Source organism: Streptomyces sp. ISL-43 (assembly GCF_018614195.1).
Classification (GTDB): Bacteria; Actinomycetota; Actinomycetes; order Streptomycetales; family Streptomycetaceae; genus Streptomyces.
In genome coordinates this window covers 1-165,085 of record NZ_JAGGOT010000059.1, presented here as the reverse complement: position 1 = coordinate 165,085, position 165,085 = coordinate 1, and the positions used below count along the sequence as shown (strand labels likewise).

At 70.1% G+C, this 165,085-nt stretch carries 133 protein-coding genes, 13 pseudogenes and 1 riboswitch; of the genes and pseudogenes, 66 read left to right on the top strand and 80 right to left on the bottom strand.

The window, feature by feature from the left end:
• The first annotated feature begins 116 nt into the window (after window positions 1-116).
• Window positions 117-626, top strand: coding sequence for a GNAT family N-acetyltransferase (locus J7F03_RS31345; protein ID WP_214955453.1), 510 nt, complete (start codon window positions 117-119; stop codon window positions 624-626).
• A 185-nt stretch (window positions 627-811) separates the two neighbouring features.
• Here J7F03_RS31345 and J7F03_RS42120 read toward each other — a convergent pair.
• Both J7F03_RS42120 and J7F03_RS31335 read right to left on the bottom strand, forming a co-directional pair.
• A pseudogene (locus J7F03_RS42120) lies at window positions 812-1,198 on the bottom strand (transposase); the annotation flags it as partial.
• A gap of 44 nt (window positions 1,199-1,242) precedes the next feature.
• Window positions 1,243-1,989 (bottom strand): DUF4386 domain-containing protein, encoded by a 747-nt coding sequence (locus J7F03_RS31335; protein WP_214955451.1) that lies wholly within the window; start codon window positions 1,987-1,989, stop codon window positions 1,243-1,245.
• Window positions 1,990-2,107: 118 nt separating this feature from the next.
• Between J7F03_RS31335 and J7F03_RS31330 the strand changes: the two genes are divergently transcribed.
• From J7F03_RS31330 to J7F03_RS31320, 3 genes and pseudogenes are all read left to right on the top strand, one after another.
• Complete coding sequence (locus tag J7F03_RS31330) at window positions 2,108-2,812, top strand: TetR/AcrR family transcriptional regulator C-terminal domain-containing protein (protein WP_214955449.1); 705 nt, start codon at window positions 2,108-2,110, stop codon at window positions 2,810-2,812.
• A gap of 353 nt (window positions 2,813-3,165) precedes the next feature.
• Window positions 3,166-3,554 (top strand): annotated as a pseudogene (locus tag J7F03_RS31325) (transposase); the annotation flags it as partial.
• A gap of 450 nt (window positions 3,555-4,004) precedes the next feature.
• The gene (locus J7F03_RS31320; protein WP_251072740.1) at window positions 4,005-5,123 is read left to right on the top strand and encodes an NYN domain-containing protein; all 1,119 of its coding nucleotides are present in this window, start codon (window positions 4,005-4,007) and stop codon (window positions 5,121-5,123) included.
• A 1,847-nt stretch (window positions 5,124-6,970) separates the two neighbouring features.
• Here J7F03_RS31320 and J7F03_RS31315 read toward each other — a convergent pair.
• Window positions 6,971-7,681, bottom strand: coding sequence for a hypothetical protein (locus tag J7F03_RS31315; RefSeq protein ID WP_214955447.1), 711 nt, complete (start codon window positions 7,679-7,681; stop codon window positions 6,971-6,973).
• Between the two features lie 203 nt (window positions 7,682-7,884).
• Entirely contained in the window at window positions 7,885-8,526 is a 642-nt protein-coding gene (locus J7F03_RS31310) for a L,D-transpeptidase (protein WP_214955445.1), read from the bottom strand.
• 236 nt (window positions 8,527-8,762) lie between these two features.
• On the opposite strand from J7F03_RS31310, the pseudogene J7F03_RS42795 reads away from it, so the two are divergent.
• From J7F03_RS42795 to J7F03_RS31295, 3 genes and pseudogenes are all read left to right on the top strand, one after another.
• Window positions 8,763-8,972, top strand: a pseudogene (locus tag J7F03_RS42795) (helix-turn-helix domain-containing protein); the annotation flags it as partial.
• Window positions 8,973-9,243: 271 nt separating this feature from the next.
• The gene (locus J7F03_RS31300) at window positions 9,244-9,630 is read left to right on the top strand and encodes a DUF2690 domain-containing protein (RefSeq protein ID WP_214955443.1); all 387 of its coding nucleotides are present in this window, start codon (window positions 9,244-9,246) and stop codon (window positions 9,628-9,630) included.
• A 222-nt stretch (window positions 9,631-9,852) separates the two neighbouring features.
• Entirely contained in the window at window positions 9,853-10,125 is a 273-nt protein-coding gene (locus J7F03_RS31295; RefSeq protein ID WP_214955441.1) for a hypothetical protein, read from the top strand.
• 338 nt (window positions 10,126-10,463) lie between these two features.
• On the opposite strand, the gene J7F03_RS31290 is transcribed toward J7F03_RS31295, so the two are convergent.
• Window positions 10,464-11,003, bottom strand: coding sequence for a hypothetical protein (locus J7F03_RS31290; RefSeq protein WP_214955439.1), 540 nt, complete (start codon window positions 11,001-11,003; stop codon window positions 10,464-10,466).
• A 755-nt stretch (window positions 11,004-11,758) separates the two neighbouring features.
• Here J7F03_RS31290 and J7F03_RS31285 point away from each other — a divergent pair.
• Entirely contained in the window at window positions 11,759-12,235 is a 477-nt protein-coding gene (locus J7F03_RS31285) for a DUF5958 family protein (RefSeq protein ID WP_308380034.1), read from the top strand.
• A gap of 51 nt (window positions 12,236-12,286) precedes the next feature.
• Here the strand turns inward: J7F03_RS31285 and J7F03_RS41485 are convergent.
• Window positions 12,287-12,711: pseudogene (locus tag J7F03_RS41485) on the bottom strand (hypothetical protein); the annotation flags it as partial.
• A 338-nt stretch (window positions 12,712-13,049) separates the two neighbouring features.
• On the opposite strand from J7F03_RS41485, the gene J7F03_RS31280 reads away from it, so the two are divergent.
• Window positions 13,050-13,658, top strand: a complete 609-nt coding sequence (locus J7F03_RS31280; protein WP_214955435.1) for a hypothetical protein — start codon at window positions 13,050-13,052, stop codon at window positions 13,656-13,658.
• Window positions 13,655-13,942 (top strand): excalibur calcium-binding domain-containing protein, encoded by a 288-nt coding sequence (locus J7F03_RS42790; RefSeq protein WP_214955481.1) that lies wholly within the window; start codon window positions 13,655-13,657, stop codon window positions 13,940-13,942. Before J7F03_RS31280 ends, J7F03_RS42790 begins: the two co-directional genes overlap by 4 nt.
• A gap of 965 nt (window positions 13,943-14,907) precedes the next feature.
• Here the strand turns inward: J7F03_RS42790 and J7F03_RS31270 are convergent.
• The 4 genes from J7F03_RS31270 to J7F03_RS31255 form a co-directional block, all read right to left on the bottom strand.
• Entirely contained in the window at window positions 14,908-15,261 is a 354-nt protein-coding gene (locus tag J7F03_RS31270) for a hypothetical protein (RefSeq protein ID WP_214955433.1), read from the bottom strand.
• Complete coding sequence (locus J7F03_RS31265) at window positions 15,258-15,488, bottom strand: hypothetical protein (RefSeq protein ID WP_214955431.1); 231 nt, start codon at window positions 15,486-15,488, stop codon at window positions 15,258-15,260. The genes J7F03_RS31270 and J7F03_RS31265 overlap by 4 nt, the downstream gene beginning before the upstream one ends.
• Window positions 15,476-15,640 carry a hypothetical protein gene (locus tag J7F03_RS31260; protein ID WP_214955428.1) on the bottom strand — a complete coding sequence of 55 codons (165 nt, stop codon included), beginning with the start codon at window positions 15,638-15,640 and terminating at the stop codon, window positions 15,476-15,478. Before J7F03_RS31260 ends, J7F03_RS31265 begins: the two co-directional genes overlap by 13 nt.
• A gap of 311 nt (window positions 15,641-15,951) precedes the next feature.
• Window positions 15,952-16,353: a hypothetical protein gene (locus tag J7F03_RS31255; RefSeq protein WP_214955426.1), complete on the bottom strand. Its 402-nt coding sequence runs from the start codon at window positions 16,351-16,353 to the stop codon at window positions 15,952-15,954.
• 911 nt (window positions 16,354-17,264) lie between these two features.
• Between J7F03_RS31255 and chvE the strand changes: the two genes are divergently transcribed.
• The 3 genes from chvE (at window position 17,265) to mmsB (ending at window position 21,275) form a co-directional block, all read left to right on the top strand.
• Complete coding sequence (chvE, locus tag J7F03_RS31250; protein ID WP_308380032.1) at window positions 17,265-18,362, top strand: multiple monosaccharide ABC transporter substrate-binding protein; 1,098 nt, start codon at window positions 17,265-17,267, stop codon at window positions 18,360-18,362.
• 108 nt (window positions 18,363-18,470) lie between these two features.
• A complete protein-coding gene (gene mmsA, locus J7F03_RS31245; RefSeq protein WP_214955424.1) occupies window positions 18,471-20,018 on the top strand; it encodes a multiple monosaccharide ABC transporter ATP-binding protein in 1,548 nt (515 codons plus the stop codon).
• 3 nt (window positions 20,019-20,021) lie between these two features.
• The gene (gene mmsB / locus J7F03_RS31240; RefSeq protein WP_214955421.1) at window positions 20,022-21,275 is read left to right on the top strand and encodes a multiple monosaccharide ABC transporter permease; all 1,254 of its coding nucleotides are present in this window, start codon (window positions 20,022-20,024) and stop codon (window positions 21,273-21,275) included.
• A 53-nt stretch (window positions 21,276-21,328) separates the two neighbouring features.
• Here the strand turns inward: mmsB and J7F03_RS31235 are convergent.
• From J7F03_RS31235 to J7F03_RS31165, 15 genes and pseudogenes are all read right to left on the bottom strand, one after another.
• Window positions 21,329-22,764: pseudogene (locus tag J7F03_RS31235) on the bottom strand (family 43 glycosylhydrolase).
• A gap of 40 nt (window positions 22,765-22,804) precedes the next feature.
• Window positions 22,805-24,298, bottom strand: a complete 1,494-nt coding sequence (locus J7F03_RS31230; protein WP_214955419.1) for a family 43 glycosylhydrolase — start codon at window positions 24,296-24,298, stop codon at window positions 22,805-22,807.
• A gap of 60 nt (window positions 24,299-24,358) precedes the next feature.
• A complete protein-coding gene (locus J7F03_RS31225) occupies window positions 24,359-25,465 on the bottom strand; it encodes an aldose epimerase family protein (protein WP_214955417.1) in 1,107 nt (368 codons plus the stop codon).
• Between the two features lie 113 nt (window positions 25,466-25,578).
• The gene (gene araA, locus J7F03_RS31220) at window positions 25,579-27,090 is read right to left on the bottom strand and encodes an L-arabinose isomerase (protein ID WP_214955415.1); all 1,512 of its coding nucleotides are present in this window, start codon (window positions 27,088-27,090) and stop codon (window positions 25,579-25,581) included.
• 15 nt (window positions 27,091-27,105) lie between these two features.
• Window positions 27,106-27,777, bottom strand: coding sequence for an L-ribulose-5-phosphate 4-epimerase (locus J7F03_RS31215; protein WP_214955397.1), 672 nt, complete (start codon window positions 27,775-27,777; stop codon window positions 27,106-27,108).
• Window positions 27,778-27,779: 2 nt separating this feature from the next.
• Window positions 27,780-29,510 (bottom strand): ribulokinase, encoded by a 1,731-nt coding sequence (locus J7F03_RS31210; protein WP_214955395.1) that lies wholly within the window; start codon window positions 29,508-29,510, stop codon window positions 27,780-27,782.
• A 115-nt stretch (window positions 29,511-29,625) separates the two neighbouring features.
• Window positions 29,626-30,600, bottom strand: coding sequence for a galactofuranose ABC transporter, permease protein YjfF (gene yjfF / locus J7F03_RS31205; RefSeq protein ID WP_214955393.1), 975 nt, complete (start codon window positions 30,598-30,600; stop codon window positions 29,626-29,628).
• Window positions 30,597-31,643 (bottom strand): ABC transporter permease, encoded by a 1,047-nt coding sequence (locus tag J7F03_RS31200; RefSeq protein ID WP_214955391.1) that lies wholly within the window; start codon window positions 31,641-31,643, stop codon window positions 30,597-30,599. The genes yjfF and J7F03_RS31200 overlap by 4 nt, the downstream gene beginning before the upstream one ends.
• Window positions 31,640-33,175: a sugar ABC transporter ATP-binding protein gene (locus J7F03_RS31195; RefSeq protein WP_214955389.1), complete on the bottom strand. Its 1,536-nt coding sequence runs from the start codon at window positions 33,173-33,175 to the stop codon at window positions 31,640-31,642. The genes J7F03_RS31200 and J7F03_RS31195 overlap by 4 nt, the downstream gene beginning before the upstream one ends.
• Window positions 33,176-33,276: 101 nt before the next feature.
• Window positions 33,277-34,260, bottom strand: a complete 984-nt coding sequence (locus J7F03_RS31190; RefSeq protein WP_214955387.1) for an ABC transporter substrate-binding protein — start codon at window positions 34,258-34,260, stop codon at window positions 33,277-33,279.
• A gap of 311 nt (window positions 34,261-34,571) precedes the next feature.
• Window positions 34,572-35,561: a LacI family DNA-binding transcriptional regulator gene (locus J7F03_RS31185; protein WP_214955477.1), complete on the bottom strand. Its 990-nt coding sequence runs from the start codon at window positions 35,559-35,561 to the stop codon at window positions 34,572-34,574.
• A gap of 509 nt (window positions 35,562-36,070) precedes the next feature.
• Window positions 36,071-36,607 (bottom strand): hypothetical protein, encoded by a 537-nt coding sequence (locus J7F03_RS31180; RefSeq protein WP_214955385.1) that lies wholly within the window; start codon window positions 36,605-36,607, stop codon window positions 36,071-36,073.
• A 222-nt stretch (window positions 36,608-36,829) separates the two neighbouring features.
• Entirely contained in the window at window positions 36,830-37,051 is a 222-nt protein-coding gene (locus tag J7F03_RS31175) for a helix-turn-helix transcriptional regulator (RefSeq protein ID WP_214955383.1), read from the bottom strand.
• On the bottom strand, window positions 37,051-37,536 hold the full coding sequence (locus tag J7F03_RS31170) for a DUF2975 domain-containing protein (RefSeq protein WP_214955381.1): 486 nt from the start codon (window positions 37,534-37,536) through the stop codon (window positions 37,051-37,053). The genes J7F03_RS31175 and J7F03_RS31170 overlap by 1 nt, the downstream gene beginning before the upstream one ends.
• Before the next feature lie 285 nt (window positions 37,537-37,821).
• Window positions 37,822-38,607, bottom strand: coding sequence for a hypothetical protein (locus J7F03_RS31165; protein WP_374104414.1), 786 nt, complete (start codon window positions 38,605-38,607; stop codon window positions 37,822-37,824).
• Window positions 38,608-38,674: 67 nt separating this feature from the next.
• Here J7F03_RS31165 and J7F03_RS31160 point away from each other — a divergent pair, with 67 nt between their 5' ends.
• The 5 genes from J7F03_RS31160 to dacB all read left to right on the top strand — a co-directional run bounded on the left by J7F03_RS31160 (window position 38,675) and on the right by dacB (window position 45,993).
• Window positions 38,675-39,592, top strand: a complete 918-nt coding sequence (locus tag J7F03_RS31160; protein WP_214955377.1) for a LysR family transcriptional regulator — start codon at window positions 38,675-38,677, stop codon at window positions 39,590-39,592.
• A 128-nt stretch (window positions 39,593-39,720) separates the two neighbouring features.
• Entirely contained in the window at window positions 39,721-39,924 is a 204-nt protein-coding gene (locus J7F03_RS31155) for a DUF4259 domain-containing protein (RefSeq protein ID WP_214955375.1), read from the top strand.
• A gap of 380 nt (window positions 39,925-40,304) precedes the next feature.
• Window positions 40,305-42,893 carry a SpoIIE family protein phosphatase gene (locus J7F03_RS31150; protein WP_374104413.1) on the top strand — a complete coding sequence of 863 codons (2,589 nt, stop codon included), beginning with the start codon at window positions 40,305-40,307 and terminating at the stop codon, window positions 42,891-42,893.
• Window positions 42,894-43,059: 166 nt separating this feature from the next.
• Window positions 43,060-44,100, top strand: a complete 1,041-nt coding sequence (locus J7F03_RS31145) for a vWA domain-containing protein (RefSeq protein WP_214955371.1) — start codon at window positions 43,060-43,062, stop codon at window positions 44,098-44,100.
• Between the two features lie 261 nt (window positions 44,101-44,361).
• Window positions 44,362-45,993 carry a D-alanyl-D-alanine carboxypeptidase/D-alanyl-D-alanine-endopeptidase gene (gene dacB, locus J7F03_RS31140; RefSeq protein ID WP_308380030.1) on the top strand — a complete coding sequence of 544 codons (1,632 nt, stop codon included), beginning with the start codon at window positions 44,362-44,364 and terminating at the stop codon, window positions 45,991-45,993.
• Window positions 45,994-46,329: 336 nt separating this feature from the next.
• Here dacB and J7F03_RS31135 read toward each other — a convergent pair whose 3' ends face one another.
• A complete protein-coding gene (locus J7F03_RS31135; protein WP_214955369.1) occupies window positions 46,330-46,791 on the bottom strand; it encodes a nuclear transport factor 2 family protein in 462 nt (153 codons plus the stop codon).
• A gap of 666 nt (window positions 46,792-47,457) precedes the next feature.
• Between J7F03_RS31135 and J7F03_RS31130 the strand changes: the two genes are divergently transcribed.
• Entirely contained in the window at window positions 47,458-48,465 is a 1,008-nt protein-coding gene (locus J7F03_RS31130) for a calcium-binding protein (protein ID WP_308380029.1), read from the top strand.
• A gap of 195 nt (window positions 48,466-48,660) precedes the next feature.
• On the opposite strand, the pseudogene J7F03_RS42785 reads toward J7F03_RS31130, so the two are convergent.
• A pseudogene (locus tag J7F03_RS42785) lies at window positions 48,661-48,810 on the bottom strand (transposase); the annotation flags it as partial.
• Between the two features lie 392 nt (window positions 48,811-49,202).
• Between J7F03_RS42785 and J7F03_RS31120 the strand changes: the two are divergent.
• On the top strand, window positions 49,203-50,753 hold the full coding sequence (locus J7F03_RS31120) for an FG-GAP-like repeat-containing protein (RefSeq protein ID WP_214955364.1): 1,551 nt from the start codon (window positions 49,203-49,205) through the stop codon (window positions 50,751-50,753).
• Between the two features lie 483 nt (window positions 50,754-51,236).
• Here the strand turns inward: J7F03_RS31120 and J7F03_RS31115 are convergent, their stop codons facing one another.
• Window positions 51,237-52,391 (bottom strand): ALF repeat-containing protein, encoded by a 1,155-nt coding sequence (locus tag J7F03_RS31115; protein ID WP_214955362.1) that lies wholly within the window; start codon window positions 52,389-52,391, stop codon window positions 51,237-51,239.
• A 383-nt stretch (window positions 52,392-52,774) separates the two neighbouring features.
• On the bottom strand, window positions 52,775-52,903 hold the full coding sequence (locus J7F03_RS42115; RefSeq protein ID WP_285440513.1) for a hypothetical protein: 129 nt from the start codon (window positions 52,901-52,903) through the stop codon (window positions 52,775-52,777).
• Between the two features lie 922 nt (window positions 52,904-53,825).
• Between J7F03_RS42115 and J7F03_RS31110 the strand changes: the two genes are divergently transcribed.
• On the top strand, window positions 53,826-55,886 hold the full coding sequence (locus J7F03_RS31110) for a calcium-binding protein (protein WP_308380028.1): 2,061 nt from the start codon (window positions 53,826-53,828) through the stop codon (window positions 55,884-55,886).
• Between the two features lie 209 nt (window positions 55,887-56,095).
• On the opposite strand, the gene J7F03_RS31105 is transcribed toward J7F03_RS31110, so the two are convergent.
• On the bottom strand, window positions 56,096-56,269 hold the full coding sequence (locus tag J7F03_RS31105; protein WP_214955357.1) for a hypothetical protein: 174 nt from the start codon (window positions 56,267-56,269) through the stop codon (window positions 56,096-56,098).
• 515 nt (window positions 56,270-56,784) lie between these two features.
• Here J7F03_RS31105 and J7F03_RS31100 point away from each other — a divergent pair.
• Complete coding sequence (locus J7F03_RS31100) at window positions 56,785-57,177, top strand: hypothetical protein (RefSeq protein WP_214955355.1); 393 nt, start codon at window positions 56,785-56,787, stop codon at window positions 57,175-57,177.
• Window positions 57,178-57,341: 164 nt separating this feature from the next.
• Here J7F03_RS31100 and J7F03_RS31095 read toward each other — a convergent pair whose 3' ends face one another.
• A complete protein-coding gene (locus tag J7F03_RS31095) occupies window positions 57,342-58,073 on the bottom strand; it encodes a hypothetical protein (RefSeq protein WP_214955353.1) in 732 nt (243 codons plus the stop codon).
• A gap of 636 nt (window positions 58,074-58,709) precedes the next feature.
• Entirely contained in the window at window positions 58,710-59,117 is a 408-nt protein-coding gene (locus J7F03_RS31090; protein WP_214955351.1) for a RidA family protein, read from the bottom strand.
• A gap of 80 nt (window positions 59,118-59,197) precedes the next feature.
• Here J7F03_RS31090 and J7F03_RS31085 point away from each other — a divergent pair, with 80 nt between their 5' ends.
• Window positions 59,198-59,842, top strand: coding sequence for a TetR/AcrR family transcriptional regulator (locus J7F03_RS31085; RefSeq protein ID WP_214955348.1), 645 nt, complete (start codon window positions 59,198-59,200; stop codon window positions 59,840-59,842).
• Between the two features lie 781 nt (window positions 59,843-60,623).
• On the opposite strand, the gene J7F03_RS31080 is transcribed toward J7F03_RS31085, so the two are convergent.
• On the bottom strand, window positions 60,624-60,872 hold the full coding sequence (locus J7F03_RS31080; protein WP_214955346.1) for a hypothetical protein: 249 nt from the start codon (window positions 60,870-60,872) through the stop codon (window positions 60,624-60,626).
• A gap of 370 nt (window positions 60,873-61,242) precedes the next feature.
• On the opposite strand from J7F03_RS31080, the gene J7F03_RS31075 reads away from it, so the two are divergent.
• The gene (locus tag J7F03_RS31075) at window positions 61,243-61,800 is read left to right on the top strand and encodes a DUF1062 domain-containing protein (protein ID WP_214955344.1); all 558 of its coding nucleotides are present in this window, start codon (window positions 61,243-61,245) and stop codon (window positions 61,798-61,800) included.
• A gap of 295 nt (window positions 61,801-62,095) precedes the next feature.
• Here J7F03_RS31075 and J7F03_RS31070 read toward each other — a convergent pair whose 3' ends face one another.
• Window positions 62,096-62,371, bottom strand: a complete 276-nt coding sequence (locus J7F03_RS31070) for an isoamylase early set domain-containing protein (RefSeq protein ID WP_214955342.1) — start codon at window positions 62,369-62,371, stop codon at window positions 62,096-62,098.
• A 329-nt stretch (window positions 62,372-62,700) separates the two neighbouring features.
• Here J7F03_RS31070 and J7F03_RS31065 point away from each other — a divergent pair, with 329 nt between their 5' ends.
• Window positions 62,701-66,231: an NB-ARC domain-containing protein gene (locus J7F03_RS31065; protein ID WP_214955340.1), complete on the top strand. Its 3,531-nt coding sequence runs from the start codon at window positions 62,701-62,703 to the stop codon at window positions 66,229-66,231.
• Between the two features lie 46 nt (window positions 66,232-66,277).
• Here J7F03_RS31065 and J7F03_RS31060 read toward each other — a convergent pair whose 3' ends face one another.
• The 5 genes from J7F03_RS31060 to J7F03_RS31040 form a co-directional block, all read right to left on the bottom strand.
• Window positions 66,278-67,015: a neutral zinc metallopeptidase gene (locus tag J7F03_RS31060; protein WP_214955338.1), complete on the bottom strand. Its 738-nt coding sequence runs from the start codon at window positions 67,013-67,015 to the stop codon at window positions 66,278-66,280.
• A gap of 296 nt (window positions 67,016-67,311) precedes the next feature.
• The gene (locus J7F03_RS31055; protein ID WP_251072738.1) at window positions 67,312-68,691 is read right to left on the bottom strand and encodes a (2,3-dihydroxybenzoyl)adenylate synthase; all 1,380 of its coding nucleotides are present in this window, start codon (window positions 68,689-68,691) and stop codon (window positions 67,312-67,314) included.
• A 173-nt stretch (window positions 68,692-68,864) separates the two neighbouring features.
• A complete protein-coding gene (locus J7F03_RS41460) occupies window positions 68,865-69,506 on the bottom strand; it encodes a hypothetical protein (RefSeq protein WP_251072737.1) in 642 nt (213 codons plus the stop codon).
• Between the two features lie 310 nt (window positions 69,507-69,816).
• Complete coding sequence (locus tag J7F03_RS31045) at window positions 69,817-70,101, bottom strand: hypothetical protein (RefSeq protein WP_214955336.1); 285 nt, start codon at window positions 70,099-70,101, stop codon at window positions 69,817-69,819.
• Window positions 70,102-70,405: 304 nt separating this feature from the next.
• On the bottom strand, window positions 70,406-71,047 hold the full coding sequence (locus J7F03_RS31040; protein ID WP_214955334.1) for a DUF4232 domain-containing protein: 642 nt from the start codon (window positions 71,045-71,047) through the stop codon (window positions 70,406-70,408).
• A gap of 227 nt (window positions 71,048-71,274) precedes the next feature.
• On the opposite strand from J7F03_RS31040, the gene J7F03_RS31035 reads away from it, so the two are divergent.
• From J7F03_RS31035 to J7F03_RS31025, 3 genes are all read left to right on the top strand, one after another.
• Entirely contained in the window at window positions 71,275-71,511 is a 237-nt protein-coding gene (locus tag J7F03_RS31035) for a hypothetical protein (protein WP_214955332.1), read from the top strand.
• Between the two features lie 383 nt (window positions 71,512-71,894).
• Window positions 71,895-72,488: a hypothetical protein gene (locus tag J7F03_RS31030; protein ID WP_214955330.1), complete on the top strand. Its 594-nt coding sequence runs from the start codon at window positions 71,895-71,897 to the stop codon at window positions 72,486-72,488.
• A 186-nt stretch (window positions 72,489-72,674) separates the two neighbouring features.
• Window positions 72,675-73,466, top strand: a complete 792-nt coding sequence (locus J7F03_RS31025) for a DUF2785 domain-containing protein (protein ID WP_214955328.1) — start codon at window positions 72,675-72,677, stop codon at window positions 73,464-73,466.
• Window positions 73,467-73,685: 219 nt separating this feature from the next.
• Here the strand turns inward: J7F03_RS31025 and J7F03_RS31020 are convergent, their stop codons facing one another.
• The 3 genes from J7F03_RS31020 to J7F03_RS31010 form a co-directional block, all read right to left on the bottom strand.
• Complete coding sequence (locus tag J7F03_RS31020) at window positions 73,686-74,360, bottom strand: alpha/beta fold hydrolase (RefSeq protein WP_308380027.1); 675 nt, start codon at window positions 74,358-74,360, stop codon at window positions 73,686-73,688.
• Window positions 74,361-74,571: 211 nt separating this feature from the next.
• Window positions 74,572-75,621 carry a hypothetical protein gene (locus tag J7F03_RS31015; RefSeq protein ID WP_214955326.1) on the bottom strand — a complete coding sequence of 350 codons (1,050 nt, stop codon included), beginning with the start codon at window positions 75,619-75,621 and terminating at the stop codon, window positions 74,572-74,574.
• Between the two features lie 673 nt (window positions 75,622-76,294).
• The gene (locus tag J7F03_RS31010) at window positions 76,295-77,695 is read right to left on the bottom strand and encodes a glycoside hydrolase family 55 protein (RefSeq protein WP_214955324.1); all 1,401 of its coding nucleotides are present in this window, start codon (window positions 77,693-77,695) and stop codon (window positions 76,295-76,297) included.
• Window positions 77,696-78,130: 435 nt separating this feature from the next.
• On the opposite strand from J7F03_RS31010, the gene J7F03_RS31005 reads away from it, so the two are divergent.
• Together J7F03_RS31005 and J7F03_RS31000 are read left to right on the top strand one after the other, a co-directional pair.
• Window positions 78,131-80,125, top strand: a complete 1,995-nt coding sequence (locus J7F03_RS31005; protein WP_214955322.1) for a hypothetical protein — start codon at window positions 78,131-78,133, stop codon at window positions 80,123-80,125.
• A gap of 291 nt (window positions 80,126-80,416) precedes the next feature.
• The gene (locus tag J7F03_RS31000) at window positions 80,417-81,613 is read left to right on the top strand and encodes a serine hydrolase (protein WP_214955320.1); all 1,197 of its coding nucleotides are present in this window, start codon (window positions 80,417-80,419) and stop codon (window positions 81,611-81,613) included.
• A gap of 300 nt (window positions 81,614-81,913) precedes the next feature.
• Here the strand turns inward: J7F03_RS31000 and J7F03_RS30995 are convergent.
• Window positions 81,914-83,106 (bottom strand): annotated as a pseudogene (locus J7F03_RS30995) (alpha/beta hydrolase).
• A gap of 153 nt (window positions 83,107-83,259) precedes the next feature.
• On the bottom strand, window positions 83,260-83,589 hold the full coding sequence (locus tag J7F03_RS30990; RefSeq protein WP_251072736.1) for a DUF4190 domain-containing protein: 330 nt from the start codon (window positions 83,587-83,589) through the stop codon (window positions 83,260-83,262).
• Window positions 83,590-83,900: 311 nt separating this feature from the next.
• Here J7F03_RS30990 and J7F03_RS30985 point away from each other — a divergent pair, with 311 nt between their 5' ends.
• Both J7F03_RS30985 and J7F03_RS30980 read left to right on the top strand, forming a co-directional pair.
• A complete protein-coding gene (locus J7F03_RS30985; protein WP_214955319.1) occupies window positions 83,901-85,202 on the top strand; it encodes a sensor histidine kinase in 1,302 nt (433 codons plus the stop codon).
• Window positions 85,199-85,918: a response regulator gene (locus J7F03_RS30980; protein WP_374104412.1), complete on the top strand. Its 720-nt coding sequence runs from the start codon at window positions 85,199-85,201 to the stop codon at window positions 85,916-85,918. The genes J7F03_RS30985 and J7F03_RS30980 overlap by 4 nt, the downstream gene beginning before the upstream one ends.
• A 229-nt stretch (window positions 85,919-86,147) precedes the next feature.
• Here J7F03_RS30980 and J7F03_RS30975 read toward each other — a convergent pair whose 3' ends face one another.
• The 4 genes from J7F03_RS30975 to J7F03_RS30960 form a co-directional block, all read right to left on the bottom strand.
• The gene (locus J7F03_RS30975) at window positions 86,148-86,549 is read right to left on the bottom strand and encodes a cofilin family protein (protein ID WP_214955317.1); all 402 of its coding nucleotides are present in this window, start codon (window positions 86,547-86,549) and stop codon (window positions 86,148-86,150) included.
• Between the two features lie 50 nt (window positions 86,550-86,599).
• Window positions 86,600-87,298 carry a DUF6766 family protein gene (locus J7F03_RS30970; protein WP_214955315.1) on the bottom strand — a complete coding sequence of 233 codons (699 nt, stop codon included), beginning with the start codon at window positions 87,296-87,298 and terminating at the stop codon, window positions 86,600-86,602.
• An 81-nt stretch (window positions 87,299-87,379) separates the two neighbouring features.
• The gene (locus tag J7F03_RS30965; protein WP_308380026.1) at window positions 87,380-87,775 is read right to left on the bottom strand and encodes a hypothetical protein; all 396 of its coding nucleotides are present in this window, start codon (window positions 87,773-87,775) and stop codon (window positions 87,380-87,382) included.
• Between the two features lie 50 nt (window positions 87,776-87,825).
• On the bottom strand, window positions 87,826-88,023 hold the full coding sequence (locus J7F03_RS30960; protein WP_214955313.1) for a hypothetical protein: 198 nt from the start codon (window positions 88,021-88,023) through the stop codon (window positions 87,826-87,828).
• 393 nt (window positions 88,024-88,416) lie between these two features.
• Here J7F03_RS30960 and J7F03_RS30955 point away from each other — a divergent pair, with 393 nt between their 5' ends.
• Together J7F03_RS30955 and J7F03_RS30950 are read left to right on the top strand one after the other, a co-directional pair.
• Entirely contained in the window at window positions 88,417-89,160 is a 744-nt protein-coding gene (locus J7F03_RS30955; protein WP_214955311.1) for a class I SAM-dependent methyltransferase, read from the top strand.
• A 580-nt stretch (window positions 89,161-89,740) separates the two neighbouring features.
• Window positions 89,741-90,253, top strand: a complete 513-nt coding sequence (locus tag J7F03_RS30950) for a C40 family peptidase (protein WP_214955309.1) — start codon at window positions 89,741-89,743, stop codon at window positions 90,251-90,253.
• A 78-nt stretch (window positions 90,254-90,331) separates the two neighbouring features.
• Here J7F03_RS30950 and J7F03_RS30945 read toward each other — a convergent pair whose 3' ends face one another.
• The 8 genes from J7F03_RS30945 to J7F03_RS30910 form a co-directional block, all read right to left on the bottom strand.
• On the bottom strand, window positions 90,332-91,546 hold the full coding sequence (locus J7F03_RS30945; protein ID WP_214955306.1) for a S8 family peptidase: 1,215 nt from the start codon (window positions 91,544-91,546) through the stop codon (window positions 90,332-90,334).
• Between the two features lie 457 nt (window positions 91,547-92,003).
• Window positions 92,004-93,467, bottom strand: a complete 1,464-nt coding sequence (locus J7F03_RS30940) for an MFS transporter (RefSeq protein WP_308380025.1) — start codon at window positions 93,465-93,467, stop codon at window positions 92,004-92,006.
• Between the two features lie 250 nt (window positions 93,468-93,717).
• The gene (locus tag J7F03_RS30935; protein WP_214955304.1) at window positions 93,718-94,281 is read right to left on the bottom strand and encodes a hypothetical protein; all 564 of its coding nucleotides are present in this window, start codon (window positions 94,279-94,281) and stop codon (window positions 93,718-93,720) included.
• Window positions 94,278-94,985 carry a (2Fe-2S)-binding protein gene (locus J7F03_RS30930; RefSeq protein WP_214955302.1) on the bottom strand — a complete coding sequence of 236 codons (708 nt, stop codon included), beginning with the start codon at window positions 94,983-94,985 and terminating at the stop codon, window positions 94,278-94,280. Before J7F03_RS30930 ends, J7F03_RS30935 begins: the two co-directional genes overlap by 4 nt.
• A complete protein-coding gene (locus J7F03_RS30925) occupies window positions 94,979-96,043 on the bottom strand; it encodes an ABC transporter ATP-binding protein (RefSeq protein WP_214955300.1) in 1,065 nt (354 codons plus the stop codon). Before J7F03_RS30925 ends, J7F03_RS30930 begins: the two co-directional genes overlap by 7 nt.
• Entirely contained in the window at window positions 96,040-97,149 is a 1,110-nt protein-coding gene (locus tag J7F03_RS30920) for an iron ABC transporter permease (RefSeq protein WP_214955298.1), read from the bottom strand. Before J7F03_RS30920 ends, J7F03_RS30925 begins: the two co-directional genes overlap by 4 nt.
• Window positions 97,146-98,378, bottom strand: coding sequence for an ABC transporter substrate-binding protein (locus J7F03_RS30915; RefSeq protein ID WP_308380024.1), 1,233 nt, complete (start codon window positions 98,376-98,378; stop codon window positions 97,146-97,148). The genes J7F03_RS30920 and J7F03_RS30915 overlap by 4 nt, the downstream gene beginning before the upstream one ends.
• Before the next feature lie 251 nt (window positions 98,379-98,629).
• Window positions 98,630-98,814, bottom strand: a riboswitch (cobalamin riboswitch).
• 322 nt (window positions 98,815-99,136) lie between these two features.
• The gene (locus J7F03_RS30910) at window positions 99,137-100,210 is read right to left on the bottom strand and encodes a hypothetical protein (RefSeq protein ID WP_214955296.1); all 1,074 of its coding nucleotides are present in this window, start codon (window positions 100,208-100,210) and stop codon (window positions 99,137-99,139) included.
• Between the two features lie 664 nt (window positions 100,211-100,874).
• On the opposite strand from J7F03_RS30910, the gene J7F03_RS30905 reads away from it, so the two are divergent.
• Entirely contained in the window at window positions 100,875-102,146 is a 1,272-nt protein-coding gene (locus tag J7F03_RS30905; protein ID WP_308380023.1) for an amidohydrolase family protein, read from the top strand.
• 47 nt (window positions 102,147-102,193) lie between these two features.
• On the opposite strand, the gene J7F03_RS30900 is transcribed toward J7F03_RS30905, so the two are convergent.
• The 9 genes and pseudogenes from J7F03_RS30900 to aceA all read right to left on the bottom strand — a co-directional run.
• Window positions 102,194-102,643, bottom strand: coding sequence for an NADAR family protein (locus J7F03_RS30900; RefSeq protein WP_214955292.1), 450 nt, complete (start codon window positions 102,641-102,643; stop codon window positions 102,194-102,196).
• 280 nt (window positions 102,644-102,923) lie between these two features.
• Window positions 102,924-105,800 carry an NHLP bacteriocin export ABC transporter permease/ATPase subunit gene (locus J7F03_RS30895; RefSeq protein WP_214955290.1) on the bottom strand — a complete coding sequence of 959 codons (2,877 nt, stop codon included), beginning with the start codon at window positions 105,798-105,800 and terminating at the stop codon, window positions 102,924-102,926.
• A gap of 1 nt (window position 105,801) precedes the next feature.
• Window positions 105,802-108,081: an NHLP family bacteriocin export ABC transporter peptidase/permease/ATPase subunit gene (locus J7F03_RS30890; protein ID WP_214955288.1), complete on the bottom strand. Its 2,280-nt coding sequence runs from the start codon at window positions 108,079-108,081 to the stop codon at window positions 105,802-105,804.
• On the bottom strand, window positions 108,078-108,884 hold the full coding sequence (locus J7F03_RS30885; protein WP_214955286.1) for an HlyD family efflux transporter periplasmic adaptor subunit: 807 nt from the start codon (window positions 108,882-108,884) through the stop codon (window positions 108,078-108,080). Before J7F03_RS30885 ends, J7F03_RS30890 begins: the two co-directional genes overlap by 4 nt.
• Before the next feature lie 99 nt (window positions 108,885-108,983).
• Window positions 108,984-109,223, bottom strand: a complete 240-nt coding sequence (locus J7F03_RS30880; RefSeq protein WP_214955284.1) for a hypothetical protein — start codon at window positions 109,221-109,223, stop codon at window positions 108,984-108,986.
• Between the two features lie 594 nt (window positions 109,224-109,817).
• On the bottom strand, window positions 109,818-111,044 hold the full coding sequence (locus J7F03_RS30875; RefSeq protein WP_308380022.1) for a cytochrome P450: 1,227 nt from the start codon (window positions 111,042-111,044) through the stop codon (window positions 109,818-109,820).
• A 405-nt stretch (window positions 111,045-111,449) separates the two neighbouring features.
• Complete coding sequence (locus J7F03_RS30870) at window positions 111,450-112,217, bottom strand: maleylpyruvate isomerase family mycothiol-dependent enzyme (protein WP_214955282.1); 768 nt, start codon at window positions 112,215-112,217, stop codon at window positions 111,450-111,452.
• Between the two features lie 274 nt (window positions 112,218-112,491).
• A pseudogene (locus J7F03_RS30865) lies at window positions 112,492-112,683 on the bottom strand (3-hydroxyacyl-CoA dehydrogenase family protein); the annotation flags it as partial.
• Window positions 112,684-113,071: 388 nt separating this feature from the next.
• A pseudogene (gene aceA, locus J7F03_RS30855) lies at window positions 113,072-114,193 on the bottom strand (isocitrate lyase); the annotation flags it as partial.
• Between aceA and J7F03_RS30850 the strand changes: the two are divergent.
• Both J7F03_RS30850 and J7F03_RS30845 read left to right on the top strand, forming a co-directional pair.
• Window positions 114,185-114,627 (top strand): annotated as a pseudogene (locus tag J7F03_RS30850) (IS5/IS1182 family transposase); the annotation flags it as partial. The pseudogenes aceA and J7F03_RS30850 sit on opposite strands and share 9 nt — an antisense overlap.
• 60 nt (window positions 114,628-114,687) lie before the next feature.
• The gene (locus J7F03_RS30845) at window positions 114,688-115,080 is read left to right on the top strand and encodes a nuclear transport factor 2 family protein (protein WP_214955280.1); all 393 of its coding nucleotides are present in this window, start codon (window positions 114,688-114,690) and stop codon (window positions 115,078-115,080) included.
• A 135-nt stretch (window positions 115,081-115,215) separates the two neighbouring features.
• On the opposite strand, the gene J7F03_RS30840 is transcribed toward J7F03_RS30845, so the two are convergent.
• Window positions 115,216-116,385, bottom strand: a complete 1,170-nt coding sequence (locus J7F03_RS30840; protein WP_214955278.1) for a PP2C family protein-serine/threonine phosphatase — start codon at window positions 116,383-116,385, stop codon at window positions 115,216-115,218.
• A 144-nt stretch (window positions 116,386-116,529) separates the two neighbouring features.
• Here J7F03_RS30840 and J7F03_RS30835 point away from each other — a divergent pair.
• From J7F03_RS30835 to J7F03_RS30810, 6 genes and pseudogenes are all read left to right on the top strand, one after another.
• Window positions 116,530-117,464, top strand: a pseudogene (locus J7F03_RS30835) (cyclase family protein).
• 124 nt (window positions 117,465-117,588) lie between these two features.
• Window positions 117,589-120,360 carry a SpoIIE family protein phosphatase gene (locus tag J7F03_RS30830; protein ID WP_214955277.1) on the top strand — a complete coding sequence of 924 codons (2,772 nt, stop codon included), beginning with the start codon at window positions 117,589-117,591 and terminating at the stop codon, window positions 120,358-120,360.
• 95 nt (window positions 120,361-120,455) lie between these two features.
• Window positions 120,456-122,021 (top strand): sugar ABC transporter ATP-binding protein, encoded by a 1,566-nt coding sequence (locus J7F03_RS30825; protein ID WP_214955276.1) that lies wholly within the window; start codon window positions 120,456-120,458, stop codon window positions 122,019-122,021.
• Complete coding sequence (locus J7F03_RS30820; protein ID WP_214955275.1) at window positions 122,018-123,076, top strand: ABC transporter permease; 1,059 nt, start codon at window positions 122,018-122,020, stop codon at window positions 123,074-123,076. Before J7F03_RS30825 ends, J7F03_RS30820 begins: the two co-directional genes overlap by 4 nt.
• Before the next feature lie 31 nt (window positions 123,077-123,107).
• Window positions 123,108-124,256, top strand: a complete 1,149-nt coding sequence (locus tag J7F03_RS30815) for a substrate-binding domain-containing protein (protein ID WP_214955274.1) — start codon at window positions 123,108-123,110, stop codon at window positions 124,254-124,256.
• Window positions 124,257-124,334: 78 nt separating this feature from the next.
• On the top strand, window positions 124,335-124,979 hold the full coding sequence (locus tag J7F03_RS30810) for a dihydrofolate reductase family protein (protein WP_214955273.1): 645 nt from the start codon (window positions 124,335-124,337) through the stop codon (window positions 124,977-124,979).
• Window positions 124,980-125,064: 85 nt separating this feature from the next.
• On the opposite strand, the gene J7F03_RS30805 is transcribed toward J7F03_RS30810, so the two are convergent.
• The 4 genes from J7F03_RS30805 to J7F03_RS30790 all read right to left on the bottom strand — a co-directional run bounded on the left by J7F03_RS30805 (window position 125,065) and on the right by J7F03_RS30790 (window position 130,348).
• Window positions 125,065-127,137: a SpoIIE family protein phosphatase gene (locus tag J7F03_RS30805; RefSeq protein ID WP_214955272.1), complete on the bottom strand. Its 2,073-nt coding sequence runs from the start codon at window positions 127,135-127,137 to the stop codon at window positions 125,065-125,067.
• 226 nt (window positions 127,138-127,363) lie between these two features.
• Entirely contained in the window at window positions 127,364-128,203 is an 840-nt protein-coding gene (locus tag J7F03_RS30800) for an ABC transporter ATP-binding protein (RefSeq protein ID WP_214955270.1), read from the bottom strand.
• A gap of 1 nt (window position 128,204) precedes the next feature.
• Window positions 128,205-129,287, bottom strand: a complete 1,083-nt coding sequence (locus tag J7F03_RS30795) for an iron chelate uptake ABC transporter family permease subunit (protein ID WP_214955268.1) — start codon at window positions 129,285-129,287, stop codon at window positions 128,205-128,207.
• A complete protein-coding gene (locus J7F03_RS30790; RefSeq protein WP_308380021.1) occupies window positions 129,284-130,348 on the bottom strand; it encodes an iron ABC transporter permease in 1,065 nt (354 codons plus the stop codon). Before J7F03_RS30790 ends, J7F03_RS30795 begins: the two co-directional genes overlap by 4 nt.
• A gap of 144 nt (window positions 130,349-130,492) precedes the next feature.
• On the opposite strand from J7F03_RS30790, the gene J7F03_RS30785 reads away from it, so the two are divergent.
• Entirely contained in the window at window positions 130,493-131,509 is a 1,017-nt protein-coding gene (locus tag J7F03_RS30785) for an ABC transporter substrate-binding protein (protein WP_214955265.1), read from the top strand.
• Window positions 131,510-131,613: 104 nt separating this feature from the next.
• On the opposite strand, the gene J7F03_RS30780 is transcribed toward J7F03_RS30785, so the two are convergent.
• Window positions 131,614-132,483 carry a (2Fe-2S)-binding protein gene (locus J7F03_RS30780; protein WP_214955263.1) on the bottom strand — a complete coding sequence of 290 codons (870 nt, stop codon included), beginning with the start codon at window positions 132,481-132,483 and terminating at the stop codon, window positions 131,614-131,616.
• Between the two features lie 246 nt (window positions 132,484-132,729).
• Here J7F03_RS30780 and J7F03_RS30775 point away from each other — a divergent pair, with 246 nt between their 5' ends.
• The 7 genes from J7F03_RS30775 (at window position 132,730) to J7F03_RS30745 (ending at window position 141,156) form a co-directional block, all read left to right on the top strand.
• A complete protein-coding gene (locus J7F03_RS30775; RefSeq protein ID WP_214955261.1) occupies window positions 132,730-133,926 on the top strand; it encodes an acetyl-CoA carboxylase biotin carboxylase subunit family protein in 1,197 nt (398 codons plus the stop codon).
• A complete protein-coding gene (locus tag J7F03_RS30770) occupies window positions 133,923-135,716 on the top strand; it encodes an IucA/IucC family protein (RefSeq protein ID WP_214955259.1) in 1,794 nt (597 codons plus the stop codon). Before J7F03_RS30775 ends, J7F03_RS30770 begins: the two co-directional genes overlap by 4 nt.
• On the top strand, window positions 135,713-136,996 hold the full coding sequence (locus J7F03_RS30765; RefSeq protein WP_214955257.1) for an MFS transporter: 1,284 nt from the start codon (window positions 135,713-135,715) through the stop codon (window positions 136,994-136,996). The genes J7F03_RS30770 and J7F03_RS30765 overlap by 4 nt, the downstream gene beginning before the upstream one ends.
• Complete coding sequence (locus J7F03_RS30760) at window positions 136,996-138,831, top strand: IucA/IucC family siderophore biosynthesis protein (RefSeq protein WP_214955255.1); 1,836 nt, start codon at window positions 136,996-136,998, stop codon at window positions 138,829-138,831. Before J7F03_RS30765 ends, J7F03_RS30760 begins: the two co-directional genes overlap by 1 nt.
• The gene (locus J7F03_RS30755) at window positions 138,828-140,045 is read left to right on the top strand and encodes a type III PLP-dependent enzyme (protein WP_214955253.1); all 1,218 of its coding nucleotides are present in this window, start codon (window positions 138,828-138,830) and stop codon (window positions 140,043-140,045) included. The genes J7F03_RS30760 and J7F03_RS30755 overlap by 4 nt, the downstream gene beginning before the upstream one ends.
• Window positions 140,046-140,219: 174 nt before the next feature.
• On the top strand, window positions 140,220-140,375 hold the full coding sequence (locus J7F03_RS30750) for a hypothetical protein (protein WP_214955251.1): 156 nt from the start codon (window positions 140,220-140,222) through the stop codon (window positions 140,373-140,375).
• Between the two features lie 133 nt (window positions 140,376-140,508).
• The gene (locus tag J7F03_RS30745; RefSeq protein WP_214955457.1) at window positions 140,509-141,156 is read left to right on the top strand and encodes a DUF305 domain-containing protein; all 648 of its coding nucleotides are present in this window, start codon (window positions 140,509-140,511) and stop codon (window positions 141,154-141,156) included.
• A gap of 52 nt (window positions 141,157-141,208) precedes the next feature.
• Here the strand turns inward: J7F03_RS30745 and J7F03_RS30740 are convergent, their stop codons facing one another.
• Entirely contained in the window at window positions 141,209-142,000 is a 792-nt protein-coding gene (locus J7F03_RS30740; RefSeq protein WP_214955249.1) for a hypothetical protein, read from the bottom strand.
• 353 nt (window positions 142,001-142,353) lie between these two features.
• On the opposite strand from J7F03_RS30740, the gene J7F03_RS30735 reads away from it, so the two are divergent.
• The gene (locus tag J7F03_RS30735; protein WP_214955247.1) at window positions 142,354-143,163 is read left to right on the top strand and encodes an MBL fold metallo-hydrolase; all 810 of its coding nucleotides are present in this window, start codon (window positions 142,354-142,356) and stop codon (window positions 143,161-143,163) included.
• Window positions 143,164-143,274: 111 nt separating this feature from the next.
• Here the strand turns inward: J7F03_RS30735 and J7F03_RS30730 are convergent, their stop codons facing one another.
• On the bottom strand, window positions 143,275-144,024 hold the full coding sequence (locus J7F03_RS30730; protein ID WP_214955245.1) for a dienelactone hydrolase family protein: 750 nt from the start codon (window positions 144,022-144,024) through the stop codon (window positions 143,275-143,277).
• A 119-nt stretch (window positions 144,025-144,143) separates the two neighbouring features.
• Between J7F03_RS30730 and J7F03_RS30725 the strand changes: the two genes are divergently transcribed.
• Complete coding sequence (locus J7F03_RS30725; RefSeq protein ID WP_214955243.1) at window positions 144,144-144,626, top strand: MarR family winged helix-turn-helix transcriptional regulator; 483 nt, start codon at window positions 144,144-144,146, stop codon at window positions 144,624-144,626.
• 151 nt (window positions 144,627-144,777) lie between these two features.
• Here J7F03_RS30725 and J7F03_RS30720 read toward each other — a convergent pair whose 3' ends face one another.
• On the bottom strand, window positions 144,778-145,710 hold the full coding sequence (locus tag J7F03_RS30720) for a LysR family transcriptional regulator (protein ID WP_214955241.1): 933 nt from the start codon (window positions 145,708-145,710) through the stop codon (window positions 144,778-144,780).
• A 71-nt stretch (window positions 145,711-145,781) separates the two neighbouring features.
• Here J7F03_RS30720 and J7F03_RS30715 point away from each other — a divergent pair, with 71 nt between their 5' ends.
• The 4 genes from J7F03_RS30715 (at window position 145,782) to J7F03_RS30700 (ending at window position 150,332) form a co-directional block, all read left to right on the top strand.
• Complete coding sequence (locus J7F03_RS30715) at window positions 145,782-146,435, top strand: maleylpyruvate isomerase family mycothiol-dependent enzyme (protein WP_214955239.1); 654 nt, start codon at window positions 145,782-145,784, stop codon at window positions 146,433-146,435.
• Between the two features lie 91 nt (window positions 146,436-146,526).
• Window positions 146,527-147,087: a DinB family protein gene (locus tag J7F03_RS30710; RefSeq protein WP_214955237.1), complete on the top strand. Its 561-nt coding sequence runs from the start codon at window positions 146,527-146,529 to the stop codon at window positions 147,085-147,087.
• A 39-nt stretch (window positions 147,088-147,126) separates the two neighbouring features.
• Window positions 147,127-147,684 (top strand): hypothetical protein, encoded by a 558-nt coding sequence (locus J7F03_RS30705; RefSeq protein WP_214955235.1) that lies wholly within the window; start codon window positions 147,127-147,129, stop codon window positions 147,682-147,684.
• 512 nt (window positions 147,685-148,196) lie between these two features.
• Entirely contained in the window at window positions 148,197-150,332 is a 2,136-nt protein-coding gene (locus J7F03_RS30700; protein ID WP_214955233.1) for a SpoIIE family protein phosphatase, read from the top strand.
• Between the two features lie 125 nt (window positions 150,333-150,457).
• Here the strand turns inward: J7F03_RS30700 and J7F03_RS30695 are convergent, their stop codons facing one another.
• Window positions 150,458-151,042, bottom strand: a complete 585-nt coding sequence (locus J7F03_RS30695) for a TetR/AcrR family transcriptional regulator (protein WP_214955231.1) — start codon at window positions 151,040-151,042, stop codon at window positions 150,458-150,460.
• Window positions 151,043-151,162: 120 nt separating this feature from the next.
• On the opposite strand from J7F03_RS30695, the gene J7F03_RS30690 reads away from it, so the two are divergent.
• Window positions 151,163-152,332, top strand: a complete 1,170-nt coding sequence (locus J7F03_RS30690; protein WP_308380020.1) for an FAD-dependent monooxygenase — start codon at window positions 151,163-151,165, stop codon at window positions 152,330-152,332.
• A 2-nt stretch (window positions 152,333-152,334) separates the two neighbouring features.
• Window positions 152,335-152,808, top strand: coding sequence for a hypothetical protein (locus J7F03_RS30685; protein WP_214955227.1), 474 nt, complete (start codon window positions 152,335-152,337; stop codon window positions 152,806-152,808).
• Between the two features lie 337 nt (window positions 152,809-153,145).
• Here the strand turns inward: J7F03_RS30685 and J7F03_RS30680 are convergent, their stop codons facing one another.
• Window positions 153,146-153,535: a VOC family protein gene (locus J7F03_RS30680; protein ID WP_214955225.1), complete on the bottom strand. Its 390-nt coding sequence runs from the start codon at window positions 153,533-153,535 to the stop codon at window positions 153,146-153,148.
• A gap of 68 nt (window positions 153,536-153,603) precedes the next feature.
• On the opposite strand from J7F03_RS30680, the gene J7F03_RS42780 reads away from it, so the two are divergent.
• The gene (locus J7F03_RS42780; RefSeq protein ID WP_374104411.1) at window positions 153,604-153,933 is read left to right on the top strand and encodes a zinc-binding dehydrogenase; all 330 of its coding nucleotides are present in this window, start codon (window positions 153,604-153,606) and stop codon (window positions 153,931-153,933) included.
• Here the strand turns inward: J7F03_RS42780 and J7F03_RS41450 are convergent.
• Both J7F03_RS41450 and J7F03_RS30665 read right to left on the bottom strand, forming a co-directional pair.
• The gene (locus J7F03_RS41450) at window positions 153,866-154,375 is read right to left on the bottom strand and encodes an HAD family phosphatase (protein WP_214955223.1); all 510 of its coding nucleotides are present in this window, start codon (window positions 154,373-154,375) and stop codon (window positions 153,866-153,868) included. The genes J7F03_RS42780 and J7F03_RS41450 overlap by 68 nt on opposite strands.
• A gap of 159 nt (window positions 154,376-154,534) precedes the next feature.
• Window positions 154,535-155,113 carry a TetR/AcrR family transcriptional regulator gene (locus J7F03_RS30665; RefSeq protein WP_214955221.1) on the bottom strand — a complete coding sequence of 193 codons (579 nt, stop codon included), beginning with the start codon at window positions 155,111-155,113 and terminating at the stop codon, window positions 154,535-154,537.
• 91 nt (window positions 155,114-155,204) lie between these two features.
• Between J7F03_RS30665 and J7F03_RS30660 the strand changes: the two genes are divergently transcribed.
• Complete coding sequence (locus J7F03_RS30660; RefSeq protein ID WP_214955218.1) at window positions 155,205-155,651, top strand: DUF1772 domain-containing protein; 447 nt, start codon at window positions 155,205-155,207, stop codon at window positions 155,649-155,651.
• A 125-nt stretch (window positions 155,652-155,776) separates the two neighbouring features.
• Here J7F03_RS30660 and J7F03_RS30655 read toward each other — a convergent pair.
• Window positions 155,777-156,104: pseudogene (locus J7F03_RS30655) on the bottom strand (transposase); the annotation flags it as partial.
• 408 nt (window positions 156,105-156,512) lie between these two features.
• Between J7F03_RS30655 and J7F03_RS30650 the strand changes: the two are divergent.
• The 5 genes and pseudogenes from J7F03_RS30650 to J7F03_RS30630 form a co-directional block, all read left to right on the top strand.
• Window positions 156,513-157,769, top strand: a pseudogene (locus tag J7F03_RS30650) (IS110 family transposase); the annotation flags it as partial.
• Between the two features lie 202 nt (window positions 157,770-157,971).
• Entirely contained in the window at window positions 157,972-159,276 is a 1,305-nt protein-coding gene (locus tag J7F03_RS30645) for a hypothetical protein (protein WP_251072733.1), read from the top strand.
• Window positions 159,276-161,219 carry a hypothetical protein gene (locus J7F03_RS30640; protein WP_214955214.1) on the top strand — a complete coding sequence of 648 codons (1,944 nt, stop codon included), beginning with the start codon at window positions 159,276-159,278 and terminating at the stop codon, window positions 161,217-161,219. The genes J7F03_RS30645 and J7F03_RS30640 overlap by 1 nt, the downstream gene beginning before the upstream one ends.
• On the top strand, window positions 161,216-163,297 hold the full coding sequence (locus J7F03_RS30635; RefSeq protein WP_214955212.1) for an integrase: 2,082 nt from the start codon (window positions 161,216-161,218) through the stop codon (window positions 163,295-163,297). The genes J7F03_RS30640 and J7F03_RS30635 overlap by 4 nt, the downstream gene beginning before the upstream one ends.
• Window positions 163,294-163,734: a hypothetical protein gene (locus J7F03_RS30630; protein WP_214955210.1), complete on the top strand. Its 441-nt coding sequence runs from the start codon at window positions 163,294-163,296 to the stop codon at window positions 163,732-163,734. The genes J7F03_RS30635 and J7F03_RS30630 overlap by 4 nt, the downstream gene beginning before the upstream one ends.
• 394 nt (window positions 163,735-164,128) lie before the next feature.
• Here the strand turns inward: J7F03_RS30630 and J7F03_RS41445 are convergent, their stop codons facing one another.
• Window positions 164,129-164,647: a hypothetical protein gene (locus J7F03_RS41445; protein ID WP_251072732.1), complete on the bottom strand. Its 519-nt coding sequence runs from the start codon at window positions 164,645-164,647 to the stop codon at window positions 164,129-164,131.
• Window positions 164,648-165,085 lie beyond the last annotated feature (438 nt).

Below are 165,085 nucleotides of genomic sequence, written 5' to 3'. Positions count from 1 at the left end.
CTCCGGGCCTACTCAGCGAGGACGATCAACGGGACTGCCCTCGGTGACGTAGCGTCATTGGGGACCGCCGTGTGATCGTGGGGACGATGCCAGGCAAGTCGGAGGAGGGTAAGTAAGTGCGTTTGCGTGATGTTGGGTTTGGCGATGTCGAAGCCTACGTTCGGATGCGATGCGACCCGGCCATGATGGTTGACCTCGGTGGCCCGCTTCCTCCTGAGGGGATGACGGCGAAGGTCGAGCGCGATGTCCGAAGTGCGGCAGAGGGCACTCAGTGGATCAAAATGATCATTCCCGACGAGATGGAACCGGCAGTGGTGGCGGGAAGCGTGACCCTCTGGACCCACGACGCTGACGGGCAGCGGCTTACCGAGATCGGCTGGATGGTGCTGCCAGAGTTTCAGGGACACGGTCTCGGCAAGCTGGCCGTCCGCACGTTGCTTGAACTGGCCCGCGAAGAAGATCGGTGGGGAGTCGTGCATGCGTTTCCAGCGATAGCAAATGCTCCGTCAAATGGCATATGCCAGTCCCTCGGCTTCAGGTCCCTAGGTGAGGAAGACGTGACTTTCGCCGGCCGAGTCTTGCGAACCAACCACTGGGCCATCGATCCTCGCACCGATCTGAAGTGAGACTGCGACAGTCATGACAGCTCGGCTTTAAGGCATTCGGAGACCGGTCAGACGCTGTTCCATGAGGGTGAACAAACGGTGCTGTCGCTGCCTCCTGACCACCACTGGTCACTGGCGGGCGGCGGTGAGAAGTACCCGTTTGCGGAGGAGCGAGAGTTTGGCGCGGCCGAACATCTAGCGTTTGATCATTTGATGTGGTTGACACGGCCTTCCACGGGGCCGGAGTTCCAGCGAGTGGTCAGACCCTGGACGACGGCGTCCCAGTCCTTCTCCAGACCAGTGGCGGACGCGTGCAGCCGGGGAAGGTCCTCGGAGCGGGTGGCGGTGATCCAGTCTTTGAGGTGATGGCCGGAGCGGGTCTGAAAGATCCCGGCGAAGCCGCGGACGTGCGCGTGGAGGGCCTGGACGGTGTTACCGCCCATGTGCAGTTCCCTGGCGATCTCCCGGATGCCGTGTCTCTGGGCTTCGACCGCGGTGCCGAGGTTCTGCCAGAGGTGGAACCGGTCGGCCACTTGGACCACGTTCGGGGCTCCGGTCCGGACGCCGTCAGCGTAGGATCCGGCCCGGTCACGCCACCGGTGCCCGTCTCGCATGCCGAGCCGCGCGCTTGCGGAGATCAGGCTCGAAGGGCTCCCGTGTTCTCCTCAGCGGGGACGGGAGTTGCCTGCGGGGCGCCAGTCGTGCCGGCCCGGGCCGGTTCGAACCCCTTGGCGATGAGCCGGACGGCCAGCGCCACCTCCCAGGCGAAGACCGGGACGGCCAAGGCTGAGCCCGGGACCGAGATCTGCTCGTAGACCCCGAACATCACGGCCACCGCGGAGGCGCATATCAGTGGGCCCCCGATCAGCCCCAGCACGGCGATGAACCGCGGCACGAGCCGGGAGCGGTACATCACGTACGCCAGCAGCACCGTGTTCAGGCCCAAGGCTACGTTCGGCCCGAGCAGGAACGTCCAGTCGTGCAGGGCCACGAGGGCCCGGTCGGCGCCTGCGGTACCGGTGGCGTGCGTAGTGGCCGAGGCCCCGGTCGCTTCCTGCCGCAGCGTCACGAGCGTCAGGACGCTGAGGACGCCGACGGTGATGACGGCGGCTTCCAGCAGGCGGAAGCAGGCGTACCCGAGCGCCATCCCCTCGTGCTGCCTCCTGAGGACGGGGAACAGCACGATTCCGGTGCCGATGACGGCGGCCACGAGGGTCAGTTCGCACAGTGCCCCGAGGAACGCCGAGGTGGCGTCGCCGGGGCCGAGGGTTCCCGCTGCCCCGTCCAGGACGGGTCGGTAGAGGGCCAGCCCCGCGATCGCGGCGATCTCGGTCACCAGGAACAGCACGCCCGCGGCCACCGCGGTCTTTCTGTCTGAACTCATCTTCGGTCCTTTCGACCAGGAAGGTGTACGCCGTACACCTTGCTCGCGGTCACAGTAGGTGTACCGCGTACACTCGTCAAGGGGTACCGACCGATGCCCGATCGTGAGGAGAGACGAGATGGCACAGCAGCCGGAGGCCGGGCGCCGGGCGCCGCTCAACAAGGAGCGCGTACTGCGGGCGGGCGTCGCCCTCGCGGACGACAGCGGCATCGAGTCGCTCAGCATGCGCAGACTCGCCCAGGAACTGGGCGTCGTGCCGATGGCCCTCTACAAGCACGTGCCCAACAAGGAACAGCTCCTGGACGGCATGGCCGATACGGTCGTCGCCCAGATCGACCTCTCGGCGAGCGGTTCCGACTGGAAGGACGTGGTCCGTCGGCGTGTCCTCTCGGCCCGCCGGGTGCTCCTGCGCCACCGCTGGGCCTCGCAGGTGATCGAGTCACGGACCGGGCCGACCCCGGCTGTGCTGGAGTACCTGGATTCGATGATCGGGACGTTCCGGGACGGCGGCTTCTCCGTCGACCTCACCCATCACGCGATGCACGCCATGGGCAGCCGGCTCCTGGGCTTCAGCCAGGAGCTGTTCGACGACTCGGGGAGCGCCGGCCCGAACGGCGGGGCCGAGGCGCTCGCGGCCATGGCGGCCAAGTACCCGCGGATCGCCGAGCTGGCCGCGGGGGCCGCTCATGACACGGCGTCGGCCGTCGGCCGGAGCTGCGACGACCAGTTCGAATTCGAGTTCGCGCTGGACCTCCTCCTGGACGGCCTGGAGAAGCTCCACCAGCGGGGATGGACGTCCACCGGGTCCGGGTCCGGGGCATGATGACGGAGGAACCCGGCACAGCTGCCTATCCGCGCGACCTCTAAGTCACCGAACTTCCGTGGATTGCGCACGCTGGGTGACGAGTCGCGGAGCCTGCCTGTGGGTGCCTGATGCCTGTGCTGCCGACTCAGTGCCACGCACCGGCCAGGACCACGGCCCCGCCGAACAGGCTCAAGGCCAGGCCCACGGCCTCATACCCGGCGACCAGTCGGCCCGCCAGCCGCACGCGGCCAGTACCGTCCCCGCCAGCACGCTTCGGCGGCCGAGAAGGCTGGGGAGAATGCCGCGGGCGCAAGCCAGGCCAAGGACTTCAGACGTCGTTCCTTATGGCCTGATCGTTCGCTGAACGGTGCATGACGGATCTGATTGAGCGGTTGGTGCCGGATGAGTTGTGGGTGTTGTTCCGGCGGGTGGTGCCGCCGACGGAGGTGAAGCGTCCGCAGGGTGGGGGTCGGAGGCGGGTGGGTGACCGTGAGGTCCTGGCCGCGATCGCGTTCGTGGCCACCTCGGGCTCTACGAGGCGGCAGCTCCCGCCAGTGTTCGGGCCGTGCTGGCAGACGGCCTATCGGAGGTTCGCCCAGTGTGGCCGGGATCGGGTCCGGGCCCGACTCCACCGAGTCGTCCTGGATGAACTCGGTGCCCGGGGCGAGCTGGACTGGTCACGGTGCGCGATCGGCTCCGTCAGTGTCAGGGCGACAGAAGGGGGTCACTGACGGGACCGAATCCGACCGATCGCGGCAAGTTGAGAGATGCCCACGAGCGCGAAGCACGCGGCGAGCCGGCTCCTGCTCGATCGCCCCGTGCTCGTCGAGCACCCACCGCACGGTGAGCGCCATCGCGGTGTCGTCGGTCCAGTGCCACTCGGACTCCTCGGGGGCGCGGCGGGCCCGTATCTCGTTCCGGGCTGCTGGGGGTCGCGGAAGAGCGGGAACCAGCGCTCACCGAACGCGTCGCCGATGGCGAGCCCTTCGAGGCTGCGGCGGGCAGCGGCACGGTCGGCGGCGGGATCTGTGGTGGCCATGAGTTCATCGTGCGGGACGGGAGCGCCCGCGCGACAGCGGAATCTCGCGGCTCCGTATGTCCATTCGATCTCTGCCGATCGGCAGATACCGCGCCCCGACCAGGGCTGGAAGCCTTGAGGCATCACCAGGACAGCGGTTCTGGGGCAGCGGTTCTGAGGAGGCGGACGGTCATGGCCGATACGACGGCAGTGCGGAAACGGGCGGAGCGGGACGTCGCCCCCGGCGGCAGCACGGCCCCGCGCCGCGTGCGCTGGTGGGCGCGGTGGCCGGAGTGGTCGGCGTACGCGGCGATCACCTGGTCGGTCGTCTACGGGGCGGCGCAGCTCTACTGGGCGCTGGGTGGAGCGGGTTACCCCTTCGCCAAGGTGCGGGACGAGCGGTCCACGGGGTCGATCCTGGAGCCCAGCAGGGCGGAGGTCGTCGCGCCGGTGTTCGCTCTTTTCTGTGCCGCCGCCGTTGTCGCGGGGGTGCTGATGCTGCGGAACCGGGGGTCGGGGCGGCAGCGAAAGGCGCTGCTCGCCTTCGGGTGGGTGACGGCGGGCGTGCTGATGTTCGTGATCCCGGACTACTTCATGATCGGCCTGGTCGCGTTCTCACCGCTCATCGTGGTGTTCTCGTTCACCGGGATCCCGGGGCCGCAGGGCGGCATCGAGGACATCCTGTTCTGGCACAGGGACAACCTCGTCCTCGTCTTCATCGGCGGGCTGATGTGGGCCCTGATGACCCTCGCCTACCAGCGGCGCACCGCGGACCAGTGCCTGAACTGCGGTCGCGGCGAGGGGGCCGCCGCCTCGTGGACCTCGCCCGACCGAGCCCGGCGGTGGGGGCGTTGGGCAGTTTACGCGGCGGTGATCTCGACCCTCCCGTACGACATCACCCGCATCGCCTGGTACTTCGGCTATCCGCTCGGGATCACGGACGCCTTCCTCAAGGACATGCAGGACACGGAGGGGATGCTGGAGATCGGGCTCGCGCTCGGCATCCTGTCGACGCTGGGCAGCCTGCTGACCCACGGTCTTGTCAGCAAGTGGGGCGAGGTGTGGCCGCGTTGGGTGTGGTTCAAGGCGGGCAGGCCGGTCAACCCGAAGACCGCGATCATCCCGGCGACCGTCGTCGCGCTGGCCCTCATCCCGGGCGGAGTGATGAGCATCGCCCGCCTCGAAGCGGAGATGTGGGGAGCGAACGGCCCGATGATCTTCTGGCTCAGCTGGGGTGTGGCGCTCGGCGCCGCGACGTACGCCTACTACCTGCGGCGGCGCGGCGAGTGCGGTGACTGCGGGAGGGGCTGACGCAACTGCGCGAGGGGGCCGACCGGTTGTCGGCCCCCTTAGACCGTGCCCTACATGGTCTTAGGCGACGGCCGCCGCGTCGAAGGAGGCGGATCAGGCCGAGCAGCCGCGACCGAGCAGAACCTCGAGGCCCACGCGGCCGCGCAGGAGTGGCCACAACAAGAACCAGGGCTAGTCAGCTCAGGTGCGCAAGCAGCCGCGATCCCGGATGCCGGGTCGCGGCCTCTTAACATGCCCCCACGCAGTCCACCGAGTGAGCCGGACTCGTGCCGTGAGGCCTCGAAGCCCGCAGCGCTGCCCGACCCGTCGTGGTATTGCTGCCCCCAGAGCGCTCTGGGCACCGGGCCTCACCCGCGCACGCCACCGACCGTTCAGGTCCCTGCTGCGCCCCGGCCGTGCTCCTCGCGGTACAGGACGACGAGATGCGGCCCTCCCCCGCAGCCCTCGTGCCGGTAGGGGCGGTCATGCGTCTTGCAGAAGGACCCGAACTTCCGGCAATCATCCTATTCAGTCGGCTCGTAGAAGCTGGGATCGCGAACGATCGTGGTCACCGGCTGGTGCCGGTTGAACCGGAGGATGACCTGGCTCGAAGGCGCCGTTTCGACCATTCGGTGAGCTCCCTGCCCGTCCGACGCCTTAAAGACCTCGCCTCGGGTCCGAACGCCAAAAGGAGCTGAGGCGCCGCCTGCGGGATGTTGAGGTGGTAATGGCGCCCCGGATTGGGTTCACCGCACAGGAGACTCTGCCGAGAGCCCGGTGCTCATAGGACTCGTCTTGGTCCTGAAGCCACCAGCTGCCGGTACAGCGTGCCTGGCCGGGCGCCCGCCAAGCGAGACCGTCGTAGCGTCATCCCGATGGCGGCGATCACTATGACGAAAGAGGGACATATCGGGGTGAACTGTTGCGACTGTGAATGTGATCGTTGATCTTTAGGAGGTCCGCCGCGGGTACTCCCACCTGCGACCCGCTCACTCTTGGGTGAGCGCGAACCTCCGAGGAGATCACCGTCATGTCTGTCAGTCGACGCGTCGCCCTCTCAGGGCGCGCCCAGGTGGGCGCAATCGCCGCTGCATTGGGCCTTACGTCCAGTCTTTTCGGTGGTGTGGCGCACGCCGACATTCCGGGTCCTGGCGGGGTCTTCACCGGCTGCTATTCGCGGTTCGGTGGCGCGCTGCGCCTCATTGATTTTGCGGCCGGCCAGCGGTGCCGATTCGGTGAGCAGATGGTGACCTGGAATCAGGCCGGTCCTGCCGGTGCCACGGGTACTACAGGTCCTGCAGGACCTGCTGGTCCTGCAGGACCCAGCGGCCCTGCAGGTGCCTCGGGCCTGCCGGGCTACGAGCAAGTGGTGACCACTCTTGAAGTTCTGCCCCAGACGTCTTTCGCTGCGGCTGCCTTCTGCCCGCAAGGAAAGAAGGTCGCGAGTGGGGGGGGTTCGAGTCGACTACGATCAGTGCGACAGGCGGTCCTCTTTGGATTCAGGAGTCTGCTCCCTTGTCGAACAATGGCGGGTGGGAAGTTCGTGCGGCCAACAGCGACCCGAACAGAAGTCACTCCATCAGGATCTTTGCGATCTGCTACGACAGCGCCGTCTGACTGATGCGAGGCCTCGGGCCGTTGCGCTCCCGGCCCGGCTGCAGCTTCCGCCCTGCCGGTCAGGCCCCGGGCCCGGCGCCCGCCTCGCGGGCGGTATGACGCTGTACTTCCTCCGAGGGCCGCACCGGCGGCCCGCCCGGACCCACTCCGACACCCGGCCGGTACGCGGCAGCCCGGTAGAAGCCGGCCAGACCGCCCAGGGACATCGGGACGGAATCCGCCTGCGAGCACCTTCCTCAAGTCCGTGTCGGTCAGCGGGTCGTCCAGTTCCGACACGGCGGTGTCCAGTGTTCGCGCGTGCTCGCCGAGACCAGCAGGACGTCCAGGCTCGGGCAGGAGCCGGCGGCGAGCAGGCAGGCCTTGGCGGGGTGCGCGCCGGGCCGGATCAACTCAACCCGTTCGGGCGTCACCAGGTCCCTCAGTTCCCCGCCGTGCAGGGGCGCGGAACCGAAGGCGAGGAAGCCGGCGGAGCGGGCCTGGACCAGAGGGCCGCGTCCATCCAGGGCGCGGGTGATCGGGTGGGCCATGACCAGGCTGTCGGGCTGCTGGACCGCGGCCAGGTGGTGACCGGGGCCTCCAGTCTGGCGCGCCAAGGCCGGCAGTTCCGGGATGGTGAAGGCGTCCTCGGTGAAGCCAGAGCAGGTGGCGACCCCGTACCCGCCGATCAAGCCGGAGCCGACCAGCCCTTCGAAAACCTCGAACGTGGCCCGGAGTTCGACGCGTAGGAGGTCGCGGTCCCCGCTCCCGACGGTCTCCGGGTTGTGGACGAACACGATGTCGGCGCGGCCCAGGTCGGCGACGGATCGGCGGGTCTGCCAGTCGATGAAGTCCGGAGCGAGACTGTGTCGGTGGCCGGCCTGGCCGTCGTGGAGCACACCGGCCTCCACCGCCGCCTGCCCCCGCGCGTGGATGTAGAAGCCGGTCTTCGTGCCGATCCGCACGGCGCGGAAGGCGTCGAGCACCGGCGGAGCTTCGCTGTGGATGGTGCTGTACCCCCGGTCGGTGCTCGCCCGCTTTCAGCCCGCCCAGTGGGCGAGGCACAGCAACGTGGACGGTAGCCCACACGCGGTGCCGATCGAGATGAGGGACCACGCGGACAGCCAGGCGTGGCCCCCGGCGGTGCCGGGGGCCACGTGATGGCGGCCGAGGTGCTCGACTGTGTGTGTCAGTTGACCCGCAGGGTCAGGTTCTTCGGCCAGTGGGCCTGGTTCAGGCGGGAGAACAGGTCCTTGATGTCGGCGGGCCTCAGCTTGATGCAGCCCAAGGACTTGTAGTCCCTGTCGCCGTCCCATCGAGTGGGCTCGGTGGAGCCTTGGCCGCCGTTCTTGGTCATCTCGCTGTGGATGAACAGATCACCGCGGTTGACGGCCTTCTTCTTGGACTTGGGGTGGCATGCCTTGTCGGAGAGCTGAATCGCGTAGCCCTTGATCGCGCTGTTGCGGTGGGTCTGGTGCCCCTTCACCTGGTAGGTGCCGCTGGGAAGCCATCCCTTGTTGCTGCGGCACTCATCAGTGACTCCTACGCCGGACCCGGCGCGGTAGCTCTTGACCGGGATGCCGTCGTGGACGAGGGAGAGGGTCGAGCGGTCCGGGTGATCCCAGTTCTTGGTGAACTTCAGGTAATACCCGCGAGGGCCGTGCTTGGTGCTGGTGGAGGGGTGCGAGCCGGGGCGGGCCGAGGTCCCCGTATCGGCGCCATGAGCGGCAGCCGTGCCGGGAGTCGACGCCAGGCCGACCATCGCAAGAGTTGCGATGGAGACCGCTGCGGTGGCAACGCCGCGCAAACGAAAGTGAATTGAGGTGATCATAGACTTTTTCCTTTTCGTGTAGTGCCTCCGCGATCCCCCGGACCGCGCCAGGGCATGGCACGGCCACGGACTTCAGAGGCGGGATTGGCCGGGACCTTCGCACCGGCTGTCAGCAACTTTGCCCCGCATTCCTCGTTGGCTCTACGCTGCCCGGGTCACCGGCCATACGTGCATATACACGGCACCTCGTATGGGGTTTGACCTGGTGGTTTGGGACGTGGAAGAAGGAGTGCGTCGTGGACGCTCAGCAGAATGCCGATGCTCTGGGCCATCAGCAGCCCGCCGGTCCGGCGCGCGTCCAGCTGGCCCAGCGCCTGAGACGCTGGCGCGAGACGAACAACCGGAGCCAGTCCTGGGTTGCCAAGCAGCTGCATACCAACCAGCCGACAGTCTCGCGATGGGAGTCGGGGAGCACTCTGCCCGCCCCTGAGACGATTCGTGCGTTCTGGCAGATCTGCACAAAGCCCGCGCAGTCCAAGCTGAGCGATCCGGAACTCGACCAGGCTCTTTCCCTCCACCAATGCGCGATGGAGGAGAGAGCGCACGTTCCGAAGCAGACGTCGCCTTCGACGGGCGGGGCGCCGCAACCGGACCGGCCGTCACCGCAGCCACGAGTCAAAAAGGGATGGCTGGTAGCCCTCGGGGCAGGGGGAGCCGTCGCGCTCCTGGCGGCCGCGGCCTGGGCTGGTGTCCAGTACAGCGACTCGACACCGGGGGATGCGTTATCCCCCGCCCTCTCTGACCGCGGTCCGGCCGGCGCCCACCACAACCTGCGACGGCGCCTCGTGCGCGTCGCTGGAGCCGGCCACCACGACGTGCTCGAAGGACGCCACCACAGCCCACACCGGCTACAACTACGGAGTCCGTGTGGAACTGCGTTACAGCGCCCTGTGTCACGCGGCCTGGGCCAAGATGAGCGGCACGGCGGCAGGAGACCGGGTCATGGTCACCCCGAAACAGGGAAACTCCGAGGAGTACCGCCAGCAGTACGGACACGACGCCCACACCCGGATGGTCCCAGCGCTCACCCCCGGCGACGCCCGGGCCTGCGCGATCGTAGACGGCCGCGGCACCTTGTGCGCCACCAGTCCCGCTCAACGGTGATGCGCTGAGGAGCCGGCTCCGGCTCAGTGCCTCGGCCGCGATCCGCGTACGAGCGAATCCGGCGGAACAGATCGACGTACGGGTTGTCGTCGAGGTCGGCCGGCACCCACAGGAGTAGTTGGTCATGCCATCGCCGGCTGGAGGCCGTCTTCCCCCATCTCGTTCGTGCTGGCTACTTTGTGACCCGTCCATACGCACGAGCGTCCGGGAGAGGGCTGGGCAATGCCGAAGTGGCTGATCGTCGCTGAGGAGATGGTTCAAGCGGAGGGGAATCCCCCACAGCGTCAGGTCAAGGCATTCCCGCTGCCAGGCAACCTGGATCGGGAGAAGGCGCTGGTGAAGCTGCGAGAGAAGGCGAGCCAGTACAAGCCCGACTCTTTCAACGGTGCGCCGCGAGCGGCCTGCCGGAACGGCGACGACTCATTCCTCATCGTGTCGACGAACGACAAGTGGCACGCGCCCTGCGTCCTCCGCCTCCACGAACAGGTGGCGTAGCTCGGCCCGCTCCTCGCACACCAGGCAGGCCGAGGCGTGCCGCGGACCGCGCTCCGGGCACCAGCCCCGCAGCGCGCCGCCAGGACACACAACGGCGCGGGCCGCCACCACTGGGTGGCGGCCCGCGCCAAGTCCGTCCAGGAACAGTGCCCCTGCCCCTGTTGTGCCCTGCCTACAGGGCGGGCGTGAACACCGCCTCGGTCCCGCCGCACCGGCCGCGATATCCAGCAGCCGCTCCCCCTCCAGCTCATCCACCGCCAGACCCCAGCGCAGCTTCGTCGCCGTCCACACCGCGCCGTACCGCTGTCCCAGGCCTCCGCAGTCCGGCTGGCGCGGCGTCAGACGGTCGGGGATCCCGCGTAGTCGTGGCCCCGGTAGCCGTGCCCGTCCTCGCGCCAGTCCAGGTAAAGGACCGCGTCGCCCAGGGCGCCGGGGCCGGCGCGGTGGCTGACGGTCGGGGTGCGGTAGCTTCCGTTGCGGTCCCCGCTGGAGGTGGCCTTCTCCATCCGCGACTTGAGCGCCGGGAAGTCCCTCTCCGTCACCACCGGGTCGGTGCCCTCGCGGGACTGCTTGATCTGCACCCGGACCTTGGCCCCGTCGAAGATCACCGCGTCGGTGGTGGAGTAGAAGGCGGGACCGTCCCACCTGACGTCGGCGTACGCGTAGACAGTGGCCCCGGAGCGAGCCGCGCACACCGACACCGTCACCTCCCAGTTGTCCGGCCACGGGCCGGAATAGGCGGCATCGTCGATCGACTTGGTACTGCCGGCGCACTTGTAAGGCAGTGCGGCGGCCGGGGACGCGGTGGCGGGGGCTGTCCCCGCGACCACGGCCAGCATCGCCACCGCTGCCATCACCGGGCGTGTGAAGAAGTTCATGTCCGCTCAAGGACCGCCGAGCACGAGGCGACACGGCCCGGCCCTAAAGGCGCCCCCAAGGAAGGACACCCCCGACGCATGTCCGGTCGTCCAGGACACCCTTGCCGAGCCGGAGCTGGTCAAAGCCGGCCCCGAAGTCATCGCCGCCGCCCGCACCACCCTCCCCGCACTGCGATCCGCACCGCCGGCCGCGAAGCCAGGATCCCCAGAAGAGCCTAGACGCCTACGAACAGCTGCTCCGCGACGGGCAGACCTTCAACCTGGGCCTCCTCCACCAGACCGTCACCTCGGCCGTGCCAGATCGTGGACGCCAAGACGCGGGCATCCGTGGCTCCGCGGTCAGGAACTTCGGTCCACGGGCTGGAGCCAGGCCGCAATCGACGCCCTCATACCCGAGCCGATAGCAGGACCGGTCTGGTACGACCGAGGGCAGATCCTCGCCGTCCTTGCGGACCCCGAGCTCGCCCAGCGCGTCGGCGTCGACGTCGGCAAGTCCGCGAGCTACTTCGAAAGCCGTACCACCCGCGACCGCATCCGCATACTCCACGAACGCTCGCTCGCTCGCTCGCCAAGGGGCGGAACGCCGCGAGAGCCGCCACGAGCGCCCAAGCCGAACACCGGAAGGCGCCCGCTCCCAGCCGCGACCGTGCCACGCTTCGCCAACGAGCCCGGCACGCATTGGATCACGGCCCACATGCTGCGCGGAATGAACTGGTCGCAGGCCGCGATCGACGCGCTCATACCCGAGAACCTGTATTTCCCCGAGGGCACTGCCGGCGGCGGCTGGGAGATCCTCTACCACCGGGCGCAGATCGACGCCGTCCACACCGCTCTACGGGCGCGCAACCGAGCAGATCGTCAACGAGATCGCCCAGGAGCTCCGCACCCTGGACGACGAGACAACCTGGCTCTCCACCCTCTCCCTGACACGCCGACAAGAGGTGCTTCAAGAGGTCACCGGCTACGCGATGCAAGCACACATCACGGCCGCGGACGGGCGCGCGGGCGTGGCGCGGTCCGGGGTGAAGCCCACGGCCAACCCCTCAGTGATGATCTGCATGGACCCGCCCCGCTACGGGTTCGCCAACCTGCCGGTCGACGAGCACGTGAAGGCGTTCCGTGTCCTCGTCTCCGTGTTCGCCGTCGCCGACACCCGACGCAGGAAGACGTACTGCAAGGGCACCTGCGGACACGCATGGCACCACCTACCCCCGGCAACCGAGGAGCCGTAACAGCGGCTCCTCCCGACTCCGGCCGGTGGGAGGTGGTCAGGAACCATCGTCCGCGGCAGCCCAGCCCATGAGCGGTCGGAAGACCAGCCGGTCGGCGAGGGCCCCGAAGCGGCCCCCGCGCGGGCGGTCGTCGTAGCCGGTTCAGGAAGCGGATCCCTGGGGCTGGGGACGTAGCGCCAGTAGTCCCTGCCCTCGGCCAGCAGCGAGAGCGGGTGACCCGAGGCGAAGCGCAGCGCCGAAACGCGCGTGCCGTCGGACCTCTGCCGCTCGCCCGCGCTGACTCCGGTGCCGGCGATCCACAGGAGGGACAGCATGCGGGTCGCGTAGCGGAAGCGCTGCGGCTCCCCCTCGGCGCGGGGCAGGTAGGAGATCGAGGTGAACCTCAGGTCCCAGGACTGGTGCCGGGCCGGGTCCTGGGTCCGCTCCCAGAGGACGTCCATGTCGGCGTCGATCACGGTCTCCACGTACAACGCCATGGCCGCGACCTCGCCCTTCTCGCAGTTTGAGCGTTCGCCCTGGACGCCCCTCCACCGCCTCCCTGCGGCCCCGGGGGTTGGGATGACGGAGGAACCGATCCACATCCGGTAGCGCCGCCCGGTCGTGGGTGGCACCCAGGACGGCCAGGACGTAGTCCAGGAGCACGGGTTCGAATCCGTCCGCCGGGCAGGCCATACCGGACAGATTCAAGGGGAGTCCGCGCCATTCCGTCTTTTCCGGCACCTTGGATGAGCGGGTCGGGCGGCACGCTGGACCCACGGCCTGGGGTGACCTGAGCGTGGGACATGGCCCATCAAACATCTACCGGGGGGATCTCATGACGGTACGGAAGCGACTGCGCGGCGCGGTCACGGCGGCAGTGGCCACCGCGCTGATGGTGGTGGCGTCAGGGGCTGAGGCAGTCGCCGCTGAATGGCGGCCCCGGCCGGGCATGGTCTATCTCTCAGACATGCCGAAGGACGGAACGACCTGGTACGGCAACCCGGCCGAGCGAGGTTGGCGCTACCCCACATGCGGCCGCTCGTGGAGCGTGCCCGAGGTCAACGTCTGGAGCCGTGGCGTCTCCACGTCCGAAACGGCCAGCGGTCTCCAGAACACCCTCGTCTTCGAGACGGACGCGGAGGCGATCGCGTTCGCGGCGCAGGCGCGGCAGGCCTACGCGGAATGCCCCGCCACTTTCGACGAGAGTCCCGACACCATCGAGACCGGGTACGACTACGGGACTGTGGACGTGGAAGAAGGAGCCACCGTCCAGGGCCTGCGTGTCACGTATACCTTCAGCAACAGCTACCACAACCACCTGTTCGGCGTGGGTCGGGACGGCGACACTGTCACCCTCATCGAGTGGGAGAGCAACTGGAGTGACCCTCCGGTCGACTACTTCAAGAACACCACGGTCAGGAACGTCGTAAACCGCCTTCACTGAACTCTCATCCCGCCCCTGGGGGCGGTGAATGTGCTGGTCAGGCGGGCCACCCGCCGACCCCGGAACCCGAGCCGACGCCTCCGCCGGCCCCCGCCCCGAAGCCCAAGCCCAAGCCCACCAAGGACGATTCCGGCAGCTCCTCGACCAGCATCGGCGGGGGTGGCAGCGTCTACTACAAGAACTGCACCGCAGCGCGCGCTGCCGGAGCCGCACCCGTCCACAGGGGTGACCCCGGCTACGGCCGTCACCTCGACCGTGACGGTGACGGCGTCGGCTGCGCGTAGCAGCCGGCCCAATATCGAGCCCCCCGCCCCCGGTAAATCCCGGACCGGCGGGGGCTGTTTCACGTTTCGGACCTGTCGGGATTGATCGGCGTTCAAGGTCTACTCTTCGCGGGCCCCGACGAACGATCACTCCCCCGAAGCGCCCCGGCATCATCGACAAGGAAGAGGCCGCCCCCGTTGATCTCTGCCATCCGCACCGCCACCACCATGACGGCCCTGCTCGTCCTGGCCCTGACTGCCTACAAGGGCGAGGTCCGCTGATCGACGAACAGTTCGGCGCCTGCGACGACGGCTATGAATACCAGACCGACCAGCTCCCCTCGGGAACATCGGCGGAAGACGCGTTGCACGGATACCGGGAGGGCTGCGATGACGGCATTACCGGACTGCCCGAGGTGTCTGCCCTGTGGAGTTCGGTCACCGCAGGCGAGTACGAGCAGGGCAAGGCGCTCGGCACCTACGTCAGGGGAGAGGCGATCGTCCCCGGGCTTTTCGCCGGAACGGGGGGCGTCAACACTCTGACGGGGGATGCGCGCAGCACCCGCGGTGCACACCTGCGCCACACGGCACGAACCACGGTTCACTCTCGCAGCACACACAGTGCGGCTCGCTTCCCAGAAGATCCCACAGGTCCGACCACACATGACTGATGTCCGTGCCCTGCGGAGCACCGAGAGCTTCCGCCTGGTTGCACGGTTCACACAACGCGCGGATCTCCGCGAACCTCTTGCGGAACTCCTTCCAGGCCCCCAGATCCACGTCAAGACCGCCGCCGTGTCTCAGCAGGTATGGATTCCGCAGCTCACGGAACGAAACCGTCCGGTGGTCGACCTGCAAGTTCTTCGCGGGGAGGCCGGTCCCGCACAGTTCACACCAGGCCCTGGTCCCGATGTGCGCGTGTCGCCAGTCCCTCGTCTGGCCGTCGACCATCTCCCGCATCCGGTCGGACAGCTTGGTCAGCGTTGTCAGAGTTCGGGCGCGTACACGGTGGGGAGCGGCTCGGGGCCGACGTACTGCCGGCAGTCGCACGCGACGAGCTCGTTCCCGGTGATCCCGCCGAAGAGGTAGCTGGTCTCCAGCTTGTTTTGGTGGTGGCAGCTGCGGGCTTCGGGGTCGTGGAAAGAGAAGTGGTGACCACAGCCGCACACGGGCTGTGGGGGGTCCAACTGCCGGGCCTTCGCGCGGGCTTCGAGCCTGCGTACTTCGGCCTGCGCGAGGAGGTAGCTGCTCGCGGCGCCGGATATCCGGACCATGCCGTACAGCAGCGCGCAGGCGGCGACCAGGGCGGCGATGGCGTAGGGGGTGAGCATGTCGGTCATCTGTCCTTCTTGGCCAGGCGTTGGGCTGCCTTGGCGCGCATCGAGTCGAGTTGGCGGGGGCGGTAGCCGGTGCCGTCGGTCAGCTGCTTGTAAATGGTCGCTATGTCGGGTGTCCGGGATCCGGTGCGTACGGGATCCGGTGCGTACGGGGCGACCTTGCCGATCTCGTCGGCCAGGCGCTCACGCGCCTCTTCCTCCGCCTTCTCCGCGCGTTTCAGGTGGGCCACGCCGCCCAGCTCCTCCGGGGCGCCTGCCAGCGCGTCGCGGGCTTCTCGGGCGTCTTCTCCGTGGGCGGTTTCCCTGCCTCGGCGCGCGCGCCGCGCACGGCCGGCTGGATCTTGCGCAGGTACCAGCGGGACCAGTCCGTCAGCTCGACCAAGGCCAACTGCCTGTTCCGATCTGCCAGGTTGAGCCGCCCTCCCCGGCGAAGGCGGGTCCGGCAGGGCATCGGCAGCGTTCTTCCGTACCTGCTCAACGCGCCTCATTCTGCGCCCTGCGCGCGGGTGAGGTCCTCCCGTGCTGCTTTCACGGGGCCGAAGTTGAGGTCGATGCGCTCCATGCGGCCAGCATGCGAACCGCGGCCTTCTTTCGCAACTGCGCTGCGGAGTGAGTTGTCGGAACCTACTACCCCGGGTGCCGGCATCCCGCCCTGCAGGATCCGAAGCCGCTGTCGATGTGAGGTCAGTCAGGCTATTGGTTCCACCGTAGACGGGGTACGGGCCGCGGCCGTCTTGGTTTCCCTGCCACCATGGCCAGCCTCTTGAGGTATTGACGGCTGTCTTCGTTCAGGTGGTCGGGGTGGCTCGTGATCCAGCGGGCCACGATGCGGGGCGAAGGCGTCCGCGCTGCTGGTTCCCTCCGGCCCTCGCGGAGCGGGCGGATGTAGTCGCGGAGGGTGCTGTAGCCGCCTCGGAATCCGAGGTCCGTGATCTCTCGGTAGAGACGGGACGCCTTGGTGCAGCCCTCGTTCCACCGCTGATGGATGTAGGGCTTGAAGGGATCGAGCTTGCCGGCGCGGTGCTGCCACTGGACGTGGAACATCGCTTCGGGCGCCGACGCCTTCGCGCACTTGCGGACCGTGTTGCGACCCATCCGGAGCCTGCGGGCGATCTCGCGCAGGCTGTGTCCCCGCGCGAGCTCGGCGCGGACAGCGGCGTGCAGGTCGCGGGTGCGGTCCGCGAACCGGCCCTCCGGACAAGCCTCCGGCGCCTTCGGCTCGCCCGGACCGCAGTTCGTCGTGGGATCGGGCGCGGGTCCGTCGCCCAGCTCCCGCAGAAGGGTGCGTTGCTGGGAGACCGGGCGCTCGCGTCGGCCGTTCCATGGGCGGAGCGGCCGCCGCCGAGCTCCTGCGGGTGGACGACCGCTTCGCCGTCGGCGTCGGTCTCGAAGGAGCCTTTTTCGGCTGCTCAGTTTCCAACCCCGGGCTCGACCGCCCCTACCTGCTGCTCACCGCGCTGGAGGACCACGACACCTGCCGGCGCCGGCGCGAGCACCAGCGCGGCTGGGCCCGCCAACTGCGGATGCGCGACACCGGGCACCGCGGTCAAGATCAGCTTCGGGCGGAGGGCGCACACGAGCGGCTCCCCGGCGTGCCCCACGGCCCATGCGCGGCGGCCTGCCGGGCTTCCGCCCGCGCAGCTCAGCAGATTGACACGCGTCGCCGCGGACCCTGGCAGCGAGCCATGCGAGAGATTGTTAGCGCTAACAATCCAGCCGTCAAGTCCTCCTCCGAGCGCGCCCGCGCTATACCCAACGGTGATCTCAGGGCCCTTGACGCAGTTTCTGTGAGCGTTAACACTCATGTAACGCCAGCCCAGAGCGGCACCCACCCGGGCCTCCAGCGGGGTTCACTCGCCCCGCCGCCCGGTCGGCCGTGCCGCCCCCGAGCGAACCCGGCCCCCTCCCGCTCCGGGCCGGCGCTCGACCCCCGCTCGACCCCCGCTCGACTCGATCCGAGGCTCCTGCCGAGGTCGCGCCGATCGCGGCATACCCCTGGAGGAATAGTGCGGAAGGTATTGACGGGCCTCGCTGCCGCGGGCCTCACGTTGGTCCTGACGGCCTGCGGCCAGAGCGCCAACGGTGCGGGCGACGGCGCGAACGGCGGTGACGCGAAAGGCGGTCTCGTCGGTATCGCGATGCCCACCAAGTCGTCGGAGCGCTGGATCAACGACGGCGACAACATGGTCGAGCAGTTCCAGGCCAAGGGCTACAAGACCGACCTGCAGTACGGCGACAACGTCGTCGAGAACCAGGTCTCACAGATCGAGAACATGATCACGAAGGGCGCCAAGCTGCTGGTGGTGGCCGCCATCGACGGCTCCTCGCTCACGAACGTCCTCCACAAGGCCGCCGAGGCGAAGATCCCCGTGATCTCGTACGACCGCTTGATCCGCGGCACCGGAGACGTCGACTACTACGCGACCTTCGACAACTTCAAGGTCGGTGTCCTGCAGGGTACTTACATCATCGACAAACTGGGCCTCGCGAGCGGCAAGGGCCCGTTCAACGTCGAGCTCTTCGCCGGCTCGCCGGACGACAACAACGCCACCTTCTTCTTCCAGGGCGCCATGAGCGTGCTCCAGCCGTACGTCGACCAGAAGAAGCTGGTCGTCCAGAGCGGTCAGACCGGCTTCAACCAGGTCGCCACGCTGCGCTGGGACGGCGGCGTCGCCCAGTCCCGGATGGACAACCTGCTGAGCAAGTCGTACACCTCGGCCCGGGTCGACGCGGTGCTCTCCCCGTACGACGGCATCTCCATCGGCATCCTGTCCTCCCTCAAGGGCGTCGGCTACGGCAGCTCGGGCAAGGCGCTGCCGATCGTCACCGGCCAGGACGCCGAGCTGGCCTCCGTGAAGTCCATCATCGCGGGCGAGCAGACCCAGACCGTCTACAAGGACACCCGCGAGCTGGCCAAGGTCGCGGTGCAGATGGGCGACGCCCTGCTCACCGGCGGCAAGCCCGAGGTCAACGACACCAAGCAGTACGAGAACGGGGCCAAGGTCGTTCCGGCCTACCTGCTGCAGCCGGTCAGCGTCGACAAGGGGAACTACCAGAAGGTGCTGGTCGACGGCGGGCAGTACACCGCCGACCAGCTCAAGTAGCCACCGGGCCTGAAAGCAGGGCCGCACCAGAGCCGGGCGTGTACGGGCGGGGCAGTCGACCTGACGGGCCCCCGCCCGTACCGCCCCCTGTCGAACGGATGCACCACCATGGCCGGACCCGTCCTCGAGATGCGTTCGATCAGCAAGTCCTTCCCCGGTGTCAAAGCGCTCTCCCACGTCAACCTGAGCGTCGCCCCCGGCGAGATCCACGCCGTCTGCGGTGAGAACGGCGCCGGGAAGTCCACCCTGATGAAGGTGCTCAGCGGAGTCCACCCGCACGGCTCCTACGAGGGCGAGATCCTCTTCCAGGGCGAGCCCTGCGCCTTCAAGGACATCCGGGCCAGCGAACAGCGCGGCATCGTGATCATCCACCAGGAGCTCGCCCTGGTGCCGTACCTCTCCATCGCGGAGAACATCTTCCTCGGCAACGAGCACGCCAACCGGGGCATCATCAGCTGGAACAAGACGCTCACGCACGCCAAGTCGCTGCTGCGGCGGGTCGGCCTGGACGAGAGCCCGCACACGCGGGTCGCCGACATCGGCGTGGGCAAGCAGCAGCTGATCGAGATCGCCAAGGCGCTCGCCAAGGAGGTCAAACTGCTCATCCTGGACGAGCCCACGGCCGCCCTGAACGGCGAGGACAGCCGCAAGCTGCTCGACCTCATCCTGGAGCTCAAGGCCCAGGGGATCTCCTGCATCCTCATCTCGCACAAGCTGGGCGAGATCGCCCAGGTCGCCGACTCCGTCACGATCCTGCGCGACGGCCGGACCATCGAGACCATCGCGGTCGACGCCCAGGGCATCTCCGAGGACCGGATCATCCGGGGCATGGTCGGCCGCGATCTGGAGCACCGCTACCCCGAGCGCACCCCCGAGGTGGGCGAGGTCGCCTTCGCCGTCGAGAAGTGGACCGTCCACCACCCGATCGACCATCAGCGCAAGGTCGTCGACGGAGTGTCGGTCGAGGTCCGGCGCGGCGAGATCGTCGGTATCGCCGGCCTGATGGGCGCGGGCCGCACCGAGCTCGCGATGAGCGTCTTCGGCCGCTCGTACGGGCGCTACGCGGGGGGCCGGGTACTGCTGGACGGCAAGGAGATCCGCACCCGCACCGTCCCCGAGGCGATCGGCCACGGCATCGCGTACGTCACCGAGGACCGCAAGCACCTCGGGCTGAACCTGATGGACGACATCAGCCGCAACATCTCGCTGAGCGCGCTCGGCAAGGTCGCTCGGCGCGGCTGGGTCAACGAGCACGAGGAGACCCGGGTCGCCGAGACCTTCCGCAAGACCATGAACATCAAGGCGCCCTCGGTGTTCGCCGAGACCGGGAAGCTCAGCGGCGGCAACCAGCAGAAGGTCGTCCTCAGCAAGTGGATCTTCTCCGAGCCGGACGTGCTGATCCTCGACGAACCCACCCGGGGCATCGACATCGGAGCCAAGGCCGAGATCTACACGGTGATCGCCGAACTCGCGGCCCAGGGCAAGGCGGTGCTGATCATTTCCTCCGAGCTCCCCGAGCTGCTCGGCATGTGCGACCGCATCTACACGATGGCCGAGGGCCGGCTCACCGGTGAGGTGGACCGAACGGACGCGACCCAGGAATCACTCATGCGCCTCATGACCGTGAGCGCTGCGACCGAGAACGAGCAGGTGTAAGGCATGGCCCAGACAGAGACCACGGACACCCCGGGCACCCCAGACCTCAAGACGGCCTTGCCTGCCAAGCCCGGAGGCGGTGGCGGCGTCGGCCCCCTGCTGGCGCGAGCGCTGCGCGGCAACATACGCCAGTACGGCATGCTCCTCGCGCTGGCCCTGATCGTCGCCGTGTTCCAGATATGGACCGACGGCATCCTGCTCCAGCCGCTCAACGTCACCAACCTGATCCAGCAGAACAGCTACATCCTGATCCTGGCCATCGGCATGATGATCGTGATCATCGCCGGGCACATCGACCTCTCGGTCGGCTCGCTGGCCGCCTTCGTCGGCGCCGCCGCGGCCGTGATGATGGTCAAGCACGACGTTCCGTGGCCACTCGCCCTGGCCGCCGCCCTGCTGATCGGCGCGGCCGCCGGTGCCTGGCAGGGGTTCTGGATCGCGTACGTCGGCATCCCGTCCTTCATCGTCACGCTGGCCGGCATGCTGCTGTTCCGCGGGGGGACGCAGATCGTGCTGCAGGGCCAGTCGGTGGCACCCTTCCCCAAGGGCTTCCAGCAGATCAGCAGCGGCTTCCTGCCGGAGGTCGGCCCGCAGACGAACTACCACAACCTCACCCTCCTGCTCGGGCTCGGCGTACTCGCGCTGGCAGTCCTCCAGGAGATCCGGGGCCGCAGGCAGGCCGCCCGTTACGGCCTCGAGCTGCTCCCCCTCGGCTTCTTCCTGGCCAAGCTGGGTGCCATCGCCGCCGCGGTACTGGTGTTCACCCTGCTGCTGGCGAGCTACCACGGCTTCCCGATCGTGCTGCTGATCCTCGGCGTGCTGCTGGTCGCCTTCGGCTACCTGATGCGCAACTCCATCCTGGGCCGCCACACCTACGCGATCGGCGGCAACGAGGCCGCGGCGAAGCTGTCGGGCGTCAAGAGCAAGCGAGTCGTCTTCCTTGCCTTCGTCAACATGGGTGTGCTGGCCGCGCTGGCCGGCATGGTCTTCGCGGCGCGCCTCAACGCGGGCACGCCGCAGGCGGGCATCAACTTCGAACTGGAGGCGATCGCCGCAGCGTTCATCGGCGGCGCCTCGGCATCCGGCGGCGTCGGCACCGTGCTCGGCGCGATCATCGGCGGCCTGGTGCTCGGGGTGCTCAACAACGGCATGTCCCTCGTCGGTATCGGCACCGACTACCAGCAGGTCATCAAGGGTCTGGTGCTGCTGGCCGCGGTCGGTTTCGACGTCTACAACAAGCGCAAGGCCGGCTCCTGAACCTGTTCCGCCCGGTCCGGCCGCACCCCGTGGGGGGCGGCCGGATCTGGTTGTCACTGCTGGTAGAAGGTGGCGTCGCCCCTGGCCAGGGTGGTGCCGACGGGCTGGACGTAGAGCTGGAAGTCGTAGTGCCGCAGGTACTGGCCCGCCGTGCTGTACGACTCGTAGGAGACCCCCGCCGGGTCCGCGAGACCGGCGCGCTGGTAGAAGGTAGCGCTGTCCTTGAAGGCGGTCGTGCCGTCGTTCTTCTCGACCCAGACCTCGCCGTTGCCCCTGCTGTGCAGGTAGTAGCCGGGGAAGTTGGCGGACTCCAGCGAGACGGTGCCGCTGCCCGATAGCCGGTCACCGTGCGGAACTGCGAGTCCGCAAGGTTGGTGACGTCCGCCTCCAGCTTCGCCCGGTATTCCCAGTGGCGGATGTAGCGGTCGGGGTAGTTGTACGAGGAGAGGCGGAACGGCATGGCGCCGTCCGCGACCGGGATGCCGAAGTTGGGCGTGCCGTCGGCGTTCCAGTACAGCTTCTGGACGCGGGTGCGGCGGTTGGGGTCGTCGAGCGGGTCGCCGGTGATGTCCTTGTAGTTGCGGTCGTGGTAGACGAGGACATCGCTCTTGCCGTCCTCGGACGTGGTGAACTGGTTGTGGCCCGGACCGTACTGGCCGGTCGCCGTGTTGCTGGTGAAGACCGGCGTCGGGCTCTTCGTCCAGGAGGCCGGGTTGAGCAGGTCGCCGGTCGCGGAGGCGGAGAGCAGGCCGAGGCAGTAGTTGCTGTCGGTCGCGGAGGCGGAGTAGCTCAGGAAGACCTTGCCGCCGTGCTGGATGAGCGCCGGACCCTCGTTGACCTTGTAGCCGGCCGTCTCCCAGCCGTACGTGGGCACCGTGAGCCTGGTCGGCGTTCCGGAGATGGTCCACGGGTTCGCCATCTTCGCGAGGTAGACGTTGGAGTTGGTCGCGATGGCCGGGTCTTTCTGGGCCCAGCTGAGGTAGCGGGTGCCGCCCACGACGAAGGTGGTGGCGTCCAGCGTGAAGCTGTCCATCGGGGTCGCGATCCGGCCCTTCTCGGTCCAGCCGCCGGTGAGCGGGTTGGCGGCAGAGCTCTCCAGGACGTACATGCGGATCTTCCACACGTCGGTCGTGGAGCCGGCGGCGAAGTACACGTACCACTTGCCGTCGATGTAGTGGATCTCCGGGGCCCAGATGTGCGCTCCCATGTCGCCGGTGGCGTGCTTGGTCCAGATCACCGTCTCGGGGGCGGTGGACAGGCCGCGGATGGTCGTCGCCCTGCGCAGGATGATCCGGTCGTACTCGGGGGCGGTCGCGGTGAAGTAGTAGTAGCCGTCAGTGTGCTTGTAGATCTGGGCATCGGCGCGCTGGTTCACCAGCGGATTGGTGTACGAGACGGCGGGCGAGGCGGGGATCGCGGCCCGAGCGGGGGCCGCCGGCAGCTGGGTGGCGGCCAGGGCGGCCACGGCCGTGAGGACTCCGGGGAGCATGCGCGTTCTGGTCACGTCTTCTCCTGTGGTGGGTGGGGATTCAGTTCGCCTTGAGCTGCCACTGCTGGCAGGCGTTGTTCAGCCAGGTCCACTGGCGCACGTCGGCTCCGTCGGCGGCGGCGCAGTCGGCCACGTCGGCGACCTTGCCGCTGCCGGCGTTCACCAGCCGGACCCAGCCCGCGTCGGTGACCACCATCCGGAACCTCTGGCAGGCGTTGTTCAGCCAGGACCACTGCCGGATGTCCGCGCCGTCGGCGGCCGAGCAGTCCGCGACGTCCAGGGCCTTGCCGCTCGCCATGTTCACCAGGCGGCTGGTGTCATCGCCCTGGTCCTCGATCCGCCACTTCTGCGCGGCCGCGCCGTTGCACGTCCACTGGCGGACGTTCGCCCCGTCAGCCGGTGAACCCTTCTCCAGATCTAGGCACTTGCCGCTGTTGCGGTTCACCAGCGTGTACGACGTGGGGGTCGTGGCCGTCTCACCCGACGGCCCGGCGAGGGACGTACCGAGGCCGACCGGGGTGCCGAAGTTCGGGGTGCCGTCGGAGTTCCAGGTGAACTTCTGTGCGCGAGTGGTCCTGGCATTGCTACAGCCCTCCGCGGGCGAGCTGTTGGCGTGGTAGACGATCCAGCTCTCGGTACCGTCCGGTGAGGTGAAGAAGCCGTTGTGGCCCGGCCCGTACACACCCGCCGCGTCGTTGCGCTGGAAGACGGGCGTCGGCTTCTTCGTCCAGGAAGCCGCCGACAGCGGGTCACTGCCCGTCAGTTCGAGCCGGCCGAGCTTGTAGTCGGCGGTGGCGCAGAAGCTCGCCGAGTAGACGATGAAGGTCTTGCCGTCGTGGTACAGCGGCTCGGGGCCCTCGTTGACGGCGGCGCCCTGGCGTTCCCAGGAGTACGTCGGCGTCGAGATGACCGAGAGTGCGCCACTGACGGTGTACGGGTTGCTCATCGGCGCGATGACGAGGTTCTGGGTGCCGTTGCTCACGGCGCTGCCGAGCAGGTAGAGGGCGCCGTTGGCCTTGAGCACGCTGGCGTCGATCAGCCAGGTGTCGTTGCCCGGAGCGGCGAGGTCGCTCTTGAAGTGGTAGGGCCCCATCGGGTCGGCGCCGGCGCTCTCCAGTACGTGCAGGCGCTGGGTCTTGTTGTAGTCCGCGATCCCCTGTCCGGCGACGTAGTAGAGGTACCAGCGGCCGTTGAAGAGGTGGATCTCGGGCGCCCAGATGTTGCAGCAGCGAGATGCGGTGGTGTCGGCCCACACCTGGATGCTCGGCGCGGTCGAAAGCCCGGCCAGCGTGGGCGACTTGCGCATGGTGATCTCGGAGGACCACGAGGTGGTGACGAGGTAGTAGTTCCCGTTGTAGTACTCCAGCCAGGGATCGGCACCCTTCTGCGACTTCACCGGATTGGTGTACGTCCGGCCTGCGGCGGCGGCCGTGGCCGCCCGGGTTTCGACCAGGGTGGCGCACAGGAGCACGAGGAGCGCGATCGCGAGTCCGGTCCAGATGCGGAGGCGGGCGCGGGGGCGGGTTCGGGTCATGTCGGTCCCTCCTGGGCGGAGCAGCCGCGCACGCTCCGGGCGCGGCCGTGCGCCGCCCGGTCAGCGGCGGTCCACCGAGAACCGGTAGACCGTGGTCGAGCGGTACTCCTCCCCCGGGCGTAGGACGGTGGAGGGGTAGCGGGGGCGGTGCGGGGAGTCGGGGAAGTGCTGGGTTTCCACCGCGATGCCGGCGAAAGCTCCGTAGACGCCCCCGCCGGGGCCTGTCAGCGAGCCGTCGAAGAGCTGCCCGGTGTAGATCTGCAGACCGGGCTCGGTGGTCAGGCACTCCAGCCGCCGCCCGCTCGCCGGGTGCCGCAGCACCGCCGCCGGCCGCGGACCGTTCCCCTCGTACGGGGAGAGCACCCAGTTGTGGTCGAAGCCCCCGCCGGCCAGTGTCAGCTGCGGGTGATCGGCCGTGATCCGCTCGCCGACCGGGCGCGGCTCGACGAGGTCGAACGGGGTGCCCTCGACCGGGAAGTGCGGGCCGTACGGGATCAGCTGCCCGTCCACGGGGGTGTACTGGTCCGCCCGGATCTGGAGTACGTGGTCGAGGATCGTCCCGTTGCCCTCGCCGGCCAGGTTGAAGTAGGCGTGGTTGGTCAGGTTGACCACCGTGGGCGCGTCGGTGACGGCCGCGTACGCGATGGTGAGCGACCCCGCACGGTCCAGCAGGTAGGTCACTTGGACGGTGAGCGCGCCGGGGAATCCCTGGTCACCGTCCGGGCTGCGCAGCGTGAGGCGAACGCCGACGCGGCCCGGCTCGCGCACCTCTGCGGCGTCCCAGACGCGTGCGTCGAAGCCCTCGGGGCCGCCGTGCAGGGTGTGGCCGCCTCCCTGGGTCGCGAGCCGGTGAACGGCGCCGTCGAGGGGCAGTTCACCGGCTGCGATCCGGTTCGCGTAGCGGCCGATCGTGGCCCCGAAGTACTTCGCCTCGCCGAGCATGTCCGCCACGCTCGCGCCGCCCAGCACGATGTTGGCGCGCCGCCCGTCCCGGTCGGGTGCGTACAGCGCCTGCAGCCGGGCGCCGAGGTTGAGCACCTCCGCCATGACGGCGCCCTCGGAGCCGAAGGCCCAGCGGTCGACGACCCTCCCGTCCGGGAGGGTCGCGTACGGCTCGCGGCGGATCGACAGGGAACCGCCGTCGAGGCGGGTGGGCGCGTCGGGCATGGCTGTTCGTCACTCCGGTTCGGGGGACGGGTTCGGGAGGACGGGATGGGCGGCGCCGGAGGGGCGGCGCCCCGGGCGGGCAGCGGCCCGGACTCGCTCGGATCCGCTTGGCGTCAGAAGCCCTGGGCCAGGCGGTGGTACGCCTGGTTCCAGCGGATCTCCTTGGTGAACTGGCGGATCGTGGTGTCCGCGTCGATGACCAGCAGCTCGGTGGCGAGGATGTCGGCGAGGTCGCCCAGCTCCTCGGTCCCGATCGCGCTGGACAGCACGGTGTGGTGGGGCGCGCCGGCCGTCAGCCACGCCTCGGTCGAGGTGCGCAGGTTGGGGCGCGGCTGCCAGACCGCGCGCGCGACGGGGAGGTTCGGCAGCGGTTCGAGGGGCTCGACCACGTCGATCTCGTTGGCGACGAGGCGGAACCGGTCTCCCATGTCTGCCAGCCCGACCACGACTGCGGGACCGGTCCGGGCGTCGAAGACGAGGCGGACCGGGTCCTCGCGACCGCCGATGCCCAACGGGTGGACCTCGCAGGACGGCACGTCCGATGCGATGGTCGGGCAGACCTCCAGCATGTGCGCGCCGAGGATCAACTCCCGCCCAGGCTCCAGGTGGTAGGTGTAGTCCTCCATGAAGGACGTGCCTCCCGGCAGCCCGGTGGACATCACCTTGAGCGTGCGCAGCAGGACGGAGGTCTTCCAGTCGCCCTCGCCGCCGAATCCGTAGCCGTCGGCCATCAGCCGCTGCACCGCCAGGCCGGGCAGCTGGCGAAGGCCGCCGAGGTCTTCGAAGTTGGTGGTGAAGGCGTGGAAGCCGCCGTCCGCCAAGAAGCCGCGCAGGCCGAGTTCGATCCGCGCGGCGTAGCGCAGTGAGTCGTGCCGGTCCCCGTCCGCGCGGAGCTCGGGCGCGAGGCGGTAGGTGTCCTCGTACTCCTTGACCAGTGCGGTCACGTCGGCGTCTGCGGCCGCATCGACGGTTTCGACCAGGTCGTTGACGCCGTAGGTGTTGACCGAGACACCGAAGCGGAGCTGGGCCTCGACCTTGTCGCCCTCGGTCACGGCGACGTCGCGCATGTTGTCGCCGAATCGCGCCAGCTTGAGGCTCTGCAGCTCGGAGCGTCCGGCCGCGGCCCGGGCCCAGGAGGCGATCCGGGCGGCGACGGAGGGGTCGCTGACGTGTCCGGCGACGGTCTTGCGGGCGACGCCGAGCCGGGACTGGATGTAGCCGAACTCGCGGTCCCCGTGGGCCGCTTGGTTCAGGTTCATGAAGTCCATGTCGATCGACGCCCACGGCAGTGCGACATCGGCCTGGGTGTGCAGGTGGAGCAACGGCTTGCGCAGGGCGTCCAGGCCCGCGATCCACATCTTCGCCGGGGAGAACGTGTGCATCCATGCGATCAGGCCGATGCAGGTGTCGTCTGCGTTGGCGTCCAGGCAGACCCGCCGGATCGCGCCGGCGTCGGTGAGTACGGGCTTCCAGACGATGTTCACCGGGATGCCGGAGTCGCCCAGTGCGTCGACTATCCGGCGGGACTGCTCCGCGACCTGACGCAAGGTGTCGTCGCCGTACAGCCCTTGGCTGCCGGTCAGGAACCAGACCTCGCGGCCCTCGATTGCCTTCTGTGCCTTCATGGGGCGTGAGTCTCCTTAGCGGGCAGCGGGCTGCTGGCCGTACACGTTCTGGTAGCGGTAGTTGAGGTGGTCGATGTCGGCCTGCGCTATCGGCAGGGGTTCGCCGAGCTGGCGGGAGATGTGGACGGTGCGGGCGACGTCCTCGCACATCACGGCGGCCTTGACTGCGGCCTTGGCGTCCTTGCCGATGGTGAACACGCCGTGGCTCTTCATCAGGACGGCCGGTGAGCGGTGGCCCCGGAGGGTCTCGACGATGCCCCGGCCGATGGAGTCGTCGCCGATCAGCGCGAAGGGGCCGACGGGGATCTCGGCCCCGAACTCGTCGGCCATGGCGGTCAGTACGCAGGGCACCGCCTCACCGCGCGCGGCCCAGGCGCTCGCGTACGTCGAGTGGGTGTGGACCACTCCCCCGACCTCGGGCATGTGGCGGTAGACGTAGGCGTGCGCGGCGGTGTCCGAGGACGGGGACTGGTCGCCCTCGACGACCTTGCCGTCCAGGTCGCAGAGGATCATGTTCCCGGACGTCAGCTCGTCGTACGAGACTCCGCTCGGCTTGATCACCATCAGGTCCTCGCCGGGGACGCGGGCGGAGACGTTGCCGGCCGTCCAGACGACGAGGTCGTAGCGGACCAGCTCCTGGTGGAGGTCGCTGACCTGGAGGCGCAGCAGATCGATCGGTGAACTCATGGTCAGACCTCGCTCTTCTGGGCGGTGGCCGGGGCGGCCTTCGGGTCGGTTTGCCGGGCGGTGAGCGCCGAGTTGCGGATGGCACGGAGGCGGTGGAGGAGCTTGTCGGGCCCGGTGCCGAAGTGGTCGTGCAGGGCGCGGTACTCGGCGTAGAGGGAGTCGTACGCGTCGGCGCGCGCGGTGTCCGGCTGGTGGACGCCGCGCCGCACCCGGCCCATGGCCGCGGCCGCGGTGCGTACGTCCGGGTGGGCTCCGGCGGCGACGGCGGCGTGGATGGCGGAGCCGAGGGCCGGGCCCTGGGCGGACTCTGCGAGGGAGACGGGGCGGCGCAGCACGTCGGCGTAGATCTGCATGAGCAGGGGGTTCTGCTTCAGCCCGCCGGTCACGATGAACTCGGTGACGGGGACGCCGCCCTGCTCCAGGGCGTCGACGATGGTGCGGGTGCCGAAGGCGGTGGCCTCCAGCAGGGCTCGGTAGATCTCCTCGGGGCGGGTGGCGAGGGTGAGGCCGACGATGACGCCGGAGAGGTGGTGGTCGACCAGGGTGGAGCGGTTGCCGTTCATCCAGTCGAGGGCGACCAGGCCGTGGCCGCCGACGGGCTGGTCGGCGATCTTGCGGGAGAGCAGCTGGTGCAGGTCCTCGCCGGCGGCGTCGGCCTCGGCCCGGTAGTCGGCCGGCACGCCTTGGCGCAGCCACCAGGCGAAGATGTCACCGACCGCGCTCTGCCCGGCCTCGTAACCGTAGGCACCCTCGACGATGCCGCCGTCGACGACTCCGCAGATGCCGGGGACGTCGGCGAGGGCGGGGCCGCTCACGACGTGGCAGGTGGAAGTGCCCATGATGGCGAGGAGCTGCCCGTTCTCGACGGCCTGGGCGGCGGGTGCGGCGACGTGGGCGTCTACGTTGCCGGTGGCGACTGCGATGCCCTCGGGCAGCCCGGTCCAGGCGGCCGCCTCGGCGGTGAGGGAGCCGGCCCGGGAGCCCAGCGGCGACAGCGGATGCTCCAGCCGGGTACGCGCGAAGTCGGCGAAATCGGGGTGCAGGGCGGCGAGGTAGTCCTCGGAGGGGTACTGGCCGTCCTGGTGGATGCCCTTGTATCCCGCCGTGCAGGTGTTGCGGGTCTCGACGCCTGCGAGCTGCCAGACGATCCAGTCCGCGGCCTCGATCCAGCGCTCGGTGGCGGCGTAGGTCTCCGGGTCCTCCTCCAGCAGCTGGAGTGCCTTGGCGTACTGCCACTCGGCGGAGATCTTGCCGCCGTATCGGGAGATCCACTTCTCGGCGCGCAGGTGGGCGAGGTGGTTGATGCGGTCTGCCTGGCTCTGGGCGGCGTGGTGCTTCCAGAGCTTGGGCCAAGCGTGCGGGCGCACGCCCAGCGCGGTCTCGGCGAGCGGGGTGCCGTCGGCCCGCACGGGGAGGACGGTGCAGGCGGTGAAGTCCGTGGCGATGCCGATGACGGCGGCCGGGTCTATGCCGCTCGCGGCCAATGCGGCGGGGACGGCGGTGCGCAGTACCTCGCGCCAGTCCTCGGGGTGCTGAAGGGCCCAGTCGGGCGGCAGGAGCCGGCCGGTGGTGGGGAGTGCGTGCTCGATGACACCGTGCGGGTACACGTGGACGGCGGAACCGACCTCCTCTCCGTCGCGTACGCGGACCACCACGGCCCGCCCGGAGAGGGTGCCGAAGTCGACACCCACGACATGGCTCTCCGTGGTCTGGGTGGGAGGGGTCACGGTCACTTCACATCCTTCGTACGGAGCCCCGAGAGGGCGAAAGGGGGTGCCGCCGAGGCACCGCTCCGCGATTGTTAGCGTTAACAATTGGCCTGTCAAGGGCGAGCTGCCCGTCAGGCGATCAGACCTTGCGGCGGCCGACGATCATGCGTTGCAGCAGGATGAAGACGAACAGCAGGCCGCCGACCACGATCCTGGTCCACCACGAGCTGAGCGTGCCCTGGAAGCTGATGACCGTCTGGATCAGGCCCAGCACGAGCACCCCCAGCGCGGTGCCCAGCAGGTACCCCGAGCCTCCGGTCAGGAGCGTCCCGCCGATCACCACGGCGGCGATCGCGTCCAGTTCCAGGCCCACCGCGTGGAGCCCGTAGCCGGAGAGCATGTAGAAGGTCAGCAGTACTCCCCCGAGCGCCGAGCAGAAACCGCTGACGGCGTACACGGCGATCTTCGTACGCCCGACCGGGATCCCCATCAGCCGGGCCGACTGCTCGCTGCCGCCCAGCGCGTACACGTTCCGGCCCAGCCGTGTGTAGTGCAGGACCACGAAGGCGACCATCAGCACACCTACGGCGATCAGCACGCTCGGCGAGACGAACAGGTCGCCGGGCAGGGCGATCCGGGTCTGGGCGAAGGCCGTGTAGGTCGGGTCGGTGAGGGAGATCGAGTCGAGGCTGATCGTGTAGCAGAGGCCCCTGGCCAGGAACATTCCGGCGAGCGTCACGATGAAGGGTTGGATCTCGAAGGAGTGGATCACCCATCCCATCGCCAGTCCGGCGCCCGTCCCCACCACCAGGACCAGCGGGATCACCAGCAGCGGCGGCCAGCCTTGCTGCTCCACCAGCCAGGCGGAGATCATCGTCGACAGCGCGACCATCGCGCCGACCGACAGATCGATCCCTCCGGTCAGCACCACGAAGGTCATCCCGATGGCGACCACCAGCAGGAAGGCGTTGTCGATGAGCAGGTTGAGCAGCACCTGCCCGGAGAAGAAGCCGTCGTACTGGACGGATCCGGCGCCGAACATCGATACCAGCAGGGCCGATGTGACCAGCAGCGGGATGTACGCGCGGCCACGGGCCGCCGCGATCGCGCTCATGCCCCCACCTCCGTGTTCTCTGGCATCACCGGACGCGGCCTCGTGCCGCGGCCGGTCCGGGCCCGCCGGCGCGCGGCCTTGGCCCGGAAGGCGGGTGACTGGATCAGGCAGACCGCGATCACCACGAAGGCTTTGAAGACCAGGGTGGTCTCCGGCGGGATGCCGATGGTGTACACGGTGGTGGACAGGGTCTGGATGATCAGCGCACCGATCACCGTGCCGCGGAGCGAGAACCGCCCGCCGGTCAGCGCGGTGCCGCCGACCACCACAGCGAGGATGGCGTCCAGCTCGATCCAGAGCCCGGCGTTGTTGCCGTCCGCACTGGAGACGTTCGAGCTGATCATGAGCCCGGCGACCGCGGCGCACAGCGCGCTGAAAACGTAAACCAAGGCGATCAGGCCCATCGCCCGGATGCCGACCAGGCGGCTGGCGACCGGGTTGCCGCCGACCGACTCCAGCAGCAGCCCGAGCGCCGTACGCCGGGTCAGCAGCGACGTCAGCAGCACGACCGCACCCGCGAGCAGGATCGCGAACGGCATGGTGAGCCAGTAGCCGCCGCCGATCAGCTTGTAGGGCTCGCTGGTGACGGTGACGATCTGGCCATCCGTCACCAGCTGGGCGACGCCGCGTCCGGCCACCATCAGGATGAGCGTGGCGATGATCGGCTGGACGCCGACCCCGGCCACCAGTACGCCGTTGACCACGCCCAGGACGAGGGCCACCGCCAGGGCGATGGCGACGGCTCCGAACACCGTCCCCGGGCTTGCGGGGTCGGCCGCCCCGCTGATGTGCAGACAGGCCAGCGCGCCCGCGATGGCGACGGTGGAGCCGACCGAGAGGTCGATACCGCTGGTCGCGATGACCAGCGTCATGCCCAGCGCCACCAGGATCAGCGGGGCGCCGAAGTGGAGGATGTCGATCAGGCTCCCGTACAGGTGCCCGTCCTTGATCCGGATCGCGAAGAAGTCCGGAGTGAACACCACGTTGGCCAGCAGCAGGGCCGCGAGCACGGCGGCGGGCCAGAAGAGGCGGTGCTTGGTCATGACCGGGCTCCGCTCGCGATCGTCGCCATGATGTGCTCGGGGGTGAGCGAGCCGTCGTTCGGCAGCTCGGCGACCAGCCGGCGGTCCCGCAGCACACCCACGCGGTGGCTGAGGCGCAGCACTTCTTCCAGCTCGGCCGAGATGAACAGCACCGACATGCCGTCCCGGGCCAACGCGGCCACCAGCTTCTGGATTTCGGCCTTGGCGCCTATGTCGATGCCCCGGGTCGGCTCGTCGAGGATCAAGAGCCTGGGGTCGGTGATCAGCCAGCGTGCCAGCAGCACCTTCTGCTGATTGCCTCCGCTGAGATGGCGTACCAGCGCCTCGGGGTTGTCCGGGCGGATGTCCAGTGACCGGATCCAGCGCCGCGCGATCTCGTCCTGCTTGGCGCGGGAGAGCGGACGCGTCCAGCCGCGGGCCGCTTGCAAGGCGAGGATGATGTTTTCGCGTACCGTCAACTCCGCGACCAGTCCCTCGTTCTTGCGGTCCTCCGAGCAGAAGGCGATCCCGTACGAGATCGCGGTGCGCGGCGTGCGCAGCGCGACGGTGGCGTCCTCGATCCGCACCGAACCCTGGGTACTGCGGTCGGCACCGAACAGCAGGCGGGCCGCCTCCGTACGCCCGGATCCCAACAGGCCGGCCAGGCCGACGACTTCACCGGGTTGGATGCCGAGGTCGTACGGCTCGATCGCGCCGGTACGACCCAGGCCGTCGGCGCGCAGGAACGGCACGGCCGTGGCCGGTGCGGCGGGCTCACGGCGGGCACTGCCCGACAGCTCCTCCAGGCTCCCCAGTTCACCGCCGATCATGCGGGCGACCAGTTCGACCTGGCTCAACTCGCTGATCGGGTACTCGCCCTCCAGCTTGCCGTTGCGCAGGATGGTCATCCGATCGCAGATCTCGTAGATCTGGTCCAGGAAGTGCGAGACGAACAGGATCGCCACACCCTGGTCGCGCAACCGGCGTATCACCGCGAACAGTTGCCGCACCTCGTCGCGGTCCAGGCTGGAGGTCGGCTCGTCCAGGATCAGCACCTTCGCCGAGACGTCCACCGCGCGGACGATCGCGACCAGCTGTTGGACCGCGATCGAGTAACTGCCCAGCGGGGCGGTGACGTCGATGTCCAGGTCGAGGTCGGCGACCAGTTCCGCGGCGCGGCGACGGAGGGCCGACCAGTGGATGAGTCCGAGGCGGCGCGGTTCCCGGCCGATGAAGATGTTCTCCGCGACCGACAGGTTCAGGCAGAGGTTGACCTCCTGGTACACCGTGCTGATCCCGGCCTGCTGCGCCTGCAGCGGGCCGGCGATGTGCAGGGGCCGGCCGCTCAGCACGACCTCGCCGCCGCCCGACTCGTAGACACCGGTGAGAACCTTGATCAGGGTGGACTTGCCGGCGCCGTTCTCACCCATCAACGCGTGCACCTCGCCGGGGAAGAGCCGGAAGTCGACCCCGTCCAGTGCCACCACGCCGGGGAACTCCTTGCGGATCCCGTGTACTTCCAGGACCGGTTGCTGTGCAGGGTGCGCAGGCATCCGCCCCCTCCTCTCATGGTCGGGACCGGGGCCGGCCGGTTCGGGCCGCCCGTTTCGGGGCGGCCCACTCCAGACCGGGCAGCCCCTGGTCACCGGGCCGGTCAGTACTGGCGGGTCGGCAGGGCGGCCGCGGCCTGGTCCTGGGTGAAGACGCCCTCTTCGGTCTTGATCCGGCGCGGCACCTCCTCGCCGGCCTTGACCTTCTTGATCAGGTCCATCAGCTGGTCGCCCAGGAGGGGGTTGCACTCGACGAGGACGTTGATCTTGCCCTGACTCATCGCGGTGAAGGCGTCCTTGACACCGTCGACCGAGATGATCTTGATGTCGGTGCCGGGCTTCTTGCCGGCCTCCTCGATGGCCTGGATGGCACCGAGGGCCATGTCGTCGTTGTGCGCGTAGAGCACGTCGATCTCCGGCTGGGACTTCAGGAAGGCCTGCATGACCTCCTTGCCCTTGGCGCGCGTGAAGTCACCGGTCTGGGAGGCCGTGATCTTGAACTTGGCGTCCGTCTTGATGACGTCGGCGAAGCCCGATTTACGGTCGTTGGCCGGGGCGGAGCCGGTGGTGCCCTGCAACTCCACGATGTTCACCGCGTCGCTCTTGCCCTGATACTCCTTCACCAGCCAGTCGCCGGCCTTCTTGCCCTCCTCGACGAAATCCGAACCGAGGAAGGTGGCATAGAGCGACTCGTCCTTGGAGTCCACGGCGCGGTCCGTCAGAACGACCGGGATGTGGGCGGCCTTGGCTTCCTTGAGCACGGTGTCCCAGCCCGACTCGACCACCGGGGAGAAGGCGATGACGTCCACCTTCTGCTGGATGAACGAGCGGATGGCCTTGATCTGGTTCTCCTGCTTCTGCTGGGCGTCGGAGAACTTCAGCGTGATCCCGGCCTTCTTGGCCGCATCCTGGACGGACTTGGTGTTGGCCGTGCGCCACCCGCTCTCCGCGCCGACCTGGGAGAAGCCCACGGTGAGCCGGCCACCGGAACCCTTGGCGTCGGCCGAGCCGCCACCCCCGGAACCGCAAGCGGACAGAACGGCGACCATCGTGCCGGCGACCAGGGCCGCCGCAGCTCTCTTGGACATCTTGGGGTTCCTCTCAAGTGGGGAGGCCGCTCCCGGCGCGGACAGATCGACCGCGGGCAGATCGACAGGGCAGGCCGACCGGCGCGGGAGGCGGTGGGAACACCGTCGGGGGCGGTGGGCGCCCGGTGCGGCGTTGGTGCAGGCGGCGGTACGGCCCGCGCCGTCCGTGTGAACGGGATGTAGCGGTGCCGTTTCGCTTGAGTCAGATTGTTAACGCTCACAATTCTGCGGACAAGGGGGCCGCCATGCCGTTACCCAATCTTGACCACGCCCCCGCGCCGTCCGAGCCCGGACCGCCCGCGGACCGTCGACTACCGACGCGCCACCGGGCCGGCACTGCGGCGCAGCACCATCTCGGGCGAGATCAGCACATGGCTGCGGGCATGGCCGACGCCGGTCAGCTCCTCCACCAGCAGCTCGAGCGCGCGGCGTCCCAGCTCGCCGAAGTCCTGACGCACGGTGGTCAGCGGCGGGGCGAAGTACGCGGCCTCGGGAATGTCGTCGAACCCGACCACGCTGATGTCGCCCGGAATCGCCCGGCCCGCCTCATGGAACGCGCGGAGCAGGCCGAGGGCCATGTGGTCATTGGCGCAGAAGACCGCCGTGACCAGAGGATCTTCGGCGATCCGCAGTCCGGCCTCGTACCCGGACCTCGCGCTCCAGTCGCCGCTCTGTACCGGCGGCACCTCGGCGCCGCAGGCCTCAAGGGCCTTGCGCCAGCCGTCCTGCCGGGTCTTGGTCTCCAGCCAGCCGGGCGGGCCGGCGACGTGGTGGACCGTGGCGTGCCCGAGGTCGAGCAGGTGCCGGGTCGCTGCCAGCGCGCCCGACTCGTTGTCGACGGCGACCATCGGCACTCGGGACTGGCTGCCCGACCCGACCGCGACCACCGGCACCGCGCTGGACAGCTTCGCCACCGCGCTCACCGCCGAGATCTGCGGCGCGATGACGACGATGCCCTCCACACCCTGGTCGCGGAGCCGGTCCACCGCCTCCTGTACGGAGCGGCTGTCCAGCGAGCGCAGGCTCGCGACGCTGACGAAGTACCCCGCACTGCGCGCGGCCTGCTCGATCCCGTCCAGCATCGAGGCGGGCCCGTAGAGTGCGCTGCCGAAACTGACCACCCCGAGGGTCTGGGAGCGGCGGGTGACCAGCGCGCGGGCTGCCGAGTTGGGGCGGTAGTCCAGCTCCCTGATAGCGGCGAGCACCCGGTCCCGGGTGTCGGGCCGGACGTGCGGTGCACCGTTCAGCACCCGGGACACGGTCTGGTGGGACACGCCGGCGACCCGCGCCACATCCGCCATCACAGGCTGGCGGGACTCCGGCTCGGTGCTTGCAGTTCCCACTCAAGGCCCCCTCATCGGTCATATCGGTGCGGATCGCAGCCGGTCAGTGTCTACGAGTGGCGACGCTCGACGGTTGGACCGTGTCGGGATCCGGCCCGTGACGCAGGGCTTCGCAGGCACTACGACTGTCTCACGAGTGCTCACGAGAGTGTATTTGTTCGCGATCACATACTGGCTACCGGCGCCCACTCTGCGATGAAGCCGCTCCCCGGGGCGACGGTCTCGGCAGCCCCGGCCAACGGCGGAACGACGCCCGACCAGCTCACGCACGAGGGGGAGGAGGATCACGGGCGCCGGCGGCGGCCCCGTTCTGGGGCAGGCGAGATGAGCTTCCACAAGGAGCCCGGGCACTGGGTGGTCGGTGAGGTGGGTAACCAGTCGACCGGATACCGCCGGCCTTCCAGAGTCGGCGGCCGATCCGGACCTTCATGGATTCGCCGTCCGCGAGGCGGATGACGAAGGCGTCATCAGCGGCCTTGCGTCCGGCGGCTCTTGGAACGGCGGACCCTGGTCTCCAGCAAAACGCCCATCAGCTCGGTCTCGCCGGGCCCGGTGAGCAGCCGCTTGGGCACGATCAGCATGCCGGCCTTCCAGCCGAGGCGGCCGGTCACGACGTAGACCCGCTCCGTCTCGTAGGAACGGGAAACGGTGCGCCACGGCACCCGCATGAGTTCCTCATGGCCGCGGGAGACGACGTAGCCGGCATCGTCGACGACGGCCTGCTTCTCTCCCGTGGCCTGGTCGGCGCGGAACATGCGGCTGGTGAGCACCGGGGGCAGGAACAGGCCGAGCACACCGTAGACCAGAGCGAGTGCCAGCAGGCCGGCGTTGACCGACCCGCCTTGAGCGGAGAACCTCAGGCTCAGCGCCGCCATCAAGACTGCGGCCACCACGATGAGCCAGCGCAGACGCCGGAACCACCCGGTGGCCGCAACTGCCTCGTCGAATTCCTCCCGCGTCAGGGTTCCGCTGAAGGCGATGGCTGCCTGCCGTATGTCGTCCACGAGCGCGGAGCCTACAGGTCCGCCCGCGACCTGCTCCCCCACCTTCGCAGATCGCGATCGTCGGCCGGGACGGTGCGGTGCGGTGCGGTGCGGTGCGGTGCGGGTCAACCGGAATCCACCCAACGGGGTCGGCACGGGTGATCGGCGATCCACGTCCATACGGTCCACGCGCCGTGTCACGGGCCGGAGGTGCCAGGCGACGTCACGCCCGCCCTCGGCACGTCATCCGCCCGCGGCATCCTCGGCCTCCCAGCGCAGCAGGTCGCCCGGCTGACACTCGAGCACCTCGCAGAGCGCGGCGAGCGTCGCGAAACGCACCGCCTTGGCGCGGCCGTTCTTGAGTACCGCCAGGTTGGCGGGCGTGATCCCCACGCGATCCGCGAGCTCGCCCACGGACATCTTCCGCCTGGCCAGCATCACGTCGATATCGACGGTGATCGCCATCAGATCACCTCGTTCAACTCGGCCTGCATGTGCGCCGCTTCGACGTCACGCGCGACGGCCTGGGCGAGCAGCATCCGCAGCACGAGCACGATGAGCGCGACCCCCAGGATGGCCACGCCAACCCCGCCCATGATGACGGTGACGCCCGGGTCGGCCCGCTGGCCCGGCGCATTGAGGGCCGTGACCGCGAACCACAGGAGGGATGCCGCCACGATCGCGCCGATCACGGCGTCCACGTACCGGAAGGCGGCGTGGGAGAACACGGTTCCGCGTCGCACCATCGCCACCAGCCGCCCTACGCAGACCAGGGCGACCTGGGCCGACAGCATGCCCAGGATCGTGATCACGCGCAGCGGGGTCAGCGGGAGCGAACCGTCCTCCGGGTCGGTGGCCAACGCCCACACCATCAATACCTGTACGAACACGGTGCCGGCGAGCACCACCACGAGCACGGCACGCAGCGCACCCACTGCCAGCTTTCCCATGACCCATCCTTCCATCGAGTTACGATTAAAAACTATCGAATATCGATAGATGAAGCAAGGGCTGGGGCGCCGGCCGGCTGACGGGCGTGAAGAAGCGATCACCTCCCACAACCACAGCTTCAGCTCTGCTGGGCTTGCTCAGCCGGACAGGACCGGGCAACCCGACGTCGGTGGCGACCCGGGGCCAGGATCGTGTCGTAGACCTCGCTGCCCCCAGGGGAGCCCTGGTGAACAGTTCGGTGGCGTCGCCCGGACAGAAGCGCAGGAGGCCACTCGGGTCGACGGCTAGCGGCGGGTGCGGGCGTGCTCCACGGCGGCCGCGGCGAGTCCGGCGATCAGCGGGTGGGCGCGGGTGCCGTCGCCGTCGAGTTCAGGCTGGAAGAGGGTGGCCAGGAAGAAGGGGTGGGCGGCCAGTTCGGCGATGCGGATGTCGCCGGACTCGTCGGCGCCGGTGAAGGTCAGGCCGTGGGCTCGCAGGAGGTCCAAGTGGTGCGGGTTGGGGCCGTAGTTGCAGTGGTAGCGCGCCTTGGTGCGGTCGGCGCCGAGCAGGCGGGCGGCGCGGGATCCGGGGGTGACCCGGACGGTGCCCTCGTGGCCGACCAGCGAGCAGGCCAGCGGGACGACCACGGCGTCCGCCTCGGCGGTGGCCGGGGCGTTCTCGGCGTGTGCGGCACGGTCCAGGCCGCAGACGTTGCGGGCGAACTCCAGCAGGGCGTGCTGGAAGCCGCCGCAGGTGCCCAGGAAGGGGATGCCGCCCTCGCGCGCGGCCCGGATCGCCGTCAGGACTCCGGCCTCACTGCGGTAGGGGCTGCCGGGCAGCACCCAGACGGCGTCGAAGCCGTCCATGCCCTGACCGGCATCCTCGGTGGGAATCCAGTAAGCGTCCAGGTCCAGCCCCTCGTGCAGGCGCAGCGCCTCCAGTAGGCCGGGGATCCGGGCGTGGGAGCGGACGGCCTCGGAGCGGTCGCCGACGAGGGCGATGCGGGCTGTGGTGTGCGAGGGGTGGTGCGAGGGCTCGTTCGAAGTCTGGTGCGTCGGGGTGTTGGGCGTGGCGCTGTTCATAGGAACCATCCTGCGGACCACCGGGCATCAGGTCCAACGAGGATTCACCGTCCGCGCATTAGCGATACTGATGCACATGGATCCGCATCTCCTCCGCACGTTCGTCGCGGTCCTCGACCACCGCTCGTTCTCCACAGCCGCCGCAGCCCTCGGCTACACCCAGTCCGCCGTCTCCCAGCACATCGCCGCGCTCGAAGCGGATCTGGGCACCCGGCTGGTCGAGCGCCGTCCCGTGGCCGCCACCCCGGCCGGCGCCCGGCTGATGGAACACGCCCCCGCGCTGCTGCTCCGCCTGGACGCCGCCCGCGCCGACATCGCCCGACTGCACCGCGCCCCCGCCGACCGGCTGACCCTCGCCTGCTCCCCCGCCGCGCTCGGCGCGTCCGCGGCCCGGGCCCTCGCCCGGCTGCGGGCCGCCGCCCACGTGGACGTCGAAGTACGGGTAGTGGGCCGGGAAGCGGTGATCGAGGAGGTGCTCACGGCCCGCGCCGACCTCGGCCTCATCGACGGCGTGGCCGCACCCAGCGACCCGCTGCCGTTGCCCGACCTCGGCCCGACCGTCACCCTCGCCGCCTCCGAGGAGCCCCTGGCGGTGCTCTTCCCGTGCGGCCACCCCCTGGCGCGGCGGGACGCGGTGCGGCTGACCGACCTGGCGCAGGCCCAGTGGATCGACTCCCCGGACACAGCCGTCCCCCTCGACCGGCTGCGCGCCGTCTGCGGCGCCGACGGATTCCGCCCCCGGATCCGCCACCTCGGCACCGACGTCCACGGCCTGGCCGCACTCGCTGCGGCCGGTCACGGCCTCGCCGTGCTCCCCCTGCCGCTGGCCGCCGCCCTCCCCGGCGTGACGCCGGTCCCGGTCCGGGCCCCCCGCCTGGTCCACCGCACCGAACTGCTCCACCCGGCCGACCCCTCCGCCCCGGCCCGCCGCCTGGCAGACCTCGTGACGGACCGCGGCCCGAGCCGGAGCCGGAGCCACGAGGACTCGCGCTGAGCCGGCCCCACCCACCCTTCCCCCGACCCGGCGCCCACGCGAAGACTCCCGATCGTGTACGACGCCTGAGCCTGCTGTTGTCGGTGCCGCCTGGCACTATCCCGGAGGACCCCGCCGCAAGGAGATTCGTGGGCACCTGGGACGTCGGCCCCTTCGACAACGACACCGCCGCGGATTCTTGTGCTTCCCTCGAGGAGGCCGCCGAGGCCGACCGGCGCGGCCTCATACGGGACACCCCAGAACGGCAGCACACAGCACGCCACCCCCTCCCACCCGTAACGCTCCGCGTTCCGTTCACGAAGTCGCTCACGACGACGGCCGCCGCGTCGTAGTTCCTCACGCCCAGGCTTTCCATGATCGCCACGCGCGAAAGTAGACGAACGCTGACGCTCTGGCCCGAGTCGGCCAGCCGGATCAGCTCCATCTCGTCGGGCTCTGTGTCTTGCTGTCCATGGCCGGGAACTGCGGCAAACGCTCGGACCACCGCCGGCGAGACGCTCACCGTCGCCGGCTTCGGCCGCACTCGCACCGCCATGGCGGTGGTAGCGCGCCACTTCGACGGCGTGGGATGTCCGACGGGCGTACCGCGGGCGGCCGACAGTGCTACAACTGGTTTCGTGGCCCATCCTTGCAACCCGTACCGGGGGCGGCGGTGCGGTCACTGAACGGAAATCGCCCGCACAGCGTCGCCAGGCAGGTATTCATCCTCCAGGTGGCGGTCGTGGTGCTGCTCACCGCCGGTGCGGTGCTGGCGCTGGTGCTCCAGTCGCGCCACGACGTGGACCGCGAGGCCCGCACGCGGTCCGTGGCGGTCGCGCAGACCTTCGCGCGCTCCCTCGGGCTGCAGGAGGCCCTCCGCTCCCCCGATCCCTCCGCGGTCCTCCAGCCACTCGCCGAGGCGACGCGCAAGGCCGCCTCGGTGGACTTCATCGTGGTGATGGACACCCACGGGATCCGCTACACCCACCCCCTCCCCGACCGCATCGGCAAGCGGTTCGTCGGCACGATCGCGCCCTCGCTCGCCGGCCACGTGTACACGGAGAGCGTGGACGGTCCGCTGGGCAAAGAGATCCAGGCCGTGGTGCCGGTCTTCTCCGACGACGGCCGGGTCGTGGCACTGGTGTCCGCCGGCCTCACCGTGAAGAACGTCGCCGGCGTGGTCGACCGGCAGCTCCCCGTGATCCTCGGCGTCAGCGCGGGCGGCCTCGCACTGGCCACCGCGGGCGCGGCACTGATCAGCAGACGCCTCCGACGGCAGACCCACGGGCTCGGCCCGCTGGAGATGACACGGATGTACGAACACCACGACGCGGTGCTGCACGCCGTCCGCGAGGGGGTGCTGATCACCGACGGTGCGGGCCGGCTACTGCTCGCGAACGACGAGGCGAAGCGGCTGCTCCGGCTTCCCCCCGATGCCGAGGGGGCACTCATCGGGGAGCTGCCCGGCCTCGACCGGCACGTGACCGACCTCCTGCTGTCCGGCCGGGAGGCCACCGACGAGGTGCACGAGGCCGGGGACCGGCTGCTCGTGATCAACCAGCGGCCGACGCGGGCCGGCGGCGGGCCCGAGGGGGCTGCCGTCACCATCCGCGACTCCACCGACATGCGTGTCCTGAGCACTCGGGCCGACGCGGCCCGCAGGCGACTGAGGCTGCTGTACGACGCCGGCGTCGGCATCGGCACCACCCTCGACGTAAAGCAGACGGCCCAGGAGCTCGCCGACGTCGCCGTACCGCGCTTCGCGGATTTCGTGACCGTGGACCTGGCGGAGCCCGTGCTCCACGGGGACGAGCCCACCCCGGACGCGGAGCTGCGCCGTACCGGGGTCAGCGGCATCAGCGACGGCGCGCCGCTCTATCCGCGCGGCCGGCTGATCGACTTCCTGCCCTCCACCCCGCAGGCGCGCGGTCTCAGCAGCGGCCGGGCCGAGGTGGTCTCCGCCCTCGCCGACGCACCCGGCTGGTACGCCCAGGACCCGCAGCGGGCTCAGGAGATCATCGACTTCGGGATCCACTCCCTGATCACCGCTCCCCTCACGGCCCGCGGCGTCGTACTCGGCGTGGCCAACTTCTGGCGCTCCCGGAAGCCGGAACCCTTCAACGAGGAGGATCTCTCGCTCGCCGAGGAGCTGGTGGCCCGGGCGGGCATCAGCATCGACAACGCCCGCCGCTACACCCGCGAGCACACCCTGGCCGTGGCGCTCCAGCACAGCCTGCTACCGCGCGACCTGCCCGAGCAGAGCGCCGTCGAGGTGGCGCACTACTACCTGCCCGCCCATTCCGGGGTCGGCGGCGACTGGTTCGACGTGATCCCGCTTCCCGGCAGCCGGGTCGCGCTGGTCGTGGGCGACGTGGTCGGCCACGGACTGCACGCCGCGGCCACCATGGGGCAGCTGCGCACGGCCGTGCTCAACTTCTCCTCCCTGGACCTGCCTCCCGACGAACTCCTGGCCCGTCTCGACGACCTCGTCCAGTACATCGACCAGAGCAGGGAGGGCGGCGCCGACGGCGATGGACTGCTCGGAGCGACCTGCCTGTACGCCGTGTACGACGCGGTGACCCAGCGGTGCACGGTGGCCCGCGCGGGGCACGTGCCACCGTTCGTGGTACGCCCGGACGGCTCGACGGAGATTCCCAACCTGCCCCCGGGCGCGCCACTGGGGCTGGGCGGCTTCCCCTTCGAGTCGGCGGAGCTGGACCTGAGCGAGGGTTCACAACTGGTGCTGTACACCGACGGCCTGATCGAGGACCCGGGTCGGGACATCGACGAGGGGCTCGAGCTGCTCCGTTCGGCACTCGCCCACGCCGACCGGGGGCCGCACGAGACGTGCCGGGCGATCCTGCAGGAGCTGCTGCCGGTGCGCCCCCGGGACGACGTGGCCATCCTGGTCGCGCGGACGCGGGCGCTGGGCGCGGACCGCATCGCCGACTGGGAGGTGCCGTTCGAGCCGAGCGCCGTCGGGGCCGTGCGGACCCGCGCCGTGGAGAAACTGGAGGAATGGGGCTTGTCCGAGCTCGCCTTCGGTACGGAGCTCGTACTCAGCGAACTCGTCACGAACGCCATCCGGCACGGCAGCGCACCGGTCCGCGTTCGGCTGCTGAACGACGACAGGCTGCTGACCTGCGAGGTATCCGACGGCAGCAGCACCTCACCACATCTGCGGTATGCCGCGACCACGGACGAGGGTGGCCGCGGGCTCTTCCTGGTGGCTCAGATCAGCCGCAGGTGGGGCACCCGCTACACGTCCGACGGGAAGATCATCTGGTCCGAGCAGCCGCTGCCGGACTCCGCGGAACACTGAACGGGCCTGCTCACGCCGGAGCCGGGCAGATCCTGGGCTGCTTCACGCTGCCGTACGCGAAACTCGACTCGATCGCGGCGATGGTGCTGGAGTGCCGGGAGCATGATCGATTGTCAGTGGTGGCTGAGAGGATAGGAGCATCAAGTCGGAGGAACGGGGAGTGCTCATGTCCGGAAGCCAGAACTACATCAATCACGTTGCCCTCGTATTGGATGCCAGTTCGTCCATGTCGCACCTGAGCCAGAAAGTCGTCGAAGTCGCCGACCAGCAGATTTCGTATCTGGCGCGCCGATCGCAGGAACTGGACCAGGAAACCCGCGTCACGGTGTACGTCTTCGCCAATAAGGTGGAGTGCGTCATCTACGACAAGGACGTGCTGCGGATGCCGTCCCTGAAGCAGCTGTACCGGGTCGGTGGAATGACGGCTCTGCTGGCGGCCACACTCAAGTCGCAGCGGGAGCTGGCGCAGACCGCTCAACTTTACGGCGACCACAGCTTCCTGACGTTCGTACTGACCGACGGACAGGAGAACGCGAGCCACCGCAACCTGGATGCCCCTTCCAAGGATCCGCGGGAGCTGGTGCGGGCCGTGGCCAAGTTGGTCGAGACGCAGGAGGACAACTGGACCCTGGCCGTCCTGGTTCCGGACCAGATGGGCAAGCGCGAGGCCATGCAGTGCGGTTTCCCGAAGGACAACATCGCCATCTGGGACGCCACGAGCACACAGGGGCTGGAGGAGGCCGGGCAGGTCATCCAGCAGGCGACCGAGAAGTTCATGGTGGGCCGCACCAAGGGCATCCGGGGATCCCGGGCGGTGTTCTCCACGGGTGCCGAGACCGTCAACAAGGAAGCCATCAAGGCAGCCGGTCTCACTCCGGTGAATCCGTCCGAGTACCAGCTGATTCCGGTGGCCCGTGAAGCGGCGATCCGGGACTGGGTCACCGAATGCGGGCACACTTACCGTACCGGTGGCGCTTTCTATCAGCTGAGCAAGTCGGAGAAGATCCAGGCGCGTAAGCAGATCGCGGTGCTGGAGAAGAAGACGGACCGGGTCTACACGGGGCCGGAGGCCCGGGCCGTGCTCGGCCTGCCAAACACGGAAGTTCGCGTCAAGCCCGACCACAACGACGACTTTACGATCTTCGTGCAGAGCACCAGCGTGAACCGGAAGCTGGTACCGAACACGCGGCTCCTGTTGATGGTCTGATCTTGGAAGCCCCCCGGCTCAGCCGGCGGGGCATTTCAAGTTCAGCACGCCACTCGCGCCGCCCAGCACCAGCGACTACGGGGCATGGAGCTGGAGTCAGGGACGGGCTCTCGGGCCGGCGGTTCCCGATGCACACATCGACATGGGCCTCCTGGTGGCGGCCCCCCGTATGCACCGCCCCAGAGCGAGGTGCACGTCCGATGCGGTCGTGCCACGCTGTACACAGGCCTCGGGAGGACAGCCGCGAGAACGGAGCGCGCTGTGAATGGTCCGATCCGCCGCGCATCGCTACGGCGGGGAACGGCCGCCGTCTCTGCCGCGCTGCTGTGCGTGGCACTGGCCCCGGCGGCCGGGGCGGCCCCCACGCCGCCCCCGTCTCCCTCCGCATCCCCGTCCGTCGGCGCACAGTCCGGCGGGCTCGACCCGCGCATCACGCAGATCATGGGGAAGCCGGAGTACCGCCACGCCCAGTGGGGCCTGCTCCAGACGGAGCCGGACGGCGGGCGCGTGGTGCACAGCTTGTTCCCCGACCAGTTCTTCGTCCCCGGGTCCACGGCCAAGCTCATCAGCGTCTCCGGCCCGTGGAAGACGCTCGGCAAGGACCACCGCTTCGTCACCCCGGTGTACGCGCTCGGCGAGCGGAACGGCTCCACGCTCTCCGGCGACCTCGGCCTCGTCGCCCAGGGAGACCTCACCATGGGGGGCAGGACGCGCCCCGACGGCACGGTCGCGTACACCGACCTCGACCACACCTACGCCAACGACTTCCCCGGCGCCGTTCTCACCCCGGAGAACCCGCTCGCCGGGATCGATCAGCTCGCCCGGCAGGTGCGCGCCTCCGGCATCACCCGCCTCGACGGCGACGTGATCGTCGACAGCCGGCTCTTCGCGCCCGACCCGGAGCTCGTCCCCACTCCGGTCCCGCTGATCATCAACGACAACCTGATCGACCTGACGATCACCTCCGGGGACGGGGCCGGCGCGAACGCCCGACTGGACTGGCGTCCGAAGGTCGCTCCGTACCAGGTGACCTCCGAGGTGAAGACGGTCGCGGCGGGGAAACCCAGCGCCGTGACCGTGACCGCGACCGCGACCGACGGCGGCACCCGGATCAAGCTGTCCGGAACCATCGCGGCGGGCGCCAAGCCTCTGGTGCAGACCTCACCGATCACCGATCCGGCTGCCTTCGGCCGTACCGCGTTGATCGAGGCACTCGAACGGGCCGGGGTGCGGGTCACCGCCGACCCGACGGGCCCCAACCCGGTCGCCCGGCTGCCGCGCGATTACGAAGGCCGCCCGCGCGTTGCCGCGTACACCTCCCCGCCCTACGCCCAGTACGCCAAGCTGATCCTTAAGGTCAGCCACAACCTGGGTGCGAACCTCGGTATCTGCCTGATGGCCGTCACGACCGGCAGCCACCAGTGCCAGGACGGTTTCCCGGTCCTCGCCGACTTCTTGGACGGGGCCGGCATCGACCGCACCCAGGCCGAGCTGATGGACGGCCGGGGCGGCAACCCCGCCGACCGCGTCACGCCGGCGGTGCTGGTCCAGACGTTGGCGTACTGGCAGGGCACCCCTGACGCGCAACTCTTCCGGGAGGCGCTGCCCATCCTCGGTGTCGACGGCCTGTTGGCCGACAACTGCCGCAGCTGTCCGGCACGCGGCAAGGTCTTCGCCAAGACCGGTGCGGCCGTGGGAGGGGACTCCCTCAACGACCGGCTGGCCGTCGGCGCCATCACCATCGCCGGCTACCTGGACCGGGGCGACGGCCGCTTCGACACCTTCTACGCGGGCGTCAATGGCGCCTCCACACCGACCGCCAACCCCACCGACGTGCTGGGCATCTCCAACGACCTCGCCAACATCGCCGCCTACCTCCAGGAAGCCCGCTGACACCCGTCCCCGCGACGCCCGCCGACCACCGGTCGTCTGAGAGCTACTCCTCCCCATCGAGGTCGTCCCCGCCCGCCACGGGCTACCGCCTGTACGGGGGCCGGCATGCGGCCATGGTCGGCAGGGGCGGAGGATGTGTGCGCGGCATCGTCGTGGCGGACGGCGCCCCCGAGTCGGCCCCTGCGGGAGGTCAGTCACTGTGGATGCGCGGCCATTGCCCGCCCTCGACGTGCCCCCGCCGACGACAGGTCCCGTCCAGGCCCATGGTCTCAACCGTGCGGTGACGCCACGAGTCGGAGATCGTCGGCGCGACTACGAAACCGACCACACCGCTCTCTACGACCAGAACTCGTCGTATGTCGCTTGGTCGGCCCAGAGCTCCCAACCTTCGACGATCCTGCCGTCGCTGATGTGGAAGACGATCGCGTAGTCCATGTCGAGCTGCTTGCCCTCGCGCGACGCTGTGGCGTGGAGCAGGGCGACTGTATGGGCATCGTTGGCGAGAACATCGTGGAGCTGAGGGCGGTACGTGCCGCCTGACAGCTCGAAGTCACGAGCGAACATCTCGAATGTGGCTTCGCGGCCGTGAAAGTCCCCCGACAGCGGCCCCTGACCCCCGTTGTGCCAGGCGACGTCGGGGTGGAAGACCTCCGCCAGCACTTCCCTGTCGCCAGCCGCAAAGGCCTCCATCGCGCGCCGGAACACGGCGATGTGCGGGTGATCGACCATCAGCACCTCCTGCTCTCCCCGGCAACGTATGCGCCGCGACCAGCGCAGTGGCACATTGACGTCGGCCATTGGGCTGAACGCCGCACAGGGCTGCAGCAGCCGAGGTGACGCGGCTGTGCCGGCCCTGAAAGGAGCGGTCTTCGAAGTGGTCCCGGTCCGGGCAGGTGATGAGGGGCCGTCACGTGTTCCCGCCATTACCTGCCGGTCCTCAGACGGGCCGGCCGGCACCCGCCCTTGGGCAGCGGTCAGCCTGTCCGGCCTTGCATCCTCCAGCAGCGCCGAGACCTCGGCCGGCAGGCCGACGAGTCGGCGTACGTCCAAGGCGCCGAGGTGGGCCGAGAGTGCGGGGCGATGACGGACATCGCGACGCTTCCCTTCGGCGGTGGTCTCCCTTCCGACGGTACGCCGGGCCCGCACCCGTGCCCGGCACGGGGGCCGGTATCGCAAGGACGCTGCGCGTGTGGCCGGTCGGGGACGGGTTGAGCCCGGCCGGTGGATTGCGGCGTGGGTGGCGGTGTGTCGTGGAAGGCCGCATCGGCCTGCGTGGCTTGATCGTCGGGCGGTCCCGGGCAGGGGTCCGGGTGCAACAGTCGACCTCCGTGGCATACCCCCCGGGGTTCCACGGGAGCCGCGGGCAGCAGCGGGACACCGGAGCCCGACGGCGGCGCAGGCGGCAACGGCGCCACCGTCACCGGCACCCTCCCCGTAAACTCCGGCACCACCCTCTACGTGAACGTGAACACCCTTGGCGCCCTGGGCGGCGGCGGCTTTGAAACCCGAGGCGGCGCCGGAGGTGGTTCCAGCGACGTCCGCACCTGCAGCTCGGCCGACTCCGGCTGCACTCTGACCGGCACCGCCGGCACCGACCCCCGCCTGATCGTCGCGGCCGGTGGTGGTGGCGGCAGCGGTGGTCTCGTGGTTCCGGCCCCCGAGGCCGTCGGTGGGGACGCCGGAGACACGGGGGAGGACGGTGGCGACCGGCCGGAGGGCGGGCAGGGCGGTGGCGGCGGGACACAGACCTCCGGCGGCGTGGGCGGGGAATCCTGCCCGTCGGAAGTGTTGCCAGACGGGAACTTCGGCTTGGCGGGTCTCGGGGGCCCCGGCGGCGGAGGCCAGCAATTCAATGCCCTGGGTGGAGGTGGAGGCGGCGGCGGCTGGTTCGGCGGAGGCGGAGGCTGCAGCACCATCTTCCCCGACGGCACGAGAGGTCCCGGTGGTGGCGGTGGCGGGTCGAACCGTGTGCCCGCCGGCGGCAGCTCCGGAATCGCCACGGGGGCGGCTCAGGTGACCATCACCTACGAAACGCCACCGCCCCCCGCCGTCACCTGCGCGACCGCCTCTCCCACCATCACGGGCACCCCCCGCAACGACCGCCTGACCGGCACCCCCAACGACGACGTGATCTTCGCTCTCGCAGGGAACGACCTGGTCGACGGGCTCGGCGGCAACGACCTCATCTGCGGCGGCGACGGCAACGACCGCCTGGCCGGGAACGACGGCAACGACGGCAACGACGGCATCGAAGGCGGCAACGGCAACGACACCCTCACCGGCAACAACGGCGACGACACCCTCACCGGCGGATCCGGCAACGACAGCTTGTCCGGCGGAGCGGGCAACGACACCAACGACGCCGGACCCGGCAACGACGTCCTCGACGGCGGACCGGGCACCAACGTCAACAACGGCGGACCCGGGCACAACATCTGCGCCGGCCCGCCCACCGGACCGGGCTGCAGCTGACGGGGAGGTCACTCCGGCGCCGCACCGACCGGCCCCGCCCGTACCGACCCTTGCCGTACCGACCCCCGTTCCAGCCGTTCGGGCTACGCCACCCTGGGTCCGCCACAGCGCGCTCGCCCCCGTCGGGGCGGGTGCGCTGTGGCGAACACCCGCGACCGCCTCCACGCCGAGGCGTGGTGGCGGGCGTCGGGTGTCGGGCCGGGCCCGCATCGGGTTGATCGCCCTGGTGCGGTCTGCGGCCAGGTCCAGGCGGCGCGACGTGAGGATTCTCAGGTCCACGGCGATGTCGTCGCCGCGGTGCATCGGCTGTAGGTCGCTGCGCATCCGGGCCTGGTCGGCGATGACGAAGGGGTTCGTCGGGTCCGTTGGCCACCCGCTGGGACGACCTCGGTTTACCGTCGGCGTCGATCACCGTGCAGTGATGCTCGGCCTTGCCTGCGTCCGTTCCGGCCCACAGTTCGGGCACGGCCACCTCCGAAGTCGTTCCAGTACCGGTCCCAGCTACCCCGCTCTGCCCCGCGTGTGGCTTCCGCGTCAGAATGAGGGCACCGCTTCGCCGGTCTGATAGCGCGTCCGCCCGACCGGCCATCCCTCAAGGATGACGGGCGGGCGGATGTTCGTGGACTCTGCGGCGAAGCAACCGCCGCTCCATCCGCCCGACAACTCCGCCCGGCCGCGCGCCGGCGCCTGACCGGCTCCCCCGCCCGGCCCGTGACACGAAGGACTCAGAACACCTGATGCAGCGCACCACTTCCCTGAGCATCACCCTGCTCGCAGCCCTCGGGATATTCGGGCTCAACGCCACCGCAGCCGCCGCGGCGCCACAACCGGCGCCGCCTCTCGTCAGGGTCATGCCGCTCGGAGACTCGATCACCGCGGGCGAGGGAAGCTCCGGCGGAGCCGGCTACCGGTCCCGTCTGTGGGAGCTGATGGCCGGCCAGTCCCGTTATACGGCCGACTTCGTCGGTTCCGGCTCCTTCGGCAGCGTCGGGGACCCGGACAACGAGGGCCACAGCGGATGGACCATCGACGGGATCCGATCCGGTATCAACCAGTGGCAGACCGCGGCAGACCCGGACGTCGTCCTGCTCCACATCGGGATCAATGACCTGAAATGGCACAACGCCGACCCGGTCCAGACCGCGGGCAAGTTGTCCGCCCTCGTCGACACGATCCAGGCGAACCGGCCAGGTGTGGCCGTCATCGTCCAGGGCCTGCTCACCGACACTCCCGGGCTCGAACAGCAGACCCGGGACTTCAACGCCGTCATACAAGGCCAGGAATCCGCCAGGCGCGACCGCGGCGAGCGGTTCCGTTACGTCGAGCCGCCCCGCCTGGACGCTGCGGCGGAGCTGCCCGACCAGCTCCACCCCAATGACGCGGGCTACCGCAAGATTGCCCAGGCCTACCATGAAGGACTGGAACAGGCCGTCACCGACGGCTGGGCCGTACGGCCACGCGCGCCGCGGGTCGGCAGCGAGGCCGGCGGCGCAGGTGCCGTGCGGTGGGCCGACTTCGACGGCGACGGCCGCCCCGATCGTCTCACCATCGCCGATTCCGGCGAAGTCAAGGCCTGGCTCAACCACGGCGGCGACACCGGCGGCGGCTGGCAGGAACTCGGCCGCGTCGCCACCGGGCTCACCACCGACCGCACCCGGGTACGCTTCGCCGACTTCGACGGCGACGGCCGCGCCGACTACTGGCTCATCAGCCCCGACGGTGGCGTCAACGTCCACCTCAACCTCGGCGGCGACACCGGCGGCGGGTGGAAGAACCTCGGCAAAGTCGCCTGGGGCACCACCACCCGTCACGACCAGGTCCGCCTCGCCGACTTCGACGGCGACGGCCGCGCCGACTACACCACGATCGCCGACAACGGCGCCCTGAGCGTCCACCTCAACCGCGGCGGCGATCCGGCCGGCGCGGGGGGCTGGTACAACCGCGGCCAGGTAGCCACCGGCACCACCACCGACCGCAGCCGCGTACGCCTCGCGGACTACGACGGCGACGGCCGCGCCGACTACACGGCCATCAGCCCCAGCGGCGCCCTCACCACCTACCTCAACCGCGGAGGAGACGGGCACGGCGGCTGGCAGTTCCTCGGGCAGACCGCCACCGGTGTGACCACCGACCACAACCGGGTCCACCTGGTCGACTTCGACGACGACACCCACGCCGACTATCTCCTCGCCGGAGCGAACGACGGCTTCAGCGCCTACCTGTTCAACGGAGGCGACCCCTCCGGTCCGAACGGCTGGACCCCTATCGGCAGCATTACGGGTGGCTGACCAAGCAGTCCGACGACAACGTCGAAACCGGATCCAGCACCCCTCGGCAACTATCGGGCTGGGTGGTTGGGCCGCGTGCCGACGTCGGCACGCCCCGTGAACACCTCACGTTCCAACGCGTCCGCTGTCGGCTGCAGGAGCGGGCCCGCGCATCGGGGCAGCCTTCGGACCGCCCCCCGTTCCTTGGCGGGCGAACGCCGCCCTGCTGTGCGGGTCTCCCGTCCGGGCGACCCGCACGGGACACGAATCGGCCGGCCGCCTGCGTCTGGCCTTGCCGGCAGGTGCCGCACGTCCCGATGAAGGAGTCCCCACCAGGATCGCCGCCACCCCAGCACCGCCACTGTCGCGGCCGCAACGCGAGCCGCCGCCCGGCCGGCACAGGCGGCACGCGTCGCGCGAACACGGGACCCGGTCCTGCCGCACGACGCGGCGAGGCCGGCCGCGGCGACCGCGGCCGGCCCCGACGGCTGGTGCGTGGCCCAGTCAGCTTGCGGAGGCGGCGCGGCGCATCCGCGCGGCGAGCAAGAGGCCTGCGCCGGCGACGAGTGCGGTGCCCGCACCGCCCGCGATCAAAGCCGAGTCACCCGCGCCGGTTGCGGCGAGGGAGGAACCGCTACCGCCCTGGGGGGTGACGGCGGTGTTACCCGTGCTGGTCCCGGAGCCCGTGCCGGTGCCAGAGCCCGAACCGGTGCCGGGGTTGTTCTGGTCCTGCTGGTCCTTGTTCTTGTCCTTCTCCTGCTGGGTCTTCTTGTCCTTGGCGCGCGCCTCGTGCTGTCCCGTCTTCAGGAACTCGCTGCGGTCGGCGGCAGTGCCCGCCAGCGCGGCGCGGCCGGCCTTGACCAGTTCCGGTCCCCCACCATCGATGATCCTCGCGATCGCGACACGGTTGTCCTGGTCGCGCAGCTCGTACTGGGTCACCTCGAGGAAACGGCGCAGCTCGGCCGGGGTCGGGGAACCGCCCAGGATCTTGCTGATCGCCTCGCTCAGGATGGGGCCGTCCCAGCCTTCGTCGATGCGGGAGAGCTCGACCCGGTCGTCGGAGGCCTGCGCTAGGTACCGTCCCGTCGCCAGGAAGGCGATGCGGTCGGCGGGAGTGCCCTTGAGGGCCTTCTTGCCCGCTTCCCTCATGCCGGGGCCGCCATGGGCGATCAGCCTGGAGATGTCGACCTTGTTGTCGTCGTCGCGCAGCTCGTGCTGAGTGACCTCGTAGAAGTGGCGCAGCTGCTCCAGAGTCACCCTGTCGCTCTGGAACAGCTTGTTGATGCCTTCCTTCAGGCCGGGGCCGGCACCGTTCAGGAGACGGGTGATCAGCACCCTGTAGTCGTCGAGGCGGATCTTGTGCTGGTCGGTCTCGATGAACTTGCGCATGGCCGCGGGGCCGTCGGCTATGGCCTTGCGGCCGGCTTCCTTCATGTACTCGCTGGCCATCGGGTCGGCGATGATCGCGAGGATGGTCTTGCGATCCTGCTCCGCCTGATCCTCGTCGGCCTGGTCAGTGGCCGCCTGGTCGGGTGCGGTCGGAGCCGTCGGATTGGTGGGCGTAGCGGCCTGGCCGGCGGCGAAGGCCGGTGACGCGATGAGGACGACGGGAGCCAGAGCAGCAGTGGTGACCGCCGCGGCGATCCGGGACAACTTCACAGACAAAACCCCCTGGAAAATGTTCTTATCGCGGTACAAGACTCGCCGGCTGCGCCGATGGTTGTACGACGCATCAAGAACGGGAGCAGGAGCGGGTCGGTCGGCCGCGCTCAGGGCGGCACCCCACCGCCAACGCGACAGAACGCTTCCCGGACGGACAGCCCCCGTGCGTGCTCAGTTGGGGCGTTTCCCAGCCGGAGGCCGTCCGGGGGCAGGTGCCCGGATGCGCCGCAAACAGTAGGACGGCCTGGCCATGCTGACCGGCCGGCCGAGGCCGTGGATCGGGGGAAGGTCGGGATCGTCGCGGGCGAGCGACGACGGTAAGAGCACCCCGGCAGCGTGCCGGTTCGCAGGCGGAGCACGCTGCCGGGGTTTCGTGGTGATCAGGTGGTGGAAATGGGCCGCGAACCCCACATCAGGAGCCGGACAGCCCCGCTCCACTCCTCCCCTGTGGCGCCGACCCGCGCCAGCACCTCCTCGGCGGTCGGGCGCCGGCCCGGCTCCTTGGCCAAGCACCCCTCCACCAGGGAAAGGAGCCCTGCCGGAACTACCGCGTGCGTCCTACTGACCTCAACCGCGTGGAAGCACTGGGACGAACGCCGCATCGACCACCTCACGGCCAAGGGGTGAGCAAGCTGCCCAGCTCTCGGGATTGGCTGTCACCCTGCCCTCCGATCGCCGTCCGGTACAGGCGTCAGCCTTCCAGGAGACCCTGCTTGGCGGTGCTGACAAAATCATCCAAGAGCCCGTTCAGCCGTACGCGCAACAGACATGCGGAGCTCCTGAAGTAGGTGTCCGGGCCCCCTCGGAAGCCGCGCTCCGTGCAGAAGCCATGCACCTCGGTACACAGCCCTTCGAGCTCCCAAACGATCGGCCGATGCGTCGGCGTCGGTGTCGGTGTCACCGCCGCCGCCTCCCCACATCGCCTCGGCATGCGCCATCAGCTCCCGTGAAAAACCAACACCACAAGACCGCCTCCGGCCCAGTGACCAGCACCTCCACTCAACGTCGCGGAATCTCGCCACTGACACCGCATTCACCTTCGCCGAACCGAGAAATCGCAACCGCGGCACCCCAGTGACAACCAAACGCGGCACATCACTCGTGAGGATGGATCCTGTCGCCCAGTCGGCGCTGGTCCGCCCGCCGTGAGGCATCGATGCGAACGGCTGGTCGGAAGCTGTGGCTGGCTCGGCGCTCCGGAACTGGTTGTCCGGGCCAGGCGCTGGTCCGCCCGCCGTGAGGCATCGATGCGAACGGCTGGTCGGAAGCTGTGGCTGGCTCGGCGCTCCGGAACTGGTTGTCCGGGCCCGGAGTGGGCGGGTGCGCGAGGTGCCCCGTGAGGGGACTTCGCCATGACGGTCACTCAGCCGGCAACGGGCTGCGCGGACGACGAGAGGCTGGGTGGACTGGATGTCCGTAGTGGTGTGTGGTGTGCGAAGGGCCTTCGGCAGTGCCGCGGCGGGGCGGCGCCTGGTGCGTGCCGGCCGGTCGTTGGCGGTGGCCGCCGGTCTGGCTCTTGCCCTGTCCCTGCCCGGGACCACGCTGGCCGCGGCCGCCGACGGGAACCTGAGCTTCGGCACCGGGAACAACGCGGCCATCTTCTCTCACATCAATGACGAGGCCTTCGCGGTGGCGGTACAGCCCGACGGGAAGACCATCGCCGCCGGGCACTCTGGCGGCGACTTCGCGCTGACCCGCTACAACCCCGACGGCAGCCTCGACAGCACGTTCGGCCCCGGCGGCAGGGTGACCACCGACTTCGGCAGCCAATTCGAATCGGCGAACGGGGTGGCGGTACAGCCCGACGGAAAGATCGTCGCTGTCGGCCGCACCGGCTCGGGCGGCGGCGACTTCGCGCTGGCCCGCTACAACACCAACGGCGACCTCGACAGCATCTTCGACACCGACGGCAGGGTGACCACCGACTTCAGCGGCCAATTCGAATCGGCGAACGGGGTGGCAGTACAGCCCGACGGAAAGATCGTCGCCGTCGGCCGCACCAGCTCGGGCGGCGGCGACTTCGCGCTGGCCCGCTACAACACCAACGGCAGCCTCGACACCACCTTCGACACCGACGGCAGGGTGACCACCGACTTCAACAGCGGCTATGGGGACGAGGCCCATGCGGTGGCGGTGCAGGCGGACGGCAAGATCATCGCCGCCGGCACCGGTTGGCTCAGCGTCGACTTCGTGTTGATGCGCTACAACCCCGACGGCAGCCTGGACACCAGCTTCGGTCCCGATGGAAACGGCAAACTCTTCACCGACTTCGGCAGCTTCCAATTCTCCAGCTTCGACACGGCGTTCGGAGTGGCGGTACAGACCGACGGCAAAATCGTCGCCGCCGGCCACGCCAACTCCAGTAACAGCAACACCGGCAGTCGCTTCGCATTGGCCCGTTACAACACCAACGGCAGCCTCGACCCCACCTTCGACACCGACGGCAAGGTGACCACCGACTTCACCAACGGCATCGACCTGGCGCGCGGGGTGGCACTGCAGGCCGACGGCAGGATCGTTGCCGCCGGCAGCGCCCTCTTCCAGGGCTTCGCCCTGGCCCGCTACAACACCGACGGGAGCCTGGACACCGGCTTCGACACCGACGGCAAGGTGACCACACTCTTCATGACGAACAACGACGGGGCCTGGGGGGTGGCGGTGCAAGCGGATGCCAAGATCGTCGCCGTCGGCCGCGCAGGCGACACCGGCAACTTCGCGCTGGCCCGCTACAACACCGACGGGAGTCTGGACGCCAGCTTCGACTCCGATGGCAAGGTGACCACCGACTTCGGCCACCCGGACCTGTCGGTCGCCAAGACCGGTCCGGACACCGTCAGCCTGGGCGACACGGTCTCCTACACCTTGACCGTGACCAACAACAGCACCATGGCCGCCACCCAGATCACAGTGCAGGACATCCTCGACGGACCCGGTGAAGTGGTCTCGGCGGAGCCCAGTGAGGGCACCTGCCCCGACACTTCCGCCACCACCGCCACATGTGTCCTGGACACTCTCGCCCCCGGCGCCGAGGCCACGGTCACCGTGGTCGTCGAGCCCACGGCGACCGGCACGCTCACCAACACCGCCACCGTGAGCTCCGCGGACGACCCCATCTTGGCCAACAACACCGCCACCGTGACCACGACTGTGGACAACGCCCATGGCTGCACGATCGTCGGCACCAGCCGCGTCGACCGTCTCAGCGGCACGGGAGGTCGCGATGTGATCTGCGCCCTCGGCGGCGACGACACCGTCAGGGCGCACGGCGGCGACGACACCGTCTACGCAGGTCCCGGCAACGACAGCGTCAACGGCGGAGCCGGAAACGACACTCTGATCGGTGGTAGCGGGTCGGACACGCTGACCGGGGGCCCCGGAAGCGACTCGCTCGACACCGTCGACGCGGTCTCCGGCAACGATACGGCCAATGGCGGCCCCGGCACCGACACGTGCACCACCGACCCGGGTGACACCGTCACCCGCTGCCCGTAAGCGGCGTCCCAGCGCCGGCTCCCCCTATCCAAGGTCACCGGACCGGCCACCCTGATGGCGATCCCTCACTTTCGTGAGCCGTATCCCGGAATGGGCCCGGTCGTTGGCCCGTGGGGCCGCTGGAGCTACGGGCCAGCAGGCCCCAGGTCAAGCCGGCGACACCCGCACGGGAACTCGGATAACGGCACCAGGCCACCGCCGGCCGCGGCTCAGGACTCCTTGCCGGTCAGAATCCGGTCGGCAATGTAGTGCGGGCAGGTCCTGGCGTGCCAGGTGACCGTCCAACTGCCCTCCCGGGCGGCAAGGGTCCGCGCCGCGTCCGCGCTCGGGGCCGCCTTGCAGTAGGAACAGAGGACGGTCCGCGGCGGCCGAAGTGCATTCACCGCCCCGCCCCTTCCCTTGAGTCGCATCCCGGAAACCCGCCCGAACACGTCCACGTCTATCAAACCTGGACGCATCGCGCACCCATACCCGCCGGTACGCCCCGAGGAACCCGAGATCAGTGAGGTGGCTGGGCTGTGGCCTCAGCTGCGAGAGCAGGATGGAGAGGCCATCGGCGTGGATGTGGCCGGCGAGATTCTGGGCGATCTGACGCGTCTTGCCCGTGCCGCCGAAGGACAAGGTGCGAAGTGCCGCCCCCATGACGCCGCCGAGCGAGCTGCTGAGCAGGATGGGAGGCCAATTCGAACCCGAGGTCACCGGCATCACCGCACTCGTCGACACCGCATACCACCTATGGGGCCCCGCTCGCCGCGGTACTCGTGTACGCGGCACCGATCCGCCGGCGCCGCGGCCGCGACTCCGGTCGCCTGCTCCGGCGCGAGGTAGCCGGGCATGCCGATGACCGCTCCCGTCTGGGTGTGGGCTGAGCCGGGATCCGGACTTCGCCGACCGCTTCGTGCGGGAGATACGCGCCAACGACCGTGTGCGTTCCGCGTGGACGGTCTCGGTGGTGGACTTCAGCGCTCCGGGGGTGTCCCCGCAGTGGCTGGCGACGGAGTACGTCGCCGCGCCGTGGCCGGGCGACTGGGGGCACCGGCACCGGCACGGGCCGCTGGGCGCGCCGGCCCTGTGGTGCCTGGCCCGGGAGCTGTCGGCCGCGCTCGTGGCCGTACGGGCGGCGGGTGTGGTCCACCGGGACAAGAAGACGCCTCCGCGGAGCCGGAGGACGGAGTGGTACGGCGAAGAAGCGCGCCTCGCTGTCGGCCCGCGCGCCGTCGGGCAGCGGTGGGCGTGGGGCAGCGGTGGGCGTCGGGCAGCGGTGGGCGTCGGGCGTCGGGCCGAGCCTTGACCCGGGGCCGGCCGGCCGACCGGCCGAGGTGAGGCGATCGGGCCGCGCCGCGTCCGGCTCGGGGGACCCCCGGCCAACGCGCAGGCGGCGCCTGGTGTCGCGGCGGCCGCGGACGAGAAGCCGCGGCCGGGCCATGGCCCCGGTGATCGCGCCGAAGACCGCGGTCAGGCCGGGGCGTTCCAGGCCGTCGTCAGCCCGTCCAGCCACGCCGGCGGCAGCTCCGCGGCGTCCCACTCTTCCCGCAGCCCCTGCGGCGCGGCGACGAGCCGCTCCAGCACCGCGATGCTGGTGACGGAGTGGACGAGCGAATAGCGGCCGTGCACGGTGATGGCGCTGCCCGGGCCGAACGCCGCGAAGAGCCGCTCCAGCCGGGCCCGGTGGGCCGTGGCGAACTCGTTCAGCCGCCCGGCGTACACGGCCCGCCGCCGGGGGCTCATCGTGCCGAGGACGGCGACGAGCACCTCCTCGGTCACCTCCGGATCCAGTTCCGAGACCGCGGTGAACGACAGGTACAGAGGCGTCAGCGCCACCCGCGCCAGCTCCACCTCCATACGTCCGGCACGCGGATGCTCCCCGTCCGGGCCCTGCTCCCCGTCCGTCTCCACGACCCGTAGCAGGGTCCGCTCGGCGACGGCGCCGAGCTCCTCCAAGAGATGACCAGAGCCGTCGAGCCAGCCTGACTCGTACGCCTCGCCCTTGTCCCCCGGCGCGCTCCGGTCGCCACCGCTCAGCTCCTCGTGCGCGAGAGCCAGCGCACCCGCCTCTACGAGTCCGATCAGTTCCCGCGCATCACCGGAAGGGACCCCCGCCCGCGCGAGGAGCTGCAGCAGCGTCGTCCTCGCGTTGTCGACACTGACCTCGTCCGGCCACTGCCGTCCCTCGTCAGCCGTGCTCATCAGGCCCTCCTCATCACTCGGATAGTGCGCTGTGTCCAACGAGATCGCTCCCTTCGACGGTCCAACGCCCGACGGCCGGATCGTGCTCCCCGGAGGCGGGCTCCCTGGGCGGCGGCCAGGGAGCCCGCCTCCGGAGCACTGCGGCGGTCCGGGCCCGCCCCGGACACCACACCGCTCGCCGCTTCGCCATCACGGGAATCGCCGACGAGAAGCCCGATCCGACCCCACGTCACGATGCACTCCCGCGCAGCGAGCGTGGTCTGGGCAACAAGCGGGGAACGGCCGACCGGTCCCGACCGGGACACCTGCCGCCAGTCCGCCGCGGGACGCACCACAGACAGCAGCCCCACGTCCGGACCAAGTGGGTTCAAAGCTCGGCTCGACGGGACCGATCCGACCTGACCTCGTGCCACGGGTTCGTCCAGTTCCTCCGGCTCAAGGAAATCGGCAAGATCCGGGTCCAGGCCGTGTCGCTTCGCGCAGGTCGCGCTTCGGCCACCTGCCCCGGCTCGCTGTCACCGGCACAACTCTAACGACCCCCCGGCCGCGGCGGCTCCAGCACCGACCACTCGCCGGCCGTCGGATCCCCGACTCGACATGGCCAGACCTACGGTCTTCCTCCTGGCAGCGGTACGGCTATGCCATGACCGCGGTGGCTTCGACCTCGACCATGAGGTCCGGTTCCCCCAGCGCCGCGACGCCCAGCAGGGTGATCGGCTTGACCGGATCGATGCCCAGCTTCGCTGCCGCCCGGCCCACGCCCTCACCCAGCAGAGGCATTTTCTCGGGACTCCAGTCGACGACATAGACGGTCAGCTTCGCCACATCGTCGAAGGAGCCGCCGATCCCGGCCAGGGCGGTGGCGATATTGAGGTAGCACTGCTCGACCTGAGCTGCGAAGTCTCCTTCGCCCACGGGCCGGCCGTCGGCGTCGCGTGCGACCTGCCCCGCAAGGAACACCAGCTTCGATCCGGTGGCGACCGACATCTGCCGGTAGACCTCGGGCTTCGGCAACCCCTCGGGATTGACCAGCGTCACGGACATGAACGGCCTCTTCCTCTTGGCGTCAGGGATGACAAGATCAGCACCCATGAAAGCATAGCGATGCTATGTATTGTTGGGCCATGGCGAGGACGAAAGATCCAGCGGTCCGCTCCCTGCTGCTCGACCGGGCCGCACAGATGCTGCGGGCGAGGCAACCGGTCACACTCCGCACCCTGGTCGCAGGAACCGGAGTGTCAACGATGGCCGTCTACACCTACTTCGGCGGCATGGACGGCCTCTGGAAGGCGTTGCGGCAGGAAGGCTTCACGCGCCTTGCCGCCCGACTCGCGGCCGTCAAGATGTCCGCGGACCCGGTACGGGACCTCGCCGCGCTGGGGGCCGCCTACCTGGCCAACGCCTTGGAGAACCCCGACCTCTACCGCGTCATGTTCGACGTGGGCTTCGACCTCGAAGACACCGGCGCCTCGGACGAAACCCTGCACCGCCTCGTCCGCGCCATCGACCGGGCCAAGGCGACCGGCCGCTTCCGTGACGAGGTCGACCCGCTGGAACTGGCGACACAGAGCTGGACCATCGGCCACGGACTCGCCTCACTCGTCGCCACGGGCCCCCTGCCGCGCCAGGCGCTCGCTCACGGCGTGCCCGTACTGACCGCGCTGTTCACCAGCGCAGGAGACGAACCCGACCGATGCCGCCAATCGGTTGAGCGCGGTTGGGGACGGATGCCGCCGGCCGGGCCCGACTCTCGTGATCGCAGCGCCTAGGCCGAACTTCGCATAGGGGCCGAGATGATCCCGCCGTTGGCGGTGACCGATGCCCAACGGGCCGTGCTTGAAGGCCGGCTTCGACAGCATGCCGCGTGCCGCTGCCGTCGTCGAGCGTGAACGCACCCGTCCCATTACGCGCTACCTGCGCCTATTTGGGTGAAAACTCGGTGACGCTCTGCTCCTCTTGCCCCAAGGGGAGCCATGGTCTCTTCAGAGGGAACCGGCTCAAGAAGGGAATCCAACAGTGCATTTGAGGCGTACCGGAACGATCCTGGGCGCAGTCGCGCTGACCGTGCTGACAATCCCGGCCAACGCTCACGCTGCGGCAATCGCCTGTGGCGGAGGTACGTCGACCGGCCGCGTAGCCGTCAACGGCTGCATCAGTGCCCAGCGGGGATCTGCCGGCAGATTCCCCACGCGAGACATCACGGCGCACATCAAGGCGCGTAACACCGGCACAAAGGGACTCAATGTCTCCTACGAGGCGTTCTTCCGTGTTGTCGATGGTGGTCACTGGGAGAAGGTAGGCAGCGGTCGCGCCTACGTCCGCGCAGGCGAGGCCATCGGCCCTCTCGAAGTGGGAAGCACGACCCGAGTGTGCGGCCCCGTGAAGGTCGAGATCCGAGTACATGCCCGGGCCGACGGCGCTGCCTGGAGCGGCTGGTCCCCCGCATCCACGAAGCAATGCCAGACCTGATTGCCTGAGCGTCCCGGGCCGTCGGGCCGCGCTGCGTCTTGTCGCCGAACCGGCGCTGAGCGCCGCGGAGGGGCGGGCCGGCTACGTGAGGGCCTCGCGCCCGAGCTGGAGCCCGTGCGGGTCACCCGCGGCGCCCTGGGAGAGACCCCGCGCAAGCAGCGGGGCTGATGCGGAAAGCCGCGTCCGGTCACTCACACGACGTCTGGCACCAGCTCGGGCGACCCGGAAATGCCATACGGCCATCCGCTCGCGCCGGGCTTCGTCGATGACGGCCGGCACGTCGGCGGTGGCGAGTTCGGCATGGGTCTCCCGGTCGAGATGCTCCATCATTTCCGCGAGGTGGGGCCGCCGACCTCCGCCGCCTTCCAGGACCCTGCTCCGGGCACCATGTTGGCAGTCGGACCGAAGGTCTACGCCTACGTCGTCGGCGGCAGCGACCCGCATCCCGGTCCGACACCTACTCGGACGCTGACGAAGAGCAGAAGCACAGACCCGCACCTTCACGCGCCCCACCACCTGCCCGAAAATCAGTGGAGCCGCATTCCCGTGGGCCGTTACCGTTCTCCCGCCCACAGTCGCCCTGTCAAGGACGTGCCGTTGTACACCAAGTGAGACCCCCGAGCGCTGATCCGTCGCGCGTCGCACATGTGCGCCGCGCTCCTTTTCGCTGCGGTCTTCTCACTGGAACCGGTGTATTTCTGTGTCCGAAAACTGGGTGGTCGTGCCCACCTGCCTGCCGATAGTTCTCCGCCGTTGCCACAGGTGTGCCTCCGGGCGCTTCCTGGCGAACGGCAAATTCCGCGTCAACGCGAACCACAAGCTCCTCGACGCCTGGCTCCTCGCACTGTGCACCGAGTGCGGGGACACCACCAAGCTCACTGTCCTGGAGCGGATGAACGTGCGTTCCGTACGACCCGAGCTCCTGAACCTTCTGCACGACAACGACCCCGGCCTGGCAGCCGAACTGCTCCAGGACCCGGTCGTACGGCGCCGCAATCGCATCGCCCTCGACTGGGACAACGCCTGGCGCCTCGAAAGCGGCGCGCCGGGCCGGCCGCATCAGCCGGAGGGTGAGGCGATCGAGGTCTCGGTCCGCTTCGCGGCGCGGATCCCTGTGCGGCCGGTGCGACTGATCGCCGAAGGTTTCGGCCTTTCGCGAGCCGAGGTCGAGAGACTGCTCGACGAGGGGAACCTCGTGTCGACAGTCCGCCTGAGCGGCAAGCTCTCGGGCGACTTCACCTTCACGCTCAAGCGCTGAGTCCTGCGGCCCGGGGCCCGGGGCCTGTCCGGCAGTATCCGATCCGCCGGACGGGCCCCGATCCCGTGACTCGGTTCCATGACGGACCTCGACCTCGCCGACGCCAGCTCAGCCGGGAGCACGCTCGGCGGAATCCTTCTCGCGCGCCGCCAACGGGGTGCCCGGTTCGCTCGACTCACCCGTTGACCATGACCGAACCGGCGCGATCACCTCGCCGCCCCGTCGAACCGCTGGTCCGACCCATTCGGCGGCGAGGTCGGGGTGGACCGCTCGGGTACGGTCCGCCCCTCTCGGATCAGGTGTGGAGGAGGCTGTTGGTGCCGTCGTGGCCATCGGCGTGGTCCTCGTCGAACCAGTAGTCGCCCGCCGCCAGGTAGCGGAAGGAGTGCACGCTCTTGACCGGCAGGCGGACGGTGACGGCGCGCGTGCCGTCACTGCGCGGCTTCAGGTCGTGGGCGCCCGGCTTCCACTCGTTGAAGTCACCGACGACGCTGACCGGACCGGGCGGGGTGTCGGCCGGCAGAACGAAGGTGACCTGAGCGCGGTCCTTGAGCTGCTTGCGTTCGAGCATGGTGGAGGGCTCCTGGGGGAGGCTGGCTGTTTCGGCTCATCCTGCAGCCCTTCGGAGGACCGGCGCCGCCACACGCCCGGGGGCGCCTGTGCCTTCACCCGCCCGGCAGTGCGTAGGGCCGGGCTCAGGCTCGCGTGGCCCTGTCCACAACCCGGCTCCGGCAGCAACCTGCGCTGCCGGCCGGAAGTACGGGCCATGACTGACCCGTTCGCCCCTCGGGGGTGCGGTCCGTGATCCACCATGGGTACAGCGTGTTGCGAGGGTTTGCGAACCAAGGGCTCGGGGGGCGAGTGGTGCGGCGCAGAAGAGGGCACGCGTGGGGTGCTGCGGTGCTGGGGATCCTCGTGCCGGCCCTTGCGGCGGCGAGCGCCGTGGCCGTCAACGCCGCCACCTCGGTCGAGGCACCCTGGCCCTGGGGGCTGGAAGTCCTGCGCCGGAATCCGTGGGCGGCGACGGCCGTCCTCACGGTCGCCTGTATAGGAGCCGCACTCCTGACCCCCCTTCTTCAACGAGGCGGGGCTGCGGCCGGCTCCGACGACCCCCCGCCGCCGCCTCTGCCGGACATCCCCGACTGGGTGGTGGAGCGGCCCTCGGAAGCCGGCCGGATCGTCAAGGCCCTGTGCCGCAGGGGCGGCACCGTCGGGATCACCACCGCCCTCCACGGTGCCGGAGGCTTCGGAAAGACGACACTGGCGGATGTGGTCGCCCGCGACGAACGCGTGCAGAGGTTCTTCAGGGGCCGGGTGTACCGGATCACCCTCGGTCGGGACGTTCGCGACAGCGGCGCGATCGCCGCGAAGGTCAACGAGACCATTGGGTTCATCACCGGCCAGGAGTCCCGGCTCGAGGACCCGGCCCTCGCGGGCCAACATCTCGGTCGCCTCCTGGAGAAGCGCGGGCGGACGCTGCTCGTCATCGACGACGTCTGGGAGGAGGGCCACCTCGCGCCCTTCGTCGTCGGGGGCGGCAAGTGCGTCCGCCTTGTCACCACCAGGGTGGCGAGTGCGCTGCCCGACGGCGCCGCCCGCGTACGCGTGGATCAGATGTCCACCCGCCAGGCACATCGACTGCTCACCTGGGGGATCCCCGTCTTCCCCCCGGTCCTGGCCGAGCAGCTGTTGGCCGCCACGGGCCGGTGGCCCCTGCTCTTGCGTCTGATCAACCGCGTACTGAGTACCTCCGGCGCCGATCCCGCCGCGATCACCGCATCGGGCCACGAGGTCCTGGAGCGCCTACGGGGTTCCGGACCGGCCGCCCTCGACCATCTCGCGACGGCCGTGCTCGATCTGGACGACCCGCAGCAGCGGGCCCGTGCCGTCCGGGCAACGATCCGCGCGAGCACCGAGCTGCTTCCGGCTGGAGGTGAACAACGGATGCTGGAGTTGGGGATCTTCGCCGAGGACGAGATGTTGGCTCCTTCCCTGGCAGCGTCCCTGTGGCGGTCCACCGCGAACCTCGACTCGCTGGAAGGCCAAAGCCTCTTCCAGGACCTCGTCCGCCTGTCCTTGATCACCGAGCATCCAGAGCTTCCGGGCCGTCCCTTCGCGGTCCACGACGTCGTACGCGACTTCGCGCGCGCCGAGCTGGGACCGCAGCGGCTCACCACCGTCAACCGCGGCTTCGTCGACGCTCTCGCGGCCGGCCTTCCCACCGCCTCGGCCCTGCCGCCGAACGACCCTTCGCCCGTGCCTGCCTGGTGGCACCTGCCCGCCGAGGAGCACTACCTGTGGGACCACCTGCTCGGCCATCTGATCGCCGCCGGACAGCCGGACCAAGCCGAACATGTCGCCTGCGACCTCCGCTGGGCCGAGGCGAGACTGCTGCGCTCCGGACCTGGCTCCCCGCACGCGGACCTCTCCGCGGCCGGTACACCACGCGCCTTCGAGCAGCGGGCAACCTGGGTCCAGGTGATGCCTTTGCTCTCTCCCACGGAACCACGGAACGCCGTGCTGGACGTCCTGCGCACCGCGCTGTCCGACAGTCCGCACTGGGGGCCGCAGATCGCCCGGGCAACGCAGGATCCGTCGAGGGCGCGTCTGACAAGCCGCTGGCCGCTGCCCGACGTCCGCACGGACACTCTGCGCCGTACCTTTCCCGAGCGTGAGGACGGTCCGCACCCCGGTTTCGGCCCGGTCGCCCTGTCTCCCGACGGCACCAGGGTGATCGCCGGCGAAGTCGACGGCCATGTCGTGGTCTTGGACGCGGCCACCGGGCGCCGGCAGGCGGCCCACAAGGTCCATCGTCGGCGGCCCTCGGTCCTGGCCGTGAGTCCGGACGGCGCCTGGTGCGTGAGCGCGGCTTATCGCGAGGCTGCCCGGATGTGGTCCTTGGAGTCGGGACTCGACCGGCCGGGGATTCGGCGCCTGCCGAAGGAGGTCGAACACGTGGCGTTCAGCGGGGACGGAACGTGGTTCCTCACGCTCGGGCCCGCACTCGCAAGCCCATCGGGTGAACGGGGAAGACGCGTCGAGTTGTGGGACGCCTCGTCCGGCCGGTCTCTGGGACAGCTACCCGACCAGTGCACGACGTTCGCCATCTCCCCCAACAGCACCTGGATCGTGACCGGACATCCCGACGGCAGGATCGCCCTCTGGGATGTCGCGTCGAAGGAGCAGCGCGCGGGCTTCGCACTCCCCAACGGCGGCGTGAGCGCGCTCGCGGTCTCCCCCGATGCGACGTGGATCGCTGCCGGCTCCAGCAACAACAGGCTGCGGATCCTGGACGCGGCCGACGGCTCCCTCCGCGCCGAACTCACCCTGCCGGACTGGGACAACGGGTACCACCACTTCGTGCCGGGGGTGGCAGCGGTGGCGATCGCCCCGGACGGCAGCTGGCTCGCCGCCGGCAACCACGCCCGCAAGGTCGTGCTGTGGACACGCGGCACGGACACTTGGCGGCGGACCTTGTCCACGCAGGTCGAGGTCGACTCCTTGGCGATCTCCCCGGACAGCAGTTGGTTCGTCGTAGGCGGCGGGGAGGGCAGGCCTGAGCTCTGGGAGGCGGCCGCCGTCCCCACGACCGGCGCCCAGACACCACACTCCGGATCCCGCACAGCAGTCCTCCTCACCGCCGACCGCACCCGAATCGTCACCGCCGGGGACGATGGAGTGAATACATGGGATCCGGTGACGGGAAGCGGGACCCCCGACCGGCAATTCGCGGGCCGTCTGCTCGCCGTCTCCCCCGACGGACGGCTGCTCGCCGCTGCCGACGCACGTCGGGTACGCCTGTGGCAGACCGGCTCGGCCCTGCCCCTGATCAACATCAGTCAGGACCATCCCGTGCTCGCGCTGGCCATTCGGCCTGACGGCGGTCTGACGTTCGTCAGCAGCGGTGACGACCGGGTACGCCTGTGGGATGCGCGGACCATCGGGCTGCTCCGCGAGATCCCCGTATCAGCCACAGCCAGTCCGGTGGTCTCCCGGGACGGCCGATGGCTCGCCATGGACAACGCGGCGCGCGGCACCCGGATCTGGGACCTGGCGGCCGATCGGCTTCACGGCGAGGCCGCCGTACGGGGAAGGCCCGTCGGGTTCAGCCACGACGGCACCCGGCTGGCCATCGCGAGGGACGGCTCCGTCACGGTCTGGGACGTCCCCGGCGACGCGGCAATCGCCGAACTCACAGCCACGGACGCCCTGATCCAGCGGGCCTCCTTCTCCCAGGACGGCGCGCACATGGCCGCCGTCGCCAAGAACATGCTGTCGGTCTGGCACCTTGACGCCCCACAGCCGGTCGCGGCCACCCGCACCCCCCGCGCGCTCGTCGACTGCGTATGGCTCGAGGACGGCACGGGAATCGCCGCGACGGGGGTCGGAGGTCTCTACGTTCTCGATTTCCAGCCGGCTTCGCGACGGTGACGGCGGCCTGCGGTGAAGCCGTATCCCTGTGCACACCGCAGGTGGACTACTTCCCATACGTGGACGTGCAGGCGATCGGCTGTCCCGGTCCGTAGCTGCCCGTGCCGCTGTAGCCGATGCGCAGAGCCCGCACGCGCTCCTCGGGCGTGCCGTGGTCTGCCGGACCGCCCGGGGCGTCGCCGATCGCCTCCAGAGCGGCTTCCGCCTCGGCGAAGTCGCCGTCGTCGAGGTATCCCGACCGGTAGGCGGTCGCCGCCCACACGCCCGCCATGCAGTCCGCGATCAGCTCGGTCCACGGCGCTGTGAACTCGGGGTAGGTGAAGCCCTTCTCCTTGTACTGAAGCCGTAGCTCGTCGACGATGTGGTGGCCGAACTCGTGGGCCGTGATGATGGCGGCGGCGAAGTCTCCGCCCGTCTTGGACGGACGGCCGAGGACTGTCCCCGTCCACATCTTCTGCATGGTGAGCACCGGTAGGTAGATCGCGCCGCGGAAACCGGCTTGCCGCTCGTCCTTCGAGCAGTAGAACGCGTTCGGGGTGTCGGCGGTGACTACGAGCGGCGCCTCCTGGCCCGGGTAGGCGCACTGGCTCTCCGCCGCGGGCTGACCGGGGCTGATGATCGTGTAGGTTACGCGCGGCGTGTCGAGCCCCAGCTGCTTGAAGTAGTCAGTCCAGACCCTGTTGGCGTCCAGGACGATGTCCGCGAGGTAGGACTCCACGGTCTGCGGGCTCGACGAGTTGGGGTCGCTGCGCGGAGCGGCGGCGCCCTGCGGAGCAACCGGCACGCTCCGGTCGGTCAGATCACCGTTGAAATCAGGGGCGCCGGTGTCGTTCGCCGCGCTCGGGTACGGTCGCCGAGACGGCGGCCGTACCCGAGCGCGGCGACGCCCACGGCCAGGAGGCCGGCCGCCAGCGCCGTCCGCACACATCTCTTCATACTTCCGGTCTACGCCCGTCCGGCCGCACCAGCCTCGCGCCCGCCGCCGAACGGGTGACACCGACCGCGTGGGAGGAGGTCCGGTATGCCCCCCCCGAGCGGTATCGGAACGGATCGCTCCCCCGGCTGTCTGGGTCTTCGTGGTCAATCCCGCAGCGGGACGTCCTTGAGGCGGCCGGTGGTCACCACCAGGTTGCCGTCCGGGGTGCGCCGCGCGAGGTCGCCGGTGCGGAAGTAGCCGTCGGTGGTGAAGGAGCGAGCGTTGTGGTCGGGCGCCCGGTAGTAGCCCCGCAGGGTGTACGGACCGCGGGCGAGGAGTTCGCCGGGCTCCCCGTCGGACACGTCCTTGCCGTCGACGTCGACAATGCGGATCTCATCGTCGGGCGAGAGCGGGCGGCCCTGCGTGGTGAGCACGGTCTCGTCCGGATCTGCGGGCCGGGTGAGAGTGAGCAGCCCCTCAGCCATGCCGAAGACCTGCTGCAGGCGACAGCCCAATTCGGGGCCCATCCTTTCGGCGGTCGCCCGGCGCAAGGGCGCGCCGCCGATCTGTACGAGGCGCAAACTGCTCAAGTCGGCCTGGAGCGTGGGAAGTACGTCGAGCCAGAGCTGGGCGACGGCGGGCACCACCGACGTGATGGTGACCCGCTCTCGTCCCATGACCGAGATGCCTTCGGCGGGTCCGGGGTTCTCGACCAGGACGACGGTGCCGCCGACGGAGAGGGTACCGACGATGCCGGGGCAGCCGAACGTGAAGTTGGACTCGGCGGGCAGCGCGGCGAGATACACGTCGTTCTCGGTGAGCGACACCAGCTCGGCGGCGGCCCGCACCTGGTAGGCGTAGTCGTTGTGGGTGCGCGGAACGAGCTTGGGCGCCGCGGTGGTACCGCCGGAGAGCAGGAAGAACGCCACCTGGTCGGCGCTCTGGGCAAGCGCCGGCTCGGGCGGGGCGTCGATGGAGCCCAGCGGGCTGTACTGGCAGCCCGCCGGGTCGGTCGTAAGGCCGCCGTACGGGGACGCGGCACCCGGCGCCTCAAGGGTGAACACCCGCCGCAGGAAGGGCCCTTGGGCCGCGATGTCCGCGACCATGGCCGTGTGGTCGAAGCCCTGGTACGTGGAGGGGCCGACGTAGCCGACGGCCTGGGCGACCCGCACGACGTGGGACACCTCGGACGCGCGGTGCGAGACCGGGCAGAACACGGGGACCAGGCCGGCGCGCATCAGCGCGAACACGGTGATGACGAACTCGGGAACGTTCGGCAGCTGGACGACGACCCGTTGCCCGGGCCGGAGGCCGCGCAGCCGGAACCCGGCGGCCATGCGGTCCACGCGCCGGTTCAGTTGCGCGTACGTGATGCGGGTGCCGCTGCCGCTGTCGGTGTACACGAGCGCGGTCCGCGGTCCGTACTGCAGGGCCCAGCCGCGCAGCAGGTTGTCCAGCGTATAGCCACGCCAGTGCCCGGCCGCCCAGTAGCGGTCGACGAACTCCTCGGGCCAGGGCGCGCAGCCGTCGAGCATGGATGCCATTCGCTTCCTTCTCTACCAGTTGAGGGCCCGTCCAGCGCGCAACCCCGTCGTCTTGATCTTGACGATCCAATCCGTGACGACCTCCATACGCAATGAGCTTTCCAAACCATGGACGCGGAAATCCATCAGCAGAAAGCCCAATGAGCACCGCTGACCAGGGAGAATGGTCGGGCTCAACCCAACTCGACTTCGCGCCGTGGCGGAACCTCACGCTCATCCCGCCTCGCTCGCGTTGTGACTGATTCCCCATCGTCGTTGTCAAGCAGGCGAGGCGGAATGTCAGACGTCAGAGGGGACGGTGGCATACCGATGATGCGGCGAAGCCTTGCCCAGGGAGAGGCCTCGGGAGTACTGCCCGGGGCCTGAGCAAGCTGGACATTCGCCTGTGCCGCGGACGGCTGCGCGGTTGGATCTTTGTGAGGGTCACCACGGAAGGCGACGGCGTCCTCGCCGATCCCGACCACCTCCAGGAGGGTGTCCAGAGCCTTGTCGGAGTCCGCGCTCGGCTCGGTGAGCCACACATACGAGACGCCCATCGGATTGCCGTCGTGCTTGCTGATGGCAAAGCTGAAGCCCCGCAGCCGGAACAGCACGACGTCGAGCGCGTCCAGGCCGTCCCACGAACGTTCCACGTGCAAGCGCAAGCGGTTGGCCACGGGCTGCACTGGCAGCGCCAGCACTCCGATCATCTGAAACAGCGGGGAGCAATGTTCCCAAACGCTCCACTGATGGGCCGGGTTCTTGCCGGTCCCATAGGGCGGACTGGTGGCTTCCTGCCAGTCGCGCTCAGGCTCTGGCACCTCAATTCCCGTCACCGCAACCTCCTCCCCGTAGCCTCCAGCTAGCTGGTGATCAACCTACCTTCAGCGGGTCGGCAGACATGGGGCGGCGGCCGGACCTGGTTGCGGTGGCAGGGCTGTGTAGTGACGGCGGATGAGGGCCCACAGGACGTCGAGGCGAGGGCGAGGATCGCCTGTTTGTGACTGATCAACCCGCCACCAAGGTAAGGGGCGCCGCATTTCGGTGGTTCGGCCGAGTACGGCGCTCATCTCACGTACCGCTGGGAGGAAGCCGCGTTGGAGTGGCTTCGAGGGGCATGTGCCGCGTGGAGCAGTTCTGGCGCTTCTACTCGGCGGCCGCCCGGCAGGCAGCTTCCGCGGTCCCCTTCGTCACGCCGTCCGCGGTCAGACCGGACACGCACTCATCTTCTGCGCCGATCAGCCCGCCGTAACACGCTGCCCGGACGGTTTCCGGAGCCTCGCCTCCCTTTAGCTCCCGCTCTACTTGGTTGATGCAGGCGCTGACGTCTGCGTGGGCGGCGGGGGCCGTGAGGGCCGCGCCACCGAGGGCGAGGGCCAGGCCGGCGAGGACACCCGCGATACGGGTCGACGTGCGGGTCGACGTGCGCATGGGACACACCTGCTCTCCAGGATCGCCGCGCGGCCCGGGACCTGGGCGTGCCGGAGCCACGTGGGAACGGCGCCGAGCGCACGCGGCCGGCGTACAGCCACAGGGTCCGACCCCCGCACCGGACCGGCTCGGCAGGGCATCCCTCCCTCATTCGACGCTAGAGCAGCCCCTTGCCGCACGCACCCGCTGGGCACGTCCCTCCGGATCAGATCGGGCCCCGGTGATGTTCTGCGCCGCTTACGCCATGGTGTGCCCGGATTCCGGGCGGGGTGGGGCGCAGCGAAGTGGTCCCGATCGCGTTCCGTCAGGACGACATGATGAAGTCCAGGGCATGGCCGGAGGCAGTCGTCCAGTAGGTGACGCGGGCACCGTCATCGGCCCACAACTTGTCGAGGCCGGGCAAGTCGACCTTGATCGGCTTGCTCCCGTTGCCGCCGAGCTCGGGGCCCTGGAGTCTGAAGGTGATGATGTTCGCCTGGTACTCATCCATGTGGCCTCCCCTGACGAGCAGCGCGGCGTGCGCCTGCTTGCCCGGAGCGAGGGTGGCGAGCTTCTTCGGGTCGCTGTCCTCGATCACGGCAACCATGGCCTGGGCATCGGCACCGAGCAGCACGGAGGGGTAGCGGTAGACGTTGCACGTCTTGTCGCCGGTGTTGGTGACGGTGAGGAGAAGGTGCTCGACGGGCTCACCTTGTTTGTCCTCGTTCGTAGCGGAAACCGAGAGGTCGGATTCGGCACAGGCGGCGGTGGCGCTGTCGCCACTGCCACCTGTGTTGCTCGAACCGGGGCTCGGCCTCGTGCTCGGCTGGTCCGAGGGCTTGCGGTCGTCCGAACCATCCGTCGCGCTCGGTCCGCACGCCGTGGACGCGAGCAGCGCGACGACCGCTGCGGACCCGAGGACGTAGGCCTTCCAGCTCCTGTGGCCCTCGCCGGCGCCAGCGTTCATGGTGTCCCCCCGTTGTCGGTCGTTCACCGCGGCCCTCGACTCTCGCCTGCGAGCCCAGTCCGCGACAGGATCGCTCTCACCTTGCCTGCCTCGTACACCTGTTGCCGATGAGGGACAGGAAGCCGCGATTTCGTCAGAATACCCAGCTTCCAGGTGGCGCTGGAACGGCCTGGCCTGCCTGCGAATATGTCCTCGCAGGAGTGCTACGGGGAGGGGTGACTGTGCGGATGCCGGTCGAGGAGGCCGTCGCAGGAACACTGCGCGGTGAGGGCGGCGAGACGGTCCGTCTGTACGTAGCCGGCTGCGCCGAGCGCATGGCTCCGCTGTTCCTAGGGTTGCAAGGTGGCGGACCAGACCGTGAAGCCCACCTGGACTTCTACGCGGGGCTGTGGGAGGCGAGCGTGGAGGCCGGGCGGGAGCGCCTCCGCGCCGTGCTGGGCCGTACCTCGCACGGCGCGGGCTGAAGCTACGGCAAGCGGTCTGCGCGGCTCCGCTGGGTGGGGAACCCGGGATCGGGCGACCTGGGGCGCTCCTGGCCGCAGGCGTCCCGGGGACAGCGCGCCCGGCGCGGCGTACGCTCGTCGACAGGGGACTCCTGGACGACATCGTCGAGGGAGGCGGGCGGCAAAGCTCACCGGGGGGACGGGTCGGCGCGCAGAGTCCACCGTCGCCCGTCACTGCATCTGGCACCTCGTGCTCGTCGCCTGCGTCCATCGGCTCCGCGGCGGGCCGGACCCGGACGAGACCGCGGGAGGATCCATGGCCGCGCTCGGTGACCTGATCGAGATCGACGACAGGACCGTCCTGGTGCTCGGGCAGGAACTGGACGTCGAGCACGATCAGCCGGATGTCGCCAACGCCCTCGTACACCGGGCCGGCGACACCCGCACTGGCCGGCGAAGTGCTGTCGCTCTTCCATCCGATGCGGCCCTTCGGCGCGACGACCCTCACCTACGAGGAGCGAGCGCTGGAGCGGATTCGGATCGGCTCGCTTCGATTCACCGGCTGGACCTTCGCCGGCGGCTCGGTCCGCGTGCTGCGCAGCCAGGGCCACTGCGCCGGGCACGTGATCGTGCACCTGAGGGACTGCGGCGTCCTCCACCTGTCCGATGAAGGCAACGGACCCTGCGGTGCGATGGCCGACGCCGACCAGCTCAAGATCCAGACCGTGCTGGGCGCCGTCGCCCGCCTCTTCGAGGAGGGAGAAGCCGCACTCCTCACCGACGGGCACACCTTCGCCGTGCGCCGTGGCGCTGAGGTGGTGTCCTACCTGGACGGGCTGCTGGAGCAGGCCACCGCTCTGCAGGAGGCGGCACTCGGGCTGACGTCCCGCGGCGTCGACGCGCCCTGGTCCCGGCCCACGCTCCGAAACCCCGCACCGGTCCCCTCACGGCCTGGCCATGGCGATCGCCGCAGTCGCGATGCTTCCGCCGGAAGCTGAGAAGCGGGGACCGTCAACCCCTGGCGGCGTCTCGTCCTGGGCGCGACCAGCGAAAAAGCCGCGAGAGGAGACGCTCCCGTCCCGGATCCCCGGCACCGTGGTGATGACACGCGGCATCGTGGTGACGAGGCGGCGCCGGCCATAACTCGCGGCGCGGCACGGCGGTTCGGGTCTAGTCTGCCCGCCATGATCGACTGGAACAGCATCGAAGCCGCAGCCTGCGCCGTGCCCGCCGACCGCCCCATGGAAGAACTCGTGCGAGGCCTCTCCCACGCCCTGGCGGATCCCGATCCGCTGATCCGGGACGGAGCGGCGTACTCCGTCCTGTCGACCTGGATAGACCGCGGGGTGATCGACGCACCCCGGCGGCTGGCGCTGGGAGACGAGATGACCGCCCGCTTCTTCGACCGGGAGATCCAGGCCCGCACGTTCGCCCCCCTCGTGCTGGACATGCTCGTGAGCAAGGGGGATTTCCGGGCCGACTGGGTGGCGGCGTTCGAGCGGTGGTATCCGAACGAGAGGGACCTGCGCGGCCACGACGAGAAGCTCGGCTGGCTCCACGCGGTGGCGCACGGGGCGGACCTGCTGGGCCGGTTCGGGTGCCACCCCGAGGTGGCGCCCGTACGGATGCTGGACCTCGCCGCCGCCCGGCTGACGGCGCACACCGATCACGTATTCGACCAGCTGGAGGACGACCGTCTGGCGAGGGCGGTCGCCCGTATCCTCACCCGGTCCGATATGAGCGAGCGCGACGCGACGACATGGCTGGACCCGATCGGCACCTGCTTCGGAGCCGATCACATCAGCACCCCGGTTACCGCACACCTCACCAACTGCCTGCGCACGCTGCGCATGCTCTATGTCTTCGCGGACCGAGGCGTGCGGCCGAGCGCCGCGTCGGCGCCGCAAGCCCTTCACCACCATGAGGCAGTCAAGGCTCACCTCGCCGCGGTCCTCGATCTGATCGTCAAGCGGTGATGACGGCTTGCGGCTGAGCTCGACGGCAGGCTCCGCTACGACCACCGGCTCGTACAGGCCGTAGGGGATGTCCTTGTGGGTCGCCTGTCACGCGGCTTGAGCACCGCCGCCGCTGGGTGACTCGCCGCGGACCTGGACCAGCCGCCGTCGGTGCCGGCCCTCCATGCCACCCGGGCTCGACCCGGCAATCATGCTGATCTGCGCCGAGCCTGTTGCGGGTCAGCTCGAGCGCTCGACGCGCGAGAGCCACTCGGCGAGGAGAGCGCGCAGGAGTTCCGGTTGCTCGTGGAGTAGGGCGTGTCCCGCGTCGTCGACGACGGCTAGCGAGGCGTGGGGGTAGTGGTCGAGGAGGTCGGTAGCGGCGGCATATCCGACCGTCGAGTCCGACCGCCCCGCCACGACCACGGTCGGACCCGGGTAGGCCGGCGCGTGATCGGGGGTGAGCGCCCACCGTTCACCGATTCGCTCCAGCGCCGCCTGATCGACGAGCGCGGCGGCGGGGGCGACGTAGCGTTCGTACCGCTCGAGCATCTCCGGCGTTTGGATCACGAAGTAGCTCCGGAAGACGTGGTCACCGATCCCACCCGATCCGGCGACGACGCGGTGCTCGGGGACGTCGCGCAGTCCTGGCAGCAACGGACAGACGAGCGCCAGACCGGCGACCTGCGCCGGGCGCCTCCCGGCCATGGCCTGCGCGAAGTACGCGCCCGCCGAGTGACCGATCAGGAGGTACGCAGTCCCGCCCGCGACCTCGTCGGCGAAGTCGAGGAGCGTGTCGAGGACGTCGGCCCGCCCTCCAGTGGGGTCCGGTCGTGCTGAGCACGGCCGGTTCGTGCTTCGGACTCCGAACCGGGTCCCTTTCCGTGACAGAGCCCCGCGCTCGTGTCGGCGCACAAGTGCGCAGGATCGCACTGGACCTCAGCGATACCTCTCGCGATCCCCGGTCCAGGCCGGGGACGGTGCAGAGCGGACGAGGACCCCGGCCGAGGAAGAGTGGGACGCATTCCTCGTCCACCTCGAGAAGCGGAAGGAGTCCATCGGCACCCGCGCACGCGTGGCCAGGGCATGCACCGCGCGGGGCGCAGGCCCTGGCCGGCAGGCTCGCTCAGCCTGTGCAGCCGGCCACTCTTCCGGGCGGGGCGCAGTTGTTCGGGCTGTTGCCCGTGACGCGGCTGCTGGTCCGTGTCACGGCGCCGAGCACGGCTTCGTTGTAGATGCCGCCGCCGTCGGCGCTCCCGCCGGAGGCCTTTGCGGTGTTCGCTTTTACGGGACTCCGTTCGAGGGCGGTCGTGCTGTCGGCGCCGTTGAAGACACCGCCGCCCAGCGCGGTGCCGCCCGGTGCGTCGGCCGTGTTGCCGCTGACCGGAGTGCCGATCAGCTCTGCCGTGCCACCGAGGGCGTTGCGCAGGCCACCGCCTTCGACGGTGCCGTTGGATGCGCTGGCCCTGTTGTCGCTGACGGAAGTGGCTTTCAATTCCAGCCCCGCCCGGTTGGTGATCCCGGCGCCTCCCACGATGCCCGCTGGAGAATCGACACGGTTCTTGTGCACGGAGCCGCCGGTCACGGTGAGGCTGCCCGCATTGCCGATGCCGCCGCCCCGCGCGAACCCTCCGCCCGTGTTGGTCGCCGTGTTGGCGCTGATCTCCGTCTTGGTCACGGAGGCGTCGCCGAAGTTGCTCAGGCCGCCGCCGACCGCCTGCAGACCAGCCGCGGCAGCGGTGTTGCGGGTGATGGTGCCGTGTTTCACGGTGAGGGTGCCGAAGTTGCTCACCCCTGCGCCGACGGCTTGCCCAGAGCCGGTGTTGGTGGCGGTATTGCGGTCGATCCGCGTGTTGGTGAGCGTGGCCGTGCCCTCGTTGTGGATGCCGCCGCCCAGCACCGCGTCGCTGACGTCGCCAGTGGCGGTGTTGCCGGTCACCCGGCTGGCGCGCAGCGCGAGCGTTCCTGCGTTGAGGATGCCGCCGCCGCAGATCAGGTCGGTTGCGATCGGGCAATCGGCGGCATCGGAGGTCCTTCCCCCGGCGATCGTGATCCTTTCCAGGGTGAGGTTCCCCTCCCCTGACACGGCGAGGATGCGGAAGTCCGGCGTCGCGGCCCGCGAGCTTCGTTTGATGGTGCTTCCGTTGCCGTGGACGGTGATCTCGGTGGTGATCAACGGCAGGCCGTTGGCGTCGTCGGTGCCGTCCGGTGTCGTGAGGGTGTACGTGCACTTGTGGGCCAGGCGCAGTGTGTCGGCGTTCGGTGAAGCGTTGGCCTTCTTGATCGCCTCGACGAGCGCCGGGACTGAGCAGGGGACGTGCTTTTCGGCGGCGTGGGCGAGCGGGGCCGGGAGCGCCGCCACGCAGCCGGCTGCCAGGCCGGCCACGGCCAGGAGCCGGCCCGGGTGCGGTCGCCGGAGACCGGGGACCGTACCTTTCGCTCGGAAGCTCTGCCAGGACATCAGGGGTTCCTCCTCATGCACCAGGAGGCGCCCCCTCGGACGCGCTCCGCACAGCGGCCCCCGTCCGACCTGCCGCAGACCGTCGACGAGGGCGCCGGGACCAGCCGACCACGTCCTCCCGCGCGCAGGCCCCCTTGGGCCCCCTGACGTCGCCGTATTCATCCGATGAGCGCACTCGGTGTCGGTGCTCAACGCCGACACCAGCCGGCACGGCTGGTCGGGATCCGCGACAACCTGATCATCCGGATCGCCGAGATCGAGCGTGAGGGCAGACCGTGCGATCACCGTCGCGGAGCTGACCGTCTCGGCCCGGGAGGCCGTCACGAAGCCCTCCTTGACGAACGCGGCCGGCTGAGCCGGGGCACCGGCCGGTGGTCGGCCGGGTTGATCAGCTGTTGAGGGCCGACCAGAGCCACTGGCCGCCGACCCGTACGTACAGGCGCTTGTTGACCGAGTCCACGGCCATCGTGCCGTCCAGTGGCTGGCGGGTGAAGGAGGCGTCGTTGACGGGGCCCGGGACCAGCCGCAGCGGCGGGTTCGGGGCGTTCTTGACCGGGATCGTGCCGGTCGCCTGGGCGCCGCTGCTGCCGTAGCTGTTCTCCACCCGGAAGTCGCCGGTGGACGACTGCTCGTAGTAGATGTGGGTGCCTGTCGGCGGGGTGCCGTAGAGGCCCACGACGTTGCGCAGCACCGCCGTCGAGCCGGGGCCGGAGTAGAGGGTCACGCCCGCGTTGACGGTGGCCTTGCCCGCCTTGTTGGCGATGACCACGTTCTCCAGGGCGCTGGAACTCGCCGCCCAGCTGATGATGTTGCGTGCGGTGGCGGGGGTGCCGGCCGCGAAGTCGCCCGCGTAGCAGTAGATGTTCGTCGCGTAGACGTGCTTGCAGCCGGCGTCGGTCTTCAGGTGCGGGCCACCCTGCATCCGGGAGGTCTCGAACTTGCAGTCCGTGATGTAGACGCCGTTGGGGTTGTTGGAGGTGACAGCTCCCTGGCCGATCCACAGCGCGCCGGTGCCGAAGGCCTCGATGCGGCAGCCGGTGAAATGGATCTGGTTGATGTTGTCCTGGCTGTAGCCCCAGGTGCCCGCCGTGGCGGAGGAGGCGTTACGCAGCCAGATGTTGGGCTGGGTGGTGCTGCCGGTGGTACCGGTGCTGTCCTCTATGACGAGGTTGTAGAAGCGGGAGTCCCAGAACTCGACGGCGTCGATGCACATGTCGTTGTTCGACGACATGAAGACGTCGCGGAAGTAGGAGTTGTTGTTGTAGTAGAGCTCCAGCAGCAGGCCGGTCTTGCGGTTGCCGTTGAAGCCGAGGTTCTCCACCGAGCAGTAGCGGCGGTGGGTGGAGCCCGTGGAGGCGGAGGTGCCGGTGCCGGACATCCGCAGCAGGATGCCGTCGCCGCCCTTGATCAGGGTGGCCGCCTTGGCGCCGGCGCCGGCGAGGCGGATGCCGTCGCCCTTGACGGCGAGGGCCGGCTGTCCGGGGGTGGGCTTGACCAGGTGCTTCCCGACAGGGAAGTAGACGGTGCCGCCTCCCGCGGCGGCCGCCGCGTCCAGCGCCCGCTGGATCGCGGGGGCGTCGTCCGTCGCGCCGTCGCCGATCGCTCCCCCGTACGTCTTCACGTCGAACCAGTCGGGAGTGCCCGCGGCCGTGGCCGCGGCGGCGGCCGTCCCTCCGGTGGTCATCACGGCGGCCCCGGCGGCCAGTCCGGCCACGGCGCCGGTGAGCAGCGCCCTGCGGGCGGTCTTCGGCTGTGCGGTCATGTTCTCCCCCTCGGAAACGATCACCATCGACGTGATCATGCCACGCACGCGGCTTCGGCGGGATTGCGGAGATCCTGCAGGTGAGGTGCCGGTTGTCGTTCGTTCCGTGGACTGATGCGCGCCGCGCTCGCCACTGCCACGGCCGTGACCGTAGCTACGGAGCGCATGAACCGAGTGCACGCCGGTTCTGGGTGGGGAATGCCCCAGACGTGACAGGCCCGAGGCCGGAGGGCGGCTCGCGTACCGCTGCCGCCACTGCCTCCTGCGGCGTGGCCGCCTGTGCGATGAGGCACTGCCCGTGGTGATGAGCGGACCGCTCGCCGGCCCGCCCTCCGGTACGGAATCCTTGTCCGGAAGAATCCGTGGCATGACCGAGAAGCTGACGCATTTCTTCGGCCTCGCGACGTGCCCGGCCCGCCAGGGCGGTTTCGTGGGCTCGCGCCAGGTCGAAGAGGGCCACCGATGAGCGACGCTCTCGCGCGACTCGACGCCGTCGATTGGCATGCGCTGAAGCATGCCTACGGTACGGCCGAGGACGTGCCCGGCCTGTTGCGGGATCTCTACCGGCTGGACAAGGCCGCCGACGCTGCCGAGGTTCTGTTCACGCACGTCCACCATCAGGGCGGCGGCGTCTACTCCTCGGCTCCGGCCGCTCTTCCCTACGTCATCGCGGCCGCCGCGGACCCGGCCATCGCCACGGACGTCCGCCTGGACCTCCTCTGCCTCGTCGGCGCTCTGGCTGACGCGGCGAACACCGCGAGACCCCACTTCGTCACTTCGGCTTGGCCCGCCGCGTGGGACCTGGCGGTGGCGGACCTGCTGCCGCTGCTCGACGACCCCGTGGCCGTGATCCGCACCGCCGTCGCGAGCGCCCTCGCCGAGGCCCGCCACCGGGCCGACGAGGTGATCTCGGCGTTGCGGGCACGGTGGGCCGTGGAGCCCGGACCGCAGACGCGGCTCCGGCTCATCGACTCTGTCGGCTCGTTGACCGCCCACGCCGATGAACTGCGGGGCGACTCCCTCGGCTGGCTGCGGGAACTCATGGACGACGCCGAGCCCTCCGTACGCCTCGCCGCCGTACAGGCCCTGCGCCACGCGCTGCCGGGGCAGGGCGACGCCGCGTACGCGCGGACGGTGTCCGACGTGCTGTCCGGCAGTGAACCGGCGACGTGGCGGCCGGGCGGCGCCCCCGGCCCCCGGACGGTCGTCTGGGCCGTCGGCCTGCTGCGGGAAGACCGGGCGGGCCTGGCCGACGCGACCCACAAGCTGCTCGGACACCCGGACCCCTCCGTGCGCGCGGGCGCGCTGGAGGCGGCCGCCCAAGCCCTCAGCCGTCGGCGCTCCGCCGTACCGGATCTGCTACCGGCCGTGGCCCGTTCACTGTCCGACCCCGAGTCCGACAACCGGCTCTTCGCCGCCCGGGTCCTCGGCATGTGCGGGCACGCCGCCCGCCCCTGGGCCGACGCCCTGGCGGCCATGGTGACGGACGAGGGCGAGCCCTACCTGCCCGCCCGGTCCCACGAGATGTGGGCACTGTCCCGACTCGGCGACGTGCGGTGCGTACCACCGTTGGCGCGGCGCCTGGCCGGGGAGCAGCTCGGGTTCGCGTACCACGAGTCCTACGGCGACGGCTGGTGGACGTACAAGCTGAGCCTGATCGAGGTCGCCGGAGAGCTGAGTGCCCACGCCGACGTGCTGCTGCCCCCGTTGAGGGCCCGGCTCGCCGCCGCCTCCACCCTCGACGACCGGCGCGGGCTCTGCCGGCTGCTGGAGCACTGGGGTGCCGCGGCGGCCCCCGCTATCCCGGACCTGCTCGGCCTCCTGGACTCCGACTGCGCGGTGTGGGCGCTGGACGCCCTCGCCGCGATCGGTCCGGCCGCGGCCGAGGCCGTGCCCGGCGAGCGGCTGCGCGCCCTGCTCGACACCCCGCCCGAAGGCCGGCCGTTGGCGTCGAGCTCCCTGAAACTCGCGTACGGGCGATTGACCGGCGACCGGGAGCCCGCGCTCACCTTGCTGCTTCCGCACCTGGACGAGCCGTACGGCCGGGACAGCGCCGTCACGCTGCTGGGTGAACTGGGGCCGGCGGGCACCCCGTACGTCGGACGGCTGCGCGAGCTCCTCGCCGTGCACGAGCAGGGCTGGCTGCCGCTGCGCGTCGGCGAGGCGCTGTGGCGGATCACCGGGCGGGCCGACGAGGTCGTCCCGGCCCTCGTCGAGGCGATCACACCGTCCGCGGAGCGGGGGCGCGCCTCCCGGTCGGTCGTCGAGTCGGTGAAGCTGCTGGCCCGGATCGGCGCGGACGCCGCCCCGGCGGAGCCCGCGCTGAGGAGGTTCCTCGACACCGACGAGCGGCCCGTCAAGCACGGAAGCCGGCGCTCCGTCCCGCTGGACGACGAACTGTGCGAGGCCACGCGCGCGGCACTGCTCGCCATCTCCGCACCCGGCGGCGCCACCTGACGGCGCGCGGGCCGGGCACATCCGGCCTCGTCAGGCGCGAAGGACTGCCGTGACTCCTCGGCCTCGGCGCGGCACTCCCGGCGATCGCGCACGGACGGACTCGTTGGTCGCGGCCGCCAAGGACGAGGAGATACGGCCGGACAAGGGTGCCGACAGCCCCCAAGGAGCCGGGGGGTTGACCCTACGTTGCATGGGCGTGCTGGCTGGTTGGATCGGTGGATCTTGGACACGCAGGCTGGACGCATCCGGTTTTCCGGTGCAACCAGCAGGCTACGCAAGGGGAGTCCACCCATGTCCGACCGTTCTCAGAAGCTCCGGCGTGTTCACGCGACATCACTGTCCAGGCCTCGGCGGGCTGTCGCGGCGGTAGCGGTGGTGGCTGCCGCCCTGGCCGTAGTCGGCACGTTGCCCGCGGCAGCAGAGTCCCACGGCTCTCGCGATGTCGTGAGCAAGCGCCTGGAGCGGCTGGTGACCGAGGACCGGTTCCCCGCCGCTCTGGTCGCCACCGTCGACCGCGACGGGCGCACCCGCAACTACACCGCCGGCGTCGGAGACTTGAGGACCGGGGCGAAGGTGCCGGTGGACGGGCAAGTACGGGCGGGCAGCAACACCAAGACGTTCACCGCCACGGTCGTCCTGCAACTGGTCGGCGAGGGCAAGGTCGCCCTCGACTCCCCCATCGAGCGATACCTGCCCAACCTGGTGCGCGGCGAGGGTATCGACGGCAACAACATCACGGTGCGTCAGATCCTCCAGCACACCAGCGGACTCCCCAACTACACCGACTCCATGCTGGAGGCCGTCCTCGGCAAGGACCGTCACAGGTACTACCAGCCCCGCGATCTGCTCGACACGGCACTGGCCCACAAGTCGGAGTTCGCCCCCGGGGCCAGGTGGTCGTACAGCAACACCAACTACATCGTGGCCGGGCTGCTCATCGAGAAGGTCACCGGCCGGCCGTTGGCCGAGCAGATCACCCAGCGGGTCATCGACCGCATCGGGCTGCGCCACACCTACTTCCCCGGCGTGGGCGACGAACACATCCGAGAGGCCCACCCCCAGGGCTACCACGCGGCGAAGCCCGGAGCGCCGCTGGAGAACGTCACGGAACTGGACCCCTCCTGGGGCTGGGCCGCCGGGCAGCTGATCTCCACCCCCAGCGACCTGAACCGCTTCTTCTCCGCCCTGATCGGCGGCGAGCTCCTGCAGCCCTCGGAGCTCGCGCAGATGCGTACCACCGTCGAGATCCCCGACGGTCCCGTCACGGGGGTCGGCGGGCAATACGGACTGGGGCTGGCCAGTACGCCGCTGAGCTGTGGCGGCGTGATGTGGGGCCACGGCGGTGACACTCCCGGCTACCACACGGTCCCCGGTGTCACGGATGACGGCCGCGCCGCCACGATCGTCGTCACCGCCAACATGGCGCCCACCCCGACGGGCTACACCGACGCCGACGCCGTCCTCGACACCGCCCTGTGCAAGAAGTGACGGCCGGTACGCCGCGGTAACGGAGCTGCGCCCGAACCCGGTAAGACGTTGTTCCAACGGCTTCGTTTCGTCGGCCATCGCCGGTCAGCTCCAGCTGTGCTCGACTGGACCTGGCGATGCCGACGAAGGCGAGGAAGTGTTCCGGCTCGCAGCGACGGTGAAGTCGGCGGCAAGTCGGCGAGCCGGGACGCGATCCTCGCAACGACCCATCGCCGGCGGCCGAGCTTCGATGAGGGGTCGATGCCCTTGCGGGCGATGCGGTGCCGGATCTCGCGCCATAACTCGTCCGGCATCAGCCGCTCACCCAGATCCGTCAGGCACGGTTCCACGAACGATCACGCCATGAGGAGCGTGGCAGGTCAGGTCCTTGGTTGGGAGACTGCCCGTGGTCAGATACACCGTGAGGCTCTTGTCCGCACAGGAGTTGGAGCCGTAGACGATGTGCCCCTCTCCCCCGGCGACCGTGACCATTCGCGAGCCGCGCAAAGCCCGGTGCATGCCCTGGCCGCCGGCCAGGGGCGTTCCGGGGTCCCACTCGTTCTGCAGGATCAGTGCACCGACCTCGTTGTTCACCGTTGTCGCGGGCTCGCTGCCCTGCTTCCAGAAGGCACACGGCTTGATGTCGGACGCGAAATCGCCGTACAGCGGATACCGGGCCCTGTCGCGGATCGCTTCGCGGCGGTACTGCTCGGGGTCGCGCGGCCACGTACGGGTGTCGGCGCACAGGACAGCCCAAGCACTCCCCGCCAGATCCGCGCGGGGTCGGTTGCACTGTCCAGCACGAACCGGTCGGTTCGTCGGGAAAACATCTGCGTGTAGACGGCGCCGAGGTAAGTGCCGTAGGAGAACCCCAGATAGGAGATCTTCTTCTCTCCCAGCACGGCACGGATGACGTCCATATCGCGAGCGGTGTTGCGGGTGGTGAGGTGCCGCAGCATGTCACCCCCCTTGGCCCGGCACTTGTCGGCCACCGTACGTGCCCACTCCACATCCTTCGCGAACGTCTCGGCCCTGTACGGGCGTTCAAAGTTCTGCTCGCCGTCGGTCAGACCACAGCTGACGGGCGAGCTCTGCCCGACGCCCCTCGGGTCGAACCCGATGAGGTCGTACTGCCTCCTCACTTCCTCGGGGAGTTCCAATTCCGGGGCGACGGGCAGATTCAGGCCCGGCCCCCCAGGGCCGCCGGGGTTGAGCAGCAGAACGCCGCGGCGTTCCCCTGCATTGCTTGCCCTCAGTCGGGATACCGCTATATCGATCTTCCGGCCACCGGGATCGCTGTAGTCGAGCGGCACCTTGAGAGTCGCGCACTGATAGGTGGCGGGACTCCCCGTGTCGCACTGCCGCCAGCGCGGCTTCTGCTGCGTGAACTGCCGCAGAGCGTCCTTGGCCGCAGAGGACTGGGATGCGGCGAAGGTCGTGGCGGGTGTCAGCGCTGAAACGAAAGTCGCTGCGATGCCGACAGCCAGAAGAGATGATGTTCGTCTGTTTCGCACGATGACGCTCGTCCTTGCTGGGGAGAGGTGACCGGTCCTTCCGCCCTTTTGTGCGTGGGAGGTTGGCGAGTCCATCGCCAGGATGGGCTCACGGCTTGGGCTTGCGACGGTGCTCCGAGCCGGGGCGGCGCCGACCGCGCTACCGGCCGCCGGTCAGTTTCCGGCGAGCTGCTGGTGGACGCACTGCTTGTATTGCTGGAAGCTGTCGGGCTGGTAGCACTCCTGCGTCTGGTTGGCGTACCAGACCATGAAGACGGCGACCAAGATCGACACCACGATCGCGATGGCCGACGTCACCACGCCGGTGATGGCCTTCCCCCGGCCGATGCCGGTCCGCTTGGCCGTCCTCAGTCCGACGATGCCAAGGATCAGGCCGATGCCGCCGAGCAGGCCGCCGACGAAGACGATCGAGGTCATCAAGCTGATGACGCCCAGCACCATGGCGGCCACGGCCGGGCCGTGCCTGCCGACCGGAGTCCGCATGCCGTCGTCGTAGCCGGGGTCCTGGGGGCTGGGGAAAGGCGGGCCTGCCTCAGCGGCCCAGGTCGATGCCGACTGACTGAGCGCCGCCCTATTCGGCGTTGACGTCGTCCAAGTCGACACCGCCTCGGCCGGCGCCTTGTGATTCGGCGACGTCCCTGTCCCTTGCGTGTTCATCATCCGTCCTTCCGTCAACTGGGCAGGACACGATCCTGGTCTGCGGGGTGTCGGCTGCGCATCGCCGGAAGACGGGAGAAGGTGCTCCCTCGATCGGGGGAGGTCACCGGTGAACCTCCCCGCCATACTGGCCGACTATGATCACGGGAATCCGGTCGCTGCTGCGCGGCTCCACGTATTCGGGTGTGCTGTTCGCCTATTGCGGCGCGTTGGCGAGCCTTCCGCTGCTGCCCTTCGCGCTGCTTCCGGTGCTGGCGTGGGGATCCGCTCCCTATGGAGTGCAGGTCGTCCTGACCCTGCTGGTCTGGGCGGCACTGATCGGCGTGATCGGACTGGCCCGCACCACACGACGGGTGCTGATCGCGTGCGCCCGTCGACTGCTGAGCGTGCCGTTGCCGGATCCGGTGGCCGCACGTCGGCCCGCGAGCTCACCCGGCACTGGGACGGCCCCCGTCGTACAGGCCCCCACCGTGCCTTCCGGCGACGACCGTTGGCGGACTCCGCTCTGGCTGCTGCTGCACGTGGCACTGGGGTGGACGGGGGCGCTGGTGAGCGGCGTGCTGATCGTCGCGGGCCTGGTCCTGCCGGGGAACTGGATCGACGCCGAGGCGGGGGTGAGTCTGTTCGGCTGGTCGGTCCGGGTGACGGACGGCTGGGGCAGCTGGGCGGTGGCGCTCGGCTGCGTGGTGCTCGCGGCGGCTGTGTGCGCGGTGGTGACGAACGCACTGCGGTGGCTGGCGCCAAGGTTGTTGGGGCCTTCGTCGGCCGAGCGGCTCGCGCTGGCGGCCGAGCGGGAGCTGCGGCTGGCCGAACGTAACCGACTGGCCCACGAGTTGCACGACTCGATCGGGCACACGCTGACCGCGACCACGATCCAGGCGGCGGTTGCGGGCGAAGTGCTCTCCGCCGACCCGGCGGCGGCCCGGGCCGCCCTGCGCAGCATCGAGGAGTCGACCCGGGCCGCGCTGGAGGACCTGGACTACGTGCTGGGCGTGCTGCGCGAGGAGAAGGCACAGACAGCGCCGACCCGGACCTTGGCCGACCTGCCCGAGCTGCTGGACCGGTTGCGGCACGCGGGCGCGGTGGTGGAGCCGGAGATGTCGGGCGAGCCGGCGCGGGTCCAGGCGACGCTCTCCCGGGCGGCGTACCGGATCCTCCAGGAGGGTCTGACGAACGCGTTGCGGCACGGGGCGGGCGGTCCGATCGAGGTACGGGTGGCGGCCGCGCCGGACGGGCTGGAGCTCAGCGTGGTCAACCGGACCGGGGCGGGAACGGGTACCGGTACCGGCACGAGCCCGGGTGCCTTCCCGACCTCCGGGCACGGTCTGCCCGGCCTGGCCGAGCGCGTACGGCTGCTGCACGGTGAGATCGAGGCCGGCCCGGACGGGCCGCAGCACTGGCGGTTGACGGTCCGACTGCCGATACGATTGTCCGCGTGATCGGCCCTGACGTGTGCGAAGTCGTCACGACCAGCCCTGACGCGAGCTCAGCTGCCAACACCCCCGTCACACTCCTGATCGCGGACGACGACGAGGTGACCCGCAGTGGTCTACGCACGTTGCTCGCGGCACAGCCCGGGATCGCGGTGATCGGGGAAGCCGCCGACGGCGTTGAAGCGGTCGAGCAGGCTCGGCGGCTGCGGCCGGACGTGGTCCTGATGGATGTGCGGATGCCGCGTCTCAACGGGATCGAGGCCACCCGGCAGCTGCTGGCCGAGTCGGCCGAACCACCGAAGGTCGTGGTGATCACCACCTTCGAGAACGACGGCTACGTCACCGCCGCGCTCAGCGCGGGGGCCAGTGGGTTCGTCCTCAAACGGCTTCCGGTCCGGCAGATCGCGGAGGCAGTGCGGGTGGTGGCGGCTGGGGAGGCGATCCTCTTCCCGACGGCGCTGCGCCGGATGGTCGCCGCCCGCCCGCTCGGTTCCGCCGAGGCGTTGCCCAAGGCAGCACTGACGGGGCGGGAGGAGGAGGTGCTGCGGTCGATGGCCACCGGCCTGTCCAACCCTGAGATCGCCGAGTCGCTCAGGGTGAGCCTGGAAACGGTGAAGACGCATGTCGGGAACGTGCTGACCAAGCTCGGAGCGCAGAACCGGACCCACGCGGTAGTGATCGCGTACGAGTCAGGTCTGGTGACGCCGGGGTTCGCCGGCTGACTCGGCCTGACGTGGCCTGAGCCGGCCCGGCCTGACCTGGCCCGACGGTGGCCTGACTCGGCCTGACCTGGCCTGAGGTTGCCGGGAATGCGACACCCGGCCACCACCACACACTCCCCGACCGGTAGCGCCGGCCCCTGCGACTGCTGCGGCCACCCCACTCCGGCGCGGCCGCCGCACGGAACACTGCGCGGCGGCTGCCGGTGCGCTGGGGCCGGGCCGCAGAACCTCAGCCGTCGAGGCCGACGAGCCTTTGGTACTCCAGATGATCTGTCTGTCTGGCCGTGACGTGGATGTGTACGTCCGCCAGGTGCTCCTTGAGGGCGGTGTAGCCGGCCGTGTAGGCCTCTTCGTGTCCGCCGGCGCCCGGCGGCGTCCAGAAGATCAGCAGCTGTTGGTGCCTGCGAGCGCCTTCCGGGGTGGCGAAGGGCACCTCGTAGACGACCAGGCGCGCCTCGTCCGCGGGCAGGGCCTGAACCAACTCGTCATGGGTCAGATTGCCCTCCACCTCCGGCACCAGCTCACCGGGGGGATCCGCGAAGCGGAAGATCACCGTATTGACCTCCCGCGCCTCCCTCCAGTGCTGGAGGGCGTCAAGACAGCCTTCCGAAAGGCTGATCGGTCTGCTCACGAAAGACCTCGGTTCGCTCATGGCCGGAGCCTGGGGATCATCACAGGGGTTCAGCCTTCCACGCCCGTGGCAGTGTGTGGTGCACCGACGGGCTTGGACTCGGGGGATCCTCGCTGGCGCAGGTAGACGGAGAGGATGGCCATGGCGGCCACCGCCAGGAGTTCGGACTGCCAGTTCTGCAGCGAGCGGTCCCAGAAGTCGGCCGAACCCAGGTAGGCGACCCAGGAAATGGGGGGCTGGAGCCGGCGCAGTTGCTGCTCGTCGTAGGCGGCGGTCCCGGCGATGGACTGGGCGAGCCAGGACAGGAGGAACAGCAGGGCCATCACGGTCCCCAGGGAGCGCGAGTACAGGTTCTGCCGCCAGTCCTTCGTGCCGGCCCAGCGGGGTGAGCCAGCACGGGCGTGGTCGCCGACGCGCTGCTCCTGGTCGCTTTCGGTTCCCGCCTTGTGGAGTTCCTTGGATTCGGGTGATCCGCGTTGGAGGAGCCAGACGGTGCCGAAGATGTAGAGGAAGAACTGCAAGAACTCCGACTGCCAGTTCTCGGTGACGTCGACGGCGAAGTCCGATGACATCAGGTACTCCCCGACCGTCAGCTGCTGCAGCCCGTCGACGGCGAGGTCTTCGTTGAAGGCCGCGTGCCCCGCGAGTGCCTGACCGGCCAGGACGAGGAGGAACGCGCCCCCGAAGGCGAGGGTGAGGCTGTTGTCGCGCCAGAAGCCATCCTCGCGGTTCTCCCGCCCGCCGCTCACCGGTCCAGCGCTCCGATCATGATGAAGTAACCCAGCCCGCACAGGACCGTCGCCAAGCAGGCGATGAAGAGGAAGCGCACGTCAGCCGCCCTTCAGCGAGCACCGGTAGGGCTGATCGCCCTGCGGTGTGCAGCCCGCGGCGACCACTTTCCAGCCGCCGGTGAACTGCGACAGGAACAGGGTGTCGTTCAGCAGGCGCAGCAGAGCCTGCCGCCCGTAGACCTCCGTGCCGCGCACCTGGCCGGCTTGCGGCAGTTCCTGGCCCTGCAGGGCGGGAGCGCACGGCTTGTGCCGGTCCTCTTCGAGCTGCTGCCGGGTCTGCGGTGCCAGCAGCGCACATGCCCGTACGTAGTCCGCGCCCGCGAGCGCCTGCTCGAAGGCCCGGCCTGCCTGTCTGGCACCTTCCAGCCGGGGTGCGGGTGCCCCGCACCCGCACAGCGCCGCCGCCACCGAAAAGGCCGCCACCGCCGTCAGCACCGGACTACGGAGCTGCGTGGCACGCCGGAGCCGGAGCCTGTAAGGGTCTGTCACTGGCCGGCCGCGCTCGGTACGGCGAGCGGAACACGCGAGGCCTTCTTCTTCTCGGCTTCGAGCTGCTCGCCGAGCTCGGTGAGCCGCCGGCGTCCCATGGACTTGCGGATGTCGGAGAAGCAGTCCCGCTCGAACTGTTCGAACGGCTTCTCGACCCTCTTGTGGTCCTCGCGCAGCAGCACGATCGCGTCCATGTCCGTCTCCTCCACCGTGGCGTGCGGACGACCGGTACCAGCCGGGCACGGACACCACCATCGCTCCGCAGACCGGGAAGTCCCCCGCTTCCGGCACTGGACACACAGGAGACCGCCCGCCCGGACCAGCGCTTCCCGCATCGCGGCTGGAATCGCCCGGACGCGGACGCGCGAGCGTGGGCGGCGGCACGGGCATCTGGATGTCGGTGGCCCCGCCGACGCTCGACCCGTACGCCCGCCCGTACAGGAGGCCGGGACGACGTCCGGATCTTTGTGGCTTCTGCCAGTACGGCGGTCGGCCGGGGTGCGGGAAGACTGCCCGTCAGAGGCCGCGGTGCGCCCCGGTGGCGGGGCCGAGGCCAAGGACACGACGAAGCACAGGGGGACAGCACGATGAGCGTGCAGCAGTACGACGAGATCGGCGAGGCGTTCGAGGGCTTCAAGGCCCTGCCGCTGGCGCAGTACGGGGAGGTGCCCAGCTTCCTGGCCATGGTCGGGGACGTGCGCGGCAAGTCGGTCCTCGACCTGGCCTCCGGCACCGGCTTCTACAGCAGGGAGTTCAAGCGGCGCGGCGCCGCGGACGTGTTCGGAGTCGACATCTCCGGTGAAATGATCGCCGTGGCACAGGCGTTCGAGGAGCGCGATCCACTGGGTGTGCGCTACGAGGTGGGCGACGTGGCCGAACTCAACGCCCTTGAGCTGCAGTTCGACGTCGCCGTGGCAGTCCAGCTGCTCAACTACGCGGAGGACGTCGCCGCCATGGATCGGATGTGCCGCAACGTGCACCGGAGCCTGGCGCCCGGCGCCGAGTTCTTCCTGCTCAACCAGACACCGGACTACCGCTTCGACGGGCCACCCCTGGACAAGTACGGCTTTCGCGCCGCGCTGACCGGCGAGAAGGCCGAAACCGGACCGCGAGTCCGGATCACGGCGCTGCTCGACCCCCAGCCGATCGAGTTCGAAACCAACTGCCCGCGCCGCGAGGTCTACGAAGAGTCTCTGCGGGCGGCCGGATTCAGCGAGGTGACCTGGGTCCCGCTGGAGGTCTCCGACGCCGGCGTACGCAAGTTCGGTGCGGACTTCTGGGCGGACTTCCTCGACAACCCGCCGCTGCAGATGCTGCGCTGCCGAGCCTGACGAACGACCGGACATCCTGGGCCGGCCCGACCTGAAACTAGCCGAACGGGGGCTGGATCTCAGGAAGTTGACCCGGGCCCCGGCGCCGCTCAGTCGTATCGACAAGCAGCCTGTGCATTTCCCGTGCCCCAAAGGGGCACGGGGCTGTGACGTCCCTAATGGTCCTGCCTCACCTCAGCGACGATCCTGACGCTCTGCTCGACGCGCTCGCGGCGCCGACGAAGACCTCCTCGACTCGCCGAGAGCGGAGTTCACTCGCCTTGCGGACTTCGTCCAGGTCGAGCCCGAACAGGCGGCGCGTGCGGCACAGCCGAAGCCTTGCCGCGAAACGCACTCCCAAGCAGACCAAGATCCGGGCCAGTTGCCGACGCGATCCGCGGACGGGTCATGCCAGGTGATTTGCATATGTTCGCGGATCTGTTGCAGAACCGATACATCTAACCCCGCCTCCAGAAGTGAATTTCGGACGGTATAGGAGAAAACTGGTCGGCCATTACGCCCCAGGAGTCACGACATTGAAAGCAGGATCTCCACAGGTGTCCGATCGACCGTTGCCGCATCCGAACGCGGAGGTACCACGATGTCCGTCGTCAGGACCCAATCCGAATCCCGTAAGGCCCGACAGGCTCACCGACTTGTTCGCCGCCCTACCGGATTCGACCCTCCCAGCGTCATTCTGCTGCTCTGCCTCTTGACCACCAGTACGCTGGTCGGCCCCGTGTCACCCGCCAACGCGGCCACGTCGTACGGCGTCAGAGCGGTGGCCGTGGCCGCCTCCAAGGAAGGCGCACCGTATGCCCCCGGCGCAACAGGACCAAACCAGTTCGACTGCTCAGGCCTGACGCTCTATTCATTCCAAAGAGCCGGCAGACAGCTGCCCCGTACCGCCGAGCAGCAGTACGAGCACACCTCTCGCATTCCCCGGAACGAACGGGCATTGGGTGACCTGGTGTTCTTTCCCAGGGGCTCGACTGTGGAACATGTAGGCATCTACGCCGGCCACAACAAGATCTGGCACGCGCCCCACCCGGGTGCCAGGGTACGGCTGGAACGGATCTGGAGCAGGAACGTCCGCTACGGACGCGCCAGTTGACCTCTTGGGAAATCGCCGCCGGGGCCGCCGCACCCCCCTCAGGTGCGACGGCCCCGGCGCGTTCACGGGTGGCCACGCCTACTGCGCGGACACCTTCAGCAGCTTGTTCGGGGTTCCGCTGCTCGGGTTGGTGATCTTCCCCGCGGTCGCCCCCGCGGTCAGGGCCTGTGCGACCTGCGCGGGCGACGCGTCCTTGTGTCCGGCAAGGTAGAGAGCCGCCGCTCCGACCACGTGCGGGGTGGCCATCGAGGTGCCGGAGATGGTCTTCGTGCCGCTGTCACTGTCGTTCCAGGCCGAGGTGATGTCCGAGCCGGGTGCGTAAAGATCCACGACCGAGCCGAAGTTGGAGAATGAGGACTGCGAGTCGTCGGCCGTGCTGGAGGCCACCGTGACGGCCTCCGGGACCCGCGAGGGAGAGCCCTGCCCGGCGTCGGTGGACTCGTTGCCCGCCGCGACGGCGAAGGTGACACCAGCGGCTATCGACCGGCGTACCGCCTCGTCGAGCGCCTCATCCGCGCCGCCGCCGAGGCTCATGTTGGCCACCGAGGGCCCGGCGTGGTGCTGCGTCACCCAGTCGATGCCCGCCACGACCTGCTCGGTGGTGCCGGACCCGTTGTCGTCGAGCACACGGACGGCGACGACCTTGGCCTTCTTGGCCACCCCATGCGAGGTGCCCGCGATGGTCCCGGCGACGTGCGTGCCGTGCCCGTTGCCGTCGTCGGCGCTCTGGTCGTTGTCCACCGCGTCGAAGCCGTGCGCGGCCCGGCCGCCGAAGTCCTTGTGGCTGATCCGCACGCCGGTGTCGATGACGTAGGCCGTGACACCCTCCCCACCCGCGTCGGGGTACGTGTACTTCTTGTCCGCCGCCGTCTCCGTCTGGTCGATGCGGTCGAGGCCCCACGACGGAGGGTTGTCCTGGGTGCTGTTGATGGAGAACTTCTTGTTCTGGACGACCTTGCCTACGGCCGGGTCGGCGGCCAGGCGCTTGGCGTCGGTCTCCGAAAGCCCTGTTGCGGAGAAACCGTTGACCGCGGACGTGTAGGTGCGCTTCAGGTCGCCGCCGTACTTCTTGGCGAGCGCCCGCTTGTCCGCGTCCTTGTCGAGTATGACGATGTAGCTGCCGCTGAGCGCACCTGGTGCGCCGAGCCCGTACACCGTTCCCTCGGCCGGAGTGTTCGCGCCGGCGAGAGGGGACAACAGCACGCAGACACCGGTTGCAGTGGCGACTCCCGTGGCCACTGCAAGGACCCGGAAGCCGCGTGAACGAGTGCGTGCGTGCTTGTGAGTTGACATGGAAGGAGTGCTCCTTGTGTTGACGTGTGGGGCGTCAAGGCATGCTGCGTGAGCCCTCCGGAGCCGGAAGATCTCCGGGGGGTCAGCTCGAAACCCTGACCGATTACCGGAGTTGATTCAAGGCCGCCTCAGGCGTCAGCGTTATTCAACAAGGTTTCTTAAAGAGACCTCCTCGCCAGCCCCTCGGAATGACCACACTCTTCGAACCACCCACACATACACGTCACTTCCCGATGCAGTCGCGAACACACGCCTGAAGCAATGCGCGTTGGTCGCGTGGGTACGGGCATCAGGCCCAGCCGGGGACCGGTTCCTGAGCCCTGATCGCGGAGCGCCCCGAAGCTGACGTGGACGCGCAGCAGCAGGCTCCGGCCCGTCGCTTCCCACGGCCTCCTCGAGGACACGCGCCACACCGAAGCCGACATGCGGGAGGCGTCCGGGCAGATCCTGAACGCCGTCAGCAGCGACGGGTCTGGTACGGCACGGGGGCGGGTACCGGCTCGGGCGGCGTCGGGCACCGGCTCAAGGCGACGAGGAAGGTCAGCGCGATTCCGCCGGCCACGACGAAGAGCGTCGTGCTGATCCCGTCGGCGGTGGCGATGCGAAGCGGTTCACCGGAGAGGCCGTCAAGGCCGGCAGTCGCCACCAGGACGAGGACAGCGAGGCCGACGGCCGCGCCCACGCCTGAGCCCGTGGAGGCGATGCCGGAGGCGATTCCTTGTTGTCGGTCGGAGATTCCGGTGGCGGCGGCGATGAACATGGCGGTGAAGACCACCCCGTCGCCGATGCTGAGCGCCACAAGGCCGGGGATGAGTTCGGTGTATGTGCCGTTCGGCGAGATCGCGAGGCCGAGTGCGACCGCACCGAGCCCGCCGACGGCGAGGGCCGCGGCCAGCGTGCGCCTGAGCCCGAAGCGCGTCACGAACTGGCCCGCGGTTGCCGAACCGGCCACCACCACTGCCGTGGGGATGAGGAAGCCGGCACCGGTCTGCAAAGCGTCGTAGCCCAAAACCTCCTGGAAGTAGAGGGACAGGAAGTAGAGCACGGAGCCGAAAGTCGCCATGAACATGAAAGCGATGACAACGCCGGTGATCAGGTTGGGATTGGAGAGCAGCCGGGGCGGCATGAGCGGGTCGGAGCTGCGCCGCTCGATGACGGCGAAGGCTCCGATCAGCAGGAGACCCGCCGCTGCGCTCACCAGGATGCCCGGCGAAAGCCAGCCCGATCCAGGGCCCCGCACGAGGGCGAACACAATGAGCGTGACGCCGAGAGAGATGCTGAGCGCACCGGGCAGGTCGAACTTGCGGCCCTTCTCTCGTTCACCATCCCGGGGGATCACTACGAAGGCGAGCAGCAGCGCAGGGCCGGCCAGGGCGACGTTGACGAAGAAGACCGCTTCCCAGCCGAACGCCTGCGTCAGAAGGCCGCCGAGCAGCACACCGATGACGAGTCCTGCCGCGCCCGACCCTCCCCAGATCCCCAGCGCGCGGTTGCGGGCGCGGCCTTCGACAAAGGTGGTGTTGACGAGTGCCAGGGTGGTGGGGAAGACGAGGGCTCCGCCGAGACCTTGGACCGCGCGGGCGGCGAGGAGCATTCCGGGGCCGGTCGCGAGTCCTCCCACGAGCGCCGCCCCGGCATAGAGTGCGAGGCCCGTAGCCAGGATGCGGCGTCGTCCGAGCAGGTCCGCGGCACGCCCACCGAACAGGAGGAAGCCGGCCGAGGCTACCGCATAGGCGCTGATGACCGACTGGAGCGTCTGGGCGGAATAGCCGAGATCTCGGGCGATGTCGGGGAGCGCCACGACCACGATGTACTGGTCGAGCGAAACGATCAGCATGGCGAAGGACAGGAGCGCCAGCGTCGCTGTCTCACGGTTCCAACCGAGGCTGCGGGGCGCGGGCCATTGCTCTTCCGGTCCCACGGCAGCACTCCTGATGATCGGTCAAATCCGCGCTTACAGCCTGCCGGGAAGGTCCGTCCGATGCGGGGCGGGCAGGTCGGCCCCGCCGAGAAGGACGGTTGCCAAGACCCTATACAGATCGGCCTCACCCACCCCGTCAACGACCCACACGGACGGTGCTCACGCACCCGGTCTTCGAGGCCGTCTCACTTGGCAATCCTGGGGGTAGCAGATCCGGGTGGAAGCGATGCCCGGGACTGCCCGCTCCCGCTCATCGTCCGCTGTGGCCGAAGCCTCTGCCCGTACGGTCGAGTGGGTCGCCCGGCAGGCCGAGGAAACGAGCGCGCAGTGTGTCCCACGCGGCGAGGCGGCCGAAGTCCGGGGTGTCCCGGATGCCTTGGCGGTCGGTGAGGAAGGGGTTGGGCAGCAGGACCGTCATCATCTGTTCGTCACGCCCGTTGAACAGGCGCAACCCCCAGCTGGTGGGGGTTCCGGCGGAGCCGATGCTGCGGTAGAGCTCGGCGCGGGAGCAGCGGCGGATGCGGCCGAGTTCGGGGCCGGAGGCGGTGTGTTCTCCGATGCAGAGGTGGAAGTGCCAGGCGCCGAAGTCGATGGTGGCGTATCCGTCGTTCACGGTGATGGCGGTCGGCGCACAGGGGGCTCCGACTTCCCAGGCGGCGCCTTCGATGATGGGTCCGAAGTTGATCTGCTGCCAGTGGTCGGTGAAGACGGTGGTGATGAGGTCGAGGAGGGTGTCCTCGTCGGTGGGCAGGGGCCACACGTGTTGGATGCCGCCGCCCGGGGTGTCGAGGATGGCCGGTTCGGTTGTGGTCATGCGGTTGTTTCCTTCTGGTTGAGGACGCAGTCGCCGCAGGTGCCGGCGCCGGGGACCCGGTAGTACAGGCAGCAGCTGCGGCGACGGAAGCCGATCGCCCCGCCGGGAGCCGTGTCGAACGCGCCGGCGCCGGCCAGCGGTGCCTGTTCGAGGAGGCCGCGGGCGAGGGGTGTGACCTGGTACGGGGCGTGCGGGGCGCGGGCGAGCAGGACACGGAGAGCTCCGACCAGCGCGGATGCGGCGTTGCCGCGCAGGGTGTGCGGAGACACGCCGCACACCCGGTGCATGGCATCGGAGAGCGGCATCAGGTTCTGCACGGCGACCGTTTCGTGCAGCGCCTCTGCCGGTTTCCGGGGAAGGTCGCGCACTTCGGGGAGCCAGAGGTCGACGGGTCCGGTGCGTGCCTGACGCCACCACAGCCGGTCCGGGCCCAGATCGGGGACGCGGCCGGTCAGTGCCGTGCAGGCGAGCGCGACCGACCAGAGCCGGGACGCCGTCCCCAGATGCAGGGTGGAGGCGGCCACGCGTCGCTGGCCGGTGCCGAGGCGCTGCGCCACCGCCTGTACGTACCCTTCGAGCGCGCTGCGATCCGTGTACAGGTCGGCCAGCGGCCTGAAGCCGGCACTGTCGCCGCGCGGCCCGGCGGTCACGGCGAAGTACGGACCGATGGCGGCGACTTGCGCCAGGACTCCGGAGGTCACCATGCGCGCACCGCCCGGGCCAGCTCGTGAAAGCTGCGGGTGCGCACGACGGTGTGCGGCCCGCGCAGTGTCAGCCCGCCCTCCGCGTCGGCGCTCACCTGCGCCTCCCCGCCAGGCCCGGCCTCCCGGACCGCCAGCCCTTCACGGGCGAGGGCGCGTTCCAGGAGCGGCAGCAGCTCCGGCGGGGCGTCCACCGCCACGGACGCCCGCGAGGGGCGGCGCAGCCCGAAGCTTCCCGAGAGCGGATCGAAGGCCAGATGGTCGGCGTCGAAGGCCGCGCCGACCGCCCCTGTACGGATCAGGTCCTCGGGCGCCCCTGTGTGCACGCGGGAGTCGCGGTCGACGAGCCAGACCGCGTCGGCGACCCGAAGGGCGAGCTCCAGGTCGTGCGTACTGACCACCACCGTCAGGCCCTTGTCCCGGGCGAGATCGCGCAGCAGTACCGTCAGCGCCACCCGCGAGGGCACGTCGAGGAATGCCGTCGGCTCGTCGAGCAGGACGACCTCGGGCTCCTGGGCCAGGGCCCGGGCGGTCAGAACGCGCTGGCGCTCGCCGTCGGACAGCTCCGCGGCGGGCCGGTCGGCAAGATGACCCGCACCCACCGCCTCCAGCGCCCACTGGACCGCCGCGTGGTCGGCCGGTGTGAGGCGCCCGGTGAAACCGGTGTGCGGGTGGCGGCCGAGAGAGACCAGCTCACGAGCGGAGAGCAGTCCCGCGTCGATGCGGTCGGTGAGGACGACGGCCAGGCGCCGGGCGAGGGCCGCGGGTGGCTGGTGCTCGATACTGTCTCCGCTCAGGCGGATGTGCCCGGACAGCGGCGGGAGCAGCCCGCACAGAGTGCGCAGCAATGTCGATTTACCGGCGCCGTTGGGGCCGAGCAGCACGGTGAGCTCGCCCGCCCGGGCTACGAGGTCGAGGCCCGACAGCACGGCACGCCGCGTGCCGCGCCCCCACGGGGACCGGGAGCGGTAGCCGACGCTGAGGCCTCGGGTGGCCAGACCTCGCGGGGCGGCCTCCGTGGCGGTCCGTCCGCCGGCGGCCAGAGAAGTGACGTCCGTCATGAGGTCACCCCCTGTACTCCGCGGCGGCTGCGGATCAGGAACGTGATGACCACCGGGGCTCCGAACAGAGACGTGATCGCGTTCAACGGCAGCACGGAGTCCATTCCGGGCGGCTGGCTCAGCAACGCGCAGGCCAGGGCGAGGAACGCCCCCGCGAGCATCGACGCCGGTATGAGAGCACGGTGATCGGAGGTCCCCAGGGCTACCCGCGTCAGATGCGGCACGGCCAGACCGAGGAACGCGACCGGGCCGCAGAACGCGGTCGCGGACCCGGCCAGCAGGGACGTACCCAGCAGGGCGAGATCCCGGCTGCGACGCACGTTCAGGCCCATCGTCCGGGCGTAGTCCTCACCGAGCAGCAGCGCGTTCAGGCGCTTGGCACTCAGCAGCGCGACCAGCAGGCCCGCGCCGATCACGGGCAGCATCACGGCGAGGTCGGGCCAGGTCGTGGCGCTGAAACTGCCCAGTCCCCACATGAGGAACTGCTGGGCGCGTTCGGGCCGGGCGTACACCAGCATCACACTGACCACCGCTGTCGCGGCAGAACCGATCATCACGCCGATGACCAGCAGGGTGACGGCGGACCGCACCCATCGCGACAGCAACAGGACAAGGGCGAGTACACACCCCGCGCCGAGCGAGGCTGCCAGGACCACGCCCACGCGGCCCAGTCCGGCCAGATCCCCGGTGAAGCCGCCGGCCACCCCACCGGTGCTGACGACCACACCGGCCACGCCCATGCCGGCGCCCGAACTCACCCCGAGGGAGAACGGGTCGGCCAGCGCGTTGCGGAACAGGGTTTGCATCTGCACGCCGGCCACGGCCAGGGCGGCTCCGACGGCGGTGGCCGTGAGCGCGCGAGGCAGCCGAACCTCCTCGACGATGACGGCCCATCTCGGGTCACTGCCGTCGGCGCCGAGCAGGACCCGGACCACCTCGGTGAGAGGCACCTGGTAGGAGCCGGTCGCGATGGTCAGGACGAACAGCGCGGCCGTGCCGGCCGCGAGGACACCGACCACGGCCAGGCGCCTGCGACCCGGCCTGGCACCCGCCGTGTCCGGGACGGGCGGTGCCGGTGCGGGAAGGGTCGCGGTCGACGTGCTCACGTTCTCGGGACCTTGGTGTAGAAGGTGAAGGTGTGGTCCTTGGCCTGGTCCGGGTGGAGGAGGGCGAAGATATCCGCGAGTACCAGGTCCGGGCGCAGCACACCGCGTTCGAAGTAGTCGTTGCCCCCTTCGGGACCGAGTGCCTTGGTGTTCGTCCAGACCTCGCCGGCCGACACTGCCTTCAACTCTCCGTACCGACGGTCGGCCTTGACCGGGTCGGCGGTGGACGCCCACTTCTCGCCGACGAGCCAGACCGGTGCGTCACCGCCCTTGGCGTAGACGGCCTCGAAGTTCAACTGGAGGTTACCGGTGCCCGGATCGTCCGCCCACGGATACGTACCGCCGGCGTCCTTGATCAGCTTTCCGGCGTAGCTGCCGCCGGGCGCCATGTTCCAGGTTCCCTGGTACATGGTTCCGGGCAGCACCTGGACCGGCTTGCCCGCGGTCACGGCCGCGGCCGCCCTGGCGGCCACCTTGCCGTAGTCGCCCTCGATCGTGTCGAACACCTCGCCCGCGCGCTTCTCCGCCCCGGTGAGCGCGGCCATCGCCTTGACCCACTCGGCCCGGCCGAGCGGACTGGACTCCAGCCACTCGGCGTTGGCGACGACGGCGATGCCCGCCTGCCGCAGCTTCGGGTACTGAGGATCGTCGGTACCTTGCGTCATCAGCACGTCCGGCTTGGCCCCGATCACCAACTCGGCGTTCAGCGTGCGGTCCTTCGCGTACTCGACGACCTTGCCGGACGCGACGCGCTCACGCACCTCGGCCGAACTGATGTGCTTGGACCCGGCCACACCGGTCAGCACGTCCAGGGTGCCGGTCTCGGACAGCAGCGGCAGGTGGGTGGTCGAGGCGGAGTACAGGCTCTTCACCGGGGTGGTGACCTGCTGGGCGCCGGCCAGGTCGCCGGTGAGCTCCGGCTTGGGCGCTCCGCACTTGACCAGCACGTACGACTCGGGCCTGCCCTTCGGATAGGGCTCGTTGACAGTCAATACCTGGTAGCTCTTCTCGTACCGGAGGGAGAAGTTCTTGGCATGCTTCAGCGTCGACTTGACCGGAAAGTAGTCCTTGCCCGGGTCGTAGTCGGTGATGCAGCCGTCGCCCGCGGCCCCGGCGGCCTTGGAGTCGGCGGGGCGGCCCACGTCGCCGTCACCGCACGCGGTGAGCGCGAGCAGCGTCGCGAGAGCGGCGGCCGGACGGCGGACGGGCATGGCTGGTCGTACGGGCACAACGGCTCCTGAAGGCGTGCGTCGAGCGCGCACCGGCTCACCGGGGCGCGTGGAAAGGCAGCCGACCGACGGGGGTCAGCGCTGGAACGGGAGGGGAACTCCGGGGCGAGAGAAGGGTCTTCAGCGCCCGGACGAAAGAACCGGGACAGCGCGCCGGCTCAGCGATCCCTCATGGCCGTCCGACAGGGCAGAACTCACACAAGCACGCGGGCACACGAGTGCCACCGTCCTCCCTCGGGGAAATCCGCCCCGGTACATTGAGGTGCGACGGCGTGAGTCTCCTGACTCGGGATCGACGCTTCTCCGGCCTTCCCACCCCAACGGGCGGTGGCTATGGCGGAGTCGCTCCCCCTACACAGTGGCGGTACCGTGCCGGAATCTCACCGGCTTCCTCGTTCCGCCGTCGCTTTGACGGACCGAAGCATCCCAGATCAACACACCACCACGCCAGCCCGACGACTGTGCGACAAACCACAGGACAGCCACTTGGATCGTCGGGATCCGAAGAGCAGAAGCTCCCGTTGGGGACGTCGAAGCACTCGCCGGGGTTCCGGGGGCCGATGCCGTCGGGCTGCATCACGCCGATCGGGGTGAAGGAACTCGAGCTCGAGCGGGAGATCCCGCGGAGGGCCGCGAAGCATTCCGCGGGCGCGGGTCACCGAGATCCACAAGGAGTCACCGCCCGCCTGCCCGGACCGCACGCGGGCGGTCCCGGCAGGCGAGGTCGGCGACAGAGAAGGCGAGCAGGGAGGCGGCGGTTACCGCCAGATGGCGGCGCGCCAGCGAACCGGCCAGGACCTCGAGCTGCCCACGTTGCCCGCAACGCTCCCGGTCGCGTTGATCGCGGTCGGCTGGGTCCTGTCGACGCCGGCGGGAAGGGGAAGGGCGGTGACCCGCCCTTGCGCGTCCCATGTCACGGCGAACTCGTCGGAGGTGCCGACGCTGGTTCCCGCGTCGTTGATGCCCTTGACGAAGACCCTGCCCGTGCCACGCAGCACTTGAAGTTCAGTGGTGTCGTCTCCGTCCCACCTCACGGCGTGGTCCTTGACGTTCCCGACCACGACGTCGGCGTTGTTGATGCTCACGGAACGCGCGCCGATGCCCTGGGACGGCAGGGCTTTGAACTTCCTCCCGAATGAGGCACGGACGCCCTGCCACGCCTCGGCCTCGTCGGTCGCCTCGCCGATCACGGTACCGCGGTCGTTGATCGCCGTCGGGTTGCTGCGCGAACCCCCGAGCGAGCCGAGATCGTGGACACGGCCCCAGATGTCCCAGCGTACGGCTCGGGTCTTCTCGCCGGGCACGAACACGTAGCCGGCGATCTCTCCCCACTCGTTGATCCCGACGGCACTGCCCCCGTCCGCCTGCGGGGGCAGCCGCAGTTCGGTCGCCCGGCCGTCGGCGCCCCAGCGCACGGGGCGCGTATGGCTGTCCGTCGAGAGGTGTCCCACGGCGACGTGGGAGTTGTTGATGTCCTGGGCCTCGCCGTCGACGTAGCCCGACGGTTCCTCAAGCCGGGTGAGGACACCTGACGCGTCCCATCGGGCGGCATGCCGGACACCTTCCGGCGTGTCGGTGAAGCCGGCTACGGTGCCGTCCTCGACGATCTTGACCGCGTGGCCCCCCGACCCTCCGTCGATGGCCTGCAGGGGGGTGAGTGAGCCGTCGGCACCCCAGCGCACGAGATGGCCGTTTTCGTTCTCGTCCAACGAGAGCCCCACGACGTCTCCGGCGTCGTTCATCGCCTGAGCCCAACTGCTGGTGTGGCCTGCCAGGAGCGGCAGTTCGTACATCGCGACGCCGGCGTCGGAGGACGCGGATGGTGCCACCATCACGGATAACATCGCGGAAAGGACTACGGGTATCAAGAAGATCTCCCCTGTCTTCTCGGACGGATACGGCGCCGGACCCTCACCGGCAACAGTCCGGTCCGGTCCGCGCCACGGAGCCGAACGCACCCGCCCTCCTCTGTTGATCCCCCGGACGGCGAGAGCGATTCGACGACCGGACCCTCCCCCGGCTTCGACTCGAGGAAACGTTCTCCACGGACTCGGCAGGGTGAGGCGCCCGGCGGACATAGCTTCTACAGAATGTTGACGCGCCTCTATCGGAAAGACATTCGCCCGATGGACGATTCAGGTAACCTGCCCGCCTTCATCTGACGTCTCGTCGGTGCGGGGAAGGCCGATCCGTCCCGTGTTCGTTGGGAGGCCACACCACATGAACCCGCTCAGCGAGTGTCCCGGCGCCGCCTCAACCCCCGTACCGGACCCAGCCGGATGCCGATCCGAGCCGCTACGGACCGAGACCGAGGTACGGCTCACCGACCCGCCCGCGGCTGCCGTCCTGCCGGAAACCCACCCGCCTTCGCCGAAGACAGGAGCGCCCAGCCGTCGCGGCGTTCTGTTCGGCCTGGGAATGGCCGCAGCCGGTCCGCTCGTCCTGGGCGCCGGGAGGGCTCCGGCGCGAGGCGGAACGCCGGCGGGGTGGGCCATCGTGCTCAGGAACGCCGCGCTCGTGCTCACCATGGACCCCGCCCTCGGTGACGGCCCCCTGGGTACGGTCGAGCACGCGGACGTCCTCATGCGGGACGGCGTCATCGCGGCCGTGGGCGAACGGTTGCCGGCGCCGCCCGGCACGAAGGTGATCGATGCCGCCGGCAAGCTGGTGATGCCGGGGTTCGTCGACATCCACACCCACCTGTGGCAGTCGTCGATCCGGGGCGGCTGCGCGGACAGAGACCTCTTCGGCTGGCTGGCCGACTGCAACTGGGCAACGTTCTCCCGGATCACGCCGGCGGACATGTACCGCTTCGTCCGCCTCGGCGCCCTCGACTCCGTACAGTCCGGCGTGACCACGCTCGTGGACTGGGTGGACGCCATCCCGTACGACACGACGGTCCAGTACGTGCGGGCCCTGGCCGATACGGGGGTGCGCTTCACCTACGCGATGTTCCAAGCCGAGCGGGAAGCCGCACTGATCACCCGGACGAAGAAGGAACTCATCGACCCGCTGCCACTCGCCTCGGCACAGGTCGCCACCCACGCGGCACGGGCCATCAGGGGCCTCAACCGGCTGCACTGGGACATCGCCCAGGACCTCGGGGTCATGCTCAACAGCCACGTCCTCGAACGCGCCGAGCAGCACGCGGACGACCCGATCGGTACCCTCACGGACATCGGCGCGATGGGTCCCCGGCTGTTGATGAACCACGCGATCCACCTCACCGACGACGAGATCGCCGCGGTCGCCGCGCACGACGTACGAGTCTCGCACTGCCCCCTCAGCAACATGCGCCTCGCCTCGGGGATCATGCGGCTGCCGGAGCTCGGCCGACGCGGCGTCAAAGCCGGGCTCGGCCAGGACGGCGGCACCAACGACACCTCGGACTTCTTCGCCCTCATGAAGACCGCCATCGGCCTCCAGCGGGCGCGCTCGCTGGAGACTTCGGTGTTCCCCCAGGTCCACGACGTCTTACGCCTCGCCACGCTCGGCGGTGCCGAAGCGATCGGCATGGCCGAAACGGTTGGATCCCTGACACCCGGCAAGCGCGCCGACGTCATCGTGATCAATCCCGCCACGCTCAACTTCGCGCCACGATTCGACTGGGTCAACCAGATCGTCTTCAACGGACGCCCGGAAAACGTCCACGCGGTCTTCGTGGACGGCCGCCCCCTCAAACTCGACGGCCGCCTCGTCGACATCGACCCCGACCACGTCGTACGGGAAGCGGAAGCCGCAGCCACCCGCCTACGCGCCGCCTCCTGAGCCCGAACGCCGACCCTGCGTCCGCGCCTTCCGGCCGGACCGGACCGTCAGGCCTTGTCGTCGCCGGCCAGACGTGTCCGCGTTCGCATCAGGATGCGGCCCAGCATGTTCTTGCCCGTGCCCGTGGAACCTCGACCCCAGTAGTGGTCGGTGGTGGTGTCTTCTACGAGTTCCTGCTGCCCGGTCGACAACAGGATCACCCGGATTTCCTGGTTCTGCATGAACTTCTCGTAGACCGCTCGCCGCATGACATCGTCCTTGACCCTTTCCCAGTCACGGCGCAGGGGATACGAGCGGGTGCGCCCTAGTACGGCGGCCTGCATGGCTGATGGCGCGCGGCGTATCCGCTCGGTGTGGGCGGTCCCTGCGAACTTCTGTGCCTGGAAGTAGTGTTCTGAGGTCGGCCACCGGAGCCCGTCGGCAGAGAAGGCGTGCGCGGAGAAATTGGAGAAGCAACCGTGCGGGATCTCATCGGCTCCGTAGAAGTAGATCGTCACGGGGTGACCACTCGCCTATTCCGTAAGAATGGTGTGGCGCGACTGACGCCCCTGACGAAGCCCTGTGCCGGACGCACCGGGCACTGGGCAGGCTAACCGCCCGCCCCCTACTCTGCACTTGGTTTCAAGGCCGGTCCGGTTCGCCTTGACCGGGTCCTGGGGCACCAAGTCGGGGGCGACCGCGAGGGGTGGTGGGTGATGAGCTGGTGGCTCTGGGCTCTCGTGGGGGTCGGAACCGCGGTCGAATGCGCTCACTGCGGAAATGGCACCCGTTTGCCGGTCATTGCAGCTGGCGGCGGACCAGGTCGTGGAACAGACCGGTCGTGTCGGCGAGCAGGGCGGCGGGTGGGCCCTGCTGGACGATGCGGCCGTCCGACATCACGATCACCCGGTCGGCGCCCATGATCGTGGACAGCCGGTGGGCGATCACGATGCGGGTGGCGTGCAGGGCGTGGGTGGATTGGATGACCACGCGCTGGGCTTCGTTGTCCAGCGCGCTGGTGGCCTCGTCGAGGAACAGGATGCGCGGCTTGCGGATGAGGGCCTGGGCGATCATCAGCCGCTGGCGCTGGCCGCCCGAGACGGTGCCGCCGCCGTCGGAGAGCATGGTGTGCATGCCCATCGGCATGGCCTTGATGTCCTCGGCCAGGCCCGCCATCGCGGCGGCTTCCCATGCCTCCTCCAGCGAAAACGTCTCGGCACCGCGGATCCAGTCGAGGATCGAGCCGGTGAAGGGTTGGGCGTTCTGCAGGACGACGCCGCACTGGCGGCGCACCGCAGCCTGGTCGAGCGCCGCCAGGTCCTGGCCGTCGTAGAGCACACTGCCGGAAGCGGGCTTGTCGAAGCCGATGAGCAGTCGCAGCAGGGTCGACTTGCCGCAGCCGCTGGCTCCGACGATCGCGATGAACTCTCCTTGTCCGATGTGGAAGTTGATGTCGTCGAGCACCAGCGGGCCGTCGTCGGCATAGCGGTAGGACAGGTTCTCGGCCTTGATGGCGCCGGTCAGCTCGCCCGGTCGGGTGCTGGAGCGGGCCACCTCGGGGACCTCCCGCAGGAGTGGCTTGACCTGCTCGAACATCGGCAGCACCGAGGCAGCCGAGGTGAGCACTCCGGTCAGCTGCGTGACCGAGGACAGCATCATCGTCAGGGCGGTGCTGAAGGTGAGGAACTCGCTGGCGGACATGGCGCCACGGGCCGGTCCGGCCAGCAGCACGAACATCACCAGCGTGCACAGCGGCAGGTAGACGGCGCCCAGCACCGTGATGACGTTCTGTATCCGGCCGATGCGCTGCTGGAGCTCGCGGGTGCGGGCGAACTCCCGTGCCCAGGCGGCGTAGGCGAAGCTCTCGGCCGCGGCGACGCGCAGTTTGGGCAGACCGCGCAGCGTCTGGAAGGCCTGGTTGTTGATCTGGTTGCCGAGCTTGATCAGCCGTCGCTGGTAGCGCAGCTGCCACAGCCCCAGGCCCAGGAAGACGGCCGCGACGACGACCAGCATGGCGACGGCGGCCATGGCCAGCGGGACGCTGTAGACGAGCAGCAGCACGAGGTTCATCGTGCCCACCGCGCTCGCCTGTACGCAGACCGAGCCGATGCCGGACAGCACGCGGCGGATGGCGCTGATGCCCATGGCCGCACTGGCCAGTTCGCCGGTGGAGCGGCCGGCGAAGAACTTCGTCGGCAGCCGCAGCAGCCGGTCCCACACGGCAGGCTGCAGGGTGGCCTCGATGCGGCCCTCCACGCGCAGGATGGAAATGTTCTGCAGGAGCATGAAGGCTGCCGAGACGACGCCGGTCGCGATGAGTGCCAGGGCGGTCTGCACGATGAGGCTGTTCTCGGCGTTGGGTACGTACTGGCCGAGCACCTGGCCGGTGGCGATGGGCACCAGAGCGCCCAGGACCACCGCGACGAGCCCGCCCAGGACGAGGCCGCGCAGCTCGGGGAGGGTGCCGCGGACGCTGAAGCGGAGCAGCCCCGGCAGACCCACGCGCCCGTCGGGGAGCGGGCGGTAGAACATGACGGCGTGCGGTTCGTAGGCGGCTTCGTCAACCTTGCCGATGCGCTCCCGCGTGCCGGTGGCGGGGTCGACCGCCTCGTAGCGGCCACGCCGCCACAGCAGGGCGACCGGCGCCCCGTCCTTCTCGCGCCGGCCCACCAGGGGGCCGCTGTTCTCCCGCCACCAGGCTCCGCTGAGTCTGACCGTACGGGTGCGGATCCGCGAGGCGAGCGCGACGCGTTCGACGGGGTCCATCCGCTCGGAAGGGGTACCCGGCTCGCCCGGTTCGGACAGGGTGATGCGGGCCTGGCGGGCGACGAGGCGGCACACGGCGAAGGTCGCGTCGACGCTCGCGCCCCGGTGGGATCGGCTGCCGGAGCGGTCGATGGAGGCCAGCAGCGCCCGGTCCGCCTGGGTGCGGGCGGCCTGACCGGCCTCGATACCGGCCGTCGTACGGTCCTCGTGGTCGCGTTCGAGCTGCTCGATCCAGCGGTCCAGGGCGTACAGCAGCCGGTACTGCTGGTCGACCATGCCCTGCCACATCGCCGCGTCGACGAGGAGGGTGCCCACCGCCTCCGTCTCGTACGCGGCTCCGTACTGGACGGCACCAGGGGCGATCTGCATCCACAGGATGTCGTCGTCGGCTCCTCCCTGCCCGGCGGTGGCGCGGCCGTCCAGCGGTGCCTGGTAGAGCACGCGCAGGCCGCGGCCGATGCCGCGCGCGAAGGCGTCGTCGAGAGGGCTCAGTTGTGCCGCGGGGGCGCCGTACGCCCCTTGGTCGGCCCACCACTGCTGGAGGGGGGCGCCGTACTCCGGGCCGGGCAGCTCCCGCAGCTCGATGCGGCGCAGCCGGCACCCCTGCAGGGGCCGGCCGACCAGGGTGTGCTCGGGGCCCTCGGCCGGGCCCAGCAGGAGCGTGCCCGCGTCCAGCCGGCCCAGGAAGTGCCAGTGCCCGGCCTGCGCGGCGTCGACGGCGAAGAGGTCCAGCTCGCCGTGCACGACGAGCCACAGCACGAGCGGGCCCTCCAGCGACAGGCTGCGCAGGCCCGTGCAGTCGACCGGGGAGCCGAGTCCGCCCAGGGCTGCGACGACCGCGTCGGCCTCCTGGGCCGGGGCCCTGCCCGGGTGTGCGGAGGGAGCCGTGGCCTGGTGCGGGTACGTCACCTCAGTGCTCCTTGACCAGTTCGGCGTACGTGCCCCGCGCGGCGACCAGGTACTCGTGCCGCCCGCGTTCCACGACCGTGCCCCGGTCGAGCACGACGATCTCGTCGCTGTCGCGCACCGTGCTCAGCCGGTGGGCGATGACCACACAGGCGCAGCCGCGGCGGCGGAGGTTGTCGATGATGACCTGCTCGGTCACCGCGTCCAGGGCGCTGGTCACTTCGTCGAGGACCATGACGCTGGGGCGGCGGACCAGCGCCCGGGCGATCTCCAGGCGCTGGCGCTGGCCGCCGGAGAAGTTGCGGCCGTCCTGCTCGACGCGGCTGTGGATGCCGCCGGGGCGACGGGCGACCACGTCGTGGACGGCGGCGTCCTCCAGCGCGGCGACGACGGCCTCGTCCGAGATGGAGGGGTCCCAGAGTGTGACGTTGTCGCGGACGGTTCCTTCGAAGAGGAAGACGTCCTGGTCGACGAAGGAAACGGAGGCGGCCAGCGTGCCGCGCGGGATGTCCTCCAGCCGCATCCCGTCGATGCGGATGGCCCCTTCCCAGGGGGTGTAGAGGCCGGAGATCAAACGGGAGACGGTGGACTTGCCGCTGCCGGAGCCGCCGACGAGCGCGACCTGCTGTCCCGGTCCGACCGAGAGCGAGAAGTCCTTGAGCAGCGGGGCGTCCAGCGGGCTGTAGCCGAAGGTGACGTGGTCCAGCCGCACATGGCCTTTGAGGCGGCGGGTGCCGGCGGCGGGCTCGCGCCGCGCGAAGACCGGGGCGACGGGAAAGTTCTCGACGTCCTTGAGGCGGGCTACGTCCGCCGCGAAGTCCTGGATCCGTCCGGCGACGCCGCCCAGACGGGAGATCGGCGCGGTGAAGCTGGTCACCAGGGCCTGGAAGGCGACGAGCAGACCGACGGAGAGGTGCCCCTCCACCGCCCGCAGGCCACCGATCATGAGGATCAGCGCGCTGTTGAGCGCAGCCAGCGTGGGCGCGACGATCGCCAGCCAGGCACTGGGCACACCGAGCCGCTGCTGCACGTCGAGGGTGACCGCGTGCTGTCCGGCCCAGCGGCGGAAGAAGCCGTTCTCGCCGCCGGTGGCCTTCATCGTCTCGATGAGCTGGAGACCGCTGTAGGACGTGTTCGTCAGCCGGGCGCTCTCGGCGCGCAGCTTCTGCGTGCCGGTGGCCCTCAGGTGGATCACGATCCGCATGGCCGCCACGTTGAGCAGCGCGATCATCACGCCGAGGACGGTGAGCTGCGGGTCGTACGTCCACAGCAGCACCGCGTAGAGCACGACCACCACGGCGTCCACGCCCGCGGCGGCCAGGTCCCGGGCGAGGGTCTCGGCGACGGCGTCGTTGGACTGCAGGCGCTGGACCAGGTCGGCCGGGTTGCGCTGGGAGTAGAAGGCGACCGGGAGTCTGAGCAGGTGCCGGAAGAAGCGGGCACTGCCCAGGGTGGAGGAGATGATGCGCCCGCGCAGCAGATTGGCCTGCTGAAGCGCGGTGAGCGTCGCGGTGAGCACCAGGGTGACGGCCATCGCCGCGAACAGCACGCCCAGCAGGGACGTCTGCTCGCCGATGAGGAACATGTCGATGTACGTGCGGCTCAGGGCCGGCACCGACGCTCCGACGGCCACCAGCAGGAGGCTGGAGATCACGACGGCGGCCATGGTGCCCGAAGTGCCGTGCAGGCGGGCCGGCATGGCACCCAGGACACCCGGCTTGCGGCCGCCGCGGCGGAAGCCGTCGCCGGGATCGAAGGTGAGCACGACACCGGTGAAGCTGCTGTCGAACTCGTCCATGGGAACGAACCGGCGTCCCTTGCCGGGGTCGTTGACGTACACGCCCCTGCGGCCGAAGCGGCGGCCCATCCCGTCGTAGACGACGTAGTGGTTGAACTCCCAGAAGAGGACGGCCGGGGCGCTCACCTCGGCGAGCGCGGCCAGGTCCATCTGCATGCCCTTGGCCCTCAGCCCGTAACCGCGGGCGGCCTTGAGCAGGTTGCTGGCGCGAGAGCCGTCGCGGGAGACGCCGCAGGCGATGCGCAGCTCCTCCAGGGGAACGAAGCGGCCGTAGTGGCCGAGCACCATGGCCAGGGCGGCGGCGCCGCACTCCACCGCCTCCATCTGCAGCACGGTGGGGGTGCGTACGGTCCGGGGCCTCCTGCCCTTGGGGGCGGGGGCGGGCCTGCGACGCGTGCCGCCCTTGGGCCCGGGGCGGTGGCGCCGGCGTCCGGCGGGGGGCAGCTGGGGTGCCGACCGAGGTGCCCCTGTCCGCGGCGCGGTCATGGCAGCAGCCAGTCGACGGGGCGCTGCGCGGCGAGGCGGACGGCTCCGGTGACGAGCGTCGTCGAGTCGACGGCGTACGGGGGCCCGTCCGCGGAGGACCACTTGTAGCCGGACTTGGTGGCGGAGGAGCGCTCCAGCTGCACGAGCACCGCGACCGGGCTGCCGTGCCGGGCGAATTGCTCGGCGAGCCCGCTGTCGCCGAGGAAGCCGCTGATCTGCGCCTGTGTCTGGGGCGCGCGGCCGACCGCCTTGACGCGGCCGCGCAGCACGCCGAACTGGTGCTGGGGGACGGACTGGACGCTCAGGTCGACGGGGGCGCCCACCGGGATCGTCGAGCCGGTGCCGCTCGGCACGTACAACATGGCCACCAGGGGGTCGTCCGGGTTCTTCACCCGTTCGACGGTCGCCACGTCGGCGCCGGTCGTGACGACCGAACCCACTTTGGCGACCAGTGTCGTCAACCGGCCGCCGGTCACCGCGCGTACGGGCCGGTCGCCCTGGTCGGTACGGACGGTGAGCAGGGGATCGCCCGGGGACAGCAGTCGGCCCTCCTCGGCGAGGACGCCGGTCACCTGTCCCGCGACCGGACTCTGCAGTACGTAACTGCCCTCGGCGTGGGTGAGGATGCCGGGTGCGCTCAGCTTGGAGGACACGGTGCCGGTGAGGGCCCAGAAGCTCGCGGCGGCCATGACGATGACGGTGACGGCCAGTACGAGCCGCCCCTGCGGGCGCGCGAAGCGTACGGGCAGATCGAGTTCCTCGGGCGATTGCAGCTTGGAAAGAGCCTTTTGGCGAAACTGCACGGACTATTCCTTCAACTGCATTCGTATCGGTCGGGCACGCGGGTACCCATGGACCCCGGAGCCGTGGGGGATGCTCCGGGGTTCATGGGGTTATCCCGATCAGAGACCGGCGCGACCGGTGTTCACCGAAACGCCGGTGATGCCCGAGACCAGGCCGGGGACGTTGGAGACGAGACCGGTCGCGGCCTGGACGGTGTTGAGGGAGCCCACGACGCCCACGAGGTCGTTGACGTCGCTGGTCACGGCACCAACCAGGCCACCGTGAACGCTGACGAGGCCGCCGGAAACGGCGTCCAGCTCGGCGTCGGCGATCTCACGGGTCTCAATGTCGTTACGCATTACGCGCACCTTTCATTTGTTGGGGGGATTCTGCGGCAGCCCGGTGGCCCGAAACTCGGCCACCATTTTTTCAACAGCCGCAGCGGGCAAGATGAAAGCACGCGAACGGGCTACCCAGCCAATCCGATTGACGCCCCTTCATGAACGGGTGGCCACCTCGGGCGACCGGCGTGCAGCTTCATTCACAGAATGGTGACAACTTCTCCGCAAGATCGAGTAACAGATATGAGCGGCCCGCCATGCGCATGGAACTTAAAGGGATGAACATGCGCAAATCGCACCGGACAAGTCCGACATCCTGAGGGCCTGTGAAGGTCGATCGCCCCGCTCGCGCACACGATGTGCAGGTTTTCCGAAGGCACGCGGCGTTACGACCCCCTCACGCCTGGTGCGCAGCATGTCGGCCGCGGGTCCACCAGGTCGTGCTGCTCTGCCGCCGCGGCGACGGCCCATGCAGCCGCGCGCCACGATCGCCCCGGGCACGGGCACGGTCCACTGGCACCGAGACCCCGAGACGGGCCCCCGGCGGAGACCCGCCGGCCATGCGGCGCCCCCGGCGGGATGACGGCGAGCGAGCCGGCACCCGGCGTGCGCTCACCAGGTCACGTGCAGCGCCTCCGGCGACCGGTGGATCAGGGTGGGGCGCATCACCGGCGGCGGCCGGTCCTCGTCCAGCCGCAGATCCGGCAGCACGCGGGTGAACAGCTCCAGGGTCAGACGCAGTTGCCCGCGGGTCAACCGTGACCCGGGACAGCCGTGGGGCCCGTGCCCGAAGGCGAGGTGGCTCCGGTCTTCCGGCCGCCGGATGTCGAACTCCTCGGCCCGCGCGTACCGCCGCTCGTCGCGGTTGGCCGAACCGTAGGCCACGAGCACGGTGGCACCGGCGGGCAGCTTCGTCCCGGCCAGCGTCACCGGCCGGGTCGTGGTCCGCCGGAATGCCTGGACGGCCGTGTCGAAGCGCGCGCCCTCCTCCACTGCGGCCGGAATCAGCGCCGGGTCGGCGCAGAGCAGCCGCCACTGCCGCCGGTCGGCGAGCAGGTGCAGCAGGGTGGTGACGATGAGCGCGCTGGTCGTCAGGAAGCCGGCGATCAGCAGGTTCTGCAGGTTCGACACCAGCTCGTGGCGCTGTTCGATGGTCAGCTCGCCGTCCCCTGGGGCCAGGGCGGACACCAGATCCGAGCACAGATCGTCGCGGGGGTTGGCCCGGCGGTCACGGACGTACCCGTCCAGCAAATGCTGGAGCGCGACCACGTCCTCGGCCGCGGCCGCCTGCCCGGACGGCGTAAGCGGGCGGAACAACAGCTCCTCGGCCCGGTATCCGCCATGCACGGCCGCGGGCACGTCCGCCGGGTCCAGACCGATCAGCCGCCCGACGACCTGCCCGGGCAGCTGCCGAGCGTACGCCACCACCAGCTCCGCCGACCCGTCCCCGGCGAAGGCGTCCACCAGCTCCCGGGCACACTGCTGCGCGTACGGCAGGAGCGCCGACACCCGCGCGGTGGACAGCCCCCGGTTCAACGGGGCCCGGAGCCGCCGGTGGACGGCGCCGTCCGAGGAGACGACGGTGGGCCGCGGCCCGAACCCGCGAGGCAGAACGCCGAGTGCTTCCTCCGACAGCGGCATGTCCGGCAGCAGGGCATTCGCCGAGGAGAACTCCTCGGCACGCCCCAGCACTTCCCGTACGTCCCGGTCGCGCGCCACCAGCCAGGCGTCGACCTCGGGCACGTACATCAGCCCCTCGGCCCGGCGGGCGCGGGCGTAGAGCGGATGGGGATCGCGGTACAGCTCGTCCCGCCTTGCCTGGTCGTGCCATGCCGCCACGCGGGCCTCCCGATCGGATGGGGCCGAACACCGCCAGGCGGCGGCCGGGTGTTGCCGAGCATTCCGGGTCGGATGGGTGCCGAGCCAGGCGCAGGACGGGCACAGTCCGCGGTGGGCGACCTCTGCGACCTCGCCGGGGGCGACCAGCTCGCCCAGGGGATCCTGTCCATCCTAGGATCCGCTGTGTTGACAGCCAAGGGACGGGAAGACGGACTCCAGCACGGCAGGAGTCAATGACGTGACGGACCGTTCCACCGCCGGCAGTTGACCTCGTCAGCACAAGGCGGATGGCGAAAGGGATCCCTTCGCCCTCCGTCAGGCGCCCTTCCACGCGGACGCCCCTCCGCCTTGCGAGGCACCGCATCCGACGCCGCGCGCTGATCCACCGGGGATTGCGGGACAGCCCTAGAAGGCCGAGTGGGCGAACCAGTGGTCGAGCAGGTCCGGGTCGCCGAGCAGGTGGAAGGTGTCGCTCCGGCGGTCCAGGCGGCCGTAGAGGAGCAACAGGAGGTCGGCGGCCGTTCCCCGGACCGTGGCGTCCGCCGCGCGGGGCTCGGCGCGGTCGGCCACCAGGGCGAAGCCGTCGGGGCGCAAACCGACCAGCCAGTCGCCGTCGCCGTCGCCGTCCGTGCAGCTGAAGCGAATGGTCTGGTGAGGGGCGCGCAGTTGGGCGGTCAGCGGCGCGAAGGAGGAGGCGAACGGCAGGTTGGTGAGGAACTCGTCGATGCCGTCGACCGCCAGTACGCGGTCGACGTGCGGTGAGAGCCCGAGTGCGAGCTGGGCGTCGACCCGGTGGACGAGGGTCTCGAAGAGCATGCGCCGAACCCAGAACCGGGCGTGCTGGTCGACTCCCCAGGCCCACATCGGTTCGTCCAGGTCGGTGGCGGCGAACACCTCGGCGGCCTCCCCCGCGCCCGCGGCCAGCCAGTCCGGGAGGCCGTCGGGGTGCTCCGGCAGGCGCAGGTCCACCGCACGGCTGGTCGGCGGTTGCTGGATGCGCCGGCGAAGCAGCTCGGTGAACCAGCGGTGCACGCTGCCGACGTGCTGCGTGAGGTCCCCGAGAGTCCAGCCGGGGCAGGTCGGCACCGGGAGGGAGAGGTCGACTGCCGCGATCGTGGCGACGAATCCGGCGGTCTCGGCTGCGACGGCCGCTCCGTGCTGGTCGGGGTTCATGTCTGCGCCCTTCCTCTGTGCTGCCCCAGGCGGCGAGGATACTTAAGGAAATGGATAGTTTACATCTTTAAGTAATGCGAAGGTAATTCGCGAGCGCCGAGGATGTCAACTTCCGGTCCCGCGTCAGCCGCCCCGGCGGTGTGCCGTCCAGCGCGTGCATCCGCCTGCAACCGGGCCGACCGACAGCAGGGCGCGGAGTGGCTCACCAGGCCACTCCGCGCCCTGCTTGTTCCGCCGCTACGGGCCCCTCATGCCCGGCGGCACGCCGGGGCCCTCAGCCCCGGCCGTACGTGTGGAACCCGCGGCCGGTCTTCCCGCCGAGCAGTCCTGCCTGCACCATCCGCCGGAGCAGCGGGGGCGGGGCGTACAGCGGTTCCTTGGACTCGTCGTAGAGGGATTCGGCGATGGCGGCGACCGTATCGAGTCCGATGAGGTCGGCGAGCTTGAGCGGGCCCATGGGGTGGGCGCTCCACCCTGCGGTCCGTGAGGCCGGGACCGGGCGGGGCGGCCTGCCAGCCGGGGTCGTCGCGGACGGCACGCGTGACGAGCGGGAAGACGAGCGGCTTGCCGCCCGCCAGGTGAACGGAGCGGCGGCGCCGCTCCTTGAGGATTCCCAGACGGCGGTCCGCGAACGCGGTGTCGAGCCGGCCGATGAACTCCAGGGCCTGGGGCGTCAGGATCTCCTCGTGGCGCTCACCCGGTGCGCCGAGAACCTGAACACAGCTGGTCGGGGGCTTCAGGGACATGCGGTTCTCCTCAGCGGGGCGGCGGGTGCCCGACACGAACGCCGGTCGGGCACCCACCCGGAATCTGGTCGGCGGGGACGGTCGGAAGGAGACTTCTCGCGAGGAGATCTAGTGGAACTGCTCTTCCTCGGTGGAACCGGCGAGCGCGGTGGTGGAGGAAGCCGGGTTGACGGCGGTGGACACCAGGTCGAAGTACCCCGTGCCGACCTCGCGCTGGTGCTTCACCGCGGTGAAGCCCTGTGCCTGGGCGGCGAATTCACGCTCCTGGAGGTCGACATAGGCGGTCATGCCGTGCTCGGCGTAGCCGCGGGCGAGGTCGAACATGCCGTGGTTGAGGGAGTGGAAGCCGGCCAGGGTGATGAACTGGAAGCGGTAGCCCATCGCGCCCAGTTCGCGCTGGAACTTGGCGATCTGGTCGTCGTCCAGGGCAGCCTTCCAGTTGAAGGAGGGCGAGCAGTTGTAGGCGAGCATCTGGTCCGGGTACCGCGCGTGGATCGCCTCGGCGAACTCGCGGGCCTGGGCGAGGTCCGGGGTGCCGGTCTCGACCCAGATGAGGTCGGCGTACGGGGCGTAGGCGAGGCCGCGGGCGATGACCGGGGCCATGCCGTTCCGCACCCGGTAGAAGCCCTCGGCGGTGCGCTCGCCCGTGACGAACCGCGCGTCGCGCTCGTCGACGTCGCTCGTGAGCAGGTTCGCGGCCAGGGCGTCGGTGCGGGCGATGATCAGGGTCGGGGTGTCGGCGATGTCGGCGGCCAGGCGGGCCGCGTTGAGGGTGCGCACGTGCTGGTTCGTGGGAACGAGGACCTTGCCTCCGAGGTGGCCGCACTTCTTCTCGGAGGCGAGCTGGTCCTCGTAGTGGATGCCGGCCGCGCCCGCCGCGATCATGGCCTTGGTGAGCTCGAAGGCGTTGAGCGGGCCGCCGAAGCCTGCCTCGGCGTCGGCGACGATCGGGGCGAGCCAGTCCGTCGTGTCGGTGCCGCCCTCGGCGGTGGCGATCTGGTCGGCGCGCAGCAGCGCGTTGTTGATCCGACGGACCACCTGGGGAACGGAGTTGACCGGGTAGAGGCTCTGGTCGGGGTAGGTGTGCCCGCTCTGGTTGGCGTCGGCGGCCACCTGCCAGCCGGAGAGGTAGATCGCCTGGAGGCCCGCCCGCACCTGCTGGACGGCTTGGCCGCCGGTCAGGGCACCGAGCGCGTGGATGTAGTCCTGCTCGTGCAGCTGGGCATGGAGCGCTCGGGCATGACCGACGGCTACGGCATCCCGCTCGGCCGCGTCCTGGCCGGTGCCAACTGCCACGACTCGCCACTCCTGGCCCCCGACTCTCGATCTACTGGACGAACTTGCTCCTATGTCCGACGAGATCACCGCGTGACGAGCGAGGAATGCACGGCCGGATCGCACTCAAGGGGCCCCGGGCACCGGTCCAGGCCACCCACCGGTGGCACATCGAGCGCACGCACGCCTGGCAGAACGCCTTCCACCGGCTCGCCCGCTGCTACGAACGCCGCGCCCGTGTCATCGAAGCCTTCTTCGACCTCGCCGACACGATCATCACCATACGTAGCCGGATCCGCCGAGCGTGGACCACTCAACGCTGGGATGCGCGCCCCGACGCCGGCCCTGACCGCCACCGATCCGCGCGAGCACCAAGCCAGACGGCGTAACGACGGCGAGTCTCAGGCCGTCGCCCGACTTACCTTCGTAAGGAGGCCATGGAGGCACTGATGACCGATCATCCGAACATCGCCGTGTTCCACCGCACCATGACCGCATTCTCGGCGGGCGACATGGACGCGTTGGCCGAGGTCTTCCATCCTGACGTGGTGTGGCACGTCGGGGGCAGGAATCGCCTGGCGGGCGACTACCGAGGGCGTGACGACACGTTCGCCCTGTTCGGCCGCGAGTTCCAGCTAACGGGTGGCACCTACCGCCCGGAGCTCCACGACGTCCTCGCCAACGATGACCACACGGTCGCCCTGCTCCACGTCACGGCGTCACGCGAGGGCAGGAGGCTCGACCTGGACCATGCCCTCGTCCTCCACATCGACGACGGCCGGATCACCGAGGGCTGGGTGGTGACGACCGACCCGGCGGCGTACGACGAGTTCTGGTCGTAGCGGTTCGGTCAGCCATGACGGCAGCGCAGGCACAGGTCTCCCCGATGGTCACAGAGTGTCGCAACTCCATGATCACGGAACCTGTGCCCGTCCCGTCTGCCGGGCGGCCCCGCCCGCCGCCTGTCCGCGCTACCTCTAAGTCATCGGTACGTCCGAATCCGGCGGACCGGCGTCTTCGCTCCGGTCGACGAGGATGATCGCCACGTCGTCCCCCAGGCGGCCCTCGGTGTGGTGGAGCAATGCCTGGCGCAGGCCCTCCAGGAACGCCCGCCGGGTGTGGTCGCGCATGGTCGCCATGGCCTCGGGCAGGTCGAAGAAGGTGCTGTCCCGGTCGCGGGCCTCGATGACGCCGTCGGTGTGAAACAGCAGCCGGTCCCCCGGTGCGAACGGATACCTGTCCGTCCGCCCGGGAGGGCCGCTGATGAATTCCTCGAGACCCAGCGGGGGCAGCGGGGCGGTGGGCGTCAAGGACCGGACCGTGCCCTCGTGCAGCAGCAGCGGCGGCGGATGGCCCCGGTTGATCACCTCGACGTCGTGACTGTCCGGGATCTGGGCCACGACCGCGGTGACGAATCCCTCCAGGAGGTCGTCGTCGACGCCGGGCCGGCCCGCGCGTGCGACGACGGCGTCCCGCCGCAGGGCCTCCGCGCAGTGGTTGACGACCTCCACGAGGTCGTCCTCGTAGTGCACGGCCTCCCGGAACGCGCCCAGAACGACCGCGGCGGCCCGTACGGCGGGCAGTCCCTTGCCCCGGACGTCCCCGATGATGATCCGGACGCCGTACCGGGTCTGGACCGCGTCGTACAGATCGCCGCCGATCTGCGCGCCCGTCTCTGCCGCCAGGTACATGCTGGCCGCCCGTACGGGGCCCAGCCGGGCCGGCACGGGCCGCAACAGGACCTCCTGGGCGGCCGTGGCGATTCGGCGGACCTGGTTGAGCTCGCTCTCCCGGCGCGTGCGCGCGGCGCGGCTCGTCATGAAGCTCGCGAGCGAGACCAGGAACAGGGCGAGGAAGTTCGTGTAGACCTGCTGGCCACCCCAGGCCTGGTTGTGGGTGGCCGTGGTCACGCTGACGCCTACGGCCACTCCGGCCGCCGCGAGGGTGCCCTTGGGGCCCATCGTCACCGCCGCCAGAGCCGGTGTCGCCACGAGCAGGGGGCCGGTGTACACGACGTGCGCGGGCGTGAGCTCGACAAGCAGCACGAGCAGGGCGATCACGAAGGGCACGCACTCCGCGACGGCGAAAAGGACCTGGTGGTGGCCGCCGGCTCCCGGTCCCGGGGGCGAGCGCAAGGGCGCTCTCATGAGTACAGCCTGCCCCGCCCGGACGCGGGGCCGCCACTCCGGTGCACCGATCCCGCAGGTGTCCGGCCGCCGCCGGAAGCGGGTATGGATGCGCAAACGGCGGTCCGCCCCCGCCGCCCTCCGAGTCTGGAGCGCCGCATACCCATGAGCACCGACCCCGCGAAGGTTCCCCCGGTCTCCCGTCGGGAATTCGACGCCCTCTTCGCCTCGGTCCGTACGTGGGGCCGCTGGACCCCGGCCGACCGGGGTGCCTGGAACCGGGTCACCCCGGACCATGTGCGACGAGCCGCCACCCTGGTCCGGGACGGTACGGCGGTGTCCCTGGGGCTGCCCTGGAACACCCGGCCCGGCCCCGACAACACCAAACCCGCCTTGCACTACATGTCCGACCTCGGCGATGTGGAGCCCCCGGAACCGGCCACCCACAAGGACTTCCTCGCCGTCGACTACCACGGCAAGGCGGTCAGCCACCTCGACGCGCTGTCACACATCGCCTACCGAGGGCTGCTCTACGGGGGCCACCCGGCGCGCGAGGTCATCGGTGCCGGCGGCGCCCGCTTCGGCTCGGTGGCGGCGCTGGGCCCGCTCGTCACCAAGGGCGTGCTCCTCGACCTGCCCGTCGTCCTCGGGGCCGACTGGCTGGAGCCCGGCACGCGGTCCGCGCCCGTGACGTCATCGACGCCGAGCGGGCGCTCGGCGTCGGGATCGACGACGGATGTGCGGTGCTGCTGCGCTCCGGCCGGTTCCGGCGCCGCCGCGAACTGGGCCCGTGGGACGTCGACGCGGCGAGCGCGGGCTTCCACGTGGACGCGGTGCCGCTGCTGGCCGAGCGTGGGATCAGTCTGCTCGGCGCGGACGGGGACAGCGACGTCCGGCCCTCCCCGGTCGAGGGCCTCCACTCCCCCGTCCACGCCCTCGCCGTCGCGGCGATGGGGGTGCCCCTGCTGGACAATCTGGACCTGGAGGAGCTTTCCGCCGCGTGCGCCGAAGCGGGACGTTACGAGTTCATGATCGTCGTGACGCCCCTCAACGTCCCCGGCGGGACGGGATCGCCGGTCAATCCGGTCGCTCTCCTGTGAAGCGGCAAATAGCCAGGAATATACTCAAAACGCACTGATTCCACTTTCATCGCACGGCACCGCACGGACCAGACCGATCGTCCCGGTACGGCCGAGGATTCACCGGCAAGGGGAAGTGATGCAGATGGGGGTCACGGGAGAGCAGATCGGCCCCGCACGCTCCCGTGAGCGATTCCTGGTGGGCGAGTCGGTCGAGAGCGGGGTGCGGAGTCCGATCTTGAACTCGTGGCTGCGCTGCCGGCTGCTGGAACTGTCACCGGACCAGACCGAGCTGCCCTACCGGGACGACTTCGATCCGGACAGCCGGCTCGTACGTGCGGCCGGACCCGTCCTCGACCAGCTGCAGTCCCGGTTCTCCGGCAGCAAGATGAACATCTCGGTCGCCGACGCGAACGGCACCGTGCTGCAACGCCGGTTCGGTGAGCCCGCCCTGGCCCGGGCGCTGCCCGCCATCCAGACCGTGCCCGGATTCGTCTTCGCCGAGCGGTTCGCGGGGACCAACGGCATCGGCCTCGCGCTGGCCGAACGCCGCCCCATCCAGGTCTACGGCGCCGAACACTTCGCCGAACGCGCCCAGGCGAGCGCCTGCTGCGCCGTCCCCATCCACGACCAGCTCAGCGGCCGCATCGTCGGCGTTCTCTGCTTCGGGTACCCGCACGCCTACGAGCGCCCGGCCCTCGCCGTCCTGGCCCGCCGGGCGGCGGAGACGATCGAGCGGCGGCTGACGGAGCAGAGCTCGGCGCGCGAGCGCGGGCTGCTGCGGACGTACCTCGATGCCGAGCGGCGGGCCCGGACGGGCGGGGCGGGCGGGACGGCCCAGGACGGGCACCACATCGGGCCGACCGTCCCGGCCGGATCGGCCGAGCTGGACGAACTGGCCGATCTCGAGCTGGACCCGCATGATCAGTCGATCCTCAAGGACAAGGCGACCGAGCTCATCTCGGCGTTCCGGCGGGCCGCCGTCGAAGTGGCCCTCCCCCACGGCAGGGAGGCCACCTTGCTGAGCCGTCCGGTCACCAGCCGCTCCGGGGTGGCGGGCATGGTCGTCGAGGCAGTGCTCAGCAGCGATACGGCGCCGGTCCATCACGTCTCCGTCTCGCCCCGCGCCGGACCGTCCCCTGAAGGACAGCCGCCCACCGAGCCCCGGCCCGGCACCGCCGAACCCCGCCCCGGCACGGTCCGCGGGCTGGTGCTGGTGGGCGAGCCGGAAGTCGGGAAGTACGCCATCGAGGCGCGGCGGCGCCTGGAGCTGCTCGCCGAGGCCAGCACCCGGATCGGCACCACCCTGGACGTGAGCCGCACCGCCTGGGAGCTCGCCGAGATGGCGGTGCCGAGGCTGGCCGACTACGTCACCGTCGATCTGCCCGCGGCCGTCCTGCGCGGCGACGAGCCCATCGATCCCGGGAACGACCTGCAGCGTACGGTGGTCCACGGCATCCGCGACGACTGCCCCTTCTACCCGTCCGGACAGCCGGTGCAGTTCCACCCCGGGACCCCTCTGTTGCGCTGTCTGACCAGTGGGCACGCGGTCCTGGAACCGGATCTGAAGTCCGCGCCCGGCTGGATCGCCCAGAGCCCCGAGCGCGCCCGGCGGGTCTTCGCGTACGGGGTGCACTCCCTCATCGCCGTCCCGCTGCTCGCCCGCGGGGTCCTGCTGGGCATCGCGAGCTTCTACCGCTCGCAGGATCCCGCCCCCTTCGGGGACGACGACAGCCGGCTGGCCCAGGAACTCGCGGCCCGCGCCGCCCTCTGCATCGACAACGCCCGTCGCTACACGCGGGAGCACACCCTGGCCCTGGCACTGCAGCGCAGCCTGCTCCCGCGCGGCATGCCCGAGCAGGGCGCCGTCGAGGTCGCCCACCGCTATCTGCCCGCCGAATCCGGAGTGGGCGGCGACTGGTTCGACGTCATCCCCTTGTCCGGTACCCGGGTCGCCCTCCTCGTGGGCGATGTCGTCGGCCACGGGCTGCACGCCGCCGCCACGATGGGGCGGCTGCGGACCGCCGCACGCAACTTCGCCGAACTGGAACTCTCCCCCGACGAGCTCCTCACCCACCTGGACAACCTCCTGGTGCGCCTGGACCGGGAGGAGGGGGACGACGACGCCACGGGCAGCAACGGCATCGTCGGCGCCACCTGTCTGTACGCCATCTACGACCCCACCTCGCGCCAGTGCACCATGGCCAGGGCCGGCCATCTCCCGCCGGCCGTGGTCCATCCCGACGGCACCGTGAGCTTCCCCGACCTGCCCGCCGGGCCCCCGCTGGGCCTGGGCGGTCTGCCCTTCGAGACGGCCGAGATCGAGCTCCCCCGGGACAGCACGCTCATCCTCTACACCGACGGGCTCGTCGAGGACCGCCACCGCGACATCGACGTCGCCCTCGACCAGCTGCGGCACGCCCTGGCCCACGCCGACCGGAGCCCCGAGGACACCTGTCAGGCGGTCATGGACGCCATGGCGCCCGAGCACCCCTCCGACGACATCGCCCTGCTCGTCGCCCGCACCCACACCGTGCCCACCGACCGGATCGCCACATGGGACCTGCCGGCCGATCCCTCGCGGGTCTCCGACATCCGCGCCGCCGCCACCCGCCAGTTGGCCCACTGGGGCCTGGAAGAGCACGCGTTCGCCGCCGAGCTGCTGCTCAGCGAGCTGGTCACCAACGCCATCCGCTACGGCACCGAGCCGATCCAGGTGCGCCTGGTCCACGACCGCACCCTGATCTGCGAGGTCTCCGACGGCAGCAGCACCGCCCCGCACATGCGACGTGCGACCAACACGGACGAGGGCGGGCGCGGCCTGTTCCTCGTCGCGCAGCTCGCCCAGTCGTGGGGCACCCGCTACACCCCCCGGGGCAAGGTCATCTGGGCCGAATGCGCCCTGGACGCGGCGTAACCCCGTCATGCACAGGATTGCCCCTTGACTCCCAGTAGCATCCCCCTGTCCCACCCTCCGAAGAGGGGGATCCGAGGTCGGCCCCGGAGACGTCCGTGCATGACGCCCATGACACTTCCGACACCCGGGCGAGCCGCCCGCCCCGGCGCCCCGGCGCGGAGCCGCTCGTGCGGATCCGCGGTCTCGGCAAGCGGTTCGGCGGCACCGTCGCACTGGACGCGGTCAGCCTCGACCTCCACCGCGGCAGCGTGCTCGCCCTCCTCGGCCCCAACGGCGCCGGGAAGTCCACGCTCATCAAAGTGCTCGCCGGGGTCCACCACGCCGACGAGGGCGAGGTGACGGTGGCCGGGCACCCGCTCGGGTCCGAATCCGCCTCCGGGAAGATGTCCTTCATCCACCAGGACCTCGGCCTGGTCGAGTGGATGACGGTCGCCGAGAACATCGCCCTGGGAACGGGCTACCCGCGCCGCCACGGCCTGATCTCCTGGCGGCGGACCCGGGAGCGCTGCACCGAGGCCCTGCGGATCGTCGCCGGACACCTGGACGCCGACGCCCGCGTCGCGGATCTCGCGCCGGCCGAGCGTTCCCTGGTGGCCATCGCCCGGGCCCTCGCGCGCCGGGCGGAGCTCTTCGTCCTCGACGAGCCGACCGCCACGCTCCCCGCCGCGGACTGCGCCCGGCTCTTCGACGTCCTGCACACCCTGCGCGACCGGGGGCACGGCATCCTCTACGTCACCCACCGGCTCGACGAGGTGTACCGGGTCGCCGACACGTTCGCCGTCCTGCGCGACGGCCGCCTGGTCAGCGCGGGGCCGCTCGAAGGGTACGGCCCCGGCCGTCTGGTCCGTGACATCACGGGCGGCGTACCGGCAGGGCGCGGGCCGGCCGCCGCCCTGCCCGCCGGCCGTCCTCCCGTACTGAGGCTCGACGCCGTGACGACGCGGCGTACCGCGCCCGTCAGCCTGGACCTGGCGCCCGGGGAGATCCTCGGCATGGTGGGGCTGACCGGCGCCGGCCACATGCACCTGGGCCGCGCCCTCGCCGGCGCGCTGCCGCTGCTCGGCGGGCAAGTACTGCTCGACGGCCGCGCCTACCGCCCGCGCACCGTCGCCGCCGCCCTCGGCCGGGGAGTCGGTTTCGTGGCCGCCAACCGCCAGGAAGAGGGCTGCGCCCCCGATCTGACGGTCCGGGAGAACTTCCTGGCGAACCCCCGGGCGGCCGGTGTGCCGGCGTGGCGCTGGCTCGGTCCCCGGCGTGAGCGGCGCGAGGCCGCCGCCCTGATCGAACGGTTCTCGGTGCGCCCCCGCGACAGCGAGGTGCCCCTCGCCACCCTGTCCGGCGGCCATCAGCAGAAGGTCGTCCTCGGCCGGGTGCTCCGCGGGCGGCTGCGGCTGCTGATCCTCGAAGAGCCGACCGCGAGCGTGGACGTCGGCGCCAAGGCGGCGATCCACCGGTTGCTCGACGACGCGGCCGCCGAGGGCCTGGCGGTCCTGCTGGTGTCCACCGACTTCGAGGAGGTCGCGGACCTCTGCCACCGCGCGCTGGTCTTCGTACGAGGGTCGGTGGCGGCCGAGCCGGCGGGTGCCGCGCTGACGCCTGCCGAACTCACCCGCGCCGCCTCGGCCATGCCCGCGATCACCGGAAGCACGACGGCGCCGTGACCCCCTGGTCCCCGCGCGGGCACATCATCGGGAACTACGGCCTGCTGGCCCTGACCGCCCTGCTCTTCCTGGTCTTCTCCATCGCCCTTCCGGACACCTTCCCCACCCGGGACAACGTGTCCTCGATCCTGTCCAACCAGTCGGTCCCCGCCCTCCTCGCACTCGGTGCGACGATCCCCATCGCCACCGGCAAGTTCGACCTGTCCATCGGCTACGGGCTGGGCCTGGCGCACGTCCTGGTGATGCACCTCATCGTCGACGCGGGGATGCCCTGGCCGCTCGCCTGCCTCGCCGTCGTCCTCGGCGGGGCGCTGGTCGGCGCCCTGAACGGCGTCGTGGTCGAGTTCGCCCGGATCGACTCCTTCATCGCCACGCTCGGCACCGGCAGCATCATGTACGCCCTCACCGGATGGCTCACCGACGGCAGCAGGATCGTGCCCGGCCCGGACGGCCTGCCGGCAGCCTTCACCGCCCTCTACGACGCCCGGTTCCTCGGTCTGCCGGTGCCCGCCTTCTATGTCCTCGCCGCCGTCGTCATCCTCTGGGTGGTGCTGGAACGCCTGCCGTTCGGCCGGTACCTGTACGTCGTCGGCTCCAACCCCCTCGCCGCCGGCATCATCGGCATCCCCACCCGCAGGTACTCCGTCTACGCCTTCGCCGGATCGGGCCTGGTCGTGGGCATCGCGGGGGTCCTGCTCGCCGCGCAGCAGCAGATCGGCAACCCGAGTGTCGGCCTGGACTATCTGCTGCCCGCCTTCGTCGGCGCGCTGCTCGGCTCCACCACGATCAAGCCCGGCCGCGCCAACGCGCTCGGAACCCTCGTGGCCGTCAGCGTGATCGCCGTCGGGCTCGCCGGAATCGGCCAGCTCGGCGCCCAGTTCTGGGCCACCCCGCTGTTCAACGGCGGCACGCTGCTGATGGCGGTCGGCCTGGCCGGCTACGCGGCCAGGCGGCGGCTGCGCACGCGGGCCACGACTGACCGGCACCTGCCCGACCTGCCCGACCCGCCGGACCCGCCCGGGGCGTCGGCGTCGCGGGCGGCCGAAGCCCCGTAGACCCCCCAGCGCACCCCCGGTCAGGAGCACCATGTACCCGAACCGCAACTGCGTCCTCGCGGCCGCGGCCCTCTGGGCGGCCGCCTCCACCCTCGTCACGGGCTGCGGAGGGGGTCCGTCGCAGACCTCTGCCGCGGTCACGCCCTCGGCCGCCGGCTGCCCGGCCGTACTCGCGCGAGCGAAGGAGGCCGTAGAACGGGCCGAGCGCACGGACCTCTCCTGGAACGGCCCCACGACCGGCTCCGCGGCGGTCCCCGGCAAGACCATCGTCTACGTCGCCCAGACCATGACCAACCCCGGGGTCGCCGGGGTCGCCAAGGGCGTCCGGGAAGCCGCGGCGGCCATCGGCTGGCAGGTCCGGGTGATCGACGGAGAGGGAACCCCGGCGGGTATCCAGGCCGCGCTCAGCCAGGCGGTCACACTCAAGCCCTCGGGCATCGTGATCGGCGGCTTCGATCCCCAGCTCACGGCGCAGCAGACGGCGCGGGCAGAAGCCGCGGGCATCGCGCTGATCGGCTGGCACGCGGTCGGCTCCCCCGGCCCGAGTACGAGTCCCCGGCTCTTCACCAACATCACCACGAAGGTGGAGGAGGTGGCGGGGATCAGCGCGGACTGGGTCATCGCCCGGTCCGGCGCGGACGCCGGGGTCGTCGTCTTCACCGACGACTCCATCCCCTTCGCCCGCAACAAGTCCGAGCTGATCAAAAGGCAGTTGGGCACGTGCCCCGGGGTGAGGCTGCTGACGACCGAGAACATCCCCATCCCGGACGCGAGCCAGCGCACCCCGCAGCAGGTCTCCTCCCTGGTCTCCCGCTTCCGGGACCGGTGGACCCACTCCATCGCGATCAACGACCTCTACTTCGCCGACGCCGCCCCGGCGCTGCGTGCCGCCGGGCGCCCCGGTGAGGGGCCGCCCTTCAACATCGGCGCGGGCGACGGCGATCCTTCCGCCTTCCAGCGGATCGAAAGCCGGCGGTTCCAGGCCGCCACCGTCCCCGAACCCCTGGCCCAGCAGGGCTGGCAGATCATCGACGAGTTCAACCGCGCCTTCGCCGGCCGCCCTGCCAGCGGCTACGTCGCACCCGTGCACGTGGTGACGGCCGAGAACAGCGGCGGGGCCACGTCCTGGGACCCGCGCGGCTACCGAGAGGCGTACCAGAAGATCTGGCGCGGGGAGTGATCCGCACCGCACCGATGAGTTTTCGCGGCCCGGGCAGTCTCACCGTCATCGACAACGCAGAAACGTAGGAGGAAACACGTGGATCAGCTGCTGAGAGTCCAGAACTTCGGCGTCTCGCGTGACGGATTCGGTGCCGGTGAGCACCAGAGCCTCGAGAGACCGTTCGGTGATGCCGACCCCGGGGACATGTTCGCCTGGGCCGGCGCCACGGCGAGCTGGCCCATGCGCACCGACCCCGGCGGGAGTCGAGGCCTCGACGACTACTTCACGCGGGACTACGCACGCAACATCGGCGCGGAGATCATGGGCCGCAACAAATTCGGACCCCAGCGCGGGCCCTGGCACGACCACGACTGGCGCGGCTGGTGGGGTGACGAGCCCCCGTTTCACACCCCGGTGTTCGTCATGACCCACCACGAGCGTCCTTCGTTCACGCTTTCCGACACCACGTTCCACTTCGTCGACGGCGACCCGGCCACGGTCCTCGAACGGGCGCGGGACGCGGCGCGGGGCAAGGACGTCCGCCTCGGTGGCGGGGCGACCACCATCCGGGAGTTCCTCGACGCCGGCCTCGTCGACACCATGCACGTGGCGGTCTCGCAGGTGCAGCTCGGATCCGGGGTACGGCTCTGGGAGTCACCCGATGAACTGCTCGACCGGTTCCACCTCGAGGTCGTGCCCAGCCCGAGCGGGGTGACGCACCACCTGTTCTGGCGAAGGTGACAGGAGGGCCCGCCTGACGCTCGTCCTCGTCCAGCCCCCGGATCGTCGGTCCCGGAGTGATCCGACTACCTCGAAGATCATTTCGTCAGGAGTTCCGAGGGGCTCGGTGGACGCGGGCGAGGACGAGAACCGTGTCGTCGGCCGGCGGGGCGGACAGCAGATTCGCGAGGATGCGGTCCGCTGCTTCTTCCAACGGACCTGGATCTCTGACCAGTTCGGCGCGCAATGCTTCCAGCCCGGCCTCGATGTCCCGGTCGCGTGCCTCGATGAGGCCGTCGGTGTAAAGGGCGAGGGTCGCGTTCTCGGGCAGTTCGATCTCAGTCGTCCGGAAAGGGCAGCCGCCTACACCGAGGGGGACTCCCAGGACCTCGTCGATGGTTTCCACCGTCCCGTCCGGCCGGAGCACCAAGGGCGGGGGGTGGCCCGCGCTGGCGATGCGGGCGCGTCCGCTCATCGGGTCATAGACGATGTACAGGCACGTCGCCAGCTCGATGTCGGCCTCCTGGGCGCACGCGTCGAGCTCGGTGAGCAGGTCGGCAGGCTCGCTGTCGTGCCTGGCCAGGGCCTTGGTGGTGATGCGAAGGCGACCCATGGCCGCGGCAGCCGACACCCCGTGCCCCATCACGTCGCCCACCACGAGAGCGACCCGGCCGCCGGGCAGGTTGATCACGTCGTACCAGTCGCCGCCGACCTCGGTGATCCGGCTGCCGGGCACGTACCGGTGGGTCACATCCACGTACGGGCTGGTCGCCAACGCGCTGGGCAGCAAAGCCCGCTGCAGTGTGAGCGCGATGTCCTGGACACGGCTGTACAGGCGTGCGTTGTCCAGACAGATCGCAGCACGTGAGGCGAGCTCACCGGCAAGGCTGACATCGTCCCGCGTGAAGGCCGGCCGGCCCGCGGACCGGCCGAACATGGCGATTCCCTGGACCGTGCCCCTGGCGATGAGCGGGGCGACGAGGAGGCAGGCCAACCCACTCTCGGCCAGGAGCCGTGCGCGTGACTCGATGAGGACGGTCCTGGCCAGGAACTCCTCGTTCACCACGGCGGAGATGGCACGACCGGATCGCAGCATGTCGTGGATGACGGAGCCGGGCGGATACCGCACCGTCTCCACCCCGCTCACGAGTTCGATGGCCGGAGGGGGCAGGATCGTCCCGGAGGCGATCCGGCGGGTGATCAGCGGCCGCCCCGGGTCGAAGACCTCTGTCTCGTCCATCCACTCCACGACTTCGACGACGGCACCGTCGCAGAAGTCCGGCATCGACGCGTCGACCAGCTCCTGGGCCGTGAGGTTCACGTCCAGGGTGGTCCCGATGCGAGTGGAGGCCCCGTCCAGCAGAGCCAGCCTTCGACGGCTGGCGGTGGCTTCCAGGATGGCCTGTTCCCGGTCCGTCACGTCCACCATCAGCCCTCCGACCCCGGGGCGCGAGCCGACCGCCCGGCTCAGTGGGAAGAAGCTCACGGACCGCACTTGGTCACGGTCCGGATGTCCGCGCGGGCGCATGCCCACCAACGTCCCCACGACCGGCGCACCGCCCAGGGCGACCGCGCGGAGCATGCGCTGATACTCACCGCCGTCGGACATGATCATGACTTCGTCCATGTGCCGCCCGAGGTGCGACTCGATCGGAAGTCCGTCCATGTCGGCGAGCGCCTGGTTGAGGTGGACGTACCGGAGGTCGGGGTCGAGCATGACCAGACCGATGGGGCAGGTCTCGAAGAGGGCGTCGAGGAAGGCGAGGTTCGTCTTGACCCGATCAAGCTCGTCGCTGCGGCTCGCCAGGACCATCACGACCGAAGGTCCTCCGGCTCCGGTCACGGAAAAGACCCGGAAGCCGCAGTCGAAGACCGTGCCGTCACGATGCCGTGCCGGCAGGCGGCCCCTCCAGTACCCGAGGGTCCGGCCTCGCTCAGTCAGCCGGGCGCACGCATCGGAGTAGCCCTGGGGCCCGTCGGCGAAGAGCACGGCGCCGGGCTTCGACAGGACGGCTGTGGAGTCGTACCCGAAGAGGTCCCTCGCGCCAGGCCCCCAGTAACAGACGTGGTCGCGGTCGCCGATGCCGAAGACGGCCACGGGCACGTGCTCCAGCAACGTACCCGGCTCGGACCAGAACGGGCCGTGAGTCTTCTCGCCCCCCGGCCGAGCCGATGGCACGAGACGTCCCCTTCCACCCGCCGTTCTGTCCATCCATTATGCGGACACCTTGGGCGTCGCGCGGCGGGAGCCCCGGCGCGGCCGTCCTCGACGGGACTCGGGAAAGGCGCCTGACCTGCGATTTCATCGGTCAGGCGCCATGACGGACACGGCGTACTGAAGGCTCGCCGCCGCTCTTGGCCGGCAGCCTGACCTCGGCGCCCCTCACCGGGACCTCCTCGGGGTGTCAGGCGATTTCGGTGCGGCGGCCGCCCATCGGGATGACCAGGGGGGTGCCGGCAACCGGGCATTCGATGACTGCCGCCTGGAGTCCGAAGACCTCGTGGACCAGGTCCGGGGTGACGATCTCGGACGGTGGGCCGGCGGCGATCACGCGGCCGTCTCGCATGGCGATGAGGTGGCCCGCGTAGCGGCAGGCGAGGTTGAGCTCGTGCAGGACCATGACCACGGTGCGGCCCTCGGTGCGGTTGAGGTCCGCGACGAGTTCGAGGACGTCGACCTGGTGGGCGAGGTCGAGGTAGGTCGTCGGCTCGTCCAGGAGCAGGGCCGGCGTGTGCTGGGCCAGGGCCATCGCGATCCACACGCGCTGGCGCTGGCCGCCGGACAGTTCGTCGATGGACCGGGTGGCCAGTTCCGCCGAGCCCGTCGCCGCGAGGGCGGCGTCCACCGCGGCCTCGTCGGAGGAGGACCACTGGCGCCACCACCGCTGGTGCGGGGTGCGGCCGCGGGCCACGAGGTCGCGTACGGAGATCCCGTCCGGTGCGCTGGGGGTCTGCGGGAGCAGGGCGAGCCGCAGGGCGAACTCCCGTGCGGACAGGCTCGCGATGTCCTCGCCGTCCAGGTGGACGGCGCCGCCGGCCGGCTTGAGCAGTCGGGCCAGGGCCCGCAGGGCGGTGGACTTTCCGCAGGCGTTGGGGCCGACGAGCGCGGTCACCTTCCCGGCCGGAATGGTGAGGTCGAGGTCCTCGGAGACGATCCGGTCGCCGTAACCCAGCTTCAGGCCGGTCGCGTGGATGGCGGTGGGCGAGAGGCCGGTGGTCCGGGTCTCGGTCAGCGGGGCGGTCATGTCAGCCTCCCTTTCCGGCCCGGTTGGTACGGGCGAGGAGTAGCAGCAGGTACGGGGCGCCGACGGCGCCGGTGAGCACGCCGACGGGCAGTTCGGTCGGGGCGAGGACGAGCCGCGCGCCCAGGTCGGCGAGGATGAGCAGCACCGCTCCGGTCAGGGCGCTGGTGACCAGCGGGATGCCGGCGGTGCCGGTGAGTCGCCGCGCGATCTGCGGGGCGCCCAGGGCGATGAAGGCGATCGGCCCGGCCGCCGACGTCGCCAGCGCGGTGAGGCAGGTGGCGAGGACCAGCAGCGCGATCCGCGCGTGCTTCAGCGGGATGCCGAGGCTGCGCGCCGTGTCGTCGTCGTACTGGAGCAGCTGGTACGGGCGGGCGAGCGTCAGGGTCAGCGGCAGGAGCACCGCGAGCGCGAGCCCGGCCCACTGGACGTGCTCGTAGCCGCGCCCGTTGAGGCTGCCGGTCAGCCACACCATGGCGCGGGACGCCTGGTCGATGTCGGCGCGGGCCAGCATCCAGCGGGTCAGCGCGACCAGGGCGCCGTTCGCGGCGAGCCCGACGAGGACGAAGCGGTAGCCGGTGATGGTGCCGTCCCGGTACGCCAGGAGGTAGATGGCCACCGAGGTGAGCAGGGCCCCCGCGAGGGCCCCGAACGGAACGGCCGCGAAGGTGCCGGCGCCGGCGGCGGTGACGCCGCCGATGAGGATGGCGCTCACCGCGCCGGCCCCGGAGCCGGCCGCGATGCCGATCAGGTCCGGGCTGGCGAGCGGGTTGCGGGTGACGGCCTGGAACACGGCGCCGGCCAGGCCGAACGCGGCTCCGACCAGGAGGGCGGTCAGTGCGCGCGGCAGGCGGAGCTGGTGGACGATCAGGTCGGCGGCGCCGGAGCCGGTGCCCAGCACCGCGCCCAGTACCTCGCCGACCGGGATCGCGAACGTGCCCAGGGAGACGGAGGCGATCAGGCCCGCGAAGCCGGCCAGGACGAGGGCGAGCACGATGAGTGCGACGCGGGGTCGTACGGCCACACCGACGGGTCCGGCCTCGATCCTCAGCAGGCGCACGGTCTTCTGACGGCTCATCGTGCTCATCGGGTGTGCTCCTTGAGCTTGCCGCGCTTGACCAGGAAGGCGAGGAACGGCGCGCCGAGCAGTGCGGTCACCACGCCTGCCTCCAGTTCGCCGGGCCGGGCGACCATGCGGCCGACCACGTCGGCGGCGAGCATCAGGGAGGCCCCGCCCAGCGCGGAGCACGGCACCAGCCAGCGGGCGTCGGGTCCGGTGAAGGCCCGTACGACGTGCGGGACGACCAGGCCGATGAAGGTCACGGGGCCGGCCGCGGCGACGGCCGCGCCGGTCAGCAGGACCACCGCCAGCGCGCCCAGGGCGCGGGTGGACTTGACCGGGGTGCCGAGTGAGCTGGCCACGTCGTCGCCGAGGGCGAGGGCGTTGAGCCGGCCGCTCAGCCCGAGGGCGAGGGCGAGTCCGACCACGACGAACGGGAGCAGTTCCATGCCCAGTTGCGCGTCCCGGCCGGCCAGTGAGCCCACCGCCCAGAACCGGTACTGGTCCAGGGTGCGTACGTCGAGGAGGACCAGGGTGTTGGTGCCGGCGTCGAGCAGTACGGTCACGGCAGCGCCGGCCAGGGCGAGTTTGGCGGGGGTGGCGCCGCCGTAGCCGGTGCCGCCGACGGCGTAGGCGATGAGCCCGGCCAGCGCGCCGCCGAGGAAGGCGAACCAGATGTACTGGTAGGAACTGGTCAGCCCCAGCATGCCAATGCTCGCGGCGACCGCGAACGAGCCGCCCGCGCTGATGCCGATCAGACCGGGGTCGCCGAGCGGGTTGCGGGTGATGTCCTGGGCCACCGCTCCCGCGGCGCCGAGCGCCAGGCCGACAAGCAGCCCCAGGAAGGTCCGGGGCATGCGCAGTTCGCGGACCACCACGGCGTCGCCGGCGTCACTGCCCGCTATCGCGGCCAGGACGTCGGAGAGGGGCACGGCCTTGGTTCCGATCGCCAGGGAGGCGCAGACCATGGCGACCACACAGGCGAGCAGCGCCGTGAGCACCAAGGTCCGGGAGAGAACTCGTCGGGGTGGCGGGACGGTTGGGGCGGGGACCGCGATGGCGTCGGCGGTGACGGGCTTAAGAGACACTCACATAAGGTAAGGGATGCCTAACCGAATCCGACCGCCACCCCCCGTCTGGATTTGGCCACGGAGAGCGGCTACTCTTCACCACGCGCTTACTCAGGCAAGGCTTACCTAAGAACACATGTTCCCTCTGGAGAACCGAGACCGATGAACACCTTCACTCAGCGTCGCCGGCCGGGCCGGATCGCCGCTGCCGTTCTCACGGCAGCCCTGGCCCTCTCTCTGGCCGCCTGCGGTGGCGCCGGCGACGACAAGAAGCCGGCCGCCGAGTCATCGAAGGCAGGTGCCGCCGAGTCGCCCGGCTTCCCGCGCACCATCACCCACGACAAGGGCACCACCGAGATCAAGGCCAAGCCCAAGCGCGTCGTGGCGCTGGACAACAGCCTGGTGGAGGCGGTCGTCGCCCTCGACGCGCCGCTGGTCGGCGGTATCGGGTCGTACCGTGACCAGAAGGGCTTCCCTCCCTACCTCGGTGACGCGGTGAAGGAGACGAAGGATGTCGGCCCGCTCGACAACCCCAACCTGGAGGCGATCGCGGCCCTCAAGCCCGACCTCATCGTCTCCGCGACGGTCCGTCACGCCGACTTCTACGACCGGCTGAGCCAGATCGCGCCGACCGTGTTCGTCAAGACCACCGGCCCGATCTGGAAGGAGAACGTCACCTTCCTCGGCCAGGCGCTGGGTCAGGAGGACAAGGCCTCCGCCAAGCTGACGGCGTACCAGACCCGTGCCAAGAAGATCGGTGACGCGATCAACGCCAAGGGCGGTGGCGCCAACGGCAAGCCCACCTTCTCGGTCGTCCGCTTCGTCGACGGTCCGACGCGCATCTACCTGCCCAAGACCTTCAGCGGCATCATCCTGAACGACATGGGCCTGACGCGGCCGGAGAACCAGCGTGACGAGGTGAAGTTCAACATCGAGATCAGCGAGGAGCAGATCCAGCAGGCCGATGCGGACCACATCTTCATGACCTCCTTCTCGGGCGGTGAGGAGCGCAAGAAGAAGTTCCTCGCCAACCCGCTGTGGCAGCGCCTGAACGCGGTCCAGAAGAACCAGGTCCACGAGGTCGACGACGCCATCTGGATGACCTCGGTCTCCCTCCAGGGCGCGGACGTGGTCCTCGACGACCTGGCGAAGGCCTTCCAGGTGGACCCCGCCAAGTAGGCGGCGCGCCCCACCAGCCCAAAGGGTCGGCCCCGGCCCGCGTACCTCGGTACGCGGGCCGGGGCCGACCCTTTGGTGTGTACGGGCGAGGGTGCGAGGCCCGCTCAGCCTTCGCCCTCGATCCGGCGCAGCCGTTCCGCGTCGCAGGTCCGGGGGCAGGTCGCGCAGGACCGGGCCGCGTCCAGGGTGTAGTACATGCAGCAGCCGAGCCGGGTGCGGGTCGGGTGCAGCTGCCCGGAGCGGTCCGCGAGCCGCCTGAAGTCGGCACCGCCGGGGAAGGGCGCGATGGCGGTCGGGAGCAGCTCGGTCGCCTCCCGCACCGCACGGTCCTCCTGGCCGAGTACGCGCCCGAGGTGCCAGATGCCGGAGACGAGGTCGTCGGCGACCATGCCCCACAGGGCCCGGTCCCGGCGTCGGACCCGCGGACCGATCGCGGCCAGCAGTGGCCGTACGTGATCGGCGACGGCCGCACGCAACTCGGCGCGCAGGGCCTCCTCGTCGGACACCGTCCGGGCCCCCGGCAAGTGCGCCGCCGAGTCGCCGGGCAGGCATGCGAATCCGGCCCCCGCAACGATCTCGAACGCGCCCGTCGAGAGGTCTACACGCACTTCGCGCGGTCGGATGCGCGGTACGCGCCGCTCCAGGTACCAGGCGCCGCTCATCAGCAGGCTGACGGACCAGAGGTAGTCGTGGAGCGCGCGCGACGCGGCGACGTCGGGACGCGGATCGTGCCCGTGCCCCGCCCGGATGCGTGCGGCCTCGGCGGCGACGAAGGCGTCCAGGGCGTCCTGGTCCCCGGCCGGTCGGGCGAGTTCCGCGCCGTTGACCCAGTGCCCGGGCTGCGCGATGCCGGTGGCCACCCGAACGTCCAGCGCCTCGCAGACGGCCGCGAGGCGACCGTAGGTCCGCGCGAGCGTGGCGGCGGCGGACGGGGCCGGCCGTACGGGCGACGCGATGCGCGGGACCGTGGTCATCGGTTCTCGATCATGTGCGGCACGAAAACTCCGGTTACGGAAGAGTAGGTAAGCCTTACCTTAACCCAATGCTTTATGATCATGCCAGCACGCCACACCCCGCGCCTCGAACCCGAGTTGAGACTAAGGGTTGGCTAACCTAAGCTGACTCGTGCTGGCGGATGAGGGAATCCGTCGGCACCGAGGCGTGCCGGAAAACAGTCAGCCCGCTCCCCCACAGCTCAGGATTCGGAAGGGGCTCAACCCATGCGGTTGTACCTGCTCGCACTCAACCCCACAGACTCGGTCACCGAGGGGTTCCTCCCGGCCGCGGCCCGACTCGGCCTCGACGTCACCGTCCTCACCGACCAGCCCGCGGCCCACCTCCGCACGGCGCCGGACGCCGAGGTCCTGGAGTGCGACGTACGCGACTTCCGCGCGGTCATCAGCCGGATATCCACCCACCACACGCCCGACGCCGTGTTCACCAACAGCGATCACCTCCAGACCCAAACGGCCCTGGCCGCGGACTACTTCGGCCTCCCCGCCAAGGACTGGCGGACGGCGCTGCGCGTCAAGGACAAAGCCCAGATGCGCCGCCACCTGACCGCGAGCGGACTCGACGCGGTGTGGTCGACGGAGCTGGCCGCCGGTCAGGACCCGGCCGGCCTCACCGCCCTCGACGTGCCCTACCCGTGCGTGGTCAAGCCCCGGGAGGGCGTGGCCAGCGAGGACGTGGTGCTGGTCGACGGTCCCGAGGAACTCGTACTGCGCTGCAAGGAGATACAGTCCCGCCGGCCGCGGGTGGCCCTGGTCGTCGAGGAGTACCTGGCCGGCGAACTGTGCAGCCTGGAGACCCTCGGCGACGGCCGGGTCCGCCACGTGCTGGGCGGCTTCCGCACCCGACTGTCCGCACCCCCGCACTTCATCGAGGAGCGCTCCACCTTCGTCAGCGCCCACCCCGAACACGTCGTCGAGCAGATCCTCGCCCAGCTCGACGCCCTCGGCGTCGGATTCGGCATCTGCCACACGGAGTTCGTCGTGAAGGACGGCCGGGCCCGCATCATCGAGGTCAACTACCGGGCCATCGGGGACCAGATCGACCTGATGCTCGCGCGGCTGCTGGACATCCCGCTGTTCGAGCACGTCCTGCGCACCCACCTGGGCGAGCCGCTGCCCGCCGACCTCGGTGCCCGCACGGACGGCGTCGCCCTCGTCGACTACCCGTGCGCCCAGAGCGCCGGCGCGCTCACGGCGGCGCCCGGGCCCGCCGATCTCGTCGTCGAGGGAGTCGAGCTGACGTACCGGCCGCTGCGCGCCGTGGCGGAGCGGCACGAGCTGTACCACACCAACCGCGACTTCATCGGAGTGCTGCGCGCGCTCGGCCGCGACACGGACCACGAGACCGTCGAACGCGTCGCCGCCGACTACCTCGCGGCCCAGCGCTGGGAGATCACCCCGTGAGCACGACCGTCTCGGCCGCCACGGCCATCGCCACCGACTGCGGCACCACCGAAGCGGAACTCCTGCTCCGCGTTCTCGGCGCGCTCCTGCGCGAGGACGTGGCCGGTCTGCGCACCCGCACCACGCCCGTCGACCGTGCGGACGGGCGCTGGCTGCGGCTGCCGGCCGGCGACGGCGACGCCCTGCTCCTCCCGGTCGTCGAGGACGGCTACCAGAGCGAGTACGCCGCCCGGCTGCCGCAGCTCACCCGGGAGTCCGACGGCCGCGAGCTGACCACGCACGACGAGGTCCTCGACGCCCTGAGCGCGCTCGCCGACCCCGCCGACCGGGGCGGCTTCGACGCCTTCTCCGAGGAGTGCCGCCAGACCCTCGCGACCATGCGCCTGCACGGCCGCACCCGCGACGAGGTCGCCGCCACCCTGGCCGCCGAGCACGGCGCCGACCCCGCCCACTGGACCGGTATCGCGGGCGGGCTCGCCCACGACACGCTCGCCGCGCGCCTCGATCACCCCGTGTACCCCACCGCGCGCGGTCGATCCGGCCTCGACGAGGACCAACTGCGGTCCTACGCGCCCGAGTTCCACCCGCGCTTCGCGCTGCGCTGGATCGCCGTGCCGCACCGGGACCTCACCGTGGCCGGCGGCCCGGCCGCGCTGCCCGCCGCCTGGCCCACCCCGGCCGCGCTCGGCCTGCCCGAGCTCGACCACAGCCACCTCGCCCTTCCCGTACACCCGCTCACGGTCGGCGCACCGCTGCGCGAGGCCCTGCGCGCCGCGGGCCTGGCCGACCGGGCCGTCCTCGCCGAGCGCCCGTACCTGGACGTCGTCCCCACGCTGTCCATGCGTACGGTCGCCGTCACGGGCGACCCCACCCTGCACATCAAGGTCCCGATGGCCACCGCCACCCTGGGACTGCGCAACCGCCGCATCATCAGGCCCGGCTTCCTCGCCGACGGGGTCGCGGGCCAGCGCCTGCTGGAAACCGTCATCGCACGCGAACCGCGCTTCCAGGGCGTGATCCTGCACGCCGACGAGACCGTCCACGCCCACGCCGGACACGAGCTCCTCGCCGCGCTCTGCCGCCGCTACCCGGCCGGCCTCGAAGACGCCGTCGTCACCCCGCTCGCCGCACTGCTCGCCGAAGCCCCCGGCGGGCGGCTGCTGATCGACCACCTCGCCGACCGGTTCTACGGCGGCGACCCGATCGCCCTGCTGGACGCCTACCTGCGGCTGCTCCTCGACTGGCAGACGACCCTGTTCGGCTACGGCATCGCCCTCGAGTCGCACCAGCAGAACATCTCCCTCGTCCTCGACCACGGTCCGGCCGGTGCCACCCGCATGCGACTGCTACTCAAGGACGACGACAGCCCGCGCGTCAACGCGGCCCGCGTACGCGCGACGCTCGGCGCCGACGCCCCGCTCGGCTTCGACGACGCCCGCGTCCTGTGCGACGACGACCGACCGCTCACCGACATGTTCACCACGATCACCCTGCACCTGTGCGCCGGTTCGTACGCCTTCGGGCTGGCCCGGCACGGCCGCGCCGAGGCCGGGACCCTGCTGGACCTCGTACGCGACCGGCTCGCCGAGGCGGTCGGACGGCTCGGCACCGGACCGGGAGAGCCGGGCGCCACGCTGCGCGCCCACGTCCTGGACGCCCCGCAGCTGCCGATCAAGGCGATGGTCAGCGCCGGAACCCTGCTCAGCAAGGAACGCTCGGGCGCCGCCGACATCAACAAGCACTACACCACCGGCCCCAACTACCTGCTGCGCGCGGAGGGTCCGCAGTGAGCGCGAGCGCACCAACCGACCGGCGCGGGGCGTACTCCGCGGCCGGCCCCGGGCCGCGCCCGGCCCTCGGCCGCAGACAGGTGCACGCCGTCGCCGGCTGCTACTTCGTGGCCTCCTTCGCCGCGCTCGGCCTGCCGCCCTTCCTCACCGAGATCCTCCCGGAACTCGGCGACCGCGACGCGAGCTGGGCCGGCGTGCTCTACATCGTCCCGACCGTCTTCGCGGCCGTCGGCGCCCCCCTGTGGGGGCGGATCGCCGACCGGTTCGGCCGCAAACGACTGCTGCTGCGCGCCCAGTTGGGTCTGGCGGTGTCCTTCCTGCTGGCCGGCTGGGCCGACTCGATCGCCGCCTTCACCGTGGCCCTGGCGCTCCAGGGCATCCTCGGCGGTACCTTCGCCGCCTCCAACGGCTACCTGGGCGCCGCTCTGGAGGGCCCGCAGCTGTCCAAGGCCCTCACCCTGATGCAGGGCGCTGCCCGCGCTGCCCTGGTCTTCGCTCCGATCGCGGTGGGCAGCCTCTCGCCCTGGCTGTCACCGCACCGCCAGTACGCCCTGCTGGCCGTCCTGCCGCTGACGGCCGCGCTGCTGATCGCAGCGCTGCCGGAATCCCGTGGCGTCCGGACGAAACCCGAGGAGCGGCCGGCGGCCGACGACACCCCGGTAGCCGGGAAGCAGGACGAAGGCCCCCGCACCGAGCGCATGACCTCCCTGCACGGCCTGTACGCACTGGAGTTCGCGTTCGTCTTCTCCACGGTCATCTCCTTCCCGTACTTGATCTCCCTCATCGAGGAGCGGATCCCCGGCACCTCCGCGGCGGTCTCCGGCGTCCTCTTCGCCCTGCCCCACCTGTGCTATCTCGCAGCGGCGATGTGGGTGCACTCGGCCTTCCACCGGTGTCCCCGCCTCGGTGTCGCGCTCGGCTTCGCCTGCATAGCCATCGGCCTGGCCGGGCACGGACTGGCCCATTCGCTCGCCACTTTGGTCGCCGTACGCCTGCTGCTCGGCGCGGGCCTCACCCTCGGCCTCGTCTGCCTCGCCGTGATGGCCTCCGACTGCGCCAAGGGCCGGGCCCCGGGCGGGCTGTTCGGCTCGATCGAGTTCTTCTCCAAAGCCGGCGCCGTCGTCGCCGGCCTGGCCGCGGCCGCGGGCAACAGCCTGTACGGGCCGACCGCGCCCGTGCTCACCGGCACCGCCGTGGCAGTGGTCACCGTCTGCGTGACCGCCCTTCCGGCCCTGAACCTTCGTTCCCCCCGCTCTCTCCGCACACGCTGGAGCCGTTGATGTCTCTGACCGATGCAATCGGTACCGCTTCCGCCGCCACCCGCGCCGCCGTCGCCCCCTCCACCGCACCGGCCGGGCTGCCCACGGCCGACGAAGCGGTCGCCCACACCCTCCTGAACTGCCTGCTGCGCGAGCTGTCCGGACCGGAACACCAGACCGCCGTGGCGGACGGCCACCTGCTGCTGTGGCTGCCCCGCCGCGGGGTACTGCTGCGCGCCGCCCTGCGGCGTACGTCGCTGCTGGGTGCGCACCGGTTCACCGGACCGGTGCGGGAGCGGCAGGACGGCGGATGGGCCGAGATCGACTGGCGCCGCCTCGCCGAGTACGTCCACGACGAGCTGACCCTGCGGACCGACGTGCGCAACGGGGAGTTCCTGGAGCAGATCGCCTCCAGCCATCAGGCGGTGTCGGCCGCGCTCGCCCTTCGCGCCGACCGGCCGGCCACGGACACCGTCGTCGGGGACGGCGACGGGCTCGCCGCCTACGTGGAATCCGAGCAGTCCCTCGTCTTCGGCCACCGCTTCCACCCCACCCCCAAGGCCCGTACCGGCGACACCGCTTCCTGGCTCGCGTACGCGCCCGAGACCGGCGCCTCCTTCCCACTGCGCCACCTCGCCGTCCGCGAGCACCTGATCGCGCAGGAGACCTCCGCCGAGGGTTCGGCGCAGGCCCTCGACCGGCTCCGCGCCGATGTGCCCGAGGGCTACCGGCTGCTGCCCGTGCACCCGTGGCAGTACGAGATGCTGAGCCACCACCCGCAGCTGCGCGCGGCATTGGACCGCGGCGACATCCTGGACCTGGGCGTCGGCGGCAAGCCGTTCGCCGCCACCGCCTCGGTGCGCACGCTGTACGACGGCAACACCTTCCTGAAGTTCAGCCTCAACATCCGCATCACCAACTGCCTGCGAAAGAACGCGAGTTACGAACTCTCCGGCGCGGTCGCCCTGACCCGCCTGCTGGCCCCGGTCCTCGCGGACCTGGAGAGCCGCTTCCCGGGCACCGCCATGCTCCGCGAGCCCGCCTACCGCAGCATCGCCCTGCCCGGCCCCGACGGCACCCCGGACCGCTCCCTCCTCGAGGGCTTCGGCGTGATCCTCCGGGAGGGCCTGCTCGCCCGGCTCATGCCCGGCACCACTCCCCTGCTCGCCGCCGCCGTCGCCGACGAGTACCCCACCGGCCCGGGACACATCTCCCACCTGCTGGCAGACGCCTCCGCGCAGAGGGCACTCGACTGGTGGACGGCGTACCTCAAGCTGCTCGTCCCGCCGGTCATGGCCGCGTACTTCGACCACGGACTCGTACTCGAGCCGCACCTGCAGAACGTCGTCGTCTGCGTCGACGAGGAGGGCATGCCGGCCCAGGTCCTCTTCCGCGACCTGGAGGGCACCAAGCTGGTCCCCGAGCAGCACGCGGACCTTCTCGCCGCCCTGCCGCAGGAGGTCGCGGCCCCGATGACGTACGACGCCGAGCGCGGCTGGGACCGGGTCGTGTACTGCCTGCTGGTCAACCACATCGCCGAGATGCTCGCCGCCCTCGCGGACCTGCACCCGCACTCGGAAGCAGCCCTGTGGGCCCAGGTCCGCGCCACCCTGCAGGCGTACGCCGACCTGGGCGGCTGCCCGCCGCGGCTGGCCGCCCTCCTCGCCGGGGTGCCGCTGCCCGCCAAGGCCAACCTGCTCACCCGCTGGGAGCGCAAGGCCGACCGGGACGCCGGCTACGTCCGGCTCGCCTCCCCGTTCGCCGAGGACGTGCTGTCCCAGGCACTGCGGAACCAGACCGACGACCGCCACGACCACGACCTCGAACACGCACGAGACACACGGAGCGCCCGATGACCACCCCGACCCCCGCGGTGCGCGACCGCCTGCTCGCCCTCGACAGCGCCGAACTGCCCTCCTACCTGTACGACTTGAGCGCCCTGCGCGAGCACGCCGCCACCGTGCGGGCCGCCCTCCCGGAACGGGTCGAGCTGTACTACGCGGCCAAGGCCAACCCGGAGGCCGAGATCCTGGCCGCCCTCGGCCCTTACGTCGACGGCTACGAGGTCTCCTCCGGCGGAGAACTCGCCCACGTGGCCAAGGCCGCGCCGGGCCGCCCGCTGGCCTTCAGCGGGCCCGGCAAGACGCCCGCGGAACTCACCACCGCCCTCGAACTGGGCGTGGAGCGCTTCCACGTGGAGAGCCTGCATGAACTGCACGTACTGGCCGCCCTCGCCGCCCGCACCACCCCCGGCCGCGGGCCCCTCCCCGGGATCCTGCTCCGCTTCAACCTCCCCCTGGCCGCCGCCTCCCTCGAAGGCAGCTCGCTGGCCATGGGAGGCCGTCCGACGCCCTTCGGACTCGACCCGGCCGACGCCGACACGGCCGTCCGCCTGCTCACCGACGGCACCTACCCGCAGCTCCGGCTGCTGGGCGTGCACGCCCACCTGGCCAGCGGCCTCGACGCCCCGGAGCAGCTCGCGGTCGCCGAATCGGTCGTCGCCTGGGCCGCCGACCTCGCCGCCCGGCACCGGATCCGGCTCACCGAGGTCAACGTGGGCGGCGGCATGAGCGTCGACTACGCGGCCCCGGAGCGCCGCTTCGACTGGACGGCGTACGGCGCGGGCCTCGGCCGCCTCGCGGACGCGCACCCGGACCTCACCCTGCGGATCGAGCCGGGGCGCGCCGTGAGCGCGTACTGCGGCTGGTACGCCACCGAGGTGCTGGACGTGAAGCACAGCCACGGCGAGGAGTTCGCCGTGGTCCGCGGCGGCACCCACCACATGCGGACCCCGGCGACCAAGGGACACGACCAGCCCTGCACCGTGATTCCCGTGAGCGAGTGGCCCCACCCCTGGCCCAGGCCGTCCGCTGCCGCCGCCACCGGACGGGTCACCCTCACCGGCCAGCTCTGCACCCCGAAGGACCTGCTGTCCCGGAACGTGCCGGCCCCCGGTCTGCGGGCCGGAGACCGTGTGGCCTTCGGGCTCGCGGGCGCCTATGCCTGGAACATCTCGCACCACGACTTCCTGATGCACCCGCGGCCCGGGTTCCACTTCCTCACCCCGTAGCCGACAGCGTGAAGACCCGGCATCGGCGCCGACCGCCTCCAGGCTGAACGGCTTCCACGCCGACGCCGGACGCCGCCCGTCCCTTCCCCCGGCAGCGGGGAAGCGACGGGCGCCCTTACGTCGGGTGGCGGCGCTCACGCGGCCGCCCGAGGCGGCTGATCGTACGATGACCGCATGACCAGCACTTCGCGGCCCGTGTGGCGCCGGCCTGCCGGGCACGGCCCCGTGCTGCGGGTGCTCGCGGTGCCGGCGGGCGGGCCGGCGATGCGCGGCCTGGGACCCGAGGGGGCGCCGCCCGGCGTGGCCCAGCCGCGACTCCTGCGGATATAGAGCGGCCCGCACGGCACCCCCATGTCCCGGCTCCGCCGTGTGACGTGTGGCGTATGCCGCGCTGAAGGCCATGCCCTCACTTCCGCACCGGCACATGCCCGCTTCAGGGCTGCGCGTCAAGGAGCGCACCACCATGCACAAGCACTTCGTCCGCCGTACCGCCGTCGTCGCCGCCGCGGGCGCGGCCGCGCTCGTCCTCGTCGCCTGCGGGTCGGGCGACGACACCTCCGCCGGGCACGCCGGCCACAGCTCGACGCCGCCCGCCGCTTCGTCCGCGGCGCCCGCTACGCCCGCTACGCCCGCTACGCCCGCGCAAGGACAGCACAACGCCGCCGACGTCGCCTTCGCGAAGGGGATGATTCCCCACCACCGCCAGGCCGTCGAGATGGCCGGCCTCGCCCCCGCCCGCGCGGAGTCGGCCGAGGTGAAGAAGCTCGCCGACGAGATCGCGAAGGCCCAGGACCCGGAGATCCGGACGATGTCCGGATGGCTGACCTCCTGGGGTGAAGAGGTACCCGCCGAGGGCGCGACGGACCACTCCGGGCACGGCGCCGGGGTGATGACGGCCGAGGAGATGGACAAGCTGGAGAAGTCCTCGGGCAAGGCGTTCGACACCGCCTTCATGGAGCTGATGATCAGGCACCACGAGGGCGCCGTGGCGATGGCGAAGACGGAGAAGGCCGGCGGCGCCTTCCCCGTGGCCAGGACGATGGCCGATGCGATCACCACGTCGCAGACCGCGGAGATCGCCAGGATGAGCAGCCTCCTCGGCAAGAACTGACCCACCCGGCGGAGGGGTTCGACGGCCCGTGCGGCCCGTTCCGCACGCCGTGTCACGGCCGGGTGAGGAGCCAATCGGTCCTGTCCGGGCCGGTGAGACCGAGGACGGGGTCGGCCACGGTGCCGCCGGCAACACGGATCTCGACGTCGGAGGCGGGCAGGCAGTGCGTGACCTCGTCCCGGTCCAGCCAGACCTGGACCGAGGTCGTCATCTGCGGGGAGTCGAGGCTCCAAGCGGCCTCCTCCGAACATGCTCCCCACCGCAAGGTGTACCGCCCTCCCTGTCCGTAGGGTGCGCCGGTCAGCGTGAGGGTGAGGTCGTGCTCGGGGGCGGTCCAGGTTCCGGAGAAGTCCACGTCGTCCATCCCCGCCTCCGTGGACATCGAGACCGCCGCCACCAGCGCGACGACGGAGAGGGCGGCCGCGCCCATCCCGGCACGACACGCGGGTGCCCCTCCGCCCCCACCGCCCGGTCCGGGCCGGGACGCACGTCGGAAGCTCAACAGGGTGGCGACGAAAGACGCGAACACAGCGACGACGCACCAGGTGAACCAGAAACCCGTCCCCGACTCCAGCAGCATCACCACTACCGCCGGGATGGCCACCGCCGAAGCGGCCGCCCACCACGCCGCCTCGGGCGTCCGCCGTACCAGCGCGATCACGAAGGCCACGGCCGCCTGCAACTCGGCCATGAGCAGCACGCCCAGCGCGAGAAAGACACCCGAATAGTCGGGTCTCAGCCTGGTGGGGTCCGCAAGTGCGAAACCTGCCGCCAGCCCCACCGCCTCGGTGACGAACACCGACCACAGCACGATACCGAGCCGTCGTCGCGAAAGCCTGCCCATGCGCCCCCCATTTGAACGAGTTCAATCGTTGGGTACATGCTACCGATCTACGCCGGCCGTACCGCGGCCGCGTTGCGGGGGGTCTCTCCCGGCCGCATCGTTGACCTTGCCGCCGCGCTCCTCCGGCACGCGCTCTCCGTGGACGGCCTGAGCCCGTCGGACCCGGCCCACCCGTCCCCCACGCGCCGAGGCCGCCGGACGGGACACTCACGCCGTCGTCGCGGCGTTCACCGCACCGGCGTCCGCCGAAGCCTCGCGGTGGACGTCGCGCGGGCCGAGATAGACCTGCGCCCGGACAGCTTCACCACCGGCGCCCCGACCGCTCCTCTCGCCCCCACACGAAGGACGTCACCATGAGCACCCTCGACTTCCGTGTCATCGACCTGGACTTCCCCGTCGGCTCGAAGAACAAGACCGCCACCCTGATCACCGGCGAGGAGCAGGCTCTCCTGATCGACACCGGGTTCACCCGCGCCGACGGCCACCGCCTGGCCGCCGAGATCCTCGACTCCGGCAAGACGCTGACGAAGGTCTTCGTCAGCCACGCCGACCCCGACTACTACTGGGGCGCCGAAGTGATCGACGACGCCTTCCCCGGCGCCGAGGTCCTCGCCACCCCGCTGGTGATCGAGCACATCAAAGACGCGTACGAGGGCAAGCTCAAGGCCTGGGAGCCGGTCGGCGCCAACCGCCCCACCCGCCTGGTCGAGCTGACCCCGCTGACCGGTGACATCACCTTCGAGGGGCACGCCTTCCAGCTCAAGGGCGGTCACCGGGGCCTGCCCGACCGGCACTACCTGTGGCAGGCCGAGCACCGGGCGATCGTCGCCGGTGTGCTGCTCTTCGACGACGAGCACGTCTGGGTCGCCGACACCGGCAAGCCCCAGGACCGCGCCGTGTGGATCGAGCTGCTCGACGAGATGACCGCGCTGGAGCCGGCCTTCGCCGTCCCTGGCCACCGGCTGCCCACCGACGCGGCCCTCGACGCGAGCCCGATCGCGTACACCCGCGACTACCTCCGGGCCTTCGAGGAAGAGCTGGGCAAGGCCGGCAGCGCCGAGGCGTTGACGAAGGCGATGGTCGCCCGCTACCCCGACTCCGGGATGCTCATCGCCGCCCAGATCGGCGCCAAGGTCGCCACGGGCGAGATGACCTGGGGCTGACCCGCCCCCACGGTCCGCTGCCGGGCACCCTGCGGCCTCCGGCACCGGACCTGCTCCGAGGCTCCGGGCCGGGGAGCTTATCGGCATCCACGACCGCGTTGCGCCGGAGCCTCAGCCGTCGGCCAGGGTGCGGTCGAGGAGGGAGAGCAGGCGGTCCCAGTGGCGCTGCAGCGCGGAAGGGTTGAAGGCATCGGTGTCGGACATGGTGAAGCCGTGGACGGTGCCGGGGTAGATCTCGGTGGTGTAGCCGACACCCGCGGCGTCGAGGGCCTGGTTGAGCTCGCTGATGGCCTCGGGCGTCAGGTCTCCTTCGGCGAGTCCGAGGTGGACCTGGGCGGTGAGCTCGGAGAGCAGGCGGTGCGGGCTGTCGGGCGCGTCGGTGACCAGAAGGCCGGGGTGGAATCCGGCGACGGCGGCCACTCGGCCGGGGTGGGCCGATGCGGTGCGCATCGCCAAGGCGGCGCCCAGGCAGTAGCCGATCACGGCGACGGGTCCCGCGCCGACCTCGGGCCGGGTGGTGAGGAAGCGGAGGTAGGCGTCGGCGTCGCGCAGGACACGTTCGGTGGTGTGCGCCTCGATCAAGGGCATCAGCTGCGCGATGACCGCGGGCCGGATCTCTGCCGCGATGTGCTCGGGAAGTTCGGTCACCGGTGCCGGGCCGTGCCGGTAGTAGAGGTTGGGGACGAGTACGTAGTACCCGTGCTCGGCCAGTTCGCGGGCCCTCTCCTCCAGCTCGGGCCGCACGCCGAAGGCGTCGCTGTACAGCAGCACCCCCGGGTGCCGCTCGCCGTGGTCGGGGAATGCGGCGAAAGCGTCGGCCCGGCCGTCCGTGGTGGGAATCCGCACTGTCTTGGTGGGCAAGATCTTCCTTCCTTGGAGTTCGCTGGAGTTCGCTCAATAAACGTTTATTGCACTAACGTTTTCGGCACGAGTGAACGTATATCGTTAGTCGAACTAACGCAACAGGTAGGGTGGGCGCCATGACCAGAGACGAAGCCGCGCACAGACCCGACGACGGCGCACCCAAGACGCCCGACAGGCTGCGCCGGCGCGCGAGCCGGCTGTTGTCGCAGCTGACCATGCGGTCGGACCGGCTGATCACCGAGGGGCTGGCCCGGGCCGACGCCCGCAACTGGCACTACGCCGTGCTCGCCTCACTGCAGGAGTACGGGCCGGGCAGCCAGGCGGAGCTGAGCAGGCGCTCCGGCATCTACCGCAGCGACATGGTCGGCGTGCTCAACGAACTGGCCGAGCGTGACCTCGTCGGGCGGGCACCGGATCCCGACGACCGGCGCCGCAACATCATCACGATCTCCGCCCAGGGCCGCCGCCACCTGCGCCTCCTCGACACGGTCCTGGACGACCTCCACGACGAACTGCTCGCGCCGCTGAGTCCGGTCGAACGCGACCAGCTCGTGCAGCTGCTCACCCGCTTGCTGGACCACCACACCCGGACATCCTGAGCCGAGCCGCCCGACCGATGCCGCACAGATGACCCGTCAACGGCTCTGGGAAGTGAGCGGAAAGGCCTTGGATCCAGGCCCGCACGTCGGCGGTGGCGTTCGGGGCAGCTACGGGTACTGGGCATCCTGCCCGACCAGCCCGGCTCGGGGTTCAGCTGGTCTGGGCGGCGTGCGGGCGCAGCAGCCGTTGCCGCAGCAGGTCCAGGAGAGCGGTGGCCGCGGGGCTGGAGGGGCCGTCTGTCCGCCAGGTCAGTGCGAGCCGGCCGCGCAGCCCCGGCTCGGTGATCTCCAGCGTCCGCAGCCCGAAGGCCGACGCCGCGCCGGCGGGGAGAGCCGGAACCACCGCCACGCCGAGGCCGCGGGCGGCGAGCTGTGCGAGGAACAGCGGAGCGGCTGCCTCGAAGGCGATGCGGGGCTGGAACCCCGCCTGCGCGCAGGCACGGTCCAGTACTCCACGGATGCCCGTGCCACGCGGCAAGCTGATCAGCGGTCGGTCGCGGAGCTCGGCCAACGGAATGCTCGTGCGGTTCGGGGGCGTGAGGGCCGGGTCGCCCGGGGCGACGGCCGCGACCAGGGGTTCGTCGACCAGGACCTGGACGGAGAGGCCCGGCCGGGGCTCCTCGTCCGCGAGTCCGATCACGGCGAGGTCGAGTTCCCCTCGGTGCAACGCGGTGAGCATCTGGTCAGAGGTGTTCTCGGTCAGCGCGATCTCCACTTGGGGGTGGTCCTCGTGGAAGCCGGCCAGGACGGCGGCCAGGTCGAACTCATGGGCTGCCGCGGCCGCGCCCGAGACGAGGCCGAGGGTGACCTTGCCACGGAGCAGCCCGGTGAACTCGTCCGCTGTCTGCCGTACCGCTTCGACGGCGCTGAGCGCGGCCCGCGCGTACGGCAGTACGGCCTCGCCCACCTCCGTCAGGGTCATCGACCGGCCCGAGCGGTCGAGCAGCGGATGACCGAGTTCCTTCTCGAGCTGCCGGACTTGGGCGCTCACACCGGGCTGCGCCAGGTGTAGCCGGGCGGCGGCGCGGGTGAAGTTGGCTTCCTCCGCGACCGTGACGAAGTACCTCAGCTGCCGGATCTCCATAACTGGTCATTCTAGTTGCGAGACATGGAAACTCTTGGACTTATGGCCGGCCTGCCGAGAGCCTTGAAGGCATGGGGAAAACGACGCACCGCAGGCCGGCGGCGGACATCCGAGCCGCGATCGCAGCCGAACGCCGGGAGCTGGCGGCCGTACTGGACGGCTTGTCGGCCGAGGAGTGGGACGCGCCGACCCTGTGCGGGGGGTGGCGGGTCCGGGAAGTCGCGGCCCACATGACGATGGGGTTTCGGTACCCGCTCGCCAAGACGGCGCGGGAACTCATCAGGGCGCGAGGCAGCCTCCACCGGATGACCGACCGATGCGCCCGCAAGGACGCGGCGGCCCATTCGACGCGTGAACTCGCCGCCTTGCTCGGCGACAACGCGGATCACCCCTGGAGGCCGCCGGTCGGCGGCATCGAGGCGGCCTTGGGCCACGATGTGATCCACGGCCTGGACATCACGGTCGCGCTGGGCCTCGGGCGCCGGGTTCCCGAGGAGCGCGTGCGCATCCTTCTGGAACGCCTCGACGCCAGGACCCTCAAGTTCTTCGGAGCCGACCTGGGCGGCATCGAACTCCGCGCCGACGACCTCGACTGGTCCTTCGGTACCGGAACACCCCTGTCCGGCGCCGCGCAGGACCTCCTCCTGCTCGCATACGGACGACGGCTCCCCTCAGGACACCTCCGCGGCGAACTGCGCGATCGCTTCCTCGCCGCGCAAGCGTGACGGGGGTTGTCGCCGGGCGGGCACCGCCGGATGTGACCGACGTTGAGCAACTCACTGGCGATCTCGGGCCCTTGCGAGCGAGCATGGAACGATGAGTGATCAACCCGCACGATGGACCCGGTCGACCGTTTACCCCGACATGTGGACCGACCCGGACGACGACCCCCGCCACAGCGAAGGAGCCGGTCCGGACGGTGAGCTCGCGACGCTGCAGGACTTCCTGACGGGCTACCGCATGACCCTGCGGATGAAGTGCGAGGGGCTCGATGCGGAGCAACTGGCCCGCCGGTCGGTTCCGCCGTCGACGATGTCGCTGCTCGGCCTGCTTCGGCACCTCGCCGAGGTGGAACGGGACTGGCACAACTGGATCAGCGACGGTGATCCGCTGCCGAAGCTGTACGGCGAGCGTGACGCGGACTTCGGCGGAGCCGTCGCCGAGCAGGCCGTGGTCGACGCCGCGTACGCCGATCTGGCGCGCGAGCAGGACGCGACCGACGCCGCGCTGGCAAAGCACCCGGATCTGAGCGAGCGTCTGCGGAAGGACGGGATCGCGGTGCGGGAGCTGATGGTGCACCGGATCGACGAGTACGCCCGTCACTGCGGGCACGCCGACCTGCTGCGCGAGTGCGTCGACGGAAGGGTGGGCCAGTAACACTGGGCTGCCACAACGTCCCTACCCATAATGAACGGCATGGCTGACAACACACTTTGGGTGGGAGTGCTCACGGGATGCACTGCCGTCGTCGCGAGTTGGGTGACCAGCCGCGGGACGGCCAGGGCGGCCCGGATACAGGCCGAGACTGCCGCGACCAGCCAGCAGACGGACCGGATACGGAGCGCGCGGCGCGGTGCGTACGTGGACGTCATCGAGCAGGCGCAAAAGATGGGCGACCTCTACTGGAAGGTCTCCGATGCCCACGCCGATCCGGACAGCGACAATCGCACGAGCACGCTCAGGGACCTCCGGATCCGGCTGCGCGACGCCTATGCCGTACTGCGCCACCGCGTGTGGGTGGTGGAGCTGGAAGGGCCCTCGAGCGTCGCGGCCACCGCTGATCGGCTGCGCCGTGCCACGTCCGACAACTACCGGGCGCTGGAAGCCATGATCAGTGGCGATCTCGACGCGGGACGACGCTTCAACGAGTGCTACGCCCCTTTCTGGCAGTCGGTCCTCGCCTTCGTGACCGACGCACGAGAGGCACTGCAGGACGCCTCGATCTCCGCACCGGCGACCAGTGGGCGCCGGTAGCGGGGCCTTGGCTCACCACGCCGTCGGACCCCAGGCGGGGATCTCCCGGCTCCCGGGGACCGCGCACGGCGCCGCAGCGCCACTTGACCGCCGGGGGCCTGGTGACAGTAAGTGACCGCGGCCGCTCCTCCGTGACGGTGCGAACAGGCTGATCGAGGCCCGGCGGGTGCGAGCCCGGAGCTCCGCCTGTCCGGGCCCGGACCCCAAGGGGTTCAAGATGCTCCACGGGGCGGTCCGGGGCACGGTGGGAGGACTGGGGCGACGCCTACGGGGCAGGCACAAGCGCGAGGCCAGGCGCCTTTCCGTACGCTCGTCCGCGAGCCGCGGCCGGCCGTCGACGGAGGCGGGCGACGACGGCCGACGGCAATGGCTGTCGGGCAAGGCTGGCGCCTGGGCGCGGCCGGAGGAGGATGAGAAGAGGGCCGCCAGGGCGAAGCGAAGGGACTGGATCGTCGGGCCGAGGGCCGCGGCTCCCGTGCCGTCCCGCCGCAGTGGGTGAAGGAGGTCCGGTCATGAGCGCGTCCGAGGCGTTCCATGCCGAGCCCGGCCCCATGGGAGTGGTTCCCTCCGAGCCCGGCGGCCTGCTGGACGTCCTGAGCGTGGCCGCGGTGGTCCTGGACACCGAGGGGCGGATCACGTTGTGGAGTCCTCAGGCCCAGGATCTGTTCGGCTGGTCCGCCAAGGACGCGCTCGGCAGGTACGCCGCCAAGCTGCTCGTCGCCGAGGAGTACGTCGACTTGGTCCGGGAACTGTTCGCCAAGGTCATGGCCGGCGGCGGCGCCTGGGCCGGGGTCTTCCCCATACGGCACAAGGACGGTTCCACGAAGCTGGTGGAGTTCCGCAACATGCGGCTCCTGGACGAGCGCGGCGGCGTGTACGCGCTGGGCATCGCCTGCGACGAGGCCGTTCTGCGCGGCGTGGAGCGGGACCTGGCGCTCTCGGTGCGGCTGGTGGCGCAGTCCCCGCTCGGGCTGGCGGTGCTGGACACCGACCTGCGCTACGTCCTGGTCAACCCGACGCTGGAGCGGATCAACGGCCTGCCCGCAGATCAGCATCTGGGCCGGACGGTCGGTGAGGCCCTGCCGTTCCTGGACACCGAGGTGATCGAAGCCTCCATGCGTCAGGTCCTCGACACGGGCGTACCCCTCCTGGACCAGTTCGCCATCGGGCGCACCCCCGCCGACCCGGACCGGGAGCACGCCTGGTCCGGGTCGTACTACCGGCTGGAGGACCCCGGCGGGCGAGTGATCGGTGTCGCCCTGTCGATGGTGGACGTCACCGACAATTACCAGGCGACCACGGCGGCAGCCGAGGCCCGTAGGCGCCTGGACCTCATCGCCCGGGCCTCGGTGACCATCGGAACCACCCTGAACCTGAAGCGCACGGCCCGCGAACTCGCCGGACTCGTCGTGGCCGACCTGGCCGACCTCGCCTCCGTCGACGTCCTCGACTCCGTCCTGGAAGGCAGCGTGACCTCGGCGCCCGGCCCGGGGACGGGCCAGGCCCTCTTCATGGCCCTGGCGATAGCGGCGTCCTACGAGACGGACGCCGTCCGCGCGGCCGACCCGGTGGGCGAGCGCACGACCTACCCGGCCGAGCGCCTGGTCACTCGTTGCGTGACCGGCGGGCGTCCCGTCCTGGTGTCGCACATCGCCCGCCCGGACCTGCGGCGCATCGCGCGCGACGAGGCCGCCGCGGACCTCCTGGCCCGGGAGGGCGCACACTCCTACATGGCCGTGCCGCTGACCGCGCGCGGCCAGGTCCTCGGCGTCCTCGGCCTCGTGCGCACCCGCAACCCGCTCCCCTTCAACCACGACGACGTCACTCTGGCCGTCGAACTGGCCACCCGCGCCGCCATCGCGATCGACAACGCCCGCTGGTACCAGCACGCCGCCGACACCGCCCTCACCCTTCAGCGGCACCTTCTGCCACACCCCCCGCCCCAGGCCGCCGGCCTCCAGATCGCCTACCGCTACCAGCCCGCGGCAGCGGCCAGCGGGATCGGCGGTGACTGGTTCGACGCGATCCCCCAGTCCAAGGACAAGACCGCCCTCGTGGTCGGCGACGTCATGGGACACGGCGTCCATGCCGCCGCCACCATGGGGCAGCTGCGCACGGCCACCCGCACGCTGGCAGACCTCGGCCTCGACCCTGCCCGAGTCCTGCGCCACCTCGACCACATCACCGCCGGACTGGATCAGACCATCGCGACCTGCGTCTACGCCACCTGGGACCCGCACCGCTCCCGCTGCCGCGTCGCCCTCGCCGGCCACCCGCCGCCCGTCGTCATCCGGTCGGGGCAGGCCCCCGTACTGCTCGACCTCCCCGCCGGCGTACCGCTCGGCACATGCGGTCTCGGCGGCCCGGATTTCCAGACCACCGTCCTCGACCTGACCCCCGGCGACCGGCTCGTCCTGTACACCGACGGCCTCGTCGAAACCCGCGACGAGGCCCTGGACGACCGTCTCGACCTCCTCCTCAGCCTCCTCACCGATCCAGGCCTCTCGCCGGAGGCCACCTGCGACCGGCTGTTGGCCGCCCTACGGCACCCCGACGCCGCCGATGACGTCGCCCTCGTCATCGCCCACGTGCGTCCCCACCCGCCCACCGACGACGCGAGCCCGGACCCGGCCCCGGGGAACCGGTGATCAGGCGGGCCGACAGCGCATCACGGCGGGATTCCGAGAGGGCGTGCTGCACGCCGTGTCCGCCGTCTGCACCCACCTCGGCTGCCTCGTCGCCTCGAACCCGCCGATGAGGTCGTGGGCTCCGGTCAGGCGGACAGCGCGGCGTCGAGCATCCGCCGGACCACCGTGGTCAGCTCGGCCACATCCGGCAGCGGGCGGGTCGCGGCCAGTGAGCCGGCGAGCCGGTCGTACAGCAGGCCGTCCGTCCAGGCGACGAGCAGGTCCGCTGCCGGCTCCGGACGCGGAGCCCCGAGCGCTGCCAGCAGGGTGACGGCCCTGGACCGGGCGGCGAGGCCGGCGGTCTGCAGGTCGGCACGAAGCTCCGGCCGACGGGTTGCCTCCAGGCTGAGTTCGAAGCGGGCGAGCTGGCGGTCGCGCGCCGCCGTCAGCCAGTGGTGCAGCAGTGCGGCCAGCGCGTCCGCGGCGGAGTCCATGTCCGGGCGTCCGTGGTCCGCTTCCCAGCGATCGACGTCGGCGACCGAGAGTTCGGCCAGGCGGAGGTAGCAGGCGCTGATCAGAGCGCTGCGGGTGCGGAAGTAGTACGACGTGCTGCCGGCCGGCAGGCCCGCGGCGGCGTCGACCGCTCGATGGGTCAGGCCGCGCAGCCCGGCGGAGGCCACGGTGCTGATGGCGGCGTCGGCGATCAGGTCTCGGCGGTCGGGGATGGACATACCCGCACTCTACAGATGTAGAGTGCGGGGCATCCGCCTCTACAGGTGTAGAGGCTATGGGGAGGGGCAGTCGACATGCGTGTTCGTCATGCTGTTGTGGCAGGAGGCGGAATCGGGGGCTTGACCGCGGCGGTGGGCCTGAGCCGCCGCGGATGGCGCGTCACCGTCTGCGAACGGGGCTCCGCACTCACGGGCATCGGCGCCGGCATCGTGCTCGCCCCGAACGCACTGCGCGCCCTGGAGTCGATCGGCCTGGGCCCCGATCCGTGGGCCGGTGACGCGCTGCCCTGCCAGGTCGGGCTGCGCACGCCCGACGGCACTTGGCTGAGCCGATCCGACAGCGGCGCGGTGTCCGCCCGCTACGGGCTCTCCGCGCGCGCCGTGCACCGCGGCTTCCTGATCGACACCCTCGCGGCCGCCCTGCCCGCCGGCGTCGTACACCTCGGCGTGTCGGTGACCGGCGTGGACGACGCGGGGGACGCCGTGGCCGTGCGTACGTCGGCGGGCGACCTGCGTGCCGACGTCGTGCTGGCGGCGGACGGCATCCACAGCGCGCTCCGCGGACAGCTCTTCCCCGGTCACCGCGGGCTGCGCCACGCCGGTGAAGCCGGATGGCGAGCGGTGCTGTCCGGTGCGGGCCTGCCTGCCCAGCAGGCTGCCGAAACCTGGGGGCGCGGCGAGCGGTTCGGCGTCGTTCCACTCGCCGATGGCCGCGTCTACGTCTACGCCACCACCGTTCGCGGCCCCGGAGCGCGGCCCGCCGACCACCACGCCGAGCTGACCCGACGCTTCGGCGCGTGGCACGATCCGATACCCGAACTGCTGGACCGGCTGAACCAGCGGGGCCCGGACCCGGTCGGCATACTCCACCACGATTTCCTGGAACTGGCCGCGCCCCTGCCCCGGTTCCACGCCGGGCGGGTGGCCCTGCTCGGCGACGCCGCCCACGCGATGACCCCCAACATGGGCCAAGGCGGCTGCCAGGCCATCGAGGACGCCGTCGTCGCGGCGCATCTCCTGGCGTCCGCCGACGACGTACCCGCCGCGCTCGCCGCCTACACGAAGGCCAGACTCCGGCGGACCACCCGGATCAGCCGACGCTCCCGGCGCATCGGCGAACTCGCCCGGATCTCACACCCACTTGCCGCGTCCATCCGGAACCTGGCCGTACGAGCCACGCCGCAGGCGCTGTCGCTGAGAGCCCTGGACACGGTCCTGGGCTGGCAACCGCCGTCCGCCCCCGCCAACGCCAATGCCAATGCCAATGCCAACCTGAACGTCAAGGAGTAACGGTGAACACCACGGTCGCATCCCGCCCCCTCCGCCGGGCGGACTCCGTCCGGCCCTTCGCGGTCGGCGCCTACGGCCTCGCCTTCCTGGGCATCGGCCACCTCGCCCTTTCGGCCGCCTCGGCGACGGCCACCCGGACTGCGCAGCAGCGTGAAGTCGACACCGCCATGCGGGAGTCGACCTTCACCCTGCTGGGTCTGGAACGCACGCTCCTCGATGCCTTCAACGGCTTCAGCATCGCCATGGCCCTCTTCAGCATCGCCTGCGGCCTTCTGATCCTCGCCGCCGTCCGCCACTCCCCCAGCCTCGTCCAGCGCCGCACCGCCTTCGGATGGATCGCCCTCACGACCTCCCTTGCCGCCTTGGCGATATCCGTCCTCCTGCTGCCCCCTCCGCCGATCGTCGTCCTCACCATCACCAGCTGCGCTTTCGCCCTGTCGCTGCGCAGGGCGGTCCCCGCCGCTCGCGCCTCGTGATGCGACGCAGGCCATCAGGCAACCGATCGGTGCGGAGGTCTGCACCCGCCTGACGGACCTGCTGCATGGAACGGTCCCGCGCCCGGCGCCCGCACCCCTGCCGAGCGAGCCTTCGCCGACCTCTGGGAGCGCAGCCCGCGCGGCAGGTCCGCCCGGCGGCAGGCCCGGTCCGCCTACAACCGGGACTGGTACTTCGCCTGCCACCCCACGGAGGCCGCCGACCGACCGGCCGACTCCCCGAAATCTGCGACCTCCTCGGCCTCGCCCCGGCCGGACGTGTGGCCGCCCGCCGGTACGTCGACGGCCTCGCCGCCTGGATCGCCGGCTACGCCTCCGATCAGGGACGGCGGTCAGCAAGGACGCAGAACTCATTCCCCTCCGGGTCGGCGAGCGTGACCCAGCTCTCATCGCCGGTTTGGCCGACGTCGGCGCGTCGAGCACCTAGGTCGAGCAGGCGCCGGACCTCTTCGTCTTGCTCTCTATCGGTCGGGTTGACGTCGATGTGGAGCCTGTTCTTGACGGTCTTGCCCTCGGGTACGTGCGCGAATGTCAACGTCGGCGGCACGGGGCCATGCTGATTCTTGCCTTCAGGCACCACAGGAGAGCCAATGACGACAATTCCGTCGTCTTCGTCTTGCACCTCATAGCCGAGGACCGCACACCAAAACCGTGCGAGAGCGTCGGGATCGGCACAGTCGATCGCCATCTCGGTGAACTTACTGGCCACGTCAGGACCTCCCGGACAAGCTCGCCCTGCCAAGAGCAGATCCATCGCATGTCAGCGCTTCAGCATCCATGGCCGTGTCCTATCAGGATGACGCCCACTCCCACGACCGAATATCCCGAGACAGAAGGCTCAACTCCGCGTCGCCGCCGTCCGGAAAGGTCCCGAGCGGCCGAGAAGATGAAGACGGTCGTGTCGGCGTCCCTGTTCATGAAAGCCGGCGGGGACCAGCTGCGCGAGCTCACGCCCTCATCGACGCCGGGAGGATCCGTCCCGTCGTCGATCGCGTCTTCCCGTTCGAGGAGACCCTGGAGGCCTTGCGGTACGTCGCACTCACTGCGCGAAGAGCCCGTCCAATTCAGCACCGAGTTCGGCGGCGCCGCCGAACTGGATCGCGGTGATCCCCAGCTCTTGGGCGGCCGCAACGTTCGCGGCCTTGTCGTCGATGAACACGGCCTCAGCCGGAGCGCAACCCATCAGGTCGAGCGCCCGGGTGAACACCACCGGATCGGGCTTGGCAGCCCCGAGTCGGCAGGAGAAGAGCAAGGCGTCGAAGCGGGACCCGACTTCGGGGAGCACCTGCGGGAGCGCGTCCAGAAGCAGATGCTCGTTGTCGGTGAGGAGGGCCGTGTGCAGCGGGCGCAGCCCGTCCATCAGTTGCAGCACCTGCGGATCCGGCTCGAACGCGCGACACCAGACTTCTTGGAGCTCAGCAAGGCTCCCCGGGTACCCCAGCCTGTCCATCACCGTGCGATGGATCTCCGTAAACGAGTCGTGCCCGAGGTCCCACCGTCTGATGAGCCCGGACGTGTAGAGCACGCCTTCCACCTGGTCAGAGCTCACCCCGCACGCCTCGCCGAGAGCGTCAAGCCGCCGTTGCGGAAGGAACCGGCAGGCCCGGCGGTCTGCGGCTGCGCCGTGTGGGCGCTAGTGACCGGAAGCAATGCCGGAGGCAGGCAGCGGGGTCCGGGGACCCCGGCTGCGTGCCCGCTGGGCGGTGTGTCAGACCATGGCGAGCCGCTCCACCAGCAGCTCTACCCTGCGCTCGCTGTCCGCCGGCGGGAGCCGTCGCGCCCGGGTCAGGGTGGCCAGTCCGTGCAGTGCCGCCCAGAACGTCTCGGTGAACAGCCCCGGGTGGACGCCGTCCCCGGCGACCTCGCCCAGGCTCTCCAGCAGGGCGGCGAAGGCGTCCTTCAGCGGCTCGGGGGTGTCCTCGTTCGCGAACGCCAGGCCGCCGTCGAGCTGGAACAGGGCGTCGTAGACCGCCGGGTTGCGTGCGGCGAAGTCGAGGTAGGTGCGGGCGAGGGAGGTGACCCGGGTGCGGGGGCCGTCTGCGGCGGAGGTCGCGGCCCGCAGCGCCGCGGCCATCTCGGTGGCGCCTTCGAGGGCGACGGCGCCGATGATCTCGCGTTTGCCGCGGAAGTGGCTGTAGAGGACGGGCTGGCTGTATTCGATGCGCTCGGCGAGCCGGCGGGTGGTGACCGCGTCCCAGCCCTGCTGCTCAGCGAGTTCGCGGGCTGTCGCCACGATGAGGCGTTCGCGCTCGGCCCGTTCGCGCTGCTTGCGTTCCTGTACCGACATGATTCGATCCTAGCACCGCTAGACGAGCGAGCGACGGCAGTGCTAGCGTTGCCTCATCAGCTAGCAACGCTAGATACCAGGAGGGGTCATCATGCTCAACGCACTCGAGGTCTTCACCACGGTGGTCGTCGGCGTGATGGTGGGGGTGGAGTTCTCCGTCGCCTTCGTCATCAACCCGATCCTCAACGCCCTCCCGGAGGACAGCGGCCAACTCGGCCGCGCCCACGGGGGCCGGATGCTCGGCGCCGTGATGCCGGTCTGGTACATCACCTCGCTCGTCCTCGTCGCGGTCTGGGCCGTCGCCGGATGGCACCACCACGGCACCGGCCTCGTCGTCACCGCCGGCGCGCTGCTGATCCTCAGCGTGATCATGTCGCTTCTGCTGCTCGTCCCGATCAACAACCGGGGCAAGACGTGGACCCCCGAGAACCGGCCCGCCGACTGGAAGGAGCAGATGAACCGCTGGGACCGCTTCCACTACGTCCGCGTCGCCGTCATCATCGCCGCCTTCGCCCTGCTGGTCACCGCCCTCGCCTGAGCCCGCGGGCCGACACCGCGCTGGTGGCGCACGATCCCCACTCCCCGGGCGGCAGCGGGCCACCGAAATCCCGACATCCGGGAATGCAACTGCCGCTGAGAGCCCGCAACTGCGATCCCGACACGCTACGCCCCTCGATGACCTGCGCGGCTCTCGGCTCTGGTTCGGGTGAGGTCTTTGATCCAGATCACCGAGGCACGCAGGTCAAGCCCGGCGAGGTAGCTTTCCGGGGTCTTGTCGTAGCGGGTCGCGATGCCCCGCCACGCCTTGAGCTTGTTGATCAGGCGCTCGACGGTGTTCCTCTCCTTGTAGAGCTCGGCGTCGTGGTCGACGGGGCGTCCCCCTTTGCGGCCCTTCGTCTTCCGGTTGGCGGCCCTGGTCCCGTTTCTCCGGGATGACGGCTTTGATGCCGCGCCTGCGCAGGTGGGCGCGGTTGCCGCGGGACGAGTACGCCTAATGGGAAGCGAAGGCCGGCAGCAGCTGGCCTTCAGGGCGCGAGCCGAGCCTTTGAGTATGCCCGGGCCTGAGAGCCCTGTTGACAAGACGAGGCCAGCTCGCGCCCAGCAATAGGCACCAGGCGTTCAGGATGAGACACGGATCCGTCCATGAAGACATCCCAACGGTCCCGTTGGTGCAGGCAACTCGGCCTTTCGGTTTGCTGTTCGTAGTCCGAGCCGTTTGTGCGGGTCACCTCTCACCTCTGCCTTGAGCTTTCAGCTCTGACACGGACCGGGGGCCGCATGACTCGCTGGGGTTGCGAACGGCTGGTGGGATGACGTGCCTTGAGCACTTCCATTAGGGAGCACGCGCACCCTGCACAGGCTCTGGCCTGGGAAGAGAGCCGCGATGAAGGAGGGCCGGATGGAGATCGCCGGATTACCGACGCCAGTGTTCTGTGGGGTGGACTGGGCCGAAGACCACCACGACATAGCCCTGGTCGATGCCGGGGGAAAGCAACTCGCCAAGGTGCGGATCAGCGACGACGCGGGGGGATTCGCCCAGCTCACGGCTCTGCTGGCCGAACACGGCGATAGTGAGGATGCCCCGATTCCCGTGGCGATCGAGACATCGCGGGGACTCCTCGTCGCCTGCCTGCGGGCAACCGGTCGGCCGGTCTTCGCGATCAACCCGCTGGCAGTCGCCCGCTACCGGGACCGCCACTCTGTCGCCCGCAAGAAGTCAGACGCCATCGACGCCGCAGCCCTGGCCAACATCCTGCGAACCGACATGGCCGCCTACCGGCCGCTGCCCGCGGACTCCGAGCTCGTGCAGGCCATTGCCGTCCTCGCGCGGGCCCAGCAGGACGCCGTCTGGGCCCGCGGCCAAGCCCAGAACAAACTCCGCTCGCAGCTCAGAGAGTTCTACCCGGCGATCCTCGAGGCCTTCGCCCGGCACAAGCACGGCCTGTGCTCGAGGGAAGCCCGCAGCATCCTGACCGCAGCTCCGACCCCGGCCCTGGCTGCGAAGCTGACACGGCGGCGCCTGCAGTCGCTGCTCAAGCAGGCCGGCCGGGTCCGCGGCATCCAGGCCGAGGCCGTAAGGCTCCACGAGGTCTTCAAGCGCGAGTACTTCCACCAGCTCCCGCAGGTCGAGGCGGCTCTCGGCCATCAGGCATCCGCCCTGGTCAGGCAGCTGAACACCGCCTGCGACAACGCTGAACAGCTCGAAGAAGCCGTCACCCACGCCTTCGAAGAGCATCCCGACGCCGCGATCATCCGTAGCTTTCCGGGTCTCGCCTCCCTGACGGGCGCCCGGGTCCTGGCGGAGATCGGCGATGACCGGGCCCGGTTTGCCAACGCCGGATCGTTGAAGGCCTACGCGGGAAGCGCCCCGGTCACCAGGGCCAGTGGCAAGAGCTGCATGGTCATGAGCCGGAAGGTCAAGAACCAGAGACTGGCTGCCGTCGGCTACGTCTGGGCCTTTGTCTCTCTCACCCGGTCTCCAGGTGCCAGAGCCCACTACGACCGCCGTCGAGCAGCCGGCGAACGTCACGTCGCCGCACAACGGAACCTCTTCAACCGCTTTTCTTGGGGCAGTCCAGATCTGTCTCATGAGGTGTCGCTCCGGCTGATGAACGTGTTCTTGGAGCCCTTCGGCCCGCTGCTATCTCTGGCCTCCCGCGTTGTCTCACAGGGGGATGAAGATGCTGTTGTTCTCGGTGGACTCGAAGGTGGTGACGAACCATCTGGAAAGTCCGGTGCTGTCCGGCGAAGAAGCGGCCGGGTTGTTGGTACACCGATCGATCTCGGACGGGACGCCGATCTACCTGGACGACGAGACGATGATGCCGGTCGAGCCGTTGTGCTCGTGGGGCCGGAACATGTCGTACGCCGATCTGGCCCGGTCCACGCTGAAGGACTACGGGCGGATCATGGCCCGGTTCGCCGGGCACCAGGAGGGCCGCGGCCATGACGTCCTCTCGGCCACCGAGTCTGATGTGGTGGCGTTCAAGAAGGTTCGGACCCAGTTACAGGAACGGCCCATCGGCACGTCAGCCTGGGGCAAGGAGTCTGGGCTGCTGGATCAGTTCTTCGGGTTCGCTGTGGACGAGGGCTATCTGCCGCACCGGCCGGTGCGGGTGGCGGCCCGAGGACGTAATCCGCTCGCTCCCCGGGTCCGGCGGGGCATGGACATCCGGCACCTCACGCTCAATCAGTACCGCTACTTCCGCGACGTCGGCCTGGGCGGTCAGCGGCCGGACTCCCAGGTCGACCGGACCTTTCGGGGTTGGGCGCCGCACCGCAACCGCGCGGGTTCCGATCTGGCCCTGGGCTCAGGGGCGCGCTGGCAGGAGTGGGCGACGGTGCTGTTGCCCGAGCTCGGCATCGGAGTCACACCTCACGGCCAGGTGGCAGAGTTCACGGTTCAAGCCTGCGCGAAGTACGGGAAGGCCCGCACCGTCTACGTCCCTGAGGATGCGGTCGGATCGGTCGACACCTACGTGCTGCTGGAACGTCCGGAGCTGACGGCGGCCGCCGCCCGGAATCTGGGCCGTCGGCACCGCGATCTGTTCGTTGTCTCGCGCATCGACCACGAGTCCGGCCGCGTCCGCGGGACCTTGGACGGTGTTCTGCGGGAGTTCGACATGCAGGCGATGCCCGCCGACTTGCGGCGGATCACCGTCTATGAGGGCGAGTTCGGGCTGGAGGCGCTCACGGTGTTCGTTGGCCGCAGCGGGCTGATGCCCGGCGCCGACTCGTGGAAGCGTTACCGGCACGCGGCCTGGCGGCGGATGCAGGACCAGGCGGATAGGACGACGCCGCGGCTGCCGGCAAAGAGGTGGCGCTGGCACGATCTTCGGCACACCTACGCTCTGCAGCTCTTGTCGTACCTGGAGCGGCTGATGGACGGCGAGGAGCCGGATCACGCGGCCCGCCGCCGACGCCACGACCGCTACCTGTCGGGGCACATCCGGCACAACCCGCTGCTGATCGTGAGCCGCAGACTCGGCCACGCGAGCCCAGAAACCACCTACGCCTACCTTGAATACACCGACGACCTGATCAACGAATTCGAGGAGGCGTTCAGCGGCTGGGTCGGTGACACGGACGAGGAGGCCACCTACGCCCAGATCGCCGCGCATGCCTTCGGGCTGGAGCCGGGGGCTTTGCGAGGTGGGCAGTGATGGTCCGACGCCACGACTACCAGGGTGCTGGCGGATCCGAGTACGGCGAACGTGCACAGGAGCAAGCTCAGCTGGCGGGCCGGATCGGTGTCCGTTCGGTTTCCTGCGTGAAGAGAGGCCGGGTCCAGGTCCTGACGCTCGATCCGGGGGCCTACCGGTGTTCTGGGCTCGCAGCCCAGCTTGCTGACGCGTGGGTCGAGTACGTGGAGGCCACAGCGGTCACCGCTGGTCCCGGCGACGCATACCGGCGGGCCATCGACCGGTTCTGCACGATGGTCGATGCCGAGCTGGAGGCCGCTGGTGATGACGGGACGGTGGACTTGACCAGCCCACGGTCGGCCCGGCTGCTGGTGAAGTGGGAGCGAGGGCTGCCGGCAACGTATGCGGCCGGGTCCATGTGGCCTGGCTACCTGGCGTCGGCGCTTCGAACCCTGGTCATCAGGCGGGATGATCACCCTGAACGGCCGACGGACACTGCCCTGGTCCGCGTGGTCCAGGGGCCGTTGCTGGTCGCCTGGGGTGAAACGGACGGCCACGACGAATTCTCCCGCAAGGACAAGCAGACCCTCGTCCGTGCTGCCTGGGCGGCTGTGAACGAGCTGGAGAAGCGGCTGGTTGCAGGGTGGCGGCTGGCGGAGCAGGGGCAGCACCCCGAGACGGGCAGCTGGCTGCATCTGCCCGATCTGCTCTGGGGTCTGTCCCGGCAGGAGATCAGTCCGAAGGACATCACGTCCCGACTGCCGTCGGTCTCCCGCTGGCCGCGGGATTTGCGGGAGTTGGTGATGCGGCCCGACGGACGGGTCGCCGCCAACGTCGCACGGCATCAACTCGTATGCCGGCTTGTCGCTCGTCTCTATCCGGCCAGCATCGAGCTGCACGCTTTCCGCGTCCTGTTGGTCGATGCGACCGGCCACACTTCCGAGGAGGTGACCGGTCTCGGGGCCAAGGACGTGGAGTTCCTCCCGGCGGGGGTGCGGTTGACCTTGGAGAAGAAGCGGGCTGGCCGGGTGCGGCACCGGGCCTTCCGCGACGGCAGTGTCGCGCGTCAGCCCGAGCCGGAGGCCGCTGCCTTTGAGTACAGGGACCGGCCCCGACGCGAGGCAAGTGTGATCGTTCGCCGCCTGCTGGAGGTCACTGCGAAGGTCCGCGAACAGTTGCCCGAGGTCGACGACACACTGTTCGTGCGGGCCGTGGTGCGGGCCGACGAGTCGCTCGTCTTCGACCGCTGGAACTATGCGGTCCCCTCCTCGACGTTCGCCGCCTGGATCAAAGACAGGGACATCACGGTCTCCGGCAAGCCGCACATTGCTCGCTTGCGGAAGGCGACCAAGGTCGAGAAGGCGATCCTGGCCCGGGGCCGGCTCAGTGTCGCCGCCGATGACCACCTGGAGGAGACGTTCGCGGGCCACTATGCCCAGGGCACCACCTTGCGGATCATCTCCGGCGAGGTCATCACCGCCTCGCAGGACCACTGGTTCCGCCAGGCCGTCGACGGCCCCACCGTTATCGCCGCCGGGGCGGATGCCGGGCGGGACAGCCGCGACCTGCAGTCGCTGGGCCTTCAGGCCGGCGAAGCCGAAGGGATCATCAGCGGACAGCTGGACATGGGCCTGTCCCATTGCCGTGACCCGCGGCAGTCCCCGTTCAGCCCGCCCGGCGAGCTCTGCGCGGTCGCCCCATTGCGCTGCCTGGAATGCCGCAATGCCTGGATCCTCCCCAGCAACCTGCCCCAGCTCCTCCTCTTCCACGAGCATCTGGAGCGGGCCAGACGACGTCTTCCGCCCGCAGCCTTCACCGCGCAGTGGGGCCAGAGCTGGACGAACCTGCTGGGCGTCCTCACTGACCGGAGTCCCGAAGAGCTGGCCATGGCTCGCCGCCACATCGAGGAGGGAAGCGAAGCCGCCCATCTTCCCCTCGCCGCACACACGGAGTTCGACCAGTGATCCTCAACCAGCAGGCGGCCCGCACCGGTTCGCTGTTCGGCGACGACGAGCCGGTCCTGCAGAGCCACCCGCTCCTGGACCAAGTACGCGAAAGAAGTATGGTGCTGCCACGATTCGGCGACACGGCCGTCTGGGATTTCAACGACGTCGTCCGCCGTCCGCCCAATCTCATGCGCTGCCAGTGGAGGGTTCAGTTCAGCGGGCACCTGACCGATCCAGCCTGGAATCTCCTGGCCCGCGAGGTCCTCATGGCCATGGCCAATCCGCACCACGAGGCCCTCCACGACATCGGGGTACATCTCGGCGACGACCGCGCTGACATCGCGACGTTGGTCCAGGCCGTCTCAAGGATGCGGCAGCTCATCGACTGGGCCGACAAGGCGGGCCTGCCCGCGCGGCCCGGTGAGTGGAACCACCATGACTTGCACCAACGCGTCAACGATCTACGGGCGGTGCGGAAGCCGGGCACAGTGACCGCGGCCGTCGCCTTCCTGAAGAAGCTGGCGGTCCTCGGCCCGGCTCTCACCGGTGGCTGGCCGGCTGGTGACCCCTGGAAGGGCCGAAGCGCGCGGCAGGTCGCCGGCTGCCCCGGGCGGACGGAGTTGTCGACCGAAGCGGTCAAACCGGAGGTCTGGTTCCCACTCATCCGCGCGGCCTGGGCCTACGTTCACACCTTTGCCCCGGACATTCTGCGGGCCACCCGCCGCTATGAGGAACTTCGGAGCAAGGCCGCACCTTCCATCGCTGGGCGGCAAGCCGAGGTCGATGCCTGGATCGAGGACCCACGGAACAAGATCCCGGTCTACTCCAACAGGACACTTGAGGACGGAAGCCCTCGCGTCCACTGGCATCTGCTCGACCTCCTCGTCGGCCTGTCCGGCCGGCCCCACTACACCCTCACCGCTTCGCCGGCACGGCGCGACAAGGTCATGCGGGCCGTCGCCGACGGCCGTATCACCTGCGAGGGGCTGGCCTCCGGGCTGGCCCGGGTGCCGCGGCCGGACGGCACCACCGGCCCCTGGCACCGGGGCATCACCCCCAACAACCTCTTCCGACTCCACGGCGCACTCCGCAACGCGGCCTTCGTCCTGGTCGCAGGGCTTTCGACGATGAGGGACTCCGAGATCCAGGCGATCACCCGCGGCAGTGTGGTCGAGCACTACAACTCGCCCGCCATCGCCTCCACGCTGCAGAAGGACCATCCGGGCCTGCCCCGCAAGCACTGGTGGATCACCAAGCCGGTCGCCGAAGCCATCGCGGTCGCCGAGGCCGTCTCCGTCCATGCTGATCGGGTCTTCGCGCCCATCCGCCTCCACCACTTCTCTCCCCACGGCCCGCAGATGGTGGAGCAGTTCATCAACTTCGCCAACGCCGGTCGGAACTGGTCCGGGCTGGACGAGATCCCACCAGGCAAGGCCCGACCTCATATGTTCCGCCGCACCATGGCGATGCTGACCGACCAGTTCCCCGGCTCAGAGATCGCGCTGGGCATCCAGCTGAAACACGTCGCTACTCGGGCCCTGGCCAACCGCTCGACACGTGGCTATGCCGCCTCCGACCCGGCCTGGGCGGACCACCTCCAGTCCGCTGTCGACGCCGCGAAGTTCCGCCGGATCAAGGACCTCTACGGCGACCACAAAAGCGGAAAGAACATCGGTTTCGGTCCTGGCGCCGGCCGCATCAAGGAGACCTTCGACCACATCGAAGCCACGGTCTCAGCCCGCAGCGGTGACGCCCGCGTCGAGGACAGCCTCCTGCGCAAGGCCCGCATCACGATCCGCTTCGGAACGCTGAACCACTGCCTGTTCGATGAGGCCAACCCCGCCGGGACCATCTGTCTGGAGAAGGCGGTCCTCCCCGAGGGCCACACCGGGCCCCTGGATAGCCGCTGTCGGCCCGACCGCTGCCCCAACAGCATGATCGGACCCGAGCACGTCCCTATCTATGACTCACACCGACGCACCCAGCTCAAGCTCCTGGACAACCCCGCCCTGCCCGCCGCCCGAAGGACGCTGATCACCCGCGAGCTGGAAAGGACCGAAGCCGTCCTCGCCAAGGTCCACGAGGAAACACCGTGACCACATCACACAGCCGCTCTCTCACAGAAGACGGTGTCTCCGCGAAGACCGCCGCGGCCCTACGGGCCGCCATGCGGCGGCTCTTCGACGGCAAGCCCCAGCACACCGACGGACGCCTCACCAAGGAGAACCTTTGGCGAGAGGCCCAGGTCAGCCGTGCCACCATGAACCGCGCCGTCATCATCCTCGCCGAGTGGGACGACCACGTCGCCGAGCACGGCACCACCACGCCGGGCGAAGCCCGACGCGACGACGAGATCACCCGGCTCCGCCGGAAACTCGCCGAGAAGACCCGCGAGTGCACCGTCACGAATCGGCGCCTGGAAGCCGCAGCCATCGCCATCGCAGCCCTTCACCACGACAACACCCAACTCCGCCAGGAACTCGCTGCCAGCGGTGGCCGCGTCATCCCACTCCGACCTGATGGGGGTTCTTGAAAACGGGTCTGGTCGGCATTTCGTGACGGTCACGATCGCAGCAGGACGCGGGTGCGGAGGAGTCTGAAGGAGCCTCGGCCGTACATCTGCCGCTTGATCGTCCTAAACGGTTGACGTGGCCTTCGACGACGCCGGAGCTGTAGGTGATAGTGGCCAGTTTGGATTCCCCGCTCGCGGCCAGCTGACGGGGAGTCATCCGGCCGCGAATGTCACGGCGAGTAGTCTCGCCGGCCCTGTGCTGACCCGTACGCCAGCTGGGGAGACGGTCCCCGGGCGGGCTGCGCTGTACCAGACTTCATAGCTCACCCAGGCTGCCGATCGACGGCGCCCGGGCATGGAGGAAGCGGTGACCCACACTCGGGTGAGCCACCGCTTCCGCGCCGTGCGGGGAGTGTCAGATTCCGCCGGTCTTGGCGTTGAAGGTGACCAGGCGGGCGACAACGGTGTGGGGCTTTTCGGGGTCGATGAAGTCGACGGGGCTCTCCAGGGTGCTGATGTCGCCGCGCGTGGGGAACTGGGTGATGTCCTTGGCGATCAGGATCATCGACTGCTTCGTGGACAGGACGACGGGCGTGCCGTTCTTCGATTCAATGGTCAGGCTGAGGTCGAGGGCCTCGCGCAGCTCGTACTTCGGCGGGACCTTCTGGGTCATCTTCAGCGTGCTGGCGGCGTTGCCGTCGACGTCGTTCTGCTCCAGCGTCACAGTCCCGCCGTCCGGCATCTCGGCGGTGATGCGGTGGCCGACGAGCCGCAGGCGCACGCTGTTGAGGGGGTCATTCGCGTTGACGTCGACGCGATCCTTGATGCCGCCGCGGAAGTCCAGGGTCATGGTGGAGCCGTTGTACTCCAGCTCGGCACCGATGGCGAGCACGGAGCGGGGGATCTCAGAGCCGATGGGCGGCATTCCGGACATCAGGTATCACCATTCTTCACGGGCCCAGCCGGCACAGGGCCTCTCCGGCCATCCTCACCGCCGCCCCAACCGGCACCGATGCGAACCACCGCAGACTCACCCACATGAGCGACGGCGAATGAGCAGACTTGCGGTTCTCCCACGGCAAAGGCTGTGTCGGACCGTCCGTCGACCAAGACCCCAACCCGCAGGCGGCTACCGAGCGTCACAGGCACATCTGGCCGTCCGTGGGGAAATCCCGATGGCCGCTGTCAGTAGGTGAGCGTCATGCCAGCGAGGACGGCGTCCCAGTCCTGGCGCAGGAATCCGGCGAAGCCCTGTATTGGACCTCGTACTCCACAGCGGCCCCTCGCCTGAACCCGGGCGAGGGGCCGCTGTCTGCGTCGCACATTCACTTCAGGTCGCGGATGGTCGCCTCGAACGCCCGGTCCATGTCCC

Coding starts and splice junctions, on each gene's coding strand:
- J7F03_RS31335 (WP_214955451.1), bottom strand. CDS start 1,989: ATGAGTTCAGACAGAAAGACCGCGGTGGCCGCGGGCGTGCTGTTCCTG.
- J7F03_RS31330 (WP_214955449.1), top strand. CDS start 2,108: ATGGCACAGCAGCCGGAGGCCGGGCGCCGGGCGCCGCTCAACAAGGAG.
- J7F03_RS31320 (WP_251072740.1), top strand. CDS start 4,005: ATGGCCGATACGACGGCAGTGCGGAAACGGGCGGAGCGGGACGTCGCC.
- J7F03_RS31310 (WP_214955445.1), bottom strand. CDS start 8,526: ATGATCACCTCAATTCACTTTCGTTTGCGCGGCGTTGCCACCGCAGCG.
- J7F03_RS31300 (WP_214955443.1), top strand. CDS start 9,244: ATGCGTTATCCCCCGCCCTCTCTGACCGCGGTCCGGCCGGCGCCCACC.
- J7F03_RS31295 (WP_214955441.1), top strand. CDS start 9,853: ATGCCGAAGTGGCTGATCGTCGCTGAGGAGATGGTTCAAGCGGAGGGG.
- J7F03_RS31290 (WP_214955439.1), bottom strand. CDS start 11,003: ATGAACTTCTTCACACGCCCGGTGATGGCAGCGGTGGCGATGCTGGCC.
- J7F03_RS31280 (WP_214955435.1), top strand. CDS start 13,050: ATGACGGTACGGAAGCGACTGCGCGGCGCGGTCACGGCGGCAGTGGCC.
- J7F03_RS31270 (WP_214955433.1), bottom strand. CDS start 15,261: ATGACCGACATGCTCACCCCCTACGCCATCGCCGCCCTGGTCGCCGCC.
- J7F03_RS31255 (WP_214955426.1), bottom strand. CDS start 16,353: ATGGGTCGCAACACGGTCCGCAAGTGCGCGAAGGCGTCGGCGCCCGAA.
- mmsA (WP_214955424.1), top strand. CDS start 18,471: ATGGCCGGACCCGTCCTCGAGATGCGTTCGATCAGCAAGTCCTTCCCC.
- mmsB (WP_214955421.1), top strand. CDS start 20,022: ATGGCCCAGACAGAGACCACGGACACCCCGGGCACCCCAGACCTCAAG.
- J7F03_RS31230 (WP_214955419.1), bottom strand. CDS start 24,298: ATGACCCGAACCCGCCCCCGCGCCCGCCTCCGCATCTGGACCGGACTC.
- J7F03_RS31225 (WP_214955417.1), bottom strand. CDS start 25,465: ATGCCCGACGCGCCCACCCGCCTCGACGGCGGTTCCCTGTCGATCCGC.
- araA (WP_214955415.1), bottom strand. CDS start 27,090: ATGAAGGCACAGAAGGCAATCGAGGGCCGCGAGGTCTGGTTCCTGACC.
- J7F03_RS31215 (WP_214955397.1), bottom strand. CDS start 27,777: ATGAGTTCACCGATCGATCTGCTGCGCCTCCAGGTCAGCGACCTCCAC.
- yjfF (WP_214955393.1), bottom strand. CDS start 30,600: ATGAGCGCGATCGCGGCGGCCCGTGGCCGCGCGTACATCCCGCTGCTG.
- J7F03_RS31200 (WP_214955391.1), bottom strand. CDS start 31,643: ATGACCAAGCACCGCCTCTTCTGGCCCGCCGCCGTGCTCGCGGCCCTG.
- J7F03_RS31195 (WP_214955389.1), bottom strand. CDS start 33,175: ATGCCTGCGCACCCTGCACAGCAACCGGTCCTGGAAGTACACGGGATC.
- J7F03_RS31190 (WP_214955387.1), bottom strand. CDS start 34,260: ATGTCCAAGAGAGCTGCGGCGGCCCTGGTCGCCGGCACGATGGTCGCC.
- J7F03_RS31185 (WP_214955477.1), bottom strand. CDS start 35,561: ATGGCGGATGTGGCGCGGGTCGCCGGCGTGTCCCACCAGACCGTGTCC.
- J7F03_RS31175 (WP_214955383.1), bottom strand. CDS start 37,051: ATGGCGATCACCGTCGATATCGACGTGATGCTGGCCAGGCGGAAGATG.
- J7F03_RS31170 (WP_214955381.1), bottom strand. CDS start 37,536: ATGGGAAAGCTGGCAGTGGGTGCGCTGCGTGCCGTGCTCGTGGTGGTG.
- J7F03_RS31165 (WP_374104414.1), bottom strand. CDS start 38,607: ATGGTTCCTATGAACAGCGCCACGCCCAACACCCCGACGCACCAGACT.
- J7F03_RS31160 (WP_214955377.1), top strand. CDS start 38,675: ATGGATCCGCATCTCCTCCGCACGTTCGTCGCGGTCCTCGACCACCGC.
- J7F03_RS31145 (WP_214955371.1), top strand. CDS start 43,060: ATGTCCGGAAGCCAGAACTACATCAATCACGTTGCCCTCGTATTGGAT.
- J7F03_RS31135 (WP_214955369.1), bottom strand. CDS start 46,791: ATGGCCGACGTCAATGTGCCACTGCGCTGGTCGCGGCGCATACGTTGC.
- J7F03_RS31120 (WP_214955364.1), top strand. CDS start 49,203: ATGCAGCGCACCACTTCCCTGAGCATCACCCTGCTCGCAGCCCTCGGG.
- J7F03_RS31095 (WP_214955353.1), bottom strand. CDS start 58,073: ATGAGCACGGCTGACGAGGGACGGCAGTGGCCGGACGAGGTCAGTGTC.
- J7F03_RS31090 (WP_214955351.1), bottom strand. CDS start 59,117: ATGTCCGTGACGCTGGTCAATCCCGAGGGGTTGCCGAAGCCCGAGGTC.
- J7F03_RS31085 (WP_214955348.1), top strand. CDS start 59,198: ATGGCGAGGACGAAAGATCCAGCGGTCCGCTCCCTGCTGCTCGACCGG.
- J7F03_RS31080 (WP_214955346.1), bottom strand. CDS start 60,872: ATGATGGAGCATCTCGACCGGGAGACCCATGCCGAACTCGCCACCGCC.
- J7F03_RS31070 (WP_214955342.1), bottom strand. CDS start 62,371: ATGCTCGAACGCAAGCAGCTCAAGGACCGCGCTCAGGTCACCTTCGTT.
- J7F03_RS31055 (WP_251072738.1), bottom strand. CDS start 68,691: ATGGCATCCATGCTCGACGGCTGCGCGCCCTGGCCCGAGGAGTTCGTC.
- J7F03_RS31045 (WP_214955336.1), bottom strand. CDS start 70,101: ATGCGCACGTCGACCCGCACGTCGACCCGTATCGCGGGTGTCCTCGCC.
- J7F03_RS31040 (WP_214955334.1), bottom strand. CDS start 71,047: ATGAACGCTGGCGCCGGCGAGGGCCACAGGAGCTGGAAGGCCTACGTC.
- J7F03_RS31035 (WP_214955332.1), top strand. CDS start 71,275: ATGCCGGTCGAGGAGGCCGTCGCAGGAACACTGCGCGGTGAGGGCGGC.
- J7F03_RS31030 (WP_214955330.1), top strand. CDS start 71,895: ATGTCGCCAACGCCCTCGTACACCGGGCCGGCGACACCCGCACTGGCC.
- J7F03_RS31025 (WP_214955328.1), top strand. CDS start 72,675: ATGATCGACTGGAACAGCATCGAAGCCGCAGCCTGCGCCGTGCCCGCC.
- J7F03_RS31010 (WP_214955324.1), bottom strand. CDS start 77,695: ATGGTGATCGTTTCCGAGGGGGAGAACATGACCGCACAGCCGAAGACC.
- J7F03_RS31005 (WP_214955322.1), top strand. CDS start 78,131: ATGAGCGACGCTCTCGCGCGACTCGACGCCGTCGATTGGCATGCGCTG.
- J7F03_RS31000 (WP_214955320.1), top strand. CDS start 80,417: ATGTCCGACCGTTCTCAGAAGCTCCGGCGTGTTCACGCGACATCACTG.
- J7F03_RS30990 (WP_251072736.1), bottom strand. CDS start 83,589: ATGCGGACTCCGGTCGGCAGGCACGGCCCGGCCGTGGCCGCCATGGTG.
- J7F03_RS30985 (WP_214955319.1), top strand. CDS start 83,901: ATGATCACGGGAATCCGGTCGCTGCTGCGCGGCTCCACGTATTCGGGT.
- J7F03_RS30960 (WP_214955313.1), bottom strand. CDS start 88,023: ATGGACGCGATCGTGCTGCTGCGCGAGGACCACAAGAGGGTCGAGAAG.
- J7F03_RS30955 (WP_214955311.1), top strand. CDS start 88,417: ATGAGCGTGCAGCAGTACGACGAGATCGGCGAGGCGTTCGAGGGCTTC.
- J7F03_RS30950 (WP_214955309.1), top strand. CDS start 89,741: ATGTCCGTCGTCAGGACCCAATCCGAATCCCGTAAGGCCCGACAGGCT.
- J7F03_RS30945 (WP_214955306.1), bottom strand. CDS start 91,546: ATGTCAACTCACAAGCACGCACGCACTCGTTCACGCGGCTTCCGGGTC.
- J7F03_RS30935 (WP_214955304.1), bottom strand. CDS start 94,281: ATGACCACAACCGAACCGGCCATCCTCGACACCCCGGGCGGCGGCATC.
- J7F03_RS30930 (WP_214955302.1), bottom strand. CDS start 94,985: ATGGTGACCTCCGGAGTCCTGGCGCAAGTCGCCGCCATCGGTCCGTAC.
- J7F03_RS30925 (WP_214955300.1), bottom strand. CDS start 96,043: ATGACGGACGTCACTTCTCTGGCCGCCGGCGGACGGACCGCCACGGAG.
- J7F03_RS30910 (WP_214955296.1), bottom strand. CDS start 100,210: ATGGTGGCACCATCCGCGTCCTCCGACGCCGGCGTCGCGATGTACGAA.
- J7F03_RS30890 (WP_214955288.1), bottom strand. CDS start 108,081: ATGACCGCGCCGCGGACAGGGGCACCTCGGTCGGCACCCCAGCTGCCC.
- J7F03_RS30880 (WP_214955284.1), bottom strand. CDS start 109,223: ATGCGTAACGACATTGAGACCCGTGAGATCGCCGACGCCGAGCTGGAC.
- J7F03_RS30870 (WP_214955282.1), bottom strand. CDS start 112,217: ATGAACCCCGACCAGCACGGAGCGGCCGTCGCAGCCGAGACCGCCGGA.
- J7F03_RS30845 (WP_214955280.1), top strand. CDS start 114,688: ATGACCGATCATCCGAACATCGCCGTGTTCCACCGCACCATGACCGCA.
- J7F03_RS30840 (WP_214955278.1), bottom strand. CDS start 116,385: ATGAGAGCGCCCTTGCGCTCGCCCCCGGGACCGGGAGCCGGCGGCCAC.
- J7F03_RS30830 (WP_214955277.1), top strand. CDS start 117,589: ATGGGGGTCACGGGAGAGCAGATCGGCCCCGCACGCTCCCGTGAGCGA.
- J7F03_RS30815 (WP_214955274.1), top strand. CDS start 123,108: ATGTACCCGAACCGCAACTGCGTCCTCGCGGCCGCGGCCCTCTGGGCG.
- J7F03_RS30800 (WP_214955270.1), bottom strand. CDS start 128,203: ATGACCGCCCCGCTGACCGAGACCCGGACCACCGGCCTCTCGCCCACC.
- J7F03_RS30795 (WP_214955268.1), bottom strand. CDS start 129,287: ATGAGCACGATGAGCCGTCAGAAGACCGTGCGCCTGCTGAGGATCGAG.
- J7F03_RS30785 (WP_214955265.1), top strand. CDS start 130,493: ATGAACACCTTCACTCAGCGTCGCCGGCCGGGCCGGATCGCCGCTGCC.
- J7F03_RS30780 (WP_214955263.1), bottom strand. CDS start 132,483: ATGACCACGGTCCCGCGCATCGCGTCGCCCGTACGGCCGGCCCCGTCC.
- J7F03_RS30775 (WP_214955261.1), top strand. CDS start 132,730: ATGCGGTTGTACCTGCTCGCACTCAACCCCACAGACTCGGTCACCGAG.
- J7F03_RS30760 (WP_214955255.1), top strand. CDS start 136,996: ATGTCTCTGACCGATGCAATCGGTACCGCTTCCGCCGCCACCCGCGCC.
- J7F03_RS30755 (WP_214955253.1), top strand. CDS start 138,828: ATGACCACCCCGACCCCCGCGGTGCGCGACCGCCTGCTCGCCCTCGAC.
- J7F03_RS30750 (WP_214955251.1), top strand. CDS start 140,220: ATGACCAGCACTTCGCGGCCCGTGTGGCGCCGGCCTGCCGGGCACGGC.
- J7F03_RS30745 (WP_214955457.1), top strand. CDS start 140,509: ATGCACAAGCACTTCGTCCGCCGTACCGCCGTCGTCGCCGCCGCGGGC.
- J7F03_RS30740 (WP_214955249.1), bottom strand. CDS start 142,000: ATGGGCAGGCTTTCGCGACGACGGCTCGGTATCGTGCTGTGGTCGGTG.
- J7F03_RS30735 (WP_214955247.1), top strand. CDS start 142,354: ATGAGCACCCTCGACTTCCGTGTCATCGACCTGGACTTCCCCGTCGGC.
- J7F03_RS30725 (WP_214955243.1), top strand. CDS start 144,144: ATGACCAGAGACGAAGCCGCGCACAGACCCGACGACGGCGCACCCAAG.
- J7F03_RS30720 (WP_214955241.1), bottom strand. CDS start 145,710: ATGGAGATCCGGCAGCTGAGGTACTTCGTCACGGTCGCGGAGGAAGCC.
- J7F03_RS30715 (WP_214955239.1), top strand. CDS start 145,782: ATGGGGAAAACGACGCACCGCAGGCCGGCGGCGGACATCCGAGCCGCG.
- J7F03_RS30710 (WP_214955237.1), top strand. CDS start 146,527: ATGAGTGATCAACCCGCACGATGGACCCGGTCGACCGTTTACCCCGAC.
- J7F03_RS30705 (WP_214955235.1), top strand. CDS start 147,127: ATGGCTGACAACACACTTTGGGTGGGAGTGCTCACGGGATGCACTGCC.
- J7F03_RS30700 (WP_214955233.1), top strand. CDS start 148,197: ATGAGCGCGTCCGAGGCGTTCCATGCCGAGCCCGGCCCCATGGGAGTG.
- J7F03_RS30695 (WP_214955231.1), bottom strand. CDS start 151,042: ATGTCCATCCCCGACCGCCGAGACCTGATCGCCGACGCCGCCATCAGC.
- J7F03_RS42780 (WP_374104411.1), top strand. CDS start 153,604: ATGGCCGTGTCCTATCAGGATGACGCCCACTCCCACGACCGAATATCC.
- J7F03_RS30665 (WP_214955221.1), bottom strand. CDS start 155,113: ATGTCGGTACAGGAACGCAAGCAGCGCGAACGGGCCGAGCGCGAACGC.
- J7F03_RS30660 (WP_214955218.1), top strand. CDS start 155,205: ATGCTCAACGCACTCGAGGTCTTCACCACGGTGGTCGTCGGCGTGATG.
- J7F03_RS30645 (WP_251072733.1), top strand. CDS start 157,972: ATGTCGTACGCCGATCTGGCCCGGTCCACGCTGAAGGACTACGGGCGG.
- J7F03_RS30640 (WP_214955214.1), top strand. CDS start 159,276: ATGGTCCGACGCCACGACTACCAGGGTGCTGGCGGATCCGAGTACGGC.
- J7F03_RS41445 (WP_251072732.1), bottom strand. CDS start 164,647: ATGTCCGGAATGCCGCCCATCGGCTCTGAGATCCCCCGCTCCGTGCTC.